At 52.6% G+C, this 230,686-nt stretch carries 224 protein-coding genes, 1 rRNA gene, 1 other RNA gene and 1 riboswitch; of the genes, 64 read left to right on the plus strand and 162 right to left on the minus strand.

Features of this window, described 5'->3' with window-relative positions:
* From D3P07_RS18040 to rpoE, 16 genes are all read right to left on the minus strand, one after another.
* Positions 1–327: ribosomal RNA gene (locus tag D3P07_RS18040) — 16S ribosomal RNA — on the minus strand; the annotation flags it as partial.
* A 321-nt stretch (positions 328–648) separates the two neighbouring features.
* Positions 649–912: a pro-sigmaK processing inhibitor BofA family protein gene (locus tag D3P07_RS18045; protein ID WP_119801658.1), complete on the minus strand. Its 264-nt coding sequence runs from the start codon at positions 910–912 to the stop codon at positions 649–651.
* Positions 909–1,151: a DUF2508 family protein gene (locus tag D3P07_RS18050; protein ID WP_119801659.1), complete on the minus strand. Its 243-nt coding sequence runs from the start codon at positions 1,149–1,151 to the stop codon at positions 909–911. Before D3P07_RS18050 ends, D3P07_RS18045 begins: the two co-directional genes overlap by 4 nt.
* Before the next feature lie 161 nt (positions 1,152–1,312).
* On the minus strand, positions 1,313–1,912 hold the full coding sequence (gene recR / locus D3P07_RS18055) for a recombination mediator RecR (RefSeq protein ID WP_119801660.1): 600 nt from the start codon (positions 1,910–1,912) through the stop codon (positions 1,313–1,315).
* Between the two features lie 44 nt (positions 1,913–1,956).
* Positions 1,957–2,268 carry a YbaB/EbfC family nucleoid-associated protein gene (locus D3P07_RS18060; RefSeq protein ID WP_119801661.1) on the minus strand — a complete coding sequence of 104 codons (312 nt, stop codon included), beginning with the start codon at positions 2,266–2,268 and terminating at the stop codon, positions 1,957–1,959.
* 25 nt (positions 2,269–2,293) lie between these two features.
* Positions 2,294–4,075 (minus strand): DNA polymerase III subunit gamma/tau, encoded by a 1,782-nt coding sequence (gene dnaX, locus D3P07_RS18065; RefSeq protein WP_119801662.1) that lies wholly within the window; start codon positions 4,073–4,075, stop codon positions 2,294–2,296.
* Positions 4,076–4,293: 218 nt separating this feature from the next.
* Positions 4,294–4,561: signal recognition particle sRNA large type (ffs, locus tag D3P07_RS18070), an RNA gene on the minus strand.
* A gap of 154 nt (positions 4,562–4,715) precedes the next feature.
* Positions 4,716–5,087, minus strand: a complete 372-nt coding sequence (locus tag D3P07_RS18075) for a hypothetical protein (protein WP_119801663.1) — start codon at positions 5,085–5,087, stop codon at positions 4,716–4,718.
* 118 nt (positions 5,088–5,205) lie between these two features.
* Positions 5,206–5,403, minus strand: a complete 198-nt coding sequence (gene rpmE / locus D3P07_RS18080; RefSeq protein WP_116047876.1) for a 50S ribosomal protein L31 — start codon at positions 5,401–5,403, stop codon at positions 5,206–5,208.
* Positions 5,404–5,532: 129 nt separating this feature from the next.
* Positions 5,533–6,801, minus strand: a complete 1,269-nt coding sequence (locus D3P07_RS18085) for a radical SAM family protein (RefSeq protein WP_119801664.1) — start codon at positions 6,799–6,801, stop codon at positions 5,533–5,535.
* Positions 6,802–6,824: 23 nt separating this feature from the next.
* Positions 6,825–8,165 (minus strand): transcription termination factor Rho, encoded by a 1,341-nt coding sequence (gene rho / locus D3P07_RS18090; protein WP_119801665.1) that lies wholly within the window; start codon positions 8,163–8,165, stop codon positions 6,825–6,827.
* Positions 8,166–8,261: 96 nt separating this feature from the next.
* The gene (locus D3P07_RS18095; protein WP_119801666.1) at positions 8,262–9,518 is read right to left on the minus strand and encodes a UDP-N-acetylglucosamine 1-carboxyvinyltransferase; all 1,257 of its coding nucleotides are present in this window, start codon (positions 9,516–9,518) and stop codon (positions 8,262–8,264) included.
* Positions 9,519–9,632: 114 nt separating this feature from the next.
* Complete coding sequence (gene fba / locus D3P07_RS18100) at positions 9,633–10,487, minus strand: class II fructose-1,6-bisphosphate aldolase (protein ID WP_119801667.1); 855 nt, start codon at positions 10,485–10,487, stop codon at positions 9,633–9,635.
* 237 nt (positions 10,488–10,724) lie between these two features.
* Entirely contained in the window at positions 10,725–11,123 is a 399-nt protein-coding gene (locus tag D3P07_RS18105) for a response regulator (protein ID WP_119801668.1), read from the minus strand.
* A gap of 163 nt (positions 11,124–11,286) precedes the next feature.
* Positions 11,287–12,891 (minus strand): CTP synthase, encoded by a 1,605-nt coding sequence (locus D3P07_RS18110; protein ID WP_119801669.1) that lies wholly within the window; start codon positions 12,889–12,891, stop codon positions 11,287–11,289.
* A gap of 287 nt (positions 12,892–13,178) precedes the next feature.
* A complete protein-coding gene (gene rpoE, locus D3P07_RS18115) occupies positions 13,179–13,751 on the minus strand; it encodes a DNA-directed RNA polymerase subunit delta (RefSeq protein WP_119801670.1) in 573 nt (190 codons plus the stop codon).
* A gap of 357 nt (positions 13,752–14,108) precedes the next feature.
* Here rpoE and D3P07_RS18120 point away from each other — a divergent pair, with 357 nt between their 5' ends.
* Positions 14,109–15,248 (plus strand): S8 family peptidase, encoded by a 1,140-nt coding sequence (locus D3P07_RS18120; protein WP_259391573.1) that lies wholly within the window; start codon positions 14,109–14,111, stop codon positions 15,246–15,248.
* A 29-nt stretch (positions 15,249–15,277) separates the two neighbouring features.
* On the opposite strand, the gene argS is transcribed toward D3P07_RS18120, so the two are convergent.
* The 3 genes from argS to D3P07_RS18135 all read right to left on the minus strand — a co-directional run bounded on the left by argS (position 15,278) and on the right by D3P07_RS18135 (position 18,021).
* The gene (argS, locus tag D3P07_RS18125; RefSeq protein WP_119801671.1) at positions 15,278–16,957 is read right to left on the minus strand and encodes an arginine--tRNA ligase; all 1,680 of its coding nucleotides are present in this window, start codon (positions 16,955–16,957) and stop codon (positions 15,278–15,280) included.
* Positions 16,954–17,397: a YwiB family protein gene (locus D3P07_RS18130; RefSeq protein WP_119801672.1), complete on the minus strand. Its 444-nt coding sequence runs from the start codon at positions 17,395–17,397 to the stop codon at positions 16,954–16,956. Before D3P07_RS18130 ends, argS begins: the two co-directional genes overlap by 4 nt.
* A gap of 84 nt (positions 17,398–17,481) precedes the next feature.
* Positions 17,482–18,021, minus strand: a complete 540-nt coding sequence (locus D3P07_RS18135; protein WP_119801673.1) for a DNA-deoxyinosine glycosylase — start codon at positions 18,019–18,021, stop codon at positions 17,482–17,484.
* 369 nt (positions 18,022–18,390) lie between these two features.
* Between D3P07_RS18135 and D3P07_RS18140 the strand changes: the two genes are divergently transcribed.
* The gene (locus D3P07_RS18140; RefSeq protein ID WP_182914384.1) at positions 18,391–19,323 is read left to right on the plus strand and encodes a stalk domain-containing protein; all 933 of its coding nucleotides are present in this window, start codon (positions 18,391–18,393) and stop codon (positions 19,321–19,323) included.
* 79 nt (positions 19,324–19,402) lie between these two features.
* On the opposite strand, the gene speE is transcribed toward D3P07_RS18140, so the two are convergent.
* Together speE and D3P07_RS18150 are read right to left on the minus strand one after the other, a co-directional pair.
* Entirely contained in the window at positions 19,403–20,230 is an 828-nt protein-coding gene (gene speE / locus D3P07_RS18145; RefSeq protein ID WP_119801675.1) for a polyamine aminopropyltransferase, read from the minus strand.
* A gap of 108 nt (positions 20,231–20,338) precedes the next feature.
* Positions 20,339–21,583, minus strand: coding sequence for a sugar efflux transporter (locus D3P07_RS18150; protein WP_119801676.1), 1,245 nt, complete (start codon positions 21,581–21,583; stop codon positions 20,339–20,341).
* Between the two features lie 324 nt (positions 21,584–21,907).
* Between D3P07_RS18150 and D3P07_RS18155 the strand changes: the two genes are divergently transcribed.
* The 6 genes from D3P07_RS18155 (at position 21,908) to cyoD (ending at position 29,273) form a co-directional block, all read left to right on the plus strand.
* Positions 21,908–24,040: a transglycosylase domain-containing protein gene (locus D3P07_RS18155; RefSeq protein ID WP_119801677.1), complete on the plus strand. Its 2,133-nt coding sequence runs from the start codon at positions 21,908–21,910 to the stop codon at positions 24,038–24,040.
* 397 nt (positions 24,041–24,437) lie between these two features.
* Entirely contained in the window at positions 24,438–24,740 is a 303-nt protein-coding gene (locus D3P07_RS18160) for a hypothetical protein (protein ID WP_119801678.1), read from the plus strand.
* A 541-nt stretch (positions 24,741–25,281) separates the two neighbouring features.
* Positions 25,282–26,262 carry a ubiquinol oxidase subunit II gene (gene cyoA / locus D3P07_RS18165; protein ID WP_119801679.1) on the plus strand — a complete coding sequence of 327 codons (981 nt, stop codon included), beginning with the start codon at positions 25,282–25,284 and terminating at the stop codon, positions 26,260–26,262.
* Between the two features lie 29 nt (positions 26,263–26,291).
* Positions 26,292–28,280 (plus strand): cbb3-type cytochrome c oxidase subunit I, encoded by a 1,989-nt coding sequence (locus D3P07_RS18170; RefSeq protein ID WP_119801680.1) that lies wholly within the window; start codon positions 26,292–26,294, stop codon positions 28,278–28,280.
* Entirely contained in the window at positions 28,280–28,927 is a 648-nt protein-coding gene (gene qoxC, locus D3P07_RS18175; RefSeq protein WP_119801681.1) for a cytochrome aa3 quinol oxidase subunit III, read from the plus strand. Before D3P07_RS18170 ends, qoxC begins: the two co-directional genes overlap by 1 nt.
* A 1-nt stretch (position 28,928) precedes the next feature.
* Positions 28,929–29,273: a cytochrome o ubiquinol oxidase subunit IV gene (cyoD, locus tag D3P07_RS18180; RefSeq protein WP_119801682.1), complete on the plus strand. Its 345-nt coding sequence runs from the start codon at positions 28,929–28,931 to the stop codon at positions 29,271–29,273.
* A gap of 71 nt (positions 29,274–29,344) precedes the next feature.
* Here cyoD and D3P07_RS27625 read toward each other — a convergent pair whose 3' ends face one another.
* Positions 29,345–31,426: an Ig domain protein group 2 domain protein gene (locus D3P07_RS27625; protein ID WP_259391575.1), complete on the minus strand. Its 2,082-nt coding sequence runs from the start codon at positions 31,424–31,426 to the stop codon at positions 29,345–29,347.
* A 308-nt stretch (positions 31,427–31,734) separates the two neighbouring features.
* Here D3P07_RS27625 and D3P07_RS18190 point away from each other — a divergent pair, with 308 nt between their 5' ends.
* Both D3P07_RS18190 and hmpA read left to right on the plus strand, forming a co-directional pair.
* Positions 31,735–32,760 carry a GNAT family N-acetyltransferase gene (locus D3P07_RS18190; RefSeq protein WP_119801683.1) on the plus strand — a complete coding sequence of 342 codons (1,026 nt, stop codon included), beginning with the start codon at positions 31,735–31,737 and terminating at the stop codon, positions 32,758–32,760.
* A gap of 175 nt (positions 32,761–32,935) precedes the next feature.
* Positions 32,936–34,165 carry an NO-inducible flavohemoprotein gene (gene hmpA, locus D3P07_RS18195; protein WP_119801684.1) on the plus strand — a complete coding sequence of 410 codons (1,230 nt, stop codon included), beginning with the start codon at positions 32,936–32,938 and terminating at the stop codon, positions 34,163–34,165.
* Between the two features lie 2 nt (positions 34,166–34,167).
* On the opposite strand, the gene D3P07_RS18200 is transcribed toward hmpA, so the two are convergent.
* On the minus strand, positions 34,168–34,674 hold the full coding sequence (locus tag D3P07_RS18200) for a Crp/Fnr family transcriptional regulator (RefSeq protein WP_119802026.1): 507 nt from the start codon (positions 34,672–34,674) through the stop codon (positions 34,168–34,170).
* Between the two features lie 188 nt (positions 34,675–34,862).
* Between D3P07_RS18200 and D3P07_RS18205 the strand changes: the two genes are divergently transcribed.
* A complete protein-coding gene (locus D3P07_RS18205; protein WP_182914385.1) occupies positions 34,863–35,333 on the plus strand; it encodes an HPP family protein in 471 nt (156 codons plus the stop codon).
* 55 nt (positions 35,334–35,388) lie between these two features.
* On the opposite strand, the gene D3P07_RS18210 is transcribed toward D3P07_RS18205, so the two are convergent.
* From D3P07_RS18210 to D3P07_RS18225, 4 genes are read right to left on the minus strand one after another with little or no spacing between them, the layout of a single operon-like run.
* Positions 35,389–36,090: a hypothetical protein gene (locus tag D3P07_RS18210; protein ID WP_119801686.1), complete on the minus strand. Its 702-nt coding sequence runs from the start codon at positions 36,088–36,090 to the stop codon at positions 35,389–35,391.
* Complete coding sequence (locus D3P07_RS18215) at positions 36,087–37,349, minus strand: hypothetical protein (RefSeq protein ID WP_119801687.1); 1,263 nt, start codon at positions 37,347–37,349, stop codon at positions 36,087–36,089. The genes D3P07_RS18210 and D3P07_RS18215 overlap by 4 nt, the downstream gene beginning before the upstream one ends.
* A 25-nt stretch (positions 37,350–37,374) precedes the next feature.
* Positions 37,375–38,061 carry a hypothetical protein gene (locus tag D3P07_RS18220; RefSeq protein ID WP_119801688.1) on the minus strand — a complete coding sequence of 229 codons (687 nt, stop codon included), beginning with the start codon at positions 38,059–38,061 and terminating at the stop codon, positions 37,375–37,377.
* The gene (locus D3P07_RS18225; protein ID WP_259391576.1) at positions 38,058–38,531 is read right to left on the minus strand and encodes an RNA polymerase sigma factor; all 474 of its coding nucleotides are present in this window, start codon (positions 38,529–38,531) and stop codon (positions 38,058–38,060) included. Before D3P07_RS18225 ends, D3P07_RS18220 begins: the two co-directional genes overlap by 4 nt.
* Before the next feature lie 362 nt (positions 38,532–38,893).
* On the opposite strand from D3P07_RS18225, the gene D3P07_RS18230 reads away from it, so the two are divergent.
* Positions 38,894–39,910: a S66 family peptidase gene (locus D3P07_RS18230; RefSeq protein WP_119801690.1), complete on the plus strand. Its 1,017-nt coding sequence runs from the start codon at positions 38,894–38,896 to the stop codon at positions 39,908–39,910.
* Between the two features lie 80 nt (positions 39,911–39,990).
* Here D3P07_RS18230 and D3P07_RS18235 read toward each other — a convergent pair whose 3' ends face one another.
* Positions 39,991–40,515 carry a YwhD family protein gene (locus D3P07_RS18235; protein WP_119801691.1) on the minus strand — a complete coding sequence of 175 codons (525 nt, stop codon included), beginning with the start codon at positions 40,513–40,515 and terminating at the stop codon, positions 39,991–39,993.
* 103 nt (positions 40,516–40,618) lie between these two features.
* On the opposite strand from D3P07_RS18235, the gene D3P07_RS18240 reads away from it, so the two are divergent.
* Both D3P07_RS18240 and D3P07_RS18245 read left to right on the plus strand, forming a co-directional pair.
* Positions 40,619–42,631: a M1 family metallopeptidase gene (locus tag D3P07_RS18240; RefSeq protein ID WP_119801692.1), complete on the plus strand. Its 2,013-nt coding sequence runs from the start codon at positions 40,619–40,621 to the stop codon at positions 42,629–42,631.
* A gap of 49 nt (positions 42,632–42,680) precedes the next feature.
* Positions 42,681–43,493: a hypothetical protein gene (locus D3P07_RS18245; protein WP_119801693.1), complete on the plus strand. Its 813-nt coding sequence runs from the start codon at positions 42,681–42,683 to the stop codon at positions 43,491–43,493.
* A gap of 41 nt (positions 43,494–43,534) precedes the next feature.
* On the opposite strand, the gene D3P07_RS18250 is transcribed toward D3P07_RS18245, so the two are convergent.
* The 8 genes from D3P07_RS18250 to cls all read right to left on the minus strand — a co-directional run bounded on the left by D3P07_RS18250 (position 43,535) and on the right by cls (position 51,162).
* Positions 43,535–43,909 carry an MFS transporter gene (locus D3P07_RS18250; RefSeq protein WP_147384538.1) on the minus strand — a complete coding sequence of 125 codons (375 nt, stop codon included), beginning with the start codon at positions 43,907–43,909 and terminating at the stop codon, positions 43,535–43,537.
* Between the two features lie 94 nt (positions 43,910–44,003).
* Entirely contained in the window at positions 44,004–45,335 is a 1,332-nt protein-coding gene (locus D3P07_RS18255; protein ID WP_119801695.1) for a sodium-dependent transporter, read from the minus strand.
* Positions 45,336–45,395: 60 nt separating this feature from the next.
* On the minus strand, positions 45,396–45,878 hold the full coding sequence (locus D3P07_RS18260; protein ID WP_119801696.1) for a CcdC family protein: 483 nt from the start codon (positions 45,876–45,878) through the stop codon (positions 45,396–45,398).
* Positions 45,879–45,943: 65 nt separating this feature from the next.
* Positions 45,944–46,168 (minus strand): hypothetical protein, encoded by a 225-nt coding sequence (locus D3P07_RS18265; RefSeq protein ID WP_119801697.1) that lies wholly within the window; start codon positions 46,166–46,168, stop codon positions 45,944–45,946.
* Between the two features lie 357 nt (positions 46,169–46,525).
* A complete protein-coding gene (locus D3P07_RS18270) occupies positions 46,526–47,992 on the minus strand; it encodes a catalase (RefSeq protein ID WP_119801698.1) in 1,467 nt (488 codons plus the stop codon).
* A 140-nt stretch (positions 47,993–48,132) separates the two neighbouring features.
* Positions 48,133–48,900 (minus strand): response regulator transcription factor, encoded by a 768-nt coding sequence (locus tag D3P07_RS18275; RefSeq protein WP_119801699.1) that lies wholly within the window; start codon positions 48,898–48,900, stop codon positions 48,133–48,135.
* The gene (locus D3P07_RS18280; protein ID WP_119801700.1) at positions 48,879–49,271 is read right to left on the minus strand and encodes a Fur family transcriptional regulator; all 393 of its coding nucleotides are present in this window, start codon (positions 49,269–49,271) and stop codon (positions 48,879–48,881) included. Before D3P07_RS18280 ends, D3P07_RS18275 begins: the two co-directional genes overlap by 22 nt.
* A 442-nt stretch (positions 49,272–49,713) precedes the next feature.
* Positions 49,714–51,162 carry a cardiolipin synthase gene (cls, locus tag D3P07_RS18285; protein WP_119802027.1) on the minus strand — a complete coding sequence of 483 codons (1,449 nt, stop codon included), beginning with the start codon at positions 51,160–51,162 and terminating at the stop codon, positions 49,714–49,716.
* Positions 51,163–51,261: 99 nt separating this feature from the next.
* Here cls and D3P07_RS18290 point away from each other — a divergent pair, with 99 nt between their 5' ends.
* Positions 51,262–51,417 carry a DUF1540 domain-containing protein gene (locus D3P07_RS18290; RefSeq protein ID WP_119801701.1) on the plus strand — a complete coding sequence of 52 codons (156 nt, stop codon included), beginning with the start codon at positions 51,262–51,264 and terminating at the stop codon, positions 51,415–51,417.
* Positions 51,418–51,534: 117 nt separating this feature from the next.
* Here D3P07_RS18290 and D3P07_RS18295 read toward each other — a convergent pair whose 3' ends face one another.
* A complete protein-coding gene (locus tag D3P07_RS18295) occupies positions 51,535–52,518 on the minus strand; it encodes a D-alanyl-D-alanine carboxypeptidase family protein (RefSeq protein WP_259391577.1) in 984 nt (327 codons plus the stop codon).
* A gap of 244 nt (positions 52,519–52,762) precedes the next feature.
* On the opposite strand from D3P07_RS18295, the gene D3P07_RS18300 reads away from it, so the two are divergent.
* Positions 52,763–54,634 carry an LTA synthase family protein gene (locus tag D3P07_RS18300; protein WP_397334608.1) on the plus strand — a complete coding sequence of 624 codons (1,872 nt, stop codon included), beginning with the start codon at positions 52,763–52,765 and terminating at the stop codon, positions 54,632–54,634.
* Between the two features lie 136 nt (positions 54,635–54,770).
* Here the strand turns inward: D3P07_RS18300 and bcp are convergent, their stop codons facing one another.
* The 5 genes from bcp to D3P07_RS18325 form a co-directional block, all read right to left on the minus strand.
* A complete protein-coding gene (bcp, locus tag D3P07_RS18305; RefSeq protein ID WP_119801702.1) occupies positions 54,771–55,241 on the minus strand; it encodes a thioredoxin-dependent thiol peroxidase in 471 nt (156 codons plus the stop codon).
* A 25-nt stretch (positions 55,242–55,266) separates the two neighbouring features.
* The gene (locus D3P07_RS18310; protein WP_119801703.1) at positions 55,267–55,959 is read right to left on the minus strand and encodes a VOC family protein; all 693 of its coding nucleotides are present in this window, start codon (positions 55,957–55,959) and stop codon (positions 55,267–55,269) included.
* A complete protein-coding gene (locus D3P07_RS18315; protein WP_182914386.1) occupies positions 55,956–57,020 on the minus strand; it encodes an asparaginase in 1,065 nt (354 codons plus the stop codon). The genes D3P07_RS18310 and D3P07_RS18315 overlap by 4 nt, the downstream gene beginning before the upstream one ends.
* Before the next feature lie 167 nt (positions 57,021–57,187).
* Complete coding sequence (locus tag D3P07_RS18320; RefSeq protein WP_119801705.1) at positions 57,188–60,385, minus strand: MMPL family transporter; 3,198 nt, start codon at positions 60,383–60,385, stop codon at positions 57,188–57,190.
* Between the two features lie 41 nt (positions 60,386–60,426).
* Positions 60,427–60,873, minus strand: a complete 447-nt coding sequence (locus D3P07_RS18325) for a MarR family winged helix-turn-helix transcriptional regulator (protein WP_119801706.1) — start codon at positions 60,871–60,873, stop codon at positions 60,427–60,429.
* Positions 60,874–61,110: 237 nt separating this feature from the next.
* Between D3P07_RS18325 and D3P07_RS18330 the strand changes: the two genes are divergently transcribed.
* Both D3P07_RS18330 and D3P07_RS18335 read left to right on the plus strand, forming a co-directional pair.
* Entirely contained in the window at positions 61,111–63,762 is a 2,652-nt protein-coding gene (locus D3P07_RS18330; RefSeq protein ID WP_182914387.1) for a putative bifunctional diguanylate cyclase/phosphodiesterase, read from the plus strand.
* A 171-nt stretch (positions 63,763–63,933) separates the two neighbouring features.
* Positions 63,934–65,679 (plus strand): methyl-accepting chemotaxis protein, encoded by a 1,746-nt coding sequence (locus D3P07_RS18335; protein ID WP_182914388.1) that lies wholly within the window; start codon positions 63,934–63,936, stop codon positions 65,677–65,679.
* A 113-nt stretch (positions 65,680–65,792) separates the two neighbouring features.
* Here the strand turns inward: D3P07_RS18335 and D3P07_RS18340 are convergent, their stop codons facing one another.
* The 3 genes from D3P07_RS18340 to D3P07_RS18350 all read right to left on the minus strand — a co-directional run bounded on the left by D3P07_RS18340 (position 65,793) and on the right by D3P07_RS18350 (position 72,323).
* Positions 65,793–67,826, minus strand: a complete 2,034-nt coding sequence (locus D3P07_RS18340) for an ABC transporter ATP-binding protein (RefSeq protein WP_119801709.1) — start codon at positions 67,824–67,826, stop codon at positions 65,793–65,795.
* A gap of 19 nt (positions 67,827–67,845) precedes the next feature.
* The gene (locus D3P07_RS18345) at positions 67,846–69,594 is read right to left on the minus strand and encodes an ABC transporter ATP-binding protein (protein ID WP_119801710.1); all 1,749 of its coding nucleotides are present in this window, start codon (positions 69,592–69,594) and stop codon (positions 67,846–67,848) included.
* 395 nt (positions 69,595–69,989) lie between these two features.
* The gene (locus tag D3P07_RS18350) at positions 69,990–72,323 is read right to left on the minus strand and encodes an ATP-dependent DNA helicase (RefSeq protein WP_119801711.1); all 2,334 of its coding nucleotides are present in this window, start codon (positions 72,321–72,323) and stop codon (positions 69,990–69,992) included.
* 474 nt (positions 72,324–72,797) lie between these two features.
* On the opposite strand from D3P07_RS18350, the gene mle reads away from it, so the two are divergent.
* Positions 72,798–73,643, plus strand: coding sequence for an alpha/beta fold macrolide esterase (gene mle, locus D3P07_RS18355; protein ID WP_119801712.1), 846 nt, complete (start codon positions 72,798–72,800; stop codon positions 73,641–73,643).
* Between the two features lie 67 nt (positions 73,644–73,710).
* On the opposite strand, the gene D3P07_RS27130 is transcribed toward mle, so the two are convergent.
* Positions 73,711–73,866 (minus strand): hypothetical protein, encoded by a 156-nt coding sequence (locus D3P07_RS27130; protein WP_182914423.1) that lies wholly within the window; start codon positions 73,864–73,866, stop codon positions 73,711–73,713.
* Positions 73,867–74,024: 158 nt separating this feature from the next.
* Positions 74,025–74,321: a cold-shock protein gene (locus D3P07_RS18360; RefSeq protein ID WP_310732562.1), complete on the minus strand. Its 297-nt coding sequence runs from the start codon at positions 74,319–74,321 to the stop codon at positions 74,025–74,027.
* A gap of 290 nt (positions 74,322–74,611) precedes the next feature.
* Here D3P07_RS18360 and D3P07_RS18365 point away from each other — a divergent pair, with 290 nt between their 5' ends.
* Positions 74,612–74,743 carry a DUF4023 family protein gene (locus D3P07_RS18365; RefSeq protein ID WP_119801713.1) on the plus strand — a complete coding sequence of 44 codons (132 nt, stop codon included), beginning with the start codon at positions 74,612–74,614 and terminating at the stop codon, positions 74,741–74,743.
* A 98-nt stretch (positions 74,744–74,841) separates the two neighbouring features.
* Here the strand turns inward: D3P07_RS18365 and yidC are convergent, their stop codons facing one another.
* The gene (gene yidC / locus D3P07_RS18370) at positions 74,842–75,693 is read right to left on the minus strand and encodes a membrane protein insertase YidC (protein WP_119801714.1); all 852 of its coding nucleotides are present in this window, start codon (positions 75,691–75,693) and stop codon (positions 74,842–74,844) included.
* Positions 75,651–75,986 (minus strand): hypothetical protein, encoded by a 336-nt coding sequence (locus tag D3P07_RS18375; RefSeq protein ID WP_119801715.1) that lies wholly within the window; start codon positions 75,984–75,986, stop codon positions 75,651–75,653. Before D3P07_RS18375 ends, yidC begins: the two co-directional genes overlap by 43 nt.
* A 97-nt stretch (positions 75,987–76,083) precedes the next feature.
* Here D3P07_RS18375 and D3P07_RS18380 point away from each other — a divergent pair, with 97 nt between their 5' ends.
* Both D3P07_RS18380 and D3P07_RS18385 read left to right on the plus strand, forming a co-directional pair.
* Positions 76,084–77,592 (plus strand): ABC transporter substrate-binding protein/permease, encoded by a 1,509-nt coding sequence (locus D3P07_RS18380; RefSeq protein WP_119801716.1) that lies wholly within the window; start codon positions 76,084–76,086, stop codon positions 77,590–77,592.
* Positions 77,585–78,307: an amino acid ABC transporter ATP-binding protein gene (locus tag D3P07_RS18385; RefSeq protein ID WP_119801717.1), complete on the plus strand. Its 723-nt coding sequence runs from the start codon at positions 77,585–77,587 to the stop codon at positions 78,305–78,307. The genes D3P07_RS18380 and D3P07_RS18385 overlap by 8 nt, the downstream gene beginning before the upstream one ends.
* Before the next feature lie 222 nt (positions 78,308–78,529).
* Here the strand turns inward: D3P07_RS18385 and serS are convergent, their stop codons facing one another.
* Both serS and D3P07_RS18395 read right to left on the minus strand, forming a co-directional pair.
* A complete protein-coding gene (serS, locus tag D3P07_RS18390; protein ID WP_119801718.1) occupies positions 78,530–79,834 on the minus strand; it encodes a serine--tRNA ligase in 1,305 nt (434 codons plus the stop codon).
* Positions 79,835–80,171: 337 nt separating this feature from the next.
* Complete coding sequence (locus D3P07_RS18395) at positions 80,172–81,746, minus strand: BCCT family transporter (protein ID WP_119801719.1); 1,575 nt, start codon at positions 81,744–81,746, stop codon at positions 80,172–80,174.
* A 208-nt stretch (positions 81,747–81,954) separates the two neighbouring features.
* On the opposite strand from D3P07_RS18395, the gene D3P07_RS18400 reads away from it, so the two are divergent.
* The 3 genes from D3P07_RS18400 (at position 81,955) to D3P07_RS18410 (ending at position 85,028) form a co-directional block, all read left to right on the plus strand.
* Positions 81,955–83,664, plus strand: coding sequence for a GAF domain-containing sensor histidine kinase (locus D3P07_RS18400; protein WP_119801720.1), 1,710 nt, complete (start codon positions 81,955–81,957; stop codon positions 83,662–83,664).
* Positions 83,639–84,307 carry a response regulator gene (locus tag D3P07_RS18405; protein ID WP_119801721.1) on the plus strand — a complete coding sequence of 223 codons (669 nt, stop codon included), beginning with the start codon at positions 83,639–83,641 and terminating at the stop codon, positions 84,305–84,307. Before D3P07_RS18400 ends, D3P07_RS18405 begins: the two co-directional genes overlap by 26 nt.
* Positions 84,308–84,479: 172 nt before the next feature.
* Complete coding sequence (locus D3P07_RS18410) at positions 84,480–85,028, plus strand: NADPH-dependent FMN reductase (RefSeq protein WP_119801722.1); 549 nt, start codon at positions 84,480–84,482, stop codon at positions 85,026–85,028.
* Positions 85,029–85,043: 15 nt separating this feature from the next.
* Here the strand turns inward: D3P07_RS18410 and D3P07_RS18415 are convergent, their stop codons facing one another.
* The 3 genes from D3P07_RS18415 to D3P07_RS18425 form a co-directional block, all read right to left on the minus strand.
* The gene (locus D3P07_RS18415; protein ID WP_259391578.1) at positions 85,044–86,183 is read right to left on the minus strand and encodes an amidohydrolase family protein; all 1,140 of its coding nucleotides are present in this window, start codon (positions 86,181–86,183) and stop codon (positions 85,044–85,046) included.
* A gap of 162 nt (positions 86,184–86,345) precedes the next feature.
* Complete coding sequence (locus D3P07_RS18420; protein ID WP_119801723.1) at positions 86,346–86,879, minus strand: YceI family protein; 534 nt, start codon at positions 86,877–86,879, stop codon at positions 86,346–86,348.
* Positions 86,880–87,066: 187 nt separating this feature from the next.
* Positions 87,067–87,306 carry a hypothetical protein gene (locus D3P07_RS18425; protein WP_119801724.1) on the minus strand — a complete coding sequence of 80 codons (240 nt, stop codon included), beginning with the start codon at positions 87,304–87,306 and terminating at the stop codon, positions 87,067–87,069.
* A 235-nt stretch (positions 87,307–87,541) separates the two neighbouring features.
* On the opposite strand from D3P07_RS18425, the gene D3P07_RS18430 reads away from it, so the two are divergent.
* From D3P07_RS18430 to D3P07_RS18455, 6 genes are all read left to right on the plus strand, one after another.
* Positions 87,542–89,677 (plus strand): multicopper oxidase family protein, encoded by a 2,136-nt coding sequence (locus tag D3P07_RS18430; RefSeq protein WP_119801725.1) that lies wholly within the window; start codon positions 87,542–87,544, stop codon positions 89,675–89,677.
* 69 nt (positions 89,678–89,746) lie between these two features.
* Positions 89,747–90,250, plus strand: a complete 504-nt coding sequence (locus tag D3P07_RS18435; protein ID WP_119801726.1) for a hypothetical protein — start codon at positions 89,747–89,749, stop codon at positions 90,248–90,250.
* A 47-nt stretch (positions 90,251–90,297) separates the two neighbouring features.
* Entirely contained in the window at positions 90,298–90,792 is a 495-nt protein-coding gene (locus tag D3P07_RS18440) for a hypothetical protein (protein ID WP_119801727.1), read from the plus strand.
* Positions 90,793–90,854: 62 nt separating this feature from the next.
* Positions 90,855–93,143, plus strand: a complete 2,289-nt coding sequence (locus tag D3P07_RS18445) for a PAS domain S-box protein (RefSeq protein ID WP_259391579.1) — start codon at positions 90,855–90,857, stop codon at positions 93,141–93,143.
* Between the two features lie 53 nt (positions 93,144–93,196).
* Positions 93,197–93,883, plus strand: a complete 687-nt coding sequence (locus D3P07_RS18450; protein WP_119801728.1) for a futalosine hydrolase — start codon at positions 93,197–93,199, stop codon at positions 93,881–93,883.
* A 58-nt stretch (positions 93,884–93,941) separates the two neighbouring features.
* Positions 93,942–94,793, plus strand: coding sequence for a 1,4-dihydroxy-6-naphtoate synthase (locus tag D3P07_RS18455; RefSeq protein WP_119801729.1), 852 nt, complete (start codon positions 93,942–93,944; stop codon positions 94,791–94,793).
* Between the two features lie 91 nt (positions 94,794–94,884).
* Here D3P07_RS18455 and D3P07_RS18460 read toward each other — a convergent pair whose 3' ends face one another.
* Positions 94,885–95,220 (minus strand): ArsR/SmtB family transcription factor, encoded by a 336-nt coding sequence (locus D3P07_RS18460; RefSeq protein ID WP_119801730.1) that lies wholly within the window; start codon positions 95,218–95,220, stop codon positions 94,885–94,887.
* 1 nt (position 95,221) lies between these two features.
* Positions 95,222–95,647, minus strand: a complete 426-nt coding sequence (locus tag D3P07_RS18465; RefSeq protein WP_119801731.1) for an SRPBCC family protein — start codon at positions 95,645–95,647, stop codon at positions 95,222–95,224.
* A 270-nt stretch (positions 95,648–95,917) separates the two neighbouring features.
* Here D3P07_RS18465 and D3P07_RS18470 point away from each other — a divergent pair, with 270 nt between their 5' ends.
* The gene (locus D3P07_RS18470) at positions 95,918–96,484 is read left to right on the plus strand and encodes a beta-class carbonic anhydrase (RefSeq protein ID WP_119801732.1); all 567 of its coding nucleotides are present in this window, start codon (positions 95,918–95,920) and stop codon (positions 96,482–96,484) included.
* A gap of 108 nt (positions 96,485–96,592) precedes the next feature.
* On the opposite strand, the gene D3P07_RS27630 is transcribed toward D3P07_RS18470, so the two are convergent.
* Complete coding sequence (locus tag D3P07_RS27630) at positions 96,593–96,715, minus strand: hypothetical protein (RefSeq protein ID WP_259391580.1); 123 nt, start codon at positions 96,713–96,715, stop codon at positions 96,593–96,595.
* Positions 96,716–96,759: 44 nt separating this feature from the next.
* Here D3P07_RS27630 and D3P07_RS18475 point away from each other — a divergent pair, with 44 nt between their 5' ends.
* Entirely contained in the window at positions 96,760–97,539 is a 780-nt protein-coding gene (locus D3P07_RS18475; protein WP_119801733.1) for a hypothetical protein, read from the plus strand.
* Between the two features lie 202 nt (positions 97,540–97,741).
* On the opposite strand, the gene D3P07_RS18480 is transcribed toward D3P07_RS18475, so the two are convergent.
* The 10 genes from D3P07_RS18480 to D3P07_RS18525 all read right to left on the minus strand — a co-directional run bounded on the left by D3P07_RS18480 (position 97,742) and on the right by D3P07_RS18525 (position 108,571).
* Positions 97,742–98,929, minus strand: a complete 1,188-nt coding sequence (locus tag D3P07_RS18480) for an anhydro-N-acetylmuramic acid kinase (RefSeq protein WP_119801734.1) — start codon at positions 98,927–98,929, stop codon at positions 97,742–97,744.
* A 198-nt stretch (positions 98,930–99,127) separates the two neighbouring features.
* Positions 99,128–100,054: an N-acetylglucosamine kinase gene (locus D3P07_RS18485; protein WP_119801735.1), complete on the minus strand. Its 927-nt coding sequence runs from the start codon at positions 100,052–100,054 to the stop codon at positions 99,128–99,130.
* Between the two features lie 27 nt (positions 100,055–100,081).
* On the minus strand, positions 100,082–101,221 hold the full coding sequence (locus tag D3P07_RS18490; RefSeq protein ID WP_119801736.1) for an exo-beta-N-acetylmuramidase NamZ family protein: 1,140 nt from the start codon (positions 101,219–101,221) through the stop codon (positions 100,082–100,084).
* A gap of 24 nt (positions 101,222–101,245) precedes the next feature.
* Positions 101,246–101,953, minus strand: coding sequence for a PIG-L deacetylase family protein (locus D3P07_RS18495; protein ID WP_119801737.1), 708 nt, complete (start codon positions 101,951–101,953; stop codon positions 101,246–101,248).
* A gap of 2 nt (positions 101,954–101,955) precedes the next feature.
* Positions 101,956–102,924, minus strand: coding sequence for a GNAT family N-acetyltransferase (locus D3P07_RS18500; protein WP_119801738.1), 969 nt, complete (start codon positions 102,922–102,924; stop codon positions 101,956–101,958).
* Positions 102,925–102,999: 75 nt separating this feature from the next.
* Positions 103,000–103,860 carry a carbohydrate ABC transporter permease gene (locus D3P07_RS18505; protein ID WP_119801739.1) on the minus strand — a complete coding sequence of 287 codons (861 nt, stop codon included), beginning with the start codon at positions 103,858–103,860 and terminating at the stop codon, positions 103,000–103,002.
* A gap of 18 nt (positions 103,861–103,878) precedes the next feature.
* Complete coding sequence (locus D3P07_RS18510; RefSeq protein WP_119801740.1) at positions 103,879–104,778, minus strand: carbohydrate ABC transporter permease; 900 nt, start codon at positions 104,776–104,778, stop codon at positions 103,879–103,881.
* Between the two features lie 172 nt (positions 104,779–104,950).
* On the minus strand, positions 104,951–106,402 hold the full coding sequence (locus tag D3P07_RS18515; RefSeq protein ID WP_119801741.1) for an ABC transporter substrate-binding protein: 1,452 nt from the start codon (positions 106,400–106,402) through the stop codon (positions 104,951–104,953).
* A 58-nt stretch (positions 106,403–106,460) separates the two neighbouring features.
* Complete coding sequence (murQ, locus tag D3P07_RS18520; RefSeq protein WP_119801742.1) at positions 106,461–107,375, minus strand: N-acetylmuramic acid 6-phosphate etherase; 915 nt, start codon at positions 107,373–107,375, stop codon at positions 106,461–106,463.
* Between the two features lie 332 nt (positions 107,376–107,707).
* Complete coding sequence (locus tag D3P07_RS18525) at positions 107,708–108,571, minus strand: MurR/RpiR family transcriptional regulator (protein ID WP_119801743.1); 864 nt, start codon at positions 108,569–108,571, stop codon at positions 107,708–107,710.
* A gap of 208 nt (positions 108,572–108,779) precedes the next feature.
* Between D3P07_RS18525 and D3P07_RS18530 the strand changes: the two genes are divergently transcribed.
* Both D3P07_RS18530 and D3P07_RS18535 read left to right on the plus strand, forming a co-directional pair.
* Complete coding sequence (locus D3P07_RS18530) at positions 108,780–110,063, plus strand: 6-phospho-beta-glucosidase (RefSeq protein WP_119801744.1); 1,284 nt, start codon at positions 108,780–108,782, stop codon at positions 110,061–110,063.
* A 31-nt stretch (positions 110,064–110,094) separates the two neighbouring features.
* Positions 110,095–111,090 carry an N-acetylglucosamine kinase gene (locus tag D3P07_RS18535; RefSeq protein WP_119801745.1) on the plus strand — a complete coding sequence of 332 codons (996 nt, stop codon included), beginning with the start codon at positions 110,095–110,097 and terminating at the stop codon, positions 111,088–111,090.
* Between the two features lie 151 nt (positions 111,091–111,241).
* Here D3P07_RS18535 and D3P07_RS18540 read toward each other — a convergent pair whose 3' ends face one another.
* A complete protein-coding gene (locus tag D3P07_RS18540; protein ID WP_119801746.1) occupies positions 111,242–111,523 on the minus strand; it encodes a hypothetical protein in 282 nt (93 codons plus the stop codon).
* Positions 111,524–111,776: 253 nt separating this feature from the next.
* Here D3P07_RS18540 and D3P07_RS18545 point away from each other — a divergent pair, with 253 nt between their 5' ends.
* Positions 111,777–112,523 (plus strand): uracil-DNA glycosylase family protein, encoded by a 747-nt coding sequence (locus tag D3P07_RS18545; RefSeq protein WP_119801747.1) that lies wholly within the window; start codon positions 111,777–111,779, stop codon positions 112,521–112,523.
* Between the two features lie 75 nt (positions 112,524–112,598).
* Here D3P07_RS18545 and D3P07_RS27135 read toward each other — a convergent pair whose 3' ends face one another.
* From D3P07_RS27135 to D3P07_RS18585, 9 genes are all read right to left on the minus strand, one after another.
* Positions 112,599–112,775, minus strand: coding sequence for a hypothetical protein (locus tag D3P07_RS27135; protein ID WP_182914389.1), 177 nt, complete (start codon positions 112,773–112,775; stop codon positions 112,599–112,601).
* A 225-nt stretch (positions 112,776–113,000) separates the two neighbouring features.
* Positions 113,001–113,903, minus strand: a complete 903-nt coding sequence (locus tag D3P07_RS18550) for an NAD(P)/FAD-dependent oxidoreductase (RefSeq protein ID WP_119801748.1) — start codon at positions 113,901–113,903, stop codon at positions 113,001–113,003.
* A gap of 250 nt (positions 113,904–114,153) precedes the next feature.
* A complete protein-coding gene (locus D3P07_RS18555; RefSeq protein WP_220482032.1) occupies positions 114,154–115,131 on the minus strand; it encodes a nucleoside hydrolase in 978 nt (325 codons plus the stop codon).
* Positions 115,124–116,041: a ribokinase gene (rbsK, locus tag D3P07_RS18560; RefSeq protein ID WP_119801749.1), complete on the minus strand. Its 918-nt coding sequence runs from the start codon at positions 116,039–116,041 to the stop codon at positions 115,124–115,126. Before rbsK ends, D3P07_RS18555 begins: the two co-directional genes overlap by 8 nt.
* The gene (locus tag D3P07_RS18565; protein ID WP_119801750.1) at positions 116,038–116,955 is read right to left on the minus strand and encodes a nucleoside hydrolase; all 918 of its coding nucleotides are present in this window, start codon (positions 116,953–116,955) and stop codon (positions 116,038–116,040) included. The genes rbsK and D3P07_RS18565 overlap by 4 nt, the downstream gene beginning before the upstream one ends.
* Positions 116,956–116,975: 20 nt before the next feature.
* Positions 116,976–117,902: an ABC transporter permease gene (locus D3P07_RS18570; protein WP_119801751.1), complete on the minus strand. Its 927-nt coding sequence runs from the start codon at positions 117,900–117,902 to the stop codon at positions 116,976–116,978.
* A complete protein-coding gene (locus tag D3P07_RS18575) occupies positions 117,895–118,938 on the minus strand; it encodes an ABC transporter permease (protein WP_119801752.1) in 1,044 nt (347 codons plus the stop codon). Before D3P07_RS18575 ends, D3P07_RS18570 begins: the two co-directional genes overlap by 8 nt.
* A complete protein-coding gene (locus tag D3P07_RS18580; protein ID WP_119801753.1) occupies positions 118,922–120,493 on the minus strand; it encodes an ABC transporter ATP-binding protein in 1,572 nt (523 codons plus the stop codon). Before D3P07_RS18580 ends, D3P07_RS18575 begins: the two co-directional genes overlap by 17 nt.
* 123 nt (positions 120,494–120,616) lie before the next feature.
* The gene (locus D3P07_RS18585; protein ID WP_259391582.1) at positions 120,617–121,741 is read right to left on the minus strand and encodes a BMP family ABC transporter substrate-binding protein; all 1,125 of its coding nucleotides are present in this window, start codon (positions 121,739–121,741) and stop codon (positions 120,617–120,619) included.
* 190 nt (positions 121,742–121,931) lie between these two features.
* Between D3P07_RS18585 and D3P07_RS18590 the strand changes: the two genes are divergently transcribed.
* Complete coding sequence (locus tag D3P07_RS18590; RefSeq protein ID WP_119801755.1) at positions 121,932–122,693, plus strand: helix-turn-helix transcriptional regulator; 762 nt, start codon at positions 121,932–121,934, stop codon at positions 122,691–122,693.
* Between the two features lie 122 nt (positions 122,694–122,815).
* Here D3P07_RS18590 and D3P07_RS18595 read toward each other — a convergent pair whose 3' ends face one another.
* The 10 genes from D3P07_RS18595 to D3P07_RS18640 form a co-directional block, all read right to left on the minus strand.
* Complete coding sequence (locus D3P07_RS18595; protein ID WP_119801756.1) at positions 122,816–123,427, minus strand: flavin reductase family protein; 612 nt, start codon at positions 123,425–123,427, stop codon at positions 122,816–122,818.
* A 12-nt stretch (positions 123,428–123,439) separates the two neighbouring features.
* Positions 123,440–124,045 carry an alpha/beta hydrolase gene (locus D3P07_RS18600; RefSeq protein WP_182914422.1) on the minus strand — a complete coding sequence of 202 codons (606 nt, stop codon included), beginning with the start codon at positions 124,043–124,045 and terminating at the stop codon, positions 123,440–123,442.
* Between the two features lie 2 nt (positions 124,046–124,047).
* A complete protein-coding gene (locus D3P07_RS18605) occupies positions 124,048–124,992 on the minus strand; it encodes a VOC family protein (protein ID WP_119801758.1) in 945 nt (314 codons plus the stop codon).
* Between the two features lie 92 nt (positions 124,993–125,084).
* A complete protein-coding gene (locus tag D3P07_RS18610; protein ID WP_119801759.1) occupies positions 125,085–125,531 on the minus strand; it encodes a MarR family winged helix-turn-helix transcriptional regulator in 447 nt (148 codons plus the stop codon).
* A 249-nt stretch (positions 125,532–125,780) separates the two neighbouring features.
* Positions 125,781–127,187: an MATE family efflux transporter gene (locus tag D3P07_RS18615; protein WP_119801760.1), complete on the minus strand. Its 1,407-nt coding sequence runs from the start codon at positions 127,185–127,187 to the stop codon at positions 125,781–125,783.
* Positions 127,188–127,316: 129 nt separating this feature from the next.
* Complete coding sequence (locus D3P07_RS18620) at positions 127,317–128,408, minus strand: GerAB/ArcD/ProY family transporter (RefSeq protein WP_259391583.1); 1,092 nt, start codon at positions 128,406–128,408, stop codon at positions 127,317–127,319.
* A gap of 13 nt (positions 128,409–128,421) precedes the next feature.
* A complete protein-coding gene (locus D3P07_RS18625; RefSeq protein ID WP_119801762.1) occupies positions 128,422–129,516 on the minus strand; it encodes a GerAB/ArcD/ProY family transporter in 1,095 nt (364 codons plus the stop codon).
* A 14-nt stretch (positions 129,517–129,530) separates the two neighbouring features.
* The gene (locus D3P07_RS18630; RefSeq protein ID WP_259391584.1) at positions 129,531–129,767 is read right to left on the minus strand and encodes a hypothetical protein; all 237 of its coding nucleotides are present in this window, start codon (positions 129,765–129,767) and stop codon (positions 129,531–129,533) included.
* Between the two features lie 3 nt (positions 129,768–129,770).
* Entirely contained in the window at positions 129,771–130,970 is a 1,200-nt protein-coding gene (locus tag D3P07_RS18635) for a Ger(x)C family spore germination protein (protein ID WP_119801764.1), read from the minus strand.
* Between the two features lie 32 nt (positions 130,971–131,002).
* A complete protein-coding gene (locus D3P07_RS18640) occupies positions 131,003–132,577 on the minus strand; it encodes a spore germination protein (RefSeq protein ID WP_119801765.1) in 1,575 nt (524 codons plus the stop codon).
* A gap of 525 nt (positions 132,578–133,102) precedes the next feature.
* On the opposite strand from D3P07_RS18640, the gene trpS reads away from it, so the two are divergent.
* A complete protein-coding gene (gene trpS, locus D3P07_RS18645; protein WP_119801766.1) occupies positions 133,103–134,089 on the plus strand; it encodes a tryptophan--tRNA ligase in 987 nt (328 codons plus the stop codon).
* A 66-nt stretch (positions 134,090–134,155) separates the two neighbouring features.
* Here trpS and D3P07_RS18650 read toward each other — a convergent pair whose 3' ends face one another.
* Positions 134,156–135,025 (minus strand): hypothetical protein, encoded by an 870-nt coding sequence (locus D3P07_RS18650; RefSeq protein WP_119801767.1) that lies wholly within the window; start codon positions 135,023–135,025, stop codon positions 134,156–134,158.
* A gap of 95 nt (positions 135,026–135,120) precedes the next feature.
* A complete protein-coding gene (locus tag D3P07_RS18655) occupies positions 135,121–135,621 on the minus strand; it encodes a hypothetical protein (RefSeq protein ID WP_119801768.1) in 501 nt (166 codons plus the stop codon).
* A gap of 164 nt (positions 135,622–135,785) precedes the next feature.
* On the opposite strand from D3P07_RS18655, the gene D3P07_RS18660 reads away from it, so the two are divergent.
* Together D3P07_RS18660 and D3P07_RS18665 are read left to right on the plus strand one after the other, a co-directional pair.
* Positions 135,786–136,334 carry a BadF/BadG/BcrA/BcrD ATPase family protein gene (locus D3P07_RS18660; protein ID WP_182914390.1) on the plus strand — a complete coding sequence of 183 codons (549 nt, stop codon included), beginning with the start codon at positions 135,786–135,788 and terminating at the stop codon, positions 136,332–136,334.
* Positions 136,335–136,432: 98 nt separating this feature from the next.
* Positions 136,433–136,744, plus strand: coding sequence for a hypothetical protein (locus D3P07_RS18665; RefSeq protein ID WP_119801770.1), 312 nt, complete (start codon positions 136,433–136,435; stop codon positions 136,742–136,744).
* Positions 136,745–136,881: 137 nt separating this feature from the next.
* Here the strand turns inward: D3P07_RS18665 and D3P07_RS18670 are convergent, their stop codons facing one another.
* Complete coding sequence (locus D3P07_RS18670) at positions 136,882–138,027, minus strand: glycerate kinase family protein (protein ID WP_119801771.1); 1,146 nt, start codon at positions 138,025–138,027, stop codon at positions 136,882–136,884.
* A 176-nt stretch (positions 138,028–138,203) separates the two neighbouring features.
* Positions 138,204–138,947 (minus strand): MerR family transcriptional regulator, encoded by a 744-nt coding sequence (locus tag D3P07_RS18675; protein WP_119801772.1) that lies wholly within the window; start codon positions 138,945–138,947, stop codon positions 138,204–138,206.
* Positions 138,948–139,419: 472 nt separating this feature from the next.
* On the opposite strand from D3P07_RS18675, the gene D3P07_RS18685 reads away from it, so the two are divergent.
* The 3 genes from D3P07_RS18685 to D3P07_RS18695 are packed head-to-tail and all read left to right on the plus strand — an operon-like array spanning position 139,420 to position 140,520.
* Positions 139,420–139,875 (plus strand): hypothetical protein, encoded by a 456-nt coding sequence (locus tag D3P07_RS18685; protein ID WP_147384539.1) that lies wholly within the window; start codon positions 139,420–139,422, stop codon positions 139,873–139,875.
* Positions 139,876–139,935: 60 nt separating this feature from the next.
* Positions 139,936–140,232, plus strand: coding sequence for a hypothetical protein (locus D3P07_RS18690; RefSeq protein ID WP_119801775.1), 297 nt, complete (start codon positions 139,936–139,938; stop codon positions 140,230–140,232).
* A 60-nt stretch (positions 140,233–140,292) separates the two neighbouring features.
* On the plus strand, positions 140,293–140,520 hold the full coding sequence (locus D3P07_RS18695) for a hypothetical protein (RefSeq protein WP_119801776.1): 228 nt from the start codon (positions 140,293–140,295) through the stop codon (positions 140,518–140,520).
* Between the two features lie 74 nt (positions 140,521–140,594).
* Here the strand turns inward: D3P07_RS18695 and D3P07_RS18700 are convergent, their stop codons facing one another.
* The 7 genes from D3P07_RS18700 to chrS all read right to left on the minus strand — a co-directional run bounded on the left by D3P07_RS18700 (position 140,595) and on the right by chrS (position 153,729).
* Complete coding sequence (locus D3P07_RS18700; RefSeq protein ID WP_119801777.1) at positions 140,595–141,866, minus strand: glycosyltransferase family 4 protein; 1,272 nt, start codon at positions 141,864–141,866, stop codon at positions 140,595–140,597.
* Positions 141,863–143,773 carry a CotS family spore coat protein gene (locus D3P07_RS18705; RefSeq protein ID WP_259391585.1) on the minus strand — a complete coding sequence of 637 codons (1,911 nt, stop codon included), beginning with the start codon at positions 143,771–143,773 and terminating at the stop codon, positions 141,863–141,865. The genes D3P07_RS18700 and D3P07_RS18705 overlap by 4 nt, the downstream gene beginning before the upstream one ends.
* A gap of 200 nt (positions 143,774–143,973) precedes the next feature.
* On the minus strand, positions 143,974–149,544 hold the full coding sequence (locus D3P07_RS18710; protein ID WP_119801778.1) for a phosphodiester glycosidase family protein: 5,571 nt from the start codon (positions 149,542–149,544) through the stop codon (positions 143,974–143,976).
* A 411-nt stretch (positions 149,545–149,955) separates the two neighbouring features.
* Positions 149,956–151,866, minus strand: a complete 1,911-nt coding sequence (locus tag D3P07_RS18715) for a beta-N-acetylhexosaminidase (protein WP_119801779.1) — start codon at positions 151,864–151,866, stop codon at positions 149,956–149,958.
* A gap of 183 nt (positions 151,867–152,049) precedes the next feature.
* Positions 152,050–152,601, minus strand: a complete 552-nt coding sequence (chrA, locus tag D3P07_RS18720; protein ID WP_119801780.1) for a chromate efflux transporter ChrA — start codon at positions 152,599–152,601, stop codon at positions 152,050–152,052.
* The gene (gene chrB, locus D3P07_RS18725) at positions 152,588–153,241 is read right to left on the minus strand and encodes a chromate efflux transporter ChrB (protein ID WP_259391586.1); all 654 of its coding nucleotides are present in this window, start codon (positions 153,239–153,241) and stop codon (positions 152,588–152,590) included. Before chrB ends, chrA begins: the two co-directional genes overlap by 14 nt.
* A gap of 5 nt (positions 153,242–153,246) precedes the next feature.
* Complete coding sequence (gene chrS / locus D3P07_RS18730; RefSeq protein WP_119801781.1) at positions 153,247–153,729, minus strand: chromate efflux transcriptional regulator ChrS; 483 nt, start codon at positions 153,727–153,729, stop codon at positions 153,247–153,249.
* 258 nt (positions 153,730–153,987) lie between these two features.
* On the opposite strand from chrS, the gene ggt reads away from it, so the two are divergent.
* Entirely contained in the window at positions 153,988–155,568 is a 1,581-nt protein-coding gene (gene ggt, locus D3P07_RS18735) for a gamma-glutamyltransferase (RefSeq protein WP_119801782.1), read from the plus strand.
* A 215-nt stretch (positions 155,569–155,783) separates the two neighbouring features.
* On the opposite strand, the gene D3P07_RS18740 is transcribed toward ggt, so the two are convergent.
* From D3P07_RS18740 to D3P07_RS18760, 5 genes are all read right to left on the minus strand, one after another.
* Entirely contained in the window at positions 155,784–156,575 is a 792-nt protein-coding gene (locus D3P07_RS18740; RefSeq protein WP_119801783.1) for an ABC transporter permease subunit, read from the minus strand.
* Between the two features lie 15 nt (positions 156,576–156,590).
* Positions 156,591–157,388, minus strand: a complete 798-nt coding sequence (locus tag D3P07_RS18745; protein WP_119801784.1) for an ABC transporter permease subunit — start codon at positions 157,386–157,388, stop codon at positions 156,591–156,593.
* A 4-nt stretch (positions 157,389–157,392) separates the two neighbouring features.
* The gene (locus D3P07_RS18750) at positions 157,393–158,277 is read right to left on the minus strand and encodes an ABC transporter ATP-binding protein (protein WP_119801785.1); all 885 of its coding nucleotides are present in this window, start codon (positions 158,275–158,277) and stop codon (positions 157,393–157,395) included.
* A gap of 40 nt (positions 158,278–158,317) precedes the next feature.
* Positions 158,318–158,938, minus strand: a complete 621-nt coding sequence (locus D3P07_RS18755) for a TetR/AcrR family transcriptional regulator (RefSeq protein WP_182914391.1) — start codon at positions 158,936–158,938, stop codon at positions 158,318–158,320.
* Positions 158,939–159,074: 136 nt separating this feature from the next.
* A complete protein-coding gene (locus tag D3P07_RS18760; protein ID WP_119801787.1) occupies positions 159,075–159,494 on the minus strand; it encodes an Lrp/AsnC family transcriptional regulator in 420 nt (139 codons plus the stop codon).
* A gap of 121 nt (positions 159,495–159,615) precedes the next feature.
* Between D3P07_RS18760 and D3P07_RS18765 the strand changes: the two genes are divergently transcribed.
* Genes D3P07_RS18765 through D3P07_RS27145 form a run of 3 tightly spaced genes read left to right on the plus strand, consistent with a single transcriptional unit; the run spans position 159,616 to position 160,674 of the window.
* Positions 159,616–160,371, plus strand: coding sequence for an MBL fold metallo-hydrolase (locus tag D3P07_RS18765; RefSeq protein ID WP_119801788.1), 756 nt, complete (start codon positions 159,616–159,618; stop codon positions 160,369–160,371).
* Between the two features lie 4 nt (positions 160,372–160,375).
* Positions 160,376–160,522, plus strand: a complete 147-nt coding sequence (locus tag D3P07_RS27140) for a hypothetical protein (RefSeq protein WP_182914392.1) — start codon at positions 160,376–160,378, stop codon at positions 160,520–160,522.
* A complete protein-coding gene (locus D3P07_RS27145; RefSeq protein WP_182914393.1) occupies positions 160,498–160,674 on the plus strand; it encodes a hypothetical protein in 177 nt (58 codons plus the stop codon). The genes D3P07_RS27140 and D3P07_RS27145 overlap by 25 nt, the downstream gene beginning before the upstream one ends.
* A gap of 332 nt (positions 160,675–161,006) precedes the next feature.
* Here D3P07_RS27145 and D3P07_RS18770 read toward each other — a convergent pair whose 3' ends face one another.
* On the minus strand, positions 161,007–162,356 hold the full coding sequence (locus tag D3P07_RS18770) for an ABC transporter permease (RefSeq protein ID WP_119801789.1): 1,350 nt from the start codon (positions 162,354–162,356) through the stop codon (positions 161,007–161,009).
* Complete coding sequence (locus D3P07_RS18775) at positions 162,353–163,093, minus strand: ABC transporter ATP-binding protein (protein WP_119801790.1); 741 nt, start codon at positions 163,091–163,093, stop codon at positions 162,353–162,355. Before D3P07_RS18775 ends, D3P07_RS18770 begins: the two co-directional genes overlap by 4 nt.
* A gap of 249 nt (positions 163,094–163,342) precedes the next feature.
* Here D3P07_RS18775 and D3P07_RS18780 point away from each other — a divergent pair, with 249 nt between their 5' ends.
* The 4 genes from D3P07_RS18780 to D3P07_RS18795 all read left to right on the plus strand — a co-directional run bounded on the left by D3P07_RS18780 (position 163,343) and on the right by D3P07_RS18795 (position 167,385).
* Complete coding sequence (locus tag D3P07_RS18780) at positions 163,343–164,404, plus strand: glycosyltransferase family 2 protein (RefSeq protein WP_119801791.1); 1,062 nt, start codon at positions 163,343–163,345, stop codon at positions 164,402–164,404.
* Positions 164,405–164,449: 45 nt separating this feature from the next.
* Entirely contained in the window at positions 164,450–165,511 is a 1,062-nt protein-coding gene (locus D3P07_RS18785; RefSeq protein WP_119801792.1) for a glycosyltransferase family 2 protein, read from the plus strand.
* A gap of 79 nt (positions 165,512–165,590) precedes the next feature.
* Positions 165,591–166,538 (plus strand): helix-turn-helix transcriptional regulator, encoded by a 948-nt coding sequence (locus D3P07_RS18790; RefSeq protein WP_119801793.1) that lies wholly within the window; start codon positions 165,591–165,593, stop codon positions 166,536–166,538.
* A 67-nt stretch (positions 166,539–166,605) separates the two neighbouring features.
* Positions 166,606–167,385 (plus strand): zinc ribbon domain-containing protein, encoded by a 780-nt coding sequence (locus D3P07_RS18795; RefSeq protein WP_259391587.1) that lies wholly within the window; start codon positions 166,606–166,608, stop codon positions 167,383–167,385.
* Between the two features lie 90 nt (positions 167,386–167,475).
* On the opposite strand, the gene rlmN is transcribed toward D3P07_RS18795, so the two are convergent.
* The 15 genes from rlmN to D3P07_RS18865 form a co-directional block, all read right to left on the minus strand.
* Positions 167,476–168,540 carry a dual-specificity RNA methyltransferase RlmN gene (gene rlmN / locus D3P07_RS18800; RefSeq protein WP_119801794.1) on the minus strand — a complete coding sequence of 355 codons (1,065 nt, stop codon included), beginning with the start codon at positions 168,538–168,540 and terminating at the stop codon, positions 167,476–167,478.
* Between the two features lie 105 nt (positions 168,541–168,645).
* A complete protein-coding gene (locus D3P07_RS18805) occupies positions 168,646–169,746 on the minus strand; it encodes a redoxin domain-containing protein (protein WP_119801795.1) in 1,101 nt (366 codons plus the stop codon).
* An 84-nt stretch (positions 169,747–169,830) separates the two neighbouring features.
* Complete coding sequence (locus tag D3P07_RS18810; RefSeq protein ID WP_119801796.1) at positions 169,831–170,868, minus strand: hypothetical protein; 1,038 nt, start codon at positions 170,866–170,868, stop codon at positions 169,831–169,833.
* Positions 170,858–171,433, minus strand: coding sequence for a sigma-70 family RNA polymerase sigma factor (locus D3P07_RS18815; protein ID WP_119801797.1), 576 nt, complete (start codon positions 171,431–171,433; stop codon positions 170,858–170,860). The genes D3P07_RS18810 and D3P07_RS18815 overlap by 11 nt, the downstream gene beginning before the upstream one ends.
* 46 nt (positions 171,434–171,479) lie before the next feature.
* Positions 171,480–171,746, minus strand: coding sequence for a hypothetical protein (locus D3P07_RS18820; RefSeq protein WP_119801798.1), 267 nt, complete (start codon positions 171,744–171,746; stop codon positions 171,480–171,482).
* A 136-nt stretch (positions 171,747–171,882) separates the two neighbouring features.
* Positions 171,883–172,119: a hypothetical protein gene (locus D3P07_RS18825; RefSeq protein ID WP_147384540.1), complete on the minus strand. Its 237-nt coding sequence runs from the start codon at positions 172,117–172,119 to the stop codon at positions 171,883–171,885.
* Positions 172,116–172,253 carry a hypothetical protein gene (locus D3P07_RS27150; RefSeq protein ID WP_182914394.1) on the minus strand — a complete coding sequence of 46 codons (138 nt, stop codon included), beginning with the start codon at positions 172,251–172,253 and terminating at the stop codon, positions 172,116–172,118. Before D3P07_RS27150 ends, D3P07_RS18825 begins: the two co-directional genes overlap by 4 nt.
* A complete protein-coding gene (locus D3P07_RS18830) occupies positions 172,254–172,751 on the minus strand; it encodes a hypothetical protein (protein ID WP_119801800.1) in 498 nt (165 codons plus the stop codon). It abuts the gene before it with no gap.
* 169 nt (positions 172,752–172,920) lie between these two features.
* A complete protein-coding gene (locus tag D3P07_RS18835) occupies positions 172,921–174,066 on the minus strand; it encodes an ABC transporter permease (protein ID WP_119801801.1) in 1,146 nt (381 codons plus the stop codon).
* A 75-nt stretch (positions 174,067–174,141) separates the two neighbouring features.
* Positions 174,142–175,062, minus strand: a complete 921-nt coding sequence (locus D3P07_RS18840) for an ABC transporter ATP-binding protein (RefSeq protein WP_119801802.1) — start codon at positions 175,060–175,062, stop codon at positions 174,142–174,144.
* Positions 175,063–175,371: 309 nt separating this feature from the next.
* Positions 175,372–176,079 carry an MgtC/SapB family protein gene (locus tag D3P07_RS18845; protein WP_119801803.1) on the minus strand — a complete coding sequence of 236 codons (708 nt, stop codon included), beginning with the start codon at positions 176,077–176,079 and terminating at the stop codon, positions 175,372–175,374.
* A complete protein-coding gene (locus D3P07_RS18850; RefSeq protein WP_119801804.1) occupies positions 176,076–176,873 on the minus strand; it encodes a histidinol-phosphatase in 798 nt (265 codons plus the stop codon). Before D3P07_RS18850 ends, D3P07_RS18845 begins: the two co-directional genes overlap by 4 nt.
* Positions 176,874–176,925: 52 nt before the next feature.
* The gene (locus D3P07_RS18855; protein WP_119801805.1) at positions 176,926–177,783 is read right to left on the minus strand and encodes a carbohydrate ABC transporter permease; all 858 of its coding nucleotides are present in this window, start codon (positions 177,781–177,783) and stop codon (positions 176,926–176,928) included.
* Between the two features lie 17 nt (positions 177,784–177,800).
* Positions 177,801–178,700, minus strand: coding sequence for a carbohydrate ABC transporter permease (locus D3P07_RS18860; protein WP_259391588.1), 900 nt, complete (start codon positions 178,698–178,700; stop codon positions 177,801–177,803).
* Positions 178,701–178,781: 81 nt separating this feature from the next.
* Positions 178,782–180,161: an ABC transporter substrate-binding protein gene (locus D3P07_RS18865; RefSeq protein WP_182914395.1), complete on the minus strand. Its 1,380-nt coding sequence runs from the start codon at positions 180,159–180,161 to the stop codon at positions 178,782–178,784.
* A 247-nt stretch (positions 180,162–180,408) separates the two neighbouring features.
* Here D3P07_RS18865 and D3P07_RS18870 point away from each other — a divergent pair, with 247 nt between their 5' ends.
* A complete protein-coding gene (locus tag D3P07_RS18870; RefSeq protein ID WP_119801808.1) occupies positions 180,409–181,260 on the plus strand; it encodes an AraC family transcriptional regulator in 852 nt (283 codons plus the stop codon).
* 191 nt (positions 181,261–181,451) lie between these two features.
* Here D3P07_RS18870 and D3P07_RS18875 read toward each other — a convergent pair whose 3' ends face one another.
* Positions 181,452–182,360 carry a LysR family transcriptional regulator gene (locus D3P07_RS18875; RefSeq protein WP_119801809.1) on the minus strand — a complete coding sequence of 303 codons (909 nt, stop codon included), beginning with the start codon at positions 182,358–182,360 and terminating at the stop codon, positions 181,452–181,454.
* Between the two features lie 140 nt (positions 182,361–182,500).
* Here D3P07_RS18875 and D3P07_RS18880 point away from each other — a divergent pair, with 140 nt between their 5' ends.
* Together D3P07_RS18880 and D3P07_RS18885 are read left to right on the plus strand one after the other, a co-directional pair.
* Positions 182,501–183,520 carry an alpha/beta fold hydrolase gene (locus D3P07_RS18880; RefSeq protein WP_119801810.1) on the plus strand — a complete coding sequence of 340 codons (1,020 nt, stop codon included), beginning with the start codon at positions 182,501–182,503 and terminating at the stop codon, positions 183,518–183,520.
* A gap of 71 nt (positions 183,521–183,591) precedes the next feature.
* Complete coding sequence (locus D3P07_RS18885) at positions 183,592–184,176, plus strand: YdeI/OmpD-associated family protein (protein WP_119801811.1); 585 nt, start codon at positions 183,592–183,594, stop codon at positions 184,174–184,176.
* 58 nt (positions 184,177–184,234) lie between these two features.
* On the opposite strand, the gene D3P07_RS18890 is transcribed toward D3P07_RS18885, so the two are convergent.
* The 14 genes from D3P07_RS18890 to D3P07_RS18955 form a co-directional block, all read right to left on the minus strand.
* Entirely contained in the window at positions 184,235–184,645 is a 411-nt protein-coding gene (locus D3P07_RS18890; protein ID WP_182914396.1) for a DUF3021 domain-containing protein, read from the minus strand.
* The gene (locus D3P07_RS18895; protein ID WP_259391589.1) at positions 184,635–185,150 is read right to left on the minus strand and encodes a LytTR family DNA-binding domain-containing protein; all 516 of its coding nucleotides are present in this window, start codon (positions 185,148–185,150) and stop codon (positions 184,635–184,637) included. Before D3P07_RS18895 ends, D3P07_RS18890 begins: the two co-directional genes overlap by 11 nt.
* 98 nt (positions 185,151–185,248) lie before the next feature.
* On the minus strand, positions 185,249–187,156 hold the full coding sequence (locus D3P07_RS18900) for a BclA C-terminal domain-containing protein (RefSeq protein WP_182914397.1): 1,908 nt from the start codon (positions 187,154–187,156) through the stop codon (positions 185,249–185,251).
* Positions 187,157–187,307: 151 nt separating this feature from the next.
* Positions 187,308–187,646: an MmcQ/YjbR family DNA-binding protein gene (locus D3P07_RS18905; RefSeq protein WP_259391590.1), complete on the minus strand. Its 339-nt coding sequence runs from the start codon at positions 187,644–187,646 to the stop codon at positions 187,308–187,310.
* Positions 187,647–187,798: 152 nt separating this feature from the next.
* Positions 187,799–188,269, minus strand: coding sequence for a DinB family protein (locus D3P07_RS18910; protein WP_119801815.1), 471 nt, complete (start codon positions 188,267–188,269; stop codon positions 187,799–187,801).
* 51 nt (positions 188,270–188,320) lie between these two features.
* Positions 188,321–188,830, minus strand: coding sequence for a HugZ family pyridoxamine 5'-phosphate oxidase (locus D3P07_RS18915; RefSeq protein ID WP_119801816.1), 510 nt, complete (start codon positions 188,828–188,830; stop codon positions 188,321–188,323).
* Positions 188,811–189,626 carry an ABC transporter ATP-binding protein gene (locus D3P07_RS18920; RefSeq protein ID WP_119801817.1) on the minus strand — a complete coding sequence of 272 codons (816 nt, stop codon included), beginning with the start codon at positions 189,624–189,626 and terminating at the stop codon, positions 188,811–188,813. The genes D3P07_RS18915 and D3P07_RS18920 overlap by 20 nt, the downstream gene beginning before the upstream one ends.
* Positions 189,627–189,628: 2 nt before the next feature.
* Positions 189,629–190,648, minus strand: coding sequence for a FecCD family ABC transporter permease (locus D3P07_RS18925; protein WP_119801818.1), 1,020 nt, complete (start codon positions 190,646–190,648; stop codon positions 189,629–189,631).
* Entirely contained in the window at positions 190,648–191,670 is a 1,023-nt protein-coding gene (locus D3P07_RS18930) for a helical backbone metal receptor (protein ID WP_119801819.1), read from the minus strand. Before D3P07_RS18930 ends, D3P07_RS18925 begins: the two co-directional genes overlap by 1 nt.
* 193 nt (positions 191,671–191,863) lie before the next feature.
* Positions 191,864–192,277 carry a YhfM domain-containing protein gene (locus D3P07_RS18935; protein WP_119801820.1) on the minus strand — a complete coding sequence of 138 codons (414 nt, stop codon included), beginning with the start codon at positions 192,275–192,277 and terminating at the stop codon, positions 191,864–191,866.
* Positions 192,278–192,443: 166 nt separating this feature from the next.
* On the minus strand, positions 192,444–193,184 hold the full coding sequence (locus D3P07_RS18940; RefSeq protein WP_220482033.1) for a Bax inhibitor-1/YccA family protein: 741 nt from the start codon (positions 193,182–193,184) through the stop codon (positions 192,444–192,446).
* Between the two features lie 149 nt (positions 193,185–193,333).
* Positions 193,334–194,863 (minus strand): MDR family MFS transporter, encoded by a 1,530-nt coding sequence (locus D3P07_RS18945; RefSeq protein WP_119801822.1) that lies wholly within the window; start codon positions 194,861–194,863, stop codon positions 193,334–193,336.
* Positions 194,864–195,034: 171 nt separating this feature from the next.
* Positions 195,035–196,336, minus strand: a complete 1,302-nt coding sequence (locus D3P07_RS18950) for a nucleobase:cation symporter-2 family protein (protein ID WP_119801823.1) — start codon at positions 196,334–196,336, stop codon at positions 195,035–195,037.
* A gap of 4 nt (positions 196,337–196,340) precedes the next feature.
* A complete protein-coding gene (locus D3P07_RS18955; RefSeq protein ID WP_119801824.1) occupies positions 196,341–196,949 on the minus strand; it encodes a xanthine phosphoribosyltransferase in 609 nt (202 codons plus the stop codon).
* Between the two features lie 183 nt (positions 196,950–197,132).
* Positions 197,133–197,235: riboswitch (purine riboswitch) on the minus strand.
* Between the two features lie 202 nt (positions 197,236–197,437).
* Here D3P07_RS18955 and D3P07_RS18960 point away from each other — a divergent pair.
* Together D3P07_RS18960 and D3P07_RS18965 are read left to right on the plus strand one after the other, a co-directional pair.
* A complete protein-coding gene (locus tag D3P07_RS18960; protein WP_119801825.1) occupies positions 197,438–198,061 on the plus strand; it encodes a chromate transporter in 624 nt (207 codons plus the stop codon).
* A gap of 32 nt (positions 198,062–198,093) precedes the next feature.
* Positions 198,094–198,627 carry a chromate transporter gene (locus D3P07_RS18965; protein WP_119801826.1) on the plus strand — a complete coding sequence of 178 codons (534 nt, stop codon included), beginning with the start codon at positions 198,094–198,096 and terminating at the stop codon, positions 198,625–198,627.
* 198 nt (positions 198,628–198,825) lie between these two features.
* On the opposite strand, the gene D3P07_RS18970 is transcribed toward D3P07_RS18965, so the two are convergent.
* The 15 genes from D3P07_RS18970 to D3P07_RS19040 form a co-directional block, all read right to left on the minus strand.
* Positions 198,826–199,695: a carbohydrate ABC transporter permease gene (locus tag D3P07_RS18970; RefSeq protein ID WP_119801827.1), complete on the minus strand. Its 870-nt coding sequence runs from the start codon at positions 199,693–199,695 to the stop codon at positions 198,826–198,828.
* A gap of 42 nt (positions 199,696–199,737) precedes the next feature.
* On the minus strand, positions 199,738–200,610 hold the full coding sequence (locus tag D3P07_RS18975) for a carbohydrate ABC transporter permease (RefSeq protein ID WP_119801828.1): 873 nt from the start codon (positions 200,608–200,610) through the stop codon (positions 199,738–199,740).
* A 67-nt stretch (positions 200,611–200,677) separates the two neighbouring features.
* Positions 200,678–202,015 carry an extracellular solute-binding protein gene (locus D3P07_RS18980; protein ID WP_119801829.1) on the minus strand — a complete coding sequence of 446 codons (1,338 nt, stop codon included), beginning with the start codon at positions 202,013–202,015 and terminating at the stop codon, positions 200,678–200,680.
* A 98-nt stretch (positions 202,016–202,113) separates the two neighbouring features.
* Positions 202,114–203,652: a response regulator transcription factor gene (locus tag D3P07_RS18985; protein WP_119801830.1), complete on the minus strand. Its 1,539-nt coding sequence runs from the start codon at positions 203,650–203,652 to the stop codon at positions 202,114–202,116.
* Positions 203,649–205,502, minus strand: coding sequence for a cache domain-containing sensor histidine kinase (locus D3P07_RS18990; protein WP_119801831.1), 1,854 nt, complete (start codon positions 205,500–205,502; stop codon positions 203,649–203,651). The genes D3P07_RS18985 and D3P07_RS18990 overlap by 4 nt, the downstream gene beginning before the upstream one ends.
* 330 nt (positions 205,503–205,832) lie before the next feature.
* Positions 205,833–206,630 carry an HNH endonuclease gene (locus tag D3P07_RS27155; protein WP_182914398.1) on the minus strand — a complete coding sequence of 266 codons (798 nt, stop codon included), beginning with the start codon at positions 206,628–206,630 and terminating at the stop codon, positions 205,833–205,835.
* A 129-nt stretch (positions 206,631–206,759) separates the two neighbouring features.
* A complete protein-coding gene (locus D3P07_RS19000) occupies positions 206,760–207,911 on the minus strand; it encodes an ABC transporter permease (RefSeq protein WP_119801832.1) in 1,152 nt (383 codons plus the stop codon).
* A gap of 2 nt (positions 207,912–207,913) precedes the next feature.
* Entirely contained in the window at positions 207,914–209,014 is a 1,101-nt protein-coding gene (locus D3P07_RS19005; RefSeq protein WP_119801833.1) for an ABC transporter permease, read from the minus strand.
* 28 nt (positions 209,015–209,042) lie between these two features.
* Positions 209,043–209,987, minus strand: a complete 945-nt coding sequence (locus D3P07_RS19010; protein ID WP_119801834.1) for an ABC transporter ATP-binding protein — start codon at positions 209,985–209,987, stop codon at positions 209,043–209,045.
* Between the two features lie 119 nt (positions 209,988–210,106).
* On the minus strand, positions 210,107–211,237 hold the full coding sequence (locus tag D3P07_RS19015; RefSeq protein ID WP_119801835.1) for a sensor histidine kinase: 1,131 nt from the start codon (positions 211,235–211,237) through the stop codon (positions 210,107–210,109).
* Positions 211,238–211,894 (minus strand): response regulator transcription factor, encoded by a 657-nt coding sequence (locus tag D3P07_RS19020; RefSeq protein WP_119801836.1) that lies wholly within the window; start codon positions 211,892–211,894, stop codon positions 211,238–211,240. It abuts the gene before it with no gap.
* A 261-nt stretch (positions 211,895–212,155) separates the two neighbouring features.
* Positions 212,156–213,034, minus strand: a complete 879-nt coding sequence (aguB, locus tag D3P07_RS19025; protein WP_119801837.1) for an N-carbamoylputrescine amidase — start codon at positions 213,032–213,034, stop codon at positions 212,156–212,158.
* A 30-nt stretch (positions 213,035–213,064) separates the two neighbouring features.
* Entirely contained in the window at positions 213,065–214,099 is a 1,035-nt protein-coding gene (locus tag D3P07_RS19030; RefSeq protein WP_119802039.1) for an agmatine deiminase family protein, read from the minus strand.
* 135 nt (positions 214,100–214,234) lie between these two features.
* Complete coding sequence (locus D3P07_RS19035; protein ID WP_119801838.1) at positions 214,235–214,819, minus strand: alpha/beta fold hydrolase; 585 nt, start codon at positions 214,817–214,819, stop codon at positions 214,235–214,237.
* A 7-nt stretch (positions 214,820–214,826) separates the two neighbouring features.
* The gene (locus D3P07_RS19040; RefSeq protein ID WP_259391591.1) at positions 214,827–215,036 is read right to left on the minus strand and encodes a LysR family transcriptional regulator; all 210 of its coding nucleotides are present in this window, start codon (positions 215,034–215,036) and stop codon (positions 214,827–214,829) included.
* 32 nt (positions 215,037–215,068) lie between these two features.
* On the opposite strand from D3P07_RS19040, the gene D3P07_RS19045 reads away from it, so the two are divergent.
* The 6 genes from D3P07_RS19045 (at position 215,069) to D3P07_RS26750 (ending at position 217,689) form a co-directional block, all read left to right on the plus strand.
* Positions 215,069–215,314: a hypothetical protein gene (locus tag D3P07_RS19045; RefSeq protein WP_147384541.1), complete on the plus strand. Its 246-nt coding sequence runs from the start codon at positions 215,069–215,071 to the stop codon at positions 215,312–215,314.
* A gap of 3 nt (positions 215,315–215,317) precedes the next feature.
* Positions 215,318–215,875, plus strand: coding sequence for an ABC transporter permease (locus tag D3P07_RS19050; protein ID WP_119801841.1), 558 nt, complete (start codon positions 215,318–215,320; stop codon positions 215,873–215,875).
* A gap of 2 nt (positions 215,876–215,877) precedes the next feature.
* A complete protein-coding gene (locus D3P07_RS19055; RefSeq protein ID WP_182914400.1) occupies positions 215,878–216,348 on the plus strand; it encodes an ABC-2 family transporter protein in 471 nt (156 codons plus the stop codon).
* A 44-nt stretch (positions 216,349–216,392) separates the two neighbouring features.
* Positions 216,393–216,680 (plus strand): ABC-2 family transporter protein, encoded by a 288-nt coding sequence (locus D3P07_RS19060; protein ID WP_119801843.1) that lies wholly within the window; start codon positions 216,393–216,395, stop codon positions 216,678–216,680.
* A gap of 15 nt (positions 216,681–216,695) precedes the next feature.
* Positions 216,696–217,322 (plus strand): ABC transporter ATP-binding protein, encoded by a 627-nt coding sequence (locus tag D3P07_RS19065; RefSeq protein ID WP_119801844.1) that lies wholly within the window; start codon positions 216,696–216,698, stop codon positions 217,320–217,322.
* 184 nt (positions 217,323–217,506) lie between these two features.
* On the plus strand, positions 217,507–217,689 hold the full coding sequence (locus tag D3P07_RS26750; RefSeq protein WP_147384542.1) for a type 2 periplasmic-binding domain-containing protein: 183 nt from the start codon (positions 217,507–217,509) through the stop codon (positions 217,687–217,689).
* A 54-nt stretch (positions 217,690–217,743) separates the two neighbouring features.
* On the opposite strand, the gene D3P07_RS19075 is transcribed toward D3P07_RS26750, so the two are convergent.
* Complete coding sequence (locus D3P07_RS19075; protein WP_119801846.1) at positions 217,744–218,673, minus strand: phosphotransferase; 930 nt, start codon at positions 218,671–218,673, stop codon at positions 217,744–217,746.
* 105 nt (positions 218,674–218,778) lie between these two features.
* Between D3P07_RS19075 and pepT the strand changes: the two genes are divergently transcribed.
* A complete protein-coding gene (gene pepT, locus D3P07_RS19080; RefSeq protein ID WP_119802040.1) occupies positions 218,779–220,011 on the plus strand; it encodes a peptidase T in 1,233 nt (410 codons plus the stop codon).
* A gap of 296 nt (positions 220,012–220,307) precedes the next feature.
* On the opposite strand, the gene D3P07_RS19085 is transcribed toward pepT, so the two are convergent.
* The 4 genes from D3P07_RS19085 to D3P07_RS19100 form a co-directional block, all read right to left on the minus strand.
* Positions 220,308–221,000 (minus strand): lysoplasmalogenase, encoded by a 693-nt coding sequence (locus tag D3P07_RS19085; protein ID WP_182914401.1) that lies wholly within the window; start codon positions 220,998–221,000, stop codon positions 220,308–220,310.
* A 294-nt stretch (positions 221,001–221,294) separates the two neighbouring features.
* Entirely contained in the window at positions 221,295–222,599 is a 1,305-nt protein-coding gene (locus D3P07_RS19090) for a D-arabinono-1,4-lactone oxidase (RefSeq protein WP_119801848.1), read from the minus strand.
* A complete protein-coding gene (locus D3P07_RS19095) occupies positions 222,596–223,783 on the minus strand; it encodes an amino acid deaminase/aldolase (protein ID WP_119801849.1) in 1,188 nt (395 codons plus the stop codon). Before D3P07_RS19095 ends, D3P07_RS19090 begins: the two co-directional genes overlap by 4 nt.
* An 82-nt stretch (positions 223,784–223,865) precedes the next feature.
* Positions 223,866–224,810, minus strand: coding sequence for a helix-turn-helix transcriptional regulator (locus D3P07_RS19100; RefSeq protein ID WP_119801850.1), 945 nt, complete (start codon positions 224,808–224,810; stop codon positions 223,866–223,868).
* Positions 224,811–224,929: 119 nt separating this feature from the next.
* On the opposite strand from D3P07_RS19100, the gene D3P07_RS19105 reads away from it, so the two are divergent.
* The gene (locus tag D3P07_RS19105; RefSeq protein WP_259391592.1) at positions 224,930–225,685 is read left to right on the plus strand and encodes an alpha/beta fold hydrolase; all 756 of its coding nucleotides are present in this window, start codon (positions 224,930–224,932) and stop codon (positions 225,683–225,685) included.
* A 107-nt stretch (positions 225,686–225,792) separates the two neighbouring features.
* On the opposite strand, the gene D3P07_RS27635 is transcribed toward D3P07_RS19105, so the two are convergent.
* The 7 genes from D3P07_RS27635 to D3P07_RS27160 form a co-directional block, all read right to left on the minus strand.
* Positions 225,793–225,915, minus strand: a complete 123-nt coding sequence (locus D3P07_RS27635) for a hypothetical protein (RefSeq protein WP_259391593.1) — start codon at positions 225,913–225,915, stop codon at positions 225,793–225,795.
* 36 nt (positions 225,916–225,951) lie between these two features.
* Positions 225,952–226,443 carry a hypothetical protein gene (locus tag D3P07_RS19110; RefSeq protein WP_119801851.1) on the minus strand — a complete coding sequence of 164 codons (492 nt, stop codon included), beginning with the start codon at positions 226,441–226,443 and terminating at the stop codon, positions 225,952–225,954.
* A gap of 27 nt (positions 226,444–226,470) precedes the next feature.
* Positions 226,471–226,995: a hypothetical protein gene (locus D3P07_RS19115; RefSeq protein WP_119801852.1), complete on the minus strand. Its 525-nt coding sequence runs from the start codon at positions 226,993–226,995 to the stop codon at positions 226,471–226,473.
* A gap of 143 nt (positions 226,996–227,138) precedes the next feature.
* Positions 227,139–228,932, minus strand: coding sequence for an ABC transporter ATP-binding protein (locus D3P07_RS19120; protein WP_119801853.1), 1,794 nt, complete (start codon positions 228,930–228,932; stop codon positions 227,139–227,141).
* A gap of 42 nt (positions 228,933–228,974) precedes the next feature.
* Entirely contained in the window at positions 228,975–229,262 is a 288-nt protein-coding gene (locus D3P07_RS19125; protein ID WP_119801854.1) for a lasso peptide biosynthesis PqqD family chaperone, read from the minus strand.
* Positions 229,228–230,229, minus strand: coding sequence for an aldolase (locus D3P07_RS19130; protein ID WP_119801855.1), 1,002 nt, complete (start codon positions 230,227–230,229; stop codon positions 229,228–229,230). Before D3P07_RS19130 ends, D3P07_RS19125 begins: the two co-directional genes overlap by 35 nt.
* Before the next feature lie 81 nt (positions 230,230–230,310).
* Complete coding sequence (locus tag D3P07_RS27160; protein ID WP_182914402.1) at positions 230,311–230,460, minus strand: paeninodin family lasso peptide; 150 nt, start codon at positions 230,458–230,460, stop codon at positions 230,311–230,313.
* Between the last annotated feature and the right edge of the window lie 226 nt (positions 230,461–230,686).

Here is a 230,686-nt window from a genome sequence, read left to right on the forward strand (position 1 = left end):
CCAGTGTGGCCGATCACCCTCTCAGGTCGGCTACGCATCGTCGCCTTGGTGAGCCATTACCTCACCAACTAGCTAATGCGCCGCAGGTCCATCTGTAAGTGACAGATTGCTCCGTCTTTCCCGAATCAGCCATGCGACCGATTCGCGTATCCGGTATTAGCATCCGTTTCCGAATGTTATCCCAGTCTTACAGGCAGGTTACCTACGTGTTACTCACCCGTCCGCCGCTAACCTTACGTTTCCGAAGAAACGTGAGGTCCGCTCGACTTGCATGTATTAGGCACGCCGCCAGCGTTCGTCCTGAGCCAGGATCAAACTCTCCATAAAAGTGTTTGACTTGCTCAATAACGTTTGTTGCTTTTCTATTAATTCCTTAGAATTAACAGGGCATTTTCGCTCGTTGTTCAGTTTTCAAAGAACAATTATTTGTCTTTCGTTTCTTGCGTGTCAGCCCAATGTCTCAGCGGCGACTTTTATAATATATCACAGCTGCCTAGGTTAATGCAAGCATTTTTTTAAATCTTTTTTTCTTACTCGCTTGCCTTATTCCCTGGCGCGAACATTAATGTAGCATAATCAACAATAGCTCGTCAACCTCTTCTCTCATATTCGCAACATTCAGAGTTGGATGAGCATTCACACCTTTTACTAGACGATAAACAACTGAACACCTGCCATCATGAGAACCCCCGGGACGCCAAGCACGACAGCCGTACTAATCGTAATCGGATTCAGCGGAATATGGAGTCCTTCCACGATCGCCAGTTCATTCACGAGATAGAGCAGCCCCGCCGCAATAACGATATGCAGTGCGAAGCCTTTCAGCCATCCCCAGGATAGCTTGTTGCGCAGCAGAATCCCCACTAATAGTAAAGATGAAATAATCAATATGGACAGCCAGACGATTTTCATTGATCGATTCCCTCCCATTTGGGCCATGGCCCTTTCATTTTTTTGGCCTTATGAATTAACATAGCGTATCTCTTCTCTGCGGTAATAATAGCATGTATGGCATAATCCACTTGCTCGTGACCCAATGCATGCTCAAAGAAGCGTTTGGCATTTTCCCATTCTCTGAGCGTTTCCCGAATTTCTTCTTTAATGCGGCGCTTCTGTATCTGCTCCTCATCCTGCGCGATTGTGGAATTCATGTTCCAGCCTCCTTGTCCATCACCTAATCGGCTTCCTTCTTATGTGTATAAGCCTTGGGACAAGATTAGAACGGCAACTTGAACACTTCGGATTCCGGACAACAAAAAAACCGAGCTCCCCATGCAGGGGAGCTCGGTACGAGCCATATATTCATATGGAATCAATTAAGTTCCCGTCTTCCTTCCAGCGCTTTGGATAACGTAACCTCATCCGCATACTCCAGATCGCCGCCAACCGGCAATCCATGCGCAATTCGAGTGACCTTAAGACCAAAGGGCTTAACAAGCCGGGATAAATACATGGCAGTTGCCTCGCCTTCAATATTCGGATTGGTGGCCAGAATAAGCTCCTGCACTTTCTCGTCGCTGAGCCTTCTCAAAAGCTCAGCTATCCGAATCTCATCCGGTCCGATCCCTTCCATTGGAGAGATAGCTCCTTGCAGCACATGATAATAGCCTTCAAATTCCTTCGTACGTTCCATAGCTACCAGATCCCTGGATTCCTGCACCACGCAAATAACAGAACCGTCTCGAGACTTGTCTTGGCAGATTCTGCAAGGGTCCGTATCTGTAATATTACAGCATACGGAGCAATAAAATAAATTCCGCTTTACGCTTACCAGCGCTTTGGCGAAATCGATGACATCATCTTCTTTCATCCGCAGCACATGGAAAGCAAGCCTTGCCGCCGTCTTAGGACCAATGCCGGGCAAGCGCGTGAATGAATCGATCAATTTCGCTATCGGTTCCGGGTAATGCAAGAGGGTACAGCTCCTTTCAGACCTTCAGCAAAGCATCAACCTGTCTAGAACAGACCCGGGATTTTCATGCCGCCTGTAAATTTGCCCATATCTTGATTTGCAAGCTCATCCGCTTTGGTAAGGGCGTCATTAACTGCCGTTATCACAAGATCTTGCAGCATTTCAACATCATCCGGATCTACCGCTTCCGGCTTGATTACAATATTAAGAAGCTTCTTATGTCCATTGACAGTTACCGTCACAACGCCGCCGCCAGCTGTGCCTTCAACGGATTTGGTTTCCAACTCTTCCTGCGCCTTCAACATCTGCTCCTGCATCTTCTTCACTTGCTTCATCATTTGATTCATATTGTTCATTTCATTCACCCCATCGATTTAGTAGTTATTGATTGTCCTTCACGACAACAAGCTCCTCGCCGAACAGCTTGACGGCTTCTTCGACCCATTCGGGCCGCTTGCTCGCCGCGTCCGGAGCGCCTTCACCTTCCGGTACAAGCTCCAGCGGCTCGCTTGCCGGATTACCCGCTCCATCCAAAGCAGCCTGCCAATCCTTCAGCATAACCGTCACCAGATGATAGGAGACTCCCAGCACTTCCTGAGCGATTCGCTCAATAATCTCGCGATGATTCGGTTTTTCCGTCGTTTCCCTATGGATATCATTCTTGAAGGCAAGAAGCAAATTCCCGCCGTCGACGGATACAAGCTCGCCGTCCTTTAGCCACGCATGCAGAGTAACTTTGGCATCCTTCACGCGACTCAGCACATCACCCCATCGCGAACGCGCTATGCCAGACTCCGGACTGCTCGCAGCTGCGATATATCCATCGAGCTTTACTTTCGAACGGGCAATACCGCCGCCGCTGCCGAACGATCCGCGAAGCGCCCCCCTCGAGCTAGGTGCCGGATTGCGGGATGCTCCCGCCCCTGCGTCTTGTCCGGCTTGTAATTGCACGCCATTCTGAAGCACGCTCTCAAGCTTTCGCTCCAATGCCTGGACTTGCTGACGGAGCTTCGTCACTTCTGTTGACGAGACGCTATCGCTGCTGCTGGCATCTCTAGTTCCTTCAGAAGCCTGTTCATCCCCGATGGCACACAGCTTCATCAAAGCCACTTCGAACAATGTCTGCGGCTGAGAGGCATGCTTTAATTCTACTTGATAACGATTGAGTACATCAATCATGGAGAATAATCGTTGAGAAGAATAAGCCTCTGCCATCGCACGGAAGCGTTCGCGATCCACCACCCGCTCGGTAACGGCCCCGCCTGTCGGAGCAAGCTTCAGTACGAGCAAATCGCGGAAATAGTACATTAAATTCTCCATGCACTTATCCGCAGCTTTACCAGCTTGCATCAAGCTCTCCACCAGCGGCATCAGAGCCGCCACATTGCGTTCCCGAACAGCTTCCGCCAATTGATAGAATTGATCCGCTGCCATTCCGCCCGTCACATCGATCGCCGCATCCAATGTAATTCGCCGATCGCCGAACGCCGACACTTGCTCTAGCAAGCTAATAGCGTCCCGCATTCCGCCTTCGGATAGTCTTGAGATATAAGCCAGCGCATCATCATCGGCAACGATTCCTTCATCCTGACAAATCTGCAGCAGTCTAACTGACTGTTCCTCCAGCGATACTTGCCTGAAGTCAAACCGCTGACATCTGGATATGATCGTCGCCGGAAGCTTATGAGGTTCCGTCGTAGCCAATATAAAGATCACATGTCCAGGCGGCTCCTCAAGCGTCTTGAGCAGCGCATTGAACGCCTCCGTGGTAAGCATATGAACCTCGTCGATAATGTACACCTTGAAGCGCACCTCGGACGGGGCGTACCTTACCTTGTCTCGTATCTCCCGAATCTCATCAATGCCGCGATTAGATGCGGCGTCGATCTCGATGACATCCATAATGTGGCCCGCCGTAATACCGCGGCAAGCATCACATTCATTGCAGGGCTCCACTGCCGGTCCCCGCTCGCAGTTCACGGCTTTGGCAAGCACCTTGGCTGTCGTCGTTTTCCCCGTCCCCCGAGGGCCGTTGAATAGATAGGCATGAGATACGCGATTCTCTCGAATGGCATTTTGAAGCGTTTGTATAATATGCTGCTGTCCAACCATGTCCTGAAACGTCTGAGGACGCCAGGCACGATATAACGCAATATGTGACACGCGACCCTTCCCTTTCAGCCTGCCTGATCTTCTTAAAGCAGCGTTTTCTGATGCATCTATTATACTACATCACAGCATCAAGCAAAATGTTAAAAAAGCTTATGTATACAAAAAGCCCCGCAGTCTCGCGTTCACTCAAACTTTGGTCGCTTGAGGAACGGCTACTGCAGGACTTTCATGACATGGGCATCCGCTGCCCTTTACTTCTATGGTTAGAACCGTGCACCTGCCCCTGATACATGTGATCCAAGCGGCATTCTTGCTACACAGCTCGAGCCAGGCACTCCCCCGGCACATGAACTAACTTGCTTACGGCTGCTTCCTTCCGGACCTGACCGGGTTCACAAGCGTCCATTGCGGAGGACCCAGCTGTCAACACTGCTTGCAAGCGCCAAGCCTCACATCAGCATAACCTCAGACAGGAATTCAACCTCGCTACAGCGGATTGCGAGTTACAGGGCACCGCTACCTCCCCATCTAGCACGGCAAAGACAAGTATAGTACATTCGAGAGCAAAGCGCAACCTATGGAGTTTTTTGCATGTCGTGAGACTGTGAAAAAGCACCATGGTGTTTTTTGCATGCCATTAGGCTGTGAAAAATCCCCTTAGGTGTTTCGCCGCCCGGCAAGCGTCTAACTTTTAACTACGAACCTTCACATGCACATCATATCTTGGAAAGTTCGACTGCAGGATGTTCTGCGCCTCTGCCCGGATGCGATTCCGCTCGGCATCAGATAGTCCGCGCTCGACGCGCAGCGTTACGTTCGCATCGTCGCCGTTAAATGCGACCTCCGTCTTGCGGATCCCCTTCAGCGGCTCCAGCAATTCGCCCATGAACTGGATATCCTTTTCATATAACGTACCGCTGCGATTCAGCAGGTTCGGATTCGTATTCGTGTAGCCAAGATACCCGTCATTATGATAAGTCTGCGCTTTATCCGACGCTTCTCTGGCGCAGCCGCCAAGCATAATAGCCGCACCGAACAGGCCGATCCAAAGCAGCTTCCACATCCTTCGCCCTCTTCTATATCCCTTGAAAATACCCATAAAAAAACCTCCCTTATAACCATAGGATGGCTGAGGGAGGTACTTGTATTCTGCCAAATAAAGGCTGAATGTTCGTAATAAATTAAATGCCGTATTTCTTCTTGAAACGGTCGACGCGGCCGCCGGCATCCAGGAACTTCTGCTTACCCGTGAAGAATGGGTGACATGCGGAGCAAACCTCAACACGAAGGGTCGATTTAATCGAACCTGTCTCGAACGTATTGCCGCAAGCGCAAGTTGCTGTAACGACGTGGTATGTCGGATGAATACCTTGTTTCATCTCGTTCACCTCTTTCTGCCCTGAGCCACATGCGGACCCAGAGTTAAAATGACACATAAACGGATTATAGCACGATAGGCAGCTTGGCGCAATGCCCCACAGCCGCCATATCGCGATTGGAGCAAATTGCTATCTAGATGCAATCGGACGGCGCATCAGGTCCGGCGGAACATGTGTATACGACCCGATCACGACATCAGGAAGCTCTTGACGGTATATTTCAAGCATTTGCTTCATCCCGTAGATTTCGCCTTGCGCCTTCGGAATAAGCTCCAGATAGCTCTCCGGGTCGATATTCAGATTGCGCATCTGAATGAGCTTAAGTCCTGTCCGTTTGGCGAAGCCGATCATCGCCTCAATCTCTTCCTCACGATCTGTAACACCCGGGAAGATCAGATAGTTGATCGAGGTGTACACACCCTGGTCCGTAGCGTACTTTAGTGAACGCTCTACGTTCTGCAACGTATAGGCCCGCGGCTTATAGTAAGCATTGTAATGCTCATCAATCGCACTAATCGTACTGACTCTCATCAGATCAAGACCCGCATCCACGATCGCTCTCATAAAGTCGGTCAGCCCGGCATTGGTGTTGATATTGATATAGCCAAGTGAAGTCTGGGCTCTTACCCGCTTCATTGCTTCGACAATGATCTTCGCTTGCGTCGACGGCTCGCCTTCACAGCCTTGACCGAAGCTGATTATCGATTCCGGTTCCTTCAAATGCTCCAGCATAATCTCCACCACTTCATCCACGGTAGGCTTGAAGTTCATGCGCGTCTGCGGTGCAACGAAGCCGCTGTCATCCGGTTGCTCTGAGATGCAGCCGAAGCAGCCGGCATTGCATGAATAGGATACGGGCACTGCCCCTTCCCATCTGCTCAGGAACGTATTGGATGCCGTTAGACATTCGTATCCCAACGCACAGTGGGACAAGTGCTTATATAGCCTATTGTCAGGGTATTTCTGAAGCAGCCTCTCGACTTGCACATTCAACTCTTGCTGGTCGCAATTGAGCGGATCCCATCGTTCAGGATCATCGCATTGCTCAGCCGTTACGAAGAACTGTCCGTCCTTCCAGACGACGGCTGTATAGCCGAATAGCGGCAGCTTCTCGTTCTTGTCCGACTTGACATAGCCAGGCAGACATAGCCGGGTATACCCTTGAGGCAGCAGCGCACCTACAGCTTGAGCACCGCCAGGCAGTGCCTGCATTTGACCAGATTCGGGATCAAGACCGATCGGTCTGGTGAACGGCAGGCTGACAAGCGTCGCTCCTTCCGGCAGCGGAATAAGCTCTTCCTCCATCAGTTCAACGATCATATCGCCGCTTCGGCCAAGTCCGAAATAGTCAGGATGGTCGAACACATTGCCGTGTTCGTCCGCATATACGAGATTCATGATGTGCTCCTTTCCTCGGGACCTTAAGAAGTATGCGTCGTTCTGGCTACCGGCCTGCGGCTTGCAGATGAGGCAGCGTTGCTCTTCATCGAAGGACGATCATGCTTCGGCGGGTCGGCCGATGTATCCAGCGACATGAGGAACTGCTCGTTATTATCCGAGTCCTTCAGCTTCTTGAGGAAATTATCGACAAAGTCCGGCGTATCGGTCATGCTTCTGCGAATCGCCCATACTTTGTCCAGTTCTTCCTTGCTAAGCAGCATCTCTTCGCGGCGCGTTCCCGATCTGCGCATATCCAGCGCCGGGAATATACGGCGCTCGGCCAACTTACGGTCCAGATGAAGCTCCATGTTGCCCGTACCTTTAAATTCTTCATAAATAATATCGTCCATACGCGAGCCCGTCTCGATCAACGCCGTCGCCAGAATGGTCAAGCTTCCGCCCTCTTCCACATTGCGGGCAGAGCCGAAGAAGCGCTTCGGACGGTGAAACGCAGCCGGATCGATACCGCCGCTTAGCGTCCGTCCCGAAGGCGGGATCACGAGGTTGTACGCTCTAGCCAGACGGGTAATGCTGTCCAGCAGAATAACGACATCCTTCTTATGCTCTACCAATCGAAGGGCACGCTCCAGCACCAGCTCTGCTACCTTAATATGATTCTCTGGCAGCTCGTCGAATGTTGACGATACGACTTCGCCTTTTACAGAACGCTGCATATCCGTCACTTCCTCCGGGCGCTCATCAATGAGCAGCACAAACAGCTCGATTTCCGGATGATTCTCCGATATGCTATTGGCAATTTCCTTCAGCAAGAGAGTTTTGCCCGCTTTCGGCGGCGCGACGATCAGACCCCTCTGACCAAGTCCAACAGGTGCGAGTAAGTCCATCATCCGGGTGGATAGCTTCGACTGCGAGGTTTCGAGCACTAATTTCTTCTCGGGATATAGAGGAGTAAGAGCAGGAAAATGGAGTCGTTCAGACGCCGTATCGGGATTCTCCCCGTTCACGGCATTGACTTGAAGCAAGCCGAAATAACGTTCGTTTTCTTTTGGCGGCCGGCACTTGCCGGATACGAGATCGCCGTTCCTCAGATCGAATCTGCGGATCTGGGAAGCCGAGATATAAATGTCTTCTTTGCTTGGCAAATAGTTGATCGGACGCAGGAAGCCGAAGCCTTCCTGTAAAATATCAAGTACGCCTTCCATGAACATAAGTCCGCTCTTCTCTGCTTGCGCCCGGAGAATAGCGAAGATAAGCTCCTTCTTCTTGAGCTGACCGTAATAGGCGATCTGATATTGCTTCGCCAGCTTGTACAGTTCCGTCAGCTTCATTCCTTCCAGATCCGCGATCTGTAGATCCGACATATTCTCACCACTTTATCCAAATTATATAGAGTATGACTGATTAACCATCTTTTCCATTCTATTACAATTATATTCCGTATGGACATACGGAGTCCCTTAGGACTCCGTCTCGCGCCATACTTCTGCACCTAGTCTGGTCAAGTTCTCAACGAGATGATCATAACCGCGATCAATGTACTCCACGTTCGTAATTTCCGTAACGCCATCCTCTACCGTCAATGCGGCTACCACAAGAGCGGCACCCGCTCTTAAGTCCGCGGCTTTCACCTTCGCGGCGTTCAGCTTCGTGCCCTCGATAATCGCAGAGCGGCCTTCTACGCGAATATTCGCGCCCATGCGAGTAAGCTCCGGCACATGCTTGAACCTTGTGCCATACACGTAATCGGACAGAATACTGACTCCCTTGGCTTGGGTCAACAATGTCGTCATCGGGGATTGCAGATCCGTAGCGAATCCCGGATAGATCAATGCCTTGACATCAATTGCCGTATATTCAGGCGCTCCGATAATACGGATGGCCTCATCCATCTCTTCCACTTGTACGCCCATTTCTTCCAGCTTGGCGGTCAGCGCCTCCAAGTGCTTCGGAATAACATTATCGATAAGAACATCGCCGCGAGTTGCCGCAGCCATAATCATATAAGTGCCTGCCTGGATTCGGTCGGGAATAATGGAGTGACGGCAGCCGTGAAGCCGTTCGACCCCTTCGATACGGATCGTTTCGGTTCCGGCACCTTTAATCGTGGCGCCCATGGCGTTCAGGAGAGTAGCTACATCTATAATTTCAGGCTCTTTCGCCGCGTTTTCAATAATTGTATGGCCTTTGGCTCTTGAGGCCGCCAGCATAATATTAATCGTCGCGCCTACACTTGCGACATCCAGATAAATCTTTGCTCCCCGCAATTCCTTGGCAGCAATTCGGATTGAACCCTGTTCATTCGTTACCGTAGCGCCCAGTGCTTCAAATCCTTTAATGTGCTGATCAATAGGTCGTGGTTCGAAGTTGCAGCCGCCCGGAAGTCCGATCGTCGCTTCGCCGAAACGTCCCAGCAACGCCCCCATCATATAATAGGAGGCTCTGAGCAGCTTCACCTTGCCATTAGGCATCGGTCTCGAGATCAGCTGCGAAGGATCGATTCGCATCGTATCGCCATCACGCTTAACGACTGCGCCAAGCTCTTGCAATATTTCACTATAGACCGCCACATCGCTAATAAGCGGCAAATTGTCGAGCACAACTTCTGATTCTGCCAGAATCGCTGCCGGCACAAGAGCCACTGCACTGTTCTTGGCCCCGCTGATCTGGACTGTTCCGCGCAGCGGACGCCCGCCGCGGATCATGAGTTTCTCCATCAAATCAATAATCCTCCTGTTAGTTGGAAGATAACAAAGGAAAAACCGCCGAAGCTAGCGGCCGTGAAGCCGCTAGCCCTGTTCAGGCGGTTTGTCCTCCCTTGTTCCTGTTGCTTAAGCTTGATTGTTACTTCCGAACAAGCGGATTTTTTCTTGAATAACAGCCTTCATCGCAGAGCGTGCAGGCGTCAGGTATTTACGAGGATCGAATACTTCAGCGTTAGCGCCCAGCACTTCGCGGATCGCATTCGTACAAGCTACTTGGTTCTCTGTATTCACATTGATTTTGCCAACGCCAGCTTGGATCGACAGGCGAATCGCTTCGTCTGGAACGCCCGAACCGCCGTGAAGCACAACCGGTACTGGAATAGCGTCAGCTACTTTTTGAATAATATCGTAATGGATTTTCGGCTCGCCTTTGTACATGCCGTGAGCTGTACCAACAGCGATAGCCAGACAGTCTACGCCAGTCTCCTCGTAGAAGCGAATCGCTTCTTCTGCGTTAGCCAATGTTGCATCAGCTTCATCAACGCTCAGGTCATCCTCAACGCCGCCGATTGTTCCGAGCTCGCCCTCTACAGATACGCCCATAGCGCGTGCTGCTTTCACAACTTCCTTCGTCAATTGAATGTTCTCTTCAAGGCCATAATGGGAGCCGTCGAACATAACAGACGAGAAGCCTGCGCGGATACATTTCATAGCAACTTCAAAGCTGCTTCCGTGGTCAAGGTGAAGTGCGATTGGCAGGCCGGACTTTTTGGCAGCCGCTTCAGCCATTGCTACGGTAAATTCGATTCCCATGTATTTAAGAGCGCCTTCGCTGACCCCATAAATAAATGGCGAATTCTCTTCCATTGCAGCCTCGACAGTCGCTTGCGCGAACTCCAGGTTGTTCATGTTGAATTGACCTACTGCGAATTTGTTTGCTTTTGCTTTTGGCAAAAACTCATTCATAGACACGAGTGGCATAGTTCTGTTTCCTCCTATAGTTAGCTTTCTGTCTCAAGCCCGTTCCGACTTGTCATTCTGAGCTATTATATCATATTGCGGCTGCAAATAGTAAAGCTTGTTTTATAAGGCCCTAAAGGATATACCCGCCCTATAAGCACCTGATGATTTTCATCGTGTTAATAGAGCTGCCTTCCTGCTTGCAAAATGCAAAAACGGTACCGATGCGTTCTAGCACCAGTACCGTTCTATATCCTATTATGATCCTACCGCGAAACGGTCAGAAGAATTGCCTCCCTGCAGCTGACGATTCACTTCCATTCGCATCTCGTCGATATCGAACGGCTTCGTGAAGTGCATCAGCGCCCCTAAGTCGGTCGCTTCCTTAATCATATCCAGCTCGCCATATGCGGTCATCATGATGACTTTAATCGAAGGGTCAATGGCCTTGATATGCTTCAGAATCTCCAGTCCGTCCATGCCAGGAATCTTCATATCCAATAAAACCAAATCCGGCGCTTCCAGCTTCACGATCTCCAGGGCGATTTTGCCATTAGCCGCTTGAAACGTGTGATAGCCCTCGCTGCTGAATACTTCCAGTAGCAGCACGCGGATTCCGTTCTGATCGTCAACAATAAGTACCTTCTTCTTATCCAAGCTTCATCTACCCCCCAAGACTAAACTACATATAAAAAATTTGAAATCATCGAAAATCCTCATTTTTTATATATTCGTGAAGCCAAGGGATTTTCCTTCTAATCCACACAAAAACTTACTGGCTTTGATAGGAAATACGACATCAGCTTATAAGCATCCCCTATTAGCGTTCGGAATAACCCAGTGCCGCGCGTACAAAACCTTGGAACAACGGCTGCGGACGGTTCGGTCTGGACGTGAATTCCGGATGGAATTGAACAGCCAGGAACCATGGATGCTCGGCAATCTCCACCATCTCAACCAGACGTCCGTCCGGCGATGTGCCGGAGATCCGCAGGCCTGCAGCCTCGATTGCTTCTCTATATTCATTGTTGAACTCATAGCGATGGCGATGGCGCTCGTATACAAGCTCATCGGAATATTCTCGGGACGCAATCGTCTCAGGCGCGATTTTGCAAGGATACAAGCCAAGACGCATTGTTCCGCCCAGATCCTCAATGTCCTTCTGATCTGGAAGCAGATCGATTACCGGATATGGCGTAGCAGAATTGATCTCCGAGCTATTGGCATTCGCAAGGCCAACTACGTTGCGCGCATACTCGATGACCGCAACTTGCATGCCAAGACAGATGCCGAAGAACGGTACGCTTTGCTCACGCGCATAACGGATCGCGCAGATCTTGCCTTCGATACCGCGGTCGCCGAAGCCCCCTGGGACGAGAATGCCGTGAACGCCCTGCAGGCTGTCCGCCACGTTGGCGTCTGTCAGCAGCTCTGCGTCTACCCAGCGAATCTTGATCTCGGAATCAAGCGCAATGCCTGCATGTCCAAGCGATTCCACGATACTGAGGTAAGCATCATGCAGCGCGACGTATTTGCCTACAATGGCAATTTCAGTCGTCTTGTGCAGCGACTTGACGCGCTCCACCATGCTTTCCCATTCACGCATGTCCGGCTGGTCTGTTGTCAGCTTCAGATGATTGACTACAATCTCGTCGAGCCCTTGCTCTCTGAGCATCAGCGGCACTTCATACAGCGTGGAAGCATCGCGGCATTCCACAACAGCGTTAGCGTCGATATCGCAGAACAAGCCGATCTTGCGCTTCATGTCCTCAGCGAGAGGATATTCCGTACGACATACGATGACGTTCGGCTGAATGCCGATGCTGCGCAGTTCTTTTACACTATGCTGCGTAGGCTTTGTCTTCACTTCGCCTGCCGCTTTAATGTAAGGAATTAGCGTTACGTGAATATACATCACATTGTCACGGCCGATATCGCTCTTGATCTGGCGAATCGCCTCCAGGAACGGCAAACTCTCGATATCCCCTACCGTACCGCCGATCTCCGTAATGACAACGTCGGAACCCGCTTCGCGGCCAGCGCGGAAGACCCGGTCCTTAATTTCATTCGTGATGTGAGGAATAACTTGCACCGTACCGCCGAGGTAATCGCCGCGTCGTTCCTTCGTAATCACGTTGGAATAGATTTTACCAGTCGTCACATTGCTGTTCTTCGATAGGTTGATGTCGATAAAACGTTCATAGTGACCAAGATCAAGATCGGTCTCCGCCCCGTCGTCGGTTACGAATACTTCACCATGCTGATAAGGACTCATCGTGCCCGGGTCCACGTTAATGTATGGATCGAACTTTTGAATCGTAACTTTCAGACCTCTGTTCTTCAGCAATCTGCCAAGAGAAGCTGCTGTAATTCCCTTGCCCAAGGATGAGACTACGCCGCCGGTTACAAATATATATTTGGTCACTGTGATGATACCCTCCATGCTCCTATGTTAATTTCAGTTTGCCCTTACAGAAGTGGTTTAAAAAGCGTTGCTAATGAAGGCTTTTCTTTTTAAACATACACTTTCAGGTCAAATCCTTGCTTCTTCAACTTGTCCCTTCAAACAAAAAAAGTGACACCCGTAGCACCGGGGGCACTTTTCTCATCTGCATATCAAATGCGTTATTTGTTAACCTAATCTTAAAGCCCATGCAATAGTTTACTCTGCCGCCACAGGGCATGTCAAGCAAAACTAGCTTCCATCTTGGACTATCGTTCTTCCTCGTCTTCCTCTTCATCAAGGGAGTCCTCTTCGTCCTCTTCTTCGGCGTTCAATTCCCCGTCTTCAACCTCTTCATCCAGTTCCTCGTCCTCGATCTCGACATCCTCGTCGACTTCCGCTTCCTCTTCCGCTTCCTCGAAGTCTTCGCTGTCTTCATCGTAGGCGTCGTAATCCTCTTCGTCCGCAGTATAGCTGTCATCTTCCTCATCCGCGAACAGATCCTCGTCTTCCAGATCATCATCATCATTGATGATGCGGGTACGCTTGGCATTGCCTACTGGATCCTCAGAACGCTCAACTGGATACCAACGCTTGAGTCCCCACATGTTGCTGCCTACGCAAGCGAAACGTCCGTCGATGTTAATCTCCGTATACACCTGCGCGATGAACTGATTGATGCCTTCTTCGGAAAGACCACGTATCTTAGCGATCTCCATCATCAGATCGCGATAATAATAAGGCGTATTCGCCGCTTTCAAAACCTCGAACGCCAAGTCGACCATCGGCATCTCTTTTACGCGCTCAGGATCAAGCTTCAATGTATAGTTGCTTCCGCTCATATCGACACATCCTCTCTTGCCCAAAAATTATGTACACATTCATTAGTCGCTTACACGCTAGTCACAGTATAGTAAAACCTATTTCATGCAAAAAATCAAGCGCGCTTCCTTCTGGCACCCCGTACAGCAAAAAGCGAAGGAGCGACCCTTCGCTTTGACTGTATCCATCCGACAAGCCGCAAGCGGAATTATCGGAAATGCAAGAGCATGGTGAGCTCTTCATTTATCCTATGTCTTTTGGCGAAAATTGACACGGCATTCGACTTATTTCTTGAAAAAAAGGCATGTTGCTCATGCGGCGGAAGATGCGAATTCATAAGATGATGAAGCATCGTCCTTCGGGAGGGGAAGCCAAAATTGGATACCGCCGCATTATTACGCTGGTTACAGCAAGTGACAATGAACAGCCAATCCGCCACTACCAAAAGAATTATTCGATTCCAGAATGGCAGCGAGTACCGGCGCTTCCTTCATAAGCTGTCCGAAGCAGCTTCAACGGCCGCGAACCTGAAAACGATCAGGCCTCTGCCCTTTATTCGTGCCATATCCTGCAAGCTGCCGCCCGATGCCAGACTTCAGGAATCCCTCTCCGGACGTGTCTGGATGGAGAAAGACTGCAAAATAAGCGTGAGCCCATCAGGTCAAAAGGCGCTTGCCATTGAAAACGGCATCCCCTGGGGCATCCAGCAAATTCGGGCCCCGCAGGCCTGGGGCATTACCACCGGCCACAGGGTCAAGGTTGGCGTCATCGATACCGGCGTCGACTTCGGACATCCCGATCTGCATCACTCCCTGCTTCGAGGCATTAATCTGCTGAATCGGAGCAAGATGCCTTATGACGATAACGGACACGGCACGCATATCGCAGGCACCATAGCGGCTGCCAATCAGATGCAAGGCATGATTGGTGTAGCTCCCAGGGCGCTGATCGCACCCGTGAAAGCGTTCGACCATAACGGAAGCGCCTTTGTCTCCGACATTATTCTCGGCATCGAATGGTGCGTACGCAACGGAATGAATGTCATTAATATGAGCTTCGGCATGAAGACCCGAAGCAAGGCTTTGCTTGGCGCCGTGACGAATGCCTACAATTCCGGCGTCATCATCGTTGCCTCCTCCGGCAATGACGGGAAGCTCCGGTCGGTGGATTACCCGGCGCGCTATCCGCAAACCATCTCCGTGGGAGCGACGAATCGGCATCGGCGCATTGCGCCATTCAGCAACCGCGGCAATTATATCGACATTTACGCGCCCGGTGACAAAATTACATCCGCCTGGCTGCGAGGCAAATACAATGAGATGAGCGGCACCTCAATGGCCACCTCTCATGTCAGCGGCTCGATAGCCCTTTTGTTGTCGCTGCGTCCCGGATTATCTCCCGGGGAGATCAAATCGATTATGAAGCGATCTATGCAGCCTCTCAAAAACAGCAAAGCCCGCCGAAATATCGGCGAGCTGGATGTCATACGCATGCTGCAGGCCGCGGAGCGGAAATAGCTCTTCGGCTTGTTTTATTCCTGTCTGTATTACATACGCTCCGGTGCGGATACGCCCACCAGGCGGAGTACATTCGCAAGGGCGATGCGAACAGCTCCCAGCAGAGCAAGTCTGGCTGCCGTCTGATCCGCATCTTCTGTAATTACGCGCTCAGCACGGTAATAGCTGTGTAATTCTGAAGCCAGCTCATACACGTAGCGAATCAAGCGATGCGGTGCATATTGCGCAGCAGCTTCCGCTATTTCTTGCGGAAGCTCGCCGATTTTGCGAATCAGGTCGAATTCCGCTTCCGTGTTCAGCTTGCTGTAATTCACACTGCCGGCATCCGGAAGGGCGATACCCTGCTCTTCCGCTTGTCTGAATATGCTGCAGATTCTGGCATGCGCATATTGCACGTAGAAGACTGGATTCTCATTCGATGTCGAGATCGCAAGATCCATATCAAAGTCCAGATGCGAGTCCATGCTTCTCATGGAGAAGAAGTAGCGGATTGCGTCCACACCAACCTCGTCCATCAGATCCTCCATCGTCACCGCTTTGCCGGTCCGCTTCGACATCTTCATCTTTTCGCCGTTCTGGAACAGGCTGACCATCTGGGCGATCAGTACCGTCAGCTTCTCCGGATCGTTGCCAAGCGCCGCCATCGCAGCCTTCACGCGAGGGATGTAGCCATGGTGATCCGCTCCCCAGATATTGATCATCCGGTCGAAGCCTCTGCCGTACTTGTCGCGATGATAGGCGATGTCTGGCGTCAGGTACGTGTACGAGCCGTCATTTTTCACAAGGACGCGGTTTTTGTCGTCGCCAAATGGCATGGTCGACAACCAGGTTGCGCCTTCTTCCTCATAGACGTGTCCGGATGCCTTCAGCGCTTCCAGTCCTTGCTCGACTTGACCGCTCTCATAGAGCGAAGTTTCGCTATACCAGACATCAAAGCCGACGCGGAAGCGTCCAAGGTCGCGCTTGATCTTATCCAGCTCCTTCTCCAGTCCGAAGGTGCGGAAGTACGTGAAGCGCTCTTTGTCGGACAATTGAAGCAGCTTGTCGCCTTCTTGCTCCGCCAGCCCTTTGGCAAATCCGATAATATCCTCCCCGTAGTAACCGTCCTCCGGCATCTCCGCCTCTTGGCCGAGCGCTTGGCGGTAACGCGCCTCTAGCGAAAGCGCCAGGTTCTCTACTTGCTTGCCGGCGTCGTTAATATAATATTCGCGCGTTACTTCATAACCTGCGAAGTCTAGTACATTGCACAGGGAATCGCCAACAGCGGCGCCGCGCGCATGTCCCAGATGCAAGCTGCCCGTCGGATTGGCGCTGACAAACTCCACCTGTACGCGCGAGCCTTGACCGGCAGACACGCGTCCATAATCTTCTCCTGCCTTGAGCGCATCCGCAATAATGGGATACAGATAGCCTTTGTCCATACGGAAGTTTATGAAGCCCGGTCCTGCAATCTCGGCCGATTGAATAGAAGCGCCCTTCAGGTCGAGATGCTCAATAATCGCTTCGGCAATCTGGCGCGGATTCTTCTTCGCCAGCTTTGTCAGCTGCATAGCTGCATTCGTCGCCAGATCGCCGTGGGATTTATCCTTCGGCACCTCGAGAACGAAGACGGGAAGCTCCTCTCTCGCCGCCAGCCCAGCAGCTACCGCTGCATCCGCAATAGCCGATTTCACTTGCTCATACATTTTGTCCAGTACATTCGCACTCATGATTCGTGATCCTCCTGTATATGGAGACGGATATGGAACCGTCCCGATAGTTGCTCGCTTACATATAAATCGTACCGCCATTCCAAGACGAACGGCGGCGCAGTCGGCAATAACGCACCCGTCTGATCCTGCTTCGCCTTCGCCTGCAGCGTCAGCGACTTCGTCTTCGTCTCCAGCTCGAATACCGTCACGGCTGATCGATATCGGCCGGTCCGGCTTTGACCGGAAACGAACAGCTGATCCGATTGTACCGCGCCGCTTCGCTTGAGCGACAGCTCACCCGGCGAATACCGAATGAGCGCCCGCGTCGCCTCGTCCTCCGCATAACGGATGAACAGCGACTTCTCCTTGCGAAACCATTCTCCCTTATAGCGATGCGTTACTTTCTCTCCGTCCGCCTTGCTTTCCAATATAATGATGGCCTTGCCGCTGTCGTTCATTGCCCCGCTCCCGCTATCGTTCTTTCGTATGTTACTACTATATACAGGAAGCCTTCCAATTTCAACGCCTGAATCCCTGAAAGACTAGCGATCCGAGGCAAAGGGAACGATCACCCGCCAAGCGTTAATCCGATCCTCCAGACTCCGCATATGCTTGGTCGGGATCGGGCTGGATGAAGGCAGCTTGATTTTTTCAATATGCTGAAGCGAAGGATGCCCTCCGAAAGCCTTGCGGAAGGTATCATACGCTTTGCTTCCGTTGAACGCAATCGCTCGAATGCCGGGATAACGCTCTAGCAATCCCGGAAAATCATTGGGAGTCTCTTCCTTAATATTCGCATCCAGACTTCCTTCCCGTTCGCAGGAGTGGATGACATCCCATACGGCCAGCCGATGCTCCCGAAGGAAAGCAAGCCGATTCTCATAGATGGAATCTGGCGGCGGATAGCCCTCCTGGCCCGGCGTGCTCTCATGAAACAAACCATATAAGATTCGCCAAAAGTAATTTTGCGGATGTCCGTAGAACTGTCCGTACTCCAGCGACTTTACGCTTGGCGCCGTACCGGCAATGAGCACGCGCGAGCGTTCATCGACAACAGGCGGAAACGAATAAATGAGCGACATGAAGATGCCTCCTTTCATCTCTCCATTATATCCTGCCAGGCGCTGCTCATGCGAAAGTTGAAGCGTACTGGGCGATTCAACTCAAATCGTCGTGTTTATACCAACGCGATAAGCTACTGGATTTATGTTGGCAATGGCTAATTTTCTCAGTTATACTAGATCGAGTATAAATATAATGGAAGTAAAAAATGGCTTGCTCGTTCTTTTTTCCTATTACCATTTTTAATCATTCACATGCATATTAGGGATACACCTCATGAAGATTCCATAATATGCATGCTGCTTGCAGCCCAGGCGTATAGCAAGCCGTTGTTAAGTCCAAGGACTTCACCATACATAATCTCAATGACATGCAGAGGAGATGGATTCATGAAAAGGTTTTTTACCAAAAAAGTATTGCTTATGACGACGGTGCTTTCGCTAGCAGTTAGCGCAGGCTCGATCGCGTATTCCGCTACGACGCTCAAAAAAATTACCGCAAATCAAAACTATGCCATTGGCATTGAAGTTGGCGGCAAAAAAGTGGATCTGAGCATGGACGGCAAAAAGCTGTACCCCATCACCTACGAAGGCCGTACCTACGTCCCGGCGCGTATCGTCGCCGATTCGCTAGGCGCCAATGTCCAATGGGACGAGAAACGCCAGGTCGTCGTCATCACACCTGAAGGACAGACACCGCCGAAGATTGATACGGGCTCTTCTAGCACGACTGCCCCAGGCGGATCGGCTGCAAACTCCGGCAACAAAGGCACGATCAATGATCCGATTAAATTCAATACAGCGTTTACGTATAAAGAGCTCATTAACTACAAGCCAGAGGAGTACGACACCAGCTCCGCCGACATCACGGTAACCGTCAAGAAGGCTGTAGCGATTACGCGAGACCAAATCGTCGATTACGGCTTCCAGCGTCCGGAAGAGGACCCCGACCTGGAATACAAGCTGGTCACCCTTAACGTGAATGTCAAAAATGCGACAATGAAAAGCAGCGGAAAAAGCAGCAGCATCGGCTACATGTACCTCTCCAGCTTCAGACCTTATATCTGGGGGGCACAAACAGCGGATGGAGCTTACGTCATCGGCGGCACGGACTACGGCTTCGACGGTTCAATGAGCGTTGCGGTCAATGAGGCGCTGCCGGACTTTCCGAAGGTGACACCTTCGACCAAAGGCAGCTCATACGAAGTGACTGGGAACGTTATTCTTCCCGTTATTAAAGGCCAAGAGAATTACCTGGTCATCAACAAAAGCGACTCTACTTTGGAGAATAATGATCGTAAAATCTACTTCAAGCTTCAATAAAATAGACCAAAAAAAGAACGAAGCAGCGATTTCACGCTGCTTCGTTCTTTTTGCTAGCCGCATTGCTGCTGGCTTCGTCTTACTTCACCAAATCCTCAACGAATTTAGGAAGGACGAACGCCGCCTTATGCAAGCGTGCCGAATAATATTTGGTGTCCAGCTCCGGAATGGACGACTCGTCCACTTGAAGCGGATCATGCTTTTTGCTGCCCATTGTGAATGTCCATAGACCGGACGGGTAAGTAGGAATGTTCGCGCCGTACACGCGTACGATTGGGAATACTTCCTTTACATCGCGGTTTACGCTTTGGATTAGATCGGCTTTGAACCAAGGGTTGTCCGTCTGTGCGACGAAGATACCGTCTTCCTTCAGCGCTTCGTAGATGCCCTGGTAGAAGCCGCGCGTGAACAGGTTCGCCGCTGGGCCTACCGGCTCCGTGGAATCGACCATGATAACATCATAAGTGTTCTTATGATCATGGATATGCATGAAGCCGTCATTGACAAGCACCTCTACGCGAGGGTTGTCGAGCTCACCTGCGATTGTCGGCAGGTATTTCTTCGAATACTCGATTACTTTGCCGTCGATGTCAACCAGAACCGCTTTTTTCACCTTCGGATGCTTCATCACTTCACGGATGACGCCGCCATCGCCGCCGCCTACAACAAGCACGTTCTCAGGGTTAGGATGTGTGAAGAGAACCGGATGTGCCACCATCTCATGGTAGACGAATTCATCCTTGACCGTGGTCATAACCATGCCGTCGAGTACGAGCATCGTGCCGAACTCTTCCGTCTCGATCATATCCAATTGTTGAAATTCCGTTTGTTCGTGTACGTAGCTTTTAGTTATCTTCGCCGTAATGCCGAAGTTTTCAGTTTGTTTCTCGGTGTACCACAATTCCATGAGATTGATCCCTTCTTTCCGTCAATGGTTCATCCTGTATTATAGTATTTCAAGCCAAAAAAGCAACCTTTTGAACCGTCCTGCACAAAAAATTCATGAAATCCTTCGCTATCCGCTTACAGACGCTTGGTTTGATGCGCTTTTCGCCCGATTAAGCCCGAACAAGAGCACAACTGCCGCCAGAGTAAAGATGGCACAAGTCAAGTATACATTGCGATAGCCGAAAGCATCCGCGATGAGCCCGAACAACACAAAGCCCAGCATATTGCCCACCTTGTTTGAATTGGAATACAAGTTCGTTGCGGTCCCCGGCATCTCTGGCAGGAAGTCCTGGAAATAGGTAATCGCGATCCCCGATGTGATGGAGATGTAAGCTGCGCTCAGGATTTGCACGGAAAAGATATGCCAGGTCGCATTGGCGAAAAATAGCAAGCAGAAATAGACGAGAGCCAGTACCGCACCAAGGCGAATAAGCCGGTCGCTCTTCATTCTCGTCGCCATATAGCCGAAGCCCAGCATGAACGGAATTTCGAAGATCGGCGGAATGCTGAAGATGATGCCGATATCCTCCTTGCCTCCGCCCAGTACCTTCGTTACGAATTGCGCCATATTCATGGAACTGAGCGTGGTCGCCGCCGAGATAAACGTAAAGGCGACCAGGTTGATGAAGATGGTCGGCTGAAACACGATTTTTTTGAGCGGAATATTAGCCTTCTCCGACTTCGCTCCGGCGGAATCCTTACGGCGATGCAAGAACAGCAGCGCAATGATCGCTACGACCGCATTGCAAGTAGCGGCGACGACGAACAGTCCTGTGAAGCCCATAAATAGAAGGACATAAGAGGCAATCGCAGGCCCGACTGTCCAGGACAGAGCAAAGATCGTCCGCAATATGTTCATGTACAGCGGCACCTGCTTGGCGGGCACATCGGACCTTGTGAGCGCCTCTCTTCCGATTGCGAATACTTGAGAGAATGTCGAGGACGCAATCCCGAGGAATACCGAAGAAAAAATGAGCAGCACATAATAATCGCGCGAATAGGCAAAGCCCAGATAACCGATGATGCCGGCCACCGAGCATAGAATCAGAATGAACTTACGGTCCGGCACGCGGTCGGACAGCTTCGCGATTCCTGTACTAAGGACAATGCCGCATAACGACGAGACCAGCATAAAGATGCCGAAGGTCGTATTGCTCATTCCCACTTCGTCAATGCCGAACAAAGAATTGAAGGGCAGGATGAAGGCATGGGATATGCCCAGAAAAATATTGATGACCATAATAATCGGGAAACCTTGTATTCCCCATGCTGTCTTGGCATGCTGCTTGGTTGACACAATAAAGTTACTCATCCTACCATCCCCGTATTTTTCTATATCTATAGGAACAGCCCGCCTTTATTCACCGTTAGTCAAAAGCAAGTGACGGCCTGCTGCCGTCGGTACGGTGAGGCTGGCCGCAGTATTTCTTTCTCTCCCCTATTCTCAGCTTCCGTGCCGATCAGACCGTTATTCTCAACATACTCGCATAAAGACTGTCAGAGTTCAAGATAATAATGTGTTTATAACCAGATTGAACCAAACAATTATTCGACATCTCTAGATAAGTGAATAGCCGATTCCGCATTTTTCCATACTAAAGAATAGATCAGCAACACGCGGAAGGGAGTCGGCAGCATGAACAAATGGATACCCCCGTTCTTCAGACGGAAAAGCTTGGTCAAACGCCGCTTGGCCTTTCCTTATATCTCTGAGCGGTTTCTTCCATATATCCTCAAGCTGCGGAAGTGGCTTCGGCGTTCGGCCATCGCTCTGGCAGCTGTTGCCGTCCTGATGGCGGGGCTCTATCTGTATCTGCGTTCGCAGGCGCTGCCCGTTTCGAAGATCAGCCAGACCTCGCAGATGCTTGACATACAGGGTCACACTATCGATACCTTTCATGCCGGTGAGAATCGGCGTTCCGTCTCCTTAACCGATATTAATCACTATGTGGTGGATGCCACCCTTGCGATTGAGGACCGGAGATTCTATGATCACGCCGGATTCGACCTGAAGGGCATGGCCCGCGCGGTCGTCGTGAACGTGCAGAGCATGTCGACGAAGCAGGGAGCCAGTACTCTAACCCAGCAGCTAGCGCGCAATCTCTATCTCAGCCATGAAAGAACCTGGCAGCGCAAGCTTAAGGAGGCTATGTATACCGCCCAGCTAGAGATGAACTATAGCAAAGACGATATTCTTGGCATGTATTTGAATCAGATTTATTACGGACACGGCTCGTATGGGATCGAAGCGGCCGCCATGATGTATTTCGACAAGCATGCTTCCGAGCTGTCGCTCGCCGAAAGCGCCATGCTGGCGGGTATTCCGAAAGGACCCAAATATTATTCTCCCTATTTAAATATGAAGAACGCCAAAGACCGTCAATATATCATCCTAGAAGCCATGAAAGAAGGCGGTTCGATTACAGAAGACCAGGCTCAGGCAGCTTATGCGGAGATACTGAAATTTCAGCCGCTAGGCGCGATGCAGCAGGAGGGCTTCGCCCCTTACTTCCGGGACTACATTCGTTATCTGGCGGTGGAGCAGATCGGTATCGATTCCTCCCTGCTGAATGAAGGCGGCATTACGATCTATACGACGCTTGATCAAGAAGCACAGGCAGCGGCGGAAGAGTCGATCAAGCAGATTATGCCGTCGGGTTCGGAGCAGCAAGCAGCGCTGATCGCCATCGACCCGCGCACCGGCTATATCAAGGCGATGGTCGGAGGCAGGGATTATGCAAAAAATCAATACAACCGCGTGTTTGCCAGCACGCGACAGCCAGGCTCCGCCTTCAAGCCCTTCCTATACTTGTCAGCCCTGCAGAGCGGCTTCATGTCGCCTGTTACGCGCTTCAAGAGTGAGCCTACGGTATTCAGCTACGATGAAGGCCGCAAAACATATGAGCCTCATAATTATGGCGACAAGTACGCTGAGGATTATATCGACATGCGTACCGCGATCAGCGGCTCCGACAACATTTATGCCGTCAATACCATTATGACGGTTGGAGCGGATAAGGTGATCGAGACCGCACGGAAGCTTGGCGTACGCAGCCGCATGCAGACCGTACCTTCGCTGGCGCTGGGAACGTTTCCGGTAAGTCCGTTCGAGATGGCCTCCGCCTACGGCGTTTTCGCCAATGCAGGGCTTCGGGTGGATCCAGTCGCTATCCTGCGTATTGTAGACCGCAAAGGGAACGTATTATATGAAGCGAAGCCCAAGGAGGAGCAGGTCATTACGGCTGCGGAAGCTTATGTCATGACGAGCCTGCTCGAGAGTGTCTTCGACGACGGCGGTACGGCGCACCGGGTGGCGGCGACGATCAAGCGCCCTATTGCCGGCAAAACAGGAACCACGGCCACTGACGCATGGCTCGTAGGCTATACGCCTGAGCTGGCGGCTGCTGTCTGGGTTGGCTATGACAAGGACCGCAAGCTGACGGTCGCCGAGGCGCACCGGGCGGCTCCGATCTTTGCCCGGTTCATTGAAGGCACGCTATCCGCCGTGCCTCCGAAGTACTTCCGCGTGCCGGAAGGCGTCGTGAACGTCCTCATCGATCCGGCATCCGGCAAGCTTGCGGCGGCGACTTGTCCGAATCGCCGACTGGAGTCGTTCCTGGCCGGTACGGAGCCGACAGAGGTGTGCGGCTCTCCCGTGGATGCCGGCAATGGCGGAGAGCATGGAGAGGGCCAAGGCGGAACCCGCAACGGCAAGATGCAAAAGCCTCGCTCGTGGTGGAATGATCTGAAGCGGTGGTGGACCGACTAGCGTAATCGGCAAGACGGCCTGCAGGATAGTTCTGCAGGCCGTCTTTTATATGCTGAGTATGTGACAGAGCGATTAACGTTTCCTCGCAACACTAATCCTCATTTTCGCCGACTTCGCACAATTAGCGTTTCCTCACAGTTTTATTTGCCCCTTTTGCAAATCCACAAGATTGTCTCTATGCAGCGCTAACTCCCCATTATCACATCTGACACAAACTTGCCCCTTGCCAGCTTCAAAAATCTCCGTATTGCTCCTTATTGCTCAGCTTTTCATTTCTCCAACGTGCTTTTATGTCTATTTTATGTGCAAAAAGTGAATTTTCTTTGAACAAACGACATAATATGTGGTATAGTATGGATAAGAAAGCACTTTCATTCTCAAATTAGGAGTGTTTGATATGACTACAAAAACGGCAACGATCAGCCAGCTTGGCCCAACGAAATCCGACGTGAAGCGTCTCGTCAATGTGATGACTGCGATAGCTTGGGGTGTTCTCGGCATCGGCTTCCTCTTATGCCTCATTAACTTAAGTCATTTCAGCGATAAAAATATCGGCCTCATGGTCGGAATCGGATTTCTCGTAGGCAGTGTTCACATTTATGTAATTGGTACGGCGATTGGTCTCGTTCATGCGAGACTGAACAGCAACAACAATCAATCAGAGTCGGCCACATCCGGATTATCCGACAAGGAACATTAACGGCATCGGCGACAGTCCAAGCCCGCCCGCTTCTTTATTAATAAGAAGCGGGCGGGCTTTTTTCATGCTCACATTTCCCTCTTCAAAATCCCTATAAGCGCATAGGGATAGGCCATGTAATTTTCCTAGAAATGACTGTTTATTGGGCTATTTTCAACCATATGTCTAACTCGTGAATAATATATGGCGGAAAAAAGTCGAATTGTTTACGTAATTGTTAACCCTACAGCCACAGCGTTTCGAATCTGCTATGTTAGTCGTAAGCTATTTTAAGAGCTTGCGGACGAAGCAAGTCGACTGTGAGTATTCCAGCATGTGCTTTGGTTCACAAACCTTAAGTCATGCTTTCAAAGCGCATAAGCTTTGCCTCACAAACCTAAGCGAACGCTTCCGTAGCTAGGTTTGTTCACAAGCCATGCATTCGCTTTTGGCTTTATGCTTCACAAACCTAAGCGAACGCTTCCGTAGCTAGGTTTGTTCACAAGCCATGCATTCGCTTTTGGCTTTATGCTTCACAAACCTTTAAGGAGTTGGAACCGTGATGAGACGTAATTATCGAATGCTGACAGCAGGGCTCTTCCTAGCGATGGTCTTCCTGCTCTCAGGCTGCAGCGAGCAGTACATCGTGCTCGATCCGAAAGGGCCGATCGGGCAATCACAGAAGGACTTGATTATCATATCAACCGTTCTGTGCGCAGTCATTATTATCCCGGTGCTTGTCATGACGGCTGTTATCGTATGGCGCTACCGCGACCGCCCAGGCAGCAAAGCGAAATACAAGCCGAATTGGGAGCACAACACGAAGCTGGAAGTGACATGGTGGAGCATTCCGATCGTGATCATCATTATCCTTGCGGCCGTAACGATCAACTATACTTACAAGTTGGAGCCGTCCCGGGCAATCGCGTCCGAAAAGGCGCCGATTACGATACAAGTAACCTCGATGGATTGGAAGTGGCTGTTCAAGTATCCGGATGAGGATATCGCGACAGTCAACTATGTGAAGTTCCCGGAAGACGTGCCGGTCCGCTTCCAGCTGACATCCGACACGGCGATGAACTCCTTCTGGATTCCGCAGCTTGGCGGCCAGCTCTACTCCATGTCCGGCATGGCCATGACGCTGTATCTGCAAGCCGATGAACTGGGAAGCTACTACGGCTCGGGCGCCAACTTCAACGGCAAGGATTTTGCCCAGATGACCTTCAAGGCCGATGCCGTCTCCCAAGAGGAGTACGATGCTTGGATTCAGGAAGTGAAGAAAGACGCTCCTGCCCTGACCTTGGACGGCTATAAGGAATTGCAAAAGCCGGGCCGCTCTGACGTGCAGCAGTTCTCCAGCTTCCCTGAAGGACTGTTCGAGCAAATCGTAACGCAATATGTCGAAGAAGGCAGCAGCGGCGCGCACTCGCATCATGGCGCAAGCTCGGACACTTCGAAGAATGAAGCAAGCAGCAAGAACAACGATAGCGAGACCGAAACGGCCGACGCATCAGATCAACACAACGGACATGCGGGCCATTAACGTACCGTTATCGAAAGGAGAACTAGCTCATGTGGGATAAGATCAAAGATTTTTCATCCGAGTTTTTCGTGACGGGCGATCCCCTCATTCTCGGAGCCCAGGTATCGATTGCGATTACCATGGTAGCCATCGTATTCATCCTCACGTATTTCAAGAAATGGCGCTGGCTATGGACGGAGTGGCTAACCTCTGTCGATCATAAAAAAATCGGCATTATGTATATCATCGCAGCTATTCTGATGTTGTTCCGCGGCGGGGTTGACGCCCTGCTCATGCGGATGCAGCTGGCTGCCCCGCAGGTGGAATTCCTGAATGCGGAGCATTATAACGCGATATTCACAACGCATGGCGTTATCATGATTCTGTTCATGGCCATGCCGCTTATGTTCGGCTTGTTCAACATTGTCGTTCCGCTCCAGATCGGCGCGCGCGACGTCGCGTTCCCGTTCCTGAACTCCTTAAGCTTCTGGATGTTCTTCTTCGGAGCTATGCTGTTCAACGTCTCGTTCGTTATCGGCGGTTCGCCGGATGCGGGCTGGCTCGCCTATCCGCCTCTGTCAGGGCTGTCAGGCAGTCCGGGCGTCGGCCAGGACTTCTATATATGGGGCATACAGATATCCGGTATCGGCTCCTTGGCAACCGGCATAAACTTTATCGTAACGATCCTGAAGATGCGCGCGCCAGGCATGAAGCTGATGAAGATGCCGATGTTCACCTGGTCCGTTCTGTCTTCATGTACAACGATTATTTTTGCATTCCCAATCTTGACGGTTACCCTGTTCCTGTTGTTCCTGGATCGCTACCTGGGGGCTCACTTCTTCACCCTCGACGGCGGCGGCAACCCGATGATGTATATCAACCTCATCTGGATGTGGGGTCACCCGGAAGTGTACATCGTAATTTTGCCGGCATTCGGTATTTTCTCCGAGATTGTCTCGGCCTTCTCGAAGAAAAAGCTGTTCGGCTACAAATCGATGGTATTCGCCTTGATGTCCATCAGCTTCTTCTCCTTCTTTACTTGGGCGCATCACTTCTTCACGATGGGCTCCGGCGCGAATGTCAATGCATTCTTCGCCGTTACAACCATGTTGATCGCGATACCGACCGGTGTCAAAGTGTTCAACTGGCTGTTCACGATGTATCGAGGCAAGCTCAGCTTCCCGACACCGATGATGTGGACGGTCGCCTTTATCCCATGCTTCGTCATTGGTGGTATGACCGGGGTGCTTCTATCGGTAGCGCCTGCTGACTTCCAGTTCCACAACAGTTATTTCCTGATTGCTCACTTCCACCAAGTGCTCATCGGCGGCGTCGTATTCGGTTACTTCGCAGGCTTGTACTACTGGTGGCCAAAAATGTTCGGCTTCAAGCTTCATGAAGGTTTGGGCAAATGGGCATTCTGGTTCTGGAATATCGGCTTCTATGTCTGCTTCATGCCGCAATACGCGCTTGGCCTGATGGGTATGACTCGCCGCTTCAACGAATACAACTTCGATATGGGCTGGCAGCCGCTCAACGTCGTGTCGACGGTAGGCGGATTCCTGATGGGTATCGCGTTCCTGTTCCAGGTATGGCAGATTGCGCATAGCATCAGGTTCTACAAGAAAGAGAAAACCGGAGATACTTGGGATGGCCGCACACTGGAATGGTCGATTCCATCGCCTGCTCCAATGTACAACTTCGCACGTATTCCTGTCGTTACAGAACAAGACGACTGGTGGGAGAAGAAGCAACGCCGCCTAAGAGGCGAAGCCGATGCTCCAGAGGTTGTGCAAGCAGAGCAAGCTCCGCTCGAACCGATTCATATGCCGCGCAACTCCGGCGTACCGTTCGTCATGTCTGCTTTCTGGTTCACTGCCGGCTTCGGCTTTGTCTGGGATTGGAAATGGATGATTGTACTTGGACTCGGCGGCGTCATCGTGAGTATGCTGGTTCGATCCTTTACCTATAATACGGATTACTATATCCCGGTCGAAGAAGTTGAGCGGACCGAAGCCGCTGCAAGGGGGGCTCACTAATGGCAGAAGCAATAAAAAACAAGGGGCACCTCGCCCATGCCGGCCACGGAAGCCACGGTGGCGACCACGGTCACGGCCATGACCATCATGACCAGGAAGAGATGAAGACATTTGGCTTCTGGCTCTTCCTCATAACTGACGTTATTCTATTCGGCACACTATTCGCCACATATGTCGTCCTGCGGAACAACTTCGCAGGCGGCCCGCTTGGCAGTGAGCTGATCGAGATGCCGGGCATCATCGCATCGACGTTCATCTTGCTAACAAGCAGCTTCACCAGCGGCATCGCCCTGCTGGAGATGAACAAAGGCAACAAAAAAGGGTTGATCACTTGGCTGATCATTACCGCACTGCTTGGCGCTTCCTTTATCTATCTGGAAGTAAACGAGTTTATCCACCTCGTGCATGAAGGCGCCAATATCGGCACAAGCGCGTACTGGTCCGCATTCTTTACCTTGGTTGGCACGCACGGTCTTCACGTAACGGTTGGCCTCGTATGGATGACGGCGCTTATTATTCAGATCAGACGTCGCGGCATTACGCCGGTCACGAAGCGCAAGGTCAATATCGTCAGCTTGTACTGGCATTTCCTTGACGTCGTATGGATCTTTGTCTTCACAATCGTGTATCTGATGGGGGTGATGTAGGATGGCGAACCATAACGCTCACACAGGGCATGGCGATCATGGCAACCATGAAGGCGGCCACGGCTCCATGAAATCGTATGTCATCGGCTTCCTGCTCTCGATCGTGCTGACGATCATCCCGCTCGTCGCCGTCATGAATGGCATGTTCAGCAAGCAAGCGACAACGGTGCTAATTCTCGTCATGGCGATTCTGCAATTCGCTGTCCAGCTCTTGTTCTTCATGCATATCCGGGACGAGAAGAAACCTCGTTACAACCTGATCTCCCTGATCTTCGGCTTGGTCATCATGCTGACGATTGTGGCGGGCTCGATCTGGATTATGACGTACAATGCAGTAGCAACCTAGACATTACGTCTTTCTATAGAAAGAGGCAGCTGATCGTTTCTGATCAGCCGCCTCTTTTTTCGTATGTCCGTCTAACGTACGATAATGAATTGATCCAGGTTCAATCGTTTTCCTGATGTACCGCCGGCTACGATTTTAAACCTGACGCTGCCGCTTTCGTTCACACTTACGGTTTGTTCTGCGAGTGATGAGCCGCTGGAATACGGGCCGCCGACATCCGTCCAAGTGACGCCGCCGTTGACGGACTTCTGCAGCTTCCATGTCGCCCCGGTGTCCGAGCCGAAATTGGCATGCTGCACCTTGATGCTCTTCACGCCGCCCGCAATGTCGAAGTTCATGGCGATTAATCCCGCTGCGCGCAGCCTCGCCGATTTGGCTCCTGTCTTCCTGTCCGTTGCCAGGTCGCCGATCAGCGCATTGTCGAACGACCAGCTTCCGCTGTCCAGTGTAATCGTGCCTGATGCGTAAGCTCCCTTGACGCCATTCTCGAATGTCTCCAGCAGCAACTCGGTAGCCAGCGGAACGATCTGGAATTGATCAAAATTCAGCCGCTTGCCCGAGACGCCACTGACGACGATCTTGAAGCGGACGCTGCCGCTTTCATTGACAGCGATGGTCTGCTCCGCAAGCGAAGAACCGCTGGCGTATGGTCCCCCGATATCGCTCCATGTTGCTCCGCCGTTATGCGATTTTTGCAGCTTCCACGTCGCTCCGCTATCCGCGCCGAAATGCGCGTGCTGCACCTTGATGCTCTGAACACCAGTCACGTCAGCATTCATGTAGATGGAGCCTTCCGCACGAACGCGTGCCGCTTTGCTGCCAACCTTCTTGTCTGTTGTCATATCTCCGATAAGTGCATTGTCGAACGTCCAGGAGCCGCTGTCCAGCGTGACCGTTCCCGTCGTGTATGCTCCCTTCACCCCGCTTTCGAACGTCTCAACGCCGTCGTCAGGGGGATTGGGAGGGTCAACGTCCGAGTATCCATAAGAACCAGACTTGAACGTAGACGGGTCCCACCACCTATAGCCTGTTGCAGGCGGTGACCACGGCTCGAATTGCGGCTCCGTAGAGGTCTGCGGATTCTCCATGGAAAGCAGTGTTGTAGCGTTATCCAGTGTGAGACCTGGTACTTGCGTCAAATCCGTATAGCTCTCTTGCGCAGCCAACCAATCGATGATGTTGGTCAACAACACCGCATTGTCCATCTCATACCACCCGTCATAGGTGGTCTTCGTACTGCCCGTCTCCTCCCGCTTATATTTCGGCGTAATATCCTCAACGGGCGAGGAATCGCCAATAACCGCTACTTTGCCCAGCCCCTTCTTGGCAATGGCTGCATACGGGCCTTCTGCGATGCCTCCGCCATTGTAGACGCCTTGATCGACGGCGTTAGGCCAAGCCGCGCTTGTCGTCTGCATATAGACGATTCCCTTCGCCTTCTCCGGATCGGTAATCGCAACAGTCGAACCGGCATGCATCGTTACCGTACCTACGCCTGCCGTAATGCCGAAGGCTTGCGCCGGGGGTACGATGGTGCCGGAGTTCACGTTGCCCAGCGCATTGTACCGGATGCGCATGCCGAATTCATCCGACAGCCAGTCTGAGCTGGCTACATCTTGCATCGCTGCAGAGGAAGCTTCTTCTGCGCTCATGCCAGCCGTCGGATCAGCCCAGGCCCCTCGGCGGTAGCCGTTGAATACCTCAGAGGAATCCCAACGGTTCTTGTTGCGGTCCGCATTATAATGATCCGCTATGAAGAAGATGCTGCCGCCATCCTCTACATAGTCGGCTAATACTTGCTGTTCGCTTGGCTTGAATGGAATATTGGCTTCCGGAATAACGAATACATCATACCCGGTTAGATCACCCTCCGTTAACTGGCCGGACTTGCGGTGTTCCTTTACATAATAGCCTTCATCGGCCAGCGCTGATCCAAATGCGGAAAAAGCGCCGTCTATGACCCAGTCCGCCGCTCCTGCCGTCTGTCCATGCGAATTATCGAACAAGACGGACTTTCCGTTAGGCGTGCCGACCGGCATAAGCACGGGTGCGGGATCAGATGGTCCCTCAGCACCAGCTTGTCCGATTGGCCATACGCCGATGATCAACACCGCTGACAACAAAAAGGAGACGATTCTTTTATACCCATTCATTTTACGATTTCCCTCCATTCCATAATATGACCATTTCTGTGTGCTGTCTTGCCATGACAACTTGGTCTTGTCCCTTTGATCACCTCCATGAACCTGAATACGCCCTCATTCTATCAAAACGGCATCGCTCGCCGAGATAATCTTTTGTAAATGATTGGATATTGCATACCAGCTGAATCTCCCACATAATCGCAACAGCGGCGTGTATGACTCCTTAGTAACAATTGCTTCATAACCAATCTTTCCCTACACTCCTTCCCTCAGTTGCCTCATACTTTGAGCTATATAAAGGGAAAGATGGTGGTTCGATGTCATTTCGTATACGTGAATTACAGCTTCCTCATGATTACCAGCAGCTGGCCGTGCTGCTGAGCGGCTATTGGTCGGAGCCAGCCTCCGCAGAGCGTCTGGAAGAGGATGACCGCAAGCTGTATGAGGTAGGCTCAACCTGGATGGATGAGAACGGCATGCTGGCCGGCTATGATCGCTCACGCCGTGTAGCCGTTAATGCCAGCAATGATATCGTCGGTTATATCTGGGTCTGGCGAGCGCCCTGGACGGAGCCAGGCTATCTATGCATGACGCTCGTAGTCGATCCGGGTTCACGCGAGAAAGGAATCGGGGACGCGCTGCTTCGCCATGCTTACGATTGGGCGGAGCAGCTTGGGGCTTCCTCATTGATGTCAGAAGTATGGGACGACCACCCCCGCGCATTGGAGTTTGCCAAGCGAAGAGGTTTTATAATCGAACGGCATGCGTATCAATCCGTCTTGCACTTGAAGGATACATCATTGGAATTGATGGAAGTGGAGCCGGAGGCTATTCTGGCGTGCAATGGCTTAAGGCTTCTGACTTTGGCGGATGAACCGGGGGAAGAGAGCGAGCGCAAGCTCTACGAGCTGGCATGCGCGACCCTAAGGGATGTTCCAAGCTTCCTCGGAGATGTGCCGGACTTTATCGAGTGGAAAAAGTGGAACCTGCAAGTAGACGGCTTTGCGCCTGAGCTTGTCCTGATCGCCGCTGACGGTGATCGGTTCGTTGGCATGACCAATGTGCTCTATATTGCCGCTACGAACGGGCTCTATCACGAGTACACAGGAGTGGATCGGACATATCGCGGCAAAAAGGTAGGGCATGCCCTTAAGCTGGAGACGATCCGCGTGGGCAAACAACGCGGTGCAGATTATATTCGTACAGACAATGATTCGATGAATGCGCCAATCCTCGCCATTAACCGGGAGCTCGGATATGTCCCGCTCAGAGGCAATTATCGAATCGTCGCTTCCATGGAGATGGTGAAGGAAGCACTGAACACGAATAAACTTCCTCAATAACTATCGCATTTTCGCCTGCACGGTCACAAATCGTTGCGGATTGCTGTGATTGGAATCACAGGTCGATATGTGCTGCTCCCTTATACTAAGTTTATGAAACAGATGTTGCGGCGTTCCGATGGCGAGTCGCCTATGCGTAATGTCTGACGATCAAACCATAAAGGGAGGATGTTTCATGTTAAGCGCACAATCCATTGGGATCATTAAATCCACGGTACCGGTGCTGGAAGTGCATGGGGTTGCTATTACGAAGCGCTTCTACGGACTCATGTTCGAGGCTCATCCCGAGCTGCTGAATATATTCAATCATGCCAATCAAAAGCAAGGCAGACAACAGACCGCCCTTGCCAATACAGTCTATGCGGCGGCTGTACACATCGACAATCTGGCAGCTATCATTCCGGCGGTGAAGCAAATTGCTCATAAGCATCGCAGTCTTGGCATAAAGCCGGAGCATTACCCTATTGTCGGCAAATACTTGTTAATGGCAATCAAAGATGTTCTTGGAGAAGCGGCTACGGATGAAATCCTGGCAGCCTGGGCGGAGGCTTACGGGGTAATTGCCGATGCCTTCATCGGAGTCGAAGCCGAAATGTATGAGCAATCCCATCGTCAGGCTGGCGGCTGGGAAGACTTCCGGCCATTCCGAGTGCAGCGGAAGGTGCAGGAGAGCTCCGTCATTACCTCTTTCTATCTGGTTCCTGAAGACAGCCGCGAGATCGCATCTTACGAGCCTGGACAGTATGTGAGCGTCAAGTTGAACATCCCGGGCGAGAACAACACGCATATTAGACAATATAGTCTGTCCGATGCTCCAGGAAAGCCCTATTACCGTATCTCCGTCAAACGTGAAGGAGATACCGATAATCGTCCTGCGGGTATCGTATCTACCTACCTGCATGAACAGGTAGCGGAGGGGGATATCTTGCATCTCTCGGCTCCTGCCGGCGACTTCGTTCTTAATACCGCGGACGAGCGTCCTGTTGTACTTCTTAGCGGCGGCGTAGGCCTCACACCGATGGTCAGCATGCTGAATACACTAGCCGAGCACTATCCGGAGCGAGCCGTCACCTTTATCCATGCTGCCCAAGACGGTAAGATGCATGCTTTAAGACAACAGGTCGAGGACGTTGCGCGGAGCAGTGCCAAGATTTCCGTTCACTATTGTTATGAGCTTCCTACGGAAAGGGATCGCGAAGCGCAAGTCTATCATAAAGAAGGGCGTATTGAGCTGGCCTGGCTCCAATCTGTCCTCGGAGATCGCAATGCAGCCTATTATTTATGCGGACCTGTGCCTTTCATGCAGAGTGTCAAAGCTTCCTTGATTAAATGGGGAGTGCCTAGCGAAGATATTCATTATGAATTTTTCGGGCCGAAGGCCGATATCGAAGCGGCTGGGGCGTAAATCTATGCATGCCGTGCTTGCTCCCGCAGCAGACGGTTGACGGTCTCGCGACGCAGCCCAATCAGCTGCGCGATTTCATCTTGGGTCAAAATATCGGTAATGGTCTGCGGCGCAATATACGTCTGAAACCATTGTTGCAGCTTGGCCAGCTTGTCAGCAGGCGTTACCTGCGTCAGCTGGTCAATACGCTGCTGCATCATGCGTAGCTTGCTCTGAAGCAGCAGCGCGATATCCTTGCTTTTTGCCGCATCGCGGTTAAGCTCATCGTACCATCGCTCAGGAGAGATCCGCTCAATCTCGCAAGTGACTAGCGCAACGGCGGTCCCATGATAGGCCATCGGGCTGAGAAGCGAGTGATGGGGAATCGTCTCTCCTGCCACAATGATATTCACAAGGAACGGATTACCGTTCTCATGGATTCGCATAATTTTGAGCATTCCGCTTTTAATATGAAATAAATCACCCGTTTCGCCTTGTCTGAACAACGTTTCTCCTTTATGCAGCAGCATATGAACCTCCATAACAAGCCCTTCCGATCTCTCGGAGGGCTTATTTGATTATACAGCATGTTCGCTTCTTTTTAACGCTATTCCTACTTATCCAATAGCCATAATGTTGACGGTTCACTCGTCTCAGGGGTACAATAATGCAGGCAGTAACCCGAATTCATTCTTTTCCCTTAAAGGCGGTATTATTGATGCAACTGAAAACCTACGCAATTTGTTCCTATATCCTATTTATTTATTGGGTTTCATCCCACATTCCCCAGATGCATTCCTTGTTCTTCCCTACGCTTGGCGCCTTCAGCCTGCTGTTTATTTCGCGGCCGCTTAATCATACTGAGCTAAGGAACATTGCAGTGGGAGCCATTACAGCATCAGCTATCGGCTCTCTGTTCGTTCATCTGAGCACGGGTATTCTCTCTTTATTGGCAACACTTCTCATTGTCCTCGGCCTGATGAAGAAATTAAACTGGAACGCGCCACCGATACTGGCAGTTGCCTTAATTCCGTTTTTCACCCAACCTCCGAGCGTGTGGATTATACCCGTATCTGTAGCCTGTACGCTTGCGGGCCTGCTCGTTATCTTGTCTGCCGCCGCTTTCGCTGAGAAGCTGATAGGCAGCAAACCGGCGGTTATCAAAGCGGATTCCGACACCGCAGCGTAGCTCCGGCTCCGCGCCATCAGGCACAAGGCTTTGACCACCGTTACTACTCTTCCGGCTAGTAAGGGCGCCGCTCCACTTCCAGGCCCTTTGGTAACGTTACAATCAAGCCGGGACTAATGGAATCTGAGGTCAGGACACCGCTATTCATATCTGGCGCATTCACGAATACATACAACGAAGAGCCCACTATAGTCGTATGAATGAGTTCATTCTGATTCGACATCGGCTCCATCGAGCGATAGCGGATCTGTCCGATCAACTGAAGCTTATTCGTATCCGCTTCTTCTACACTCACATAGAGGGCAGACTGTACGACAATCTTTTTTATCTCCTTCGGTACTTCGACCTTCCCGCTTTCAACATACGCCGTCCTGGTGATCATATTGATCTCCCGCTGCAATTCGCCATAAACGCCTGACGACATCAGCAGCGACAGCACCAGGCTCCCCAGGCCAAGCAAACCCACAAAAAACACACTAAGCCAATCGTACCGAATAATCGTATTCGATTTTCCCGATGTTTTCAGATAGATTAGCAGTTCCACGCCCAGCAAAATAAATACGACAGGCGCTACCCATAATAACAGCTCGTATGCTTCTGTATTCTGCCAGATCGATACGGCAAAGGCCGTGCCGATCAGAATGAGCGTAATGCCCATCGACAGCGAGCCGACACGCCACTCCCGTTCAGCCGGCTTCGCAGCCGCAGACGGATAGGGCTCGGCAGGGTACGGATTGACAGGCCTGTGCATGTTCATCTTCCGTCTCCTCCCTTGTCTTCAAACCGCGGCGGCGGCACGCTGGCAGACGGTGTGCTGTTGCCAAGCAAGCTGCGGCGGCCAAATGCAAGACGCAAGCCGATGACGATCATGACGAAAGCGATGATAGCGGTAGGCAGCATATATTTGTATTGCACATATTGATGATACAATCCCGGCCAATTCCTGAAGACCACGCCGAGTAAAATGCGATCAATCAGAAAATAGACGCCGAAGCCGAGCAGGCCAATGCCGAGCCAGCGTTGGTACGGCACAAATGCTGGCAATAGCGGCTCATCGTTCATCTGCTGGCGCCCATAGCGGGAAAGCTGGGTCAGGGCATCGAAGAAAGCGAAGAACCAAAACAACGGCAGCAGGAACAGGAACAACGAGAGTCGCAAATTATCCATAATGTAGATCGCGAGAAGGAACCCACCCATAAGCTGCAGACCTCTCTTTTGCAAGCCGAGATAGAGATGTCCCGCTCCCGGGAAGATCGCCAGCGCAATCGTCAGCACTCTGTTCTTTTGACCGGAAGCAATATGAGCTTCAATGCCTTCGAACAGCGATTTGTCCTCCAGCAGCTCGCCACGCATCTTCTGCTGCACTAGGCTGGAAGCATCGAACATGCTGTATATCCAGATGACAGGCAGCGCCAGAAGAAACACTAGCAGCGAACCCGAGTTGGTGATGAAGCTCAAAAACAGCGTTATCGCAAACAAGCCCACGAAAGAGACCAAGAACGTTATGCCTCTCTGCATCAAGCCCAGATTCATGTGGCCAAGGCCGGGAATAATCGACATTAGTATCGTTTTGCTCTTCATTTGCTCCAGCTCATAATCAGGCCGCGGAGCGTAACCTGGTCCCGGGGCAGCACCCTGCTGGTTATACGCTGCACTCTGGAAGCCGGCAGGACCATACGGAGGCGGAGGGCCTGCATGCGACGCGTTGCTTCCAGGATATTCGCCATGCGGCATATAACCATGCGTTGCCTGCGGCGTGAACACCTTGCCCGATACAAGCGTAATGATCATGTCCAGCATGTTGATAAAGCCGAATACGGCCGCGATGAACAGCAGAATGATCCCAACTTCCTCGCTAGAGCCTCCGCTTACAACCAAGATAAATAAAGCCAAGGCAATAGCGCCAAAAAATCCTCCCCCATAGAGCAGGGCTCGAATCGGCCTTCTCAGATACAGATGCCCCGCGCCGGGAATAAAAGAAAGAAAAAACGCAACTAGCGGGCTTTTGTCCATCATATCTCATACTTCCTTTCACTCTCGATTATTTGAACCGCCAGGATTGAATGCCGTCGAGCCAGTTCCCCGCTTGATTGACCAGCCGGTCCGACCAGGAAGGCTCCGCCATCCATTCCGCTCCAACGTTATATGGCGGGATTTGGTTTGGGTCTATTTCATGCAAGTGCTGCAGCGACTCGGAGAAACTTGTCAAAGCGCCTGTAGCCAGCAGCATCAGTGTGATGGAGGCTGCGATTGTATAATGCGTAACAGGATGCTGCAGCCATGAGCCGCGTCCTTGCGTCGCGCGTTTTTCCGATTGCTTCCGCCCCTCTTGTTGCTTCTCAAGCTGCGCTTGCTTTGTATCGTCTGCCAGCTCAAGGAGCTTCGTCTCCTGCGCTTCATCTTCCATGACTATTGGCAGCCGGTCAAGCGCTGGCGTAGGAGCAACTTCGATTGATTGGGACGTATGCGTCGTCTCCACTGAATCCGTACGTAGTAGTGCAGCCATTACCGATTCTTCTATTCGCGCCATGTCGGGCAGTCCGCCTTCCGTCCATAACGGATCATCCGCCTGGTCCGCTTCCTCCATCATGGCCATGAACCGCCATAGACAGCCCTCGCAAACTTCCAGTTCCAAGTCCGCACGCTCGCGCTCGCCTGGAGGCAGCTCGTTGCGGATATATCCCCGCAATTGTACATCCGTCAGATGTCCCGCTTCCATTCCATTCATTCAAAGTCCTCCTTTCGCCAATGCCGCCTCATCCAACTCCGGGCGCGGTAAAGCCTGGACTCTACGCTTTTGCGCTCCAGCCCCGTTTCGTCTGCAATTTGCTCATAGCTTTTTTCCTCAATATAAAAGGCATGTATCACTTCTCGATAACGATCCGGCAACTCATCAACCCGGGCATGTATGTACCTGAGTTCTTCCGCGTGCAGCGCGATGGATTCAGCTGCCGGAGCAGGCAAGGCGCTTAGCATGCCATCTGTCTGAAACTCCGTCTTCTGCAGATCCACGGTCTCCTGCTCCATGAGCTGCTCGGGCCTTCTCGCCTTGCTTCGCTTGAAATCAATAGCCCGATTAACGGCGATTCGGGTAATCCAGGTCTTCAGCCCATCCATTCGGCAATTCGGGAGAGAGCGATAGATGAGCAGGAGCACTTCCTGGGTCACGTCTTCCGCATCATGCGGCGAATGCAGCACGGCGTAAACGGTTTTGTAGATGTAAGCTCCATAGGCTTGTACGAACGGTCGATACTGCTCGGGCCCGCCGCCCTGTACAGCTATGAGCCATGCTTCGTCTTGAATTGCGCTCTCCTCCCTTCCCGGTATAGATAGACGTTAGCACCCTCTCAAAACCCTGCACTATCCACAAAAAAAATTTTCAGCCAATAGACGTCTGGTTCATTCTACAGTGCTGCAGCCGGAACCTGCAACAAAAGGCAAGGCAACTGTCCGCAGCAAAGCCGCAAGCAGGATAGCTTTTTACCACCACTGCAATTATATATAGACCAAACTCGGTTATCCTTGTATAATTCCCCAAAAAGGAACAGAGGAGGGCTACCATGATTACGTACCCGCTATTGAGACAAAACGCGACGATTGGCGTAACGGCGCCATCATCCGGCGTACAAGAAGAGCTGCACTTCATTCTGACCGAAGCGGTCGCCAAGATGAAGAATGAAGGATTTTCCGTCGTTCTGGGAGAGACACCATGGAAACAGCATAAAGCCAAGTCCTCCTCTGCTATCGAGAGAGCCGCAGAGCTGAACGCCATGATGGCGGATAAAAAAATCGACATTATTATTCCGCCATGGGGCGGAGAGTTGCTCATTGAGCTATTGGAGCATCTGGATTTCGGCAGCTATTCGGATAAGTGGCTGCTGGGCTATTCCGATACGAGCATTCTGCTGCTCGCCGTGACACTCGCTACAGGTATTGCGACAGCGCACGGCACGAATCTGGTGGATGTGCGCGGAGAATATTGGGACGACACCACCGCTGCATGGCTCCTGGCGCTGCGCACGAAGACGGGCGAGTCGATCGTGCAGCAATCCTCTTCCCTGTTCCAGAAGGAATGGAACTTCGAGACGCCTTCGCCATGCGTCTTCCACTTAACGGAGCCTACGAGCTGGAAGACTGCCTCCGGCAACCCCTCTCATATGAGCGGACGTTTGCTTGGCGGCTGCATCGATATCATTCGCCATCTGGCGGGGACGCCGTACGGAGATATCGCCGCATTCCGGCAGAAGCATATCCCCGGCGAGCCGATCGTGTGGTACTTCGAGAATTGCGATTTGCGGACGACGGATCTTAAGCGATCATTAGTGCAGCTTAAGCTTGCCGGATGGTTCGACGATTGCTCCGGCCTCATGTTCGGCAGAAGCGCGACGAATGCGCCCGTAGAGGACTATGTTATCGAGGATGTATACCGTGACCTTGCGGAGGAGCTGCGTGTGCCGATTATATACGATATCGATTGCGGACATGTCCCGCCGCAGATGACGTTCATCAACGGAGCCTATGCAGAAATCGCCGTATCGGCGGGCAAAGGAACGGTCACGCAATACTTCAGACCTTAGTGCAGGCATGAACGGCAGTTGACAATACCGCACAAAACAAACGACCCGGCTCGCAGGAGCCGGGTCGTTGCATTATTGATTTAACCGCCCAGAGCGTCCCGCAGCTCGGCCGGGGTACGCTCCCACCATTCCGCATTATGCTCTACCAGAAGCTTGCGGAGTGCAGCTTTCTCTTCATCGCCCAGATTATCCACCATATAGCGGCGCTTGAGCGCATAGTCGAGATGATTCACATGGTCGGCGAGAATCTTCCAACCACGTCTCGCCTCCGTATCAATCAGCATCTCGCATGCTGTTGCTCCCGCGTAATACGAGCCTTCCTCGTTGCGGTCGACCGCTACCCAGACGATCCAGCACTGGCGTCCGTTTGGTGTGTCCTCCTTGTTGGGCGTGAACTTGATGCCCCGCTCGATCTTGCTCTTCGCATGCATCGCTCCTACATCAATATAAGCGACGCCCTGGTCGATCATTACGCAAGCCACATCGCTAAGATCGATAGAACCTGCGCCAAAGCCTTTATGTTTCTTGCTGCTCACTACGTTGAGCGACAAGGATTTCTTCTCTTTAACCTCCGGCTGAGCCGGCGTATTTCCTTGCTCCGTCATGCTTATCCCACCTTCCCATACAATAATTCCATTTTAGCTAATAATCTTGGAATTGCAAACATATACATGCTGTAGATGCTTGTCAACGGGAGGGAAACGTTCAATGACTCCACGCAATATCAAACGGATTTTATTTGGTTCGCTCGCAGTCGTCTTCCTCGTCACCTCGATGAAGTACGGCTTCGGAGAAGCTTGGCTATCCCAATATACATATGCGCTTGCCCCTGCCGCAGATGTCATGCAGCCTTCGCCTGCCCCAAATTCGGCCAAGCCGCAAGTTGTCCAGCAGCCGGACACGGCCATGCCGCCGAAGCCGCAGCCGCTGAGCAAACGGGTAGTCGAGTACCACATTAACGTCTCGCTGCGCGACGACGGCCAACATCTCGACGGAGCACAGGATATCACCTGGACGAACCCTGGCAAAAAATCGGTGTCCGAGCTCTACTTCCACCTGTACCCGAACGCCTTCCAATCTCCCAAGACGACTTTCATGACCGAATCTCACGGCATGCTGCGCCAGGATAAGGCGACAGCGAACAGCAGAAGCCATATGAAGCTGCTTGAGCTGCAGACGCTTGAAGGCGAGAGCCTGCTTCCGCGCCTGCAGTACACACAGCCCGATGACAGCAATCCAAGCGACTACACGCTTGCGAGACTTCGTCTCCCAGAGCCCGTACCTCCTGGCAAATCCGTGACGCTTCGCATGAGCTATGAGGTGAAGCTGCCGGAGGTATTCGCCAGAATGGGCTATTCCGGAGATTTCATCATGGCCGGCCAATGGTTCCCGAAGCTGGCCGTCTATGAAACCCAAGGCACAAGAGGACGCACCTCCGAAGGATGGAATGTTCACCAGTATCACGGCAACTCGGAGTTTTACAGCGACTTCGGCATCTACAGTGTGCGGATTCAAGTACCGGAGACATATACGGTTGCGGCTACAGGCTTCCAGACCAAACCGATCGTCCAGCAAGACGGCACCAAGCTGTTCCAGTTCTACGCCGAGGATGTCCATGACTTTGCTTGGGCTGCATCGCCGGATTTCATCTACGAAGAGGTCGCCTTCTCGGACAAAGGCATTCCGGGTGTACGGATTAAGCTCTACCTCGATCCGGCACATGCGGAGCTGAAGGACCGTTATATGCATGCGGCCAAGTCCGCGCTTGCGAACTACTCCAGATGGTACGGCACCTATCCGTACAATACGCTGTCGGTCGTAGTCCCGCCGAAAGGAGCCGCTGGCGCTGGCGGCATGGAGTACCCGACGCTCATTACCGCTTTTGCCGCCGAGAACAGTAATCCCGGATATGAACTGGAGCGTACCGTCGTGCATGAGATCGGCCATCAGTTCTGGTATGGCATGGTCGCCTCCAACGAATTCGAGGAAGCATGGCTGGATGAAGGCTTCACCTCCTATGCCGAGGACAAGGTAATGGAAGCTGCCTACGGCATTACGCCTAACCTAAGGCTTGAAGCCAGCTACATGACCCATCCGGCCCCTCTCCGCCAGCCATCCTGGGCGTACAGCAATCATCTTCACTATGCCGAGAACGTGTACATGCGTGCCAAGCTGGTGCTGGTGGATATTGAGAACAAAGTCGGAGAGAAGATGATGAACCGCATCATGCGGACCTACTTCCAGAAATACAAGTTCAAGCACCCGGCTACGGCAGACTTCCAGCGTATCGTGGAGCAAGTGACGAAAGCCGATTGGACCGAATATTTTAATCAATTTGTCTACAGCAACCGCATGGCCGACTTCTCCGTGGATGCGATCGAGGTCAAGCCCGTCGAGCGTGAGGAAGGCCAGCTATTCGAGTCCACCGTTCTCATTAAGAAGAATGGCGGAACGACGGGACCGATTCCCATCCTGTTCAAGTTCACGGATGGATCAACCCTCACGAGAGAATGGGCGGGCGACGAATCCCATATCCAATATACCGAAGTGACCGCCGCGCCTTTGGAGTGGGTCTCGGTCGACCCTGACCATACCAACGTGCTGGACAACAAGCTCATCAATAACTTTATGCTGGCTGAGCTGCCGGGCGAGACACGCACGAGATGGAACGTAGGCGTATCCAAGTTCATTCAAGGCGTATTGGGCGCATTCGGCTGGTAGCAGTCCACCTGGCCCTCCGTAAGTATTTGCTTTCCAAGGAGAGATCGAGATGAAACAAAACATGTTGCAAGGCTGGCGGCTGGCATTCCGGCATATGAATCTTGTTATCCTGCTATTCCTGTACCAGCTGCTATGGGGCTTCCTCGTCTACCGCACAATCGACGATACAGTATCTCCGCTGCTCAGGCGTTTCCCTGCCTCTGCTCCAACCGAGCAGGCTGTGCAGTCATTCCTTGCGGAGGCCCAGTTCCAGCTGTTCAAGACCGACCTCATTACCCCTTACCTCTGGCTGCTCGGCGGATTGTTCCTTGCCCGTATGCTTCTGACGCCGCTCTTCAACGCCGGACTGTTCTACTCCCTTCATCATCAATACGATCGTGGAGAAGGAACTCGCATACTGGAAGGAATCCGCAAGGTGTGGAAGCCGATAATGCTGCTATACTGGATTAGCTCCGCACTCATGCTGGCTCCGGCATGGTGGTTCCTGCCGAAGTGGATCGACGCGCTGAGACACGGGCTTTCGCCTGCTTTCCTGTCAGCCGTCGCATTGGGAGCCGCAATATGGCTGCTATGGATCGCAATCATTCATCTGCTATTTCTCTCCATGCAGTTCGGAGCGGTGTCCGGCGAAGGCGTGTTCCCTGCGTTATGGCGTTCAGTGAGACGCTTCCTTCCTTATGCCGCAATCTCGCTTCTCATGTGGGGCATCGTTGCTCTGCTGGGGCTTGCGATTACGAGCATGTCGATGATCTGGGCGGGACTGTTCGCCCTCATTGTTCATCAAGGCTACCCGCTCATTCAGACGCTGCTTCGGGTATGGACCATCGCTTCGCAATATAATTGCTTGAAGTCTGAAAACTAACCCCGTTGCGAAAAAGAAGCTGCTTCCCTCTAGGTCTATGCCTATGGGAAAGCAGCTTCTTTGGTCATGAACAAATTGCCCGTGAATGGAACCGGCTTCTCTGCTTGCTCCTCTCCAAGCGCGGGCTTTCCTACATCGGGCGGGTGATTTTTCATGCCTAGTACAATTAACGGAACAAGCAGCAGCAGGGCGCCTGCAACCATATAAATCGAGAAGCGCCAGCCCAGCGCATCCATTGCTTGAGCAAGCAGCGGCAAGAACAGCAGCTGCCCGGTCACAGCGCTGGCTGTCAGCAAGCCGATGATCAGCCCCTTATGCTTGACGCACCAGCAATTCGCTACTGTAATACCAAGTACATTGGCGAGTGAGCCGGTCCCCCGTCCAACTAGCAACCCCAAAGCAAAACATACTGCCACACACTGTCATCATTGGGGTGACCACGATGCAATAATTGTACAATCTCCCGGCCCTGCCGCTGATCGGCTCCCGGAACGCTTCTCACACCTCCATTTAAATTTGGATCACGCCTGCATAATACAATAAGACCAGCAGGACCAGCACCGGTGCTACAAACCGAAGCATGAACAACCATATCCGAAACCAAAGCGGTGATAATCGCGCTTCTTCGGCAGCTCCTTTCCAGACATATCCGGCAAAGATCGTAATGACCAGTCCGCTAATCGGCAGCACCACGTTGGAGCAGATAAAGTCCACCCAATCGAACAGAGCCCTCCCGCCAAACGAAAGCCAAGGGCCCTCACCCAGCGACAGCGCGGACGGAACGCCCGCAAGGAAGCAAAACAATCCCACGATGGCGACAGCGACGGGACGGCTCCAGCCGAAGGTCTCGCTTGCATAGGCTACCGGCACCTCCAATACAGATACCGCCGATGTAATGGCTGCGAAAGCAAGCAGGACAAAAAACAATCCGCCGAACACCGCGCCAAGCGGCATCGCAGAGAACGCTGCAGGCAGCGCAATAAACACGAGACCTGCTCCTTGCGTCGGTTCAATGCCAAACACAAAGATTGTGGGGAAGATGATCAGCCCCGCCAACAGGGCATACAAAACATTTCCTACCCCAACCGCAATGGTCGCCGTGCCTAGCGATTGTTTCTTTTGGACATATGCGCCATACGTAACCATCGTCCCCATCCCCAGCGACATCGAAAAAAAAGCTTGTCCAAGCGCTACTAGCGCCGACTCTGCCGTCAGCTTGCTGAAATCCGGATTCAAGAAGAAGGATACTCCCTCTCCCGCTCCTTCCAACGACAATGCCTGAACGGCCAATAGCAGCAACAAGACCACCAGTGTCGGAATAAGCACTTTATTGAAGCGTTCGATGCCCTCCGACACGCCCCGTATTAATACCAATGCCGTTACGAGCATGACCACCAGCTGCCATCCGATCGGCAGCCAGCTATTCATGAATCGCCCGAAGAGACCTGCGTAATCCTGGGTGGAGAATAGCTCTCCCGTAAAGCTCAGCACCGCATAATGAAGCGTCCATCCTGCTACAATGCCATAGAAGGACATAATAAAGAAAGAGCCTGCCACAGACAAGAAGCCAAACGCTCCCCATGCCTTGCTGCCGCTCAGCTTGCTAAGGGAGGAGGATGCATTCCCTCGGCCGCCCCGGCCAACCGCGAGCTCGGCAAGTAGAATAGGCAGACCCACGAGCAGCAGACAAACCATAAACAGCAGGAAAAACGCAGCTCCTCCGTATTGGCCTGTTACATAAGGGAACTTCCACATGTTGCCGAGCCCTACCGCACTGCCCACAGCAGACATGATAAAGCCTGTTGAAGAAAAGCGGTCGGCATGCTGTTCGTTATGAGCCATAAAAAAATACCACCCATCGCCATAAAGTTTCGGTAATGGGTAGTATGACCAATTAATCGTTTAAGCCTCCAATTTTCGCAGGCGCAAATAATCGCCCACCATAGCCAGCCGCCACGGTACAATCATGCCGAACGCCAGAAGGTAGAAGATCGCTCCAGTCTGCGGTATCGACATGTATTGCTCCACAACGCTATGCAGCATGAGTCGGAGCAGGAAGAGCACCAGCATAATAGCAATAAACGCTTTCGAGCGGCGAACGAAGATGTCAGAGTCCACCTTTTCCATGCTGGTCGTAACAATGAGCGGGAACGAAAAGATCAGCAGACCCGTTCCGAAAGCGGACAGTCCCCACAGCCACGGAATATGGGTGACGGGTACCGCGAACATGATGAATCCCGTCGCCATGCCGAGGGGCGGGATGACGATCTTCTTTAGCGTCGTTGGCCGTTTGCCCGCACGCATGCGTATAATGATCAGGCTCAGCCCTGCCAGCACCGAAAACACAATCGCTCCCGTCTGTACAATTGGATTGGACCATAGCATCCTCTGCAACCTCCATTGCTTTTATGTAAAAAGTTTGTTTTGTCCGTGATAGGCCCGGCTGCCCGCTACACAGCCCGCAGTCTCTCTAAGCCGAGTTTCTCCGCTTGCAGCTCTCCAGCTCGGCACGGCAGTCTCACTAAGCCGAATTTCTCGGCTTGCAGCTCTCCAGCGCGGCGCGGCAGCCTCTCTAAGCCGAATTTCTCCGCTTGCAGCTCTCCAGCTCGGCACGGCAGCCTCTCTAAGCCGAGTTTCTCCGCTTGCAGCTCTCCAGCGCGGCGCGGCAGTCTCACTAAGCCGAATTTCTCCGCTTGCAGCTCTCCAGCTCAGCACGGCAGCCTCTCTAAGCCGAATTTCTCGGCTTGCAGCTCTCCAGCGCGGCGCGGCAGTCTCCCTAAGCCGAATTTCTCGGCTTGCAGCTCTCCAGCGCGGCGCGGCGGCCTCTCTCGAAGCAGACTCGGCTTACGGCATCTCTGCCGCAGCTTGGCTCAAGCCAGCTTATTCCGATAAACTTACCTATTTATTAGTTTAACCTCCACCCCCGCTCGTAAGCAAATACGATGTTCATACGCCCCACAATCACAAAGCAGCGGCTTCTGCGCGAAATACCGCACAAAAGCCGCTGCCAAATAACTATGAAAATAGCTGAATTACGCCTGCATATGCCCCTGCGGGATGAACTTGCTAATATCAACGCCCAACTCCTCGGACAGCTGCATGCCGAGCGTTCGGTCGGCGCGGAAGAAGTTGCAGATTGCGCGCAGGCGAATATCATCGTTGGTTGCTTGCAGATCATTCACCAGATTGGACACGAGATTACGCTGCTGCTCCTCCGGCAAGCCGCGGTAGCGCTCACCCGCCTGCGTGAAGTCATCCGTCTTATCGATTTTCTGACGTCCGGCATTACCTTCAAGCGGAATAGACGAATCCAAGTATGCCGCGTCCTCCTTCGGACTGCCGGAATCGCTATTCGGCTCGTAATTAACCGGAGACGGATCGGCTTTCATCGTCATTGCTCCGTCGCGCTGATAGTTGCGCACCGGTGCATAGGGGCAGTTGACCGGAATATTCAAGTAATTGGCCCCCAGCCGGTAGCGCTGCGTGTCCGGATAGGAGAACAGTCTCCCCTGCAGCAGCTTATCCTCTGACGGCTCGATGCCCGGCACCAGCACGCTAGGCGCGAAGGCTGACTGCTCCACTTCCGAGAAATAATTGATCGGATTGCGGTTCAGCGTCATCGTGCCTACCTTTCGCAGTGGATACATGTCCTCCGGCCATACTTTGGTCGGGTCAAGCGGGTCGAATGTGTAACGATCGACATGCTCGATCGGCATCAGCTGCACATGCAGCTCCCACTCCGGATAATTGCCCAGCTCAATCGCTTCATACAGATCACGGGTAGCATGATTGAAGTCCTTCGCCTGCATCTCCGCCGCTTCCTTCGCAGTAAAGTTGCGTACGCCCTGCAGCGACTTCCATGTGTACTTCACATACGTTTGCTTGCCTGCCTCGTTGATCCATTTGTACGCATGTACGCCGAAGCCGTCCATCTCACGATAGGTGGCAGGCGTTCCGTCATCGGAGAACAGCCAGGTCAGCATATGTGTCGATTCAGGAGAAAGTGTCATGAAGTCCCAATAACGCGCCGGTTCCTGAATATTCGTGTTCGGAGCGGGCTTCAGGGAGTGCACCATATCCGGGAACTTGAGCGCATCGCGGATAAAGAAGACAGGCAGATGGTTTCCCACCAGGTCATAGTTGCCTTCCTGCGTATAGAATTTCACGGCGAAGCCGCGCGGATCGCGTGACGTTTCGGGAGATCCGGTGCCGTGTATTACCGTAGAGAATCTGACGAATACCGGCGTCTCGGTACCCTCAGCTCCCAAGAAATGTGCCTTCGTATGCTCTTGCATGCTATTCTCCAGCCGGAATACGCCATGAGCGCCGGCGCCGCGCGCATGCACGACACGCTCCGGAATGCGCTCCCGGTCGAAGTGCGCAATTTTCTCTAGCAAATGATAATCTTCCAGCAAGGTCGGACCGCGCTGTCCTGCTGTTCTGGAATTTTGATTATCGCCTACTGGCGCGCCTTGATTGGTCGTTAATCGATTGTCCATTATATCCACCTCATTAGTTATATATTTAGACTTGATCTAAATCCTTAAACTAATTGTACCTTCAAGGTGTCCGGCTGTCATGAAATCATGATGAACGGTACATGAACATTGGATGAACATCATACAAGCGCATGAGGAAGCTAGTGTATGGCATCATCCGCCAGCCTGTAGCCGGCTCCGCGGACCGTGACGATATAGCGAGGCGATACCGCGCTATCCTTCAGCTTCTTGCGCAGTGTCTTGATATGCACATCGACTACGTTGCTGCCGCCGTAGAACTGAGATCCCCAGACGTTGTCGAGCAGCATCTCTCTCGTAAGGACAGAACCATCCGAATGGATAAAGTACAGCAGCAGGTCATATTCGGTCTTGGTCAATTCTACCCGCGCGCCTCCCCGCTCTACCTTCATCTTGCGCAGATCGATGCGAATGTCCTTGAAGACACGTACATCTTCCGCATTGCCGGATGGTTGGGCCGGCCGATCCTCCAGCATGCGATGTATACGATCCAGCGCCTCTTCGGGCTGTGCAGGCCACTGAAGCAATTCCGCTCCAGACAGCGCATGGCCGCTGTGTTCCTCGTACGAAGTAGCGTCAAGAAGCACGAGCACAGGAACGTTGTAATCCCTCGCAGCGGCCAGCAGCTCCGCGCCGCCTTCCAGTGTATGGCCTACCGATGGCAGCGGCAGAGGCAATGCGTCGTAGACAAGCAGCTCCGGCTGCAATGCTGGCAGCATGCCCTTATTAAATTCATGCAGGGAGAATACGTCAAAGCAATCGGTCGACAACGCAACCAGCAAGCTGCGAACGCGATCCGGCAGCGGACTGATAATCATGACTCTCTGCGTCAGGGAGCAGAGAATGCCTGTCTGCGACGAGGCTTCCGTCACGAAGTTTTGCTCGCGCATGTCTCGCACACCCCCTCAAGAACGACGTGAGCGTGTTCAATGCGGTAATGGGTTTCCTTCGCTACGCTTGCCATCCAGTCTGAAGGCATATCGACCAATACCTCGTCCACTCGCCCGCACTTCACGCACATGATATGCTGATGATCTTCCATTCTGGCATCGTAGCGGCTTACCGCCTCCCCTAGCTTCAGCTCACGAATCATTCCGACATCCGTCAAGTAGCGCAGTGAATTGTAGACCGTGCCATAAGCAAAGTTATGGCCATTGCTGCGCAATCTCTCAATGACATCGGCCGCTGTCGGATGGTCGAACGCCTGCTGCACAACTTCGTACACGGCTTTCCTCTGTATAGTTAAGTTTATTTTGTTCATGACTTCTTCATGCCGCCTTCATCAAATGATTTTAGACTAAGTATAAATTCATTTCTATACACCGTCAACCGTCCTTCCTTCAACACAGCATCGTAACGAATTTGACACATCAAATAGTTATCTGAATATTTACAAAATTAAAACAATAGCCTATAATAGAGTCATAACTAACGAGAGGGGATAGTCCATTGAAGTAGGTTAGCGAAGCGTGTTCCACTAACGCGGGAAGGAGTTGGCCGTACGCAGGAACATGCGGGGACTCGGTTCAGTTGGATAATCGGAAGCGTCTCATACATTCGCAAGGACCAAGCAACACCTAATTCAAGAGGCTGTGCAAGCAGTAGAATGGAGCGTTTGAAGAAATTGAATAGTTGTTTTTCAGAAACATAAAGGGATTTCGGTTATCATCGATAAGCGAAATCCCTTTTTATGTTTGGCAGAACTATAGAATCGGGCTAAGCAGCCGGGAGATCGACTCTTTGAACCGGTTGAACAGCGGCCGCGTGTTATAATCCTCCTGGGTGAGCGCCCGGGAATGAATCACATCCTGCTCGAAGATTTCAATTAATCGTGATGCTGTCTGCTTGTCATAAATGAATGCATTCATTTCAAAATTAAGCTTGAAGCTCCGTATATCCAGATTGGCCGTTCCGACAGACGCAAGCTTGCCGTCTACCACCAGCGTTTTGGCATGAAGGAAGCCCTTCTCGTACAAATAGACACGCACTCCGCTCTTCAGCAGCTCTCCCAAGTAAGAATGTGTTGCCCAGTATACGAAGAAATGATCCGGCTTGCTTGGAAGCATGATGCACACCTTGACGCCGGACAGCGCCGCGATGCGCAGTGCCGTCATCAGACTCTCATCCGGTACAAAATAAGGCGTCTGCAGCCTAATGGTCTCCTTCGCAGAATAGATCATCTTAATATAGGCGTTCTTGATTTCCTGATACTCCGTATCCGGACCGCTCGCCACCAGCTGCATGCCGATCTTCCCGCCCGCAAAAGGAATAACAGGGAAATACGACTCATTCAGATTCATTCGACCGGAGGATGCGAGGTTCCAGTCCATTAGGAATTGCGCCTGCATCTGCAGGACCGCGCCGCCGGTTACCTTCAAATGAGTATCCCGCCATTCTCCAAAATGCTTATTGAGGCCCAAATATTCATCTCCGATGTTGAATCCGCCTATGTAGCCTGCCTTGCCGTCGATTATGGCCAGCTTCCTATGGTTGCGATAGTTGATCTTCAAGTTCAGGTAAGGGATTCGCGAAGGGAAGAAGGCCGCTTCCCTTCCGCCTGCCTCGCGAAGTTCCCGGAAGAACCGCCTGGGCAAGTGCGAACTGCCGATATGATCATACAGGAATCGCACTTCGACGCCCTGCGCCGCCTTCTTCGTCAGCGCCCCGACCAGCTTCCTGCCCAGCACATCATCGCGAACGATATAATAGACCAAGTGGATATGATGCTGCGCCGCCTCAATATCCGCGATCAAAGCGTCGAACTTCTGATTGCCCTCGGTAAAGATCTCGATGGAATTATTGCTCGTATACAGGGCGTAGCTTGTGATCAAGTTCATGTAGATCATATCCTGATATTCCGACAGATCACTGGACTCCGGGAGCAGCCTATGCTCAAGCAGGTCGAGCCTCTGCTTCTCCAGTGTATCCTCAAGTATCCTCTGATTGTCCCCGAGCAGCTTGTTAAGCTGCCGCTTCCGAACCTTCTGCCCCAGCACCAGATACATAATGAAACCAAGCACCGGAATAAAAAACAAGACCATTAGCCATGCCCATGTTGAGCTGGCATTGCGTCGCTCCAAAAAAATAACGGTAATAGCCAGAAAAATATTGAGCAGCATAATGATCAGATAAATATTTTGGAGCATGGTGATATGCACGCTCGGCACCTCCGTGTCGCCACAAATCCGATTTGTACTAAGTATAAAAGAGGCTTTCCCTTGACCATCCTATTCATAGGAGGTGAATGGAAGATGGCAAAGGACGTATTATGTGAAGTGAACTCATGCAAGTTTTGGGCGGCAGGGAACAATTGCGATGCGAGCAGAATCTATGTGGTCAGCAATCGCGGCAAACAGGCAAGCCATTCCGAAGAAACCGACTGCAAAACATTTGAATCAAAGATTTAAGGAACTGCCTTATTGGCGCAGCTTCGGGGCAAGCGTTTATTTTCTGAACGTTCCGCCGCTTATCCTGTACAGTTGCGCCGTTTCTCTATTGTGCGTCTGCCTTCTGCTAATCATTCTCTACTTCGTTCCGCTAACCGGAACAGCATTATAGTATTCCTCCAGCGTCGAACCATTCGCCGCAATCTCTCCGGCTACTTCTTCGCCTACATAGCGCAAATGCCAGGGCTCATACTGGTAACCCGTAATATCCTGCTTTCCTTCCGGGTACCGGATAATAAATCCATAGTCCGCTGCATGCTTCTTCAGCCAATCCGCTTCCTTCGTATCGCCGAAGCAATCCGCCGCTGCGCATTTGCCGTCACTGCTTGTGACGTCTACCGCCAGCCCTGTTTCATGCTCGCTCGTTCCGGGTAATGCGCTGTACGTCCTTGCTTTCTCATAGCCATCGCGCTTCACATAACGATCGAACAAGGCCTTCTGCGTCTTGTGCGAGCGGTACGCCGACACGCCAGCCAGATAGATATTATCCTTCTCGGCTCCGGCGAACAGCTTCTCCAGCGCCTCCGCCGCTTCTTCCCGCATCATCCGTTTCTCGATCTTTTCCTTGAAAATAAACCGGACATCCGGGTAGACCAGATCGCTCGGCTCGTAATCGTCAGGCAGCATATTGAATGGATTCACCAGCGCTTCTACGCTTTCCGGCTTGCCAATTACTGCAATGGCTCCATCTTCGCCTTTGGAGATGCCGGCTTGTCCACCATCAGCAGATCCCGGCTTGCCTGTCGCAGGAGGCGCTGTCGCTTCTCCGCCGCTTGGCTTATCCGTTGTAGGAGGCGTTGTCGCTTCTCCGCCGCTTGGCTTGTCCGTCGCAGAAGTCTCTGGAGCCTCGCCGCTAACCGGAGTCCCACCCGTCTCTCCGCCCGGTTCCTGCGGCGTCTGCCCGGATACTTCCCCTTCGCTTTCGCCGGAGCCGTCATCCGCCCCTTCCGCCAGCTTCGGCGGCGTCTCTGTGACCGCTTCCTTCTTCTCCAAGACGGCATATGCGCCCAGCACAACGACGACCGCGAGTGCGACAAGCATCAAAAACTTCCCTCTGCCCATTCTAGTTCCTCCTGTTCCCAACTTGGCATATCCTATCTATTGACGTCTGCAGGCACCAGGATGATGCGACTAATGATTGTTAATATTCGACATTCCTGTTAAGGGCCCTTTTGCCTTTTGACAATTACCTCCCAGAAGGCGCATAATGATAATGGATTTACAATACGATTATAATCATAGAAAAAAAGCGCTGGCGGCTGGCTCGGAGAGAAAGCCGGTTTTTGCTGTGAAAGGTAGGGTCAAAGTGTCAATCATAACATCAAAGCGGCTATTGAGCACTCGTCCCATTTTGTTTTTTTCGCTCATTATGCTTCTCAAAAGCTACTTGGCGTGGATGGTTATTTTCGAGGGCGGTCCGTCTTGGACGACCATGCTCAAAGAAATTCCATTCGTGCTCATCGTCTACTGTCTCATTGAATGGTTCGCCAGCAAGAGGAAGCTTCTCTATTATCTCATAGCGAACCTAACCATGACATCTATTCTATTTGCAGTCATCATGTATTACAAGTATTACGGCGTAATTGTCACCTATTTCGCGCTTGCCCAGGTGAATCAGGTTACTGCGGTCAAAAACAGCGTATTTTCGCTCATGGACCCGTATTTCTTGTTCATCTACACGGATATCGTTATTCTGATGTTCCTCATGTTCCGCAAGAGTAAAGCAGTAGAGTGGAAAAACTCATTCAAGCGCAAAGAGAATACCAGATTTGTCGTTGGCTTGCTGACGGTATCGTTAGTCATCTGCCTGTTCAATGTACTGCCGAACCGCGCCAGTATGAACGAGATCGTCAAAGCGGAGCAAATGGGCATTCTCAATTATGAGGCTTATACCATCTTCTCCAACAAGGATATCGACTATGTCGATCCAGACCAAATCTCGCAAGAGAAGATTAATACCGTCAAGAAAACTCAGCCTCCAGCCGAACCATTTCTGCAAGGAACGGCCAGCGGCAAGAACCTGATTATCCTGCAAATGGAATCTATGCAAAATTTCCTGGTTGGCCTAAGCATCGATGGTAAAGAAATTACACCGAATCTGAACAAGCTGGTGAAGGAAAACAGCTACTTCAAGCACTTCTACCAACAGGTTGGACAAGGCAATACATCCGATGCTGAATTCGTCGTCAATACGTCGCTGTATATCCCGCCTCGCGGCGCAGCGACCCAGATGTATGCAGGCAAAGAGCTGCCTAGCTTGCCGAAGCTGCTGAAGGGCCACGGCTACGATACGGCGACATTCCACACGAATGTCGTTGAATTCTGGAACCGCGGCGAGCTGTACAAAGCGATCGGCTTCGACCGTTATTACGACGCCGAGTTTTTCGGAACCGAAGATACTGTATTTTTCGGCGCTTCCGACGATATGCTGTATAAGAAAACGTTAGATGAACTGAAGCGTATGGATCAAAATGAAAATCCATTCTACGCTCAGGTCATCTCCATGACGGCGCATCATCCGTACACGATACCGGATGACAAGCGACTTATTACACTGCCAGAACGATACAACAACACACTAGTTGGCGATTATATCATCTCGCAGAACTATGCCGACCACGCATTAGGCAAGTTCATTGAAGACCTGAAGACGCTGGGAATATGGGATAACAGCTTAATCGTTCTATACGGGGACCATCTGGGACTGCCTATCTACTCCCTGGATCGCCATGAGAAGGATCTGATGGCTGAAATTTATTCGCGTGATTACACGTACACGGATATGATCAATATCCCGCTTGTCATCGTGAATCCGGACAAAACCGTACAACCGGCACAATACGAGCAGCTTGGCGGACAAGTCGACGTGCTGCCGACCGTAGCTAATTTAATGGGTATGTCTTTGGACGACCAGGTTCATTTTGGCCAGGACTTGTTCAATCAGACCTACAATATCCTGCCTCAACGCTACTACCTGCCGAGCGGCTCGTTCCTGAGCAGCCAAGAGCTGTTCATGTCAGGCAGCGGCTTCGAGGACGGCAAGCATTATCCGCTTGCTGGCGATGGCAATGAGGAAAACAAGGCAACCGAAGATGAATTCGAGCGCGCGCTGGAACTGCTGAATTTGTCTGACAGCTACGTGAACCATTTGCCGAATTGGAAGAAAGAACAGAAATAACAGAAGGTCCTCCCCTCATAGCTGACTTGTGCAGCATGGGCGGGAGGACCTTATTTATATACAGTCATAACAGCTATAGCTACATTCGCACCTAACGCTGTTGAATTACGCACCTTCACGGGCACTCGTCAATTCACTAAGCCTTGACCGCTTTGAGAACCTCTGCCGCATGGCCGTCTACGCTGACGCTGCGCCATTCGCGCACCAACGTGCCTTCTTCATTAATGATAAAGGTCGAACGCTCCACGCCAAGGAAGGTCTTGCCTCCCCAACTGAGCTCCTTCCACACGCCGAACAGCTCCGACACCTTATGGTCCGTATCCGACAGAAGGAGGAACGGCAGCTTGTATTCGCTCACGAATTGCTCGTGGGATGTCAGATCATCCGGGCTAATGCCCACCACTTCTGCTTGATTCGCCGCGAATTCGCCATTGAAATCACGGAAATCGCAGGATTCAGCCGTACAACCCGGTGTCATATCCTTTGGATAGAAGTAAATGACCAGCTTCTTGCCCTTATAATCGCTTAGCGATATATCTTTGCCATTCGAGGCGTGCAAGGTGAAATCCGGCACCCTTTCTCCAACCTTTACTACTCCATTGCTCATCTTTCTTCTCCTCCTTTAAATGGACTTAACCCAATATCGATTCTCTGCGTATAACCAGTCCCGATTCGTCTTCCTCCAGCGTCAACGGGCCTATGCCCTTCACATTAGCTTGGAACGGAAAGCATTCCGCCGTCAAATTCGTAAAGTGCCATCTTCGCCCCGGCTTGACGACAATCAAGATCCCTTCCTCGTCGCCAACCGGATTAAAGACGGAATCCCGCCTTTTGTAGGTAGGGATGCCAAGCGCCTCCAGCTCATCCACAGCACGCGGCACATCCTTCGTCGGCATTCCCATCTCACTGATGCCAAGCAAATCGCGCTTCGGATCAAACGGCCGGTCTACCGCATTGTCCATCGTATGACGCGCAATCAGCTCTAGAATGTTGCCAGCCGTATCGAGAAAGTATACCGAATGAGAGTCCCATAGCTCGCTGTAGGAGATATCCTCTCCGTCCTCTGAGCCGATCTCTACCCGGCTTTCAATCCATCGCTTCGCCTCATCCAGCTTGTTCTCTGGAATATTGATCGCAAAGTGGTAATACGGCGCCGTACCTGTATCAGCCGGCTGATGAAGAAAGGTCAGGCTCGTGTATCCTGTCTGCACCGTAAAGCGATTCTCAGCTGACTCCCTAATCGGCAAGCCCAGAACATCCCGATAGAACGGCATTAGTTCATCCGGACGCTTATCCGTGAACAACGTGACCGAGTCCATGATCATGACAGCACCTCTAGCTTCTCATAATAAATCGACTCGCTTCGAATAAATTCGTCCCGCGCCTCATCCTCTGCGATCATGCCGTAAGCCAGCATCAGCTTGGTCAAAGCAGCTTCTATGGATATATTTTCAATGAACCGGGCCCCGGCGTCAATCAGCCGATGTGAGGAATCGTATAACGCGTCGGATGCGTTTTTGATGGGGCATAAGTAGCAATCAATCCCCAGCTCCCGATTCTTCTTGATAAAAGCGGTCAACGAATACGGTCCCGACTCCAGCGCATTCGCTGTACCGGAATGATGAAGATCATGCAGAATGACACGCGGCTTCTTCTTGTTGAAGTCGTACAGCTCATAATTCAAGCCCGGATACGGCTTTATGTATAAAACGGCATCCTCTAGCTTCAGCGTCGACGGTTCCCACGACAACGTGCTGGCGCGCGGAGTTAAGCCGGCCGGATCAGGATTGCGCCGGTCCGCCACCAGTTGGAAAGTTCTGTCGCTGGCCATCTTCCCATAGACGAGCTCATATGGACTGAGGAATTGGTCCGTGAAGGACTCGTTTTGGAATATTCTTGTGCCCAAGTACACAAGCGGCTCGCCTTTATTATTTTCATAGACGACAAAGATGCCGGGAAGTGACGCGTTCACAATAAAATCAATGGAACTCGATAGATTACGAAGACCGTTGCTCCGAACGTCAGCGATCGGATAGTTGCTTGCTGTCAATACCAGCGGGATCGGAATGTCTGCGAACAGATAACTCATCATTGCGGCTGTATAAGCCAGCGTGTCCGAACCATGCGTGACGATTAGGCCTTCATAAAGGCTCCAATCAACTTCCCGGATAGCTGAGGCTAGAACAGACCAATCCTGCGGGGTTAAGTTCTCGCTGAGCAGGTTCAGCGGCTGAATCGTATCCAGCTGTACATCGTTTCGATAGAAGGGTTGCTTGCGATACTCCTCCAGCAGCGTATAAGAGCCGCTGTCGCTTACGTTGATCGCCAGTCCCTCCGCCTTGCTTCCAATGGTGCCTCCCGTGAAAATTACCAAAAGCCGCTTCATAAGCAGCCTCCCTCCACTCATATCATGCTGTCATTGTTCAAGATTTCCTTCTTTGGGCAACGCAATACGTCCATCTTACTACCTGCGAAGTCGAATGTCTAAGTTCAATCTGGCCCCAAATCAAAAAAGAAACCCGAACCTCAATGATCGAGGCTCGGGTTTCCAACCTAATGTTCTTCCCTATTGGAGCTAATGACTGCATACTGCTTCAATTCTCTGCTTGATGACTCGCGCTTCATCATGAACGGCCACCAGTTGGCTTCGCCAAAGGTGCGTACCATCACCGGAATGAAGAGCGGCAAGATCACTAGAGCGTACAGGAACAGCCCGCACAAGACGACCGTCGCGATCTGCAGAAGCGACATGACGCCGGAAGGCAGCATTGCCGCGAAGGTTCCGCCCAGAATGACCGCCGCGGACATGATGACCGCGCCCATGTTCTTCATCGCCTCCAGAATCGCCTTCTTCGGATCCAGGTCCTTGTATTCCTTGAAGCGGTCCATCAAGAAGATGCTGTAATCGACGCCTAGCGCAATCAGCATGACGAAGCCGAAGAACGGCACCGCCCAGCTGATGCCGGATAATCCCAGCATGCGGACGAAGATCACTTCTGTCATCGCCAGCGACGTGTAGAACGTGACCAGCAATGAAGCGACGATATAAATCGGAATAATAATAGAACGGAACAGCACGATCAAGATAAGGGAGATGCCGATCAGCATGAGCATAACCGTTCTGGAATAGTCCCTGTTCGAGATTGTGCTCAGATCATGATTCATACTCGTAACGCCGCCAATCGCGACCTCCGCTCCCGACAGCGGTGTGCCTTGGAAGGCCCGTTTGACCGCAGCATTCAGAGCTTCTATCTCCGCCATCGTGTCTTGCGCATACGGATTGCTTTCGAAGATAACGTCCAGCTTCGCCGTCTTGCGGTCAGGCGACATATAGACATCCAGCGACGCTTGGAACTGTTCATCCTCAATCGCTTCCTGTGGGATATGCCAGCCGGTCATGTTCTTATCCGACGCGCCAGCCAAGCCTTGAAGGTAACCGCCTGCCGATGCCAGGCCGTCCGTAACTTGGGTTAAACCGTCTACGCTCTGATCCAATCCGCTCGTCAGTTCGCCGAGCTGATCGCCTAACGAGGCGAAGCCGACCTTCAGTTCTTCCCCTCCTTTGGCAAGCTCGCCAAGGCCTTGCGTCACGCCTGGCAGCTGACCTACGATCTGTCCTTGGCCCGCCGCCGCCTGGCCAATGCCGTCCTTCAGCTCGCCGAGACCCTTCGCGAGCTGCATCAAGCCTTCCGCAAGTGCAAACTGACCGGCAGACGCTTCAGCAAACCCTTTGTTGGCCTGTTCTACACCGGCAGAGATTCCGGCCAGACCTTTGTTCAGCTCCGCAAGCTGCGCGCCCAGCGCGGCAGCGCCCTGCTGCATGCCGGACAACGCGCCCAGCGCCTGCTGGAAGGCTTCGTCCTGCTTCAGCTCCGGATGACTCTCTTGCAGGCTATCGAGGCCTGCCGTTACGCCTGCAAGGCCTTCCGCCAGCTTCGCTTGCTCCGTGGCAATCGTTTCGTAACCGCCGTTTAGTTGCGACAGTCCCCCGCCCAGATCTTTATAGCCGGTCAGCAATTCTGTGCTGCCCGCGGCAAGCTTCTCGGCGCTTTCCTGCGCCTCAGTCAAGCCGCTGAGCAGTTCCTGCGCTCCAACGGTGCCGTCATCAAGCCCCTTCTGAATCGCCTTCAGACCGGATGCCAACGCCTCTATCCCAGACCTTAGCTCCTTCGTACCGCTGACAAGCTGTCCGGCGCCATCTGCCGCTTCCGCAAGCTTAGGCGCGTTCTCATTCAACGCAGTGCTTGCATCGGCGAGCCCGGTGCTGATCTCGCCGAGACCCTCACCGCTCTTGCCAAGCCCTTCATCCAGCGTCAGCACTTGATCCGCTACAAGAAAATCCTCCAGTATCGCGCCAGTCGGACGCGTGGCGCTCCGGATCGTCTTCACGCCATCGACCTTAGACAGCTCGCGGCTTGCCTGCTCCAGAGCCGCCAGGCCTTCCGGCGTATCGAGTGGATCATCCGACTTCACGATAACGCCTGTCGGAAGCGACTCGCCCGGACCGAAGCTGTCGGCAATAATATTGAAGCCTTTGACCGAATCGTATTTGTCTCCGATCTCATCCAGCGAGTTGAAGGATATGGTTCCCTTATACGCCGTGAGGAACGGTACAATGATGACCGCCAAAATAAGTAGCGCCCAGACTGGTCGTTTCAGTGAGAAGCGGCCGACGACATCCCACAGCTTGCTTGGCTTATGCTCCAGCTTGCCTTTGGACGGCCAGAACAGCGCGTTGCCGAGCAGCGAGAGAAAGACCGGCACCAGCGTGAACAAAGCAAGCAGCAGGATGAGAATGCCCACCGCCACCGCTACTGCCGAGCGGTACAGCACAAAGGTCGACAAGCCGATGGAGGCAAAGCCAACCAGCACCGCCAAGCCGGAAAACAATACCGTTCTGCCGGCTGTACGGTACGTGTGCACGATCGCTTCCGTACGGTCACCCCGATGCGCAAGCTCTTCCTTATAGCGGCTGATGAGCAGGATACAGTAGTCCGTTCCGATACCGAACAAGACGGCCACAAGGAAAATTTGCGTGAAATTCGATAGCGGGAAGTCCGCATACTTCACCAGGAACGCCACGATCGACTGCGATACCAGATAAGTAAAGCCGACCGCCAATAACGGCACAAGCGGCGCTGCCGCAGAACGGAATACAAGGAATAGAATAACTAGAATAAATCCGACTGTAATAAATTCCGTCTTCTTCAGGCCCTCTTGCGAGCTTTGAATCACGTCCTCATTAATAATCCAATTGCCTGTGTAATAATGATCGACCGTTACGCCTTCAAGCGCTTGGTACAGACCATCCTGTACATCCTTGAGCTCACGTTCGCCCGCCTCAACGGTCAAGAGCGACAGAATGGTGCTTCCATCCTCCGCAACCATCTGCTCCTTCAGCTCTGGTATATCGAAGTGGGTCATCACGGAGCTTACGCCTAGCCGCTCCCCTTCCGAATCCAGCTTCACCAGCGCCTGCTCGACTTCCTTCAGGTCTGCATCGCTAAGTCCGCCTTCCCGATGAAAGACAAGCACGGTAGACATTCCCGATGCGCCTTCTCCCTCGGTCCCGGAAGCGCCGATCTCCTTCTCCAGCAGTCCAGCTACGGAGGAGGAATACCCTTCCGGCACCGTGATTTGGCCTTTCGTGCGAACCAGTTCCTCCATCGCCGGAGCGCTCAGCATCAGACCCACCGATCCAAGCACCCATAGGGCGAGGACCAGCCATTTCAACTTCAACACAACCCTCATCAACGATCTTCCTCTCTTCTCCAAGTAGATCTCTCTAGGCACTATAAGGCTTTCACGGCTATAGCCAGTTTCTCGAAGGTCTCGATGAAGGCGATTGCCTCCTTCTCGTCGAAGTGCACGATTATATCTGATAGGACATTCTGCACGCGCTCCTCCAGCAAGCCGCTGATGCGCTCCCCCTCCTCCGTCAGCCTCAAATGGATAACTCTGCGATCGTCATCATCGGGCACGCGATCAATTAATCCTTTGTCCGACAACCGGGTAATAATCGCGGTAATCGAGCTTTTGCCCACACAAAAATATTGGGCTAGCTCGGACGCCGTACTGTTTTCGTTATGTCTAAGAAAGCGCAGCGTCTTGAACTGATCGACGGTCAATTCCTCCGGCATCAAGTCCTTTACCTTGACATGAAGTCCTCTTTCCACAATGAAGTTCGCGATCTCGTAACGGTGGATCAACGACTTCAGCAGGCATTGGTCTTGCTCCATTTCTCTTCCTCCCCCTCATTTAATTCTATTGTCGAACTATTCGATAATAGAACTATATCATGATGGGTACAACCATGCAAATTAAGGTCACTCTCCCCTCTTTTTTGAAAGGAGGATTTAAGAAAATTTTGTCGAATATTAGGGAATTAACACGACATACTTATGCCAAATAACGCGGCTTTATACATCATAGCTATCATTCATTACATCGCTTCTTACAGCAACTGGAGGACGCACTTGAGCAATCCAACTCATCAACCTCGCAACAAATGGATGATTGCCATATCTCTCACCCTCTGCGCCTTGCTGGCCGTTGCAGGAGAATGGAGTCAATTTCATTTCATATACGGTATTACCTTTTCGCTTACCAGCATATTTGTTCTTCTCGCTGTCCGGCTGTTCGGCATCGGGGGAGGGCTTCTAACCGCCTGTGCCGCTCTCCTTGCCGGAGCTGCTTCTATGGATCATCTCATGTTCCAGGCGATTGGCTTGCTGGAAGCCCTCATCGTCGGCTTGCTGATGCTACGGTATCGAGGCCGGCTCTTTATGACGGACCTGTTTTTCTGGCTATTCGTCGGCACGCCGCTCGTATATTTCTTCTATAACCAACATTATTCAGGAACGGGTATCGATATTAAGCTTATTGCTTGCCTGATTGCCATCAATGGCTTGTTTAATGCGCTGGTTGCAGAAATCGCTCATCAATACATGCCGTTAAGCCGCTGGAGCGGCATGTCCAGCATCACGCGGCTTCCTCGGTCCATGAGTCAGCTGCTGCTGCATTTGTCGCTTGGCATTGTACTCGTCAGCTTCTTGCTCAATATGCTGGTGAACAGCATTAATTCCTTCAAGGAAGTCAGCTATTACGTTGAGGATATCGCGCTGCAAGCCACGAACACGATTACAAAAGAATGGGGCGCATCGAATGTTCCGTATACCATTCCTTCCGATGTCGTATCCATTCGCACGCTGCAATTCCTCATCGACCGTTATACGACCGATACCTATACCTTCAGCCTGACTGACGACCAGCATCGGGTTATTGCATCGAATCATCACGGGCTGATCGGTACGCATCTTGATCCGTTCGGCGAGAAGTCCTATAGATCCATCAGCGAGTATCTCTACTTCTCATCCAATTATAATAACTTTAGTCGTTTAAAGCTTTACACCTGGGATGATGAGCAGTTCCTCTTCCAATCCCAGCTCGGCAACGGGACTGGACAAATTGTGATTACGTTCCCGCTGGACTACTACCAAAAATATCTGTTCGGCAAATATTTCACCCATATCTTTTATCTAATCGGATTTGCGCTGGTCGCAGCTTTTGTCTCGCTGCTCATTAATCGCTCGTTGGCCCGCAGCTTGAAGAGGCTCGCTGTCGTAACGACGAATCTGCCGCTCAAGCTGAAGCATAATAATGCGCTGGAGCTGCCGAAAAGCAGCACGGTCGAGATTCATTCGCTGATTATGAACATCAAGCATATGTCGAGCAGCCTGCTCTATCTGTTCCGTGAATCGCAAAGCAACAACGAACGTCTGGAGATGCAGGCGCAGCTTCTGCAGCAATCGGAAGAGCGGCTCCATCAGCTCGCTTATTACGACATGCTGACGGGACTGCCCAATCGCCATCAGTTCACCCGGCACTTCCAGGAGCTAATCGCCATGAACACAGGCACAGGCTCGCGTCTGAAGGTCGGCGTGCTATTCGCGGACATTAATCGGTTCAAGCAGATTAACGACACGCTGGGCCACGCCTTCGGGGACAAGCTGCTGCAGTTGGCCGGGGGGCGCTTCCAATCGATTCAATGCAAATCCTGCGACGTCTTCCGCCTTGGCGGGGACGAGTTCGTCTTTGTCGTCCGCTATAGCGAGGAGGAGGATTTGTCTCATCACGCTGAAGCCGTCCTGGACTGCTTTGTCGAGCCGTTCATCATCGACGGCATGCCGCTGTTCCTGACCGTCAGTATCGGCATCAGCGCCTATCCGCATGACGGAGAGGATATGGACACCATCGTCCGCAATGCGGACATAGCCATGTACAACGCCAAGGAAGAGGGAGACGGCTGCTACCGCTTCTTCAAGCCGAATCTGCTGCCTCTCATTGCAGAGAAGATGCGGCTGGAGAACGGTCTGTACAAGGCGCTGCAAGAGAATCAATTCTCCCTCTACTATCAGCCGAAGATTAGTGCGGCGACCGGCGAGCTATGCGGCATCGAAGCGCTAATCCGCTGGAAGCATCCGGAGCTGGGGCTCGTGCCGCCGGACAAATTCATTCCATTGGCGGAGGAGTCCGGCTTTATCCTGGAGATCGACCGCTGGGTGTTCCGAGAGGCTTGCCGCCAAAACAAAGCCTGGCAGGATGCCGGTCTGAAGAAGATCAGCGTCTCGGTCAACATATCGGCACGCCACTTCTATCAGGGCAACTTGAAGGAAATGATCCTAAGCGAGCTGACGGCGACAGGTCTTGAGCCGCAATATGTGAGCCTTGAAATTACAGAGGGTGTCTTCATGCGCAATATCGATCAAGTTATTGATACGATCTTGTACTTGCGAGGCCTGGGCATTCAAATCTCGATTGATGATTTCGGCACGGGATATTCGTCTCTCAATCAACTGCAGCGGCTGCCGATCTCGGATGTCAAGCTTGACCGCTCCTTCATTCAAGGCATCACAAGCGACGATAAGAAGTCATCGATCGTTCGCGCCATTATCGAGCTAGTCCACAGCATGAACATGAAGGTTGTTGCGGAAGGCGTAGAGACAGCCGATGAATCACGCTTCTGCAAGGAGCTCAAATGCGATGAGCTGCAGGGTTATCTGTTCAGCAGGCCGCTTCCAGCCTCAGAGCTGGAGGCTCTCCTCGTCCAGTCGGAAGAAAAACATTAGCTGAAATCCGGTCCGATCTGATACTTTCCTAACATTAGCAACTAAACTTTTCTAATAATTGCATGCTAGTGTAGGATATTAGGCGGGACCGGTCTGTTCTAACCGATACTTACCATGGTGAACAAGCCTATGTCTTGCCAGCCTTTACAACAAACGAGAGGTGTGGCATTCATGTTCAAATGGAAAGACCGCAGTTTGGTCGTGACAAGCTCTCTGGTATTAGCCCTTATTCTGATCGTGTTGATCAGCGCGACGCAGTGGCTATCCTACAATTCCCAGAAAGCAGCATTTTCCAAAGAAATCCAAAGTTTGGGTGTGACGCTAGGTTATCAGCTTGAATTCGAATATGATCTTGTAGCAGAAGCATATGAGGAATTGCTGCAGAGCGGAACCCATGATGCATCAGCCTTCAGCATTCTGAAAAATAAATTTGAAGCCATGGTGCGCAATGAACGGGTAACGAATGCCTATATCTATATGCCGGAAGTGAAAGAAGTGGACGGCAAGCGGACGGCTATCATGCTGCAAAGCAACGAAGAGCTGAGCCAGACGGGACTCGCACCAGGCGGATCATACGCGATGGCGGAGAGATTCGACACAGCATTCCAGAAGGCACTGAATCAAGAATCGGCATGGACAGAGGTCTATGAGGATGACTTTGGCCAGTGGGTTACATACGTGAAACGAATTGAAGATACAAGCGGCAAGGTGGTCGGCATGTTCGGCATTGACTTCGACTATGGTCAAGTGGATGACGAGTTGGGCTCCATGCTCTTGAGAAGCTTCCTTATCGCCGCTGCCTTATCGGCTGGCGCGATCCTGGTTATTACAATTCTTGTGCGCCTCGTGCTCCGTCCGCTTCGCCGGCTGGCTGAAGTGTCTGAGCTGGCTGCGGCGGGAGACCTGACTATAGCGGTCAATGCGAAGGGCGATAACGAAATCGGGCAGCTGTCCAAATCCTTTAACAGCATGATTGCAAGTCTGCGCAAGCTGACTGGCGATATTCGCAACAGCACGGGAGAAGTAGCCGGCTCGGCAGAGAATATGCAGCAAAGCGCGGAGATGACTTCCCGCGCAACAGAAGAAGTGACGGAAGCCATCCAAGAGGTAGCATCCGGATCAGAGTCGCAGTTGCAGAGCTTCCAGGAATGCCAGCGCGCAATGGGAGAGATGGCGGTCGGCATCGGACGGATTGCCGAATCGTCGGCCATCGTCTCAGAGATGGCATCGGATGCCACGACTCTGGCTACTGAAGGCGAAAGCGTCATGGAGCAAACACAAACCCAGATGAAGGACCTGGAGCAAAATGTGGAGCAGACCGTTATGACGCTCCGTGAGCTCAGAGACCATAGCGAGAAGATTGAAGGCATTCTCGGCCTGATCGGCGAAGTGGCGAATCAGACCAATCTCCTTGCCTTGAATGCATCGATCGAAGCGGCACGCGCCGGAGAGCATGGCAAAGGCTTCGCCGTGGTCGCTGTCGAAATTCGCAAGCTGGCGGAGAGAAGCAAGGAGTCCTCGGAGCAGATTAACGACATTCTGAACATGATTGGCATGCGTACAAGAGAAGCCGCCAGCTCCATGGAGCGTTCAGCGATCGCAGCCCGTGAAGGGTCGGCCGTAGCGACACAGGCCGGCGATTCCTTCCGCTCCATCGTTAATTCCATTAAGCAAGTATCAGCCCAGGTGCAGGAAGTATCCGCCGCGGCCGAGCAAATGTCGGCCGGCAGCGAAGAGATCGCAGCATCGCTGGATCAGCTGTCGTATATCGCACAGTCTACCGCTTCCAACGCACAGCGCGTGGCAGCTGCCTCAGAGGAGCAATTGGCATCCATGCAAGAGGTAGCGAGCGGCTCCGTGCAGCTCCGCAGCCTGGCAACCGGCTTGAACCAAGCGGTCGGACGTTTCAAAACATAAAAACTTGCCATAGATAAGAGGCCCGCAATACGCCGTTAACGCGTATTGCGGGCCTTTTTGCCCAATCACTATGCAGGTGCCCATGCACCTATGATCGCAAGCTATGAAGGCTACTAAGCCGTCTGTACGGAGCCTTGCTGAAGCTGGTACATCGCGTAATACTTGCCGCGATGGTCCATCAGCTCGTCATGGTTGCCGCGCTCCACGATCACGCCGCGGTCAAGCACCAGTATCTGGTCCGCCTGGCGAATCGTCGACAGACGGTGAGCGATAACGAACGTTGTACGGCCTTTCTTGAGGACGTTCAGCGCTTCCTGAATGACGGCTTCCGTCTCTGTATCAATGCTCGCTGTCGCTTCATCCAGTATGAGGATAGCCGGATCAAAGGCCAGCGCCCGCGCGAAGGAGATCAGCTGTCGCTGTCCTGCGGAGAGCGTGCTGCCCTTCTCGATGACTTCGGCATCGATGCCGCCTGGCAGCTGGCTGAACATCTCATACGCGCCGACATCCTTCAGCGCTTGAACAACTCTCTCTCTGGAGATCGACGGATCATCCAGACTAACGTTCGACGCAATCGTTCCGGTGAACAGGAATGGGTCCTGGAGCACGATGCCCATATGTTGTCGGAGCATCTGCTTCGGAATATCACGCACATCCCGGCCGTCTATCATGATGCGGCCTTCCCCGTCCTTAATATCATAGAATCGGAACAACAAGTTCAGAATCGAGCTTTTGCCGGAGCCCGTATGCCCGACCAGAGCAACCGTCTCGCCTTGGCTTGCATGGAAGGTAATGTTCTTCAGCACGTATTCACTTTTCTTATAAGCGAATGATATGTTCTCGAATGACACATTTCCTTTATAACGCTCCAGCTTACCTTGGGCTACATCGATGCCTTCTTCATCCATCAGCTTGAATACCCGCTCCGCCGAGACCCGGGCCGTCTCCAGATTGGAGAGCTGATTGACAATGCCGACAATCGGCGAGAACATCCGGTTCATATAGTCGATATAGGCGAACAATACGCCGACCGTCACCAGCGTTCCCAGCGTACCGCCCCAGAACATCCAGATGACGATCAGGAACAGCACGTTTCGAACGACATTGACCAGGTTATGGGACGTAAGCGAGTTCAGATTCAGCAATTTGTTCTGATATTTGAAGTAATGATCGTTCATCTCGGCAAATTCGGTGGACGTCTCCTTCTGGCGGCGAAAGGCTTGGATAATCGTCATGCCCTGAATCGATTCATTGATCATTGCGTTGATCTCGCTTAGCTTCGCCCGGATAATACGGTTATACTTGGCCGCGAACTTGCGGTATACAATAATCCAAATGATCAACAGCGGTATAAGCGGAAGTGTAATAAGTGCAAGGCGCGTATCCAGCAGGAACAGCGCTCCGAAGATAGCGACCATATAAATCGTACCCGTAAAAAAGTTCGCCAATACGCCTACATACAGCTCGCGAATCGCTTCCGTATCGTTCGTAATACGGGATACGACCTGGCCCGCGGCCAGATTATCATAATAATTGACCGGCAATCGCTGCGTATGCGCATATACATCATTGCGCATCTTGCGGACGATGCGGTTGGCGGACGTCTGCAGCATTAGCCGTTGTCCATAGGTCAAGGCCGCAACTACCAGCAATAGGCCGAAATAGATGGCTGCCAGTACGAGCAGTCCCGGCACCTCCGGTTTATAGAAGCTGTACAGCTCCTTGGATGCCAGCTTCGTCACGGGATAGACGTTTTGCTCGCCTGTCGTGCCGTTCGTCACAGTCAGCTCATTGCCTGTCACTTCCCGTTTGCCGGTCTCACTGACCAGTACGCCGCTCAGGAAGTAATAGCTTCTGCCCACTTGCAGCACGCGTGCCTCCGGTCCTTTCTCTCCGCTCTCCTCGCCGGAGAAGCGGTCCTCCCGTTTGTACCAATTGCCTTGATACTGCACGGCGTAAGGCTGATCGCCTTCCACCTGATGCCATTTCTTCTCGATGCCGAGAATGTTCTGATCGATCATTCGTTTGGCAATTAGCGGGCCCGTAAGCTCCGCGCATACCGCAAGCACGAGAAGCGCCAAGGCGATCAGAATCGTTTTCTTATACAGCATGGCGTATTGAAACAATCGTTTGCCTGTTGTACCCATTGTTCTTCACGCCTCCTATCTATTCAGTCTCGATTGATGCTTCCAGCTGCTGACGGTCATACTGCTCACGGTACCAGCCGCCGCCTGCAAGCAGGCGGTCATGCGTGCCTTCTTCCACGATCTTGCCGTCCTCCAGCACGATAATCCAATCGGCATGCTGCACCGCAGACAGCCTATGAGTTGTAATTAAGGTCGTCTTGCCTGCCCGCTCTGTGCGAATGCCCTCGATGATCTCCGCTTCCGTCTTCGCATCGACGGCGGATAACGCATCGTCAAGCATCAGAATTTCGGGATCGGCGATCAGTGCGCGCGCAATGCTTACCCGCTGCTTCTGTCCGCCGGATAACGCGACCCCTTTTTCGCCGACCATCGTATCCAGCCCATCCGGCAGGAAAGCGATATCCTTCGCGAAGGAAGCATGCTCCAGTGCACGCTGAAGCTCATTCTCCGACGCATCCGTACGGCCGAAGAAGATGTTCTCTCGAATCGTCTTGGAGAAGAGAATCGGCTGCTGCGGCACATAACCGATCCAGCCCAGCACTTGGTCGATCTTCAGATTGCCTAGCGGTTCTCCAGATACCCGGATATGGCCTTTGCCAAGCGGATATTCGCGCAACAATTGCTTGAGCAGCGTAGTCTTGCCGCTGCCTGTACGGCCTACGATGCCCAGCGTTCCGCCCTGGCGGAGCTTGAGCGATACATTCGCCAGGTTGTCGACCTCCGAGGACGGGTAGCGGAACGTCACTTTATCAAATTCCAGCGAGGCCGGAGCGCCCACCACGGCTGGCTTCGCAGCGTCCTTCACATCTTGCTTGTAGCCCAGTGTCTCGTTCACCCGGTCCAGAGAGGCGTTGCCCCGCTGCATAATATTAATCAGTTCGCCGATCGCGAACATCGGCCAGATCAGCATGCCAAGGAAAATGTTGAACGAGACCAGCTCGCCCAGCGTAATTTCATTATGAAATACGAGAAAGCCGCCATAGCCAAGACCAATCAGATAACTGCTGCCGACGAGAATTTTCATCGTTGGCTCGAAGAGCGCATCGATTTTGGCTACCGCAATATTTTTGCCCAGCACCTCATCTGTCTTCGCATTGAATCGCCCTTCGCTTGCTTCTTCCTGCACGAATGCACGGATAACGCGCACGCCTGCCACCGATTCCAGCACTTGGTCATTCATCTCGCCAAAAGCGTCCTGCGCTTCTGTGAACCGCTCGTGAATCTTTTTGCCGTAGTAGGACATTGCAATAGCCATGAGCGGCAAAGGAATAAGCGCAGCCAGAGTCAGCTTCAGACTGATAGCGGCAGCCATGACGATCAGAATCGTAATCATAAACAAGGTCGAATCGACCAGCGTCAGAATACCGAAGCCTGCCGTTGTCGCTACAGCGCCCAGGTCGTTCGTCGAACGGGCCATCAAGTCGCCGGTCCGGTTCCGTTCATAGAAGGTCGGCGTCATGCGCAGGAAGTGGCCCATCATACTGGAACGAAGCAGCCTCTCCAGCACGAATGCCCCGCCAAAGAGCTTATAATGCCAGACATACGTAATGAGATAGCCGACTACGGTTATCCCGATCCACATATACATAATGCGGTTGAACTCGGACGTGCCGAGCACGTTCTGGCTGATCCCGTCTACCACATAGCCAAGCAGCCAAGGCGGAATAATATCAAGAATTCCAGTCAATACAAGCAGCGTAATCGCCAGCGTGTATCTCTTCCATTCCTTGCGAAAGAACCAGCCCAATTTTTTCAATACGCCAAACATCGCTTTTTACCACACCTTCCGTCTCGCATCCACAAGTCTGATGCTTCTCTTTCTAATCAGGTTGCTGCTGGTTGTTCTCGCTTTCTACTCAAACAAAAAGAGCCTGTCGCCGTAACGACACGCTCTTATCCGGCCTGGAATTGTCCCCGCGCGGAACGCGGGAGCCCTTTCCAAGACACAATAAAGGCGCATGATTACGGATACGTAATCCTGCGCCTTTGATATCGGGAATATCCCTGACATGCAAAGCTATTGTTCGCGCAGATGGATTACGTTGTGGAATCCGTTATTAAAGTGACCGTGCAAATCGTTATTCCGCATGTTCGTAATCCTCCTTCTTTGCTAGAAAATTCTTGAAATCTATTTGTCACTTTATCATCCCGATCAAGAAACTGTCAATCCAAAAGTTCGCTATAAGTGTTCTTTACCGCTTGCAGCCATTCCTCTGGAAGAAGCCTGCGGTAATCTTGTTCCAGATACCGGTCATCGATCAGCATCAGCTGTCCTTCGTCGGTCTCGGATCGGATAAGTCTTCCGCCCGCCTGGAGAACCTTGTTCATGCCGGGTATGACATAGGCATAGTGAAAGCCTCTATTCCCCCGCTGCTGGTAGTAAGCTCTTAACGCATCCCGCTCCAAGCCCAGCTGCGGCATGCCGACACCTACGACGACGACGCCAATTAACCGGTCCCCCGGCAAATCAACACCCTCCGAGAAGACCCCGCCCATGACCGCGAAGCCGACGAGCGACCGCTCTCCTCCCGGCTGGAAGGCCTCCAGGAAGCCGTCACGCTCCTCCTCCGTCATATCGCTTCGCTGCACCTGAACGGCAGGCCGATCCCCGGGCGGCATCTCTTCGCTGTCCATCAACTCTATATATGCTTCATGGACCGCATTCATGTAGGCATAGGACGGAAAAAACACAAAATAATTGCCCGTCCTCGACATAATCATCCGATGCACGATGCCGGCGATGGGCCTATACGATTGCCCGCGGTCATGATATCGGGTCGAGATCGGATGAATCGAGACGTCAAGCTGCCCGCTGTCAAAGGGGGATGCCAGAGAAATCGTATAGTCCTCCTCTGCCCCGCCCAGCATGTCCATATAATAGCCGAGAGGCGTTAGCGTGGCCGAGAAATAAATAGCAGAGCGATAACCTTTCATCATGCCCTTCAGCAGCTCGGAAGGATCGAGACAATACAGCTTCAAGCTGACATCGCTCCGCACGACTTCCGTCAATGTGGCGTAACGGGCGTCATACAGCTTCGCAGCACGGAGAAATTGCTGCGACTGGAAGTAAAGATCCAGCCAAGTAGCGCCATCGCCCTCGAGCAGAGGCTCGATCTCCTCCGTGAAGCGCTCCACGAGCATAATCAGCTCCTCCGGCTTCTCCTGCTCCATGGCTGACGGCCTTCCGTCTCCTAGAAGCTTGCGTCTCGCGATAAAATAATCATTGATTGCTTTCGCCGCGCTATATGCGCCGGGATGCTGGCCCTTCAGCTCCCGCTGCAAGGCCAGGAAAGGGGCTTTTGTCAGCATACCGGAAAACATCTCACGTCCCCGATCTGGAAGATGATGCGCCTCATCCACAAGCAGCGCCGTCCGCTTCTTCACTTCTCCATACAGACGCTTGAACGAAACGCGAGGATCGAAGACGTAATTGTAATCGCATATGACCATGTCAGCGGCATACGCCAGGTCCAGCGAATATTCGAACGGGCACACTCGATGCTTGCGTGCGTAACGCTCGATGACAGGCCTCGTCAACAGCGTCTCCTCCCTCAGAATATCCAGAACCGCCCCGTTGATCCGATCATAGTAGCCGTCTGCGTAAGGACAATGCGCCTTCTCGCAGCGGGTCTCCTCCTGAAAGCAAATCTTGTCCTTGGCTGTAATGGTTACCGCATGCAGCCGAAGCCCCTGCGATTCCATCAGCCGCAGCGCATCCTCAGCCGCCGCTCTCGTCGTCGTTCTGGCTGTCAAATAATAAATGCGCTGAAGCAATCCCTGGCCTATCGCTTTGATGGCGGGGTAGGTAGTGGAGATCGTCTTGCCGATGCCGGTAGGCGCTCTGGCGAACAGAGATACGCCTTCCTCTATGGACTTGAACACAGCCCCTGCCAGCTTCCGCTGACCCGTCCGGTAGGTATGGAACGGGAACGGGAGTTGCCCGATGCTCGCATCGCGTCTCAGCTCATGCTCTCTGCGAAGCCGGGCATACGGGGCATACTGCTCGATCATGCCGAGAATATCCGATTGCAGCTCCTCGAAGCTGGCCTCCCGGATGAAGCGAATCGTCTCATCCGTCAAGGTGTGAACATACGTCAGCTGTACGCTCATCTTTGGCACGGCGTTGTCTCTCGCATACATATAGGCATAGAACCAAGCCTGCGCCCAGTGAACAGGCAGTCCTCCCTCTTCCTTCACGCGGACAAGATCGCCCCTCGTCGACTTAATCTCGTCGATCATTGGCACAGCCCCAGAGGCAAGCAGCCCATCGCATCGTCCGTCAATGGCGAACTGCAGACCTTCTCCCCAGACGATATCCGCCTTCAAGTACACTTCCTTCTGATCGTCCTCGCCATATTCACTCTGGATGCGCTGATGCGCCTTCGTACCATCCAGCATGGCGTCCGCGCTCTGCAGCCGGGCATCGATGCTGCCGCTGGAGTAGACATATTCAACTAACTGTCTAACTGAAAGGGATACCGTATACGTCTCTGACATAATCTCTCCTTCACGTCCGCCCGAAAGAACATTTGTTCCCTTAGTTTAGCATACATCCAAGAGTTGTCCAGCCGTTCCAAGGATGCATTTCCATGCATAAAATCGGGTTGACAGCAAAAAAAAACCTATGGTAGTATGAAAATCAATTCACTTGAACGGAGGGTTACGTGTGTTGAACTGATGATTCGATTGCTCGATGCGCATAGAATACAGGTAGTGCCTATAGGCTCTCTTTGTGCATCGTAATCGAAGAATGGTTTGCCATACGGTAACCCAATTACAGAAGGGCGCATCCCGCGCAACCCCCGCCTGCAAGGACAATAACGGCTATAGCATACGCTGACTGCCCATGCCTATTGTCACTTCCGAAGGCTTGGCGTTCGCTTCACGCTCCCTTATGTTCTCGATTACGACTCGCACAGGCCTATGGCCTGTGTTTTTTTATTCTCGAACCCCGAATGGAGGAATGATGATATGACTCAAAAGCTAATTACGAACGATGGAGCGGTTATCTATACGGAAAGCTTCGGCAATCCAGCACACCCTGCCGTCTTGCTCATTATGGGAGCGCAGTCCTCCCTCGTTTGGTGGCAGGAGGCCTTCTGCCACTATCTCGCTGACGAAGGCCGGTTTGTGATCCGGTACGACAACCGTGACACCGGACTATCCACCACATACGAGCCCGGCCAGCCAGGCTATACATTCGAGGATATGGCCGATGACGCCATTCATATTCTGGACGGCTACGGCATTGAGCAGGCCCATATTGTCGGCATGTCCATGGGCGGCATGCTGGCTCAGATGATTGCGCTTCGCCACAAGTCCCGCGTACGCACCATTACGCTGCTTGCAACTTCTAACTTCGCTGCACATCTTCCTCCTATGGAAGAAAAGATAATGGACTATTTCTCGAATGCAGGTCAATTAGACTGGACGGACACCCAAGCTGTCATCAACTTCAATATCGACAAGTCAAAGCTGCTCTCCGGCTCCAAAAACCCGTTCGATCTGCCTCGGATCTCCCAGCTGGCTGAGGAAGAAGCGAGACGCAGCTCTCGAATGGAGAGCATCAACAATCACGTCTTGGTCTCAGGCGGGGAGCATTACTTGACGCGCACAAGCGAGATTGATATTCCCGCTCTAGTTATTCACGGAACGGAGGACCCCATCATTCCCTATCCGCATGGCCAGCATCTGGCGGATACCATCCCTGGAGCCACACTAGTCACGTTAGAGGGAAGCGGCCATGAGCTGCACCATCATGACTGGGATGCCATTATCGGAGCGATCAGGGCCCATACTTCAATCAGATGCTCATAAAAGCAGACAACGGCAGCCCAGAATACCTGAATGGTATTCTGAACTGCCGCTTATTTTTGACTATAGCTTAGATTTCCCGCTTCTGCTCCGTCTTCTGCTCATAAGCGCTCCCGATTTCAGGCACCTCTGTGAACAATCCAAATTCCTCGTCAATGTCCCGTTCGGTAACCAATCCTTCGTGCTTGACGGTGTCCGGCAGCTTCACGCGTTGATGCTCCTTCAAAACAAGGCCTCCTCATGCAAGTGCTGGCTTTCTAATCTTGCTATAGATTACCCTTTCTAGGGCACAAACAACCAACACGCGAACCGTTCCCTCTATATACAGAAGAACGCTGCATGAAAGGGATCCCTCCATGCAGCGTTCTTCGGAATGGCAGCAGCTTAGCCCTTCAGTTCTGCCGTCGAATTGACCAGCATGGGTAGCATTTTTTCGCCGCTTACCATTGGCGCGTTGCACATAATACAGCTTGGCACTCGCTCGAATGAAAAGTTGTCTCTCATCCAGCTGTTGCAGCCCTCAGTCTCGCATGTCCATACTTTCGTGTTTTCAAGCGGAATTTCTTCTAGCGGTTTTTTACGATTGTACATGGCCAGCCTCCTTCGCGCCAGCGCCAACGCTTGCCGATGAGCCGGCAGGCGTCCGCCTCGCAGATATGTGTAATGTGCGTTCCCCGTCATCTTGCTGCCTCCGACAAGCCCTGGACAAAACGGAAAACTGCCTCAAACGCTAGGTCAGCGGGCAGTTTTCGTCTATGGGGCTCTGTCGTCTCCAAGGTGACAACAGGAAGTTAAGTATTAAATTTCCGTCATTGTACCATGTACACCGGAATAAGGCAAATCCCTTCAATACTTGTTATTTTGAACGCTCCATTACGCCAGAATGGGCTTGCATGCCCTATTTCACTATTATTATTCAAGAGAATCGAAATTCATGACTCGGGGGAAAGTGGACAGGAGGAGGTGAGCTAATGAGCCAGACAGATTCATTCGTGGACAAAGTGAAAAACACGCAGCAAAAAGCCGAGCGGAACAAGCGTACCAACGGCCAGGGATCGCCAGGCGCCCAGCTATCCAACAAGCAGCATAGCACCAATAAATAATCGCCAGAAATGCCAAAAGAGGCTCCCCTGTTATCCAGGGAAGCCTCTTTATAATGGTTAGGGATACGTGTGCAACTCGCTTGATCTCTCCAATAGGATCAAGCCCCGCTCTTCCGGGTCTTGGCCTTAGGCGCCTCGATGACGGTGTCTGGAAGCTTGACCGGCGGATATAGCTTGGCAAGCAGAAAGGATTGTCCGATCATAAACAATCCCCCCGTCACCCAATACAGCGATATAGCAGCAGGCGCCCACAAGGCGAATAATCCCATCAGGATCGGCGAGAGATAGCCCATGAACGCCAGTTGCTTGTTAGCCGAGTTGTCGACGCCTCTTTGGGACACCTTGAATTGCAAGAAATAGACGAAGGCCGCTATAAGCGGCAACCATAGATCCGGCTCCCCTAGCTTGAACCAGAGGAATGTGTGGGTAGACATCTCCGGTGTCAGCCGTATAGCCGAATACAGCCCCGTCAGGATCGGCAATTGAATGAGCATCGGCAGGCAGCCGATCGCAAGCGGATTGACATTATGCTTCTGATACAGCTCCATGGTCTCCTGCTGCTTCTTCTTTAGCACATCTTGGTCCTTCTTATCCTTGTACTTCGTCTCCAGAGCTTTCAACTCCGGCTGCAGCACGGCCATCTTGGCTTTCATGCTCCGCTGCGACTTATGCTGTCTAACCATCAGCGGGAAGAGAGCAAGACGGATAATAAGGGTGATCGCTATGACAGCGAGACCGTAATTATCACCCAGTGCTCCTGCCATACCGCTAATCAGCTCGGATAGCGGATAGATAACATAATGATTGAACACGCCCGGCGTATCCTCATTGATCGTTCCTGTGGCTGAACCGCAGCCAGGCAGGATGACCAGCAGCGCCAGCACTGCGAGCGCAACAATAATTTTCTTTATCCCGCTATTCCGGGAAGAGATGAATGATCGATTGGACATATAGCCCCTCCTCGTTGATTGGATCTAGCTTGAACCAACGAGGCGTTGCACTCCGGATCATCTTCTTCCGGCGCATCCTTGCGCTTGATATGACGGACCAGCCGCTTCTGTACGACGGCGGCAATCGCCACAATGCGGCGTTCCGTTGCAATCAGCATCCCTTTCTCATCATCGCTGCGGATGATCGTCGCAGACACCGTATGCAAATGGGCAGAATAAAGTCCTGCTACTGCGCAGATCCAGCCGATCGTAAGCAGATAGGGCAGCCATTCCTGGAGCTCCAACTCGAACATTTCCATCCCTCCCTTCCTCGGATTACAAATCGTTTTTAATTATACGGATGCAAACTGGTTATAGTAACAACAATTCACAATGATCTGGAGAGGGCTTATGCGAAGAACGACTTTGCTGCGAATGATCTATCTGTTTCTTATTGTGTTCGTTGCCTCAACGGCATGGCTGCCCAGTCTTATTGGCGATACCCGCACAGGATTCGAACGCAATGCATCTACAGCTGTCGCCCCTACTGCTCCCAGCATCGGGGAAAAAGGAACGATTGTGCTCGGCACATCGCCCGACTATCCGCCCTATGAAAATGTGGATGCCAAAAACAACGGCGATATTGTCGGCATGGATATCGATATCGCTGCATTCATAGCGGCCCAGCTTGGCTATAAGCTTGAGATCGCCGCGATGGACTTCAACGGACTGATCGCCGCCTTGCAGACAGGGCGTGTAGACTTTGTCATGTCTGCAATGTCCGTCACGGAGGAACGAAAGCAGAACGTCGACTTCTCTTCTACCTATTATGTAGCCCGGAACACCATCGTGTCCAGAAAGAATGAGCCTTATGAGTCAAGTGAATCACTGGGAGGAAAAACAGTCGGCACCCAGCTTGGTTCGACGCAGGATCTCTACGCCCAGACGCTGGAAGGCGTCGAGCTCAAGAAGCTGAACCGAATTCCGGACCTCATACAGGAGCTGAAGACGGGCCGCATTCAAGCGGTAATCGTAGAAGATGCCGTTGCAGTAGAGATGACCGCAGCGAACTCGGACCTCATGATGAGCTTCCTGCCGCCAGGGAGCTCGGAGGACGGATATGCGATTGCGTTCCCTAAAGGCTCCGCTCTGGTGGAGACCTTCAACGGCGTGCTAGAGGAAATGAAGGCAAGCGGACAGATCGACGCCATAGTGGACAAATGGTTTGCCTCAGAACGCGAGCCGCAAGCGGACAACTTCCTGAATCTGAACTTCGGCATACTGAAAGGCTACATTCCTTACATGCTGAAGGGCGTCTATGTGACACTGCTCTTTACGCTTGTATCCGCCGCATTCGGTTTTATATGGGGCACCATTCTATCTCTCTTCAAAATATCCGGTGTCAAGCCGCTGGAGTGGTTCGCGACCGCCTATACCTCTGTGCTGCGCGGAACGCCGCTGCTCCTGCAGCTCTTCCTGATCTATTACGCGACGCCGCAGCTGTTCCAATACGACATCTCACCGCTCATGGCGGCGGGATTGGCGTTCGGCCTCAACTCCGCCGCTTATCTCTCGGAGACGATTCGCGGCGGCATTATGGCCGTCGATAAGGGGCAGCGGGAGGCGGCCATGTCACTTGGCATCCCGTATCGGACGATGATGATCAGCATCATCCTGCCGCAGGCCGTACGGACCATTCTTCCCGCGCTTGTGAATGAATGCGTCGCCTTGCTGAAGGAATCATCGCTCGTCTCCGTTATTGGCGTGCAGGATATTATGCGCAGGGCCAATGTTGTGCAGGCGACAGAATTCCGCGCGCTGGAGGCGCTCCTGTTCGCCGGGGTGATCTATTACGTATTGGTGCTCGTGCTCACCTCGCTTGCCCATCTGCTGGAAAGGAGGCTTCGCCGCAGTGATTAACGTAACGGAATTGACCAAAACCTTCGGCAAGCACCAAGTGCTGAAGGGAATCACGACCTCCGTGAGCAAAGGGGAGGTCGTCGCCCTGATCGGCCCTTCCGGCTCCGGCAAGTCGACCTTCCTGCGCTGCCTGAACCTGCTGGAGACGCCTACCTCCGGCATTATTACGATCAACGATACGGAGCTGACCAATCGGCACACCCACATCGGCAAGGTCAGGCAGCGTATCGGCATGGTCTTCCAGCATTTTCATCTCTTTCCCCATATGACGGTGATGGAGAATATCACATTCGCTCCACGCCGGGTGAAGGGTCTGTCTGCTTCAGCAGCAAAGGATAAAGCGCTGGCTCTGCTGGAACGCGTCGGCTTGGCCGATAAGGCAGACAGCTATCCATCGCGACTGTCTGGCGGCCAGAAGCAGCGCGTCGCCATTGCTCGCAGCCTCGCCATGGAACCGGATATTATGCTGTTCGATGAGCCGACATCGGCACTCGACCCCGAGATGGTCAAGGAGGTGCTGGCTGTCATTCAGGGACTGGCCAGCACCGGCATGACCATGCTGATTGTCACGCATGAGATGAAGTTCGCCCGCGAAGCCGCCGATACGATTTATTTCATGGACGACGGCAGGCTGGTGGAGAAGACGCCTCCCGCACAATTTTTCGAGAGCCCCCAGAGCGAGCGCGCCAAGCGGTTTTTGGAGAAGGTGCTGTAGCTGGACTGTAATCCCCTTCATTAACCAAAAAGCTCCTGGCGTTGGTGCTGTTATACACTCCGCCAGGAGCTTATTCGATCATCCGCTATCTTCCCCAAATCACCAGCTTCAATAAGCCCGCAACGATAAGCATTGCCCCATCACACTCTGTATATGACAACGGCTATGAGCCCTATTCCCGCTTGTTCCATTCAGCCAAGTCACAGCTTATCTGCACAGCGTTCAAGCTTCCTCTTCCTGAGGCCCGCAAGGCGGACGAAGCTCGGTCAATCCGTTCATATAAGGCCTCAGCGCCGCCGGAATATAGACCGAGCCGTCCTCTTGCTGATGATTCTCCAGCAACGGGATCAGGATACGCGGACTCGCGACCGCTGTATTATTGAGCGTATGGCAGTAGCGCAGCGCCCCCTCTTCATCCCGATAGCGAATATTGGCGCGGCGCGCCTGGAAGTCGCGCAGGTTCGACGACGAATGCGTCTCGCCGTACGCACCGCGGCTCGGCATCCATGTCTCCAGATCGTATTGCTTATACGTCTTCTGCGACATATCTCCGGTACAGACGGCCATCTGCCGGTAGGGCAGCTCCAGCTTCTGCAGCAGCAGCTCCGCATTAGCCGTAATTTCCTGCAAGATCGCCTCCGATACCGCGGGATCCGACTTACAGATGACCACTTGCTCCACCTTCGCGAATTGATGGACACGATAGAGCCCGCGAACATCCCTTCCTGCCGAGCCTACCTCGCTACGGAAGCACATCGAAGCGGCTGCCAGCCGGATCGGCGTTTCTGCCTCGACCACTTCTCCCGCATAATACATAATCAGCGGCACTTCCGATGTGCCAGCCAAATAACCGTCGACCTCATCCAGCTTATAGGCTTGATCGCGGCCAAGCGGGAAGTAGCCTGTGTGGTTCATCGCCTCTTCCTTCACCATCAGCGGCACTTCAAGCAGCAGAAAGTCACGCTCCAGGAGCAGATCCAGCGCCAGCTGCTGGACGGCCCGGTGAAGCTGCGCTCCCGCGCCCCTCAAGTAATAGTGGCGGCTCCCGCCCGTCTTCACGCCTCGCGGCACATCAATTAGTCCGTGCAATTCTCCCAGCTCGATATGGTCCTTCGGTTCGAACGGAAATACCGGCACTTCACCGACTCGCTTCAATTCCACATTGTCTTCGTCCGACCGGCCGATAGGCGTATCGGGCGAAACAACGTTAGGAACAAGCTCATATAAGGCGCCAAACCGTTCCTCAGCCGCTCTAAGCTCCGTTTCCAGCTCCGCGAGCTTGGCGTTGACGGTTTTCGTCTCCGCCCGGATTGCTTCCGCCTCTTCCCGCCGCTGCTCTTGCATAAGCCGTCCCACTTCGCTCGACAGACGATTGCGGCGCTCCCGCAGCATATCAGTGTCCCGCTTCAGCCTGCGCCGCTCCTCATCCCTTGCCAGCAGCTCATCCACCGACAGATGAATGCCCTTATGCCCTACTGTCACCCTTACCTCTTCCGCATGTTCCCTTACCCATTTCATGTCCAACATGTCACCGCGCTCCTTTTCGCATAGAAATACAAAAAGCGCCCTTATCCCTATGGGACGAGGAGCGCTTGTCTCGCGGTGCCACCCAAATTAACCGGACCAATTAGAGGGTCCGATTCTCTTTGTTCCGCGGTAACGGGCGGAGTCCGGCAAACTTAGGGAGCAGGCCTCATGCATCAGCCCTCACCTTAACGAATACGCCTCCGAGTTGGATTCTCTTCACTGGCATAATGTCCGTATCGTTTTTTTGTATTATATCCGAGGAGCAGACTAGAAGCAAGTCAGTTAGGCTTCCAATGGCCATGCCGGCATAATCATGACACCATCCCGCTATTCTGATCTACTTGTTCTTATGCTTGTTCGGCGCTTTATTCTCTTTATTCGCCGCTTCCTCCAGCCGGCGGAATCGCTTCAGGTCCCGATTTCGAATTGGCAGCGGCTCCTTGCGCAGCAGCTTGACCGTAGCGGCAATCATCAAGAGCAAAATAATGGTGAATGGCAGCGCAGCGACAAGTGAAGCCGTCTGCAGCGCATTCAGTCCTCCCGCGAAGAGAAGTACGCCCGCAATAGCCGCCATGAGGGTGCCCCATACGAATAATACAACCTTGGGCGGCTTCAGGCTCCCGCCGGTCGTCATGCTCGCTAGAATATAAGTAGCGGAATCTGCTGACGTCACCAGGAAGGTCAAGATAAGCAATATCGACAGCCCCGACATTATCATGGGCAACGGAAGCTGATCGAACAGCTGGAAGAGCGCAGAAGTCAAATCGTTGTGCACCGCAGCCGCTATTCCTGCATTCCGGTTCAGATCATGCCACAACGCCGTCCCGCCGAACACTGCAATCCATAGACATGCGATAAATGGCGGGATAATCATGACACCCAAAATAAATTCCCGAATGGTCCTGCCACGGGATACTCGGGCAACGAAGGCTCCTACGTAAGGCGACCACGCAATCGCCCAAGCCCAATAGAAGATCGTCCAGTCTCGCACCCATGTGCCGCCAACATAAGGCGTCATCCTCAAGCTGTATTGCACGAAATTGGAGACGTAATCACCAAGCGCCAACGTGAAGCTTTCCAGTATAAAGACGGTAGGGCCCATAATAAAGACATACACCAGAAACAGGAGCGCAACCGCCAAGTTGAAATTGCTTAAGTAGCGTATGCCTTTATCCAGACCTGTCGTCGTTGAAATCATGTACGCGATAAAGATGCAGAACAAAATGATAAGCTGGATAATCATTGTATTGCCCGTGCCGAATACGATATGGAGTCCTCCGCTCATCTGCATGACGCCTAGACCGATCGAGGTTGCGATACCCATAACCGTCGCAATGACCGCCAGCGTATCAATCGTATTGCGAACGGCAGGCTTGCTCCCGGTAATCGGCTCCAGCGCAGTGGATACCAGTCCATCCTTTTCTTTGCGAAATTGCAGAAAGGCGATAACGAGTCCGATCATAGCGAAGACCGACCACTGACTAATTCCCCAATGGAAAAAAGAATAACCCATGGCGACTCTGGCCGCGTTTTCAGATTGAGCTGTTATGCCCTCAAACGGTGTGGAGAAAAAATGACTCATAGGCTCGGCAACGCCCCAAAAAACTAACCCGACACCGAAACCGGCAGAGAAGAGCATCCCAATCCATGTGAAAAAGGGATATTGCGGCCGCTCCTTTTCCCCGCCCAGCCGAATGGACCCGAATTTGCTTATGGCTATTCCGAACAGGAAGAGAATGATCAGAAATACAGACAACAAATAAAACCAGCCGAAAGCCTTGGTTGATAACTCGAATAGATGCCCTGCTGCCTGGCCAAAGGATTCCGGCATAATCGCACCAATCACAACCAGCGCGAGGACGAGGACTGCCGATATCCAAAACACGACGTTTTTCAATCCGATCTCCTTCATATGCCACCTCATCGCATTTTCGTATGTTTAGAAGTATGCCTAAAGCATGGCAAAATGATGTGCACTGCGAGACACTTCTCTACACTGAATCCCGTTTATCGCTTGATAAGGCATAAGGCAGGCATGTATAGACCTTTCGCCTCGCCTTCATAACGATTATATTGGAAAGATGAGAATCCCTTAGAAGCATAGAGGAGGAGAAGCCCTCATGAACGATATGTCCCATATGCAAGAACTGTCGACGCTTAAAATGATTGCAGAGACACTTAACCGCTCTCATCATGTCTACAACATGCTGGACGCCGTCCTGGAGAAGCTGCTCGATGTGACCGAGCTCACCTTCGGCTGGATCTTCCTGATGGACGAAAACGGCCATCCTACATTCGCTGCCGACCGGAACTTGCCGCCTGCCTTGCTCCAGGATGACAAAGCCCCTATGAAATGCGGATCCTGCTGGTGCGTCGACCAATATCAGGACGATCGGTTGACGGATGCGGTCAATATCCTAAGCTGCCGCAGACTCAGTCAAGCCCGCGCAGCCAAAAGCGGCGATACATGCGGCTTCACCCATCACGCGACAGTACCGCTGCGGATCGGAGAACGCAAATTCGGCATCCTCAACGTCGGAGCGGCGGGCAAAAATCATTTTACGGCCGAGGAGCTGGCGCTTCTCCAGTCCGTCGCCTTCCAAATCGGCGTCGCGGTAGAGCGCATCCGGCTGCATGAAGCCGAGCAGCGGCGGGCCGAGCAATTCACCCGCTTGGGAGCGTTCAGCCGCTCGCTTCACCAGTCGGTCAGCTCCGGTATGGTGCCCGTTCAGCTTGCGGAGAATGCGATCTCTCTGCTCGCCGAGCAATTCGACTGGCCAATGGCCGCTCTGCTGGAGCGAACAGGCGACAGCCGATATGCGATCCAAGCCCTGCATGCCGACAAAACGCTGCATAACCATATCCTCACCGCTCCGGCATTCCTTGCAGCAGAGCTCAGCCGCATCTCCGGCGAATCGCGGTGCATGGAACTGAACATCCAGCAATCAAGCGATACCGGTGAAGCGCCTTGGAGCTTAGCGTCACCACCGCTCTCTGCCTTGCTTGCCGTTCCCGTCACGCCTCTGGTGTCGCAATCCGGGCGCTTCCTATTGATTCGGAGCGCAGGGCCCGCATTCCTGAACCGAGTCGAAAGCGAAGTGCTGGAGGCGGTGGCGGAGCATATAGCCGCTGCGATCGACCATGCGAGACTGGAGGAGAACAGGCGAGAGCTCGTTCGGGTAGAGGAGCGCAACCGACTTGCCCGCGACCTCCACGACTCCGTGTCCCAGATGCTCTTCTCCATTAGCATGACCGCCAAGGGAGCGGAGTCTTATTTGGAAAATGAGGATTTGGAGGCCGCCCGTCTCGCCCTGCAGGATATGACGGTCGTATCCAAGGACGCGCTGAAGGAGATGCGCTCTCTCATCATGCAGCTTCGACCGGCCAATCTGGACGGAGGCATTGCCAGAGCGATTATCGAATACGGCAAGCGACTTGGCCTTCATATCCGGCTGACATGCGATGGCTGTATGAAGCAGCTTCCGCAGGCCGTAGAAGTAACGGTATGGCGGGTTGCACAGGAGACGCTGAATAATGTCGCCAAGCATGCAGGCGCAGATACTGTAGACATCGCCCTGTACACGCATGATGCCAGCTTGGTTTATGTAGCCAAGGACAACGGCTCCGGAGTCAATCTGGAAGAGCTCCCGGCTAGCGGCAAGAGCCTCGGAATATCGATCATGAGAGAACGCGTGGAAGCGGCTGGAGGCCAGTTAAGGCTGGCAAGCGCACCGGGGGAAGGCATGTTGATCGAGGCTACGCTGCCTCTGTCCAAATTCGAAATGGAAGGAGTCATTCGCGGTTATGAGCATACGGATTCTGCTCGCTGACGATCACAAGATGGTACGGCGGGGGCTGCAAGTGTTCCTAACTTCTCAGAAGGATATGGAAATTATCGGCGAAGCATCTACCGGCCAAGAGCTGCTGGAACAAGCGGCATCGCTTGCGCCCGATATTGTGCTGATGGACATTCACATGCCTGTCATGGACGGCATTGAAGCGACAAGGCGGCTGGCTGAATCGCTGCCTGCTGTGAAAGTGATCGTTCTCACTTCCTTTTCAGACCAGGACCATGCCCTTCCTGCCATACGCGCTGGAGCGAAAGGCTATCTGCTGAAGGATCTGGAGCCTGAAGAGCTGGCCAATGCCGTCAGGCGCGTTCATGAGGGAAAGGTCGAGCTGCACCCCGATATAGCGGGACAGCTGATGAATCAATATATCCATCTATATCAAGGGAACTCCGCTCCATTTGAAGCTGATCTTCCCAGTCAGGAGCCGCTCACGAGAAGAGAGCTGGATGTGCTCCGGCTCATTGCTGCCGGCATGAGCAATCGCATGATTGCAGATGCGCTTGTCATTACCGAAAAGACGGTCAAAACGCATGTGACCCACATCTTAAGCAAGCTCGATCTTGCAGACCGCACGCAAGCGGCGTTGTTTGCGGTCCGCAATGGGCTCGACAAAGAAGCTTGACCCGTGCAACCCGGCGGGTCATCTCAGACCAACGTCGTAGAAACAGTCCGACCATAGCCGAATTACTTCGCTTATAAGATCAACCCTTGTGCCGACGTGCTCCTTACAGCCCCTATGTTACGATCAATGCATAACAACGGACGCAAGGGCCGGACCAAAGGGGAACTGCACTATGAACGTAATAATCATCGCCGGAAGCAACCACAAAGGGGCTACAAGCACACGTCTTTCTGAATACATCAAAGAGGTAATCGCCGCCGAAGGGCATCAAGTCACTCTGTTCGACTTGTACCGCAAGCCGCTCCCATTCTATTCGCCGGACGGTGAAAGCGCCAATAGCGGTCATATCGCAGAGCTGAAGCAAGGCATGCATGCGGCCGATGCCATCGTGCTGGCAACGCCGGAATACCACAGCAGCATCTCCGGCGTATTGAAGAATGCGCTGGACCATCTGGGTCAGGATCACTTCCGCGGCAAAGCCGTACTCTCCATGAGCTCTGCAGGAGGCGCGGTGGGCACAAGCTCCCTGCAGCAATTGCAAACCATCGTACGCAATTTGCACGGGATCAACTCACCAGAGTGGGTGTCCATCGGCGGCGCCCAACGGAACTGGTTCGCCGAGCCTCATACGGACAACGAAGGCTCTGGCGGCGAGATTGTGGAGCGAATCAAGCGTGTGGCCCACTCGTTCCTGGAGCTGGCGGCACGAATAAGAGGATAGGCGCGTCTTGCGCGCCTATCCTTCTTTTCCGTTCCGGATCAGCCACTCGCCCGCTTCCCGCTTCGATAGGGTCGCAAGGTCAAGTCCGCTATCGTCTTCCCCGCCTAACCCCCTTATCTTCTCAAGCTGCGTCCTTGTTGCCGGCTGCCGCTCAATCAGCCCGTTCATATTGCTGTATGCGATGCGCTCTGCCAGTTCGCTGTCATCCAGCTTATCTATCAAGCGGTACATGGCTTCGATCGCCAGCTCTTCACTGCTTAGACCAAAACCTGAATCCGTGCTCAGCACGATCCGGTCCGGGAACTTCCGAATTACTGGAATGAAATCCTCCAGCACATTGGCGCTTTCGGGATTGAATACCGTAAAGCCCGCGAAGAAATCGGCATACAGGTTCGGATACGCCTCCAGCCACGCTTCCAGATTGCCTGGCGAATTAAAGACATTCGCATGAGCGAGGATAAAGGTCGTATCGGGATAGGCAGCCAGCGCCTCCTGCAGCTTGGAGACCGGCGTTCCGTTCAGCGGATCAATGTGCAGCAGAACCGGCGCCTGATACTCCGCGCATAGCGCATAGATTTCCGGGAGAATGCCGTCCATCGGATGCTCCGTCTTCCACTCCACTTGCGCAAGGGCCGGAGAATACTGGGATGCAGCCGCAATCTCACCTAAGCCGAAGTATCCTCGCTCCAGATTCTTGCGCAGCTTGTCGAGGCCTGCTTGCTCCAGCAGATTAATACCGGACGTAAAGGGAATAAATCGGTCAGGGTTGTTCTGATAAGCTTCCCAGGCCGTCTCATCCGTAGCCTCCGCAGCCGGTTCCGATACGGCTCCGAAGAGAACGATCCGGTCCACCCCGCTCTCATCCCATTTGGGAATCATGCTGCGGTATTTGCCTCCCGCTGCATTATGATTGTGAGCGTCCATCAGCGGTAGATCATGATACGCCTGCACCAGCTCTTCCATACTCTTCTCCTTTAGTACCTCTGCGGACGGCTCAGGAGATTCGGATGCCTGCTGATTACCCGGCAACTGCTCGGCAACCGGCGCGGTCTCATCCCCTCCCGGAGCCATTGCCCGTCCTCCAAATATCATGGCCGCCGCCACCACCGCAATGGCGATCAATAACCAAGCAGCTTGTCTTTTTGTTCTGCTCAACTCTTCGCCCCCTCGTCATCACTGCTAATCTACGAACAACATAGCATCCTCATCCATTTATGTAAATTGATTCTTTTCACTGCATGAAAGGCCGGTAAGCGGATGACAAACAAAAAGAAGACTGCAGGCCATTAGCCAGCAGTCTTCCCGTTCGCATGAGGCTTAAGCTTGTTGCAAAGCTTCGATCTCAAGCGTAATTTTCACTTCATCGCCAATCATCACGCCGCCTGTCTCCAGAGCCGCATTGTACGTCAGACCGTAGTCGCTGCGCTTGATTGCGCCAGTTGCACTGAATCCTGCCTTCGTATTGCCCCAAGGATCGCGGCTTGTGCCTTCGAACGTCACCTCGAATGATTCCGAACGCGTCACGCCGTGCAGGCTAACGTCTCCCGTTACAGTGTACTCGCCTTCGCTTGTTTGGGAGATGGAAGTCGCTTTGAAGCCCAGTGTCGGGAACTTCTCCACATCGAAGAAATCAGCGGATTTCAGATGCGCATCGCGATCGCCATTGCGCGTATCTACACTGCTCAGATCGATATTAAAGGAAATTTCAGCGGAAGTCAGATCGGCCGGATCCGCCACGATGTTCGCATCGAACGCATGGAACGTGCCTTTTACCTTCGCAATCATCAAGTGTCTTACGGAAAATCCAACTTCGCTGTGCGACGCGTCTACAACCCATTGTGCTTTTGTCATTGTTATAACCTCCATATGTGATTTTATTTACTAACAATTAATAATTAACTAACTTTAGATTATGAAATTATCTTAAATCAAAGACATCTTGCTGTCAACTCTTTTTTTCCTCCAACTACATAAAAAAGCTGCCTGTACGCCGCGAGGCGGCTAGGGCAGCTTCCATTCTATTTGCAAATAATAAATATTATTCCGCTTCTACTTGGGATACTTCTTCTTCTGCTTCCGCCTCGGCTTCTTCCGCCGATGCAGCCGCTTCTTCCAATTCTTCGTCCAGTTCCACTTCCACCGCTTCTGCGGATTCTGCTTCAACTGCTTCCTCGGCTTCAGCCTCCTCTGCCGCTTCTTCCGCAGCAGGAGCATCCTCCGAAATCAATTCCACAATCTCTTCAGCGCCCTCTTGAACAATTTCTTGTTCTTGGCTCATATCTCTCACCTCCCTACCATTTTCTATCTTCATTGTAGCGCTTTCATAGGTACTGGGATAGAGGTGTAAAATGTCGTTTCATAGGAAGTTTTCCCCTTTGCAATGCGGGTTTCGCCGCTTGTCAGGCCTCCCCGTCTGAGGTCTAGGTTAAGGATGAGACTCCCGGAGGTTACACGCAAATCTCTCACGGGATACGATATTAACGTAAAGCGAATGAACGGGAGGATTACACCTTATGTATAGTGCACTAACCAATATTAGCCTGGGGTCGCTATTCCTGCTCCTTATCATCAGCTTGATTGCTGCCAACAAGGTATCCAAGCTGATCTTCTCCCGAACGGAGATGGAATTGCACCGCAGAGCGCGCAAGCTGCGCTTCTGGACGGTTATGCCCAGCGTATTGGCCGCAGGTTCCATCTCAGCAGACGTTATGCTTGCTTCGATTAGCCCGCCCGTCTTCTGGATGGATCGCCTCTTCTTGCGAATGCCGCTTGCCCTCCTCGCCCTCTCCCTGCTGTGGCTGTTGGCGTGGCCGAGACTGCAGATGCTCATCCAGCGCACCCAGAGCCAAAGAGAGATCACGCCGGATATGCCGCGCAGGAGACATGCTACAGACACGGCTTTGGTCGCGCCCTACAAATGGCTGGCGCTCGTATCCGCTTTTCTTGTCTATTTCATCCTGTCTCCGCCGGTACCATTCCTCATGGTAGAGATCGCAATTCCTTTGACCGCAATGCTGTTCCTTGGAAGCTTGCTCTGGATGCATCAATCGAGCCGCAATGCCGCTGCCTCTGCATCCGATGCCGTTACTGTCTATCGCCCCTGGTCGAGACGGGCGCGCATAACGGGTCTCGCAGCAGTCGCTTGCGCCGTATTAAGCGTGCCGCTGCTCATCGCAATGGATGCCAGCCGCCAGCCCGGAAGCCTGAGTATGATGGCGGGTAAACCTGACTATGGAATGATCCGCGAGGCAAGCGGCAAACTGGTCAAGTCCGATTCTCCCGTCAGCCATGCCCATCATTCGTTGCCGGTTGCAACAGCGGTTCTGACGCCCGATGAGACTGGCATTCCCGTCACCGCATTAAGCGGCCCGCAGGAAGGGAAGCCCGATCAATCCTTCACGCTCACAGCCAGGAAGGCAAGCATGGCGTTAAGCTCAGGAAAGGTCATTGAAGCCTGGACGTACAACGGTGAGCTGCCCGGACCGGAAATCCGGGTACGTGAAGGAGAGCTTGTGGAAGTGACATTGTACAACGAGGATATCGAAGCCGGCGCCACGCTCCACTGGCACGGACTCGATGTGCCGAATGCCGAGGATGGCGTAGCTGGCGCAACCCAAGACGCCGTCATGCCCGGCGGAAGCCACACTTACCGATTCGTAGCCGAGCAAGCCGGCACCTTCTGGTATCATTCTCACCAGCATTCCAAGGAAGCTGTCGAGAAGGGATTGTTCGGCGCTCTGATTGTCGAGCCTGTCGAGACAGACCATCAGCCTGATCATGATATCGTCGTATTGACGCACATCTGGGATGGCGCCGGCACCGCTGTCGGCAACTCTGATACCCTGCAGCGTATTCAGATACAGCCCGGCGAACGCGTGAAGTTCCGTCTCATCCAGACAGATAACTGGCTGCGCCGCTCCTATACGTTATCGGGCACGTCATTCATGGTTACAGCTATCGATGGCGTCGATTTGAATGGGCCGGAGCCCCTGCAGAATACAGAACTGGTGCTGACTACGGGAGGGCGTTACGATGTCGAGTTCACGATGCCGGAAGAGTCTGTCTACCTCAGTATCGACGGCATGCGCGACCGGGGATTGCTCATGAGTGCGGATGGTACCGGTGAAGTGCCGCAGACCTCTCGACCATCCACTGTCTTTGATCCGACCCATTATGGTGAGGAGGCGTCCACGCCATTTGACGCGAACAGTGATTTCGATCGGGCGTTTACGATGATTCTGGACAATCGCCTCGCTTTTTTAGGCGGAGTACCCGCCCTGTATGATACAATTAATGGAAAGGTATTCCCGGATACGCCGATGTACATGGTCAAGGAAGGGGAGCTTGTCAAAACAACGATTTATAATCGGAGCGCCGTCGACCATCCCATGCATCTTCATGGGCATCACATGCTCGTGCTTTCCCGCAACGGTGAGCTGGTAACGGGCAGCCCCTGGTGGTCGGACACACTGGACGTCGCACCCGGCGAAGTGTACGAGGTCGCCTTCCTGGCGAACAACCCCGGACTGTGGATGGATCACTGCCACAACCTCCAGCACGCAGCCGCGGGCATGACGATGCACCTGATGTACGAAGGAGTGACATCTCCCTTCCAGATCGGCGTCGATACGCATAATCATCCGGAATAGGGCAACTACGCTATGATCGGGCCCTTTTATCCTATATAATTATAAAAGAAGATCGGAGTGTTCATCGGTATGAAAATCAAAACGATTGGCGGGGTTCTCCTGCTGCTGCTTGGCATCATTTTGCTTCTGAATCAAGGCGAGACCTTTGGTCCCGGCAAAATCTTCGCTTATTTTTGGCCATCCCTGTTCGTCATACCGCTCGGTTTGTTGTTCCACTGGCTGTATTTCAGCGTAACGGAACGCCGGGTTTCGGGGCTATTGATTCCAGGCGGTGTGCTGCTTACTGCGGGCTTTGTCTGCCAGGTCGCCATGCTGCTAGGCAATTGGGAGTACATGTGGCCGGGCTTCATTCTGGCGCCGGCTGTCGGCCTGTTCGAGTTCTACTGGTTCGGCAAGCGCAACAAGTGGCTGCTTATCCCGATTAATATTTTGACCGTGCTGTCGCTGCTTTTCTTTATCGTCTTCTCCTTCGGCTCGCTCTTTGACGTGCTGCTGACGAAACAACCGTACTTCGCCATCCTGCTTATTATCGGCGGTGCCGCGATTCTGACGCTGCGCAAGAAATCCGACTGAGAGAAGGCCTTATTACGGCCTACCACCAAGGAGGATTAACCAGATCTATGCTTACCTTTGACCAAAAACTTGCTATTATCGCGTCCTTTCCTGAGCTTCAGCGGAAGGACGTTTCGCTTGGGCGCGTAAACTTTCATTATGAAGAGAGCGTCCATGAGAAGAAAACCGTCGTCTATCATCTCCACCCGAACGGGAACGGCTTCATCTATGGCGGACTGATCGACGGCTTGGAGACCGACGCTAAAGGTCTCGTCAATATTCGCGACTACAGCGAAGATGAGCTCAAGGACCTGATTGCTCGTTCCATCACATCCTTATCCGCTGGAGAAGCAAGCGATCAAGATGATAAGCCAGCCGCGGAAGAAGAGGGCTACCGTTCCTCCCGCGCCGAATTTTGGCGCGGAGCCGGCGGCACCCGGCTGACGCTGCTATTTCAGGAAGACCTGTGGTTCGTCTATGCCGGCAACGAGCTGGACATGGCGTTCGAGACGCATGACGAAGCGACTCAGTATTTGGTAGATGAAGGGTTTCGACGCGAATAGACAGGAATTCGCCTCCCGTTGTCTAATTGTAAGAAGACAACTAGATTTCGGGAGGAACATCCGTGTCCATCAAAGCTAAGCTATCCTTGTCCATCTCCGCGATTGTAGCGGCGATTCTTGCCTTAAATATTATGTTTTCCTATATTAGCACCAAGATGGCTCAAGATGCCGCCCTGGAGCAGCAAATTCAATCCATCGTCGAGCAGCTCGGCGTTACGCTTGAAATTATTGAGACGACACGCGAGGCGATGGACGCCGAGCTTGGCGAGAAGCTTCGCATGGCCGCTATTGTGGCTAAGGAGAAGCTCCATCCGGATATTAAGCATGTCAGCAGTGAGCAATTGGCAGCCCTCAGCAAAGAGCTGGATCTGGACGATATTACGCTTTGGCAAAGATTAGATGGCGAGATCGTATCCATCCTATCCTCCAATCCAGAGGAGGTCAATCTGAACTCCAATACATGGGATTACTGGGACAAAGCGTTCCATCAGCTCTTCGATAGGAAAGAGGTGTCCGTCGGACGCGGGGATGCGCTTAAGGATTATTGGTCCGGTCCCATTAATTACGCGGTTTCCGACCCTACCCAAATTAACAAATGGGGCTATTATTTCGACGGGACAACCAATTATATGATCAACACGATCATTAATACGGATGAAAATTTCTCATTCGATCTCGTCAACGGCACCAACAATGTGATAGCCAAGCTCAAGAGCCAGCAGTCAAGCTTGCTGGAAGTGACTGGCTTCGATCCGCAATACTTTGGCTCCGAGCCGATCATCAAGATGAAGAAAGGCATTCCCATCTACAATCTGGACGTCCGGGCTATTCCTTTTGGCCAATATGAATACCGCAACTCGCAGGAGGATTCGCATCATATTCACAAGGTGCTGGAGAGCGGCATCATGCAGACCGATAAGTACATGATCAACGGCAAAGAGGTGCTTCGCAGCTTCATCCCGATCAAGATCAACGCTGAAAAAACATATGTTATTGGCGTCGCCTTCGACAAGGCTGAGCTTCAGGAGTCCCTCCACCGCCAGTTGCTTGCCCATGTGCTGATTTCGTTATGCCTGCTGCTGTTTGCGATGCTGGGAAGTTATTTTATAGCGGGGTACATGCTGCGTTCGCTGAATCAAATTATGAACAAAGTGAATGCCATCGCAGACGGAAACTTCGTCGCCAGCATCTCCATTCAGAACAAGGACGAGCTTGGCTTGCTTGCATCCCGCGTCAACTCTATGGGCGTGCGGCTGTTGGATTATACGACTCAATTGAAGGATACGGCGCGCGAGCTGCAAAGCACCAAGCAATATCTGGAGTCGTTCGTCAATCATACCTCGGATGCAATCCATGTCATGGATCTCGATGGACATATTATACAGGTCAATCTGGCGTTCGAGATGATCTATGGCTGGAGCAGCGAAGAAGTGACTGGCCAGCTGCATCCCAACTTGCCGGATAACCAGATCGAATCGCATCAGGTGCTAATCGCAACCATATTGGAAGGCGGCTCTGTAACCGACTTCGAGACGGTCCGTTACACGAAGGACGGAGAGCTGATCGATGTGTCCATTACCATATCCGCCATTCGTGACGAGCTGGATGAGATTATTGCGATTGCCACCATATCCCGAAATATTACATCCCGGAAGCAGTCCGAAGAGATGATCCGCCGCTCGGAGAAGCTGGCCGTTGTCGGCCAACTGGCCGCCGGAGTTGCTCATGAGGTTCGCAATCCGCTCACCACGCTTCGCGGATTCGTCCAGTTGCAGAAGCAGAAGGGTTCACTGTCCATGTCGCATCTGGATCTGATGTTGTCTGAGCTGGATCAGATCAACATGATCGTAAGCGAGTTTCTAGTGCTCGCGAAGCCGCAGGCAATCCGCCATGAATGTCTGAATGTTGGCGATCTGATACGGGATATCGTTATACTGATGGATTCCGAGGCAAGACTGAGCAAAGTCAATCTATCCATTCATCAAATCACGGCTATCCCCTCCATCGGCGGCGTAGGAAGTCAATTAAAGCAAGTCTTTGTCAATATGATCAAAAATGGCGTAGAAGCGATGCCGGATGGCGGGGAGCTTACGATCGAGCTGGCGGCAGCCGAGGATGGCCGCGAGCTCTTGATACGCTTCACCGATCAGGGCCTCGGCATCTCGGAGGAAGATATGGGACGCCTCGGCGAACCGTTCTTCACGCGAAAGGAAGGCGGCAACGGCCTTGGCATCATGATCTGCCAGCAGATCATCCGCAATCATAGCGGCAAGTTAAAGTACCGCAGTCTTGTCGGCGAGGGCACCAGCGTAGAAATTCGACTACCCGTGAACAAGTCGGCAGTCCGATAAGACTAATGTCCGTCCGGGAGCTGCTTGTCGACCATTATAAAGGAGTCTTCACCATGACCCAACCTTCCACAATCCAAACTAAAGACACACGAATTCTGGTTGTGACGGCTGTAGAAGCCGAGAGGGAAGCCGTCCTGCGCGGCCTCTCACAAGCCGGAGCTATCCACTATGATGTCATCGCCGGCGGCGTAGGTCCTGCCGCCGTCGCAGCTCGCACGGCTGCCATGCTGGCAACAGCCGGTCATCGTTACCAGCTCGTCATCAGTGCAGGAATTGGCGGCGGCTTCCCAGGACGAGCCGCGATCGGAGAGCTCGTCATCGCTGATACGATCGTGTCGGCTGACTTAGGTGCAGAGACCCCTAACGGCTTCCTCAGCGTGGACGAGCTTGGCTTCGGCACCTCGCGAATCGACTCCCACGCAAAGTGGAACCAGAAGCTCCTGGCACAGCTGGCTGGCGCAGGGTTGGCGTGCGCTCTTGCTCCCATCCTAACCGTCTCTTCGGCGACGGGGACGGCTGCGACAGCAGCGCTGCGTGAGCGGCTTGTGCCTGGAGCCGCAGCCGAGGGCATGGAGGGCTTCGGCGTGGCAATTGCCGCGGCGCAGCAGGGTGTCCCTGCTACCGAGGTGCGCGCCATCTCCAATGCGGTTGGACCAAGAGATCGCTCCGCGTGGCGGATCGGCGATGCGCTGAAGGCTCTGGAGAACGCCTTTGCCGCTTTCGCTTCCATCGCACCATGATGGAGCTTCCTCATTATCAGATAGACACATCAAGAAGTTGCAGAGGGAGGGAAATTCTGTGAATCAACGTCTTCACATCGCTTATTCGCCATGTCCCAATGACACATTTATATTCCACGCTTGGGCGAACGGCCTGTTGCCGGATGCGCCCAAGCTTGATGTGACATACGCGGACATCGATATAACCAATCATTTGGCCGCTCGTTGCGAGGGACCGGAAGTGATGAAAATCTCCTATGCCGCATTGCCGTGGGTGCTGTCGGATTATAGACTGCTTCCTTGTGGCGGCGCGCTCGGTAGAGGCTGCGGGCCGCTTGTATTAACCCAAAACGGGAACGGCGCGTTAGACGGCTCCGCCCTAACGGGCAAGCGAGTCGCCGTTCCTAGCGAGCGCTCTACGGCATACCTGCTGTTCCGGCTATGGGCGGCCCAACAAGTCCCTGGCGGCGTAGGCGAGATTGTCGTCATGCCATTCCATGAAATCATGCCTGCTGTCCGCGACGGCAAGATCGATGCCGGACTGGTCATTCATGAAGCCCGCTTTACTTATGGCAACTATGGGCTTCATAAGCTTGCTGATCTGGGAAGCTGGTGGGAGGAGGATACGGGACTGCCGATTCCGCTCGGCGCGATCATCGCCCGGCGCTCTCTTGATGCGGAAGTGATCAGCGGATGGATTCGTTCGTCGCTTGAGCATGCGTGGAATGATCCTTCCGCCTCCACCGAGTACGTCATGGCTCATGCACAGGAGCTGTCGCCTGAAGTGGCGCAATCCCATATCGAGCTGTATGTCAATTCCTTCAGCCATGATCTGGGCGAGGACGGCTACGGAGCCATTGAAGCCTTGCTCGGCCGTGCGGCCAAGCTTGGGCTTGTACCGGAATTCGATCTGCGGTTGTTACGAGAATAATCACGCTAAGCAACGGACAAAGGTCCCGTCAGCACAATGGCTGACGGGACCTTTGTCCGTACTGCTCAGGCAAGGCAGATGGCCGCGCTCACTAATGGTTCTCTTGTTCTCCGTTCTCGACATACTGCTTGAGAGCAGCCAGCTTATTATCCCAATAACGCTCGAAGTAAGCGAGCCATTGCTGCAGCTCCCGCAGCGGCTCCGCCTCCAGCCTATACCTCGTTTCTCTTCCCACCTTGCGATCCTTCACCAGCCCTGCATCCGCCAGGATGCGCAGATGCTTGGACACCGCCGGCCGGCTCATCGGGAAGTGCCCGCTGATGATGTTCACTGGTAGCTCGCCATCGCCAAGCAGATGAAGAAGCTTACGTCTTGTGGGATCCGCGATCGCATGGAAGACGTCATGCTTGGGCAATGCCTCTCCCATCTCAGCCCTCCACCGTACGGACAAGCTTCTGCACAATACCCGTCCAACCGCCAGCCATCCGCTCTCTCACCACCGCATGCTTCTCTCCGAAAGCGGTAACCGTATCCGTATTCCAGCCTCCGTGGATGAGCGTGAATTGAGTGCCTTCATCTACCTCCTCCAACTCGAACGTTACCGTCCAGTCCTTGTCCCAGGAAAAGACCAAGCGATTAGGCGGGTCCAGCTCCAGCACCTTACATGGCGAATGACCGAATGGCCCTGCATTTAATTGAAACTCGTGCCCCAGTATCGGCTCGAAGTTGTTCGGCATGAACCATGCAGCGATTCCCTCCGCCGTTGCGACCGCCTCCCAAACTTTTGCAATTGGAGCTTTTATCGTGACTTCCTTGACTACATCAGCCAGTACTCCCTGTTGTTCATTCGACATCCTGTATTCACTCCTTCTAATTGACGCAGGCCACGATTGACGCCAGTAGCCATACCGTCTCTTCGCATCCCCGACAGGGTTTTATGCTATAAAACACAGTTCCGCGCACTAAACCACACAATAGGAAACCAAATGGTTTCTATTCACCATAATACGAAACCTTTTGGTTTCCTGTCAATAGTCTTTCATTGACGAGTGGTGCGATTGTATGAATAATAGATAAAAAAGCACGCTCTGTACGAGTTTCAATTGTTAAAAGGAGGATCACCTATGTCTATCGTTCCACAATTGATGGCATTCAATAAAACATTCGTCGAGGAAAAACAATACGAGGCTTACTTAACGGACAAGTTCCCGGAGAAAAAAATAGCCATCCTGACCTGTATGGACACCAGACTCGTTGAGCTCCTTCCCAAAGCGCTTAACCTTCGCAACGGAGACGCCAAGTTTATTAAGAACGCTGGCGCCATCCTGACTCAGCCCTTCGGAAGTGCCATGCGGAGCATTCTGGTAGCGGTATACGAGCTTGGCGCGCGCGAGGTGCTCGTGATCGGTCATCACGGCTGCGGCATGACCAACCTGGATACGCAAGGCATGATCGAGAAATTCAGCCAGCACGGTATCGATCCGCTCGCGATCGAGACGCTGGAGAATTCCGGCATTCGCATGGAGAAGTTCCTTCGCGGCTTCAGCAGCGCGGAAGAAGGAGTCATGCATAGCGTTCGAATGATTCGCAAGCATCCATTGTTCCCTAAGGCGATTCCTGTACACGGCTTCGTCATCGATCCTGAGACGGGCGAGCTGGAAGTCATTGTCGAGGATTATCAAGCAGAGTAGCGCCGGGCTGCACAAGGCTGCCTGCTAAACGGACAAATACGTCCCGTTGGCACGGCAGCTTTTTTGGGGTGCGCTTCTCATTCGTCGCGTTCATTTCTTTTAAAACCATTATGTACCTATACGCAGCCGCAGACTGCCCGCCCCTGCAATCGTTTTCACATCATTCGGCTTATATCCTACAACCTCGAATGGGGCAGAGCTCTGCGCTATAGCCGCTTTGACTGCAACCAAGCGCGCATGGCGCCGAAGATAACATTCGGAAAGGAGGCCTGCATTTGCTAATTAGAAAAGCCATTGCAACTTATTTGACTTCATCTGCAGTCGTCATCTACATGTCTTTGATTCTAACCGGGGTAGAGACGCATGCATCCTTCCCCCGCTTTGATCAATTCATGACTTGGACGACTTTCATTAGCTTATATGTGTTTCCGATCATACTGATATACGGCTCGCTTGTATCGATGGCGCTGGAGTTTGTGATCAACAGGCGCGTGCACAGCCGCACACTGGAGATTGTGCTCCCCATTGCCGGGCATCTGTTGTTCGGCGCTCTGATCAGCATCCCTTTCCGCTCAACCAGCTTCACTTGGCTGTGTCTCTCAGCCGCTTTTCTTTACTGGCTTACGGATCGCCTGTTTGTCTGGATGACGGAAAAGGGTTGGCGCAAAAACGGCATCCTGCTCTCAATTGCGCTGCCGCTCGTGATTATCGCCGGGGTCGGCCTGTTGTCTCTTGCGAACGATAAGACACCCAAGCAGCAGCCCTTTACGAAAGAAGCCGCCGTCAGGGCGGCAACCTCTGGCACCAGCGGCACCGAGCTGGAGTTATTCCCGAAGCAAGTAGGCGCTACCCAGCTTGAGCTGGACGGCTACAAGGTTACCCGGGAGACATCCGTGGCCCGAGTCGGCGATGAACAATTTGAAGTGACCTTTCGGGAGCATTGGCGCAAAGACGATGAAGAAGGAAGCCGCTCGATGATCTATACGGTAACGCGAGGAAGCATGACCTTGAAGACGAACGAAGGCAGCGTGCCGCCTTATCTGACCGATCATTAAGATCAGTCCTGGCTGCACGAACATGATCGGCTATCTTTCTACACAAATAGAACCTTCGACAACTCTCAGGCGATGCGCTGCCCCATACTCCCCCTTCGGATAGACCGCAGTTTGGTCTGGCGAGCGGCTTAGGGGAGAGCATCACATTGAGTGTCCGAAGGTTCTTTTCTGTGGGTCTGAAGAGCGGGACGGCAAGTTCCTTTTATGGCAAAGCCAGCTTGCCCATCACCGTCGGGTACGCTGCTCCTGTAGCAGCCGGCACATTGTTCGGCTCGCCTCGCAGGAAGCTATGGCCGAGCAATGCGAAGATAACAGCCTCCTTGGCGTCGTCAGCCAGTCCGAGAGCTCCGGCGTTCATAATGCTCTGCTCCGGCAGCAGACGGGCTAGCGCAGCCATGAGCGTGCGGTTATGCGCGCCTCCGCCGCTGACAATGACCTCGTCGATCCGGCAGCGCGGCATAACAAGCTCCTTGCAAGCATTCGCTATTGTATGCGCCGTGAACGCCGTCGCTGTTGCTACAATATCCGCTGCATGCAGCCCCCGCTCCCCTGCTCTGCGCAGGAACGCTTCCGTATACGCTGCGCCGAACAGCTCCCGGCCCGTCGACTTCGGCGGAAGCTGGCGGAAGTAAGGATGCGAGAGCAGCTCAGCCAGCAGCTCCTCATCCGATGTGCCAAGGGCTGCCCATGCGCCGCCTTCGTCATAGCTCAGACGTCCGTCGGTAAGCGTCAGCACTGTCTGATCCATAATCATATTGCCCGGACCGGTATCGAAGGCGAATACGTCTTCCGCTCCCGCCCCTGGCGGCAGAGCCGTACAGTTGCCGATGCCTCCTATATTTTGCAGCAGCCTGCCCTTGTCCCGGTTTCCGAACAGGATCAGATCGCCATACGGGACCAGAGGGGCGCCTTGGCCGCCTACGGCCATATCGGCAGGACGGAAATCGCCCGCGGTAAGCCAGCCGGTCCGCTTGGCGATGACCGACAAGTCGCCAATCTGCAGCGTGGAACGGCGCAGGTAACGATCCTGCTCCGTCCCCTCCGGCATATGCCAGATCGTCTGTCCGTGCGAGCTGACGAAATCGATCTCTTCCTGCGCCAGACCAGCCTCGCGCGCCGCCTCGATTGCCGCATCCGCAAACACTTCGCCCATATAGACATTCATGCCGCATATGCTCATGACATTGGACGTCGCAGGATCGCACAGATCCTTGATTCGCGCACGCAATTCATCATCATAGGGCTTCGTATAATAATGCAACAGATGAACCTTGGATTGCAGTCCGCTTCCTTCTATCTTGACTACAGCGGCATCCACTCCGTCCAGTGATGTGCCAGACATCAGACCAATGCCAATAACAGATGCTTTCCCCGCCAATCCTGCCAGCATGCTCCGCCACTCTCCTTATCGTTCTTAGTCAGTTCCCGCCTGCGTGACCATCGAGGCCTGCAGGCAGCTCTAGCCAATCTGCCTTGATACGGCAAGAGGCCGACAGATCGTTCTGCCGGCCTCACCGCACTGCAACTTCTGCCAGCTGCCATCGGAAGGGACGCTTCATCCTCTCCAGCGGCTGCGGCTCATGCCGCCCTAGCCTATCTCGTCTTTCAGCTTCTCCAGCGCGAGCAATACGGCACCATAGGATGCGTCACGCTTCGGCTCGATACAGCTTAGCTTCGGCTGCAGGCGGCTCATCGACTCCACGAACATCTCCCGCACATGACGATTGCGCGTCAGTACGCTGCCGAGCAGCGCAAGCTCCCCATTCTGCAGGCCTAATTGCTCAATCACTGCCGAGGCAGTCTCGGCAAGAGCTTCCGCATTCTTCTGCGCGATACGCAGAGCCGTCCGATCCCCGTTTTCGCAAGCCACCGACAAGAGCGGTGCGATTGCAGCGATCTCTTTTTTATTCCGGTTTTTATCGTAGACGAATCCAACGATCTCGCGTACAGAGCCAATTCCGAGCCGCTCGTATACCAGATCCGTTATGATGGAGGGATCCTCACGTCCGTCGAACGCGCGGACTACCGCTGACAGCAGGTCGCGGCCAATGCTGTAGCCGCTGCCCTCATCGTCAATGAGATGTCCGAAGCCGCCTGCGCGATGCGTGTCACCGTTCCTATTGCGGCCGTAAGCAATGGAGCCTGTACCTGCAATCAGAATAGCGCCGTACAAGCCATCATGCGCCCCGCATAGCGCGGTCTCATGATCGCCTACCAGCACCAGCTCGCCCTGATAACCGCCTTCACGCAGGCCTGAGGTCATCAAGCCGCTGACGACAGGATTGCTGATGCCCGCCGCGCCCAGGCAAATGACCGAGCAAGCAGCAAGGCCGCCTGGCAAAGCCCGGCCAATCTCCGCGCAGATTTCGGCAAGAGCCGCTCTTACGCTGGCTTCATCTTGGCCGTTATAGTTCAAGGCGCCGACGGCAAATTCGTGTACGATCGAACCGTTCTCATCCGCGATCGTTACTGCCGTCTTCGTGCCTCCGCCATCCAGTCCTGCAACGTATCTCATGTTCGAATCACTCCGGCTTCGTTGTCATTAGTATAAGTGGAATTGCGCCTTGCGCGCCTCGAAGGAGCGGCTTTCCTCGCGGAACCGCTCCAGCAGCGCCGGAACGTCAACCGATTCCCCGCGGTACACATTGTCACCGCACAGCAGATCGATGAACGGTCTTCCGTGCTCCTTCACAGGAGGCAGAAATGCAAATTCCGGGAACAGCTTCTTCACGGTGAACAGCAGCTCGACGCCCAATTCCACCGGCCTGAGCGCACGCTCATCGAGCACATGCACATACACGCCTCTACAAAGCTCGCCCTCATGCTTCGAGAAGGTCGGCTTGAAGTAGGACGGGCGGAAATATACGCCCGGCAAGCCTTTGGCGTTCATCTCCTTCGCGAGCAGCTCCGCATCTACGAACGGAGCCCCGATCAGCTCGAACGGAGCTGTCGTGCCGCGTCCCTCCGAAAGATTCGTTCCCTCGAACAGACACGTACCCGGATAGAGCAGCGCCGTATGAAAGCGCGGAATGCCCATGGAGGGCGGGATCCATGCGAGTCCCGTCTCCGAGAATGTCATGGTGCGGCTCCAGCCCTCACAAGGCACGACATATAACTCGGCACCTAAGTTTGTCTCGCTGTTAGCCATCGTAGCTACCTCGCCAGCCGTTAGCCCGTAACGTACCGCCAGCGGATAATTGCCGACAAATGATGTGAAGCCTTCCTTCAGCACATTCCCTTCCACCGTTATGCCATCCAGCGGATTCATCCGATCCAGAACGACAAAAGGCTTGCCTGCCTTCGCACAGTCTTCCAGCGCATAGAGCATCGTGTAGATAAACGTATAATAGCGAGCGCCAACATCTTGAATATCATAGACGACCATATCAACAGCGTCCAGCATCTCCGGAGTCAAACGTTTGGAATCCTTCCGGTACAAGCTGTATACTGGCACGCCGGTCGCAGGGTCCTCATACGTATCGACCAGCGCCCCTGCGGCCAGATCTCCCCGAACGCCGTGCTCGGGGGAAAACATAGCCGCAAGATGGAATTTCTCATGCAGGATATCAATGGTTGAACGAAACTCCGCATTCAGCCCGGTCGGTGCCGTAATAAGACCAAGCCGCTTGCCGCGGAACAGATCGGCATAAGCATCGAGATTGTCAATTCCGTTGCGTATCATAAGCTTCTCCTCTTGATCCCTTCATTACAGCTCGGATTGACGCAAGCGCATCGTCTCGGCTGGAATCATGAAAGTCTCCGCATATTCCTTCCTTGCTTCCAGGCCTCTTACGCGGGCAAGAGATTTGTAGTAATCCATATAATTGAATGATTTGCTGCCGGTTACGAACCAATGAGTGGACAGTGCCTCAATCCACAGGTCGAACGCTTCTTGATGGAAGTCCACGTAGACATAAGGAACATAGTCAACCGCATCCTCCCAGTTCTCGCCATAATACAGCTTCGCTGCAAAATGCGCCGGATGCTCGCGCTCCATCGCCCGCAGACCGGCGAAGAAACGCGCGTCGTTAACGATGCGATGCGTGGTTGCATGGTCCTTATGCATGCTGTTGCAATGATGCGTAATGATGATGTTCGGCTTCACTTCGCGAATCACATCACAGACGCGCAAACGAATCTCTTGATCATCCGGAATCTCGCCGTCCGGAATCTCGAATACACGTGCCTCGCCGCCCAGCATACCCGCGAAGGTATGCGCCTCGCGTACTTTTTGCTCCCGGTATTCATTCACGTCCTGCCAGTCCGGCACGCCGCGCTCGCCCGCTGTCAGCGCCAGCGTAGCAATCTTGTCACCTTTCAGATAGTGGCTTGCAAGCACGCCTCCAGCGACTAGCTCTACGTCACCAACATGGGCGCCAATGCCCAGAATCGTAATCGGTTGTCTCTCACTCATGGTTATACAAGCTCCTTCCTCATGATAGCGAATGTTTTCACCGTCTGAAATCCGGCTTTCTCATAGATGCGTATGGCAGGATTGTTGCTGCCTGTATACAACGACATATAGTCAGTGCCAATATTCTGAAAAGCTTCGCATAGACGGAAGAACAGGCTGGAGCCAAGTCCATGGCCCTCATGCTCAGGCGTAACCCCGATCCCGGCAAAATAGCCGCGGCCGTTAGGCTGCCTGATCACCGGTCCGGCAAAGCCGACCGTCTTCCCTTCATGCGCCGCGATAACAACCGGCGTACCCGACTCAGCACTGCCGCCGATCTCTCTCTTCCATAGCGGATTGCCAAGTGTCTCCAGCATTTCTGCAAGTCCGGTATGCTTCGCTGCATCCAGCAACTCGACGGCATAGCCATCGGCTGCAGCCTTCTCTTCCTTCGCCAGAATACTCTCCGGCACCTCGAAGGCTCCAAGCTTCAGATACATCGCGCATTGCGTCGCCCGCTCCGCGTAACCCTCCTGCAGCAGAAACTGATGCAGGCCGCTTCCGACAGGCACGCCCGGCGCATTATTATGCTCATGGCGGTCCGTATCCGGGATGTACCAAGGCAATTGCATCGGATTAAAGAACAGGACCTCCGCCTGCCGCTTGCCCAGCTCCAGGAAGCGATCCTCCATGGCCTTGAGCAATCCGGCATAACGGTCCTGCTTCTCTGAAGCCGAATCCAGCACGATGCAGGTGATATATCCGGCTACGTCGCCGAGCGGAAGCTCGTCTCCCGTACAGCCGCAGGCAAAGCCCGTTACTCGTCCATCTTCCAGCCATACGAACGTGCAGGCCGGATCGAAGTTGGCATGATTCGTGAAGATCCGGGAGAAATCCTCTTCCGTCATCTCCTTGTAGCTGTCCTTAACGGCTTCCTTATTCCACAAATCGATCACTTCCGAGCGGTATCGCTCATTCCAGGCTGCGATCATGCTGTCCCTCCTCTTCCATAAACCCTGCCTAATACCAAGGCTGCGGCAGGAGCCGCAGCCTTGTAAGCGCAAATGTTAACCTTTGACCGCGCCGACTGTTACACCCTCCAGGAAGTAACGCTGCAGGCTGAAGAACAGAATGAACATCGGAACCGCCGAAATCGTCGCGCCCGCCATCATTGGAGCAAAGAATGTCGTGTTGGCGAAGCGGAAGTTTTTCAGACCGACCTGGATCGTCTGCATATCCATGGTGTTCGTGACCAGGAACGGCCAGAAGAACGTATTCCAATTTTCCATGAATGTCAGGATCGCCATAACGGCCATAACGGTTTTGGACAAAGGCATAATGATTTTGGTCAAAATTCTGAACTGGCTTGCACCCTCTACCTTGGCGCTCTCCAATACTTCCTTCGGAATCGAGCTCATGAACTGCTTCGCCAAGAAAATATTATAGACCGTAACGAGTGAAGGCATGATGAGTGCTTGGTACGTATTCTGGATCTCGAAAATGTTCACGATCAGAATGTACAAGGGAACTTGTGTTACTTGATAAGGGATCATCATCGCTGCCAGCAAGACGGCGAACAGCACATTGCGGCCCCTGAAGTTGATCTTCGCGAACGCATAACCCGCCATCGTGGCGAATATGACGTTAGAAACCATGACGACTGTAGCGACAATTAAAGAGTTCAATAACCAGCGATAGGAATATTCACTGAATTGGAAGAAGAACTTATACGATTCGAACGAGAACTTGCTTGGCCAGATCGAATAGCTGATCGCTCCGGCTTCTACGGGGTCCCCGAAGGAAGACATAATCATGAAATAAATAGGGAACAAAGTCGCTAACGCGAACAGCAGAAGGAGGACAACAATGATCGTGTTGCGTGTGTATCTGGCTGCGCGATTTCCCAAGTGGTTGTTAAACAGGGCCAATTCGGGTCCCTCCTTCTACTAGTATTCCACGTCTTTGCCCAGGAACTTGAACTGGATAAACGCGATGATGCCGATAATCAAGGCAAGGACAAGCGATTGAGCCGCCGCTTTGCCGAATTCAAAATATTTGAACGCCGTATCAAAGATAAGCAAGCCCACCATTGTTGTGGAATGGTCCGGTCCGCCGCCTGTCATCAGGTATGCATTCTGGAATACCTGGAAGGAGCCGATAACGCCGGTTACGAGCAAGAACAAAGTGGTTGGCTTCAAACATGGAATCACGATATGCCACATCTTCTGCCAGAACGTTGCGCCATCAATCTCCGCCGCTTCATAGTAGCTTTCGTCGATGCCGAGCAGCGCGGCTACATAGATGATGATGCTCGTTCCGTGGCTGGATAGCCAGGACATCAGCACGAGAGAGAACATGGACGTTGAGCTGGAGCCCAGCCAGTTCTGATTCTCGATGCCGACAAGTCCGATCAGCTGATTGAGTATGCCGCCCGGCATTGGATCGTAGATCCAAAGCCATACAACGGACAACGCTACGCCGGATGCAACTGCTGGCAAGTAATAGATTGCCTTGAACGTTGTCTGTGCCCATTTCTTAAGTGGCATAATCATAATGGCAACACCGAATGAGAGAATCAGCGCAACCGGAACCGTCAGTAACGTATAGACTAGCGTGTTCCACAAAGCTTTGCCAAAGAGCTCGCTCTCGAAGATACTCGCGTAATTGTCAATTCCAATATAGCTGGAGCCTAATGGACGGTATTCCTGAAAACTGATAAGTAGTGCACTTATAACGGGATACGCTGTGAATAGCGCATATACGACGAGCGCTACTGCAATAAATCCGTACGCCCATACGCTATCGCCCTTATTAAGACGATTCTTGATGCTTGATGCTCGAGCCATCATTCAGGACTCCTTTCACTACCGCTGACTTCACCGAAAACATAATCGGATAGCCCCCCCGATCAGGGGGCGGCTATCCGAGCGTTAATCTTGCCGAATTAAATCGGCGATCAAAACCTCCGCTCAAACGCGGTCGCTCACCCTCGAATGCATACGATGGGATTGAACTGTATTACTCTTGTACAACTCCATCTGCGCCAAAGGCATCGATTGCAGCTTTCTTCACTGCTTCGTACATCTCTTCCGGCGAAATCTCGCCAGCAAGCAAGGCTTGCAGCTTCGGAATGACAACTTCGTTTTCTACTTTGATCGCTTTCGCGCCCAGCTCTACAGGGATGTCAGGACGTGCCGGTGCAGCGTGCTCCAGCATTTTCTCAACAGCCGCGATGTTGTCAGGGTTACGAGTGGATTCCATTGTTTTAGCGATTTCACGAGCGCTGTTCGTGATATGAGCTGCGAACAGGTCCGCATTTGTTGTAGCTGCTACTTGGCCGCTTGCCAGGAAGTAAGCTGCTTTAACAATGTTTGCTTTATGCTCTTCAGTTGGCTCTTTCTTGCCGCGGAACGCTACATATCCGTCAACAACGGCATGGGATACCGCTTCTTGGCCCGCGAAGGAAGGCACTGGCAATGCAATGTAATCTACAGCGATGCTGTCTGCAACAGCGCTTCCATCGTTTGCTTCGATTTTCTTGTTGTTTTGGTTAGCGGAGTTTTCGAATACCGCCAGACCTTTACCCGTGATCATCGTTTGACCTGTCAGGAACATGTTCCAGCGTTTGCCGGCGTCAACGGAGCTCAGCTCTTTCGGCATGGAGCCGTCGTCGATCATTTGGCGAATCGCTTTCAAAACTTCCAGATAGTTTTTGCTTGTGTACGCATATTTATGATCTTTAGTGAATGGGGATGGCATACCGGCATTTTTCACCAAAATGCTCAGGTAGTCCTTGGAAGCTACACCAGCTGTTGCGAATACGAAACCGTAACGCGTTTTGCCGTTTTCCGTTTTGACGCCAGCTTTGATCGCTTCACGGAACTCTTCATAAGTCCAGCCTTCTTGCTGTACTTTCTTCCAGTCGATTCCCGCTTCCTCAAGCATTTGCTTGTTGCCGCCAATAGAGTGAACTTCCATGTAACCTGGCAAGCCGTACAGACCTTCGCCATTCTTCATGTATTCCAGCGGAGCTTCGTCGAAGTCAGCTACCATCTCTGGTGTAACCAGGTCTTTAATATCCATCAGCATGCCCATTTGCGCATACTTGGAAATACCGTCTGAGCCCATGAAAGCAAGATCAGGAGGGCTGCCCGCGTTCACTTGCGTATCAAGCTTTTGCGTCATATCTTCCCAGCTTGCAGGTTCGATTTTCAAAGTCAGGTTAGGATAAAGCTTGTTGAAGTCGGCTTCCATTTGCTTGAAGTTCTCTTGGTACTTAGGAGACACCGGCGGAAGCAGCGCCGTGATGGTGTCTTTAGCAGCTTCGCCTTCCGTACCAGTGGAAGCGGTCGGGCTAGGCGAGTTGCTTGGTCCAGCATTGTTGTTGTTACTGGATCCGCAAGCGGAAAGTGCGCCTACAGAAAGCATGAGAGCCAAAACAGATGCAGCAAATTTCGTTTTTCTTTTCATTGCTAAGATCCTCCCTTTAATCATTTAATTCTATATACCCACATCCGGCCAAGCAAGCTTACATCACTTTAGCGCAAACGCGAATAGCTTTCTTCAGGCTGCCTCCGCAATCAGACAGCAACTTCCGCGCCTCATCGGCTTTAAGCCCGGACTTGATCATCATGATCGCCAGCTTGCAGTCCATAGCCGCTTGCTGTAATGTGTCCATGGCCGTGTCGTGGTCAACCCCGGTCGTCATTCTGATCATGCGCACTGCACGATCATACAGCTTTTTGTTGCTGGCCTTCATATCGACCATCAAGTTATTGTACGTCTTGCCCAGCTTCACCATCGTGCCCGTCGTCAGCATGTTCAGCACAAGCTTCTGTGCGGTCCCCGCTTTCAATCTCGTCGAGCCCGCAATGACCTCCGGTCCAACAACCGGCGCAATTGTAATGGAGCTTACTTCGCCAAGCTTCGTTCCTTTGTTGTTCACGACGCTAATCGTCGTCGCACCGATCTCGCCTGCTCTTCGCAGTCCTTCAATGACGAAAGCGGCGCTTCCGCTTGCGGAAATTCCGATTACCGCGTCACCCGCCGTTACACCAATGCGATCGATCAGCGCTTTTCCTTCTTCTCCGTCATCTTCACAGCCTTCCACAGCTACCCGCAGTGCGATGTCTCCGCCTGCGATATGACCCTGTACCAATGAGGGATCGGTTCCGAAGGTCGGTGGACATTCTGAAGCGTCAAGCACACCAAGTCTTCCCGATGTTCCCGCGCCGATGTAGAACATACGGCCCCCGCTTGCCAGCACCCGATGAAGCGCTTCCACCGCAGCTGCAATTTGAGGCAGCTCAGCGGCGACCGCTGTAGGCACCGTCGCGTCTTCCTGATTGATGAGTTTCAACATTTGCTCTGTCGTCAACTCGTCAATCATGGCCGTTTCGGCATTAATCCCCTCCGTCGTTAAGCTTGCAAGATAGTCATTCATAGTGATTCCCCTAACGTGATCATGGCTTGGGTTCGTTTCCGTGTGTCAGCCCGAGTGATCGTTTCATTTCTGTTGTGTTGCTGACTCTATATTAAAACTTTTATTTCATTCTCGTCAATAGATTTTGAAATAAATTTTTAATTTGAAACTTATATTTGGCATTTTATATCACAAATTGTACCCCTTGCACAGTCTTTGTCGAAAGCAGCACAGCCGTTTTTCCCTTTAGGAAGCCGTCATAGAGTCGCTTCTTAGCCTTCCTCTTGGCTGAAATAAAAAACCACCGTCCTGAAGGACAGTGGTTGTTATCAACTACCATTTACGCGGCTTCGTTATCTTCTCCGCTTGTTCGCAATGATGCTGCGGCTCTTGGACAAATATTTCTTCACTTGCTGATAATCGGCGCTTGCTACGCCGGCAAACAGCATATCGATGATCGTCAGCATCGCGATGCGGGAGCCCATAGCTCCGCTTCGGATGGATATCTCCGGCGTAGAGATGCTGAGCAGCGTATCCGCTCGGCTGGAGAGCTCGCTCTTGCCGTACTTGGTGATCGCTACGATATGCGCGCCGTTCTTCTTCGCAATTTCGAGTGAATCCAGAATTTCGATCGTATCGCCGGAATTGGAGATGAAGATCGCCACATCGTCCTTCGTCAGCAGCGCAGCGGCCGTTAGCTGGCTGTGTCCGTCCAGAAAGGCATGGCACATCATATTGATGCGCGTGAACTTCTGCTCTGCATCCTGCGCTACGAGTCCGGAAGCGCCGATTCCAAAGAAGATAATCCGCTTGCTCGTGCGCAGCGCAAGGACAGCCCGCTCCACGGCGGATCGGTCGAGCACGCTCAGCGTATCCTCGATAGAACGCATATTGTTCCGGCTAATATTGGAGATGATCGTCATAAGCTCATCTCCGGGCTGGATATCTGTATATTGGTCGCCCGAATCCTCATCCATCGAGCCAAGCGAAGCCGAGATGCTGACGATGAAGCTGCGGTAGCCGTTGTAGCCCATCGTCTTGCAGAAGCGCAGGACAGACGCATCGCTCGTCTTGCTCGCTTGCGCAAGGCTTTTGATCGAGAGATGCGGGATTTCTTCTTTATTGGCTAGTATATATTCCGCGACAAGCCGTTCAACAGGCGTCAGACTGTCTTTGCGTTCGCGGATTTTAATCAAGACATTATCATTAATCGCCATGTGCCGCTCCCTATTCCGTGTCATGTTTTCGCAACTAAATAGTATACGTAATAGCCACAAATTACAAGCACTTTTCGCCACAAACGTTTGCATACATATCCAATTTTTAAAATTTTATTTCAAAACTTTTCAATCATACTGATTTTTATTGTTGAAAATAGTACCTCGTGGTATACTTGCCTTACTAATGCAGCAAAGGATGAGTGACATGGAGAGAAAGCTTAAAATCGCGATTATCGGCGCTGGCAGCACGTATACACCTGAACTGATGGAGGGCATTATCAAACGGAAGGACTCTCTTCCTCTTCACGAGCTTGCCCTCATGGATATCGATGACCGGAAGCTATCGATCGTTGGCGGTCTGTGCGAGCGCATGACAGCGGCAGCGGGCATGAGCTGCCAGGTCATCAAGACGAAGGATCTCGACGAAGCGCTTCGCGGCGCGGACTTCGTGCTCGGCCAGATTCGCGTCGGCAAGCTGCCTGCACGCGTGCTGGATGAGCAAATCCCGCTGAAATACGGCTTAATCGGACAAGAAACTTGCGGCATCGGCGGCTTCTTCAAAGCGATGCGCACAATTCCGGTCATGCTGGACATTGCAAAACGGATGGAAGAGCTGTGTCCGGATGCTTGGCTGATCAACTTCTCCAACCCGGCGGGTATTATTACCGAAGCGATTCTGAATCATACGAATGTGAAAATGCTGGGCCTCTGCAACGTTCCTTACAATATGAACAAGAGCATCCGCGAAAGCATGGAGCTGCCGAATGCGGAGCTTACGTATATCGGTCTGAACCATCTGAGCTGGGTAACCGCCATTGAGCAAGACGGCAAGGATTACTTGAAAACAGCGCTGGACATGGGTCTGAACAGCGAAACGATGAAAAACATTCCGTCCACTGGCTTTAGCAAGGAGCTGGTACAGCTCGTTGGCGCGATCCCATCCTCCTATCTTGAATATTATTACTTCAAAGATAAAAAACTGAAGCTGCTAAAGGACGCCGAGCTGTCCCGAGGCGAGAAGTGCATGCAGATCGAAGAAGAGCTGCTGGACATCTATTCGAACGCGGAGCTGCATTCGAAGCCGGAGCTGCTCTCCTCCCGAGGCGGCGCCAACTATTCCGAAGTGGCGATCAGCCTGGTGGACGCGATCTTCAACGACAAGCAAGAGAAGCATGTCGTGAACCTGCTGAACCATGGCGCGCTTCCGTTCATGGAAGACAACGATGCTATTGAAGTGACCGCTGTCATCGGCAAGGACGGCGCAAAGCCAATCGCCGTGTCTGAGTTCGACAACCAGCATATTATCGACTACATGCGCATGGTGAAGGCTTATGAGCGCGAGACTGTCGCAGCGGCTGTAGAAGGAAGCGAAGCGGCAGCCATGCGCGCCCTGATGATGAACCCGTTGGTAGGTGACTACCAGACGGCGCATGATTGCTTCCAAGAGCTGAAGGAAGCGCACAAGGACTATTTGCCTCAATTCAAATAAAAAGTAGCATCAATAAGGAGCATAGCCTGCTATGAAAGGTAATTATGTAATCGGCGTCGACGGCGGCAACAGCAAAACGGACTATTTCTTATTCGATCTTAGCGGCACGCTGGTCGATCATATCCGCTCAGGCACATGCAGTCACGAGCAATTCAAGGACAGCTATGCCGAAGCTTATCGGGTGATGAATGAACAAATCACGCTGTTGCTATCGAGAAACGGCCTGTCCATGGAGGATGTAGCAACGGGAGCGTTTGGCCTCGCCGGTGCGGACATCCCTGTCCAGAAACGCAACCTGAACGAAGTGGTGGAACGGATCGGCTTCACCACCTATGCGCTGGACAACGACTCGTTCCTCGGAATCAAGGTTGGCAGCGACAAGGGCTATGGCATCTGCTCGATCAACGGCTCCGGCGTATGCACGGGCGGCATCTCGCCAACTGGGCAACGCCTGCAAGTTGGCGGCGTCGGCAGCGAACTGTCCGGCGATGAAGGCGGCGGCTTCTATCTGACGCGCCGCGTCATTCGCGCCATCTATGACAGCTTCTACCGTCTCGCTCCCGAGACAAGCATGACGGCGCCTGCCATGAAGCTGATCGGCGTGAACGATAAGGAAAGCTTTATGGATTATGCGCTGGAGCAGCTCATCACTCGCAAGCTTCCTTTTACGGAGCTGGTGACGCTGCTGTTCGAATCAGCGGAGAGCGGAGATCCCGTCGCATCGGCGATCGTGGAGCATTCCGCGCGCCAGCTCGCTTACTCCACCGTTGGCTGCATCAGCCACCTGGACTTCGACGAGGAGCCTGTCGATATCGTCATGGCCGGCTCGGTATGGGTCAAAGCAGCCTCGCCGATCATGCGCGACCGCTACAAGGAAATTGTAGCGGAGCTGACAGGACGCGAATGCAATTTCATCCTGCTCCAGGAGCCGCCCGCCGCAGGCGCGGTCGTCTGGGCGCTGGAGCTCGCGCACGGCGGCCCGCTTAGCGCGGAGCTGCGCAAGAAAATAGTTGATGCGCTTCAATAGGAAGCGCAGTAAGGAGGGCTGCCCGCCGTGGCAGCCCTCCTTTTATATAGAAGCCGAGTTTCTCGGCTTGCAGCTTCCCTGGTCAGCACGGGTAGCTCTTCTAAGCCGAATTTCTCGGCTTACAGCTCCATTTCCCGCACGGGTAGCTCTTCTAAGCCGAGTTTCTCGGCTTGCAGCTCCATTTCCCGCTCGGGCGGCTCGCTAAGCCGACTTTCTCGGCTTGCAGCATCCTTTTCCCGCTCGGGCAGCCCTCTAAGCCGAGATTCTCTGCTTGCAGCATTCCCGGCCAGCTCAGGCAGCCCTCTAAGCCGAGTTTCTCGGCTTGCAGCTTCCCCAGCCAGCTCGATCGCCCCTCTAAGCCGAGTTTCTCTGCTTGCAGCATCCTTGGCCAGCTCGAGCGGCTCTCTAAGCCGAATTTCTCGGCTTGCAGCATCCTTTTCCCGCTCGAGCGGCTCTCTAAGCCGAATTTCTCGGCTTACAGCTCCATTTCCCGCACGGGTAGCTCTTCTAAGCCGAGTTTCTCGGCTTGCAGCTCCATTTCCCGCTCGGGCGGCTCTCTAAGCCGACTTTCTCGGCTTGCAGCATAGATTGTCCGCCAACTATATCGAATAAATGGCATAATAAGATAAGCTGCACACAATCACAATATCCAGTTACTTAAACGAAATGTTACGGAGGCGGATGGATTGGCACAATCGAAGTTAGCTACATATCAGAGCATAATTGCCGGGCTTCCCGATCGACCTTGGCAACGCGAAGACCTTCTCATAGATGACCTTCTGCTGGATCGTGAAAACGACCTTTCCTTGTACTACGCACCCTACGATTACATCAATCCAACTGCTATGGTCACCATCGTCGGCATTACTCCGGGTTTTACCCAAATGTCGCTGTCGCTCCTTCAAGCCAAGGATGACCTGGCTTCCGGCATCAGCTTATCCGACATCGATCGGAGAGCAAAGTACGTCGCCAGCTTCGCCGGAACGATGCGCCGACATCTGATAGACATGCTGAACGAGCTGGGCTTGCCGGAATTGCTCGGCGTCTCAGACAGCAGCGAACTCTTCGGCGACCGCCGTGAGCTGATTCATACGACTTCTGTCATCCGTTACCCGCTATTTCGCAAAGGGGATAACTACACCGGCCATCAGCCGCGAATGCTATCATCCAACCTGATTCGGAAGTATGCACTTCACGACTTTGCCTTAGAGCTTGCGATGGTAGAGAACTCCGTCATTATTCCGCTCGGCAAATCCGTCTCGGACGTATTGCATTACATCGACGACGAAAAGCCGCTCCCAGGGGAACGGATTCATGAACGCTGCTTATTCGGCTTCCCTCATCCATCCGGCGCCAACGGCCATCGCAAGAAGCAATTCGAGCTGCTGAAGGAACACCATAAGGATATTTTGCGGCGCAAGCTGAACACCTGATGAATACTGCTATGGATTAGCTTGATGATTTTTGCCTTGATGAACTTTGCCTTGATGATCTTAAGCTGGATCGTTTCAGTGAATATTTATAATCAGCACAATAGACAAAAATAGAATTAGTCCCGTTAGCGCCGCACCCAAACATGTTTGTCGCGCGGTATTCTTGCCTTCTTTTATATGCTTGAGCAGCGTTACGGTATTGATGTACAGCATGATGCCCAAGATCGGTATGACAACTATCAAAAAAAACATCAAAATCCGTCCTCCCCAAAATATGCCCCATCCTGCCTACTGACTACTGTTGCCGGATAAGACTCTAATTGCCGCCTATTATATCCAATCCATTCACATTTGCCTACCCGCATTTCTTCCCGTTAAAGAAGATACACTCACCATAGCCGCAATTAACCGCCATCGTGCAGCATCCCCATTCGCGAGGCGTCGCTCTTCGCCAGAAGTTTGCGAGGGCGAAATCACTCAAAAATCCTCCTGAATCAAATCCGCGTTAATTCCGATCGCGGCCTTGCTGCCCTCTCCCGCCGCAATGACAGCTTGTGCGGGCGCAATGACCGAGGAATCGCCCGCAGCATAGATGCCGTACACGCTCGTACGACCTAACCGGTCGGTTTGTATGCCGCCTTGTTCATTCGCCGCACAGCCGAGCCAATCCCCGAACGGTGCAGCCTGCCGCCAGATCGGCGATACGAAGCCGCCGGTGCGCCGTACTCGCAAGCCGCTCTCAAGCCGAACAGAGCGCAGCTCTCCGTCCTCACCCTCCAGTTCCACGACGCGCTCTCTGCTTACCCGGATTCCGCGGCTTTGCAGCTTAAGCCGTTCTTCATCAGACATTGTACGTCTTGCGCCGTTCGTGCACAGAATGAGATCCTTGCTCCACTGATAAGCGAGTCTGGTCAGCGTAAATGCGTTCATGCCGTCGGCAATCACAATCAACGGGCGGTCGCGCAGCTCCCAGCCATCGCAGTACGGACAGTTGAACAAGCTTCGGCCGTAGTAGCTGCCGATACCCGGTATCGGCGGCAGCGTCTCCCGAAGCCCCGTCGCCAGCAGCACCTTGCGGGCAGCATACCATGCGCCATCACCCGTTCCTATATGAAACCCGGCACCCGCGCGGCGAATATCCGTCACCCGTTGCCGATTCACCGTTACAGTCTGATAAGCCGCTAGCTCCCTCTGCGCCAGCCCTCTCAGCTCGCCGGGCGTCACGCCATCCCTGGTCAGGAAGCCGTGCGTATGTCGGGTCACCGCATTGCGCGGCCGATTATCGTCGAATACCATTACACTTCTTCTGGCTCTGCCTAGCACCAGCGCTGCATTCATCCCTGCCGGTCCGCCGCCGATAATGGCGCAATCCACTGCCATGCTCCAACCACCCTTCCTGTCCATGCCCGAACTCAAAAAAAGATTCCATCTAATTATGTATATCGGGGGCGGGAGGGCGTCATGCTTTTATGAACACCGATCGAGAGCAAAAAAACCCGTGCATTCAGCACGGGCTCCGAACAAGGGGTTAAACATGAATGAACGATTGCGATTGAGCTATTACAATGAGGCTGATAATTACAGCTCTTTTTCTTACACTTTACAGTATTCTGCTAATTTGTAGATGATCTTATATAAATGCGTGCAATAAGCGATCAACAGCCAAAGCAGCGTTCACCTCGGTGCATACTTGAATCGGCGAGCCGACCAATGATCTGCGGCGCAAATCGGCAACCGTCATGCCTGCGCACAGCTCGCTGTCGCAAACAACCTTGACATTCATCTGTTGCGTAGTCACGATCGACGGATCTTCCGCTACCAAGATGGTCAGCGGATCATGAATCGGCGCCGCATCGATAAAGAAGTTGCTGGAACGGTAGAAGTCGAAGTAGAAGCGATGAGACTCCCGAATGAAATCGACAATCTCGGCATTTGCTTCCCCGCATGCTTGCTGCAGCCTGTCGAGCTGCTCACCCGTCAGCAGCGTCTTCATTGTCACGTCGAGACCGACCATTGTGAGCGGAACGCCGGAAGCAAATACAAGCTCCGCCGCTTCAGGATCGCCCCATATGTTTGCCTCCGATACCGGAGTGATATTGCCAGGAACGCCTACCGCTCCACCCATGACATATACATGCTTGATTCTTCCGCATACGGAAGGGTCCTTTTCGATCGCATGCGCCAGATTCGTCAGCCGGCCCAGCGTCACCACGATCAGCTCGCCTGCGAGCTCCTCGGATTTGCGCAATATGAAATCTGCCGCCTCTTCGTCCAGCGGCTGCTGGGCGGAAGCCGCTACCTCCACATTGCCAATCCCGTTCGCGCCATGAACATGCGTGCCAAATTCCGGCTTTCCCCGCTTGAGCGGCTTACCCGCTCCTTTGGCAACCGGCACTTCATAAGCAGGAGCCGCCAGTGCAATCATTCTTAGCGTATTGTCCGTCGCTTGATCTACGTTAATGTTCCCGAACACGGTCGTAATCCCTTCCACCTTAATAGAAGGCGATCTCAGCGCGTATAGAATGGCAAGCGCGTCATCGATACCCGTATCGGCATCGATGATCATTTTTTTCATCTGTCTCACATGCAGCCCTCGCTTCTCATTCATGAAAGTATGCCTGTACTTCCTCCATCGTCGGCATACCGTCCTGCGCACCGAATTTTGTAACGGCAAGTCCGGATACCTTCGCGGCAAAGGCAACTGCGTCTCCGATACCACGGGCCGCGCTTATATCATAGGCCAGTCCCGCGTTAAATGCATCCCCTGCGCCGGTTGTGTCAACAACTTCCATGCGATAGGCAGACTGTCTCTGCAGCGAGCTGTCTCTGCGCTTCCATAACGAGCCTTCCGAGCCTAACGTCGTTACGACGCAGCCAACCCCGCTCTCCAGCAGCTTGTCGACTGCCTCTTCCAGCGGGCGCTCCCCGAGCGTCATCTCCGTCAGAGCCTCCAGCTCCGTGCGATTCGGCGTAATCACATGCACCCGCTTCAGCAGACTCTCCGGCAGCGGACGCGCCGGCGCTGGATTCAAGATGACTATTTTGCCGTATTTCTCCGCTAGCTGCGCGGCATACTCCACCGTCTCCAGCGGAATCTCCAGCTGCAGCAGAACAGCATCCGCAGCTTGAATAAGCGTTTCAACCTGCTTGACGTCATTAGCACTCAGCTTCGCATTCGCTCCCGGCACCACCACAATATTATTTTCGTCGGGCGTAAGCGTAATCGAGGCTGTGCCGGTCGATGCTTGCTCCGTGATTTTAATATAGTCGCAGTTCACGCCATTGTCGGCCATCGCCGTCATGAGCGTACGGCCGAATGAATCGAGACCGACCGCTCCAACCATCGTTACCTGTGCGCCAAGACGCGCGAGGGCAACCGCCTGATTCGCTCCTTTGCCGCCGGGAATAAAGTGGATCTCGTCACCCAGAATTGTCTCCCCGCCTTCAGGGAATCGATTCGTCTTCACGACAATATCCATATTCATGCTGCCTACGACGACGATATTCGGCTGCTTCATACGGCGTTGGCCTTTCTGTCGACCAAGCGCTCCATAAGCAGCGCTACCGCGCGGCTATGATCCACATCGAGGCAAACCTCGACGTTGCCGTTCTCGTCGAGCGTTGCGACCGTCTGCCCCGTCTGTGGACGATGATCATACTCCACGCGAATATTCATGCGCTCTGTGCGCACGAGCGTGCGATCGATGAGCAGCGCGATCGTAAGCGGATCGTGCATGAACGATTTCTCTTCCTTGGCAAATTCGAACCATTTGCCGATCATACGGGCAAGCGCCATATTCAGCGGATCGCCGGAGGCATGCAGCTTCGCTCTCTCCGCTTCCGTAATAATGACTTTGAGCGTCACATCAAGTCCCGCCATCAGAATCGGAGCGCCGCTGCGGAATACGAGCGAAGCCGCTTCCGGATCGCAAACGATGTTGTGCTCGACGATCCGCATATGCTTGCCGTTGTCGCCAAGACGGGTTACACCGCCCATAATGACGATTTCCTTTACACTCTGGGCGAGGCGAGGCTCGCGAATCAGACAAGCCGCAATATTCGTCAGCGGACCGATCGCCACCAGCGTGATCTCTCCAGGATTGCTCATAACGGTATCGATAATGAAATCGACTGCATGACGGTCCTCATATTCCAATTGGTCGTCCTCCGCCAGAAGTCCATCGCCCTCATGGCCGGCCATCCAGATCTCGCGGTTGTCCAGGAGCGTCCTGTTGAGGCCCGCGTATACGCGCACTTCGGGATGTCCGCCGTATTGCAGCATCTTCTTCGCCATGCGGGCACGCAGATCTACATTGCCGTAGACCGTCGTGACGCCCTCGATTTGAATTTCTTCCGAATGCATGGCCAGCGCCAGCGCCATAGCGTCATCCACGTCGCTCCCGATATCGGTATCTAGTATAATTCGTGCCATAATGTCCGTCTCCTTAGCTGTTAGATTCCCTTTTTGCGTTTCTTCCGTTTGCTCTCAATAATGGCATAGACGAGCAAGCCTACGACCGTTGCCACATAAGGGAACGTCGAGATCAGCTCCGATGGTATTTTCAAAATTTGCAGCGCATTGGCCATTGCATTCGTCGCCCCGAAGATTAATGAAGCGACAAATGTCCCAATCGTGCTGCCTCCGCCAAGCGCTTCCGCCGCAATCGCGATCCAGCCCCGTCCAGCCGTCATATCTCTCGTGAAGAGCGACAGATAGCCCATGGACATGAACGCGCCGCCGAGAGAGGCGAAAAATCCGCTTAGCAATAACGCGATAAATTGAATTTTGGCTACGCTGATGCCGACCGATTGGGCCGCCTGAGGGTTTTCGCCAACCGAACGAATTTGCAAGCCCAGCGGCGTTCTCTTCAGCATATAATACACGCCTGCCACTGCCAGCAAGGAAATGTACGTCAATACGTTATGGCCGGAGAGGATCGGTCCCAGCACCGGAATATCCTGTATCAGCGGAATATGCAGGTTCGGCAGCACTTTGCTTTGCAAAGAAGTCGAAGTGCCTTTGTCCCCGCTGACCAAATAGAGAATAAAGACCGTTCCGCCCGAGGCGAACATGTTAATGGCGATACCGCCCAAAATAATATGCGTCTTGATCTTCAATGTGAAATAGGCCAGAATGGCCGACAACGTAATGCCGGACATGACCGCCCCAAGCAGCCCGAGCCAAGCGCTGCCCGTATAGGCGCTCACGATAACGCCCGTCAAGGCGCCAACGAGCATCGTCCCCTCCATGCCGATATTGACAATACCGGCTTTGTTGGAGATCAGCGCCCCTAAAGCGGCAAGCAGGATCGGCGTTGTAACCCGAAGGACGGAGAAAGCAAAATCCGTCGAAAAAAGTACGCTCCAGAAGCTATCCAAGTTTCTCCGCCTCCTTCAACAGCTGTCTGTTCTTCCACATCTTCAGGAATTGCTCCGCCGAGATGAGCAGAATAATAATCGCCTGAATTATCGAGATGAGCTCTGCCGGTACATCCGACATAATCGACATTTGGTCGGCGCCGATTCGGATGTAAGCCAGGAACAGCGCCGCGCCTACGACCGACAGCGGATTGTTCTTCGCCAGCAAGGCGACAAGCGCCCCATCCAGGCCGTAGCCCGGAAGATCGGACCATTGGAACCGGGAGTACATCCCCAGCACTTCTACCGATCCGCCCATTCCCGCAAGGAAGCCAGCGAGAAGATGCACTGTAATGATGACCCGACCCGTCTTAATGCCGGAAAACTCGGCGAAAGCGCGGTTGGAGCCCGTCATCCGCAGCTCATAGCCCCATCTCGTGTGATACATGAAGTAATGGGTAGCCACGATGCAGACCAGCACCAGAATCAGTCCCGTATGAATTCGCGTACCCGGAATCAGGTTCGCAAGTCTCGCCGTCTCCTGGAACTTGTAGGACACATTGGCGAAGGCCGCCGCATCCCGCAAGTGATAGTTCAAGATATAAAGGCCGATACCGGACAGAATGCTGTTGAACATCAGCGACGTAACGAGTACCTCTGCATTCCACTTCGCTTTCATTATGCCGGGAATAGCCGATAGAAGCGCGCCGACCGTTGAGCCGGCCAGTATCGCCACGACTGGATGAATAAAGCCGTTCATGCTGGCGTAGATCGCGATTATGGCAGCAACCACACCCGATATATAAAACAAGCCTTCCGCGCCGAGATTGAACAATCCGCTGCGGAATAACAGGACGACCGACAAGCCTGTGAACATAAGCGGAATCGCCATCTCGATCACATTGCCGATCTGTGCAGTCGTCGATAACGGCCCCAGCAGGAAGATCGAGATCGTCTCCAGCGGCTGCTCGCTAATCAAGGCAATGATGAGGAAGGCGATAACTAGCGCAATCGCAATCGATATCAGTGTTCTAATGGCATCAAAGTACTTGAGCATCTGACGTTACGCCCCTCCCCGTGTGTTCACCCTGCTGTTTTTTCAGTCCGAGCATATACAATCCCAGCTCTTCCTCCGTCACTTCGGACGGCTTATCAAATGAAGCAACGAGTTCCCCGCCATACATGACGTACAGTGTATCGCTCAGCTCCATAATTTCATTCAAATCAGCCGAAATCAGCAGAATCGCGCAATTCTGGCTTCTCATCTCCAGCAATTTCTGGTGGACGAGCTGAGCCGCCCCGATATCGACGCCTCTGGTTGGCTGCTCGGCAATGAGCAGAATGGGATCGGTCGAGCATTCCCGCGCCACGATTACCTTCTGCATGTTGCCGCCGGACAGCATACCGATCGGCTGCGCAGGACCGGAGCATCTGACTTTGAATTCCTCAATCAGCTTCTCCGCCAAACGCACGATCGACTTGCCCTTCATGAATAAGCCCCTATTCCAATCCTTGCTGCGATACCGCGTCGAGATCATATTGTCGGAGATGCTCTCTTCCTTGGCAGCCCCTTGACTCATACGGTCCTCGGGCACATAGGAGATGCCTAGCTCCCGGATGGCACGCATATCCATGCTGACGATCTCGGAACCGTTCACCTTGGCCGAACCCTGTACACGGCCGCCAAGACCGCCCGTAAGCGCCTTGACCAGCTCGGCCTGCCCATTCCCCTCTACACCGGCGATGCCGACAATCTCACCCGCGCGGATCGTGAGACCGATATCGTTCAACGCTTTTTTGTCCAAGGCATTTACGTACGTAATCCCTTTAACATCCAGCACTGGCGGTCCATAGAAGGATTCCGCCTTATCATATTTGAGCACGACATCACGGCCGACCATGAGCCGTGATATCTCCTGCTCGGTGACATCCGCCATATCGAAGACGCCAGCGCTTGTACCGCTTCGCATAATCGTAATGCGGTCGCAAATCGCCTTCACTTCCTTCAATTTGTGAGAGATGAAGACGATCGTATGGCCTTCCTGCTTCAGCACAAGCAGTTGCTTGAACAGCTCTTCGGTCTCCTGCGGAGTCAGTACAGCCGTTGGCTCGTCCAGAATAAGAATCTTCGCTCCGCGTAGGAGCGCTTTCAAAATTTCCACCTTTTGCTTCATGCCGACTGACAAGGACTCTACCTTCGCCCTTGGATCAACCGTCAGCTGGTACTTGTCCGACAGTGCCTGCGTCATGCGTACCGCTTCTTCATAATGAATGCCAAGACCTTTCTTCGGCTCCATCCCAAGCACCATATTCTCTGCTACAGAGAAGGACGGCACCAGCATAAAGTGCTGATGAACCATGCCGATACCTTTGGCGATCGCATCCTGCGGCGTCTGGAAGCGCATCTGTTCGCCTCGCAGCCGGATTTCCCCGTCGCTAGGCGCCTCCATGCCGAACAATATTTTCATCAAAGTTGATTTCCCGGCTCCGTTCTCTCCAGCCAGAGCATGAATTTCGCCTTCTCTCAGCGAGAAGTCGACGTTGCGGTTGGCTGTAACGCCATTCTGATAGACCTTGGTGATATTGCGCATCTCCAGCACATTCTGCCGCATCAATGTTCTCCCCTTAGCCCCCCGCAAGCATAGCGATGGCGGCCTGATAGAATTGAAGGGAATTCTTCGCAGCCGAAGAACTCCCTTGGTTATTTTAGCTTAAAGCTCGTATGAATCCGTGTGTTATGGCTTAACGGAATTGCGGATTTGGTCAACTTCGGCAGTCTGCATGCCCATCGCATTGCTTACTTCGATCTCGCCAGCAATCAGTTTTTTCTCGATTTCAACCAGTTGGGCTTTGATCTCTTCCAATACGACTGCATCGAAAATGTTGTTGCGCACGATGCCTACGCCGTCTTGCTCCAGGCCTACAACATCCAGCTTGCCAAGCTCCAGCGTGCCGGCTTTGATGCCGCGTACGGCATGAACGATCGCTTGGTCGATTTTTTTCACGGAAGAGGTAATGATCAGGTCCGCTTTTTCCTTGTCCGTACCAGCCATCATCGTCGCTTGATCGGAGTCTACGCCGATGGCGTAACGGCTCTTCTCCTTCGCTGCATCGAACACGCCAAGGCCTGTTCCGCCCGCTACGTTGAAGATCACGTCAACGCCAGAGTTGTATTGCAGCAGGGACAGCTCCTTGCCTTTGCCCGGATCGGCGAAGTCGCCTGCATAGGATACAGCAACTTTGATGTCCGGTACAGCATACTTGGCGCCCTCGATGTAACCAACCAGGAATGCGTTGATCGCAGGGATATCCATACCGCCCAGGAAGCCGATTTTCTTGTCTTCATTCGCATGCGCCATGTCGGATACGCTAGTCAGAGCCGCAGCCGCGCCTGCCAGGAAGGATACTTCATTCGTCGCATAAGAGATTGCGTATACGTTGGCCGCCGCTTCCGGGATGTCGGTGTCGTAGTTAATGAACTTCTTGTCAGGGTTCTTCTCAGCTGTCGCATTCAGAAGCTCCGTAATTTGCGAGCCGCCGGAGATGATTACATCCCAGTCTTGTGCCGCAACGGAATTGAATGTCGGCTCCCACTTCGTGGTATCGACACCCATCTCGATAACCTTCGTCTCTGCTTGCAGGCTGTTCGCCACTTGCTCAAGTCCGGTGTTCGCCGCATCGAAGAACGATTTGTCGCCAAGCGTCCCCGGTACGAGCAGGACTACTTTCAGCTTGTCCGATTTGGGACTGGAATTGTTCGTATTCTCGTTCGCCGGACCGGCATTTTTGCCTCCGCCCGAACAGGCCGCAATCAACATCACAGCAGCCAGCACTAAAGCCAATAAACTTCGTTTCATCATTATGCCCCCTAAAGGTAGGTTTGGTTGATTTCTTCACAGCTCATCAGTCTCAATCTCTCTATTCGCTCTGAAGTTTACGATATGCTTCTTGCAATGTTATGATTGTACCAAACAAAGCCCTTATGTTTTATCTTGATTCGCTCATATTTCTTATATGATTTGGCTAAATCAAACGATGGGAGCTGCGGGCATGAACAATATGGATTTTCTGTTCTTCTCCAGACGCCGGGAGAAACAATATATTCCTTCCCATTTTCACGAGTGCTTTGAGCTCGTCTATTATTATGGCAAGGGGCATACGAAGATCGGATCAACCTCCTATACCTTCCGCAAAAATACCTTTGCCCTCGTCACTCCCTTCACCGAACATGACGAGCTTCATCTGAATGAAGCGGACGTCCTGTTCGTCGGCTTCTATAGCGAACGCGAGGGCCTGTCTTATCTCAATGGCGTCTTCGAGGACGATCAAGACGGCACAATCGAAAATATATTGCTGCGGATGAAAACCGAATTCGTCCAACAACGGGAGGATTTTTCGGACATGCTGAATCTGCTGGTCGGGGAGCTGTCGATTCAATTGATCCGGCTGATCGGCACCCGGAAGGCGCCCAAGCAGCAATCAGACCGAATGAATTATGTGCTTAACTTTATGGATGAGCACTTTCGTCAAAAAATATCCATTCAAGCGCTTGCCGATTTGGCGGGCTACAGCTACGGACGGTTTCGCCATCTGTTCAAGGAGAAGTACGGCGTAGCCCCGCTTCAATATTTGTATGTGAAGCGGCTCAACTACGCCAGGTCGTCCCTTATCCTCCACCCAGAGAAACTCGTCTCGGAGATTGCTCTCGATGCCGGGTTTGTCAACGATGCGCAATTCTGCAGCATGTTCAAGCGCGAGAACGGCATCTCGCCCAAGCAGTACCGGCTGTTCAAGGTACGGGCGAACGATTGAGGCAAGACGCCGCCTGATGCTGTCTCCAGCAGCTTGCAGATGCACGGAGCGCATCATCCCTTATACCAACTAAAAAGCAGCATCCTTTCATCTAGGATGCTGCTTTTCTCCAGCTATGAACCTTACTCCGGACGGACCAATGTAAATCGCTCTCCGAGCTTAGCGTAATCATGTCCCGCAAGCCTGCTAACCGGCTGCAGAGCATCCGGATCGATCCGCCCATTCTCGTAGAGCCGATCGGCGATATGGAAGCGTACGACTCTGCCGATCAGCAGATCGCAAGCAGGCGAATCCTCCGTACCGCCAAGCGGCAAGGCTTGCTCCAGCACACATTCCATTCGGATACTCGCTTCGAGCACGCCCGGTACCTTGATCCTATCGCTACCCACAGCCGTCAGCCCTGCAAGCTCTACCTCGCTGACATCCGGCGCTGCCGGAGCCGCCGTCTGATTCATCGCTTCTACATAAGTCTCATCCGCAATATGGACGACGAAGGCGCCTTGTGACTCAGCATTTCGCGCTGTATCCTTTTGCGAGCCGTTCTTCCGCTGTACGGACACGGAAACCATCGGAGGATTGGAGGACACGATATTAAAGAAGCTGAACGGAGCTGCATTAAGCACGCCGTCTGCCGACAAGGTTGTGACCAGAGCGATCGGACGGGGAATAATGCTGCCGATCAGCAGCTTATAATTATCCTGGGCGCTCTGTCGCTCAGGGTCAATAACAATCATGCCGCTTCCTCCTCAAAAGGTTTTCTTGAACCATTCCGCCGCAGCCGCCACCTCTGTGCCGGTCAATTGATGGCCGTATCTTTCCCAGTGTGTGGCCACCTCGGCTCCTGCCCCGCTCAGCAGCGCCTCCAGATCTCTTGTCTCAGACGGCGGGCAGATTGGATCGTTCTCGCCGGCTCCGATGAAGACGGGCAGCCCATCCATATTCGGCAGCTCTACACCGCGAATCGGAACCATCGGATGATGCAGGACAGCGCCCTTCAGCGTATCCTTGTAATGGAAGAGCAGACTCCCGGCAATATTCGCCCCGTTGGAATAACCGACCGCCACGATATTGCCGCGGTCGAAGCCGTATTCCGCCGCCGCGCTATCTAGAAACTCATTGAGCTCTTGCGTCCGGAAGATCAAATCCTCGATATCGAATACGCCTTCCGCCAGTCTGCGGAAAAATCGCGGCATGCCATTCTCCAATACATTGCCTCTGACGCTTAGGACGGAGGAAGCAGGCGACAGCCTCTCCGCCAGCGGCAGCAGGTCGCGCTCCGTGCCTCCCGTTCCATGCAGCAGCAGCAATACCGGCGCGTTCGGATTCGTACCTTTTGTGAATAGATGCTTCATCATCAGTTCTCCTCCAATTCTCTTACTTCAAATGGCAGCAGATTCTTCTCGATTTCTCCCCTATGCTTCTCGTACCACTCCGGCAGCATAAGCTTTTCGCCCAGATGTTCTGGCTCTTCATCTCTTGCAAAGCCCGGAGGATCTGTTGCAATCTCGAACAGAATGCCGCCTTCCTCACGGAAGTACAGGGCGTTGAAATATTGGCGGTCTACGATCGGCGTCGGCTGATAGCCATGCGCGGCTACATGCTGTCTCCAGACAGCATGCTCGGCATCATCCGCCGCTCTCATCGCAATATGATGCACGGTGCCGTGGCCGCCATGACCGTGAGCCATAGCGATAGCGTTCACTTCAATAACATTGCCCAGATCACCGAAGGCGCGGTAGCGTACAAAGCCGGCATCCTCACCTACTTTCGTCAGACCCATCACATCTTCCAGCAGCTTGCCTGTGGACTCAGGCGCCGTACTGAACAGCACCGCCCCGCCAAAGCCTCTGATCGCCTTATCGGCTGGAATGCCTCCGAATGACCAGTCATTGTTCGGACCTTCCTCCCGCGCTACAATTTCACCGCGCAAGCCGTCCGGGTCGGCGAATTGCAGATAACGCTCGCTGAAGCGCTCTGTTTCCTGTGTCTCGACTCCCAGTCTAGCCAGCCGTTCCTTCCAGAAATCATAAGCGTCTGCCGGAACGACGTAGCTCGTAATGCCGACTTGCCCGCCGCCTATATGACCCTTGCGCGAATCCGCCCAAGGGAAGAATGTAATGATCGTGCCTGGACTGCCCATCCGATCGCCGAAGTATAGGTGATAAACCTCTGGCGCATCGAAGTTGATTGTTTTTTTCACCAGCCGCAGTCCCAGTACCCCTGCGTAAAAATCAGTCGTTTGCTGGGGGTTCCGTACAAATGCCGTGATATGATGAATCCCTGCTGTTTTCGTAGTCATCTCAATCTCTCCTTATTATCTTTAATTTAAGATATATGCCCTGCAAAAGCAGTCTTCCCGCTCATCCTCCACTGGTTACAGTTGGACAAGCTCTATTGGTAGGACTGCTGCGCGTATTTCCCTAGCTTCTTCAACAGCTCGCTGGCAATCTGTTTCTCTTCGTCAGATAGCCCGCTGGCAGCCTGCTCGATAATAGTAGTATGCATCGGGAAGACGGCTTCTATAAATGTGCAGCCCGCGTCGGTCACCTCCGCATAGATCAAGCGGCGGTCTTCCTTGGAAGCGCGTCTGGCTACAAGCCCTTTCTTCTCCAGCTTATCCACAACATATGTGATGTTGCCGCTGCTCATCAGCACCTTGCCACCGATTTGCTGCAGAGGCTGTGGTCCCTTGTGATAGAGAAGCTCCAGCACGCCGAATTCGGTCCGATTCAGTCCATGCTTGCGTATATCACGGTCGGCATGGGCATTGATCCACTGGCTTGCTCGGGATAAGGCGATGTACAAATCGAGTGCTTCATTGGTTCCTTTATTCGCCATGTGTGCCTGCCCCCTTTATTTCAATTTGAATTATCTTAAATTAAAGATATCAGAACAGGAGCATGATGTCAACCCCGCCATTAGAAGCTTTGATTCACTCTCTTTCTCCCTTCAACACTAGCTTTCCCACCTTGCCTGGCAGCCTATTCCCGCTTCGTTCGATGCTATCCCTCGCCCTTGAAGCCCTCCGACAAAAAAAGCCTGCCGCGACAGACGCATCTGTCGTGGCAGGCAGATCAGCCTGCACTTCTATACATGAACCGCTGCATGGTCTGGTTCCTTATCCGGCCGCACAAGCGCATGCTTCTCCCATGCCCGGCTCTTCCACCTGAAGTAGAAGATAATCGCCCGGAGCCATTCATCTGCCGCAATAGCCAGCCATATGCCGGCAAGCCCCATATTGAAATGGAAGACGAACAGATAGCCTAGCGACAAGCTCATCCCAACCATGGAGAACATGCCGACGAATAGCGGGTACTTGGCATCGCCGGATGCGCGCAGCGCATTGACGATGACCAGATTAATGGTACGTCCCGTCTCCAGAAGCAGGCTGTACAGCAGCACCTGCGCTCCGATTCGCAGGACATCGGCGTCCTCTGTGAACATGCCGACAAGCTGCTCCCGGAACAGCATCACCAGCGCAACTACGATCAGCGTGCCGATAATCGCCGAGCGCACGCTCATCCATACGCGCTTGTATGCGTCGTTCGGACGAGCTTCGCCGACCAGACGACCGACCATAATCGATGTTCCCATGCCGACTGCGAGTGCAAACAGATAGATGAACATTGAGATGTTTGTAGCATATTGTTTGGCCGCCAGTGCGGCTTCGCCCAAGAACGTCGTGTAGAAGATAAAGATGATCTGGCAGCTCTGATACATCACCTGCTCCAGTGCGGAGGGAATGCCAATCTTCAATATCTTACCGATGTATTCCTTGGACAGATTAAAGTAATAGCTGAACTGAATGCGCACCGCCATAATGCGGTACAACAGCCAGAAGAAGACGACAATCGCCAGCAGCCTGCTCGCCACGGTCGAGATCGCCGCACCTTCTACGCCAAGCGCCGGCATACCGAAGTTGCCGAAGATCAGCGCATAGTTACCGATAATATGAATCACGTTCATGCCGAGCGATACGAACATCGCTTCCTTCGTAAAGCCATGTACGCGAATAATAGCGGCCAGCGAGTTAATGATCGCCTGCAGGAAGATGGCTCCGCCCACGATAGCCAGATAGCTGTGCGCGAACTCATAGACTTCGCCCTGCAAGTTCAGTGAACGAAGCAAATATCCGTTGAACACGACGAACAGCACACTCATCACGATGCCGACCAGCAAGTTAAGCGTAACGGCTACTGCCGAAATTTTGGACGCCTCAAAAAATTTCCGCGACCCGATGTATTGCGCTACAACGATGGATGCCCCGTTGCCGATAACCTCCAGCAGCAGTATGGAAATATGCAGAAACTGATTCGCTGCGCCGACGCCCGATACCGCATTGTCGGAGATCGCACTGAGCATGAACGTATCTGCAATACCCATCATCATAAATAGCGATATTTCCAAAAATATAGGCCATGTCAGGTAGAACAGCTTTAAATCTTTCGTACCCTTGCCTTTGTCTGTTGCTGTCTCTCCAGCATGCCCTTCCATGTCATCACCTTCACTTCTTCATCATGCGCTATGCCTGCTTAGAGGCACTGCCGTATCGTATCGTAGCACACTAACGAAAAAGTTACATCAGCGATTATTGGTAAAAAAGAATGTGATTTTGTGTTGCGCTTATTGTTTTCGGCGAATGGCATGAACGATAAGCAATAACAGAGGGAGTAGAAAGCCATAAGTCGCTACAAATGGCAGCCACTCGCTACGATTATATTCCTCGCTATGCATCACATTGGGATGCACAATCAGCGATAATACAACCATCAGCATACCCATGGGAAGCGCGAGAGATCGATAGTCCTTCAGATTAAAAAGCTGCTTCATGCCAAGTACCGCCGCGTAGAAGTAAACGCATATCCGGAAAAAGATCGTAATGAACCACATAATCGCCATCACAATTTCAATACGCTGCAGAAAGTGGCCAACATTGATTTTTTTGGCTAGCGCATAACTCGGATAGGTTTGTCTGGCTGTCATATCCGTACCAAGCACCGTGATGCATAATGCAATAATGAGAACAAGAACGATTCCGGCAATGATTGTACCTCTATAGAATCCTTTGCTTGCCTCCTTCGGTCGATCGATCTCGCTAGGGAATACGGTAAGCAACAAGAACGGGGTAAAAGTAAACACGCTTGCAAAATACATCGTCGCCCAAACCATGCTCTTCAGGTCAGACTCCAATACAGGCTGAATCCGCTCCATATGAATCTGCGGCGATACGAATACCACCAATACGATAAAAAGCAGCACAAATACCGGGAATAACAGCTCTGCAGATCGGGCCAGCGGCTCGATTCCCTTGCGAATGCCGATGACCACCACAATGGCGAACAAGATATTAAACGCCTGTATAGGCGTTACCCGCATAATTTGGGTAGTCATAAAGTTGCCGATAAAAAACAACACTTCCGAAGCCGTTATGAGGCAAAAGAAGATAATCGCAGCTGTGACGGCCTTGCCCAGCCACTTTCCGAGAACATGCTCCAGCGTCTCGAAGAGCGACTTCTCCGCATGCAGATTTCCCACCGCTACATACAGCTTCGTGAGCAACAACCCGACTGCAATACCTAGCAAGGCCGCAATCCACGCGTCCTGCTTCAAAATAGAGGTTACCGCAGCCGGAATAATGAGAATTGGCGTGCCGATCAAAAAGAGAATTGCCAGAATGCTGAATTGACGTGCGCTAATCTTTTCCTTGGACCTCACAAATACATCCCTCCTATCTGCGTCTTGCAGCACGGCGAGTGCCATATGCGGCAAGCACCGCGAGCGGCAGAATGACGCTGAACGTCATGTCCATATAAGGCCAATACTGATCCACTTCATGAAAATCAATAATATTCGAAGAGACCAACAACGCGAAGAAAACCAGCAGCATACCGAACGGAAGCTCCATTCCCTTTTCACTGCGAAGGCCTGCCATCTGGGCCAAGGCGATTTGAAGGACGTTAAAGTACACCGCCGATTTGATAAAGGAGGTCAGCAGCCACATAAAGGCTAACAGAACCTCCAGCCTCTGAAAAAAATTCCCAACGTCGATCTTTTTGGCCAGCGCATAGCTGGGATACATGCTTCGCATGGCATAATCCGGACCAAGCACAAGGATAGAGAGCAAGATAATGACTAGCAGCACAGTCCCTCCAAATAAAGCTCCTCGCAAAAAATGAGAGCGGACCGCTTCCGGCTTGCGGACACTAGGCATAACCATCAACAGCACAGCAAGCTCCATGAATGGATACGCGGTCATCGTAATCGATCCCCGAATAATAGGCTTTAAGCCGCCCTCCCAAAAAGGTAGAAGATGATTGATCTTCATATCTGGAATTAAGAACAGGAAGAACACCATCAGAAACAAAAGTAGGAAAGCGAAAAAAAACTCCCCCGTTCGGGCAATCGTCTCCATCCCCAATCTCGCCGCCATTACCAATATCCCCACATACATGATATGGATCGCTTGAATCGGCGTCTCCGGCATCATCTGGGTCGTCATAAAGTCGCCGATTTCCCTGGTATGGGTAGCAAGGGAGAGGAACAAATAAGAAATAAAGCAAAGGGATACCAGCTTGCCTGGCCATTTCCCGAATAGCTTCTCCACATATTGCACCAATGTGAGACGGGGGTACAGCCTGCCGACCGCGCTTAGAAGCCATACGACCAATAATCCCGCACACAAACCGATGAGGGCAGATACCCAACCATTCTGCTTCGCTGCGCTGGTAGGTATGGATGGCAGGACAAGCATGGAATCGCCAATTGAAATATACGCAGCCAATAAAGCAAATTGCCTGCCGCTTATCATTACGTTCATCTTCATGCGTTCATCCCCTGTTAGTTCAGCGCGCTATCTACCAGTTGCCCAATTGGCCTATACACGTATGACACCCAGTCCAGCGGGTTCGGCAACGGGAGATGGAGGCTCTCCGCAATGCCGACTCCGGTACCGAACAGCAAGAGAATCATAAACAGCCAGATTTCCTTCACTTGCCGCTTCTTCCGTAATCCAGGCACTTCCAGCATAGCAATGACGACAGCTGTCGCTAATATGCCACCAATGGCAAGCATCATATCCTACTCCTTCATGTCATTTAAGAAAGACTCACCAATCGTTCCAATGCGTCTTATCTTGACATCCACGTTAAATCGGATGTCCATCTTGGAGAATTGTTGGTCCCAGTTTTCCTTCGCTTTACTCCAGTAGCGGGGATTAGCCCGGTGAATGGCATCACCGAATCCGAATATGTCGCATTTTAGCCTTTGCGCTTTCTTCACGGCTTTCTCGGCATGCATCTTTAAGGCATCCTCCGTGGCTTTCTCAAGATCAAACAGCGTTGTAGCCGTTGTAAGTTTGATTTTGCATTCGACGTCCGCTACATTGGCTTCCGTATGCATCACGACCTCGGCTTCCGGCTTGCCGTCTCTAACCTTGGCCTTAATGGCTGTTTTGGACCGAATCACTTCGATGGCAAGCTTGCCGCCTCTTGGGCAAGCCACCTTCACAACCGTACTGTTCAATCGATCCGTAATGTTGCTGAATCCCTTGCTTTCGTCTTCGTTCATCCAGGCAATCAGCTTGTCCTCCCTGAACATGGCAATACCTTTATATTGAAGATGAACAGGTGTAGCCGGCGTCTCGACATTTTTTCGTTTGCTCCCCAGCTCAGGATCTCCTTGAATGACAACGCCGGTTAATGTCGCTTGTATGCCGGGACTCACAATATTAGTAATCAGCTCATCCAGCTGCACGGCAACCGTCGGCGCCCATGATCTCTCCGACACCTCTAGTGAATCAAACATTTTGGAAGCTGGAATTTTCTCAATAGGCGTGAGCACCTTTAATACGTTTTCCGCCGTCGTTCCTTTGGCTACGACAATATAGAAGTCCGTGCGTCCTTCCTGGTCCCGGGACATCAAATCGAGCGCCTCGCCCATGCCTTCCCTCGCCAACTCCTCACCGATGATAAAAACCCGCAAATGGGAGAAGTACAGCTTGCGGGGCGTGACGGTCGTCATCTTTCGGACTGCCTCGAACACGGTATCCCCTATTCCATGGTAAGTTAACACGGGAGAAAGACCACTGCTGCCTTGCCGTGAGGCGACTTCGCCGGGATCGACCACTTGAACCGTAACGAGAAACTTGTCTTTAACCCGGTCGATGCCCAATGCGGCTACAATGGCGAGATCATTCAATTCGCGGCGATTCCAGCATCCGGTTATAAGTGGCACAAGCATAAGAACAATGACGAAGCACCATCCTGCTTTACGCGCCATTACTCCTTCCCTCCTTCCAACATAGTTGGCAGCTATGGCTTCGGCTTTGCAGACTTGGGATTCTGCTGGCGCCTCTGATTGCTCCGGTTCACGAGTTTCGGTCGGGTAAAATGCGCCCAGTGAGGCAACCGGAATATGGCATCCTTCTGATCGCTCAGAATCAGCGGGGCGAACGGACTCATATACGGTACGCCAAAGGACCTTAAGCTGCTGACATGCAGCACAATCGCAAACGTGCCTATAATAATTCCGTATAATCCAAATGTCGCTGCAAGTCCCATCAGCGGGAACCGCAGCATTCGAATGGTATTGGCCATGCTGTACGACGGGAAAACAAAGCTGGCAATCGCTGTTATGGATACGACGATGACCATCGCTGCCGATATGATGCCCGCTTCAACGGCAGCCTGTCCGATGACCAAGGTTCCGACGATCGAGACCGCCGGACCGATCGTACGCGGCATGCGAAGGCCCGCCTCCCGCAAAATCTCGAAAGCCACTTCCATCATGATCGCCTCGATAAAGGCCGGAAATGGAATGCCTTCCCGCTGTGCCGCCAAACTGTACAGCAGCCGAGTCGGCAGCATTTCTTGATGATACGTTGTGATCGCAACATAAAGCGACGGACTGTACAGCGCAATAAATACGCCAATGTAGCGCAATGTTCGAATGAGCGTGCTGATGTCAAAGCGATGATAATAATCTTCCGCAGCATGCAGAAAGGAAACGAACAATGCCGGAACAATCAGTACCATCGGCGTTCCGTCCACCAGAATAGCAACCTTTCCTTCGAGCAGCTCAGCAGCCACCACATCCGGCCGTTCGCTATTGTAGATGGTTGGAAAAGGCGTATAGGTCTCATCCTGAATAAGCTCTTCGATATAGCCGCTCTCCAATATGCCGTCGATATCGATACGATCCAGCCGGAGACGCACTTCCTCCACCACTTTGTCGTCTGCGAGGCCTTTGATAAACATAATAGACACGTCGGTCATCGTAATACGACCAATCTGCCTGGTTTCCAGCCATAGATGCGGATCCTTGATTTTCCGGCGGATCATCGCCGTATTCGTACGAAGCGTCTCCGTGAAGGCCTCCTTCGGGCCTCTGACTACTGTCTCCGTTAAAGTCTCATTAATCCCGCGGTCCCGCCACCCTCTCGTCCCCGCCGCAATTGCGGAGTCATACCCGTCGACCAAGATAATCGCCTCGCCGGATAGCAAAGCCGTGAACAGCCTTCCGTAATGGCTGATTTCACTCGTATCACTAATAGTCAGAACATCTTGCGCTAATGCCTGTGGACTTGCTTGATTGGAGTTCTCTCCTTCCCCATGCTTCATTCGGTCACGCATCATGGCCGACTCCAGAATAAATTCGGAGACGGATTGCTTATCCGCCAGACCATCTGCATAGATAACCGCTAGCGCAAGTCCGCCGCTTCCCGGCACGCCTACCTCTCGTATGACGATATCGGTACTGTTGCCAAGCTCGCTTCTAATCAACGCCAGATTATTCTGAAGGCCGGACATGATCGGCCTTTCCTTCAACGACTGTTCCTGATTCAAGCCTTGCGAATCAGGTGTTTCTTCACCTTTCGTTTCCTTCATTTGGCTCACCCTCGGGCTTGTATGCTAATAGTCCATTATGTACATCTGTAGACAATTTTAGACATTTTTCTCACGAAAAGTACCTGTCAGCTTCCGCTTGACTCCGCTTCTGTTTCCAGCTATTCTTATATTCAATACTTGAAACATACAGCTACAGCCAAGATGGGAAGTAGTACCCGATTCTTTAGCGTATGCCCTAGCGAGCCGGCGACTGGTGAAAGGTCCGGCGCATCCGCATTCGGCGAATGGATCCCATCGCTTCAATCCGAACCTGTAAGCCTTGAATCGGCTTATGGCAGTAGGCTTTGACGGCCTCTCCCCCCGTTATCCCGGGAGACATGATCGAAAGTATGCAAGGGGACGCGGCAACGCGCTTATTGCTCCGTTCATGGCTAAGAGCGGCCAATGGCCGAATTCGGGTGGTATCGCGGAGTTTACGCTTCGTCCCTTGCAGGGGGACGGGCGTTTTTTTATTGCCCAGGTTCCCCAATGGGTTCAAATTATTGGAGAAAAGAGGAATGCTGAATGAACAAGCGTATCTTGTCCGGCATCAAGCCAAGCGGCGATCTGAACATCGGAGGTTATGTAGGAGCGCTTCAACAATTCGTCAAATTACAAGAGGAATATGAAGGTTTCTTCTTCGTGCCTGATCTGCACGCCATCACCGTTCCGCAGGATCCGAAGGAGCTGCGCGAGCGCTCCCGCCAGATCGCGGCGCTATATATCGCTGCTGGAGTGGACCCTGTACGCAATACAATCTTTATGCAGTCCCATGTGCCTGCTCACGTTGAGCTGGGATGGATTATGGAGACGCAGGCTTATTTCGGCGAGATGAGCCGCATGACGCAATTCAAGGAGAAGTCTGATGGCAAGGACGCCGTCAGCTCTGCTCTGTTCACGTACCCGGCTCTGATGGCTGCCGATATTCTGCTCTACCAGGCGACGCATGTACCGGTTGGTGAAGACCAGAAGCAGCATCTTGAGCTGACGCGCGACCTGGCGAGCCGGTTCAACAACCGCTTCGGTGAAACCTTCATTCTGCCGGAACCTGTCATTCAAGAAGTGGGTGCCCGGGTCATGGGTCTGGACGACCCCGCCAAAAAAATGAGCAAAAGCAATCCGAATCAAAGCAGCTACGTCCTTCTGCTGGACACGCCTGCCGCTATCCGCAAGAAGTTCTCCAGAGCCGTGACAGATTCCGATATGAGCGTCCGCTACGATTGGGACAACAAGCCGGCCGTCAGCAATCTGATCGAGATCTATTCCGTCTTCTCCGGCGAGGATATCCCTGCTGTCGAGAAGCGTTACGAAGGCCAAGGCTACGGCGCCTTCAAGAAGGATCTGGCTGAGGTTGTCATCAACAAGATTACTCCGCTGCAAGAGCGATATAATGAGCTGGTCCATTCCGAAGAGCTGGATCTCCTTCTCAAGGAAGGCGCGCGCAAAGCGTCTGAGGAAGCGCACAAAACACTAGACGCCGCCAAGCGGGCTATGGGCTTGCTGACGTTCTAAGTTGAATGGGCAAGAGGAAAGGGCACCCCGCAGGGTGCCCTTTCCTCTTGCTCCAGCCTTGAATGCTCAAGGATGGGTGAAGTATCCATTCTGCTTATGAAATACGTATTCGAATCCCTCTCCGTCTTGGAAGAAATAGTGCGTATCATCGTCTCCGACATAACTGGCGTGCCCGACGCTGGTCATCATGATGTGCTCGGCATCTTCTTTGGTAAAGGCATATTCGGCAGCGCGGCTCTTGATATCGCCGATCCGCCAGTTCTCTCCGGATCGAAGCAGTTCAATCTCTACATGTCTGGATACGGTATGGCTCTGAAAAGACTGGCCGAATGTCTTGAAGTTGAGCCGCACTTTCTCATCATCGTCTCGGGACAGCTCCAGACTCGGTTCATACATATTGACTGCGAACAGCAGTTCACTCGGCTCCAGCAGCCAGCCTGGGTCATTCTCATATATCGTTTGCCACGGATCGAGTCTCTGCTCCGCATTATATTTCAGCAATTCAGACTTCAACGCTTCGAATGATGGCGCTTCTTCCTTATTCGCAAACCGGATCTCCGCCGCCTTGGCCAAAATCATCAGCGTCTCGTATTCGAGCTGATGCAGAATAGTCGCATATTCGTTCTCGAATGTGATATCGCGCAGCCAGTGAGGCTGCTCTGGCTCGCTGCCGGACTGCTCGTCATCTACCAGCGTCAGCTGTTCTTCCCCCGTCAATAACGGTTCAGGAGTTGCTGTGGCTAATGGCGAAGGACCTTGCGTTGCGGTATCGATCTGGAACGTCAACGGAGTAGACAGCGCCGACGGCTCAGACGAGCCTTCCTCCGTCGTGTAGCTCGGAGCTTCCTTCTGACAGCCCGTCATCGTGATGGCGAAGGCTGCCGCAATGAGCAGTCTGGCCACTTTTTGCAACGCTTGATGCCCCTCTCCTGTCATCACCGTACCTCCCGATTCCCTTTTCCATATAGACGTTTATTAGCGGTCAATGGTTACATGAGTTTTGGCGCAGCTTTTTCAATATCAACAAAGCACTACCACAGCATAGCTTTAATGGGCCTGCTCCACTCTTTTTCAATAACGAAACGCCCATTCTCCTTCGTCAATTTCACTTGCCCTTGATATTCATGTTCGCCCAGCAGCTCTCCCGCTTCGTCTTTCACCCGCACAGGTATTCGGTATTCGTAATCAAATACATCGCTTTTCTCTTTCATCGATGTCAATTCGACCTCGCCAAGCTCTACGTTACGCTTATGTTTTGCTGCATAGGCTAAATACATGGCATATTCCCGATTAATAAGCACTTGGGCGCCTTCTTCGGAAAAAAAGGTTCTGATCTTGCTCTCCAGATCCGTGTAGAAGGAATCTTCTTGAATACCGATCTCCCGATAATCCTTTACTTCCAGCATAGCTTTTTTATAATCCGTAATGAGCTGCTTGGCATCCTTCTCCTCTGCGGAAGGCCCTGAACAGGCAACCAACAACAGAGACATCGCCATCATAATGGACAGAATTCGTTGCATTTTCTTCATCATTCATAGCCTCCTTGCGACGGACGGACCACGCTCTTTGGCGTTGCTCATTCGTTTCTTGGACAAACCATATAGCCGCTCGTCCAAATTATGTTATGATTACCCTAGTAAATGACAGTAAGGCGAAATTCACGATTTACGCAGATCTAGGGAGGTCATTGCTGCATATGAATATACCGGCTGTTATCGGGATAGAAGGAGGCGGTACGCATACCCGAGTGCTCGTATGCGATCTGGAAGGGCACCAGCTTGCTTATCTGGACAATCCCCGCGCTGCATCCGTATATAAAGATTCTAACGCTGTTCATAATGTTCGAAACAGCATCGCCGAGGCACTGATGATCGCCAACGTCCGCCCGGAAGACGTGCGCTGTGTCGCTGCAGGCATTGCCGGTTACGATAATCCGGAGGACCTTGCCTGGGTGTCCGAGCTGACTGCGCTGCCTGGACTTCATTGCCCCAAGCTGCATATGAATGATGCGGTCGCGGCGCACGCCGGCGCATTGCGGGCGAGACCTGGCATCGTCGCCATCTCCGGCACCGGGTCCATCATTCTTGGCATAACTGAATCCCGTGAGCACATCCGCAATTATGACTTTCACCATTATGCGTTCAGCGCAGCGCGCTTTCTGGCTTATGACGCCGTATATGAAGTGCTTGCCGGCCACGCCGGAGCTTCGAACGAAGCATTAGTCGTATCCATGCTTCGCCACTAGGAAGCGGCGGATCTTCATGAATGGAGGGCGATTGCCCGTCAAGGCTTCCACTCCGATAGGATGGGAGGGACAAGCATTTTGGGCGATTCGCGCCTATTGTGTCCGATGCTGCGGATAGCGGCAGCGCGATCGCTATGGCCGTATGCGATCGGGCTGTTCATCAGCTTAAGGTCGGCATCGAACTAATCGGCTCTTATTTCGAGAGCGATATGGTGGAGGTCGCCTTTATTGGCAGTGTTATCCGCAGCACTTACGTGTCCAGGCTGCTGTCCGAGCAACTGGCTCAGGGCAGCAACAAACGGTACTTGCCCGTGGAGTCTACGCTATCGCCCGTCGCGGGCTCTGTCTTGCTGGCTTATCAGGAGTTAGGTTTGGCGGTACCGGCGGATTCGCATCTTGAGGTCTCTTAACAGTTACACCTTGTACTTATCTTTTGTTCGTTTTCTTCTTCAGTTATACGCATCATCCAGATATTGGTTCCCTATCGTCAGGCAAGCGCAAAGAAGCCGAAGGGCAATTCCTCGGCTTTTTTCGTATGAGTTGAATGTTAGCCATCCTCCCAAGCTGTCGTATGAATGATTCGCATCACTTGCTCAGCTGCATCTTCAAGCAGCGGTCCGGTATGCGCCATCGCTTCCTCCAATGTCATCGGCCGATTCACGATGCTGAGCACCGCCAACACGCCATGCTCATACAAGACGTTCACTCCCTCACCCACCGAGCCAGCCAGTATAATAACAGGTACGCCATGGGACTTTGCAAGCCTGGCGACACCGTAAGGCGTCTTGCCGCCAACGGTCTGAAAGTCGACGCGGCCTTCCCCCGTCAGAACCAAATCGGCGCCTTGCATAGCCTCCTCTAATCCGGTAACACGCGCCACAATGGATATCCCGGATTCCAGCTTTCCGTTCAGGAAGGCCAGAATACCGCCAGCCAATCCGCCAGCCGCCCCTGTGCCGGGGATATGATGGATAGCTGCTCCTAGCGTCCGTTCGATCACATCCGCGAAGTGCTTCAAGTTCTCGTCGAGCTGGCTAACCATTGCTGGCGTAGCCCCCTTCTGTGGACCGAATACAGCCGATGCGCCCTTCGGACCAATCAATGGATTTTGCACATCGCAAGCAATGATGAACGCACATTCGCTGAGCCTTGGATCCATGTCATCCGTCTGCACGCTATGGAGCTTCGCCAGCTCGCCGCCCCCGAAGCCGATATCCTCTCCATCCGCTCCGAGCAGCTTTACGCCTAAAGCTTGCAGCATGCCCGCCCCGCCGTCGTTAGTCGCACTGCCGCCGACCGCTAATATAAATTCCCGGCAGCCTTGATCCAGCGCGGCCGTAATCAACTGACCAAAACCATATGTCGTCGTCCGCATCGGATCACGTTCATGGCTTTCGATCAGATACAGGCCGGATGACATTGCCATCTCGATAATACAGGTCGTGCCATTGCCAAGAATGCCGAACCCGGACTCGATTTCCCGTCCCAGCGGATTCATAACCTTCCGGGTAACGAACCTCCCTTCCGTCGCGCTGATCAAGCATTCCATCGTCCCTTCTCCGCCATCAGCCATCGGAACGACTTTGACAATGCTATCCGGATTAACCCGTCTGATGCCTCTCTCCATAGCCAATCCTGCTTCTCTGGCCGACAAGCTCCCCTTGAAAGAATCGGGTGCAATCACGATATTCATACCAGAAACCTCCTTCCTGCAGCCAAACATCCACGTCTAAAGTGCCTTTGCCTTGCTTTGGACTATCTGCCATTCATTATAGGAGACTCGCAACAGCCGCAACAAGGTGCAGAACGCACAAGAACGTGCACAGAAAAGGGAATATCCCTCCTCTGTGCACGTTGAATTGGCTTTGGCTAGCCTTGAAGCCGATCGGCGTAGATCGCCATGGCGTCCCGCATGAATACAGCAAGGCCTTCACCGAATTGATCGATATTTTTCGTAAAACGCTGGTCATCGACATACATTTGTCCCAAGCCTTTGAATGCCTCCGGCGAATAGCTCCCCATCTTGCTCAGCATGGCATACCATTCTCCAATCGACTGCTGCGCGGCTTCCGATGACGGGTCCGTGTGACGGAGATCAGCCAGCCTCGCATATAGCTGATTCATATCCTCCTGGAACTTTTCCATTTGCCCGTCCTTCTTCATCTGAGCTGCCTTGGCGTTCGACTCGTCGACCGCTTTATCTCCCCAGCGCTCGCGCGCCTCCTGCTCATAAGGGTTGCTGCTGAAATCAAAGCCTTGAAATTTCTCTTTATGCGACATATGAACCTCTCCTTTCGCATGTTGGATCGTCTTCGCTACGGTCTGAAGCAGCATATCGATGTGCTTCTTCTTTTCGACCAGCATTTGCTCATGAAGCTTAAGCGCCTCCAGCCGGTCGAAGTCCGGACTTGTGACGATTTCCTTTATTTTTTTCAAAGGAAAGCCAAGCTCGCGAAAAAATAAAATTTGCTGCAATTGCTCCAAATTCCGTTCCGAATAGACCCGGTAGCCGGCTTCGGTGAGCTGATCGGGAATAAGCAATCCGATTTCATCATAATGATGCAGTGTGCGCACACTGATCCCGACCAGCTTCGCAACTTCTTTTACTTTCATAGCGTCTTCGCCCCCTTGCAACACTTACTTTAAAGTATCACGCAACGTGAGAGTCAATATGTGATTTGATTTATTTTTTCTTCACATAAATCTAGCAAAAACATGCGGTTACCCCGCTTCATCCACCCACGCCAATGATACCGCCCGCTTATACAATATACTAGCTTGAAAATATGAAGCAGACGGAGGGATCCTTTCTTGTCCATTCTAAAGCAAGTTAAAAGCGTGCTTAAATCGAAAGACGTCTCGCAGCTGATTGTCGAATATGCAAACGGCAGCACGAAGGAATATTCACTCGATGGCAAAAATGGCAGCAAGTCCGCGATTAAAGACATTCTCGACTCCATTAAATGGAAAGATGTCGCCGAGGTTCAATTCGTCCTCGACGACGACGAGGATGATGACGATGACGATGACGACGATGATGATGACGAGGTAAACGTTCGGTCGGTTAATGATGATGATTATGACGATGATGATGACGACGATTACGATGATGACGACGACGACGACGATGATGATGATGATGATGACGACGACGATGATGACGACGACGATGATGACGATGATGATGACGACGACGATGATGACGACGACGATGATGACGACGACGATGATGACGACGATGATAACTAAGACTAACTGTCCAACCCTGCCTCCCGGGCAGGGTTTTTCATTTGGGCAGAAGTGGAAAGCCGAGTGTCTCGGCTTAGAGCTTCGCTGGGCGCGCGATCTGGCCCTGCTAGCCGAGTTTTGCGGCTTGCAGCTTCGCTGGGAGCGCGATCTGGCTCTGCTAGCCGAGTGTCTCGGCTTGCAGCTTCGCTGGGAGCGCGATCTGGCTCTGCTAGCCGAGTTTTGCGGCTTGCAGCTTCGCTGGGCGCGCGATGTGGCTCTGCTAGCCGAGTTTTGCGGCTTGCAGCTTCGCTAGGCGCTCGATGTGGCTCTGCTAGCCGAGTTTTTCGGCTTGCAGCTTCGCTAGGCGCGCGATGTGGATCTGCAAGCCGAGTTTTTCGGCTTGCAGCTTCGCTGGGCGCTCGATGTGGCTCTGCTAGCCGAGTTTCTCGGCTTGCAGCTTCGCTGGGCGCGCGATCTGGCTTTGCTAGCCGAGTTTTGCGGCTTGCAGCTTCGCTGGGCGCGCGATGTGGATCTGCAAGCCGAGTTTCTCGGCTTGGAGCTTCGCTGGGCGCTCGATCTGGCTCTGCTAGCCGAGTTTCTCGGCTTGCAGCTTCGCTGGGCGCTCGATCTGGCTCTGCAAAATGAGTTTTGCGGCTTGCAGCTTCGCTAGGCGCTCGATGTGGCTCTGCTAGCCGAGTTTTGCGGCTTGCAGCTTCGCTAGGCGCTCGATGTGGCTCTGCTAGCCGAGTTTTGCGGCTTGCAGCTTCGCTGGGCGCTCGATGTGGCTCTGCTAGCCGAGTTTCTCGGCTTGCAGCTTCGCTGGGCGCGCAATGTGGATCTGCAAGCCGAGTTTCTCGGCTTGGAGCTTCGCTGGGCGCGCGATCTGGCTCTGCTAGCCGAGTTTTGCGGCTTAGAGCTCCGAGAGACGCCCGGCGCAACACGCAACACGCCCCTTTAGCGGCGCAATGACAAATACCCCCTCGCCTAACGGCAAGGGGGTATTGCTCTCTATACGAGGACGATTAGGGGCACCTATTCGGGTTCGGATGCGGATTCGGGTACAGATTCAACTACAGGCTCGGATACGAATTCGGATGCGGATTCGGGTACAGATTCAACTACAGGCTCGGATACGAATTCGGATGCGCCCTCCACATCGGCAGGCTGATTTTCCCAGACCTCCAGAATTTGACCCGCTACATGGTTCCAGGTGAAATGATCCTCTACCAGCTTACGGCCATGCAAGCCCATCTGACGAGCGTTGCCGACATTGGACAGCATGCTGTTCAGAGTGGACGCGTATTCGGCCGGGTCCTCCGGATTCTCAATGATGATGCCGTTATTCCCGCGGATAATCTCCGGGTTGCCGCCTCTTGCCGTCGTAATAAGCGGCAGCCCCGCTGCCATTGCTTCATAATGAACCCGGGCGAGCGGCTCCTCCCATATCGATGTGCAGACGAAGACGTCTGCCGCGCAGAACCATTTGTGCACCTCACTTGCCTGCACATAGCCTGTCGTCATAACCGGGATCGGCGACTTCTCCGCCAATGCCCGCAGATAAGCGATATAATCGCTAATCCGGTCGTCGCTGTACCAAGCCGCACCCACAATGACAAGCACTGCGTCCGAATGCCGCAGATGGGACATTGCTCTGACCAATACGTGAGGCCCCTTGTTCCGCGACAGCCTGCCGACGAATAAGATCACCTTTTTATTGCCCAGCTTATGCTGGTTGCGGATGCTGTCCCGGTCTCTTTGCGCAGCCTGAGATTGCTTCCACGGAGCGAACTTCGACAGATCGACGCCGGAATAGACTGTGCGGATCTTGGGCCCCGCCTGCGGATAGTCCTTGCAGATCGCCGCACCAATATAATTGCTGATCGTAATAATGGTTTCGACGCGCTGTATGACGGCGTCTCCTTCTACCTTGTTCAGCTTCAGCGGATTGAACATGTCGTTGTGCATGCTCAGCACAATACGCGCATTCGGCTTTACGGAAGCAACGGGGAGCACCAATTTGGGACGGTTGAAAATATGAATCAGATCGTACTCTTCCGCGCTCGCTTCCAGGTACGGAATCACATTGCTCATATAGATATCGAGAACGCCCTGAGAGTCGAACCGTAGATAGCGCACACCGTTTACCGTCTCCTCATCCGGCAGTTCTGGATCTGCTCGCCCGATAACGGTAATCTTATGACCGCGGCTCAGCAAAGGAACGACGCCACCGATATAAGTTTGAATGGCTCCACCCCGTATATTAGGCACCGGAAGCTTCTCTGTGCATATCAATAATATATTCATCGCGTACTCTCCCTTAACACTTCGCTTCTCCGGTAAGCGAGGATATAGGCTTTGACCTTAGCCTTCTTGTACGATGTTCTTTGCGCAGCGAATGTTCCTTTGCCGATGGCGCCTTTTTTCTTCTTGGACGAAGGTGCTTGCACCGACTTTTTCTTGCCGGCCGGCTTCACCGGTACCATTAGCTTTCTTGCTGCTCTTCTCGCCGGTTCCGTCCTCAATCTGCGGATATCCTCCTCGGTCGGCCGTTTCACATGAGGGCGGGAGATTCTGTCCGCCTTTGGCGCCTGAGGGATCAATGCCTTCGAAAGCTTCTTCCCTTTAGCCAGTTTTTCCGAGACAGGCTTCACTGCTTTTGCAGCTTTTGTAGCTTTTGTAGCTTTTGTAGCTTTTGCAGCTTTTGCAGCTTTTCCAGGCTTCATAGCTTTCGCAGCTTTCTCTTTCTTTGGCTTGACGTCAAGAGGCAGGTAGAAGACCGGCTCCTCGGACTTCCGTTTCTTCTGTTTGCGACGTCCCTTTTTCTCGTCGCGAAGCTTCTTTGGCGGCTTGTTGTAGAATGGCTCGGAATCGCGCTTCGACCGTTTGCCTTTCCGGACATCTCCTGGCTCTACTCCTGGCTCTACTCCAGGCTTCAGCAGGATACCCTTGCCATCCGGTCCCACAACGAGACGGATAATGTTCGACCCGCTGCGGGTCCGCTCCAGCGGACGACCGCCTTCCACACGACGTCCCTTCTTCGCGTAATCCCGGTACGTGTACGGCTGGCTTGGCGCCGTGACGATCTCCGTGTAGTCGCCTGCCGGATACTTGGCTTTATCTTTCTCCAGCTCGCGCAGCACTTCCCACTTGTTTGTCTCCGTTGCGATGACGCGATCCAGTATCGGTCCCAGCTCCAGATCCATAAACTCAACAGGACGGAACACCACTTCTTTTACATGCTTATAAAATTCGTTCGGGAACGCCATATCGATCCATAATAGCTCGAATGTCTCACGATCCAGCGGATTCGCGCGATGATACGCATCGATAACGCCGCGGATCCACGCCAGATCCCATGCGCCCATATCGTCCATCGTGCTGGTAATGATTTTGCGAAGATCGCGGATCGGCAAGTCGAACGCCACACCGTCCAGATCAATGACCCAGATGCCGCCCGGCCCCATCTGGCCATTGGACCAGCCATAGTCCTGATGAGCGAGCCCCCAGTGCGCTTCTCCTTTGCGAATCATTTTTTGATAAGACGACTCTTGGAACTTGGTAAAGATCTCTTTTGCCTGATTCTCAAACGTATCCAAAACCGAGAGCAATTGCGGGCTTGCCGCCGCATCCGGGTAAGCCTTGGCGATATGGCGGAACCAGCCAATCTTCGTCATGATCTTCTGATATTGGCTCTCCCACTTGAATATGCGGGTAGACTTCCCCGCCTCCAGCGGAGGCACATATCCTTTCGACCACTTGTGAAATTCCCCGAGTCCGTGGCAAAGCGTCTGTGCGCCTTCCAGATCGATCTTGGCGACAGGCGTCAGCGTGTCAATCCAGTCAGTCACAATCCACAGCTTTCCGCCGGCTACGACGGAGTTTTTGCCGTCCCTGGTCAAAATAATGCCTGGAACCCGCGCGCCCTGCTTCACCACATACTCTTGTGCGCCCACACTGAATAAGCTTCTTGCGGGCGTACGGTGAAGCACCTTCAGACTGCGGGTTCCATGATTGGTGTCGATGCGCCAGATTGCGCCTCCTTTGTCCGGCTTGGAGGTAATAAGCGTCATGCCTCTGACGTCCATGTTATAGGACTTGCATACCTGATAAGCGAGCTTCTCCAGCTCGGGTGGAACGTATTGCTCTAAGTTCAGACCGGAAGATTCTTCTGCCACCATGTCATCCCATGGTACGATTTGATACTGTTCCAACTAAGCAACCTCCACTCTTTTGCGGTAAATATGAAGTTCTATTATGTATATGTTTACTAGAAATTAATGGATAGGTATACAAGTGGAGATTTGTTCGCGGGCGGGGCGGTTTGGGTAAATGCCGAGACAGTCATCTCTATCAAATCAAAAAGAAGACTGCCCCGGCAGTCCTTCGCCTGGGCAGTCCCTTATGTCTTCATTCAATTCTTTTCAAGCAGTTGCAGCAGGTTGAGCAGCAGACTTGCGCTCTGCGCCCGCGTACCGAAGCCATCTGGCTTGAAGGCTTGGGACGGAAAGCCTTGCATCAGTTCCAGTCCATGTGCTGCGGCTATGGCTTGCTGCGCCCAGAGCGGCGCGGACGCCGTGTCACTGAACGGCGCTTTGCCGAAATCGCCCGCAGCTTCTTCATTGCGGAACGAATATGCGCGTACAATCATCGCCGCCATCTCTTGACGGGTGACGGAAGCATTCGGCTTGAACAAGCCGTCGCCTACGCCGTTCACAATTCCCGCTTGCACGGCCAGATTGACTGCATTCGCATACCAGGCATCAGCGGTGACATCACTAAAGGCAGCTGCCGATTCACCTTTCATGCCGAGTGCCCGAACGAGCAATGCGGCAAATTCAGCTCGCGTGACATCTCTCTCCGGCGCATAACGATCCGCCGATACGCCTTCAATAATATGCTTCGCCGACAATTCCATAATGTCGGCTGCAGCCCAGTGACCGCTTGCCACATCAAGGAAAGCCTTGCGGTATTCCAAGAGGGCATATTGTCCCGGCGAGCTCATATCGGCTCTCAGCCATTCCCCACTGCGCTGGCTGCCCAAGTAAGTCAATTCGCCTTGACCGGATACACGGTACATACCGAGCAGCCGTTCATCCGCTTGAGCGCCCGGCTTCAGCGAGACGGATACGGCATGCTGGAACTGCCCAACCGTCGTCTGGGTTCCGTCCGGTTCCGTGACGGTGAATCCTAGTGCCAGAACCTCGCCGGACAGTTGAATCTCTGCGGAAGCCCTTGCTTCCGCTGCGTTCAGCAGCGCTTCAGCTGCCGCCTTATCCAAGCGCTGAATAGTGAACGTAATCTTGCTTTGTTCCAGCTGCTGCTCCGGCAGCTTGCCCGCGAGCTCCTTCAGCCATTCCGATGGCAGCGTAACGCGGATATTGCCCGCTTCGACGACGACATCCGAAGCTCCGGCGAGCTGTGCCGCATGGCCCGGAAGAATCAGCTCTTCCAGCGGCGCATCGGTACGAATCACAATCTCACCCGAGGAGGTACCTTGCAGCTGTCCCGGCTTCACTTCCAACCGGCCCGGCTTATCCGCCGGCTCCGGCGATGGCTCAGGGCCTGGTGTTAGCGGCGGTGTCGGCTTTGTTTTCTTCACAATTTCGAAGGTATCGACCAGATCGCCATCTACAGTAGTCGCAGTAATAACGATTTTATCGCCTGCAATCTCCACCGCCGTATACAGGTTTTTGTCCTCGTCATAAACGAACTCCTGCCATGGACGCTCTGTAAGCGCGTAGAACTTCGGTCCCGTAGAACCGCCGACTACATAGCGGGTGCCTTCGCCTTCCTTGACGATTTCGCCGCCTTTCATCGGAAACGTGCGCAGATAGATGTGATCATGCCCGTTCATGACAAGATCGACCTCGTACTTATCGAAGACCGGCACCCAATACTTTTGCACATTCGTATTGGCATAGATGCTGCCGTAAGGGCCTTGATGGAATACGATGACCTTCCACTTTTTCTTCGTCGCGGACAGATCCTTCTCCAGCCACTTCGTCTGCTCCTTGAAGGCTTCCTCCGACATTTCCGTATTCAGCATGACAAAATGCACGTTTTTCATATCAAAGGAGTAGCTGCTGCCCTTCGCTACATCCGACCCGTTCTGCGGATTGTAGAAGTGGGCCAAGTAATCGCCGTTGCCGTTCGTGCCGGTTACCTCATGATTGCCGACAACTGTCTGCAGCGTATACTTCAGGAACAGCTCCTGCGCGGCGCCGAACCACATATTCCACTGCTCCTGCTCATGGCCGTGGTCGACCATATCGCCTGCATGAATAAGCAGCTCCGCATCCGGCATATGCTCCACCGCTTTGGTCAAGGACTTGCCCCAATCATCAAAGCCCGCCTGATTGGAAGCCTGGGAATCACCCAGGAACAGGAACTTCACGCCATCTCCCGATACCGGGGACGTATGGAATTCTCCTTGCGCGCTCATATTGCCCTCGCCATCACCTACACGGTAGACATAATCCGTATCCGGCTTAAGTCCAGTCAACTGCGCGCGATGTACGCGGTAAGTGCCATCATTGTTCGTATTGTACAGGCTGCTTGCGCCTTCGGTCTGCTTTACATTGTCTCCGTCAAATCCGGCGAAGCCTTCCTTCTCCGCCCACTCGACAACGGACGTGAGCACATTCGGATGAGTCTGCCAAGAGACATGTCTGGCAGTAGAGGCATTCTCGCCTACCGAGACATTGATATTAACCGGTGCGGCCGTATGCGCAGGCGGCGCCACGACAAAGGTCATGATCGGGCTGTAGCTGTCGCCTTGCTTGGCCTGAAGCTTATACGTGCCCTCTGCCAAGGCAACATCTGCCGTCACCAGCTGACCTTCCGCATTGGATACAGCTTCTTTCACTTCAGCTCCATCCAGCAGCAGGACCGCATCGCGCACCGGCTTGCCGCCATCTGTAATGGTGAAGTCTGCGGGGTATCCAAGCGCGATATTGGCATGATTCCACAGCAGCTTCAGCTTATTCTTGACGGTCGTCTCCAGAGGCGGACCGTAGAACGGCTTCGCCGTACCGTCACCCTCTACCATTACGATAGAACCGGATACAAATTGAATGTTATGCTGGCGCGTCACTTCTCCGCCCTTCGCTTGCTCAAGGCCGATTGGTCCGATCACGTCGCTCTTCACCGTATATCGGATCGTTGCCGCCACATCGCTGTCCTTCAATGAAGCGGACGGCAGATTGGCGAAATCAAGACGGACCGTACCCTGTTCCGCATTCACCGTAGAGCTCAGCTGGGCTTCTCCTAGCCTCTGCCCTCGTACAACTTCCAGTTCCTGCACGATTGCAGGGTCGAACTTCAATTCCGCATGGCCGCTCTTCAGCTTGGCAGCCGACTCAATCGTTAACGGAATGTCATACGTGCCCCCTGCAAACACTTCCTCCGGCGTCTCGTACAAATATTGCGGAGAGCCCAGGTTCACATTGAAATACCATTCTTTAATCGTCTGGTTGCCGCTCAAATCCCGAATGGCCACCTTCGCTTTATGCCGGCCTTCGGCAAGCGGTTCGATCGGCGTATAGGTTATCAAGCCCTTCGGCGGATACAAGCCGTGCTGCACCGGCTGATCATCCAGGTACACCCTGATCTTGTCGGGATCAATCAGCGTCGTTGCCGGATGCTGTGCCGGATCATAGCCGACGTCCTCGCCGATCACGCTAATCGTCGGATGAGCCTCTCTGACAGTCGTATTGGACGCCGGGGCAATATCCTTGAGCACAGGCGGCTCAATATCCTCGCCCGCCGTCGAGCCGTAGATGGCGCGAATCTGATCAACGTAGATGACGCCGGCATCCTTCTTTGCGTTGCTCGTCTCCATGTAGCGGACGGGCATATCGATTGTGAACGGCACCGTCTTGCCCGTCGGCACAGCGGCCTCGACGTACTTCCATCCCGTCCAGTTGACGCCTGCCACCTGATCGGTAAAGTCGAGCGGAATCGCCGCGTTGTTGCCGTCTCTCATTTGCATGCGAAGCCAATGAGTCTTGCCGTCGCCGTATACCCACATGCCGATCTTCTGCGGATAGCCCGGCACCTGAATCCGGTCATCGACCGACTTGGCCTGCAAGTACGCGCCGGAAGTACCCGTTTTGCCTGTAAAATCGTACGATAATTTCAATGCTGTATCGCCAAAACGGACAAAGTCGGGATTGCTCTCCTCTGCAATATCGATCGTGTTAAAAGCCGCGCCAGCAGCAATGTAAGCCGACAGCCCGCTCTCAAAATCCTCCAAAATAACAGGCGGGATGCCAACGCTGACATTCATGACGGCCTCCAGATCGCCATAAGACGCAATAATCCGGCCGGATTGGCCATTACTGTCGGTGGCGGTGAATACACCGTCTGCGTCTATTTCTCCGATATCTCCTTCTACCCGCCATTCAAAGCTATTGTTGCTTGCTTGAATGACTTGGCCGTCGCGGGTTGCGACAACCTTTAGCGTCTCTACCGCTCCCGATTCATAGGTCTTGGCCTCGTCTGGGAAGGAGAGCAGCGTCAGCTTGTCGACAATCTCAATGGCTGCCGAGCCTTGAACGCCTCCAGCCTGAACGTTGATGCTGCCTTCGGCTGCCTGCTTCCCTGCCGTGAACTGTCCTGCCGCCGAGATGCTGCCTAGAGCGGTATCCGCTTCCCAAGCCAAGGCTTCGTCGACAGTTACGGGATGCCCGTTCGCATCCATGCCTTTCGCCGTGAAAGGGAAGGAAGAGCCGGCGAGAATCCGTTCAGCGCTCGGCTGCACCGCCAAGCTTGCCGCGCTGCCCAGCTCTGGCGCCTTGTTGACCAGCAGCAAGCTGTTGCCTGTCTTGCGCTCACCGCCGTCGGACGGCGTATTCATGACTCTCGCCGCCGACTCGCCTGGAAGCTTCGCTACCAGTGTGGAAGAGCCTCCGCCATCCAGATTCATTGCCTGCACGACACCCAGATCGGCTAAGATGGCTGCAAGCTCCTCTGTCTCTACGCCTTCGCTGAAGCCCGGCTGTCTGCCGTCAATCTCAAACAGGACAATCGATCCATCTGCCTTGGTCCCGATTGCTGTCCGCGGATGTACGCCCGCCGGTCCGACGCCGTTCTGTACGACGCCGTCCTTGATCATCGGCCCCATGCCGCCTATCGCTACCTGAACGTCGCTCCACTCGTCGCTCAGCGCGAATTCCGCCGAAATCTCGTCACCTGCGTTCAAGCCGGCAAGCAAAGTGCGAGCACTGCCTGATGCAGACAATACCGCTTGCCCCTCTTCGAGAGGCGTATTTCCTTGGTTCTGACGGATATCCAGCACCCGAAGAAGCAGTGTGGAGCCATGTTTGACTTCTCCTTCGACGATTTCAAGCACAACTTCATCGCCGTCGTTACCCGTCATGGTCGACGTATAATAATCTGTCGTATAAAGGACAAGCTGATTATCACTGCGGAACCGGTTAATATGCGTCAGCGGCGAAGCTTCGCCGTTAATCGTAACCGTCTTGGTCAGCTGAGGTGTTCCGTATAGGGAAGAGCCGTCCGCCTTCAAGCCAAAGGCATAGCTGTTGACCGCACTATTCAGTATGCGGCCCTCACCCATAAACAGGCCGTTCGGCACCCCTGTTGCATTGCCGCTAATCTCATAAAAATCGCCGTTAATGCCGGCTATAACGCGATTGCCCGGCTGGTCCGCATATGCGGCCATCGCCGTAACTCCTTCCATGCCACGCACCTTGCCGGACTTCGTCCCGGCGATCAGGCCCAAATTGGCATTGGCGGGATCGAATTCTACGAAATGAGCTTTCTGTGTTCCTCTTGCTGTCTGCATGTCATACCAGGTGTAAGCTGCTCCCGGCGCCAGCTCCGTTCGGCGCACGTCGATGACTTTGCCGAATCCAGTGCTCGGCGGATCCATCATACCGGCTGAAACAGCCGGCGACAGCACCGAAAGAAGCATCATGACGGCCAGAATCAGACTGGCGACACGCTGTCGTGTTTTCATTGCTTCATTCCTCCAAACTACGTTTTTTTATCGCGTTCTCAGTGATTATATTTGTAATTTTATTTCGATTTCAATGGAATATGACGAAATAAAATATTATCTTAATAAAGCCACTCTCGTTTTCATTGTTCTTTACAAAAAAATAATAGAATCGACAATGAACCGCCACATAGCGACTTCCCCCTGCCGAATCGTTCCCGCCAATCCGATTCACAGCGACTAAGGACGCTTCGGGTCATCACAAAAAAACCGATTCGACAGCAATCGAATCGGCCCGCATCCTATTCAATCTCTAGCATCCTAAAACAGTCAGCCCGCTTAACGATTCTTCATGTGCACAAAAAAAATCGCCGTACTCCCTGCTGGGAGGACGGCGATCTTCTTCACATTCTGCCAAATAGCAGCAAATCTTTAGAACGGATTCAATACATGGAAAAACACATTCGGCGAGGCCATACGGTAGTAATAGCTGCACCAGCCGGCACCCTTATTGTTGAACCGGTTGGTCGTGCTGTAAAGAAGCCGTTCCTGCTCCAGCTCCTCGACCCGGTCGATACGGCCTTCCACATAATCGATAAGACGCATGCTAGCTGTATCCAGACGGTTGATAACGCCGCCATAACGGATATCGATGACTTCCCAGCCGAATACTTTGAACATGCTCAGCCATTGCGCCCGATGAGCAGCGCGCAGCTCCGATACCGCCTTCGAGATGAGCGGCAGCGTCTCGGTCGCAATACGCTTCAGCGTCTCTTTGTCGCCTGCATCATACGCACGCTTCAGCTCGATGCCGATCTCGCTCTTTACCTTGAGCACGGCCGCAAGCTTCTGCGGCACCTCGAACAGATAGTCCAGCTCCGCTTCCGGATTACGGCGCGATGCGATATTTTGCTCTACGCCAGCATAATGCTCGTTCATGGCGAGGCCTTCGATTTGCTTGTCGAACAGGCCAAGCAGCACGTCCTGGTACAGAAGGAACTTCGACGGGTTGCTTTGCTTCTGGTTGTTCGGCTCCGCGCCCGGCGTCTCATCCAGGTACTTCAGCTGCAGATACGTGTCTCCATCGATGCCTGTGCAGAACTTGACGCGCTCCGCCACAACGTCCATATCCGGCGAACCTGCCGTGTAAGCATGCTCCGCGTATAGCTGCAAGCCGAGGAATGCGATGTACGGGTTGCTCTCCATGCCGTCGTCGCCCCACATCGTAGCGTACACTTCGTTAATGCCTTCTTTCTTGCATACGGTCAATGCTGTGTCCGTAGCCGGCAGGGACAGGCCGTAGTTGACGCCGAACGTATTGAACACCCATACTGCGCCTGCAAATACCAGATTGTTGCCGAGCGGACGATGCTTGGCAATCAGTGTCTCGTAATCTTGGCTGTCGACATGGTTGTAATCCCAATACACAAGATCGACATCTTTCGGAATGCGGGCAGCCATTTCTTCCGGAATTTGCGTCTCATGGCCATAATAGTCCTCGCCGTTCGACGAAGCCAGCTTCAGGAACATGTCGCTCCACATGAGCGACTTCAGGCCGAGGCGCCGCGTCACCGCAAGCACCTTATCCAGATGATTCGTCATAATATCGAAACGGCTAATGTGGCCGTTGTGATCCAGGAATTTGCCGCGTCCAAGCTCTTCCGCCTCGTCCATGCCGATATGGATTTTTTTGCTGCGGAATGGAGCCATGACACTCTTAATCATATTTTCTACCAGAAGATCCGTTTTCTCCGATCCAACCAGAAGCGCGCCCTTCGTATCCTTGTATTCCTTCACCGGCTCCCACTTCAGGAACTCTTCCAGATGCGCAAGGGTCTGGATGCTCGGGAACGCTTCAATACCGAATTGATCTGCATAATCGTCGATTTCCTTCAGTTCCGCAGCGGAATAACGACCGCGCATGTAGCCAAAGTACGGCTCTCCTTCGATCTCATACGTATCTTCCATATACAGCATGACCGTATTCAGACCCATAAGCGCCATCTTGCGAAGCATGAACTTGAAGGCACCTACCGTCAAGACACCGTTACGGGACAAGTCGAACATTGGTCCGATGGTATCGAACTGTTGAGTCTCGCTCAGCTCGAACGTCTCCCCTGCGCCGCCTTTCTGCACCAGCAATCCGAGTCCCCGGAAAAATTGATGCTTTGCCGCATAGCGAATATACGCCTGATTGCCCTGCAAACCAACTTGAAGCTCCTTCTCAGAAGGCTCGACGGATACGACGATACCGCCCTCCGCTTCCGTTACGCCCAGATCCTTCAGCAGCAGCTCGATGCCAGACCGTAGCTCTGCCGTATTGCCTTGAAACTGCAATTTCATCTAACGTTCCTCCTAAGAGTGATTGAATCATTCATATATATGTATTTTACATCAAAACGAATGATCGAATCCATCATGAAAAAGTGACAAAAAAAGACGATGACTAGAAAATGATCACCGCTCTCGCTATTCCGCTTGCGGCGTAACTCGATGGATAGAATCGGTACAAGCTTTCAATTCCTGTCAGATATTCAAATGGGGAATAACAAATCCGCCGTAAGCAAAGGCCGCAACAATAACCAGCGCGGGATGAATCTTGCGAATTTGCATCGCCCAAAATGCTACTGCGGCAATAATAAGCGACTGAATCCATCCGATGGAAGCGACCGCGCTTTCCCCCATCTGCCAGGTCAGCACCAGCATCAGAATGGCAATGACCGGCTGGATCAGCAGCGTCATCCCTTTTACAACGGGCGACTGGCGATGCTTGCGCAGCACGTTGAGCAAGATGATAAGCGCCACAGCTGATGGTACGATCGTTGCCGCCAAAGCGACAATCAATCCGATCCATCCGCTGGCATCATAGCCGACAAAGGCAGCCATCTTCGTCGCGATGGGCCCCGGCAGCGCATTCCCCAGCGCTAGTATATTGGAGAACTCAGACGGCGTCGTCCACGCATAATTCGTCACGACCTCCTGGTACATAAGCGGAATCGATGCGGGCCCTCCGCCATATCCCAGCACATTAGCGACGAAGAAGCCGAGTAGCAGCCGCCACCATTCAATCCATTCCATGCGTAGCGCCTCCTTTCTCCTTCATGCGGGCTTCCTGTTCTCTCTTCTCTCGCCGTGCCTCTTGCCTCCGCTTCCAGGTATCGGCCATTCTCATATGGAAAGCGCCATATACCAGAAAAACCATAATGACGATTGCGGGATGCAGCTGGACCCATTGCAGCAAAACAAAGGACAGCACAAAAAAAGCCCCGCCTGCCCATTTGCCCAGCCCCTTCACTGCCCGCTCGCCGAATTCGTAAGCCATCATGGCCAGCATGACGGCAATTACGGGAATGACCGCGCCGATCATGCCTTGAATAAAGGCTGAACCACTTAGCCATTGCACCGCCGACAGCAGGGCTAGCATCGCAATCGTGGAAGGGATAATATGCGCCAGCACGGAGACAATCGCACCTGCCGTTCCTTTCAGCCGATAGCCCAGATAAGCGGCCATCTTCGTCGCGATCGGGCCCGGCAGCGCATTCGCCAGCGCCAATATTTCGCCAAACTCCTCGTCGTCAATCCACTTATATTGGTTAACCGCTTCATAGCGGATCAGCGGAATAACTGACGGGCCGCCGCCGTATCCCAGCACACCCGTCTTTATCATCGCCCAACTTAATTGCACATATGGATTGCCTTCGGCCCTCTTCTCTCCCATAGCAGCTACAACCTCATTCCCATGCGGCTCTTATAGCGGTTAATGAGCAGCTGACAGTCCACGCCCGTAATGCCCGGCAGCACATACAGCTTCTCCCGCATGAAATATTCCATCTCCGCATTATTGCGGAACAAGCCATGCATATGAAGCTTGCTTGGTCCCGTCATATGATACAAGCTGGTGACGTACGGCTCCTCCGCTAGCTGATCGGCCACGTCATGCAGATGCTTCGGCTCCACTTCAACATTGAAGAACGCTGATACGCCGATGCCGATTTTCTCCGGATTAATGACGGCGGTGAATCGCTCGATTACGCCGGCATCCATCAAGGCGCTGACTCTCGCCTGCACAGCAACCCGAGACAATCCGATCTCCTTGGCAAGATCCGTGTAAGAAATTCGTCCATTGCGATTCAGCTCTTTTATGATTTTACGGTCTATTTCATCGATCTCTACGGCTTCCGTGCCCTGTTCCCATTTTTCGGTCAAGCTCTGTCACTCCCATCTATTCAACCTTATGGTTCAACCCACAAATTAAACATAACGTTATCATTTTACACATTTGACTTACGATATGTATTACTATAATGATGATCGCATTCATTATCAACCCAATTCATGCATTTTTCTTACTTAGTTATTGCGCACCTGCACAGATGATGGTATTTTTAGATCTAGCTAAGGCGTGAGGAAATCTATCATAAGCTTTCTTAAAATCATCATGGGAACGGTTGAGGAGTGATCTGCATGAAGCAGCCGGTTTTCGGCAGCGAGACGATGGTTGTCAGTCCGCATTATTTGGCAAGCGCGGCAGGAGCCCGCATTCTGGAGCAAGGCGGCAATGCTTTCGATGCGGCCGTCGCGGTAAGCGCCTGTCTGGCAGTTGTGTATCCCCATATGACCAGTATCGGCGGCGACGCGTTTTGGCTCACCTACCATCAGGATGAGGGAACTGTTCGCGGCTACAATGCCAGCGGCCGTGCCGGATATGAGGCTACGCTCGACCGGTATGCAGGCATGGCAGCTATTCCAAGACGAGGCGTCGGGAGCATCGTGACGGTCCCCGGCATGGTAGACGGCTGGCATGCCGTTCACAGCCGGTATGGCAAGCTGGCCTGGGGAGAGGTGCTCGCTCCCGCGCTTCACTATGCCGAGCACGGCTTTCCCATGACGCAGGATCAATTTGCCAATACAGCGCAATATGCGCATGTTCTCGCGGCAACGCCGGAGACAGCGGCCATCTACCTGCCCGGAGGCTCGCCGATGCAGCCCAAGGAGCGCTTCCGCCAACCTGCTATGGCCCGAACGCTTAAGCGCATCGTAGAATACGGACGGGACGAATTCTACAATGGAGAGACTGCCGCGGAGATCGCCTCGTTCCTGGCAAGGCACGGCGGTCTATTGACAGCCGATGATCTGGCCGAACATCAGGGGGATTGGGTCGAGCCGATCCAAGGTTCCTACCGGGGGCATACGCTCTATCAGATGCCGCCCAACTCGCAAGGCTTCACCGGCATTATGGCGCTGCAAATACTGGAAAACTTTGACTTCTCAGCCATTGAGCACGGATCTTATGAATACTACCAGCTTTGCGTCGAAGCCGTTAAGCTCAGCTTTCGGGACAGGGACGCTTATTTGACCGATCCGGCATTCGCCCAGGTACCGCTGGAACGGCTGCTCAGCAAGAGCTACGCCGCTGCCTTGTCCGCGTCCATTCAATTGGACCGGGTGTCATCCATGGCAACTCAGCCAACCGGCAGCGATACGGCATATGCGGCCGTCATCGATCGGGAGGGCAATGCGGTATCCTTCATTCAAAGCCTTTATTTTGAGTTCGGCTCGGGCGTAGTGGCGGGCGAAACGGGCATTTTATTGCAAAATCGGGGATCTTTCTTCTCCCTTGATCCCGACCATGTGAATAGGCTCCAGCCGGGCAAGCGGACCTTCCATACCCTCATGCCGGCTATGGCTTGCGTGGACGGCAAGCCGTCCATTCTATACGGGACGCAAGGCGGTGAAGGCCAGCCGCAGACGCAGACGGCCATCTTCACACGTATGGTCGATTACGGCATGGACCCGCAGCAGGCGATTGCCGAGCCGCGATGGGTGTGGGGACGGACATGGGGCGAGCTTACTCAGGAGTTAAAGGTGGAAGCCCGCGTCGGCGATGATGTCTTGGGCAAGCTGACGAAGGCCGGACATATGGTCCGCAAAGCCGCCCCGTTCGACGGCATCATGGGGCACGCTTGTGCGATTCGCCGGGATGCGAACGGCTACCTGCAAGGCGGCGTCGATCCCCGAAGCGACGGAGGGGCCTTTGGGTGGTAAAGATATGCGCCCGGACGCATACCGGGCGGCTCGTCCAGTAAGGATAGCTTGCCGACCGGCCTCTCCTTACGCAGCCCGTCATCGGCAATTGCGCCTGCGGAGATGGACAAGATGGGCCGAGCAGCGGCTTAATCGACATAAATGGAGAAAGGAGACCTTCCTTATTCGGAAAGTCTCCTTTTACGTCTATACCCTACATCATACTTAAACAGCGGTTATCGCATATCTCTCCGGTTATAGCCCACAAACAAGAGGACAAGCGCGATAGCCGTGATCCCCAGCGACAGCAGCGTATAGCCGATGTCTACCCCTTGATCAATCAAGGTAGCCGCATCAGCATATTGAAACGGCGACAAAACACGCAAGTAATCGATATGGCCGCTGATCTCAATCGCCATGGACAGCAGGAAGGTGAGCAGCATGACGGCGGCAGAATAAGCAACCGCCCGCTTGGGCTGCCGCCCCGCCCCGGCGATGGCCATTCCAACGGTCAGAAAGATCAGCTGCACGAGCAGCATGCCTGCCATCAGCGATAGGACCGCCCCGGTCCTGGACTCCTCTTCTCCATATGACCCGATCACCAGAATCGAGCCAATCAGCATAACTAGATTAAACACCAGAACTTGTGTCAGCGCTGCCAGCAGCTTGTGGAGGAGCAAGCGCCTACGCGACAGCGGCTTCGCAAGCAGAAATTCCGCCGTCTTATCCCGTTCTTCTTTGGAAATGATTGCAGCTCCCAGCATAGAAGCATGGATGGCCGCCATAAGCAGCAAATACAAAAACAATACACCGTAATAGCCGATCGGCGTTCCGATATCAAGCTCGCCTACGCCCATGACCGCCTGCAGCGCCTTAGGCATATCGGCCATCAAGGCGTTCATCGCATCGCCGGATTCCTCCATGCCCGTGAACTTGCCCATACCTGCGGCCAGCATGGCGATGATGCCCGCGATCCAGATCAGCAGCGACTTCAGATGCGCTCTCATCTCTCTCTTATACAGATTCATTGCTCACGCCTCCCTTTATACCGCATGGACATCTCTTTTCCGGTACCGAATATATCCAAAGAGCGAGCAAGCGGCGATAATGATGAGCGAAGCCGCCACAAATCCCGTCTCATAGCTCCCATGCTGAATAATATAAGCCCGGTCAAAATAATGAAACGGCGTCACATAACGAAGCTTCCCGTCCCCTGAAGAAGAGCCGATAAATGTCAGCACGAAGAAAGCAAACACCGTACCCAGCGAGACCGGCAATACCGTTTTCATCCGGGGCAGCAGCATCGCCGCTGCGATTCCCATCGCCAGAAAGATGAGCTGCATCAGGAGCAGACTGAGCGAGATTAGTGCAAACGCCCCGTAATCATAAGGCTCCAGCGCAACTGAGGACGCGATAAGGCTGGCAGCCGCAAAATAAACCGCGTTCGTCGCAAGGAGCAGCGTCAGCGCAGCCAGCGTCTTCGACGTAATGATCGCCCCCCGTGTAACTGGCTTAGCCAGCAGGAAGTCGGCTGTCTTCTCCCGGGTTTCTTTGGATAGAATCGAACTGCCCAAATGCATGGCCTGAATCGCGCCGCATAACGACACATACAGAAATATATAAGAATAATACCCTAGCAAGGATGCGATAGAATCGATCTGAATGCCAATTGCTTGAACCACGGACTCCGGCATGGATGCCAGCACTTCCATGAAGGTCTCCGCATCGCCTGCGAAGGAAGGGTACATCGCCATCATAAGCAAAACAAGCCCGGTCATCGAAGCCGTCCAGATCAATGTCGCATTGCGGTACGCTTTGAGCTCATAGAGATACATGTTCATTCTCTCACGCCTCCTTCGCGTAGTAATGCATGAAGATTTCCTCCAGATCCGGCTCCTCCACCCAAAGGTTCAACAGATCGAGCTCCGCTATCCTGCGCATGACGATATTAATATCGCCCTGGAACAGAAAGCTGGCTTCTCCATTCTTGAAGTGCCATTCCGTCACGCCCTCTATCGCAAACGCGCCCTCCCGCAGTTCATCCTTCACTTGCAGCTTAAACTTCTTGTAGGTGCGGTCCTTCAGCTCACTCATCTTCTCCAGTGCGATGAGCCGCCCTTCCTTGATGATGGCGACACGGTCGCACAGACGCTGCACCTCGCTCAAAATATGGGACGAGAACAGAATGGTAGCCCCTTTCCGGTTCTCTTCCTCCAGCAAGCCGAAAAATCGCTGCTGCATGAGCGGATCCAGTCCGCTTGTCGGTTCGTCCAAAATAATCAGCTTCGGCTCATGCAGCAGCCCCTGCACGATACCGACCTTCTTCTTGTTGCCCAGCGATAGATCGTCGATCCGCTTGCTCATATCCAGCTCCAGCAGCTCTGCCAGCTCCGTCATCCGTTTGCGGCAATCCTTCTTGTAAAAGCTCGCTGAATAGTGAAGCAGGTCCCTCACCCGCATATTGTCGTAATAAAAAACCTCCGAGGGCAAATATCCGATATGGCGCTTAATGTCAGGCCCGTAATGCACACAATCCTTGCCGAATATCTTCGCGCTGCCGCTCGTGGGATAGATAAGGCCCAGCATGGTGCGAATCGTCGTCGATTTGCCCGCTCCATTGGGTCCGATAAACCCGAAAATTTCTCCTTCTTCCACTTGAAACGTCAGATCGTGAATTCCACGCGCTCCTCCATATGTCTTCGTCAGGCGATTCAACTCGATGATCGGCATTCCCGATTCCTCCCGTTTTCATCCTGTGTGTACCCGTACGTCATTTGTAAAAGGTCGTTTTGAACATCTCCATGTACTCGTCGAATTCATCTATAATGCCATCCAGATCCAGCGCACCGCCCGTAAGCTTGCTGCGCTCTTTGTACTGCTCGCCTAATCCTTCGACCGTCCATAATATGACGTTGATCGCCCGCTCCGTGCTAACCCCGTCTTTGAACTTCGTCGCGTCGATGCCGGAGAATATCTTTCCGTATTCACTGGCCGACAGGCTCTGAATCCGCTCCAGAATATCCTCTCTAACCTCTTCAGCTTGCTCCAAGTACACGCTTTTCATATAATCCATCATACTTGGGTACTTGCCGAATACCGACATCTCCAGCCTGATCACCTGCTGCATCCGAACGAACAAATCCGTCTCCAGCAAATCCACCGTCTCCCGAAGCTCCCCGTTCACCACCTCAAGCGTATGGTCGTACAGAAAAAAGTATAGATCCTTCTTGCTTTTAAAATAATGAAAGACAAGTCCCTTTGAGATGCCAGCTTCCTTCGCAATCTCATTGGTCGAAGCGGCCGCATAGCCTTTCACTGCAAATTCCTTCAGCGCTGCGTTGATCACGCGCTCGCGCTTCTCTTCCTCTATGCTCAAAAACTTAGTAAACAATGGTATGCCTCCTATTCGCGAATAGAACACCGTCCTCTTACGCTGCCGGCAAGCAGAGAGGACAGCAAACAACAGCATTGACCACCCCGGTCAATGCCATTATATCGTTCATTGACCACTGTGGTCAATTACGATTTTATTTTAACTTCTCTAGAGAATTGTTAACGCGATAATTTCCGAAGCGAAGCATATCCTCCAAAAAAACAGACAAACCCGCAGGATCGCTGTACCGTACCTTCAGCCAATAACATCCATCGCCAGTCACACGGTGCAGCTCCGTAATGGCGGGCTCGTTCAGCGCCCATTTACGGAAGGCTGCATGACTATTAGAGGTCGAGGTCAAAAATACGGTGACCATAGCTTCGAATGGTTTCTCCAGCTTGCTCTCGTCCAGCTTGACCGTATAGCCAAGCAGAACACCCAACTCCTCAAGGCGGGCAATCCGGTTCGCCACAGCCTGTCCGGTCATATGGACGCGCTCGCCGATTTCCTTCATTTGCATCCTGGCGTTGCTTTGCAGGCATGCCAATATGGCATAGTCGGTTTTATCCAGCATATCGGTACCATTCCTTTCACGAATCAAGCAGATGGGCCGATATCCTTGATTCAGATTATGGGCCTTCTCGCTCACCCGCATTATAATCGTTGCATACCAACTTGAGAAGGGTGATTTCACTATGAATATACAATTGCTTCGACATGCCACCATGCGTATGGAATGGAACGGGAAATGTTATTTGCTCGATCCGATGCTCAGTCCTGCAGGCACATTTGATGCTACGGTAAATACGACGCCGACCTTGCGTAACCCGCTTGTGGAGCTGCCTGTTCCGCAGGAGCAAGCGGCAGCGGTCGATGCTGTTCTGGTTACGCACCGCCATCCCGACCACTGGGATGAAGCGGCTTCCGCTTTATTATCCCGCAAACTCCCTATTCTTTGCCAATCGGAGGATGTGGAAGCCTTTGTGCAGGAGGGATTCGCACAAGTGCATGGGCTCGCTGCCGGCGAATCCGGTGAGTTGCATGACTTGCGCGTGAGCCGGACGGGCGGTCATCACGGCTACGGGGCTATCGGTCATGCGATGGGCACGGTCTCGGGTTTCGTACTGGATGACGGGATGCAGAAGCTCTACATCGCAGGAGATACCGTGTGGTGTGAGGAAGTGGGCGGAGTGCTGGATCAATATAAGCCGGACGTGACCGTGCTGTTCGCAGGGGAAGCCAGGTTTGTCGGGAGCGGAGCGATCACGATGGGACTGAATGACATCATCCAGGTGCTTCGCCGAGCGCCCCGGACGAAAGTCGTCATCGCCCACATGGAAGCCTGGAACCATTGCGGCCTGACGCGCGAGTCGTTGCAGCGTGATTTGGCGCTGGAAGGCTTCGCCGAGCGCGTCTTCATCCCGGCAGACGGCGAGATGCTGGAGCTGTAGGTCCTTGACGCAAGCCAGTGCAAGCTTGCAAGCCGAATTTCGCGGCTTAAAGCTCCCGCTCGAGCGCGATGCAGGCTTACAAGCCGAGTTTCGCGGCTTAGAGCTCCCGCGCGGCGCGATGCGGGCATGCAAGCCGAGTTTCTCGGCTTAGAGCTTCCGCGCGAGCGCGATGCAGGCTTACAAGCCGAGTTTCGCGGCTTAGAGCTCCCGCGCGGGCGCGATGCAGGCTTACAAGCCGAGTTTCGCGGCTTAGAGCTCCCGCGCGGCGCGATGCGGGCATGCAAGCCGAGTTTCGCGGCTTAGAGCTCCCGCGCGGGCGCGATGCAGGCTTGCAAGCCGAGTTTCGCGGCTTAGAGCTCCCGCGCGGCGCGATGCGGGCATGCAAGCCGAGTCTCGCGGCTTAAAGCTCCCGCGCGGGCGCGATGCGGGCTTGCAAGCCGAGTCTCGCGGCTTAGAGCTCCCGCGCGGGCGCGATGCAGGCTTACAAGCCGAGTTTCGCGGCTTAGAGCAACAACTCGAGTCAGCATGCACCAGCCGCGCAGCGTTCAACAAAAGAGAGCTATCCGACCAGTCAGCATGCGACCTGGCGGATAGCTCTTCCGATTTATATTTGCTGCTATACAAGCAACTACGAATTATACATCTCTGCGCAGCGCTCTCAGTACGTCAATGCGTGTCGCTCTTAGCGCCGGGCGATAGCCGGACAACATGGCGACGCCTAACGCGATAGCGCAAGCCAGCGCAGTGAGATAGGGCGGAATGACGGAGAACAGGAAGCCTTCCGGCACCTTTTCCTCCATGAACGTTTGGATCAATACAGGCAATCCCGCGTTGACCGCCGCCGATATGCCGTACGATACAATCGTCCCGATGACCGCACCCATGATGCCGATAAGCGCACTCTCCAGTAAAAAGATTTTGCGTATAACCGAGGGATGCGCTCCGATCGCTTTCATAATTCCGATATCCTGCGCCCGCTCCGTCACCGCCATCGTCATCGTATTGAAGATACCGATCGAGGCGATAATAACAGCAATCGTACCGACAAAGACCAAACCGATCTTCATAATGAGGAACATCAGATTGACTTGCTTCAGCTCATCTGCAATCGAATGGTTGTAGTACCCTTTCTCACGCAGCACTTCGGAAATTCCCTTCACATCATTCGCATGGCCGGCGATAACTTGAATCTGATTATAGCTTCTGTTCTCGCTTGGCGCCGGCAAGCTCTTCAGCAATTCCTCGATTTGCTCAGGTGTAGAACCCTCTTCCACATAAGGCAATTCGCCTCCTTGCGTGCCCGTGATGCTCTCAATCTGCTTCAACAGATCGACACCGACGTATAACGACTGGTCCAGTCTCCATTCCTTGGTCGGCTTCTCCGATATGCCTACCACTACAGCTTCAATCGGCTTCTTCTTCAGCTCTCCGTCTTCGTAATAACCGACATTCAGCATAATCGTCTTATTAAGCCATTCCGCGGCATCCAGATATTCGCTTGGCACGCCTTGATCATTTATTTGCTGGCGAATATTGTAGCCGAGTAAAATTTCGTTTTCCTTCTGCGGCATTCTGCCCGCGCTTAATCCGAAGCCCGCACGCTTCTCCGCTTGGAAATCAACCTGATACGTACGGTCGCCAGATACCGTCTCCCCATCAATTGCAGGATCCATCCACTGTCCGATGAAATTGCGGTACGTTACAGCTTTTACATTGGGGATCTCCCCCAATTCCTTAATGTCCGCATCGTATAGTTGCACGTCATCTTTAAATTTGCTTGGATCCTTGGAGTAAATATCGATCCCCGTCACCAGACGGTCGCCCACGATATTATCCACGATACTTTTCTGCAAGCCAAAACCGACCGATGCAAGCACAATCAAGAACGCGCAGCCCATCGCTGTAGCGAGCACGGTCATGAACAGCCTGGTTTTGTTTTTCTTCATATTTTGCCGGACGAACCGGAACTGATCACCTAGCTTCATTCATGCTCACCTCCCAGTCTAATCGGCTCCACATCTGCCGCTGTCCGCTGATGCGTCCCATTACTAACGAGCTTCCCGTCTTGCAGACGGATGGCTCGATGTGCGATAGAAGCAACCTGCTCGTCATGAGTAATAATCACGAACGTAATACCCATCTCATGATTAAGCTGCTGAATCATCGTAAGCAGCGTCTTCTCATTCTCGCTGTCGAGGCTTCCCGACGGCTCGTCCGCAAGCACGATCGGCGGCTCCAGAATGAGCGATCTGGCTACCGAGACCCGCTGCTGCTGACCGCCCGAGAGCTCGCTCGGATAATGGTTCGCGAAATCAGCAATATCGACTTGCTCCAGCAAATTCATTACTCGGCGTTTTCTATCCGCGGCTGCAACTCCTTTCAGTACAAGCGGCAGTTCAACATTCTCATAAGCGGTCATGCTCCCGATCAATTGAAAGCTCTGAAAAATAAACCCGTAATTCGCTAAACGGAAGTCCGCCCATTCGCCTTCATTCAGCTTTGTAACGTCCTTGCCGCTTACCTTAATCTCCCCCGACGAAGGCCGGATATAGCCGGACATCAAGTTCAGAAGCGTCGACTTGCCCGATCCGCTCCGTCCTACAATCGCGACAATTTCCCCTTTCGCCACCTTCAGATTAATGTCTTGCAAGACAGGTACGATGCGTTCTTTGCCTTTCTTGCCAATTATAAATTGATGACTGACATTAGCCAGTTCGATCATAGGTTAACTCCACCTTTCTATTCCTGCCGATCACTAAACCTACTATAACAAGCAAACGATAAGCGATCTTAAAGAAAACCTTAAATTAAACTATAGAAACCTATAATAATGATTTATCCCTATCCAACTATAGAACTATTTACAGTTGAACCTTTAAGTACCTTGACTAGAAAAATATTTCATTTTACACTAGCGAAGACCTCCTATAGCTTGGACAGGCATAAAAGGAGGCGCGAAAGGAATGAAACCATGAATGACGAACCGTTAGTCAGTGTCATCATACCTACTTATAACCGGGCAGAGTTAATTACTTCCGCCATTCAATCAGTCATAGATCAAACTTACCATAATTGGGAAATACTTGTGATCAGCGATCGATGCAGCGATCATACCAAGGATGTAGTGGAATCCCTCTGCAAGGATGACCCTCGGATTCGGTTCATGGTAAATGACCGTACCAAAGGGGTAGGCGGCGCCAGAAACTGCGGGTTGCTTCATGCAAAAGGCTTGTACATCTCTTTCCTCGATTCGGATGATCAATGGTTTCCGTATCACTTGGAAGACAGCATCAATATGCTCTATAAATCCCGTTCGGATATCTGCTTCGCCTTATGGGAAGAACGTCACGGAACGACCATCTACCAGAATTTCAACAACGAGCTGGAGCAACGACTGCTAGCCGAGATGAGGGAGCAGTACGAAACGCAGGACGACGGCATTATTATCGAACAAGGGCTGTTGGAGCGATTTATTATCAATCCCCGGCACTTCTATTCCATCAACTCCATGGTTCTAAAAAAAGAGCTGATTCAAACCTTCGGTTTGTTCAATGAACAATTCAGCATTGGCGAAGACACCTCGTTTATTATCAAATTTTTTGACCACTGCCGCATCGCGCTCATCACCAAACCTCACTTCATCTATAATCAATCTCCGGACAGCGTCTATTTGTTTTGCGACAGGCGATTTCTTGACCCCGACACGCTATATCTGCAAAAAGAAATTTTCGAAAAAATTGAATTTGTCGGTTTGCAAACCATTAAGATGAGACTGGATATGCGCGCCCTGGTCAAACGGTCCTCCAAGCTGAACAACAAAAAACATCTTCATCTGCAAATCCGATATATGTTGGCCCGACAATATTACACGTTAAGCTACATCAATAAGCTGGAGAAGCGGAAGGCGCTGCGTTACTGCTTCCTGTCGATGCGGTATAACGTCAACGCATTCAACTTATTGCTTCTGCCTCATATCTTGTTCGCCGGCAGCAAGAGCAGCGACTTTTTGAGAAAGCCACTGAACCTGTGGTAAGGATCGAACCAGAACTTAACTTTATCCATATGGGAGGCGTTTGTATTGAATACGAATCCGTTGGTCAGCGTCATTATGCCCGCTTATAATCGTGCCCGGACCCTGCCGACTGCTATTGCTTCTGTACAGGGACAAAGCTACGGCAATTGGGAGCTTATCGTTGTGGATGACCGCAGCACAGATACGACCAAGGAAGTTGTAGCTGAACTCGCGGGGCGCGACAACCGGATTCAGTATATCGTGAACGACCGGGTCAAGGGAGTCGGCGGCGCACGCAACAGCGGCATGCTGCATGCCAAGGGAGATCTTATCGCATTCCTCGACTCTGACGACGAGTGGCTCCCTTTTCACTTGGAGGAAACCTTGCGCATGCTTCTAGAAACCCAATCAGATGTGGGCTTCGCACTATGGCTGGAGCGTCAAGGAGAAGCCCTGATCGATGTATTCGAGGAGCCTCATCAGCGTGAACGGCTGGAGTCGATCAAGCGGTCCTTCCAGCAGCACACTGAAGATGTAGCTGTCATGCACACCGGCCTATTCGAGCGATATGTGAAAGACACCTTGTGCATCTTCCACATCAATACGATGGTGTTCAAACGGGAGAAGCTCCAGCCTGGCGGCATGTTTCTGGAGGATTTCCATATTGGGGAAGACACTGCCTTTATGATTAACTTCTTCGATCACTGCCGGATATCGCTGCATATGACGCCCCATTCCATCTACAATCTGTCGCCTGACAGCCTATACTTCTTTATCGATCGAAGGAAAATCGATCCCGACAGGCTGCATCTGGACAAAGCGGTGCTCCAGAAGCTCGAAACAGCGGGACTGCAGGCGCTTGCTTTCAAACAATATTTGAGGCGGAAGATTGAAGACTGTGATTGGCAGGACCGGAAGCGGCTGCTGGTGCTGTCCAGCTACACGCTGGCGCGTCAATATTACACACTGAGCTACATCCATCGCTTCGAGAAGCGCAAGGGGCTGCGCTATTGTTTGCAATCCATGAAGCATAATGTGAACCTGTTCAACCTGCTTCTCCTGTGCTGTATCCTCTTTTCCGTGAAGAAGAGCAACAATTTTTTGCGAAGACCCGTAGATTTGTGGTGAATACCATACAGAAGTAGCGTCATAGCTGTCCTTTCGATTACAATGGAGCCTACATGCCACACTCGGAGGAACTGCCCTTATGAAGCTTGACCGACTCTTGTCCATTGTCATCCTGCTGCTTAATCGCCGTATGGTTCAGGCCAAGGAATTGGCCGACCGATTCGAGGTATCGGTCAGAACCATCTATCGCGACATCGAAGCGATTAATCAGTCCGGCATTCCCATCGTCACCTATCAGGGAACGAATGGCGGAATCGGACTTGCCGACGGCTATAAGCTGGACCGCAACGTACTGACCAATGACGAGCTTGCTTCGATCGTAACCGCGCTTCGCAGCATATCGACCACCTATGATCAACGGCATAATCAGCTTCTCATGGAGAAGCTCACGAGCATCGTTACCCCTGACAGCGCCGAAGCCTTCCATAAGAAGGCGAATCAAGTCCTGATCGACTATTCTCCTTGGGACAAGAGAGGCCCTCTGGAACAGAAGCAAGCTGTACTGAAGGAAGCGATCGATCATTCTTGTCTGGTGCAATTCCGCTATTCGAATGCGGAAGGCGAGCTGTCGCAGCGCACAGTCGAGCCACATACGCTAATATGGAAAGGCAAGCACTGGTATCTGCAAGCCTATTGCCAAGAGCGCGAGCAATTCCGTATTTTCAAGCTGCTGCGTATGAAAGAACTAACGCCCCTGACGCAGACTTTCATCCGCAAAACCATACCCGTAGAGGACGAGCGTGTGGGGGAAGTATGGTATGATTCGGGAAATCACATTGCCGTCACCCTTCAATTTCACCCCCAAGCCGTGCATCTGGCTGAGGAATGGTTCGACATCGAAGAGTTGGAGCCGCTTGAAGGCGGCGGTTGTCTCGTCCGAATGTCCTTTCCTGAGAACGAGTGGCTCTACGGCTTTCTTCTAAGCTTCGGACCGGCAGCGGAAGTGCTGCATCCGCCCCATCTGCGGGAAATCCTTGAGGATCGTGCCGCGCGAATTTTACACCTATATCGAAACAACCAAACCTAACCTGACAATGGGCTGTCAAGTTAGGTTCTTTATACTTAGGGCATATCCCAATAGGAGAGTGATTGCAATGAGTATTATGAATCAGGAGCATCAACAGCCCATTTTTTGTCAAAGCTGCAGCATGCCCATGCTTGAACCAGAAATACAGGGCACGGAACTAAATGGCGAGAGATCAACGGATTATTGCCAATATTGCTACTCGGACGGAGCGTTCACACAACCGGAGTTAACCATCGAGGATATGATCGGCATTTGTGTGCCTCATATGGTAGAGGACGGCATGGACGCTTCTGCGGCCGAAGCCATTCTGCAACAACAGCTGCCGGGATTGAAGCGCTGGGCGCCGAATCGAGACAGACTGCAGCCGGCCCGGATCGAAGAGAGGGAAGCGCTCACCATCGCCGGCATCGCCATCACGACGACCAATGCCGATGAGATAAGCGGCAAGGGGCGAATTGCCGAGCTCTGGAATCACTTCTCAAGCCCTGATGTTCAAACCCAATTAGCCGCAGTCCGTATGGATGGCGACGTCTATGCCTGTTATCACAATTACGAGAATGGAACGGCCGGCCGCTACGACTTGTTGGCAGGAACGCGAGTGAATCCGTCAGACATCGCCCCCGGCTTGAACCTAGGCACCGTTGCGGTCCCTGCGGCCAAATATGCCGTCTTCACTACGGAGACAGGCCCCGTCCAACAGGTTTTGTACCGGGCATGGGAAGACATCTGGTACTGGTTCGCCCATTCGGAAATTGAACGGACCTTCAGCGGAGACTTCGAATATTACGGTGAACATGCGGCAGACCCTTCCTGCGCTCAAGTTGACATTTATATCGCGATCAAATAAATCCAGTGACTCAAGGCATACAACGTCAAACTAAAAAAAGGTCGGGCTTAGAGGCGAATCCCCTCTATACTCGACCTTTCTTTCACTCCGTTATTCGTTCGCCGCACGCATTTGCTTGCTCCGAAGCTGTCCGCATGCCGCATCGATATCCGTGCCATGCTCCAGCCTGACGCTTACGCTAATGCCTTGCTTCTTCAGCACATCATAGAACGCGCGGATGGATTCCTGCTCGCTGCGCTGGTATTGGCTGTGCTCATCAACCGGATTATAGGGAATCAGATTGACGTTCACCAGCTTGCTCCGCTCGCGCATCAGCTCCGCCAGCTCCAACGCTTGCTCTACGCCATCATTGACATCCTTCAATAGAATATACTCAATGGTCATCCGGCGATTGGTCGTCTCCAGATAATAATCGATCGCGTCCATCAGCTTCTCAATCGGAATGGCTTTGTTAATCTTCATAATGCGCGTACGAAGCTCATTGTTCGGCGCATGCAGGGATACCGCCAGATTGACATTCAGATCGCTGTCAGCGAACTCCCTGATCTTGCCGGCGAGGCCGCTGGTCGACACCGTAATGTGGCGCGCACCGATTGCCAGTCCCTTATGATCCTTCACGACACGGATGAAGTCGCCCATGTGCTGGAAGTTATCGAACGGCTCACCGATACCCATGACGACTATATGGCTGACCCTTTCGCTGAGGCCTGCCGCATCCAGATGAAGCTGCACCCGCATCAGCTGCTCCACAATCTCGCCGCTCGACAGGTCACGGCTCTTCGCGATGAGTCCGCTGGCACAGAAGCTGCACCCAATATTGCAGCCGACCTGCGTCGTGACGCATACGGACAGACCGAACTTATGCCGCATAAGCACCGTCTCGATCAGGTTGCCGTCATACAGCTTGAACAAAAACTTAATGGTGCCGTCCTTGGACTCCTGCTTCACATGCTCAGTCATCGTGCTCATCGCAAAGTGCTGCTTCAGCAGCGCGATGCAGTCGGCATGGACATCTGTCATCTCGTCGAAAGACACAACCCGCTTCCGGTACAGCCAGTCCCATACTTGCTGCGCCCGGAATTTGCGGTGGCCCCGCTCTTCCAGCCAGGCTGTCAATTGATCTAAAGTTAATCCATAGATGGATGTTGTAATCATGATCGTTCCTCTTTCCAAAACCTCTATATTCCACGCCGGTCCTGCCTGTAGAGCGGACCCGCAGCATCCTTCTATTGTCCCAAAAATACAGGGCGAATACAAGGCTTACTGCGCCGCCTCCACCCGCTCAACGCGTTTCTTCATATCGGAGAAGCTAATGGCTCCCAGCATTCTCTGCTGTATGACTCCTTCTGAATCGATAATGAATGTCGCCGGAAAAGCTTTCACCCGGTACTGATCAGCCGCTTCACCTTGCATATCGAGCGCTAAGGGGAAGCTGTAGCCGTAATCCTTCATATAACGCTCCACGCCTGCGACGCTCGCCTCCTGGCTCGTCACGTTCACCGACAAGAGCTGCACCGACTCCCCTTGCGCGGCATAATGCTCATACAGCTTCTGCACATGAGGCATCTCCGTCTTGCATACTTTGCACCATGTCGTCCAGAAGTTGACGATGACAATGCTCCCTTTATGCTGAGCGAGCGACAATGCTTCATCCTCCAGATTCGCAAGCTCGAATGAAGGCGCGATCTGCCCTTCTCGTGCGCCGACAGCAGTATCCTCCCCGCTGCCGTCCAGCAGCTTCGCAATAGCGCCCGACTGAACCTGATCCTGCAGCGTGAACCCCAATAGACCGATTATGCCAAAAGCCACAATTCCCTGAGTCATCATACGCTTGGCAGCACTTCGATCCTCCGCCCAGCCTTGCCGCCATTGATCCAGACGGTCCACCCGGCGAAGCAGCACCCCTACGAATAGGGCGAGCAGCAGACCCATACTATGTCCGTAATGGAAAGCAGTCCGATCAAATAGCAATACGGCCAGCGCGTAGACGCTCACCCATCCCGATGCGAGCAGCACTATTCTAGCCGCGGCTCCGCCTATGCCATACCTTTTGTATTTATAGCCGCACCATACGAGCGCAGCAGCCGATGCCAGCCAAAAACCGATTCGTCCGCCGCTGAAGAACAGCAGTGACATCGGATGGTTAACGACACTCATCGGATCGACTAACAGCAAGCTTCCTTTCCAAACGGCAATCCATATGATAACGGCGCTCCATGCAACCGAAATATCCTTCTCCAATTCAGCCTTATCTAAGCCCCTGCTACCGATCCGAAGAGCGAAGACGCTTATGATTCCGGCAGCCAAATAGACGAGCAGCTCCGTATTAAGCACAAGCGAGCCCAGTTGTATGTTCGTCATGCCTCCATCCGCCCTTCATCACAATTAAGATTAAGCTTCATCATATCATGATAAGCGCGGCCAGGCGAACACAGCTCTCGCTCGTCAGGCTGCCAGTCGCAGCTCAACGTGTGGATACATGAAGCTCTCCGCCAAGCGAAGCAGCTCCGCTTTCCCCATCTTCTTCGACTCTGACCCTACCCGGTAAATATATTGCCCGTTCGCATGTGATGGATCGATGATCGACCAGCTCACCTCCTGATAATAGCGGGTGGCGGAGAATGGAACGTCATCTCCGCTAGTATACGATGCTTTATTCCCTCTTATATTTAGCTCTTCTACTTGCGTGGAGTTCGGCACTACCCATCTCTGGTCCACTCTCTGCTCCTCCAGCGCCTCGACCGTAACCAGCAGTGTATCCCCCTGTTCATGGACATATGCCAATGTGTACAGGTTTGATGCCGGCTCGTACTTCTTCATACGCGCCCACGCTACACGCTTGCCGCTCACGGCGATCTCATCTTGCAGCTGCTCCATAATGAGAAGACCTTCGGGTCCGGCGTTGACGCTTAACGGTTCGCCTTGGAAAGCATCGCTGAATACATACCCATCAGGAAGCGTCTCCGGCACCAATACCTGTAAGCCATCCTTGCGCATCCGATTCACGACCTGCGCATGACTCTCTTGAAGCCATAGCGAATTTTTCACGCCAAAGAGAGGATAGTTGCGATATAGAGGATGGGTAGATTCAGCCAATGCCGCAAAATAAACCATCGCCGCCTCGCCTGGCTGCAGCTCTCTCTTCACGTCCTGAAGCGACGACCATATTTCCTCAGACGCAGCCTCATCCAGCAGCATATCCTCTCCGCCCGAGAACAGCTGAAGGCTCCACAGTCCAAGCTGATTCTGGAACAGCAGCTTCCCGCCGCCATAGGCAAAGCCGGACAGCAGTAGAATGGCGGCCAGCCAAAATGCTGTGCGTCGATGGGCAGACTTTTCACTGCCATTATGATGCCGCCCGCTCTTGCTATCTTGCGACATGTCTCTGAATGCAGCCACGACTTTAGCCGCAGGCTCCTTCGGTACAGATAAGGCACGCGACTTCCGCTTATATTCCATGCGCAGCTTTTCTTCAATGGACATACATCGACACTCCCCTCTCATCCGCCAGCTCCCCCATGCGCAAACGCAGTTTTTTCAAGGCCGCATGATGCCTGGACTTCACGGTCCCAAGCGGCAGATCCAGCACCTCCGCAATCGTCTCCAGCGAATAGTCCTGATAATATCTAAGGACAATAACCTCCTGCAGCTTATGAGAAAGTCCCTTCACATAGGGCAGGACTTCATCCTTCTGGTTGATGGCCTCCAGCTCTGCATCAACGGCACCCTGCTCCCTGTGCCCGACCGCCTTCGCTTTCTCCAGTAGTCTGAAATTCCTCCACACCTTCCTCTTCTGGTTCCTCACCTGACGAATAATAAGCCCGTTAAACCAGGGAAGGAATGGCCGGCCGATATCGTATAGCGGCAAAGACCGGAATAAAGCGATATACACCTCACTCATGACGTCTTCCGCTTCCTTCTCACTTCCAACCAAATAATAGATCATACTATAGGTATGCGCGCGCGTTGCCTCGAAGAGCGATTGAAAGGCCGCTTCGTCCCCTTCGCACATACGAACCGCCCACGCCCGAAGAAGTCGTTCTTCCATAGGCCTACCCCCTATCTATGTATCTTATCTATTCTCAAAGCGGCTTCTAGCGGGCTTCAATCACAAAAGGCACAACGAGCACTTCGCCTTTTAGTTGAAATTGTCCCCATAGCTTATAGAGGCCGGCAGCAGGGAATTCAGCATGAAACATAACGCTGCCAGAACCGCTCATCCCTTCCACCGCGTGTACATGAACATATTGCTGCGCTGTCTCATCCAATATGACGCAATGTCCGCCTGTTCCGGGGCACGGCTCCAGGTCAATCGGCCCGCCTGTATCCGCATCGCGATAAGGGAATACAAGCGTCGCCATTTCTCCGCTTCGCAGTCCCTAAAAGCTAGGATATACAGACAACTCGAACTCCACTTGCCCCACAGTCTCCACGTAACTCTCCGCTCACAGCCAAGTCCAATATAGGGGGAGGCGACCCTTCCCCTCTTACCCATTGCTAATGGACCGTAATTTCTTTTTGATCTGGAATAAATTCGGTTACGAACAGGAAATCTCCTCCAGACGGAAGAGCAAGTTTTGTTCGGAAGATTCCGTCCTCTGTGTAATCGGGATGCATCGGGATGCATCCGTATCCGATTGCGGTATACGATACCGGCCATCCAGCAAGCGGAAGCGATGAAGCCCGAATACAGAATGGCATGCCACGGTGTGAAGAGGGTCTCCAGCACATCATGACGATGAGCATCCGTCCACAAAGATACCGAGCAGCAGCCACGTTCCAAGAAAGATCGTCATATAGTGCTGTCCTAGCGTTGCCTCTGCCCGTACGACGGCGCGCTCGCGCGACACCTCGCGATTCTGCTCCATTCACTTCCCTCCTGCTTTCATCACAAGCGCAGTTTCCACCTTCTCGTCCTTTAGTACAAATTCCAGTACGATGCCATTCTCCTTATCGTAATATCCAAGGAAGTGAAGCCCATCCTGCGTCCGTTCTGTAAAGTGCGAGCCATATTGCTGCTCCATACGGTCACGGTCGTCGCCAATGCCAATTCCTCCTGCTGTCTTGCCGCCCTGCTTGATCGAATACCCCTGCAGCTTGCCCTTATAAAAAAAGTACGCATGCCCCTCATATTCCAGCAAATCCTCGCCTTTGCTAGTGGTCCCTTCAATGACTGGCTTGCCCCGCTGTTCCCGGATCTCTGTCTGTGTCACATCCCATCCCGATAATCCGCCCTTCTCAGCGCTAAGATCGGTGCTTGCTGCATTCGCATAAACCTCGGCCAGTTCAAAAGCCTCTCCTCCGCCGCTGCATGCCCCAAGCAGCAGGGTGAAAGCCAGTACAATCACCCGCCATTTGTTCCTCATAGACTCTCCCCCTCCATCCGCTCTTTCTCTGTATTAGCCCGATAGACGAGAAAAGGTTCGATATGGGGTATTCATAACGGAAACAAATACAACATCAAAAAAGCTGCCACAAGGATCGTTTCCGATCTGCTGTGACAGCTCTAGCTGCAAGAAGATAAGTCTTTCTACACTACGTTGTTTTAAGCGCAAACTTCTTGAATCTAAGCAACGCTACCCCAAGTCCCGCAAGTCCGAAGGCGAACAGGATAAGCAGCGTCAGTCCGATGCCGCCAATATCCATCCCGCGAATCATCACATCCTGCATGCCGCGCTGCGCCCAATATTGCGGCGTGAACAAGCCAATCGTCTGCACCACCTTAGGGAGAAAATCGTACGGGAACCATAGTCCGCCTACTATCGCTCCACCCATAGCAATGACTTGAACCAAAGCAATCCCCATATTCTCGCTGCTGACAAGGAGAGCCAGCATCAGGCCGATACCCGTTGCACAAACGGCCAGACCTAGCACAATCAGGGCGATAGCAAGCGGATTGCCAAGCTGCAAGCCATAGACAAGCCGCCCAAAGGTGAGGAGCACCGTCGACTGAATTAATACGACAAGGACATTCGGCACCCACATGCCGACGAGGTAGTGGATAGGCTTCATCGGTGTGCCTTGCAGCCGGGAGAGCATGCCCGAGCGGCGATCCTTCAGCAGGTTTTGAATCATATTAATCATAATGAAGAATACGAACATGACCGTATAGCCCGGAACAATCTGTGTAACTGTATCTGCCTTGGAGGCATTCTCCTTCACTTCTTTCACCGAAATAGCCGGCTCCATGATGGCATGGATCGCCTCTTCGCCTTGGCCCATTCCTGCCAGTATGCTGCGCAGCTTGTAGTCTTGATAGCTGGCAGATACGCTCTCCAGAAGTGCAACGACAGGCGCGACCGCTTCATCGGCCACCGCATCCCGGTATAGCTCGATCTCAGCAGGCTGTCCCGCTGCGATCAACTCGCCATATCCTGCGGGCACAACAAGCAGATAACTGCTGGAACCGTCCCTGATCTCCTTGATGCCTTCTTCCAAGCTGCCGCCTTCATAGGCTTCCAGCGCAAAGCCCTTAATCTCGCCTAATCGCTCCATGAACTGGCTGGATGCCTCCGAGCTGTCGGCATCGAAATATGGAATCTTATAGGTCGTGCTCCCCGCGCCGCTGAAGATGGAAGAGAAAATCACAATAAACAAGATCGGCAGCGCGAACAGCCAGAAGAAAGCTCCTTTGTCCTTTAGTGTTAATAAGATTTCCTTGCGTATGATCGTTCCAATCATGTCGATTCATCCTTCCGTGTTCTCATATCGATAGGCATGTATGCCGTTCACTTTATCGCTCTGATACCTGCTTGGTCAGTCTCTAAGCGTCGTCCCGGTCAGCTTCAGGAATACGTTGTCCAGCGATGGCTGCATCAGCTCCAGCGCCTTCACTGCCACCCCTTCGCCTGCCCACTTGGCAGACAGCGCGGACAATACCGCAAGCGGATTGTCGCATTCCAGTACCCATCCACTGCCCTCAGGCGTCGCCTTGATGATGCCTTTCAGTGCCGGCGGCTCCGAGACGCCAGCCGCTTCCGCGTACACGGCCTTCACCGCATGAAGCTCCAACAGCTCCCTTAATCCGCCCTGGGATACGATCCGGCCATGATCAATAATCGCGACTTCATCGCATAAGGCTTCGACTTCTTCCATATAGTGCGTGGAGTATAAGACGGTTACGCCTTCCCTTTGCAGCTTCTTGATCATCTCGAAGATATGATTCCGCGACTGGGGATCGATGCCGACGGTCGGCTCATCCATAATAACCAGCTTGGGCTGATGCAGCAGCGCAGCTGCAATATTAATGCGCCGTTTCATCCCGCCCGAATAGGAAGACACTTCATCGCCCGCCCGGTCCGTCAGTCCGACCGCTTCCAGCACATGCGCAATTCGCTTCTTCAGCTCGGATCCCCTTATGCCATGCATCTGCCCGAAGAAGGTCAAATTCTGCCTCCCGCTGAGCTTCTCATAGAGTGTAATATCCTGGGGCACATAACCGATCAGGCGATGGATGGAAGGCAGCTCCTTGCGGATATCCAGCCCGAACAACTCAATTGCTCCTTGATCAGCCTCGATGATGCCGGTCAGCAGCTTCATCATAGTAGACTTGCCCGCCCCATTGGGGCCCAGCAGCCCGAAGCAGCTGCCTGGCTTGACGCTCAGATCGACTCCCTTAAGCGCCTGATTGCCTCCATATCTCTTCGTCACTTGTCTGACATTCAATACATCCGTCATCTATATTCTCCCTTTCCGTAATCGCCGTTGTCATACCTGTATTATGCAAGCTTCTGCCTTTTCCCGCTACGGAATTGGGATGACCTGCAGCTAACCGTGTATCAAATGTATAAATCGATGACTGTCATTCGCCAAAAGAAGATATGGCTGACCGTCGTCCTCGCTGCGATCAAGGGACAGGGCTCTCGCGCAGGCATTCCAATACTTGCTGCAAAACGCAAACAAGGCTGTCCCCTCGTCAACTGAAATGACGATCGGGACAGCCCTATCTATACTCTCTCCTGCCTAATCTCTATACTCTATCTTGTCCTATTCGACGCTGACGGCGACAATGCCGCCGATCCCCTTCATCACGTCCACCATTTCCTTCGGCTCTATCGATCGCGGTACAACAAGATCAAGCTGCACTTCCAGACATGGCGGCGCATCCAGCGACGGCTGTATCCGCCTAATGGTCAGCTTCTGCGTCACGATCGACCGGCTGGCCAGCTTTTCCGAGACGATGTCCAGCAGCTGCTCCTCCGCTTCCGCCTGAATCGTCAGCTTCCTGACCTTCTTGCTCTTCAGAAACCGATGCTCCATCTTGTTGAATACCCATAATGTAATGAACACGAGCACCGTTCCAGCTACCGCGCCGATATAAAATCCCGCGCCGATCTGCAGGCCAATAGCTGCGACTACCCATAAGGAAGCCGCCGTCGTCAGTCCTGTAATCGCTTTGCCCGTGAACAGGATGGTGCCTGCTCCGAGGAAGCCAACGCCGGTAATAACGGCTGTGGCCAGCCGAGCAGGATCAATCCGCACGTTAGGCTCGCCGACAAATTCGGAGAAGCCGTAGATGGAGAGCAGCATGACCATGGCAGAGCCGAGGCACACCAGGATATGCGTGCGAAGTCCGGCCGCATGATTGTGCTGCTCTCGCTCGAAGCCAATAAGACCGCCAAGCAATACGGCCAGCGACAGCCGCATCAGAATCACAACATAATCTATGGCCCAGGGGTTATCCGCCACGCTCATCGAAGGATGGGAACCATGATTCGCTCGCGCTTGCGGAATGTAGCCCATTCCCGATAGCCGATATCGTACAAGTGCTGGCCAATGGCGGCAAAGTGCTCGCCTACGCGCTCAGGCTCATGCGCATCGGAACCGAATGTCACCTTAACCCCATAATGAAACGCGCGTTCCAGGAAGTAGCCGTCCGGCACCCAATTATGATCAGAGGAATTGATTTCGATCACGACATCGCTATCGGCGATAGCCTTCAGCGTTATGTCAGCAGCTTCGGTGCGAAGCTCCGGATAGCCGTAGAAATAACGATTCAAGGAATCGACATGGCCCAAAATATCATATAACCCGCATTTCGCAGACTGGGCGATATAGTCATAGAATAAATTTTTCACTTCCAGCTTGCGCGCTGCGGTCAACCCTTCCCAAAACTCTGAATCATAGATGCCGATGCCGGCAAACTCATGAACGGAACCAATGACATAATCAAATGGATACGTTGCAATAACGGAACGGTACAAGTCCACATGCTGCGGCAGAAAATCCGCCTCGATGCCAAGCAATACCTCGATCTTTCCCTCGAATTCTTCCTTTAGCTGCAGCACTTCTTTGATATAAGCGGGAAACTGGCTTTTCGCCATGCTTCCCGTTAAGGAAGGGCGATCTTCCTTGGATGCAAAAAATGGCGTATGATCCGATATGCCGATCATGTCCAATCCTTGTCCGATTGCCGCTTCAATATAGTCTCTAACCGAACCTACCGCGTGTCCGCAGCGGTCGTGATGGGTATGAAAATCAAACTTCATGAGTTACCTCCGATAAATACATGATGAAAGTTAATAGATGAATCAAACCAAATTAGCCTTTGGAGCCGGATATCACAATACCTTGTATGAAATACTTTTGGGCAAAGAAGAACAGAAGCAATAGCGGCAATATGGCTACCAGCGAAGCTGCCATTAACAGGTGCCATGGCGTGGCTCCGTATGCCGCCGTAAAGTTGGCCAGACCGAGTGAAATCGGATATTTGGTCATATCATTCAAATAAATAAGCGGCCCGAACAGGTCATTCCATCTCGATATGAGCTCTAGAATAGCCGCAGTTGCAAAAGCCGGCATGGACAACGGAATCAGAATACGGAAGTACATGGTGAAGTGGCTTCCTCCGTCAATTTTGACCGCTTCATCCAGCTCCTTGGTAATGCCAAGATAGAATTGGCGCATCAGGAAGATCGTAAAGGAGCTGGCAGTAAAGGCCGGAATGACCAGCGGCAAATAAGAGCCCGTCCAGCCCAGCTTGGTAAACAGCAAATATTGCGGAATCAAGGTTACCTGGGACGGAATCATCATCGTGCTGAGAACAAGTCCGAATAACAGCAGGCTGCCGCGCGCCCGCAATCGCGCGAACGCGAATGCCGCCATGGAGGAGGTGAAGACGACCGCACCAACGGTGACAGCCGAATACCACACGGAGTTCCAAAGAAAGCGGGCTAGCGGCGCATCGATGAAAATTTGCTTGTAGTTGCTCCACTGCAGCGCAGCTGGTATCCATGTCATCGGGACACGATGGATCTCGCCAATCGTCTTAAGAGACGTGGACAGCATCCAGAAGATCGGAAAAGCGAACAGCAGCACGCCGCCGTAAAGAAGGACATAGAGAATGACTTTCTCCAATGGACGCAGGTCGCCGTGACGGTGTGATTTTGAAGATCTCATCAATAGAGGCGCCTCCTTTACTTTGAGTCGTATTCATAATGAACGAATTTTTTGGAGCCCCACAGCGATACCAGCGTAAGCGCGAATATGAGCAGGAACAGAATCCAAGCCTGAGCGGAGGCATAGCCCATCCGAAACTGCTTGAATGCCGTGTCGAACAAATAATACACGTAGAAATAGGAGTTCCAGTCCGGACCTCCCTTAGTAATCACGTAGGCTTCCGTAAAGATCTGCAGTGAACCGATCATGCTGATAATGGTATTGAACAAGATAACGGGCGAAATAAGCGGAACTGTAATTTTGCGGAACTTCGCAAAAGCGCTTGCTCCCTCCAAAGATGCCGCCTCGTACAGATCCTTCGGCAGCGACTGCAATGCAGCAAGAAAGATCACCATCGTGCTGCCCGATGCCGTCAATTGCATGAGCACCATCGAAGGCACGACCGTGTCCGGGCTCGTGAACCAACCCGGCCCCTGAATGCCGAACCAATCGTACAGGACGGAATTGACCACGCCGAACTGCGGGTTAAGCAGCCAGGACCACAGGAAGGATACGGCCACCCCGGATATGATGCTTGGCGCATAATACAGCGTGCGCAGCAGTGATTGTCCTTTAAGCTTATTGTTCAGCAATGTCGCGATGATCAAGGAAGTGATCACCGTAAAGGGCACGGCCATCACGCTATAATACAGCGTTACGGACAATGATTTGTAAAACAGCCGGTCACCGAACAAGAGACTGTAGTTGCTTGTCCCCGTAAACTTCGGGGATGAAATGACATTATATTCGGTGAAGCTGAGCAGCAGCGAAGCGAGAATCGGCCCCCCGGTGAAGCAGATGAACCCGATAAACCAAGGGGCTATAAAGAACCAGAACGATCTCTCCTCACGCTTCGTGGCCAGCGAAAGCTTTCTCATGGGATACCTCCGATGGTCCGGATGGGCGCCGCCATCATGCATGACGCCTATCCGGCAGTAATGTAATTAAAGCTCTGGCTGCTAGTGGTCCAATTTCAGCGACAGGAGGTTATCATGCAATACATTCAATCCGTCGGTCACGCTTCTCTTGCCGCTCCATACCTGATAGAACGATTGATTCATCGTCTCAAGAATCGTATTGAATTGGACGATCAGATGGTTTTCCGCCTCGCGTCCATACTTGATCGAGCCTTCGTGAACTTGCTTGAACGCCTCAGGATCCATCCCGATCTCTGCGCCCATCTTGTCATACCATAGTCTGAACAGACTGGAGTCTGCAGGCGTTCTGCCCACATCGTTCATATAACGGTACGCGCCGCCGCCCTCAGCCGGATCCGCCAAGTGACGAACGAATTCCCACGCTTCATCAGGATGCTTGCTCGTAGCCGAGATGCTCCACGGGTCGACATATAGTGTAACCTTGCGCCCCTCGTGATAAGGAACTGCCGCTACGCCCCAATTGAATTCTGCTTGCTTGTAGGAGCCCAGTCCCCAGCCGCCGGTAATGTACATCCCGACTTTGCCCGTCAGGAAAGGATCGCCCAGCTGCGAGGATGCTGCTACCGTCTCCGCATCAGGAGCCACCTTATATTTGTTGATCAAATCCACATTGAACTGCAAAGCCTCGATATTGATCGGTTTCATCAGGTCCGGCTCGCCCATTACGCCGGTTGTATACGCTTCCGGTTTAAACAAGTCTCCGCCGAACATCCATGTCATGGCATTAGCGCTCAGGGCGCTAGAGAAGCCGAATACTTGCTTGCGTGCATCGCCTACGTCATGGGACAGCTTCTGAGCTGTCTCCAGCATGGCGTCAAAGTTCCAGGATTGATCATCCCAATCCGTTGTTGGATAAGGAAGGCCCGCTGCATCGAATAAGTCCTTGTTATAATAGAGATAGGTAGCATTGCTTACGAGCGGAATGCCGTAGTTTTTGCCGTCGATTTTGTAGATATCAAGCAGGTTCGGGTCCATCGTCTTGAGCTCTGGTGCGCCATTCTCGATATATGGCGTCAGATCCTTCAGCGCGCCCATCTTCATGTAAGTCGCAAATCCGCTGTCTGCCTGATTCGGATTCCAAACATCCGGCGCCTTGCCGCTGGAAATCAGGGTGGTCAGCTTCTGATCGAATTGATCATACGGGATATTCTCCAGCCGGACCTTCACATTGGGATGACTGTCCTCGAAGCTGGCAATAACCGCGTCCTGCCAATCCTTCTTATCCGGGTCCGCTGCCATGACCCATACGATCTCGACCTTCTCGCTGTCGTCTTTTCCCCCTCCGCTGTTGCCGCCCTTGTTCGAACCGGCCGAATCGCCGCATGCGGACAACACCGCGGACACAGCAAACATTAGAAGCACACTCATTAGAAACATGCGTTTTTTTATTGGATTTTTCATGACACCCTCCGATTTGTTTTTTGAACCCATTTTTTACAAAATGTCAAACAAACGAACTCGAGTTTTCCACCATCCAATCCATAAACCTTTCCCCGCTAGCATCACCCACTGTTGTTATGGCTTATTGTCTATCAATATAGCATGTGATAGTATGAATTATCTGCACACATCTTATCTACTTCGTATTTTTTCAACATATCTTCTCTTTAATTAACGTTTGGCTATTCTGCATGAAGGTGGTAAAGCCATGTCCGAGACAAACTTCTATGCTGCTTCCCAATTCGATATCAGCCGCGAACGGAAAGAAAATACGAGCATGCCGTCCCGCCATTATCACAACGGATATGAAATTTTTTATCTGGTGTCCGGCGATATTAGCTATTTCATTGAAGATAAAAGCTATCAGGTGGTCGGGGGCGCCTTGCTGATCATCAACGAAAACGAGATTCATAAGCTGGTCAATTCCAGCAAAGAATCGTTCGAGCGCATTACGCTCCTGTTTCAAGAGGAATTTCTAGAGGATATGTTTCCTTACAATGACAGTTTTCATGTGCTGTCCAGCTTCTCGAACGGCAAAAACTTCATGCCTCTGAACGGTCAAGAGCAAAGCATGATCGAAAAGCTCTTCGACAAGATGATAGCCGAATTTACGAAGCAGCCTCCTGGCTATGAGTATTATTTGAAAACGCTGCTGTTCGAGCTGCTTATTTTTATTTACCGCAAGACGTCCACGCTTCCCGCAGCCGAGCATAACGGAAGCAATCCGATGAATCGCAAAATCTTCGACATCGTCGATTATTTGAATCAGCATTATCATGAAACCCAAACGATACAGAGTATCTCTAACCAGTTCTACATCAGTTCCTCATATTTCTGCAAAATGTTCCGGGAGAATACAGGCTTTACGTTCACGGAGTATCTCAATAATGTGCGGATCAAGGAGGCGCGCCAGCTCTTAACGGGAAGCACGCTGAAGGTGGCTGATATCTCGGAGAGGGTCGGATTTGAGAGCATGACGCATTTTGGGCGCATCTTCAAGGAAATTACCGGCCTGTCGCCGCTTAAGTATCGCCAAGCCAATAAACCCGACCTTGATTGAACCCCTGGATTCGCCCCTATTACGAGCTGCCGATAGACAAGGACTCTGCAACGGAGGCATAACGGGATTGAGGAAATGATTATACCGTCAGACTCCATAAAATAAGGTTTAGACTGACCCTGGAAATTGAAACAGCGACAGTCCCAGGACGAGAAATAAAGTCCCAGACTGTCGCTATTTCATTGAACTGGCTAAACGGTTTTATTCTCTTCTTCTAACGCGATTACTTCCCTTGCTGTTTCTATGAAAGATAATATGATGGGTGAAAGCCACTTGTCTTTATGCCATAACATCTGTGTATATACGTGCAAGTCCGGAATTTGCCATGGAAGTGCAACTAGCTCGCCCCGCTCAACTTCAGCTGCCGTTGTCATTTCAGGGAGAAAGGCAATACCGATTCCCGTAATGGCACATTGTTTAATGGCTTCGGCATTTTGAAACTCTAAATACGTAATACTATCAATGCCCTTTTTCTCAAATGACCGATCAAACATGGTTCGATAGGTACATCCCTTTTCATTCGTCAGGAACACTTCTTCGTGAAAATCCTCCAGCTGCAGTTCAGTTCGTTTCGCGAGCGGATGGTCTGGAGCGGCGAAAAAGCGGAACGTTTCTTCCAGTAACGGTTCCACTGCGAGTCCGCCTGAGCGAATGGGTTCGTCCAACATAAAGACGACATCTGCGGTTCCCTCAAAGAGCGTTTGCTTGAGTTGCTGATTGGGAACGGAGCGGAAGATGAGACGCACTCCCGGATGGCGCGAACGAAACAGGTGAAAGACAACCGGGAGCCGATAGGCGCACAGAACCTCGTTAGCGCTAATCGTTAGGGTACCGCTTAGATTCTCATTGTCATGAACGGCGCTGCGAGCCTCGTCCAATTTGTCTAGGACGCCTTGGATATGTGTTAAAAAGCGTTTACCTGCAGTTGTGAGAACGAGCTGCTTGCCCAAGCGGTCAAAGAGACGAACACCAAGCTCATCCTCCAATGCTTTGATTTGCATCGTGACGTTGGAGGGGACGTAGCTCAGCGCTTCCGCAGCCCGGCTGAAATTTAAAGTGGATGCAACCGTGCGGAATGTAATCAGTTGGCGCAACTCCATCATACGGCCCCCTTTACCTTCAATATTATTGAAGACTATTTTGAATTCTATTCACTTTTATTGATAGTATCACAGGCCTATACTAGGAACAAGAAATACATTCTACATGTGAATTTCATTTTGAAGGGAGCAACTATACGATGGATTACGAGATTTTTAATTTAGGTGATGTGACCTTGCAATCAGGGGTGACCTTGCCGGACGCTTTTCTAGCTTATAAGACTTATGGACGTTTAAATGAAAAGAAAGATAATGTCATCCTCTATCCAACTGCTTTTGGCGACCAGCATGTTCAGAATGAATGGTTGATTGGAAGTGGCATGGCACTAGATCCACAGAAATATTTCATTATCGTTCCAAATCTGCTGGGCAACGGATTATCTTCGTCTCCCAGTAACACGCCTCCCCCATTTGATCGGGCTAATTTTCCGCAGGTCACCATCTATGACAACGTCAAATTACAGCATCGGCTGGTGACCGAAAAATTCGGCATTCATAAAATCGCCCTCGTAGTTGGATGGTCAATGGGAGGCATTCAATCCTTCCAATGGGGGGCAAGTCATCCCGACATGGTGGAACGAATAGCTCCTTTCGCCGGAGTGGCCAAGACTTGGCCTCACACTTACGTGGTACTGGACGGAATGAAAGCACCCCTCATGGCTGCAGTTCACTTTGATTCAAGCAAACTAAACCAGTTAACTTCTGCAGACATGCGCGCCGTTGGCCGTGTCTATGCGGGATGGGGTGTATCTCATGCCTTTTACAGAGAGGAACTTTATCGTGAAATGGGATTTGACACATTGGCAGATTTCGTAGGCGGCGTCTGGGAAGATAGCTTTATGAAGATGGATCCGCACAATGTCCTGGCCATGTTATGGACAGGCCAACATGCAGATATTAGTGCAAACCCCTCCTATAACGGAGATTTCGATAAGGCGCTCAAAAGTATTAAAGCGCTTGCCTGCATCATGCCAGGGAGCACAGATCTATTCTGCACGGCGGATGATAACGAATACGAGGCTAAACGTATACCTCATGCTGTTTATCATCCTATCGAGTCCGTCTGGGGCCATTTTGCCGGTCGCGGAATCAACAGTGCCGATAATACATTTATTGATGACAACCTGAAACGCCTGTTGGCGCTTAGTACAAACAGATAGATATCTAGGAGGCCGTAAGCTATATTATAAATATGAATCTCCATACCTGGAAAGGAGCATGTTCTTTATCTATGGAAATAGAAAATCTACTTACAGTTAAATCAAGATCAGAGTTGAGGGCTTGGTTAGAAGAGAATCACAAGACTGAGGCATGCTGCTGGGTCATCGTGAATATGACACCTAACCAGGATACATTACTTTATTTGGACGCGGTTGAGGAAGCGCTGTGCTTCGGATGGATCGATGGAGTCAAAAAGAAACTATCTGAATCGGGGCTGGCGCAGAGGCTGTCTCCCAGAAGCAAAAAAAGCTCATGGACGGAGCTGAATAAGGAACGCGTTCGCCGTTTAGAGAGGCTTGGGCTTATGAGGGATGAAGGAAGAAGGGTGCTTCCCGATATGGACCCGGAATCCTTTCAAATAGACAGGGCGATCGAGCAAAGGCTGAAAGAGGACAAGCAGGTATACGAGAACTTTATGGCCTTTCCGACTCTCTATCAAAGGGTCCGGCTCGACACGATACAAAGTATTCAACATGATTCCGCATTATTTGAAAGCAGATTAGACAAATTGATCACCAACACCAGGGATAACAAAATGTACGGTCAATGGCATGACCATGGACGTCTGATAGGTGATTACGATACGGTAGAGTAATTCGAGAACATGGGATAGGAATACCGGGGAGCAGGTAAGCGCCAATAAGGATTGGCGCTTACCTCCCTTTCCGTACTGAAGCATTCAGCGCTTCGGCCTGCTTCTTGAAGTAGTATCGAAATCCCGTCCAGAAGATGGAGTATGTCACGATAAACATGATCAGACCGAGGACGATAGCAAGCGGCTTCAACGGAATCCAGCCCACACCAATCGAAATGGGAAAATACAGAGCGATCGACAATAGAAAGTGAACCATCAACTGCTTGAGCGGGCTCCAGCGATCATATTGGAATATAAACGAAGCAGCTCCGAAGTATGCCCCCATAATCATGCTTGCCAACAAATTCCCCCACAATAATTTGGCAGGAACGACTGCATCCTTCATCATTAAGCCTGTCAATACAGCCAGCATGATAATAGCCGAGCAACCGAATCCCAGCATAATCCGTTTGAAAACTTCACTCACCATCTTTGCTATCCCCCCATATGAGCTTCTGCTTGAGCTGGGCCACGTAAGCGCGCGACACATACTCCTTGCTGCCCGTCTTGAAGTGGACGCATAAGTTGCCATTAAAGGATAATTCGAATCTGGCGATCTGATCCACATTGCCGATAACCGATTTGGAGAAGCGCAAGAATTGATGAGGAATGAGCAGTTCCTCAATCTCGTAGAGCTTCATCTTCAGCTCGATGCTCTGCCGGTTCATCGAGGCAAATACCTTCCGGTTCTCCGCATATACATAGTCGATCTCGCTGGGCTCGAGCAGAACCGATCGTTCATCCTGAACGCCGACTAACCGTTTGGTCATCGGACTCTTGATCCGTTTCACCAGCTCCGCAATTTCTTCTGTCCAGTCCTTTGCTTGTATCGTTACAATCGTCTCATCATATTGATCCTTGATGTCGATTTGAACCTTAATCGCCGTTCCCCCCTGTCGCAGCCGAGCTGTTATGTCTATCCTAGATTCTATCATTTTGGCTCTATCTTGAGTATCGCTCGGAGGAAAAAACTAAAAATGAGCCGTCCCATAGCAACAGCAGCTACTATGGAACAGCTCAACATGATTCGCTATTATGCTATTTTCATAATGGTAATGCTGGCCCCGTCGTTACTGTTAAGAACAGCCACGCCGAGCAGTCCGTAAAGCCTCAAGTCAACAATACTGCCTGCCGAAAGCGGAGCAATCATTGTTTTTGAAAATGAGCTTTTACCTGTTGAAGGTTCAATTCTGCTTCCTGGAATAGCAGCACCATTAACGTATATCCCTGTGTTCACCAATAAAGGTGCTGTTAGTTCAACATTATAAGAAATAAAATAAGTACCTGTCTCTCCAACTGTAAATCTTGTGTTGTCGCCGCTTATCGCCACACCATTCAGGACTTTGTTATTTGGAAATGGAACGGCAGTACCGCCTAATACAACAGCAATGGTTGTTGATGAAGCATTAGCATAAGCATAAGAGGTAATTCCTGCCCCGTCCTGACCCGGTTCCCCCTGTATACCCTGTGGTCCTGCCGGACCTATCGGACCTGTCGCCCCAGTTGGACCTTCCGGTCCTTGCGGACCTGCCGGACCTGCTGGCCCTGTGGCTCCTGTATCTCCCTTCGGGCCTTGCGGACCTGCCGGGCCTGCTGCTCCTGTATCGCCCTTCGGTCCTGGCGCTCCTGCCGGACCTGCTGCTCCTGTATCGCCCTTCGGTCCTGGCACTCCTGCCGGACCTGTTGCTCCTGTATCGCCCTTCGGTCCTGGCGCTCCTGCCGGGCCTGCTGCTCCTGTATCGCCCTTCGGTCCTGGCGCTCCTGCCGGGCCTGCTGCTCCTGTATCGCCCTTCGGTCCTTTCGCTCCAGCAGGACCTGTCGCTCCCGTATCGCCTTTCGGTCCTTGCGTACCTGCCGGGCCTGTTGCTCCTGTATCGCCCTTCGGTCCTTTCGCTCCAGCAGGACCTGTCGCTCCCGTATCGCCTTTCGGTCCTTGCGTACCTGCCGGGCCTGCTGCTCCTGTATCGCCCTTCGGTCCTTTCGATCCTGACGAGCCGGAGGGTCCCTCTGGACCTTGCGGTCCCTGAGGGCCTTGTTCGCCTACTGCACCTGGCGCACCGTTTTTAATTTCCACGAATGCGGCTGCGCCTTTCTTATGGACCAGGCTGATTTGATCACCAGCTTGCAAGCTGGAAATTGCCACCTGTTTATTCGCATAGTTGTAGACCGTCGCCGCTTTGTCCAGCGTATAGCTTTCCAGCTTGCCCTCGCGGTTTTTCAAGCTCAGCTTTTGACCTTCAATTGTAACGATCGTTCCAGAGCCAAGATTCCACCCCGCGCCTACGCTTTCGTCTCCAACGATTAATTGCGGCAGCATATTGCTCAGCAATACAGCCATCTGCGCTCTCGTCAATGTTGTGCCCGGCTTGAAAGAGCCATCCGGGAAGCCGCTCATTAGTCCGGCATTCACGGCAGCATGTACCGGCTTGACCGCCCATGCCGAAATATTCTTCGCATCCGAAAACGTTGTTTTTTGTACGGATGATAACGTCTTATCGGATTTCCATTCCAGCGCACGAACGATTAGTTTTGCCGTCCATTCTCTCGTCGCACCTGTCTTGCCCCACTGCGAGCCTGTCTCTTCCGCAGCAACCAGAAGTTTGTGCTCCAGGGCAAGTTGCACGCTTGCTTGAGCCCAGGCATCTACATCGAGCGGCAATACTGACTCTGCAGCGCCCTCTTCCTGCTCAAGTCCAAGCAAACGTACCGTCATCGACACTGCCTCTTGATGGCTAACTAGATTATTCGGGTTATAAGCGCCGGAGGCATCTCCCGCTACAACCTCCAGCAAATTCATCTTGTCGATATCCTTCTGCGCCCATGGCACAGATGACAAATCAGAAAAGCCTTTTGTTCCCTCTGCAAAAGCCGCCCCCGTAATCAGGGTCATAAGCATGGTCAATACCGTCAAGCTCGCCAATACTTTTTTCCAATACAGCATGAATAGTCCTCCCATTCAAACAATAAATAAAAATAACTTTTAATTCCATGCATATTTTACACAATTTATTCCGATGTGCATATATACTTTAGTTGTATATGTCGTTTTGTTATAAGAAAAATCACCTTTTACAAGGTGATTTTCATTACTGCTATGTCCAAGACTCTCCTTCGGCAAGCATCGCTCGCTGCGCCTTCGTCAAGCTTTTGGCTACCAAATCGTAGGAATGATCGATCATGGACTTCACTTCATCCACCGGCACCGTACCGTCTATCGTAACCGTATTCCAATGCTTCTTGTTCAAATGGTATCCCGGCTTGACCGCTTCATGCTCCAGTCGCAGCAATTCCGCCATATGCGGCTCGCACTTCAGCGATATATTGACGATTCCATCGTTCACCCCGATCAAAGCAAACATCTTGCCGCCAACCTTCATCACTAGCGGATCAGGACCAAAGGGATAATCCTCCTTCGCCCCCCGGTGCTCCATGCAATATTGCGACCATTCTTCCCTGGTTAATATGTTGACCCCTCCTATACTCGTCCACTGCGCGGCCATACAAAAAAGAGTACGCGCCGCCTTACTCGACACCTACTCTTTTTGTACAATAGAATTCCATGATTTTCAACTATCATAGAGAACTACTTCGCCTTGGCTGCCGGTGCATTCTTCTGAATAAGCGAGATTTGTCCGGCATGAATGCCCGTATGATACATCAGGCGGCCAATCGCTTCAAGCGGCGTCGACGGTCCCATGGGGGATTCAACTGACTCCCGCCATTGCTCATCCGGCAATTCCTTCATCGCTTGGATCAAAAAGCCGTTCGACGCTTCCAATAGTGCGACCAGCTCGCTTAGATTGGCAAAGGTTGGACTCTCCCCGCCGCCTTTGGGTCCCCGACTCGTCACCATTTTCAGGCCCTCCGGCATCATTTGGCCAAAAAACCACTCCGCGAACATATACTCCACTTCCGCATTATGCCTGAGCATATAGCCAATGGAAGCAGGTCCGATCGCGAGGCTCAAGTCTTCCTCCGGCAGTCCCTTCACCATTTTATGAAAACGGCTTTGGATCGCTTCCCATACAGGCAGCACTGTCGCTATTGTAGACATATGATTCCCTCCTGAACGTTATTGAGAGTAATGCTCCTATTGCAGTTTCACCTATTTCTTACCCGATGGCTGATGGCCGTCACGCGCGACATGCACGAACTGATCGCCCGCCAGATCAATATCGAAGGCTTGACCGAAGCCCGCCACATATCGTCCTTCGGACAAGGTCAGCTCGAACAGGGAGAAGTCCAGACCGCGCAGCATGCCGATCATGTTTTTGCCGAACCGCTCGCTGAACTTGGCGAAAACATCCTCAGGCTCGGCTTCTCCCAAGTTAACAGTGCGTCCAGTGAACCGGGCGCGCTGGCGCGCAAACAAATTAGGCGTATTGCTCTCATCCTCAATGAGCATGACATCGACGTTCGGATTCTCCTCCATGTAGCGGTAATGATTCGCAATTCGGCTGATGTAGATATACAGCTTGCCGTCATGCTTGATGAACGGCGCATACGAGATGAACGGAGTTCCTTCATCGCTGATCGTGCTTAGCATGACCGTCTTCAAGCTGTCGGTGAATTGCAGATACTGCTCTTTCACAGCGTCAATATCCAATGCTTTCAATGAGATCCCTGCTTTCTTCTTGGATTTTCCTCAAAATATGAATGCGCGGAGCCTCGTTCTGTCCCTGCCTCTGTATATCCGTCTCGACTCCGTAAACGCTGCGAATCAAATCCATCGTAAATACATCTTGCGGCTTCCCGTACACACGAGTTTGGCCGTCCTTAAGCACACATACCTTGTCACTATATACACTTGCATGATTCAGATCATGCAGCACCATCACAACGGTCAGCTTAAGCTCCTTGTTCAGCTTGCGGACCAGCTCCAATACTTCCAGCTGATGCCCGATATCCAGATAGGTGGTCGGCTCGTCGAGCAGCAGCACCTTGGGACGCTGGGCCAGAGCCATAGCAAGCCATGCGCGCTGCGCTTCGCCGCCGGACAACGAGACCACGAGCCGTTCCCGGTACGCGTGCATCCCTGTATGGTGAAGCGCCCACTCTACGATCTCCCGATCTTCATCGCCAAGCCGTTCATACCACTTCTTATGCGGCAATCTCCCGTAGCTGACCAGCTCTTCTACCGTCATATCGGACGGACTGCTGTTCGATTGGCATAACATGCACATGATCTGGGCCAGCTGCTTCGAGCTAAGCGTGCTCAGTTCCTTGTCTGCAATGCAGACCCTTCCCTGCTGGCATGGGATGACCCGCGTAATCGCCTTCAGAATCGTCGACTTGCCCGATCCATTCGGGCCAATAATAGAGACGACTTCTCCCTCCTCTACATCCAAAGAGAAATCTCTCACAACTGTACGATCAGCATATCCGATTTGCAGCGAATTTACCTGAAGCACGCTTAAGCCCCTCCTCTACGCATGAGATACAAGAAATACGGTCCTCCCGCTATAGCCATAATAATGCCTGCCGGGATTTGGAGCGGACTGAACAAGGCACGCCCTGCCGTATCTGCCACTAGCAGCACAATGGCTCCCAGCATAAGCCCAAGCGGCAAGCTGAATCGATAGTCCGAGCCAATAAGCAATCTTGCAATATGAGGGACGACCAGGCCTACGAAACCGACTAGTCCGACCGTCGACACAGAGACGGCAGCCAGATAGACGGCCACAAGCGACAAGGCAACGCGGACCTGGTTCATATTTTGTCCCAAGTGATGCGCCGTCTGCTCCCCCAGCCGCAGGACATTGGCTTTGCGCACACAGAATAACGCAGCGATCCAACCGACAATGGAGTAAGGCAAGATAACCATAACATCGCCCATCCCTTTGCCGTTTAGACTCCCGTTCAACCATTGAAGAGCGGCAGGCAGCCGGTCGCTGTACAGAATGGACAATAAGCCAATGACACCGCCGAATACCGCATTAATCGCGACACCTGATAAAATAATTCGAATGGGCGTGAATCCGCCTACCCGCTTCCATGCCATTGCATAGACCATTACAGCGGCGAAGCCTCCGCCGACAATGGCTGAAATCGGAATGAAGGACGAATATCCCGGTATGACCAGCATGATGAAGAGCGCAGCTACCGCAGCGCCGCTGGAGACGCCGGTAAGTCCGGGATCTGCCAGCGGATTAAGCATGACGGCTTGCAGCAGCGCACCTGACGCGGCCAGATTCGCGCCGATAATAAGCGCCAACAGCACGCGAGGAATCCGAATATCCCATAGAATCGTATTCGATCTTGCATCCCCCTGACCGATCAGCGTCATCAGAGATTCCAGAGGAGAGAAACGCACGCTTCCAATTCCGATAGCTGCCAATATCGCAATGACAAGCACAATGCCGGCGAGAACCACAAGTCCGGCCTTATTCCGCCCTTTCTTTACGATGCTATAGGCTTGTGCATTCCTGTCCATTATTCATACATGATGCCGGCAAGCTCGTTGTAAGCAGAGACGGCCTTCGGCAGAGACGCAATACCGAATAATCTATAGTCCAATGCTTTCAGCTTACCGTTCTGGAACGCGCTCAGCTTCTCCCAAGCGCCGCTGCTCTTCACATCTTCCTCGAACTTTTTGGATACGGCATTCGGATCGCCATGCGCAACCAGCAGGATCATATCCGGGTTTGCTTCCACTATGCTCTCCATATCAAGCGGTGTATACGTTTCGGTTAGCTTCAGCACATCGGACACGACATTGACACCGCCCAGATTTTTCACCAAGCTGCCGACAAATGTATTCTCATTCATGAACATAAGCGATTCCACAGAGCCGAACAAGATAAGCACGCTAGGCGCTTCCTTGCCTTCAACTGTTGCAATTGCTGCTTGCTCATCGCCATTGAATTTCTCTATGTACGCCTTTGCAGCATCCTCTTTCTGGAACAGTCGGCCGAGAGCGGATAGCGACAGCTTGAGTTCATCCAGAGAGTCGGCTGGCAGATAGCCTGTCGGCAGCTTCGCCGCTTCGAATTGCTTCTCCAGATTCTCTTTGATCGATGCAGGGCCAAGAATCACATCGGGCTGCAATCCCGCAATCGCTTCAACATCCGGCTGATGCGAAGAGCCGACACGCGGTACGCTGTCGAATGCTGCTGGCAGTGTGCTGCTGGAGGTCGGTACGCCAACTGGCGCAACACCGATGGCATCGAATAGTTCCGTGATCGCTACAGATAGCGTCACTGCCTTCGATGGCGATGGACTCTCGAATTGTGCCAGAAGCTCATTAAGCTTGCTCTCGTCGACCAGGCTGTCTGCCGGCTTCTCTGTCTCTTGTGTCTCATCTCCCGAACCGCTATTTGTTGCTTCGCTCGACGGCTCGGCCGTTGGCGACGGCGATGTCGAAGCTCCCCCTTTAGTTCCTGTATCGTTGCCGCATGCGACGGCGAATGCTAATAGTAGTGCAACAATTCCAACCTTCCAACTTCCATAGTTCATGTTTGTACTGCCTCCTAATCAATAGAGAATGATAACCATTATCATTATATAGATATTGATTATTATTATCAATAGGATTTAATTATGCTTGCCTCTTTATTTTTTTCATCGCTTGAAACCTAAATAGACAGCCTACCCAGGCCGTCTATTGCTTCTGCAACTATTCATCTTACGATTATCGGCAATAATGGCTTTAATTATCGGTGTGGCTCGGATAATGAGATTGGAGTGCAGCATAAGCGGCTTTGGCATACTTCGGGGTTAATGTACGGATCGTATGGGAATCTTGCACATTCATAACGGTGCCCCTATCCTCTTCAATCCAGAGAAAATAGACTTGCTCGCCGAGATCCACTTTATAATGGGGGTCAGCCATATTCACGATGCCTTGTCGTTGAATAGAATCGCTCATGGCCTTGTGCCACATCGCGATTTCCTCCGAATCGGACACGACTCGCAAGGTGCCTTCTTTAGCTGCGGAAAAACTGCTCATTACATAAAGAGATACCATTTTTTCTTTCTTCGTATTTGAAGAATTCGAAGCGCAGCCCGACACGATTAAGCCTAAGAACAATACGACAATACCAGCTAACCATGCTTTTCTCATCTCATCCTCCTAGCTTCCAATTCGAAAACCCGTTTTGGCTAGTAATAACTATTTATCTCCCTAGAAAAAGAGAAAGAGATGACCTGGGTGTCATCTCTTGGCCTGCTGAACGGTAATTTTATGAAGACGGGCCACACTCCAGCTTGCCCTTATGCCGCCCTTGCGATTAGTCGCGGCTAGCCAGCTTGGACAGAAGGCGCAGCATCTCAATGTAGAGCCATACCAGCGTAACCATCAGGCCGAACGCGCCGTACCACTCCATATACTTCGGCGCGCCTTGCTCCGCGCCTGACTCGATAAAGTCAAAGTCCAGCACCAGATTCAGCGCAGCCACCACGACGATGACCACGGAGATGCCAATGCCGATCAAGCTATTGTCATGCAGGTATGGAACGGACAAGCCGAAGAATCCGAGTACGAAGCTCAGCAAGTATACAAGCGCAATGCCAGCAGTGGCCGCGAATACGCCCAGTCTGAAGTTTTTGGTCGCTTGAATCAGTCTGAACCGGTAGGCCACCAGCATCGCCACGAATACGCACATCGTAAGCAGAGCCGCCTGCTGCGTGATACCGTTATAGAGCGATTGGTAATTGGCCGACAGCGCTCCCAGGAACAAGCCTTCGCAGGCGGCATAGATCGGAACCAGAATCGGTGCCGTCGTTGGTTTGAACGATACGATGAGGGCAAGAACAAGGCCGGCAATAGCACCGCCGATCATTAGCCCGAACACGTTTTGTCCATTATTGTACATCGACCATGTTACGAATGCCGCGCCCAACAGGATCGCTAGCATAATAAACGATTTGTTCACTGTTCCTTCAATTGTCATTCGTTGTCCGGAGGATACCTGTCCGGAATTTTGGAACGTGTTGTCCCTTAATGTTGGATTACCGCTGCGTCCGATCACGCATGAATCACCTCTTCTAGTAGATTGACCATATTTTATCATAGATCGTACTTCTATACACCAATATAATGCAAACCTTCGATAAATTATGAAATCATTTCACAAATAAAAAAAACGAAGAGCAATAGGCTCCTCGTTTCTTCTTATTCTTAATGCGCCGCTGCGTAAGCCTCCGACTCCGCCGCAGGATCATGCTTCTCTCTGCCCATGAAGCATGCTGCGCCTACAGCCAGCAAGGCCGGGATAAGCCCCCACATGAACACTTCCGTTATGGAGGATGATACGCCCGATAATAGCCTCTCCAGAATGCCTTCCGGTATGGCACTGCGCAGCGCAGGCTCCATGAGCACATACGGATCCTTCGGATCAATGCCCTGAGGCATCGCGTCAGTCCCGCCCTGGAAAACCGCCGTCAATCGATTCGTCATCACATGACTTTGCAGGATGCCGAATACCGTTATCCCCATCATCATGCCGAAGGAGCGCAGGAAATTCAGTGTAGCGGTAGCCGCTCCTCTATGAGCAGGAGCGATTCCATGTATAGCTGCATTCGTAAGCACCGAGAAGGAAGCGCCAATGCCAAGCCCGACAATAATCATATACAACGTAACCACAAGCCTGGAGGAGTCTGCCGAAATTGTCGTCAATAATCCAAGCCCTACCACCAATAGTGCCAGCGTAGAGACCAGAATCACCCGGTAAGACAGCTTCGCCATCACAAAACCGCCCAAGGTAGCCGTCACGACCGTTCCCACCATCATCGGCAGCAGCATCAGACCGGAATTGGTTGCCGTTCCGCCCAAGACACCTTGAATGAAAATCGGCAGATACACCGACGCCGCAATAAACGCCGCACCGCTAAGCACCGCAATGATCGTACTGGCCGCGAACAATCGAACCTTGAACATACCGAAGGAAATAATCGGTTCCTCGGCCCGTCGTTCCGCGATGATGAAGAGGATGAAGAGTACGGCAAAACCCGCTAGCAAACCGATAATAGGCAGTGACGTCCAAGCCAGCAGCTTTCCTCCCAACTCCAAGGCGAACATCAAGCAGATAATCGCACCAACAAGCGTAATCGCACCGAACCAATCGATTCGTCCGGCATTTCGGACAGCGGATTCCTTATAGCCTCTGGCAACCAGAAAGAACGACAAGACGCCAATCGGCAAGTTCATATAGAAGATCCATTGCCAGCTTACATAGTCTGTTATGAATGCGCCCAGAAGTGGACCGAATATGCTCGACATGCCGAATACCGCACCGAACAGCCCCATGAGCTTGCCGCGATTCTCCGGCGCCACAGCGTCAAGGAGAATGGTGAACGTGATCGGAACAAGCGCGCCAGCACCAATGCCTTGAATCGCACGATAGATGCTCAGTTCAACAATTGACCCTGCAGTACCGCATAACATAGAGCCAATCATAAACACGATCATGCCGAACACAAAAAAACGTTTGCGTCCGTACATATCTGACAGCTTGCCGAAGATCGGCATACCCGCCATCTCCGCCACCATATAAGCAGCCGTCACCCATACAAAATGATTCAGTCCTCCCAGTTCTCCGACAATCGTCCCCATTGCAGTGGCGACAATCGTATTGTCCATCGACGCCATCAGGATCGCAAGCAGAAGACCTGCTACGACCAGACCTGAACTTTTCTTTGATACATTCATCCTTATCTTCCTCTCCACATATCATTTCTTGATTGATCTCAGTTTAGAACACTAAGACTGACAACTGTGTGTCAGTGTTTGCGGAGGAAGTAAGCAAGAAATAAAAAAAGCCTTTCCTCCGCTCAAACGGAGAAAAGGCCTGCTTTTCTTATCTCTTAAAAAACAGAACATTTATGCTTCGCTGACCTGCACGTCTGCCGGCTGATCCGCTTCCTTCGTCTTGGAAGACAGCAGCAAGTTCAGCAGAATCGCCGTAACGGAGCCCGTTACGATGCCGTTCTCCAGCATCATTTTCGCGAATTGCGGAAGCTCTCCGAAGATTTGAGGCACAGTAGCAGAGCCCATGCCTACCGCAATGCTGCAGGCTACAATCAGCAGATTGCGCTCATCGCGCAGGTTAATGCCTGCAAGAATATTCATGCCCGATACCGCAACGGAGCCGAACATGACAATCATCGCGCCGCCGAGCACCGCGTTTGGAATGATAGTCGTAATGGCCGCCAGCTTCGGCAGCAAGCCCAGAATGACCATGATGCCGCCAGCTGCGAAGATTACATCGCGCGTTTTCACCTTGGTCAGCGTCATCAAGCCGACGTTTTGCGAGAAAGCCGTATAAGGAAAAGCGTTGAAGATCCCGCCAAGCGTAATCGCCACGCCCTCAGAGCGTAATCCGTTCACGATTTGCTGCTTCTCTACCTTCTGATCCGTCGCTTTGCCTACAGCCAGATACACGCCCGTAGATTCCACCATGCTGACAATATTAACAAGAATCATCGTAATAATAGCTGTAATGCTAATCTGCGGAACGCCAAAATAGAAGGGTTGAACGACGCTGAACCATGACGCGGCTGCCACGTCTGAGAAATCGACAATGCCCATGAAATAAGCGATAACTGTACCTACCACAAGACCGACCAGCACGGAGATGGCACGAAGGAAGCCCTTTGCGAAACGGTTCACAACTAGAATGACGACCAGCGTAATCAACGCCAGCAGCAGGTTTCTCGGCATGGCATAGTCGGGCATGCCTTGTCCGCCTGCCACATTGTTCATCGCTACCGGGATAAGAGACAGACCAATAATAGTAACGACCGTACCCGTTACTACCGTCGGGAAGAAACGCAGAATCTTGCCATATAGTGGCGCTGCCAGAATCATAAAGATTCCTGAAATAATAATGGCGCCGTAGACAGTCGCCAAGTTCGACGCCAAGCCAATGGCGATGATCGGGCCAACCGCCGTGAACGTACAGCCCAGCACGACCGGAAGCCTGCTGCCAAAGTATTTGCCGCCCCATACTTGCAGTATTGTCGCGATTCCGCAAGTGAATAAGTCAGCGGCAATGAGATACGCCATTTGGGTTGGCGTTAATCCGAGCGCCTGGCCTACGATAATGGGAACAACAACTGCTCCCGCATACATGGCAAGGACATGCTGGAATCCTAGTGTGACCACTCTTTGTTTGCTTAACATGCTGCTATGCTCTCTCCTCTTCAAGCTGTCTAGTTCCGGTTTCCTCTATGAAATGAACCTCGCCCGGCCTCATCGCCGCAATTCGCGCCAAGGAATGAATCCGCACGCCCTTCGCTTCCAGCAAGCCTCGTCCCTCCTGGAAGCTCTTCTCGATGATGCAGCCGACGCCAACGAGCTCCGCACCAGACTCTCTCACGATATCGACCAGACCGACCAGCGCAGCGCCTGTCGCAAGAAAATCATCCACAATAAGCACTCGATCGCCAGCATTCAAATAGCGCTGATCCACGCTCACCTGATACGTTTCGCCGCGTGTGAAGGAATGGACTGGAGCGACATACACCTTGTCCGATTGCGTAACCGCCTTTTTCTTCTTCGCATAGACGAATGGCACGCCCAGGGCAATACCGGCCGCCATCGCGAACTGAATGCCGCTCGCCTCGATCGTCAGCACCTTCGTAATCTTATCTCCTCCGAATACACGCGCGAACTCGCGCCCCGTCGTAAGAGCAAGCTCCGTATCGACCTGGTGGTTCAGGAACGAATCGACCTTTAATACCGTCTCCGACAGGATCGCTCCTTCTCGGCGTATACGCTCTTCAAGCTCTTTCATCTTCTGTCATCTCCCCTTGGCTGCATAGCCTGATTCACTCGAACGCATCTTAACTTCATGTTCCGGAAAAGAAAAAAAAGACAGCCTCCACTTGAGCTGGTCTACTCTCAAGTGAAGCCTGTCCTTCGGGATCGCAATCCGGTTCGCACACGCATGGCGAGTCCGCGAAGACGACCCTATCGTCTTGCTCCCGCACTCACTCATAGTCGGACAAATTATCGGTCATCCGGTAGAAACTCATGGGCCATATCCCCAAAATTATATGAGCTTATTCAATTATACTTTAGTATCGTACACACTTTGCGTTTCCGTTTCAAGAGGAAATTTTTATTTTCCAAATAATGATAATGAATATGAAATAATACTATTACACTAGGATTAAAGGGTATAAGAAAGCATGATACAATCCATAAAATACTGTTCCTTCCCTAACAAAATAATGTGAGTTATGATTAACTCATAAGCAATACAAAGGGGAATCAGAACTTATGCAACCAGACACTCAGCCCTCGATGTTACACCTGTTCTGGACGTTTCTTAAACTATCGCCCGTCTCCTTCGGAGGCGGTTATGCTATCTTTCCCGCGCTTGAACGCGAGATTGTCGATAAGCGCCACTGGATGAGCAGCGAGACGCTAACCGATACCTTGTCGCTTGCCTCCGCTGCTCCCGGCGGGGTTGGCGTGAATGCCGCTATACTGCTGGGCTACCGGCTTCATCACTGGCGCGGCGCTCTTGCCGCTTGCGCAGGATCGATTCTACCGTCCTTCTTGATCGTGCTGGCCCTATACGCCGTTTACGCCAAGATTGGCCCTTCTGCCAAAGCAGAGGCCGCACTGACAGGCATCACTTGGGGCGTCATGACGCTTATCCTGTTCTCTGCCTTCCGAATCGGCAAATCCGCCATCAAAGACCGCACAACACTTATCCTCCTGCTGTTGGCTTTAATTGGCTTATTGCTCGGACTCGCTCCCGTCTATATTATTGTGGCGGGCATCGCCACGGGGATGTTCTACGCATGGTTCCGGCGGAACCGGCGGGACATTCATGCAACAAGCAGCGTCGTGAAGGGCGGCAAGCAAGAGGATCCCGCATACATGTACTTCATTTAATCCAGACATCATAGAAAGGAGCGGAACTTCCCATGTGGTCCATGTTCTTATTTTTCCTGAAGCTGGGCTTCTTATCCTTCGGCGGGGGCTATGCGCTTATCCCCATGATCGAACATGAAGCCGCTAGTCGGCAATGGATGTCCAGCGACGCCTTCCTTGATCTGATCGGGGTTGCCGGCATGGCTCCAGGACCCGCAGCAGTCAACATAAGCACACTTATCGGCTATCAGACACATGGCATTAGCGGAGCTATTATAGCCTTGTTCGGATTGATTCTTCCCTCCGCTATCCTGACGCTCGTCTTGCTGACCGCGCTATACCGTCTGCATAAGCAGGCTTGGCTAAGTCGTATTCTATACGGTCTGCAACCTATCGTCACGGCGTTGATCCTATTCGCCGTATACAGGCTCGGCGTAGGCTCCCTGGACGGCTCAGTGTGGGATAAGCAACTGCTCGTCGGCATCTTTATCCTAGGCGCAGGCTGGATGATGCTGGTCCGCTATCGCATGCACCCGGTCTTCATCCTGCTGTTCTCCGCGATTGTCGGGGCTGCGTTCTTGGCTTAAGATAAACATCATGACGAAACCGCAAACGGAGCAAGTAAATATGGTTCCGATCGCTGCCGCTTCTCCACCATATTTACTTGCTCCGTTTGTCCAGCCATGTGTAGTTCAAATTAAAAACCGCTCCTTGTGGTGGCCAGACTGCCATTTCACAAAGAGCGGTTATTTCTTGTTCAAACGGGAAAAGACCCGGCAAAGGAATTAACCTTTGACCGAGCCTGCAACCATGCCCTTCATGATCTGCTCTTGGAAGATCAGGTAGATCACGATAGTTGGAATAACCGCAATGAACATGGCGCCCATCGTCAGTGCATAGTCAGTGCCGAAGCCGTCGGAGAATAGCGACAAGCTAAGCGGCAGTGTCTTGAGCGCCTGTGTATTGATGAACACGAGTGCGAACGAGAAGTCATTCCAGAATCGCAGGAATGCCAGAATCGATACGGTCGAGATCACCGGCAAACATAGCGGGAAGATAATGCGCCCGAACACGCCCCACCAGCCGTTGCCGTCGATCATAGCGGCTTCCTCAACATCTCTTGGAATGGACGTCAGATACGCAATGCCAAGGAAGATGGCGATCGGAAGCTCGAACGCTGTGTACGGCATGATTAGTGCCCAGTACGTATCCAGGATACCGACTTTATTCATGAAAATAAAGAGCGGTACAAGCGTACTGTGAATCGGAATCAGCATGCCGAGCAGGAACATCCCTTTCAGCAAGCCGCTAAACTTGAATTTGAACCGGGACAATGCATATGCGGCAAGCGTACCGATAACAATCGTCAGCACTAATGCGACAATCGTAACGATCGCGGAGTTGAGCATCGCTCTGCCCATATTGCCGAGATCCCATGCCCGAACAATATTATCGATTTGCCAGTGCAATGGCCAAGCATAAGGACGGTTGAAGAACTCTTGATTCGTCTTGAACGCGCTTATGATGAGCCAGTACAGCGGATATAGCGTAATGCCCGAGTATATAAGCAGCAGCGCTTTTAGGACCAAGCTAACCGGCTTCTTCCACGCGGCTGGTTTTTCGCCCGCAGCCTGCATTTTTGTCGATGCTTGCATAAGATTCACTCCTTTATCGGTCTAGTTAGACGTCAGACCGCCTTAGCTCCGTCTTTTTGTAATGATGTAGTTCAATCCAATAAGCAATGCGCTGATTAGAATGATCATGGTGGATACGGCGGAGCCATAGCCGTAACGATACACGGTAAAGGTGTTGTTGTACATGTAGGTTGCCAGAAGCTCCGTTGACTGCGCGGGCCCCCCGCCTGTCATGACAATAACATGGTCAAATGCTTTCAAGCTGCCCGAGATACAAAGGACGATCGCAACAACGACCATATCCCAGATCATTGGTAGCGTCACATAGAACAACTTCTTGGATCCAACTGCACCGTCGATTTTCGCTGCATCATTCACCTCGGAGGAGATGTTCTGAAGCGCTGCGATAAAGATAATCAGGTACGGACCGATGTTGGCCCAGTTAATCGGAATGGATACAGCGAACATATTGATTTTCGGATCGGACAACCATGCCCGTGTCCAGGAATCTAGTCCAAGCGTCTCCAGCAATTGATTCAGAATACCAATTTGCGGGTGATAAATGTAACCCCAGATCAGACCGACAACGACCGTAGACAGAACCATTGGCATGAATACCGCCGAGCGGATAATACGGTTAAAGAAAGAGTTTTTCAATAGCAGCAAAGCGAGAAGCAGCGCAATCGGCACCTGGCCGATAATGGCAGAAGCAACCAGAATCAAGTTGTTCTTCAGAGCTCTCCAGAATATAGGGTCTTGCAGCATCATTTCATAGTTTTTGAAACCGATAAACTTGGCGGAACCAAGTCCTTTCCAATCAAAAAATCCGTAGTACATGGACCAAATGATCGGGATAATCGCGAAAACGATGAAGATTAGTACTGCAGGAAGCAGCGCCAGAGCGACGAAGCTTCGGGTGCGCAATGATGACAGCATGGCGACAGCCTCCTTCAATCTTTATCGCGTAGCGCGCCTTGCGGCACGCTACGCGAATGGTTAGTCATTATTGAGTCGAGCGAGTTTGTGCGTCCTGCAGTTTCTTCGCTACGTCTTCTGGCTTGCCGCCCATCATAATTTCTTGCAAACCGTTGTTGATCGATTCAGCCGCTTCTGCGGAGAGGTAAGCGTCATATACCGGTGTGATTGTAGCTTCTTTAACTACATTGAATGCTTTCAGGTAAAGCGGGCTTACATTGGATTGCTCAAGATCCATGTTGTACATAATCATGGAGTTGCTCTCTGCAATCTTTTTCTGTCCGTCTGGACCGCTGATTGCATAGATCAATTCAAGAGCTGCGTCTTTAGCCGCTCCAGTTGTGTTCTTGCTCAGTGCGAAACCAGCGCCTGGACCACCAGAGATTGTGCCGGCTTTACCTGCTCCGCCTTCAATTGCTGGAATAGTCGTTACTTCAATAGGAGCTACTTGCTCTTCCGTTGCGGATGCCGCAAGGTTCGTAAGCGTCCATGCACCGCTGATCATCATTGCAGCGTTGCCTTGGATAAAGTATTGCTCAGCTTGTGTGTTGTCGATGCTGTTCGCACCGTCTTGGAATGCTTTGTTGTCTACCAGTTCTTTGAACTTGCCAAGTGCATCAACGAATACTTGATCTTGGAAAGAAGCTTCGCCTTTAACAGCTTTCAGGAACCAATCAGTGCCCGTTACACGGTCAGCCAGAGAACCAATGATCGTCGACTGTGCTACCCAAGGAGCTTTGTTGCCCAAAGCGATTGGCGTAATTTTGTTGTCGTTGAATGTTTTTACAGCTGCCATCAGCTCAGTCCAAGTTGTTGGCACTTTTACGTTATACTGCTCAAACAGATCTTTGTTGTAGTACAGGAACGATGTAGCGGAAAGTGCGATTGGAGCAGAGTAGATTTGGTTAGGCTCAAATGTGAAGCGATCGAATGCGCCTTCCATGAAGTTGCCTTTCCACTCTGGGTATTTCTCTTCAAGAGGTGTAATCGGTTGCAGCAAACCTGCGTCGAAGAACTCTTGCGACTGGCTGCCTGCATATACGAAGAATACGTCTGGCATTTCATTGCCCGCTGCAACTGTGCTCAGACGCTGGCGGTAACCGTCAACTGGAATCGCTTGCGCGTCAAGTTCAACGTTAGGGTTGTTTTTCTTGTACTCGTCAATCAGTCCGCGAACAGCTTGAGCACGAAGATCGTCGCCCGCGAAGTTATGCCAAATCGTCAGCTTAACTTTTTCTTTGCTGCCACCGTCAGCAGGCTTGTTGCTGCCGCCAGTGTTGGTGTTGTTGTTAGAGCCGCCGCATGCGGCTACAAGCAGGGAAATAAGCGTGATAAGCGTTACAACCAATGTAAGTCTCTTCTTCATTAGAGTAAGTCCCCCCTCGGTAATGTAATCTCAGTATAGTCAAGACACCGAGGTAGTCGTAGGGGGGAGAATTCAGATCGTAGGGGGTGAAATTTCACCTATTGTCCCCGATCACGGAAATAGGAGGGTGTTTCTCCTGTATACCGCTTGAACATCCGGTTGAAATGCTTCATATCCTCATACCCCACACGCTTGGCGATCTCGCTCACCTTCGCCGGCGTTTCCCTTAGTAGTCTGATCGCCCACTCAATACGGGCCTCGGTGACGAACTCAATATAGTTTTTCCCTGTTTCACGTTTAAATAACTCGCTGAAATAATTGGGATTCATGTGAACATATGCCGCAACCTGCGACAGGGTCAAGCTTTGATCCAGATGCTCGCGGATATAAGCGATCGTTTTGGCAATGGCAGAATTGCGGTCGCCGGACAGCTCATCATATTGACTCATAATGGAGTAGAGGATACTGCCCATCACTTCGGCAGGCCGCTTGGCCAGTTCATTCAGATCCAGACTTTCAAGCTGATGCAGCTCTTGAACAGACTGGCTGACGGAAGCGGCTGCCCGCTCCAGCCAGCGGAAGCCTGCCACCAGAAAGGAGTGAAGGTAAGATTTCATGGAGCCGGGTGTTGCTTCGGGGTCTTGCTTCACATAAGCCAGCGTGCTCTGAATCCAAGCGTCGAGCTTCTCCCGATCCTTGGAGCGAAGCACAGACGTCAGACTCGCCTCCTCCTCCTGGGAGCAGACGGTGCGCATGCCTTTGCGGTTCTTTATATCATCGTAGCGTATTAGCTTGGACTCGCCGGCAAGAAAACGGAATGTGGTAGCCTGCTCCGCAGAACGAAGAGCACCCCGCAGCTCCCTGACGTTAGCCGCGATTGAACCTGATGTCGCGAACAAGCGGCAGTCCAGAATACGCTCCGCATGCTCTACAGAGGCCTTGACCCTCCTCATGGCCCCTGACTGGTTCGAGCGGAAGATGAAGAGCCAGCCGCCATTCCAATCCAGAATGGCGCAATCCAGCGATTGGCGCAGCTTGTTGCCCAAAACGCCCAGCGCCTGCTCCTCCTCTGAGCTCACCGTCAAGTTGACTTCTGAGGTGACCAGCCATAACTCGAGCGACTCCCATTCCGAGGCCATGCGCAGCTCCGGATAATAAAGCAGGATGTTCTCGACCTCCTGATCGGATACCGGGGAATCGCCAACCAGCATTCTCTCGAGCAGCTTGGAGCGGAACGCCGTCTGATGAGCTTCAGCAGCCCGTTTCTCTATGATGCGCTTCTGGGCTCGCATCGCAGCCGCCATGATATCGCCAGGTCTGCTTGTCTTCAGAAGATAATCGCTGATTCCTTCCCGCATCGCTTGCTGGGCATAAGCGAATTCCTCATACCCTGACAGGATAACAATCTCCGTATCCGGGAAGTCCTGCTTCACCTCTCGGGCAAGATCCAGTCCCGTCTTACCTGTCATTCGGATGTCCGTCATAATAATATCGGGCTTCTCCAGCGGGATACGCATTAGCGCTTCCTCGGCGGAAGCCGCCGGTTGCAGCAAGGTGAAGCCGTTCTCCTCCCACTTGATCACAGTGCTAAGGCCTTCCCGTATAATGATCTCATCGTCTATGATCAACAGCTTCACGCTTGTCTCTCCTCCCCTTGGTCACGCCGGTCGTATCCCGATTGTTCTCGCTCCTTGCCATGCTCCTTCTCCCGTTCCTGTTCAAGCAGTGTGGAGGTCGTCGGGATCGTGAAGGTAACCTTCGTTCCCCGGCCTTGCTCGCTCTCAACCTGCAATCCGGCCTCCGGTCCGTAATGAAGCATAAGTCTGCTATGCACATTCCTCAGACCATAGCTTCCGCCTGTACCGATATTCTCTTCGGATTCCAGTCGGCTTGCTATGCGATCGCGCAGCTCCTCGACCCGCTCGGCTGGCATGCCGATGCCGTCGTCCTCCACGATAAAGGTCATAATCTCTTCTTCCGCCATCGCACGAACCGAAATATGCCCCAGCCCTTCACGCTTCAAGATGCCATGAATCATTGCATTTTCGATAAGCGGCTGCAGAAGCAGCTTCAGCATGCGCTTCTCCAGCAGCTCCGACGGGATGTCCGCTTCATATTGGAACTTGTCCGGGTATCGGATCGATTGAATATTGACATAATTATCGATATGCGAGATTTCCTGATTCACCGTGCAGTATTCCTGTCCGCTGTTCAAGCTGAAGCGCAAGAAGTCGCTTAAGGAGCCAACCATATCGGCAATCCGTCCCTCACCCTTCATTAAGGCCATCCAATGAACGGAAGACAGTGTATTGTACAGGAAGTGCGGATTAATCTGGGCTTGAAGCGCCAGCATGTCCGCTTCCTTCTTCAATGATTCGTTCTTCTTGACCTCATCCGTCAGGTTTTCGATTCTGGAGCTCATCCGGTTATAGCTAATAATGAGCTGACCCACTTCATCGATCGTCGTAACTGGAAGCGTAGGCAGCGGCTCGTCCGGGCTCGACTTCTTCAGGAACTTCGCCAGCGTCGAAAGCGGCTTCGTTACCTTCTGAATGAGGAACAGCACAAATGCGATGACGAACAGCATCGCAATGCTGACGGCAACCGCCGTTAACGTCAGGAAATACTGGTTCTGCGACTTATAGGCCTGAGCCGGAATGACGCCGACGATCCGCCAGTTCACGTTTTCCATGTCATAATAGAGAATGGTCTTTTTGTCGACCCCTGAGCCGTATTCCATCCAGCTGCTGGTCGACTTGAAGCTTTTGATGCCCGGATAATACGTCTCCAGCAGTTCATTCTTCGTGAATCCATCGGGTCCGGCCATAATCCGGTTGCTGCTGTCGAGCAGCAGGACGTCGCCTCCGCCCTCCAGGCCCGCTTGTTTCAAATGATCGGATATCACGCTTTGCAGCAAGCTTATTTTAAGCATACCCATGGTAGAATATTTGGTCGTGCTGCGAATCGGACGCGACATCGTAATCACATCCCTCGTCCCTTCCGAAGACGTCGTCTGGAGATGCACCGACGACCACCACTTGGAGTATTCATTATAATAATTCGGGAATTCCTCCGTCACATCCGTCCAGCCGGACTCCGTTACAGATTTCGAGGCGATAGCAGGCCTGTTGGATTCTGGCTCCACAATCGCATTCGCGATATAAGACTTCGATACCGCCATCGTCATCAGAAGCGCCGCTACCTTTCTCTGCAGCTGTCCATCCGTCTCCGGCGAACGCAAATAACTTTGAACGTCCTCATGTCCCAGAATATAAAGCGATAAAAACTCCGCATCCCGAACCATATTATCCAAGTAAGCTCCGAGCAGCGTCAGCGTATTCATGCCTGAGTTGATCGCCTTCTCCTCCGTCAGCTTCTCCGCAATGGAATACGAGAACAGTCCCAGGGAGAGCACCGGCACCAGTACCGATATAATAATTAGTAATGAAAGTTTATGTTTTAGCGATCTTCCGAGCCAATTGTCCATTGCGATCCCCCGCCGCTTCTCTAAGTATGACTATGTCACATAGCATGACATCATAGTAATGTAGTATTTTATCATAGCTTCAGAACCCGCGTAACCTTCGCAGTCTAGCGCCTACACCGTATTTATCGGAATGAAAGCGTTGTCACGATAAGCTTTTACGTTTTGTTTTATCTTTTAACCTAGTAAAGCATATCCCTATTTTCGCCTTCTGCTGCGAGTTTTTCAATAGCTAACGATATCCAGCCCATTCCAACGCATGGCAAAAAAGATCTCCCAGGCAAGGAGATCTTTCGCCAATGTATCGTTCAGTGTCAACTAGATGGCCCCCGCCTAATCCATGGTACGCATAAATTCATCTACGTCCCGGTTCGCCTTAAGCTGGTTGCATTCATAACAGGCACATACACAGTTAGCAGGTGTTGTATGTCCGCCCTTCGCCCGAGGCAGCTCATGATCAATTGTATCGCCATACTTCCCGCAGAATCGGCAGGTATAGTTGTCACGGGTCAGGATGAGCTGGCGAAATTCCTTGTTGCTGTAAAGCCTGCGAATGGTATGCCGGTTTACCACGACCGCTGCGCCTTCCCGTACCAAAACCTGCGCAAGCTCGTGCTCGATCTCCTGGTACCAGCGCCGTCCGTTATCAGTTTTCCCCCGCATTCGAATAAAGCCCTGCGCTGTCGGACGCAGGAATGACACATCCGTAGGGCTTTGCTTCTCCCGCTTGGGAGGCGCAGGCTCCGAATGCGAATGAGCTGCAGCTGCGCCTTGGCGCTTCAGAGCAGCACCTGCCCGCCGCCTCTTCCGGGACCGCTTCTTGCGCGCAGGCGACGCGGCAGCTCCGTCCATGATGCCGGCTTCAGGAGAAGGAGTCACCAACTGATTGTCTATAGGCTCAGTTGCATTCGCAACGGCAACAAGATCGGCACTTGCTCTGCGCGTAGCCGCTGTCTCAGGCCGCGCAGCTGCTCTGCCGCTCCGGCAAGCCCGACAGGTCCCCCGGCGTCCGTGTCTGCCGGGTCTTCGCCCCGTTCTGCGAAGAAATTCGCCAAGCGGCTTCATGCTGCCGCAGACGCTGCAACGTTTTTCATTCAATTGTGCTTGCGTATCCGTATCTAGTGTCGTCATGCCCTCAGTATATCATGACGGGCCTTTAAGTCGAAACGACATTCTTCCTTTTATGAAATAAGACAGGAGATAAACATAAGCTTTAACACACAACTCATAGATCGGAACGGCTGCTTCCATGATTGCTTCCTATACATATGTTCGGGCATGCTTGTTGTGGCCAAACTTATAAATCGCCAGCAGAGAAAACGTCACCGCGAAAGCAAGCAGTGTCAGCAGATTCATGGACAAGTCAGCTATTGCAGTACCCTGCTGAAGCTTGCTTATCGTATCCAGCAGCCAGCGCTGCGGCAGGAAATCTGCGATCATGCGCATCGCTTGAGGCATCGCATCAATCGGGAACATGCAGCCGGCAAGCAGGCAAGTCGTAATGATTAACGTATTCTGCATCGCGCTTGCCGCCATGGAATTGCTTGCGAAAGCGATGATGACCAAGGACAGAGCTACCGCCACCCAAGCAAACAGCAGCAAGACGGCAACCAGTTGCCAAAGCGGAAGGCCAGGCTCAATCCCAAAGCCGGCAATCATCACAACCAGCATAATGGCCATTTGCACCAGCAGCACAAGCATATTCACGGCCACATTGGACGCCACGTAAGCTTTGGCCGAGACAGGAGAAGCCAGCACCCTGAAGTACGTACGATTCTCCTTCTCCTTGATCATGAAAGCCGACAAATTAACGGCTGAGAACATCATGAAAATAATCAAGTATCCGATCGCGCGGTTTGTCATATCGCGCTGGGCCGATATGTCTGCCACTTCCTCCGACTGCAGCTGAAATTCCGCCGCCTTGTATTTGGCGTAGACCGTATCAAAGCTCTCCCCGCCGTTTTGCGTCCTCATGCCGATTGCCGTCAGATTCCCAATGTAAGGATCTAGATAGGAGCGCATATAAGATGCCGCCATGGAGCCTTCAAGAGCAACCAGTTCTATAGGAGACTCCGCTTTGCCAGCCTTAACCCCTGCAGAGAAGCCGCTTGGCAGGATGGCTGCCGCATCCAGTTCTCCCGCCAGCACGAGCGCGCGCGCCTCCTCTTCCTGAACGTCACTCCGTTCCACATGACTGATGCCATCCAGAAAATCGATCACATCCGCTGCTATCGGCTGCTCGCCATCCTGATTTACTACGCCAATTCGTACCGACACATCGCCTGACCCGCTATAGATGAGAAAGGCAAGCCCGATGCCGATGATCGGCGTGAGCAAATACAGCAGCAAGCTCTTGTAACTTCGCAGCATAGCCAGAGCCGTTCTCCGAATCAACCATATCGTATCTCTCATCGCTACAGCCCTTCCCTTCTTCTCATCATGACAGCCGCTATAAGGAGCATCACCACGGCAACGCCAAGATTAAGCGCGGATGCGGTTATAGCCGTTCCGGTCTCGCCACCGTAAATAATATCCAGCAACGCTTCATTAGACCAGGTAAGCGGCGAATAGGGCGCCAGCTTACTGACTAAATCCCCGTTATCTTCAATGCGGTAATAGGAGCCTCCGAAGAAGCACGCCAACTGGATGATCGTCATAACAACAATGCCGGAAGCCTTGCCTTTGACGATATAGCTGATCCCGAGACCCAAGCTTAGTGCAAAGGCGATCTCCGAAAGCAGCACGAGCCCGACCATAGGAAGATTGTCGCCCCAATTCGCATCGTACATATATTTGCTGATCAACATAATGATCGCGACAAATCCTGCATGAAGCACCATCGTGCCCAATATCTTGCCCACAAAGATCTCGCCCTTCGAAATCGGAGAGGCTAACAAACGAGTGGCTGTATTGCGCGTTCTCTCGCTGTCGATCAGATTTCCAGCCGTTGCAGCGCTATATAAAATAATCATGGTCGTAACCGCAATCGCAAAATAGTCCATCGCTCCCGGCATGTGCGAACCTTGGAGAGACGTCTCCTTCACATAGCTTCCTTGCACCATGCTCTCTGGTTCCGGCGCAGCCCCAGCCAGGCTCAGCCTATAGCGATCGGCAAATGCCGACAGGACACCGCTTACCATGCTGTTCTCCACGCTGCTTCGGCTGTTGCCATAATAGTGGACGCCGGATTGCTTCAATGCTGCATATCCGGAGTATCTGCCATCTCGCACCCCTTCCATCGCTTCCGAATCGCTTCCCTCGAACCTCTCGAAGACCATATGCTCTGTACCGGATTGGCTCAGCCACAATTCCCAATTCGCACCGATCGAGCCGTCCTCGCTATGATCCGAATAGACGACCCGAATATCGCCAATTGCAACGCTGCCGTTAAAGGCGCTGGACAACATCGAGCCCATGATCAGCATGAGCAGCACAGGCGTAGCCAGCATGAATACAAGCATCCTCACATCGCGAAACGTCAATAACTCCTTGACTGCTATCCGCCATATGTTCATGAATCATCCCTCCTTTCCCGTATCGATGTTATGAATCCCGTAAGCTTCTGCCAGTCAGCGTCAGGAATACCGTCTCCAGACTTGGCTGACTCTCCTCCACCGAGCGTATCTCGATATCTGCCGCCATCAACTGTTGAATAATGCGGTTCAGATTGTTTACCTCTGCATCGGTGCTGATGCTCACGCTATTCTGCTCATCATTGATTATGACAGCCCGTACTCCGGCAATCTCACTCAGCTTTCTTGTATCAAGACCCGCAGCAGAGCGAACATCAATGCGGATATCCTTCTGGTCGGTAATAATGGATTTCAACTGTGCCTTCGTTCCCTCCGCAATCACCTTGCCGTGGTCGAGAATCGCGATCCGGGTACATAGTTCCTCGACTTCCTCCATGTAGTGGCTCGTGTAGATGATGGTGCTTCCCATTTCGTTCAGCTTCCGCACCGAATTCAGAATATAATTGCGGGATTGGGGATCAATGCCGACCGTCGGCTCATCCATTATGATCAGCTTCGGACGGTGGGCGATCGCACAGGCAATATTCAGCCTTCGCTTCATGCCGCCGGAGAAATCTCTCGGATAGCTGCGATGCTTGTCACTCAAGCCTGTGAACGCCAACGCCTCCTCCGCTCTGCGCTTCAACTCCCCACCTCTTAGACCATATAATCCGGCAAAAAAATGAACATTCTCATAAGCGGTCATATCCTCATAGATCGCAAGTTCCTGGGGCACGATGCCGATATTGGACCTCGCGAACTTGCTGTTTTTGGCGATATTTTTGCCCAGCAGCTCGATTTCGCCTTTCGTAATGGGAATGAGTGAAGCAATCATATGAATCGTTGTGCTTTTCCCCGCTCCATTCGCGCCTAGCAGGCCGAATATTTCGCCCTCTTTAACTGCGAGTGTCAATTGATCCACTGCTGCGAATTCCCCGTATTTTTTGGTCAGCTTTTTCAATTGCAATACGTTCATCGCTTATCCTCCCGCTTCGTTTTCAACCTACGTTCATCATATAAAAAAGGGATGAACCTGCGAAGTGCACAAGTTCATCCTTTATCCATGAGAATCTTCATGGTCCGCACATGAACCACTCATGCGCTTGCTAACGGAATAAGCGTCGTGACAGTAAAGCCCTTGGACCCGTCCACAATAATCTTGCCGCTTACGGCAGCCGTCCGCTCCTCCATGCCGATCATTCCAAGCCCTTTGATTACCTTGGAGGCGCCTGCGCCATTATCGCTTACGCTAGCTTTGATCATCGTATGCAGCACTTGGATATGAATCGATACAGCAGTGGCTTCCGCGTACTTCACCGTATTCGTCAGCGCTTCCGTTACATTCTGCTGAATGATGCGCCAGTGGAGCGGCTCAATCCGATCCAGATCCCCCTCATGGGTTAACTGCGTCTCCATCTCATGCGTGGCAGCGAATTCATCCGCCAGCACTCGCATCCGATTCATGCCGAGCTGTTCATTGAGCGGCTTCATGCTCTTGAGCACCTGGCGAATCTGCTCAATGCCGTCCTTGGAAATATGGATGGCATTCTGAAGCAGCTCAGCCGACCTCACAGCGTCTGTCGCATACAGCCGCTTCGCGGCTTCCATCTGGATCAGCGCTCCGGTCATAGAGTGGCCGATCCGGTCATGAATTTCCTGCGAGAGCCGATTGCGTTCCTCCAGCTTGAACATATATTCCGACTGTCTCCGGTGCTCCAGACTCTCCTGCAGCTGCCTCTTCAGCCGATATTGCTCTTCCCGAATCGATTCCAGCGTGCTTCGGTAAGCCCTGCTCTTGTCGGCATAGACTGACAGAACCGCAAGAAAGAGATAGCTTACAGCTGCTGCCAGCCCATAGCTGGCATACAGCTCCTTCGGAAGCAGAAGTATCGGGGCCAGCATCAAAAGCAGAACAGGCGCAGGATGCCGCAGCATAGGTACGGCGAGCTTGTGCAGGTTCACGGGAATCAGCAGTGTCAGTATCGGATTCAGTTCATAGGATATAGCGATGATGAACAGGACGGACACAGCGGCGCCTACCCGCTGCATGGTGACGGAACGCATAATATGAGTGAAGAGATCCAGACTGATATAGAGCAGAATAGCAGCCGTATACCAGCCGGTTAGCCCGCTCACGGACAGGTTGATGGAGCCCGTCACATAGAGCAGCAGCACAAGCTTGAACAAGAGCGTCCAATTCTCCGGCCGTATCTCGCGCTCCTTCACTTATTTGCCCTCGCCCGTCAAATAATAAATCGCGATCTGCGTCCGATGCTCCAGTCCCGTCTTGCTTAATATGGAGGTGATATGGTTAGCTGCGGTACCTTCAGATATGTACAGCTGCTTGGAAATCTCCTTATTGGACAAACCCTTCGCAATAAGCGCCATAATATCCAGCTCTCTTGCCGTGAACAGGGCTTTGTCGATTTTCTCTCCCGCCACCGGAGACTGCTCTTGCCCCCTTGCCGTCATCAAGCCGGATGCCAGCTTGTTCAGCACGACGTCCTGCAGTACATGATGTCCGTGATACACGGTGCGAATCGCATCCCGAATCCGCTCTGGATCATTGTTCTTCAACAGATAACCCTTCGCGCCGTTGCGAATGGCATCCTGAATAAACTGGTCATCGTCGAAGGTCGTTAGGATAAGCGCTTTGGCCCGTGTTCGCTCGGTGATCAGCTTGGTCGCCTCCACTCCGCTCATGACCGGCATCTGCACATCGAGCAGCGCAACATCTACCTCATGGGACTCGCAATAGTCGACAGCCTCCCGGCCATTCTGCACCGTTGCAATCACCTCGAACTCTTCGAATGTTGATAATATGATTTTCATGCCTTCTCTAACAAAGGAATTATCATCTGCGATCAATACTTTAATCTTCATAACGCTTCACTCTCCCGTTCGAAGCTCCTCAGTCTGCTCACAGCTTATCGCACCCTCTAACGGTTTGTAAATAACCGGCATTATTCGCTCAGGGGAAAGGCGGCACGAGCGAGTCAGCCCGGACAAAGCACCCTTGGCACCCCGCAGTCCTTGGATTTTCACGCATACCTGCTTGATGAAGTGTAATTACCTAATGCTGCTGACGCCATATCAACAAAAAAACCTCCCGGCCAACGGCCGGAAGGTTTACGTGAGCGTATATTACTTGATACGAAGCTCGCCATCATAGGATCCGATAATGCCGTACAGATCCGGTCGGCGGTCGCGGAAGATGCCCCACTCGATGCGCTGCGTCTCCAGTTGATCCAGATCAAACTCCGCTACCAGCACCGTCTCCTCGTTGCGGCCCGCTTCCGCAACCTTGTTGCCTTGAGGACCTGCGATAAAGGACGAACCGTAGAACGTAATGCTGGAATCCTCATCGGATTCCAAGCCTACGCGGTTCGATGCAATGACAGGCACCAGATTGGATGCGGCATGGCCCAGCATGCACATTTGCCAATGATCCTTGGAATCGATCGATCCATCCTGAGGCTCAGAGCCGATGGCTGTTGGGTAGAACAGAATTTCAGCGCCCATAAGCGCCATGCAGCGCGCAGCTTCCGGATACCATTGATCCCAGCATACGCCGATGCCGATTTTGCCGTAACGTGTATTCCATACCTTGAACCCTGTATCGCCAGGATTGAAATAGAATTTCTCTTCATAGCCCGGGCCGTCCGGAATATGGCTCTTGCGGTATTTGCCCAGTACTTCGCCGTCTGCGTCAATGACTGCCAGCGAGTTGTAACGCGCGTTGTTCTTCTTCTCGTAGAAGCTGATCGGAAGCACAACCTGCAATTCCTTCGCTACTTGGCGGAAGTGATTGATCGCCGCGTTCTCTTCCAGCTCCGTCGCGTAGACGTAGTAATCCGCCTTCTCCTTCTGGCAGAAGTAAGGCGTCTCGAACAACTCCTGAAGCAGGATGATTTGGGCGCCTTGCTTGGCTGCTTCGCGCACCAAAGCGTCTGCCTTGCGGATGTTGTCATCTCTATCGGTAGAGCAGCTCATTTGAGTAGCCGCTACTTTTACTTTTCTCATAGTCGTATTGCCTCCTCTTCCATAATTCGATTATGCCCGGCCTGCCGGCATCTGTTGCGTCGTGCAGTGAACATTGCCGCCCTCGGCGATAATCGCCATGCCGTTCACCTTGCGGATTCTGCGTTCAGGGAATGCTGCGGCAAGAATCTCCTCCGCCTTGCGGTCCGTCTCTTCGGACGCGCCGCCGAATACCGGCAAAATGATACCGTCATTAACAAAATAGAAGTTCAAGTAGCTCAGCGTCAGGCGCTGGCCTTCATATTCGGTGTACGGAGGCTGCGGGATCTCAATGATCTCCAGCTTGCGCCCCTTCGCATCGACGGCGTCGCGAAGAATTCGCAGATTCTCCTGCGTGATTGCATAATTCTCATCCGAAGGATCGTCGCATACTTGAATAATGACTTTGCCCGGCGCTGCGAAGCAAGCGATATTGTCGACATGGCCGTCCGTCTCGTCGCCGCTCAGACCGCGCTTCAGCCAGATGATTTCGTCCACGTTCACGAATTGCTTCACATGGGCTTCGATCTGCTCACGCGTCAGCTCCGGATTGCGGTTCTCGTTCAGGAGGCATTCCTCCGTCGTCAGTAGCGTGCCTTCTCCGTCTGCATGAATCGATCCGCCCTCCATGACAAGCGGTGCGTCGAACTGACGAACGTCGACATGCTTCAGCACTTGCGGCGCTACCGCATCGTCTAGGTCCCATGGCGAATATTTGCCGCCCCAAGCGTTGAAGCCCCAATTCACCCCGGCAAGCTCATCCTGCTCGTTCAGCAGGAATGTCGGCCCGTTGTCGCGGAACCAGGCGTCATTGTGCTGAATCGGCAGCAGCTCCACGTTGCCATTGCCTGTGAAGCGAGCGCCTACCCGCTCCAGGTCGTCCGGGTTAACGATAACCGTAACCGGCTCGAATTCGGCAATCGCCGTAATAATCTCGGCGTAACCTGCCATTACTTCCTCATATTGCTCCGGATATACCATCGAATCCTGAACGGGCCAGGACATAAAGGTTCTTTCATGTTGTGCCCACTCAGCAGGCATTCTATAGTTCAAATCTCTAGGATTCATCTTGTCCTCCATTATCATATCCATAATAGGCATGAATGGGATTACCCCCGATTCACCATCCTATCATATAACAAAAAAACGCCTGTCACAATGGATGTTAACGGGCGTTTTATCGCTATTTGCCGATGCAGGCTGCTATTCCGATCGGAGCTCCGCGAGAAAGCGAAGCAAGAGATGATTCACATCATCCGCATGCTCTATTGTCAAGGAATGACTGGCTCCAGGGATAACATGCACATGCAAGCCCGGTATCAGGCGTTTCGCTCTTGCCACAACTTCAAGCGGAGGATAGATCACTTCTTTGTCGCCTACGAGAAGTAATGTCGGCACCCTGTACCTGGAGAAATCCTCCGGCTTGAACGAAGAGGGCATAAGCTGAAGCAAAGGTTTGGCATTCTGGTAGCCGGCAATCACTTGACTTCGGAATATGGGATCAAGCGGCTGGCCCGTTCCCGAGAACCAGCGAAAAGCACGATCTATCCTTTTCTCAGTCCGCAGCAACAGCGCTGGATAGATCTTGGCAAAAAACTTGAGCGACATGGGATGAAAACTTCCTGCAGGCGCGAGTAGAGCCAACGAGGTTAGTTGCTCTGGGTGGGCCAGCCCATAATTCAGCGCCAAATAACCTCCCATCAAATGTCCGGCAAGATCAATCTGATTAAGACCCAATCCCTCTAATACAGTCTGTAACCAATGATTTGCTTCCTCTCTGTTTTTGATAGGGGCATTAGGCTTGCTCTATGTAAGCGAACAATGTCCTGCCTTCGCTGGTCAGTGACACGCCTCGCGGCGTCCGGTGGAACAGGTTCGTCTGAAGTGAATCCTCCAGCTGCTTGACGGCAAGGCTCGCACTGGGCTGGGCCATGTGCAGCTGTTGGGCCGCCTTGGATATGCTCCCTGCTTTTGCCGTGTAATAAAAAATGCGATACAGCTCCAAATTCACCACGCTTGGAAAGGAGGACTCACCGTATGATGACACATTTCTCTTTGTTTGCCATGTTCGCCATGACCGCATTCCGTATGAATAGCGTGTACCGCAGCAATACAGCCATCCTTGCCCTGGGCTCGTTCCTGAAGCTATTCGTCCTGATGAGCGTATGGCAAGGCTTGTTCCGCGGGAAAGAAGCGATAGGTGGCATCACCTACAATGACATGATGCTCTTTGTCCTCATTAATCTGCTGGTCGGCACCCTGACTTACTCCCGCATCGGCTGAACGATTGGAGACAAGGTCATCAGCGGCTCGATCAGCACCGATCTCATCAAGCCTGTATCCTTTAAGTCGTATATGATCGCGGACCAATGGGGCGAGAATATGTTCCGCTTTCTCTTCAGCGCCGTTCCGGCCTGCGTGATCTACTTCGCCTTCATGAGCGTCCCGACGATTGCGGCCGACCCCCTGCGAATCCTGCTTTTTGCCATTAGTGTCATCTGCGGCATTGTGATCATCTACCATATCCATTACTTGCTTGGCCTCACCAGCTTCTGGACGGGCAATGCCTATTATATCGACTGGTTCATGAAGGCCTTCTATGAGCTGTTTGCCGGCACCTTCGTTCCGTTATGGTTCTATCCGCAATGGCTGCTGCACGTCGGCACATTCCTGCCCTTCCGGCTCGTCACCTTTGAGCCCATCGCCATCTTGGCCGGGAAGACGGACTTGGAAGGAGCGCTTGGCATTATCGCCCTGCAAGGCTTCTGGATCGCCCTTCTCCTGCTGCTGGAGAAATGGGTATGGTCCCGGGCGCAGCACAAAATATTCGTTCAAGGAGGCTAGCTATGGAATACGCATCGCTGTATTGGACTTTCATCCGTATCAATATAAAGGCCAAGACCGAATACCGGGCGGCCTTCCTGCTTACCTTTCTGTCCCGCGGCATTGTATGGAGCACTGAATTCGCTTTGATCTGGGTGCTGCTCTATCGCTTCGAATCGATTGCCGGTTGGGGACAATACGAGGTTATGTTCCTGTACGCCTTGAATCTGACGTCCTATTCGATGGCGGCTTTCTTCTGCTTCCATCCCTTCACCAAGCTGCCTGCCAAGGTTCAGTCCGGCGAATTCGACGAGCTGCTGACCAAGCCGATGAATCCGCTGCTCTATCTAATGAGCCGCGAGTTTACCGCATCCTACTTCTCCAACGTCGCCTTCGGGCTGCTGTTCATCGGCATCTGCATCTATCATTTGGATCTGTCGCTAGGCATATGGGATTATGCTTTTTGTTCGCCACGCTCATTGGCGGCATGCTGATTCAAGCCTCTGCCTTCATCTATACCGCAATCCCGTCCTTCTAGATGGTGCGGAATACAAGCCTTGCCCAGTTGTTCCTGCATGATTTTAAAGACTTTATCCGTTATCCGGTATCCATCTATCCGGCATCGATTCAGATCGTGCTGACACTGGTCGTACCGTATGCCTTTATTAACTTTTATCCGGCGCAATATTTTTTGAACAAACAAGACTTCCTGCTGTTTCATCCCGTCTTTCAATATTTGACACTAGCTGTCGGAGCCGTGTTGTTCACCGGTGCAATTCTGCTATGGCGATGGGGAATCAACCATTATCACAGCACAGGTTCTTAAAAAGGAGACTATACGATGATCGAAGTTCATGACGTGTCCAAAGCCTATCGGGTGAACCGGCCGCGTGAGAGCGGCTGGCTCGCCTCCGCCCAATCCCTGTTCTCCCGCGCATATGAGTGGAAGACTGCGGTCTCCGATCTTTCCTTCCATATCAAAGAAGGAGAACTCGTCGGCTTCATCGGCCCGAACGGAGCCGGCAAGTCCACGACGGTCAAGATGCTGTCCGGTGTGCTCACGCCTACCTCCGGCCGCATTCTGACCAATGGAATCGAGCCAAGCCGGGACCGCAAGAGAAACGCGATGCATATCGGTGTCGTATTCGGCCAGCGCTCGCAGCTGTACTGGGATCTGCCCATGGAGGATACGTTTCGGCTGTTCCAACGCATGTACCGTATTGAGCCTGACGTGTTCCGCCGCAATGTAGAGTTTATGGTGGAGCTGCTGGAGATGAAGGGCTTCTATCGGACGCCGATCCGGCAGCTTAGCCTGAGGCAAAAGATGAGGGCGAACCTTGCCGCTTCCCTGCTCCATGATCCCAAAATCCTGTATCTGGACGAACCCACCATCGGGCTCGATGTCATCGCCAAAACCAATATTAGACGATTTCTGAAAGAATTGAATGCCGAGAAAAAACAACCGTAATCCTGACCACGCATGATATGGACGATATTGAGGAAGTTTGTGAACGTCTTATGATGATTGATGAAGGACAGATCATCTATGATGGCGGCCTGCAATCTTTCAGCCGTCAATACGGGGGAGGAACCTTGCTCGAAGTAGAGTATAGAGGCAATGACACTATTGTGGAGGATGCCGTAAGCAAGTTGTGGCACATTCAGGCCAACTCGTCATGTACCAATTCGACCGAAGCGACGTCTCGCTGGGCGAAGCCGTCAGCCTGGTTACGAGGCAGCACAATCTCCGCGATCTGCGCCTGAGAGAACCCGATCTCGAGAGGACGATCGGCATGATTTACGCCCGGAATAAAAAAATGCGCGAGCAGGCTTAAGTATGATCTCTTGCATAGCGCGAAGGGGAGACGGATCACACCGTCTCCCCTTTCTTATACGTTATGCCTATTAGCCAGCGCGCGATTGACGAAGCCGGCATGGCGCTCCCGCATGATGCGTTCGACTTCCGGCTCCAGTCCCCAGCTGGATAGGCGAGATGCAGGCCGGAGCGCCGCGCACAAATCCCAATAGGACAAGCCTCCGTAAGCCAAGTGAGGCATCTCCGTCTGATATTGCCGCGTGAAGGCTTCCATCGCTTCTTCCCCGCATACCCAGAGCAGCTCCAGCCTGGCATTGCCGACATCCGACAGCGGGTCGCCCCACGCAGCGTCCTCCCAGTCGAGAACGGCGGCAATGGAGCCGTCCTTCCACAGCACATTCCCTGGCCAATAATCACCGTGCAGAATACCATCTTCGTTCCGGTGCATATTCGGCCATCCTTGAAGGAGCGCTTCGCGAATGATCCCCTCGCTTAACGAATCATCCAGCTGTTCGGGTGCGGAACGCAGCTTATTGGCCATAACGTCGTACATATCAGCCAAAAAAGGAAGCTCCGAGCGGCTGACCGCCACTCGATGAATAGCCGCCAACTGACTGCCTAACTGCCCTGCATACGGCACAGCTTGCTTGGGCTGCAGCTCGGCGCTGCCTTCTAGGTATGCAGCCACGATGTACGGACCAGAAAGAATGGCGCTGGATTGATCATAATACACAGGCTGCGCAACAGAAACGCCATGCTGCTTCAACAGCTGGAGCAGCTCGAATTCATGCCTGGCAATGTCAGCGTCTCTTCTCAAATCGGCTTCGCCGTGCTGACGAACGACGTAACGGCTTATCGCGCCATCTCTAGCCGCGACTTCTATATAAGTAGTCGAGGCTGATACGCCTCCCGTCAATGCTCGGTACTCACGCAGCTCCCCTTCCGGATTAAGCTTCCGAGCGATTTGAGCGTACAGAGCGCGTTCATGCTTCTGGTTTATCATCTTGCTCCTCACTTTCTGACTGTCAAGCGGTCGCCTTTCATTTGATCCCTGCTTTATATTATACTTTGCTTGAAGATGAATATAGGAGATGAAATAACCATGTCGATGAGACAAGAGCTGCTTTCCCGGTTTTTCACATATGTAAAAGTCGACACCCAGTCGAACGAAAGCAACGAGCAATGCCCGTCCACGCCAGGCCAGCTGACGCTTGGCCGCATGCTGGTCGAAGAGCTGAAGGCAATCGGCATGAGCGACGTGACCGTTGACGATAACGGATACGTGATGGCGACACTGCCTGCCAACACCGATAAAGACGTAAAGACAATCGGCTTCATGGCTCATCTCGATACAGCGACGGATATGACCGGGGCAGGCGTTAATCCGCAGGTTGTCGAGAACTATGACGGCGGAGACATTGTACTGAATGAAGCTCAACGGATCATCCTGTCCCCGTCGGAATTCCCAGAGCTGCCCGGCTATAAAGGGCATACCCTCGTCACAACCGACGGTACGACGCTGCTCGGCGCCGATGACAAGGCGGGCATGACCGAGATTATGACGGCTATGGCGTATCTGATTGCTCATCCTGAGATCAAGCACGGTAAAATCCGCGTGGCCTTCACGCCAGACGAAGAGATCGGACGCGGCGCCCACCGCTTTGACGTCGATGCCTTCGGCGCTACCTACGCTTATACGATGGATGGCGGTCCCCTTGGCGAGCTGCAATATGAAAGCTTCAACGCCGCCGGTGCCAAAATTACGATTCAGGGCAAAAACGTCCATCCTGGCACGGCAAAGAACAAAATGATCAACGCGCTCAAAATCGCGATCGAGTTGAACAGCAAGCTTCCTGCGAATGAAGCTCCTGAGCATACGGAAGGCTATGAGGGCTTCTTCCACCTGATGGCACTTGAAGGCGATGTGGAGCAAGCATCGCTCAGATATATTATCCGCGACCATAACCGCGATCTCTTCAATGGACGCAAGGAACGCTTGTCCAGCATCGTACAAGAGCTGCAAGCCCAATATGGCGAGGGACGCATTCAACTGGAGATGAAGGACCAGTATTACAACATGGGCGAGAAAATCGAGCCGGTGAAAGAAGTCGTCGACATCGCGCATGAGGCGATGGTCAATCTCGGCATCACCCCGATCGTCGAGCCGATTCGCGGCGGCACGGACGGCTCTCAGCTTTCCTTCAAGGGACTGCCTACGCCGAATATCTTCACAGGCGGCATGAACTATCACGGCCGCTACGAATATGTCTCGGTCGATCATATGGAACTGGCCGTCAAGACGATCGTTGAGATCGTCCGCTTATATGAGGCGAAGGCTTAACGCCGATACTTGTGAGATCACCCCGCAATGCCCTCCTCGGCTTGCGGAGGCGATTTTTTGTTGGCTTCATGATTCGATTCAGGAGTCATTGGCGCTGTTTGGCAGGGTGCGCTCTCTTGCATATCCGGCTCCGCTTTCCAACCGTCAAACAGCAGGTATCGGCAGCAATTAAACGATTCTCGCAACTCTATATTTGGGTTCCGCCGTTTGGGCATTTAAGCGTTATGCGCACATCCAAAGCACAAAGACGAAGCTACCCGTCAGTCGATGGAGGGGGCTTCGTCTTATGCCGCTCTTCAATGCGCGTTCAATGGAGGAGCTTGCCCAGTGGTTCGCCATATCTTCAAGCTGCCGGAGATGCTGCCTGCGAGGAACAACTGAGCAGCGAAATAGGTCGACATGATCAACAGCCCGGCGGAAGGAACCGCCTCTACAAACTTATTCCACGCCAGCACAGAATCCGAGATAACGAAGAGCAGCGCCCCGATGACGGCATACCTGTTGCCGCTTAGGATTGCCGTCCAGAACATCAAGCCGATGACGATTATGTAGCACAGAACCGGAAGCCATAGCCCGCTCTTCGAATCATCGGCGATAAGAATCGTATGGAATTTGTTAGCCATCCAGATGCAATACACGACGATCGGAATGCCTGCCAGCCAGCCGAGCAGTGAACCTCTCAGACGTGTCAGCATGGCAGCTGTATAGAACAGATGGCCTGCAAGGAAGGAAGCTAGCCCTAATGTAAACCACTTGTCGCCGGACATGAGCAGAAATGCGTCCCCGCCAATGCTGAAGATAAGCCCCGTGACAACAAGCCCCTTGTACACTCGCGACGTCCTTCCTGGATGGGACGTGACGGCCAGCGTTATGATTAGCGTCATGGGAAGCAGCTTGAATACCCAATGCAGCGGCTCGCTGTTGACCGACAGTGTAGCGAGATGAATCAGTCCTGTCATTACAATTAACCCAAGCAACCATCTGGACATGAGAAGATCTCCTCCTAAGCCTCTATACATCGTTCGATCGTATAACTATGCTCAGTATACAGAATGGCCCGGAGCTGGAACAGATCTATTTAAAGCGTTTTCTTACAAGTGAGTCCGGTTGTCGTAGATACCGCACCCCTTCTGTCATGAACGCTCGCGGCTCATTCACCGTAATAACGATTATCAACGCTTGCTTCCGTATTCCAAAAGCACCTCGCACTCAATCGGCTGCTATAAATAACATCGTATTCCTTAGCTAGCGGGTAGAGTGATGCGATGTTTTATGTAAATAAGTTATGCATCGAACAGCTTTTCGATATAGGGATTCAGAAGGATTCGATCCGGGTCAAGGTTTGTCCTCACCCTGTGGAAGGCCTCCCACATCGGATACCGCTCTTTGAGGCGTCCGCTATTCAGCGTATGCAGCTTGCCCCAATGCGGCCTTCCTCCATAACGAAGAAAGATCTCCTCCATCGTTGCAAAATACGCCTCATACGGCATTCCCTTATACATATGTACAGCGATATAAGCGGAATCCCTGCCGTAAGACGGACTCAGCCAGATATCGTCGCCCCGGACATAACGGCATTCCACGGGAAAGTGGACGCGGAACTTCATGCGGGCCATCGTCTCCCGCATCTCTTCTATTGCCGGAACCATCGCTTCAGCGGGAAGGTTGTATTCCATCTCATTGAACCGGACGAGCCGCGCCGTAGCGAACAGCTTATGGCTGTACTGCACCTTCCGTCCGACCGGCACCTGCGAAGCGGACAGCCTGCTGATCACGGCGCTCGACTTTGGCACTCTGCGGCATATGCCGGACAACAATCCGAATACGGCATTCTCGACGACAACATCGCCTATGTAATCTCTTACTTTGCGGTTAGATGGAGGCATGTCTGTCTCATTCATCCGCTTGATCTGACAAGGGTCGGCGTAGGGGAACCAATAAAACTCGAAGTGGCGATTCTCTTCGGCGAGACGGACCGACTCTTGCAGGCATTGTGTCAGGGGCATGCGGCTGCTCACATATTCCAGCTTATAAGCCGGTCTCAGTCTAAGCGTCACTTGCACGATAATGCCCAGTGCGCCAAGCGATACCTGCAGCGCCTTGAACCATTCCGGGTGGGACTCCGCCGTACAAGCCAGAACCTCGCCTTGCCCCGTTACAACCGTCACGCCAACGACTTGGGTCGAGATGGTGCCCAGCCCGCGTCCGGTGCCATGCGTGCCTGTGCTAATCGCCCCGGCGATGGACTGTACGTCGATATCGCCCAAATTTTCTTGCGCGAGCCCATGTCCGAACAGCTCTTCGCCCAGCCGCTTAAGCTTGGTGCCGGCCCATACCGTTGCGGTGCCCGCTTCAGGATTCACCTCTACAATGCCTTGCAGCTGATCGAGCGAGATGAGCATATCATCGCTGGCGGCAACCGCCGTGAAAGAATGGCCAGATCCGACCACACGCAGCCGCCTTCCTTCCTGTCTGCAGCGGAGGACCGCCGTTGTCACCTCGTCGATAGAGACGGGCAGCAGCACCTCGCGCGGCGACGCCTTCACCGAGCCCGACCAATTAGACCAGCCTGCAGCATTCCGCTTCATAAGAAACACTCCCCCATCCCCCGATAGGTTACGTATTGCCCAACCAGCTCCCCTTTCGATACCGCGTACAGCACCGGGAATCGCTCGCACAGCTCGCCCGCCTTTGCATGGCGGAAGAACACCGGATCGCCAATCCCAAGCCGCACACTCTTGGGACATCGCAGCGGCGTCTGCACCTCGCCCGCACCTTCCAGCGGCAGCAAGGACAGTCCTTCCGGCAAATACGGCTTCGGCAGCTTGTCAGCCCCGGCTGCCCCGGACGCGGTATAACCTCCTCCAAGGCAAGTGACAATATCTTCGCTCGGCCGGCGCACGATTTCTATGGCATAGCCCGCAGCGGGCTGATAACGGAACGACTTATAGTTGTCGAACAACCCCGGCGAATAAAAGCCAGATCCCGCCGTAAGCTCCGTCACCCACGGCTCTTGGCCCGAGCTGTCCAGGCTGCCAGTGCCTCCGGCGTTGACGAATCGCAGCTTGACGCCCAGCTCCTCAATGCCGCGCACAGCTTCCTCCCGTCTGCGCGAAACCTCGGTTATGGCACGCTTCTTCAGCCATCGAATGAGTCCGTTGCGCATGGCCGTTCCCGGCGCATTGTCGCCTACGCCCGCGATCTGGGCTTCGTAGCCCATTAATCCGTCCAGTATGAGCCACGCGGATTGGGTGATCCGTTCCGCAACCGGCTTCATGTGCGCCCATGTCGATAGAGGAGAACGCCATACACCGAAGCGCAAGCCTGGATATGATACCGACAGATCAAGATCCAGACATAACGGCACGATAACGCCCCGCTCCTTGGCACGGCGCTCAAGCTCCGCGACATGCTCTACGCAATCCACCATAAAGGAGATGGTTCGGCCATCCGCTATCCAATCGAGCAACCGATCTATGGAAGAGGACATTCCTTGCGGATAGCCGATCAGCAAGTCATCCAGCCCCTGGGCCGCCAGAAACACCGCCTCCGCTGCCGTATAGCACATAACCCCGCGGTAGCCCGGATGCGCCTCCAGTATCTTGTTGAGCATGCCAACCGACCGAATCGATTTGCTTGCAATCCGGATATGCTTGCCTCCTGCCGCATGGGTGATAGCTGCGATATTCTCTTCCAGCCTATCGACATCTACAAAAGCGAACGGCAGCGTCAAGCCAGCAAAAGCTTCCTTATATTCGGCATATGTCCCCAATTACGCTCAACTCCTCAGAGTTCCGTACTGTACCTGCAACGTTATGCCTCATTCTATTCTGAATAGAGGGATCATTTTCCTCTTATTTGTCATAATGGGGCAGCATAGCCTGAATCTTGCTCCTTATATAGACAATCGCCTCCTCCGGGCCTTCCACTACAGCCTCCGCTCCTAGCGACCATAGGAGGTCCCCGTAGAAAGGAATATCCTCCTGCGGAATCGGAATGACCGCCTTGCCGCTCCCGTTCTCGAAGCGCTCCATGTAAGGAGAGAAACGAGGATTGGCCTCCAACTCCCACGCCCCTCTTGCTGTCAAAGACACACGTAGTTCAACATGCGCAAGGCTGCTCTTATCAGGTTTGTCCTGCAGCGTCAGCTGTGCAATCTCATCCACATACGGCACATCCTCGTTCCATTCAGCCGAGAGGATACGATCCGCCCGGAACTGCCTGATCTCCTTGCGCTGCATGCAATAGGCGGGACAATACCAATAGCCGGAGCTGGCATATAACCCGATGACCTGGATATCGCGTACCGACTCCCCCGACTCTGACCGATAGCGAATGGTAACGATCTTTCGCTCCATGATACTCAGCAGCAGCATACGCAGCACAGCCTCCGACATCGGCCGCTTCGGACTCCAGATCATGATCCTTTCTTTCATCGTATCGATCTTCTCCCTCATATCAGCGGGCAAATAATGATAGAACTTATGGAGCGCGGAATCCGCCCCTTCCCCGAACGGAAGCGATCCCAGAAATTGCAGCGAGTGGCAGGCAAAAAAAAGCGCCACCGCTTCGCCTTCCGTGAAGCTGATCGGCGGAAGCAGCCGCTCCCGGAGCAGCCTGTAGCCGCCTCCCCGGCCTTGAACCGAATAGATGGGAATGCCAAGCTCGCTTAATTCCTGCAAATCTCTCGTAATCGTCCGCATAGATAGGCCAAATTCGTCGGCAAGCTCTCGCACCGTAAACGATCGCCTGGCATTAATCATCATAATCATCTGGATCAGGCGCTGCGATTTCTGCATGAGCTCCACCCTTTCTTGATTCATTCGATCATACCATATAAATAAGACAGGATTTGTCTTGTTTATAGGTTAGGATGAAGTCATAGGAAAGATAGAATACTAGTCCAAAGGGTGATGATATGAACGCAAAAAGCATGAAAGCTATGAATGAACGTATCGGAGTTGTATGTATTCATGGAGCAGGATTAAAAGGAGAAATATGGCAAAAGACTTCGCAGTATATAGAAGCCCCCAGCCTGTTCATTGATCTGCCCCTGAGAAGCGGTACGGATGAAGTGCGCTGCAAGCTCACCTTCCTGGATTATTGCGCGGAGGCCACACGTCAAATTGAGAGCTGGCCTGTCCGTAAGTTCATAATCGTCGCCCATTCCATCGGGGGATCGATTGCGCTGCGGCTGGCAGAGGACTTGAAAGACCGGGTGGTCGGGCTCGTCGCGGTCAGCGCCGCTATCCCGCGCGACGGAGGATCATTCCTCTCCTCGCTGCCCTTTCTCAAACGGATGGCTTTTGCGGCTGTCATGAAACTGGCTGGCACCAAGCCTCCGGGTTCGGCCATTCGCTCCGGGTTATGCAATGATCTACCCCGTTCGCAATCCGACGCTGTCGTGAACAGTTTTGTGCCTGAGGCCAAGCGTTTATACTTCGATCGGACGGATGCGCCTATTCCGGCTATTCCGAAGTTCTATATCAAGTTGATGAAGGATCAAGAGTTCACCCCGGTGTTCCAAGACCGTATGGCCGCTAATCTTGCCGCCGATCACGTTATAGAGCTGCAAGCCGGCCATCTGCCCATGCTGAGCAATCCTTCCGGACTTGGGGCCATCCTGCAAGGATTGCTGGAGCATCTTTCAGGCACTCAAGGCTCAAATTCATAGCCGGAAGACCTATTGGCGCCAACGCAAAAAAACAGGCAAGAGCATTCCGCAACAAATGCTCTTGCCTGTTTAATTGCGGCCTGGCCCTATCGGGCAAGCTCAGCCTCTTACTTGCTGGAAGCTGCGGAAGTTCTAACTTGCTCGTTCGCTTTCAGAACGTTCAGAACGTCGATACGGCCAAAGCCGCTGCCCTTCACGATTTCCTTATTAAAACCAAATGTTGGTACCATTGTTTTCACCTCCTTCAAGAATAATGGGCTGCCGGTCTATTCCAATCTCAAATAGGCCTTTAGCCTGTACAACTCCGAAATATAAATCAGCTCCGGCTCGTCATAGCTTTCTCTCTCTCCCGCCGGATCGGCAAACTTCCTGTACAGCCGATTCAAGTACCGGTTCTCGGCTAGCACGTGAAAGCGAAAGCGGCGTACGGACGGGTAATCCCGGCACACAAAACGGACCATGTCGCGAAATCCCTCGAAGAACACCCGGCTGCTGCGGTATTCTTCCAACAGGATAGCTGATTCGATAAACGCCGTGTCCGTATCTGCTTCATAATAATATTGAGTAAATCCGATCAAATCGCCTGTGCCATTCTCAACCAATAAGATATGACAGGATGGCAGAGTCATCAGAATATGAGCCGACGCCGAATCGATCGTATAATTGCGGCGAAACTGCCGCCTATGCACGATATAGAAGCCTGCGAACCTGGCATAATCGGAATCGCGCTCACAAAGCTTGATCTCCGCTCGAATCATCAGTCGTCCTCCTGAATCTATACTGTCTTAAGCGAGTGTCATAGGCCGAAACTTCTGCAAGTAGGCCTCCAAATCAGGCACCGGGGCCCTATAGGCCGATAGCCTGCCGAATTCCGACTCGGTCACCGACTCCAGTCCGGCGAACTTGGCCGCCAGGCGGTTGATGTAAGGCTCCTGCCCTGTCCAAAACACCAGCTCTGTTACACTGACGGGTTGATGCTTCAAATGATGAAGGAGAAACTGCAGTCCTTGCAGGAACAGCCTTGTTCCTCTATAAGCCATACCCAGATAGACAGCCTGAATCTGTACGACATGCTCATCCTCGTATTGCTTCTCGCCAGTTCCATGAATATAGCCAAGCGCCCCGACTATTTCGTTCTCCTCATCCAGGCATAGAATCGCTTCCCTTCCCAGCAGGACGGGACTTGCGATAAAGCCAAAAGTAACGATGAACGGATACGGCATGTTCAGATTTTCATAATGCCTCAACATAAAATCCAGGTACTTGGTCTGGTATACTTCGGTAGCGCATACGGAAAAGCTGATATCCATGACTTGCTACCCCCTCGTTCATCTATGCCAATTTTACTATTCCGACCGGATTCGCGTCTATCAACTAAATACTACTTTTTTTCTATTAAGTAAAAAATCCCCCATGTGGGGGATCATCTAGTGCTAATTGACTAACGTCCTGCTCAGCCGGTTGAATGTCCAACCATCCTGCCGAATAACCTGTTCCCATCGCCTGCCAAATCGTCATAGCCGCCGCGCTGCACAATTTCTCCTTGATCAAGCACAATGACTTGCTCCGCATGCTGAATCGTAGACAGCCGGTGTGCGATCACTATGATGGTCATTGTGCCCTTCAGACCGTCCAGCGTCTCCTTCACGCGCCTCTCCGTCACAGTATCCAGCGCGCTTGTCGCCTCGTCCAATATGAGAATAGTAGGCTTCCGCAATAGCGCCCGCGCCAGCACGATTCGCTGCCGCTCTCCCCCGGACAGGCGGACGCCGCGATCGCCAATAATCGTGTCCAGACCCTCGGGCAGTCCCTTAGCCAAGTCGCCCGCCGCCGCCAGCTCCAGCGCTTCCCACAGCTCCGCTTCCGTCGCACTCTCGTTCATCAGTATCAGGTTGTCACGCAGCGAGGCGTGGAATAGGAATGGATCCTGCGACACATAGCTGACTGAACGCCTAAGCGGCAGCAAATTATGCTCGCCGAGCGGCTGGCCGTCGACCAGCACTTCACCGCTCGCCGGCTTATGCAATCCCAGAAGCATATCGACGAGAGTGCTCTTCCTCGCGCCCGAGGGTCCGGCAATTGCCGTCATTTTCCCGGCCGGGATATGCACATGGATGTTGCTCAGCGCATACGGATACTCGCCATTCTCCCGGTAGCGGAAGCTGACGCCGCGCAGCTCCAGTCCATGCCGCAGCTCCAGCGCTCCGCCGCCCGCAAGGCTCCCGCTTCTCAACTCCTGCGATTCTGCGCACTCCTGCTGCATCTCGATCAGCGCCTCAAGTGACGGGACTAGCGCAGCTACACTCTCCAGACTGGACTGCATGCTCGAGACGACCGGCCACAAGCGGGAAAAAATAACGATAATAAGCAGCAGCTGCGCAGGCTGCGAATGAAACAAGCTGACCAGCACATAGACGAGCACCGCCAGCAGAATAGCCGACACAGCGCTATATATGAATTGGGAATTTGTTTTCATTTTCGTATAAGCTACCGCATTATGCTCGACCTTCAGAAGCAGGGCGTTCATCCAGTGGACATGCGCCCGCTCCAGCGTGTTGCTCTTAATATCCTTCATGCCGCCAAGATGATCGGTTACGCCGGCTTGATAGATTTTCGACAGCTCCAGATTGTCTTGGCCGAATTGCTTGGCTTTGCGGGTGAAATACCGGGAGAAAAGCAGCAAAATGGCCCCGCTCAACAACACTGCAAGTGTAATGATAGGAGAAAGCGCGACAGCCAAGCCGATCTTTACAGCTGCAAAGATAAGCGCGGAGATGAAGTCGAGCGATAATCCAATGCCTTTTTTCACCTGTGCGATCTCAATCGTCAGCATTTTAACCAAATCGGCGTTGCGGTTGCGCAGATAGAACGCCCAGTCGGCCCGCAGCAGATTGCCGTACGTTTCCTCGCGAAGCTTGCGGAGATAGCCCTGCTGAATTTTCTTGTCCACAATCGCTTGATGCCGGCCGATGAAGCTTTGCCCTACAAGGATAAGCACGTACAGCGCTAGAATAGCAGCCAGGCTTTGCATGAACGGTATGAGCTTGAACCATTCCAGCAAGCCGGCCAAGTAGCCATAGTCATCCGCTTTCAGCTCGATGAGGCCTGTTAAGCCAAGCAGTGGAATGATCAGCAGAATGCCTGCCGATTGCATCATGCCGATGACAAGCATGCCAGCGAAATTGAACACGAGCCTCCTGCCGGCAAAACGAAGCATATCCTTCATGAAATAAGCGATCGCTCTCATCGCCGCTTGCCTCCCTTGTCGCGGCGACCTGCCCAAGCATCCTTACGCCTCAACCCGAATCAGCCCTTCCCGGTACAGCTGCTCCAGAAAGTCCAGCACCCGCCGCTCGCACTCGGGACGCTCAACCGCATAATCGATCAACAGCGCATCCACTACTTGCCGGACCGTCGCTGCCCCTTCCAGCCGGGACCAAATATCGCCTCCGATATCCCCCAGGTTGTAATAAGCATACGTACCCGTATGCAGCAGCACCTTCTCCCCGTCCACATCTGATGCCAGATGATCCTCTGCCTGACTAACGAGACTGTCCATTGTTAATGCCGCGATCATAGCCCTGCTCCTCCTCTATATAGCCTACAATTAAATCCACTAACTCATGTGCCGTAAAATGGGTTGGTGCGCGCTTCAGCCTGTACGCCGGAATCTTCCTCACAAGAGTGGCTACGGCTCCAAAATGCCACTCTAATAGGCCAAGCGGCGGAATAATCGCCCGGTGGAAGGTATGCTGCAGCAAGGCCTGGAACTTCTCCGCCTTCTGTATGGGGTGGAGCGATACCCGCTCCTCTCCGCCGGGCTCCTTCACAAGCTCGAAAACACCGCCAAGCGGCAAGGCTTCGCGCTGAAGCCGCTCGACCGCTACCGCATATTTCATACGTCTCGCCACGCTATCGCCGCGCTGCACCTCGCGTTCATAGATTGTAGGCAAGCTGCTTCCATTCAGATCAAAGTGAGGCAGACACTCCTGCCATAGCTTCTGCTCCGGCAAGGCCGCCATAACCATAGGCGCTGCGCCGTCCCCCGGAATCGAGACCGGAATGACATCGTCGGTCAAAAAGCTGTAGCCGCGCTCCAGAAAGGCCCGCGTAAGCGTCGACTTGCCTGCGCCGGACTGACCTACGATGGCATAAGCCTGCCCTTGGATGGCTATTGCGCTACCGTGCAGGGGAAGTATTCGTCTCTGCAGCAGAAGAGCTGATGCCGCGTAGCCGTCCAAGAACAGACGCAGCTTCTCGATCGGGGGCTCTCCGATCGGCGAGACGATAATCTCATTGCCATCACGCACAAGATAGTAGGCGACGTTCTCAATGAGGAACAATACAAAATTCTCTTGAATGACATAGGCCTCATCTTCTCCTGCCAGCTCCGACCAAAGCGCCTCCAATGGGCCATAGGTCACATCTACGTCCAGGGACGTGTTCAAGTCGTCATCCAAATGCTGCGCTTCGGCCGGCGGGATGTCGCTTCTGAAGCGCAGGCCAAAGGCCGTATATCGGTAGGTCAGGGCAACAATCGTCATCAGAACCTCCTGTCAACGTAATAAGCCCCCATCCCAGCTAATATGGAATAAGGGCTTTTCTCACGGATATGTATGCGCTTACTAGCTGCCAAAGCCAATGCTGGGATCGGATCCCGGATTGGAACCGGAGCCGGAACCTGATCCTTTGCCGGGCTTATGCGGTTTTTTCTTCATTGTCATGCTCACATTCAGCACTTCCAACTGCGGTACCTTCCATTCCTTCTTCTCCAAGGCGCAACACCTCCTTCTGACGGATGGTATCATCCTGCATGAATAAGTACGGGAAGCGATTAGCGAATGATCCAATGTTCTCAATTAAGAACGATTGTGTCCTAATATTAAGGAAATTTTAAGATTTTGTCAATTTGTTTTTTAGTCCATTTAGAGGTGGTTGGACACTATAGTTAGGACTATGGAATGAATTCCATTCCAGGATTGATATACCAGTTACTTCTGA

Source organism: Paenibacillus sp. 1011MAR3C5 (assembly GCF_003591485.1).
Classification (GTDB): Bacteria; Bacillota; Bacilli; order Paenibacillales; family Paenibacillaceae; genus Pristimantibacillus.

What these genes read in the sequence shown, in the direction of transcription:
- D3P07_RS18045 (WP_119801658.1), bottom strand. Translation starts at nt 912, where the DNA reads ATGAAAATCGTCTGGCTGTCCATATTGATTATTTCATCTTTACTATTA.
- D3P07_RS18050 (WP_119801659.1), bottom strand. Translation starts at nt 1,151, where the DNA reads ATGAATTCCACAATCGCGCAGGATGAGGAGCAGATACAGAAGCGCCGC.
- D3P07_RS18060 (WP_119801661.1), bottom strand. Translation starts at nt 2,268, where the DNA reads ATGAACAATATGAATCAAATGATGAAGCAAGTGAAGAAGATGCAGGAG.
- D3P07_RS18075 (WP_119801663.1), bottom strand. Translation starts at nt 5,087, where the DNA reads ATGTGGAAGCTGCTTTGGATCGGCCTGTTCGGTGCGGCTATTATGCTT.
- rpmE (WP_116047876.1), bottom strand. Translation starts at nt 5,403, where the DNA reads ATGAAACAAGGTATTCATCCGACATACCACGTCGTTACAGCAACTTGC.
- D3P07_RS18085 (WP_119801664.1), bottom strand. Translation starts at nt 6,801, where the DNA reads ATGAATCTCGTATATGCGGACGAACACGGCAATGTGTTCGACCATCCT.
- rho (WP_119801665.1), bottom strand. Translation starts at nt 8,165, where the DNA reads ATGTCGGATCTACAGATCGCGGATCTGGAAGGAATGAAGCTGACGGAA.
- D3P07_RS18095 (WP_119801666.1), bottom strand. Translation starts at nt 9,518, where the DNA reads ATGGAGAAACTCATGATCCGCGGCGGGCGTCCGCTGCGCGGAACAGTC.
- fba (WP_119801667.1), bottom strand. Translation starts at nt 10,487, where the DNA reads ATGCCACTCGTGTCTATGAATGAGTTTTTGCCAAAAGCAAAAGCAAAC.
- rpoE (WP_119801670.1), bottom strand. Translation starts at nt 13,751, where the DNA reads ATGAGCGGAAGCAACTATACATTGAAGCTTGATCCTGAGCGCGTAAAA.
- argS (WP_119801671.1), bottom strand. Translation starts at nt 16,957, where the DNA reads ATGAGTGCGAATGTACTGGACAAAATGTATGAGCAAGTGAAATCGGCT.
- D3P07_RS18130 (WP_119801672.1), bottom strand. Translation starts at nt 17,397, where the DNA reads ATGAACGACAGCGGCAAGGCCATCATTATATTGGAAAGCAAGGCGGAC.
- D3P07_RS18135 (WP_119801673.1), bottom strand. Translation starts at nt 18,021, where the DNA reads ATGTCGCTCATTTATTCGTTTCCGCCTGTTGTCGATGAACGCTCGCGC.
- D3P07_RS18140 (WP_182914384.1), top strand. Translation starts at nt 18,391, where the DNA reads ATGAAAAGGTTTTTTACCAAAAAAGTATTGCTTATGACGACGGTGCTT.
- speE (WP_119801675.1), bottom strand. Translation starts at nt 20,230, where the DNA reads ATGGAATTGTGGTACACCGAGAAACAAACTGAAAACTTCGGCATTACG.
- D3P07_RS18150 (WP_119801676.1), bottom strand. Translation starts at nt 21,583, where the DNA reads ATGAGTAACTTTATTGTGTCAACCAAGCAGCATGCCAAGACAGCATGG.
- D3P07_RS18155 (WP_119801677.1), top strand. Translation starts at nt 21,908, where the DNA reads ATGAACAAATGGATACCCCCGTTCTTCAGACGGAAAAGCTTGGTCAAA.
- D3P07_RS18160 (WP_119801678.1), top strand. Translation starts at nt 24,438, where the DNA reads ATGACTACAAAAACGGCAACGATCAGCCAGCTTGGCCCAACGAAATCC.
- cyoA (WP_119801679.1), top strand. Translation starts at nt 25,282, where the DNA reads ATGAGACGTAATTATCGAATGCTGACAGCAGGGCTCTTCCTAGCGATG.
- D3P07_RS18170 (WP_119801680.1), top strand. Translation starts at nt 26,292, where the DNA reads ATGTGGGATAAGATCAAAGATTTTTCATCCGAGTTTTTCGTGACGGGC.
- qoxC (WP_119801681.1), top strand. Translation starts at nt 28,280, where the DNA reads ATGGCAGAAGCAATAAAAAACAAGGGGCACCTCGCCCATGCCGGCCAC.
- cyoD (WP_119801682.1), top strand. Translation starts at nt 28,929, where the DNA reads ATGGCGAACCATAACGCTCACACAGGGCATGGCGATCATGGCAACCAT.
- D3P07_RS27625 (WP_259391575.1), bottom strand. Translation starts at nt 31,426, where the DNA reads ATGAATGGGTATAAAAGAATCGTCTCCTTTTTGTTGTCAGCGGTGTTG.
- D3P07_RS18190 (WP_119801683.1), top strand. Translation starts at nt 31,735, where the DNA reads ATGTCATTTCGTATACGTGAATTACAGCTTCCTCATGATTACCAGCAG.
- hmpA (WP_119801684.1), top strand. Translation starts at nt 32,936, where the DNA reads ATGTTAAGCGCACAATCCATTGGGATCATTAAATCCACGGTACCGGTG.
- D3P07_RS18200 (WP_119802026.1), bottom strand. Translation starts at nt 34,674, where the DNA reads ATGCTGCTGCATAAAGGAGAAACGTTGTTCAGACAAGGCGAAACGGGT.
- D3P07_RS18205 (WP_182914385.1), top strand. Translation starts at nt 34,863, where the DNA reads ATGCAACTGAAAACCTACGCAATTTGTTCCTATATCCTATTTATTTAT.
- D3P07_RS18210 (WP_119801686.1), bottom strand. Translation starts at nt 36,090, where the DNA reads ATGAACATGCACAGGCCTGTCAATCCGTACCCTGCCGAGCCCTATCCG.
- D3P07_RS18215 (WP_119801687.1), bottom strand. Translation starts at nt 37,349, where the DNA reads ATGATGGACAAAAGCCCGCTAGTTGCGTTTTTTCTTTCTTTTATTCCC.
- D3P07_RS18220 (WP_119801688.1), bottom strand. Translation starts at nt 38,061, where the DNA reads ATGAATGGAATGGAAGCGGGACATCTGACGGATGTACAATTGCGGGGA.
- D3P07_RS18230 (WP_119801690.1), top strand. Translation starts at nt 38,894, where the DNA reads ATGATTACGTACCCGCTATTGAGACAAAACGCGACGATTGGCGTAACG.
- D3P07_RS18235 (WP_119801691.1), bottom strand. Translation starts at nt 40,515, where the DNA reads ATGACGGAGCAAGGAAATACGCCGGCTCAGCCGGAGGTTAAAGAGAAG.
- D3P07_RS18240 (WP_119801692.1), top strand. Translation starts at nt 40,619, where the DNA reads ATGACTCCACGCAATATCAAACGGATTTTATTTGGTTCGCTCGCAGTC.
- D3P07_RS18245 (WP_119801693.1), top strand. Translation starts at nt 42,681, where the DNA reads ATGAAACAAAACATGTTGCAAGGCTGGCGGCTGGCATTCCGGCATATG.
- D3P07_RS18255 (WP_119801695.1), bottom strand. Translation starts at nt 45,335, where the DNA reads ATGGCTCATAACGAACAGCATGCCGACCGCTTTTCTTCAACAGGCTTT.
- D3P07_RS18260 (WP_119801696.1), bottom strand. Translation starts at nt 45,878, where the DNA reads ATGCTATGGTCCAATCCAATTGTACAGACGGGAGCGATTGTGTTTTCG.
- D3P07_RS18270 (WP_119801698.1), bottom strand. Translation starts at nt 47,992, where the DNA reads ATGGACAATCGATTAACGACCAATCAAGGCGCGCCAGTAGGCGATAAT.
- D3P07_RS18275 (WP_119801699.1), bottom strand. Translation starts at nt 48,900, where the DNA reads ATGCGCGAGCAAAACTTCGTGACGGAAGCCTCGTCGCAGACAGGCATT.
- D3P07_RS18280 (WP_119801700.1), bottom strand. Translation starts at nt 49,271, where the DNA reads ATGAACAAAATAAACTTAACTATACAGAGGAAAGCCGTGTACGAAGTT.
- D3P07_RS18290 (WP_119801701.1), top strand. Translation starts at nt 51,262, where the DNA reads ATGGCAAAGGACGTATTATGTGAAGTGAACTCATGCAAGTTTTGGGCG.
- D3P07_RS18295 (WP_259391577.1), bottom strand. Translation starts at nt 52,518, where the DNA reads ATGGGCAGAGGGAAGTTTTTGATGCTTGTCGCACTCGCGGTCGTCGTT.
- bcp (WP_119801702.1), bottom strand. Translation starts at nt 55,241, where the DNA reads ATGAGCAATGGAGTAGTAAAGGTTGGAGAAAGGGTGCCGGATTTCACC.
- D3P07_RS18310 (WP_119801703.1), bottom strand. Translation starts at nt 55,959, where the DNA reads ATGATCATGGACTCGGTCACGTTGTTCACGGATAAGCGTCCGGATGAA.
- D3P07_RS18315 (WP_182914386.1), bottom strand. Translation starts at nt 57,020, where the DNA reads ATGAAGCGGCTTTTGGTAATTTTCACGGGAGGCACCATTGGAAGCAAG.
- D3P07_RS18320 (WP_119801705.1), bottom strand. Translation starts at nt 60,385, where the DNA reads ATGAGGGTTGTGTTGAAGTTGAAATGGCTGGTCCTCGCCCTATGGGTG.
- D3P07_RS18325 (WP_119801706.1), bottom strand. Translation starts at nt 60,873, where the DNA reads ATGGAGCAAGACCAATGCCTGCTGAAGTCGTTGATCCACCGTTACGAG.
- D3P07_RS18335 (WP_182914388.1), top strand. Translation starts at nt 63,934, where the DNA reads ATGTTCAAATGGAAAGACCGCAGTTTGGTCGTGACAAGCTCTCTGGTA.
- D3P07_RS18340 (WP_119801709.1), bottom strand. Translation starts at nt 67,826, where the DNA reads ATGGGTACAACAGGCAAACGATTGTTTCAATACGCCATGCTGTATAAG.
- D3P07_RS18345 (WP_119801710.1), bottom strand. Translation starts at nt 69,594, where the DNA reads ATGTTTGGCGTATTGAAAAAATTGGGCTGGTTCTTTCGCAAGGAATGG.
- D3P07_RS18350 (WP_119801711.1), bottom strand. Translation starts at nt 72,323, where the DNA reads ATGTCAGAGACGTATACGGTATCCCTTTCAGTTAGACAGTTAGTTGAA.
- mle (WP_119801712.1), top strand. Translation starts at nt 72,798, where the DNA reads ATGACTCAAAAGCTAATTACGAACGATGGAGCGGTTATCTATACGGAA.
- D3P07_RS18360 (WP_310732562.1), bottom strand. Translation starts at nt 74,321, where the DNA reads ATGACGGGGAACGCACATTACACATATCTGCGAGGCGGACGCCTGCCG.
- D3P07_RS18365 (WP_119801713.1), top strand. Translation starts at nt 74,612, where the DNA reads ATGAGCCAGACAGATTCATTCGTGGACAAAGTGAAAAACACGCAGCAA.
- yidC (WP_119801714.1), bottom strand. Translation starts at nt 75,693, where the DNA reads ATGTCCAATCGATCATTCATCTCTTCCCGGAATAGCGGGATAAAGAAA.
- D3P07_RS18375 (WP_119801715.1), bottom strand. Translation starts at nt 75,986, where the DNA reads ATGTTCGAGTTGGAGCTCCAGGAATGGCTGCCCTATCTGCTTACGATC.
- D3P07_RS18380 (WP_119801716.1), top strand. Translation starts at nt 76,084, where the DNA reads ATGCGAAGAACGACTTTGCTGCGAATGATCTATCTGTTTCTTATTGTG.
- serS (WP_119801718.1), bottom strand. Translation starts at nt 79,834, where the DNA reads ATGTTGGACATGAAATGGGTAAGGGAACATGCGGAAGAGGTAAGGGTG.
- D3P07_RS18395 (WP_119801719.1), bottom strand. Translation starts at nt 81,746, where the DNA reads ATGAAGGAGATCGGATTGAAAAACGTCGTGTTTTGGATATCGGCAGTC.
- D3P07_RS18400 (WP_119801720.1), top strand. Translation starts at nt 81,955, where the DNA reads ATGAACGATATGTCCCATATGCAAGAACTGTCGACGCTTAAAATGATT.
- D3P07_RS18405 (WP_119801721.1), top strand. Translation starts at nt 83,639, where the DNA reads ATGAGCATACGGATTCTGCTCGCTGACGATCACAAGATGGTACGGCGG.
- D3P07_RS18410 (WP_119801722.1), top strand. Translation starts at nt 84,480, where the DNA reads ATGAACGTAATAATCATCGCCGGAAGCAACCACAAAGGGGCTACAAGC.
- D3P07_RS18420 (WP_119801723.1), bottom strand. Translation starts at nt 86,879, where the DNA reads ATGACAAAAGCACAATGGGTTGTAGACGCGTCGCACAGCGAAGTTGGA.
- D3P07_RS18425 (WP_119801724.1), bottom strand. Translation starts at nt 87,306, where the DNA reads ATGAGCCAAGAACAAGAAATTGTTCAAGAGGGCGCTGAAGAGATTGTG.
- D3P07_RS18430 (WP_119801725.1), top strand. Translation starts at nt 87,542, where the DNA reads ATGTATAGTGCACTAACCAATATTAGCCTGGGGTCGCTATTCCTGCTC.
- D3P07_RS18435 (WP_119801726.1), top strand. Translation starts at nt 89,747, where the DNA reads ATGAAAATCAAAACGATTGGCGGGGTTCTCCTGCTGCTGCTTGGCATC.
- D3P07_RS18440 (WP_119801727.1), top strand. Translation starts at nt 90,298, where the DNA reads ATGCTTACCTTTGACCAAAAACTTGCTATTATCGCGTCCTTTCCTGAG.
- D3P07_RS18450 (WP_119801728.1), top strand. Translation starts at nt 93,197, where the DNA reads ATGACCCAACCTTCCACAATCCAAACTAAAGACACACGAATTCTGGTT.
- D3P07_RS18460 (WP_119801730.1), bottom strand. Translation starts at nt 95,220, where the DNA reads ATGGGAGAGGCATTGCCCAAGCATGACGTCTTCCATGCGATCGCGGAT.
- D3P07_RS18465 (WP_119801731.1), bottom strand. Translation starts at nt 95,647, where the DNA reads ATGTCGAATGAACAACAGGGAGTACTGGCTGATGTAGTCAAGGAAGTC.
- D3P07_RS18470 (WP_119801732.1), top strand. Translation starts at nt 95,918, where the DNA reads ATGTCTATCGTTCCACAATTGATGGCATTCAATAAAACATTCGTCGAG.
- D3P07_RS18480 (WP_119801734.1), bottom strand. Translation starts at nt 98,929, where the DNA reads ATGCTGGCAGGATTGGCGGGGAAAGCATCTGTTATTGGCATTGGTCTG.
- D3P07_RS18485 (WP_119801735.1), bottom strand. Translation starts at nt 100,054, where the DNA reads ATGAGATACGTTGCAGGACTGGATGGCGGAGGCACGAAGACGGCAGTA.
- D3P07_RS18490 (WP_119801736.1), bottom strand. Translation starts at nt 101,221, where the DNA reads ATGATACGCAACGGAATTGACAATCTCGATGCTTATGCCGATCTGTTC.
- D3P07_RS18495 (WP_119801737.1), bottom strand. Translation starts at nt 101,953, where the DNA reads ATGAGTGAGAGACAACCGATTACGATTCTGGGCATTGGCGCCCATGTT.
- D3P07_RS18500 (WP_119801738.1), bottom strand. Translation starts at nt 102,924, where the DNA reads ATGATCGCAGCCTGGAATGAGCGATACCGCTCGGAAGTGATCGATTTG.
- D3P07_RS18510 (WP_119801740.1), bottom strand. Translation starts at nt 104,778, where the DNA reads ATGGCTCGAGCATCAAGCATCAAGAATCGTCTTAATAAGGGCGATAGC.
- D3P07_RS18515 (WP_119801741.1), bottom strand. Translation starts at nt 106,402, where the DNA reads ATGAAAAGAAAAACGAAATTTGCTGCATCTGTTTTGGCTCTCATGCTT.
- murQ (WP_119801742.1), bottom strand. Translation starts at nt 107,375, where the DNA reads ATGAATGACTATCTTGCAAGCTTAACGACGGAGGGGATTAATGCCGAA.
- D3P07_RS18525 (WP_119801743.1), bottom strand. Translation starts at nt 108,571, where the DNA reads ATGGCGATTAATGATAATGTCTTGATTAAAATCCGCGAACGCAAAGAC.
- D3P07_RS18530 (WP_119801744.1), top strand. Translation starts at nt 108,780, where the DNA reads ATGGAGAGAAAGCTTAAAATCGCGATTATCGGCGCTGGCAGCACGTAT.
- D3P07_RS18535 (WP_119801745.1), top strand. Translation starts at nt 110,095, where the DNA reads ATGAAAGGTAATTATGTAATCGGCGTCGACGGCGGCAACAGCAAAACG.
- D3P07_RS18540 (WP_119801746.1), bottom strand. Translation starts at nt 111,523, where the DNA reads ATGCTGCAAGCCGAGAAATTCGGCTTAGAGAGCCGCTCGAGCTGGCCA.
- D3P07_RS27135 (WP_182914389.1), bottom strand. Translation starts at nt 112,775, where the DNA reads ATGTTTTTTTTGATAGTTGTCATACCGATCTTGGGCATCATGCTGTAC.
- D3P07_RS18550 (WP_119801748.1), bottom strand. Translation starts at nt 113,903, where the DNA reads ATGGCAGTGGATTGCGCCATTATCGGCGGCGGACCGGCAGGGATGAAT.
- D3P07_RS18555 (WP_220482032.1), bottom strand. Translation starts at nt 115,131, where the DNA reads ATGAATGAGAAGCGAGGGCTGCATGTGAGACAGATGAAAAAAATGATC.
- rbsK (WP_119801749.1), bottom strand. Translation starts at nt 116,041, where the DNA reads ATGAAGCAGCCGAATATCGTCGTCGTAGGCAGCATGAATATGGATATT.
- D3P07_RS18565 (WP_119801750.1), bottom strand. Translation starts at nt 116,955, where the DNA reads ATGGCACGAATTATACTAGATACCGATATCGGGAGCGACGTGGATGAC.
- D3P07_RS18575 (WP_119801752.1), bottom strand. Translation starts at nt 118,938, where the DNA reads ATGCTCAAGTACTTTGATGCCATTAGAACACTGATATCGATTGCGATT.
- D3P07_RS18580 (WP_119801753.1), bottom strand. Translation starts at nt 120,493, where the DNA reads ATGCGGCAGAATGTGCTGGAGATGCGCAATATCACCAAGGTCTATCAG.
- D3P07_RS18585 (WP_259391582.1), bottom strand. Translation starts at nt 121,741, where the DNA reads ATGATGAAACGAAGTTTATTGGCTTTAGTGCTGGCTGCTGTGATGTTG.
- D3P07_RS18590 (WP_119801755.1), top strand. Translation starts at nt 121,932, where the DNA reads ATGAACAATATGGATTTTCTGTTCTTCTCCAGACGCCGGGAGAAACAA.
- D3P07_RS18595 (WP_119801756.1), bottom strand. Translation starts at nt 123,427, where the DNA reads ATGATTGTTATTGACCCTGAGCGACAGAGCGCCCAGGATAATTATAAG.
- D3P07_RS18600 (WP_182914422.1), bottom strand. Translation starts at nt 124,045, where the DNA reads ATGAAGCATCTATTCACAAAAGGTACGAATCCGAACGCGCCGGTATTG.
- D3P07_RS18605 (WP_119801758.1), bottom strand. Translation starts at nt 124,992, where the DNA reads ATGACTACGAAAACAGCAGGGATTCATCATATCACGGCATTTGTACGG.
- D3P07_RS18610 (WP_119801759.1), bottom strand. Translation starts at nt 125,531, where the DNA reads ATGGCGAATAAAGGAACCAATGAAGCACTCGATTTGTACATCGCCTTA.
- D3P07_RS18615 (WP_119801760.1), bottom strand. Translation starts at nt 127,187, where the DNA reads ATGGAAGGGCATGCTGGAGAGACAGCAACAGACAAAGGCAAGGGTACG.
- D3P07_RS18625 (WP_119801762.1), bottom strand. Translation starts at nt 129,516, where the DNA reads ATGAAGATGAACGTAATGATAAGCGGCAGGCAATTTGCTTTATTGGCT.
- D3P07_RS18630 (WP_259391584.1), bottom strand. Translation starts at nt 129,767, where the DNA reads ATGATGCTTGCCATTGGTGGCATATTAGCGACAGCTGTCGTCATTGCT.
- D3P07_RS18635 (WP_119801764.1), bottom strand. Translation starts at nt 130,970, where the DNA reads ATGGCGCGTAAAGCAGGATGGTGCTTCGTCATTGTTCTTATGCTTGTG.
- D3P07_RS18640 (WP_119801765.1), bottom strand. Translation starts at nt 132,577, where the DNA reads ATGAAGGAAACGAAAGGTGAAGAAACACCTGATTCGCAAGGCTTGAAT.
- trpS (WP_119801766.1), top strand. Translation starts at nt 133,103, where the DNA reads ATGAACAAGCGTATCTTGTCCGGCATCAAGCCAAGCGGCGATCTGAAC.
- D3P07_RS18650 (WP_119801767.1), bottom strand. Translation starts at nt 135,025, where the DNA reads ATGACAGGAGAGGGGCATCAAGCGTTGCAAAAAGTGGCCAGACTGCTC.
- D3P07_RS18655 (WP_119801768.1), bottom strand. Translation starts at nt 135,621, where the DNA reads ATGATGAAGAAAATGCAACGAATTCTGTCCATTATGATGGCGATGTCT.
- D3P07_RS18660 (WP_182914390.1), top strand. Translation starts at nt 135,786, where the DNA reads ATGAATATACCGGCTGTTATCGGGATAGAAGGAGGCGGTACGCATACC.
- D3P07_RS18670 (WP_119801771.1), bottom strand. Translation starts at nt 138,027, where the DNA reads ATGAATATCGTGATTGCACCCGATTCTTTCAAGGGGAGCTTGTCGGCC.
- D3P07_RS18675 (WP_119801772.1), bottom strand. Translation starts at nt 138,947, where the DNA reads ATGAAAGTAAAAGAAGTTGCGAAGCTGGTCGGGATCAGTGTGCGCACA.
- D3P07_RS18685 (WP_147384539.1), top strand. Translation starts at nt 139,420, where the DNA reads ATGATGATGACGACGATTACGATGATGACGACGACGACGACGATGATG.
- D3P07_RS18700 (WP_119801777.1), bottom strand. Translation starts at nt 141,866, where the DNA reads ATGAATATATTATTGATATGCACAGAGAAGCTTCCGGTGCCTAATATA.
- D3P07_RS18710 (WP_119801778.1), bottom strand. Translation starts at nt 149,544, where the DNA reads ATGAAAACACGACAGCGTGTCGCCAGTCTGATTCTGGCCGTCATGATG.
- D3P07_RS18715 (WP_119801779.1), bottom strand. Translation starts at nt 151,866, where the DNA reads ATGAAATTGCAGTTTCAAGGCAATACGGCAGAGCTACGGTCTGGCATC.
- chrA (WP_119801780.1), bottom strand. Translation starts at nt 152,601, where the DNA reads ATGGAATGGATTGAATGGTGGCGGCTGCTACTCGGCTTCTTCGTCGCT.
- chrB (WP_259391586.1), bottom strand. Translation starts at nt 153,241, where the DNA reads ATGGGAGAGAAGAGGGCCGAAGGCAATCCATATGTGCAATTAAGTTGG.
- ggt (WP_119801782.1), top strand. Translation starts at nt 153,988, where the DNA reads ATGAAGCAGCCGGTTTTCGGCAGCGAGACGATGGTTGTCAGTCCGCAT.
- D3P07_RS18740 (WP_119801783.1), bottom strand. Translation starts at nt 156,575, where the DNA reads ATGAATCTGTATAAGAGAGAGATGAGAGCGCATCTGAAGTCGCTGCTG.
- D3P07_RS18745 (WP_119801784.1), bottom strand. Translation starts at nt 157,388, where the DNA reads ATGAACATGTATCTCTATGAGCTCAAAGCGTACCGCAATGCGACATTG.
- D3P07_RS18750 (WP_119801785.1), bottom strand. Translation starts at nt 158,277, where the DNA reads ATGCCGATCATCGAGTTGAATCGCCTGACGAAGACATATGGAGGAGCG.
- D3P07_RS18760 (WP_119801787.1), bottom strand. Translation starts at nt 159,494, where the DNA reads ATGCTGGATAAAACCGACTATGCCATATTGGCATGCCTGCAAAGCAAC.
- D3P07_RS18765 (WP_119801788.1), top strand. Translation starts at nt 159,616, where the DNA reads ATGAATATACAATTGCTTCGACATGCCACCATGCGTATGGAATGGAAC.
- D3P07_RS27145 (WP_182914393.1), top strand. Translation starts at nt 160,498, where the DNA reads ATGCAAGCCGAGTTTCTCGGCTTAGAGCTTCCGCGCGAGCGCGATGCA.
- D3P07_RS18770 (WP_119801789.1), bottom strand. Translation starts at nt 162,356, where the DNA reads ATGAAGCTAGGTGATCAGTTCCGGTTCGTCCGGCAAAATATGAAGAAA.
- D3P07_RS18775 (WP_119801790.1), bottom strand. Translation starts at nt 163,093, where the DNA reads ATGATCGAACTGGCTAATGTCAGTCATCAATTTATAATTGGCAAGAAA.
- D3P07_RS18780 (WP_119801791.1), top strand. Translation starts at nt 163,343, where the DNA reads ATGAATGACGAACCGTTAGTCAGTGTCATCATACCTACTTATAACCGG.
- D3P07_RS18790 (WP_119801793.1), top strand. Translation starts at nt 165,591, where the DNA reads ATGAAGCTTGACCGACTCTTGTCCATTGTCATCCTGCTGCTTAATCGC.
- D3P07_RS18795 (WP_259391587.1), top strand. Translation starts at nt 166,606, where the DNA reads ATGAGTATTATGAATCAGGAGCATCAACAGCCCATTTTTTGTCAAAGC.
- rlmN (WP_119801794.1), bottom strand. Translation starts at nt 168,540, where the DNA reads ATGATTACAACATCCATCTATGGATTAACTTTAGATCAATTGACAGCC.
- D3P07_RS18805 (WP_119801795.1), bottom strand. Translation starts at nt 169,746, where the DNA reads ATGACGAACATACAACTGGGCTCGCTTGTGCTTAATACGGAGCTGCTC.
- D3P07_RS18810 (WP_119801796.1), bottom strand. Translation starts at nt 170,868, where the DNA reads ATGTCCATTGAAGAAAAGCTGCGCATGGAATATAAGCGGAAGTCGCGT.
- D3P07_RS18815 (WP_119801797.1), bottom strand. Translation starts at nt 171,433, where the DNA reads ATGGAAGAACGACTTCTTCGGGCGTGGGCGGTTCGTATGTGCGAAGGG.
- D3P07_RS18820 (WP_119801798.1), bottom strand. Translation starts at nt 171,746, where the DNA reads ATGGCGACGCTTGTATTCCCTTATCGCGATGCGGATACAGGCGGGCCG.
- D3P07_RS18825 (WP_147384540.1), bottom strand. Translation starts at nt 172,119, where the DNA reads ATGATGTGCTGGAGACCCTCTTCACACCGTGGCATGCCATTCTGTATT.
- D3P07_RS27150 (WP_182914394.1), bottom strand. Translation starts at nt 172,253, where the DNA reads ATGGAGCAGAATCGCGAGGTGTCGCGCGAGCGCGCCGTCGTACGGGCA.
- D3P07_RS18830 (WP_119801800.1), bottom strand. Translation starts at nt 172,751, where the DNA reads ATGAGGAACAAATGGCGGGTGATTGTACTGGCTTTCACCCTGCTGCTT.
- D3P07_RS18835 (WP_119801801.1), bottom strand. Translation starts at nt 174,066, where the DNA reads ATGATTGGAACGATCATACGCAAGGAAATCTTATTAACACTAAAGGAC.
- D3P07_RS18840 (WP_119801802.1), bottom strand. Translation starts at nt 175,062, where the DNA reads ATGACGGATGTATTGAATGTCAGACAAGTGACGAAGAGATATGGAGGC.
- D3P07_RS18845 (WP_119801803.1), bottom strand. Translation starts at nt 176,079, where the DNA reads ATGAGCGTGGCGGATAACCCCTGGGCCATAGATTATGTTGTGATTCTG.
- D3P07_RS18850 (WP_119801804.1), bottom strand. Translation starts at nt 176,873, where the DNA reads ATGAAGTTTGATTTTCATACCCATCACGACCGCTGCGGACACGCGGTA.
- D3P07_RS18855 (WP_119801805.1), bottom strand. Translation starts at nt 177,783, where the DNA reads ATGAGATCTTCAAAATCACACCGTCACGGCGACCTGCGTCCATTGGAG.
- D3P07_RS18860 (WP_259391588.1), bottom strand. Translation starts at nt 178,700, where the DNA reads ATGAGAAAGCTTTCGCTGGCCACGAAGCGTGAGGAGAGATCGTTCTGG.
- D3P07_RS18865 (WP_182914395.1), bottom strand. Translation starts at nt 180,161, where the DNA reads ATGAAAAATCCAATAAAAAAACGCATGTTTCTAATGAGTGTGCTTCTA.
- D3P07_RS18870 (WP_119801808.1), top strand. Translation starts at nt 180,409, where the DNA reads ATGTCCGAGACAAACTTCTATGCTGCTTCCCAATTCGATATCAGCCGC.
- D3P07_RS18875 (WP_119801809.1), bottom strand. Translation starts at nt 182,360, where the DNA reads ATGGAGTTGCGCCAACTGATTACATTCCGCACGGTTGCATCCACTTTA.
- D3P07_RS18880 (WP_119801810.1), top strand. Translation starts at nt 182,501, where the DNA reads ATGGATTACGAGATTTTTAATTTAGGTGATGTGACCTTGCAATCAGGG.
- D3P07_RS18885 (WP_119801811.1), top strand. Translation starts at nt 183,592, where the DNA reads ATGGAAATAGAAAATCTACTTACAGTTAAATCAAGATCAGAGTTGAGG.
- D3P07_RS18890 (WP_182914396.1), bottom strand. Translation starts at nt 184,645, where the DNA reads ATGGTGAGTGAAGTTTTCAAACGGATTATGCTGGGATTCGGTTGCTCG.
- D3P07_RS18895 (WP_259391589.1), bottom strand. Translation starts at nt 185,150, where the DNA reads ATGATAGAATCTAGGATAGACATAACAGCTCGGCTGCGACAGGGGGGA.
- D3P07_RS18900 (WP_182914397.1), bottom strand. Translation starts at nt 187,156, where the DNA reads ATGCTGTATTGGAAAAAAGTATTGGCGAGCTTGACGGTATTGACCATG.
- D3P07_RS18905 (WP_259391590.1), bottom strand. Translation starts at nt 187,646, where the DNA reads ATGGAGCACCGGGGGGCGAAGGAGGATTATCCCTTTGGTCCTGATCCG.
- D3P07_RS18910 (WP_119801815.1), bottom strand. Translation starts at nt 188,269, where the DNA reads ATGTCTACAATAGCGACAGTGCTGCCTGTATGGGAAGCGATCCAAAGC.
- D3P07_RS18925 (WP_119801818.1), bottom strand. Translation starts at nt 190,648, where the DNA reads ATGGACAGGAATGCACAAGCCTATAGCATCGTAAAGAAAGGGCGGAAT.
- D3P07_RS18930 (WP_119801819.1), bottom strand. Translation starts at nt 191,670, where the DNA reads ATGAACTATGGAAGTTGGAAGGTTGGAATTGTTGCACTACTATTAGCA.
- D3P07_RS18935 (WP_119801820.1), bottom strand. Translation starts at nt 192,277, where the DNA reads ATGAGAAAAGCATGGTTAGCTGGTATTGTCGTATTGTTCTTAGGCTTA.
- D3P07_RS18945 (WP_119801822.1), bottom strand. Translation starts at nt 194,863, where the DNA reads ATGAATGTATCAAAGAAAAGTTCAGGTCTGGTCGTAGCAGGTCTTCTG.
- D3P07_RS18950 (WP_119801823.1), bottom strand. Translation starts at nt 196,336, where the DNA reads ATGTTAAGCAAACAAAGAGTGGTCACACTAGGATTCCAGCATGTCCTT.
- D3P07_RS18955 (WP_119801824.1), bottom strand. Translation starts at nt 196,949, where the DNA reads ATGAAAGAGCTTGAAGAGCGTATACGCCGAGAAGGAGCGATCCTGTCG.
- D3P07_RS18960 (WP_119801825.1), top strand. Translation starts at nt 197,438, where the DNA reads ATGCAACCAGACACTCAGCCCTCGATGTTACACCTGTTCTGGACGTTT.
- D3P07_RS18965 (WP_119801826.1), top strand. Translation starts at nt 198,094, where the DNA reads ATGTGGTCCATGTTCTTATTTTTCCTGAAGCTGGGCTTCTTATCCTTC.
- D3P07_RS18970 (WP_119801827.1), bottom strand. Translation starts at nt 199,695, where the DNA reads ATGCAAGCATCGACAAAAATGCAGGCTGCGGGCGAAAAACCAGCCGCG.
- D3P07_RS18975 (WP_119801828.1), bottom strand. Translation starts at nt 200,610, where the DNA reads ATGCTGTCATCATTGCGCACCCGAAGCTTCGTCGCTCTGGCGCTGCTT.
- D3P07_RS18980 (WP_119801829.1), bottom strand. Translation starts at nt 202,015, where the DNA reads ATGAAGAAGAGACTTACATTGGTTGTAACGCTTATCACGCTTATTTCC.
- D3P07_RS18990 (WP_119801831.1), bottom strand. Translation starts at nt 205,502, where the DNA reads ATGGACAATTGGCTCGGAAGATCGCTAAAACATAAACTTTCATTACTA.
- D3P07_RS27155 (WP_182914398.1), bottom strand. Translation starts at nt 206,630, where the DNA reads ATGACGACACTAGATACGGATACGCAAGCACAATTGAATGAAAAACGT.
- D3P07_RS19000 (WP_119801832.1), bottom strand. Translation starts at nt 207,911, where the DNA reads ATGAGAGATACGATATGGTTGATTCGGAGAACGGCTCTGGCTATGCTG.
- D3P07_RS19005 (WP_119801833.1), bottom strand. Translation starts at nt 209,014, where the DNA reads ATGAACATATGGCGGATAGCAGTCAAGGAGTTATTGACGTTTCGCGAT.
- D3P07_RS19010 (WP_119801834.1), bottom strand. Translation starts at nt 209,987, where the DNA reads ATGAACGTATTGCAATTGAAAAAGCTGACCAAAAAATACGGGGAATTC.
- D3P07_RS19020 (WP_119801836.1), bottom strand. Translation starts at nt 211,894, where the DNA reads ATGAAGATTAAAGTATTGATCGCAGATGATAATTCCTTTGTTAGAGAA.
- aguB (WP_119801837.1), bottom strand. Translation starts at nt 213,034, where the DNA reads ATGAGAAAAGTAAAAGTAGCGGCTACTCAAATGAGCTGCTCTACCGAT.
- D3P07_RS19030 (WP_119802039.1), bottom strand. Translation starts at nt 214,099, where the DNA reads ATGAATCCTAGAGATTTGAACTATAGAATGCCTGCTGAGTGGGCACAA.
- D3P07_RS19045 (WP_147384541.1), top strand. Translation starts at nt 215,069, where the DNA reads ATGATGACACATTTCTCTTTGTTTGCCATGTTCGCCATGACCGCATTC.
- D3P07_RS19055 (WP_182914400.1), top strand. Translation starts at nt 215,878, where the DNA reads ATGGAATACGCATCGCTGTATTGGACTTTCATCCGTATCAATATAAAG.
- D3P07_RS19060 (WP_119801843.1), top strand. Translation starts at nt 216,393, where the DNA reads ATGGTGCGGAATACAAGCCTTGCCCAGTTGTTCCTGCATGATTTTAAA.
- D3P07_RS19065 (WP_119801844.1), top strand. Translation starts at nt 216,696, where the DNA reads ATGATCGAAGTTCATGACGTGTCCAAAGCCTATCGGGTGAACCGGCCG.
- D3P07_RS19075 (WP_119801846.1), bottom strand. Translation starts at nt 218,673, where the DNA reads ATGATAAACCAGAAGCATGAACGCGCTCTGTACGCTCAAATCGCTCGG.
- pepT (WP_119802040.1), top strand. Translation starts at nt 218,779, where the DNA reads ATGAGACAAGAGCTGCTTTCCCGGTTTTTCACATATGTAAAAGTCGAC.
- D3P07_RS19085 (WP_182914401.1), bottom strand. Translation starts at nt 221,000, where the DNA reads ATGTCCAGATGGTTGCTTGGGTTAATTGTAATGACAGGACTGATTCAT.
- D3P07_RS19090 (WP_119801848.1), bottom strand. Translation starts at nt 222,599, where the DNA reads ATGAAGCGGAATGCTGCAGGCTGGTCTAATTGGTCGGGCTCGGTGAAG.
- D3P07_RS19100 (WP_119801850.1), bottom strand. Translation starts at nt 224,810, where the DNA reads ATGCAGAAATCGCAGCGCCTGATCCAGATGATTATGATGATTAATGCC.
- D3P07_RS19105 (WP_259391592.1), top strand. Translation starts at nt 224,930, where the DNA reads ATGAACGCAAAAAGCATGAAAGCTATGAATGAACGTATCGGAGTTGTA.
- D3P07_RS27635 (WP_259391593.1), bottom strand. Translation starts at nt 225,915, where the DNA reads ATGGTACCAACATTTGGTTTTAATAAGGAAATCGTGAAGGGCAGCGGC.
- D3P07_RS19110 (WP_119801851.1), bottom strand. Translation starts at nt 226,443, where the DNA reads ATGATTCGAGCGGAGATCAAGCTTTGTGAGCGCGATTCCGATTATGCC.
- D3P07_RS19115 (WP_119801852.1), bottom strand. Translation starts at nt 226,995, where the DNA reads ATGGATATCAGCTTTTCCGTATGCGCTACCGAAGTATACCAGACCAAG.
- D3P07_RS19120 (WP_119801853.1), bottom strand. Translation starts at nt 228,932, where the DNA reads ATGAGAGCGATCGCTTATTTCATGAAGGATATGCTTCGTTTTGCCGGC.
- D3P07_RS19125 (WP_119801854.1), bottom strand. Translation starts at nt 229,262, where the DNA reads ATGATCGCGGCATTAACAATGGACAGTCTCGTTAGTCAGGCAGAGGAT.
- D3P07_RS19130 (WP_119801855.1), bottom strand. Translation starts at nt 230,229, where the DNA reads ATGACGATTGTTGCCCTGACCTACCGATATACGGCCTTTGGCCTGCGC.